Consider the following 230686-nt stretch of genomic DNA (forward strand, 5'->3'; position numbering starts at 1 on the left):
CTGCGTGATGGTCAGACGATCTGGAGTTTGCGCCAGGTGGCGCCGTCCGCCGAGTAGGCCGCCCAGCCGGAACCGAACAGGTCGTAGGCGACGTAGCCGGCGACGGTCCGGTCCAGTCGTTCGACGGTGGGCAGGCTGCCACCGGCCGGCTGGAAGGTGACGCCATCGTCGGCGCTCACGTAGAGCACCCGGTCGGTGCCGGTCACCAGCAGTCGCCCGTCCAGCAGCGGCACCATCGCGCCGGACAGCCCCGTCGGCGGGCCGGACCGGGCCGTCCGGGCGATCCGGGTGAAGGACCGGCCGCCGTCGGTGGAGTGGAAGAGGGCCAGCAGGGTCCGGCCGGTGCCGAGCACCGCCGCGTACGCCTGGCTGCCCAGGCTGGCCACCTCGACCGTACCGGCCGGCACGTCGGATCCGGGCAGTTCCACCGTCCGCCAGTGCGACCCGAGGTCCCGGGTCATCGCCACCGCGGCGGTGCCGTTCCGGACGCCGCCGACCCACCAGGTGCCGTCGGCGCCGGCCGCCGACGCGACCCAGCAGACGTCGAGGTCGGGACGGCTGGTCGGAGTACCGGCCCGAGCCAGTTCCGGCCGCCAGACCTCCACGGTCAGGTCGCACCGGCCACCGCCCGGCCCGGCCCGGAGCAGGTCGCCCCGGCCTGCCGGAATCGTCGCCGTCCCGGTGCCGGTCCCGGTGACCTGCCAGGTCCGGCCCTCGTCGGTGGAGGCGTACGCCCCGCCGGGAAAGCCGACCAGCAGCCGGCCGCCGGGAAACGCCGTCAGGTCCAGCTCCCGCTGCCCGGCGCTGGTGCCGGGCAGCTCGGTGTACTGCCAGGTCAGGCCGCCGTCCGAGGTCCGGGCCAGGTTGGCCGGGCAGGGCTCGGCCGGCCCGCAGCGGGCCAGCAGGTAGCCGTGGTCGGGATCGACGAACTCGACGTCGGCGATCGTCCCCGGCACGTGGCTGACGGCGGACGCGGTGAGCCCGTTGACGGTGATCCCGGCCCCGGTGTAGACCGGCCCGCCGGGTGGGGCGTCGGCCACCGGCGGCGGTACCGGGTCGGTGCCGTCGGCCGCCCACGGCCGTACCGGGAGGGTCGCCACGAACGCCAGACTGAGCAGGGCCGCGCCGCCCGCCGCGGCGACCGAGTGGCGACGGCGGCGCCGGGCCGCCGCGCGGTCCCGGATCCGGGCCATCGGCGGCTGGTCGATGTCGTCCAGCAGGGCCGCCCGCCCGGCGGCCAGCCGTGCGTCGAGCGCGGAGCGGGAAGGGTCTCGGTCAGGCATGTCTCACCCCGGTCGCACCGCCGGCCGTACCCGGGCCGGTGGTTCCGTTCTGGCGGCCATCGGATCCGGCCGGCTGCCCGACAAATCTGTGCTGCTGGAGGTACCTGTCCGGCCACCCGGTCCGGACGCCCCGGTCCCCGGCGCGGGTTCGCCGGTGCCCCGGTAGTCGCCGAGGTGGGCGGCGAGCGCGGTACGCCCCCGGGACAGCCGGGACTTCACCGTGCCGGTCGGTACCCCGAGCAGCAGGGCGATCTCCTCGACCGGCAGGTCGGCGAAGTAGTGCAGGACGATCACCTCCCGATAGCTGACCGGCAGGCCGGCCAGGGCCTCCCGCAGGTCGGTCCGCTCGGGTCCGGGAGCGGCCTCGACCAGTCGGGTCACCGGACGGTCCCGCAGCAGGATGGTGTCCAGCAGTTGGCGTCGCCGCCAGCGTCGCCGGACCACGTTGACCGCGACGGTCCGCAGCCACGCCTCGGGGTTGTCCACGTCGGCCAGCCCCTGCGGCCGGGCGATCGCCCGGGCGAACGCCTCCTGCACCACGTCCTGCGCCTCGGTCAGGTCCGTGGTGAACGCGTAGACCTGCGCGACCAGGCGCCGGTAGCAGGCGTGGTACAGCTCGCCCATCGCCTCGTCCACCGCGCCCCGGTCGCGTCCGGTGGCGCGTCCGCCCCGTTCCCGTGCCAAGCGCTGTCCTCCCCGGCCGGACGGTACGGCGCAGCCGGCTGCGCCGAAGCCGCCGACCGACTCCGGTTTCAGGGTACGAGTCACCGTGCTGCCAGCCGGTTCCCAGTTTCCCCTGACTTCGACGGGGACCAGGCTGGGACTCCGACGGGGACCGGGCTGCTACCTCGGCGGCGATCACCCTGGGACTTCGACGGGGACCACGCTGGTACTTCGACGGGAACCAGGCTGGGAACTCGGCGGCGATCACCCTGGGACTTCGACGGGAACCACGCTGGTACTTCGACGGGAACCAGGCTGGGAACTCGGCGGCGATCAGGCTGGGAATTCGGCGGCGACCGCGTCGGGACTTCGGCGAGCGACCGTGGTGGGACGGGGTCGGGCGGAATGGCACAGGGGCCTGCGGGCACCTTCCCGGGGATGCTGTCAGAATTGCCGGCATGTCCGACGTTCCTGCCCGGCCCCGGGTGCTCTCCGGGATCCAGCCGACCGCCGACTCGTTCCACGTGGGCAACTACCTGGGCGCGGTGCGCAACTGGGTGGCGATGCAGGAGACGCACGACACGTTCTACAGCGTGGTCGACCTGCACGCGATCACCGCCGGGCACGACCCGGTCGCGCTGCGGCACTCCACCCGGGTCGCGGCGGCGCAGCTCTTCGCGGTCGGGCTGGACCCGGAGCGGACCACCCTCTTCGTCCAGTCCCAGGTGCCGGAGCATGCCCAGCTCGCCTGGGTGCTGAGCTGCATCACCGGGTTCGGCGAGGCGAGCCGGATGACCCAGTTCAAGGACAAGTCCGTGAAGCAGGGCGCCGACCGGTCCAGCGTCGGCCTCTTCACGTACCCGATCCTCCAGGCCGCCGACATCCTGCTCTACCAGGCCGACGCGGTGCCGGTCGGGGAGGACCAGCGGCAACACCTGGAGCTGACCCGCGACCTTGCACAGCGCTTCAACACCCGGTTCGGCAGGACCTTCACCGTGCCGGCGCCGTACATCGTCCGGGACACCGCGAAGATCACCGACCTCCAGGACCCGACGGCGAAGATGTCGAAGTCGTCCTCGTCGCCGGCCGGCATCATCATGCTGCTGGACGACCCGGCGAAGTCGGCCAAAAAGATCAGGTCGGCGGTGACCGACACCGGCCGGGACATCGTCTTCGACCCGGAGCAGAAGGCCGGGGTCTCCAACCTGCTGACCATCTACGCCGCGCTGACCGGCCGGAGCATCGACGACCTGGTCGGGGCGTACGCGGGCAAGGGCTACGGCGACCTGAAGAAGGACCTGGCCGAGGTGGTGGCCGAGTTCGTCCGGCCGATCCAGCAGCGCACCCAGGGCTACCTCGACGATCCGGCGCAGCTCGACAAGCTGCTGGCGGTCGGCGCGGAGAAGGCCCGGGCGGTCGCCTCGGCCACGCTGCGCGAGGTGTACGACCGGGTGGGGTTCCTGCCCGGCAGCCGGAACGGCTGAGCCCGCCCGACGCCCGGCGGGGCTCGGACCGCCGGGGCAACGGAACGTGGCCGCCGGTCGGCGCGGTGCCGGCCGGCGGGTGAGTGGAGCGGAGTGTGGTTGTCACGGACGGATCGCAGGATCCCGCGACCCCGGTGACCCGGGTCGGGATCGCCGTGGACGTCCCGGAGCCGTGGTGCGAGTTCCTCACCCGCAGGCGGGCGGAGGCCGGAGACCCGCAGGCCGCGTACGTGCCGGCGCACCTGACGCTGCTCGGGCCGACCGACATACCGCTGGCGAGCCTGCCGGCGGTGGAACGGCACCTCGCCGAGGTGGCCGCCGCGCACCGGCCGTACCTGGTGCACCTGCGTGGCACCGGCACCTTCCGGCCGATCACCGAGGTGGTCTTCGTGGTGGTCGCGGCCGGGATCAGCGAGTGCGAGATGCTCGCCGCGGCGATCGGGCAGGCGCCCGAACTGCGGCGGGAGAGCCGCTTCCCGTACCACCCGCACATCACGGTCGCCCAGGACGTGGCGCCGGAGGCCCTGGACCGGGTGTACGAGGACCTGGCCGACTTCTCCGCGCTGTTCAAGGTCGAGAAGTTCACCCTCTTCTCGCACAACGGCGAAGCGCGTTGGCAGCCTCGCCGCGACTTCCCGCTCGGCGGCTGACCCCGCCGGGACCGTTCAGGCCGGACCCCGTCGGGAGGTCAGAGCAGGGGACTCGTAATCCCCCGGTCGCGGGTTCGGGTCCCGCCCAGGGTGAGTGCTGCGGCGTGCCGTGTCCAGCGGGCCCCGTGGCGGGTGGTGATGGGCAAGGATGACGGCGTGAACGCGTTCGAGCGGGTGGTGTTGCGCGTCGACACGCGGCTGACGGCGTACCGTCGACGGTCGCCGTGGTTCGACCACCTTGCCCGGGCCGTCGGCCGCTACACCGACGTGCTCGGCGCCCGCCTGGCGGCGGCGATCGCCTACTACGGCTTCTTCGCCGTCTTCGCCCTCGGCCTGGTGGCGTACGCCGTGCTCGGCGCGTTGCTCGGGGACAGCGCGGAGAGCGGCCAGGTGATCGTCGGCTTCCTCAAGCGGAACCTGCCGTTCGTCGACCCGGAGCAGATCCGGCAGAGCAGCAGCCGCCCCGGCATCATCGGGCTGATCCTGCTGGCGGTCACCGGGATCGGCTGGGTGGAGTCGATCCGCTCCTCGCAGCGCTTGATCCACGGGCTGGCCCAGCATCCGGGCTACATCGTGCTGCGCCAGCTCGTCGACCTGGCCGTACTGCTGGTGATCTTCGTACTGCTCGGGCTCTCGGTCGGTGCGGTGGACGCGCTGGAGTCGGTGCTGAGCTGGCTGCTGGGTGCGCGGTCGATCGGGCTCACGATCTGTAGCTGGTTCCTGGCGTTCCTGATCAACATGCTGCTCGCCTCGGCGCTGCTGCTCGCCGTACCGAGGCTGCGGATGAGCTTCCGGCGCTGGCTGCCGGCGGTCCTGCTGGTGGCGCTGGGCGTCACGCTGCTGAACTCGGTCGGCCGCTACTACGTGGTGCGCTGGGAGCGGAATCCGGCGTACACGGTGGTGGCCGGCGCTGTCGGCCTGCTCATCTACCTGTACGTGCTCAACCAGTTGCTGCTGTTCGGAGCGGCGATCGCGGCAACCAGCCACCAGGGGCGGGTCCGGGACCTGACCGGTGCACCACACGTGCCCGATCCGGCCCGCCCGGAGCCGGCGTCGACCGAGCCGGATCCGGACACCCCGAGCGGCGGCGGCCGGACGTGACCCGGCGAGGGTGGCTGGGCGTGCGGCCGGGCGACGGCTGAGCGTGACCGGGCGAGGGGAAAGAGACCAGCGCTGCGATTCGGGCAAAAGCCACTAACGGCACGTGGATCGCCGCGATGATGAGTCCCGTGGGCGCACTAGTGACGTTGGAACTGCCGGACGACTCGCCGATCCTCGCCCTGCCCTGGATCATCACCTTCGGGCCGCTGGACGACGACGAGGAGTGGGAGCCGGTGGTCTGCGGCCCGTACGAGCGCCCGCACGCCCTGGCCCTGGCCGAGTCGGTGGTCGCCGACGAGGAGTTGATGGCGGTGGTCGAGCCGCTGCTGCCCCGGGTCTCCGCCGAGGAGATCCGGGCGGAGATCGCCGCCGCGCAGATCGCGGCCGAGGCCGAGGACGAGGCGGCGGACCTCGACGACACCAGCATCTACGGCGACTACGAGGACCTCGGCGCCGAGGAGGTGATCGGCGAGAGCGTGCAGGCACCGGCGCAGGCCGGACAGGCGCCGGACCCGACCGAGGTACGCGCCGGCATCGCCCGGATCGCAGCCATGCTCACCCGCCCCTCCGCCTAAGCCGGGCGATCCGATCCGAGAGTGCACGCCGACGAGCCGGTGCCCCGGGAGTGCACTCCCGGGGCACCGGCACCACCATCCCCTCCACCACAAAGGGGTCGCTGCCCCGGTCGCCCGTCGGCGCGGAGCGCGGCGGACGACCAGGTCGAAAGAGGGGTTACCCCGATACCGGGCGGATGAACCACCCCGCCGCGTCGGTCGGCAGCGGCGCCGGGTCCGCCCCGCCCGAGGGCTGGCTGACCAGGATCGGAGTGCCGTAGCCGGCCACGTCCACCGGCTCGGCACCGAAGTTGACCACGCAGGTCAGCTCCGCCGTACCGCCCGCCGCCGCGCGACGGAACGCGAGTACCCCCGGCTCGCCGTCCAGCCAGGTCACCCCGCCCGGATCGGTCGATCCGTCGGTCGGCGCAAGATGCGTGCGGCGCAGTCGCAGCGCCGTCCGGTACAGCTCCAGGGTCGAGTCCGGGGCGCCGGTCTGGGCGGCGACCGACAGGGCCCGCCAGGTGGGCGGGGCCGGCAGCCAGGCCGGGGCGCCGCCGTCCGGACCGAAGCCGTACGGCGGGACGTCGCCGCTCCACGGCAGCGGTACCCGGCAGCCGTCCCGACTCTCGCCGGTGCGCAGGAACGCCGGATCCTGGCGCAGTTCGTCGGGGAGGTCGAGCACCTCCGGCAGGCCGAGTTCCTCGCCCTGGTAGAGGTAGACGCTGCCGGGCAGGGCCAGCATCAGCAGGGCTGCCGCACGGGCCCGGCGCAGCCCGAGCGCGCCGTCGCCGTACCGGGTGACGTGCCGGTGCTTGTCGTGGTTGGAGAGTACCCAGGTGGTCGGGGCGCCGACGATCGCCGACTCGGCCAGCGCGGTGTCGATGACCTTGCGGAACGAGTCGGCCGACCAGGTCGCGTCGAGGAAGTCGAAGTTGAACGCCTGGTGCAGCTCGTCCGGCCCGATGTAGCGGGCCAGCCGCTGCGGGGTCTCGGCCCACGCCTCGGCGACCGCCATCCGGCCGCCGGGGTAGCTGTCCAGGATGGGGCGCCAGGCCCGGTAGATGTCGTGCACCTCGTCCTGGTCGAAGTAGGGCAGCCGACCCCGGCCGAGCAGTTCGACCTGGCGCTCGCCGGGCGGCACGGTCTTGCCGACGTCCGGCAGCCCTTCCGCCTTGATCATCCCGTGTGCCACGTCGATCCGGAAGCCGTCCACGCCACGGTCGAGCCAGAACCGCAGCACGTCCTCGAACTCGGCGCGTACCTCGGGGTGCCGCCAGTTCAGGTCGGGCTGGGCCGGGTCGAAGAGGTGCAGGTACCACTGGCCGTCGGGGACCCGGGTCCAGGCCGGGCCACCGAAGATCGACTCCCAGTCGTTGGGTGGCAGTCCGCCGTCCGGTCCCCGGCCGTCCCGGAACAGGTACCGGTCCCGTTCGGCCGAGCCGGGCGGGCCGGCCAGGGCGGCGACGAACCACGGGTGCGCGTCCGAGGTGTGGTTCGGCACGATGTCGACGATGATCCGCAGGCCCAGCGCGTGCGCGTCGGTGATCATGTCGTCGAAGTCGGCGAGCGTGCCGAAGATCGGGTCCACGTCCCGGTAGTCGGCGACGTCGTAGCCGCCGTCCACCATCGGCGAGCGGTAGAACGGGGTCAGCCAGAGCGCGTCCACCCCGAGGTCGCGCAGGTACGGCAGTCGACCGCGTACCCCGGCCAGGTCGCCGGTGCCGTCGCCGTCGGCGTCGGCGAAGCTGCGGACGTACACCTGGTAGACCACCGCGGACTTCCACCAGTCCTCGGCCGGCCGGTGCTGTTCGGGGGGCACGGTCATGCGGGGGTCTTCCGTTCTTCCGGGGCGCGCGGCGGGTGCCGTCGCGGGCAGAGGCGTGCCGCGCGGACGGCGCTCGGGCGTGCGGGGGAGGGGTCTGGCGGCTCTCAGCAGGATGCCCGGCGGGCTCTGCAAGAGTCAAGCAGTTCTTGCGCAAGAGGACCGCCCGCAGGCGGCCGGGCCGGTCAGACCGGCAGCGCCAGCTCCGTCGTCGGCCGGGGCTCCGCAGCCGGTCCGGACGAGGCGCCGGAGACCGGTGCCGGCCGCTCGGCCATCCCGGGTACGACGGCCGTCGAGCCGCGTACCACCAGCTCGGGCCGGAAGATGTACTCGGAGTGCGGTGCCGCGTGCCCGTGGATCTCGTCGACCAGGGCGCGTACCGCCGCCACCGCCATCGCGATCACCGGCTGCCGCATGGTGGTCAGCGGCGGATCGGTGAAGGCCATCAGCGGGGAGTCGTCGTAGCCGACCACGGAGAGGTCGGCCGGTACGGACAGGCCGCGCTGCCGGGCCGCCCGGATCGCACCCAGCGCCATCAGGTCGGAGCCGCAGACCAGGCCGGTCACGCCCCGGTCGAGCAGCCGGGCGGCGGCGACCTCGCCACCCTCCACACCGAACAGGGACAGCTCGGCGAGCTCGTCCAGCTCCGCGTCGGGGAGCCCGACCAGCCGCTTCATCGCCGCCTTGAAGCCGGCCACCTTGCGCTGCACCGGCACGAACCGTCCCGGCCCGGTGAGCAGGCCGATCCGCCGGTGGCCGAGCGCGACGAGGTGGGCCACGGCCAGCTCGCCGGCCTCCCGGTCGTCGCAGGAGACGAAGGGCGCCGGGACCCCCGGGACGTACCCGTTGACCAGCACGATCGGCAGCGGCCGGGCGATCAGTGTGCGGTAGCGCGCCGGGTCGGCGGAGGTGTCGGCGTGCAGTCCGGAGACGAAGACGATCCCGGAGACCTGCCGGTCCAGCAGCATCTCGACGTACTCGTCCTCGGTGACCCCGCCGGGGGTCTGGGTGCAGAGCACCGAGGTGTAGCCCGCCTGTGCCAGCCCCGACTCGACGACCTGGGCGAAGGCCGGGAAGATCGGGTTCTCCAGCTCCGGCACCACCAGCCCGACCAGGCCGGCGCTGCGCTTGCGCAGCCGGGCGGGGCGCTCGTAGCCGAGCACGTCGAGCGCGGTGAGTACGGCCTGCCGGGTCTCCGGCGCCACCCCGGGGCGGTCGTTGAGCACCCGCGACACCGTGGCCTCGCTTACTTCGGCCTGTTGGGCGATGTCGGCCAGTCGTGCACGCATGGCCGCACTTTAACTTATCCGGCAAGTTCTTGCGAAGGGTGCTGCAAGCCCTTCCATTGGCTGCAACGTCTTGCTAACGTCCCGGCAACACGCACCCCTGATACCTGGTAACACGCACCCCCGACACGCGTACCCAGCACCCCCACCGGTCGGGTAGCCCCGTCCCCCGGGCCGACCATGACGACAGGAGTTCCGATGCGCATCCGTACCGCGGGTGTGGTCGCCGCGATGGGGCTGGCGCTGGCCGGCGCCGGCTGCGGCAGCGATACCCCCAGCGCCGAGCCGAGCGCCACCGCCGGGGCCGGCGGCAGCCTGATGATCTGGGCCGACGACAAGCGTACGGCCGCCCTCAAGCCACTGGTCGCCAAGTTCGGTCAGGAACTCGGCGTCACCATCGAGATCCAGGCGGTCTCCGAGGACCTGCACCCGAAGTTCGTCACCGCCTCGCAGTCGGGCAACCCGCCGGACATCATGATCGGCGCGCACGACTGGATCGGCAACCTCGTGCAGAACGGCGCTATCGACCCGATCCAGTTGACCGACGCGCAGCGCGGGTCGTTCGCCGAGATCGCCGTCAAGGGCGTCACCTTCAACGGCCAGGTCTACGGCGTGCCGTACGCGGTGGAGAACCTGGCGCTGTTCCGGAACACCGAACTCGCCCCGCAGGCACCGGCCACCCTGGAGGAGCTGGTCGCCGCGGGCAAGCAGCTCAAGCAGTCCGGCAAGGCGACCGAGATCCTCTCCATGCCGGTCGGCCAGGTCGGCGACGCCTACCACATGTACCCGCTCTACACCTCCGGCGGCGGCTACCTGTTCGGCGTCAAGCCGGACGGCGAGTACGACCCGAAGGACGTCGGGGTGGGTAACCCGGCCTCGATCGCCGCCTTCGAGAAGATCCGCAAGCTCGGCGAGAAGGGTGACGGTGCGCTGAAGCGCTCGATCGGGCACGAGAACGCGCTCTCGCTCTTCACCGGCAAGAAGGCCGCCTTCATGATCAGTGGTCCGTGGTCGATCGCGGACGTGAAGAAGGCCGGGGTGAAGTACGAGATCGAGCCGATCCCCGGCTTCGCCGGTGCCAAGCCGGCCCAGCCGTTCGTCGGGGTGCAGGCGTTCTACGTCGCGGCGAAGGGCAAGAACAAGGCGATCGCCCAGGAGTTCGTGGCCAACTACGTGACCAAGCCGGAACTGGCCAAGGTGCTCTACGACGCCGAGCCGCGACCCCCGGCGCTGACCGCCGCGTTCGACCAGGTGAAGGCGTCCGACCCGGACGTCGCGAAGATCATGGACGCCGGCAAGGGTGGCGCGATCATGCCGGCCATCCCGGCGATGGCGAACGTCTGGGACCCGTTCGGCAAGGCGTCCGCGGCGATCGTCGGCGGTGCCGCCGTACCGGCGACGGTGACGGCGGCCGGCAAGTCCATCACGGACAAGATCAAGTAGCCGGGCGGGAGGTCGGACGTGGCCGGAAAGGCGGCCACCCCGCTCCTGGACCGTGGTGGCCGGGAAGCCTCGGACGAGGTGCCCCGGCCACCACGCTCGGTGGGCCTGGGTGGGCAAATCGGAAAGATCGTCGCGCTCTCGGTGACCGTCGCGCTGGCGGTGTGGGCAGCGTTTCCGCTGGTCCAGCAACGGCAGTGGCTCGGGCTCGGCATCGAGATCGCCGTCGTGGCGGTGATCTGCTACGTCTACCTGTCGCCCCGCCGGGTACCGACCAAATACCTGCTGCCGGGCACCCTGCTGCTGATCGCCTTTCAGGTGGTGCCGGTGCTCTACACCGTCGGCACCGCCGTCACCAACTTCGGCGACGGGCACCGGGGCAGCAAGGCCGAGGCGGTCGTCGCGATCCAGACCTCCTCGGTGACCAGGGTGGCCGGCTCCACCGAGTACGCCCTCTCGGTCGCCACCCGGGGCACCGCCGGCACCGGCCCACTGGTCTTCCTGCTGGTCGACCCGGCCGGGGCTGCCTTCGTCGGGGACGCCGACGGGCTGCGGCCACTGTCCGGGGCGACCGTCAACGGTGGCCGGGTCACCGCCGCCGAGGGGTACTCGCTGCTCAACATCGGTCAGGCCGCCGCTCGGGGACCCGAGGTCACCGAGTTCACCGTGCCGACCGACCGGGGCGCGATCCGGGCGCAGGGCATCTCCGCCGCGTACGAGGGACAGGCCGGTCGGCTCTACGACGCCGACTGCGACTGTGTCCGGGAGACCGCCACCGGAGCGGTGTGGCGGGCCGACGACGACGAGGGCGTCTTCGTGAACGACGTGGGCGAACGGCTGGCCCAGGGCTGGAAGGTCAACGTCGGGTTCGCCAACTTCACCCGGATCGTCACCGACGGCGCCGTCGCCGGCCCGTTCGCCGGCATCCTGGTCTGGAACCTCGCCTTCGCCGCCGGCTCGGCGCTCGGCACCTTCGCGCTCGGGCTGCTCTGCGCACTCGCCCTGCACTCGCCGAAGCTGCGCGGCCGGCGGATCTACCAGATCCTGCTGATCCTGCCGTACGCGATGCCGTCGTTCGCGATGCTGCTGATCTGGCGGGACATCTTCAACACCGACTTCGGGCTGCTCAACCGGATGCTGGACCTGGACGTCGACTGGTTCGGCGGCACCTGGTCGGCCCGGATCGCGGTGATCCTGGTGCAGTTGTGGCTCGGGTACCCGTACATGTTCCTGGTGGCCACCGGGGCGTTGCAGGCGATCCCGAAGGAGGTCGGCGAGGCGGCCCGGATCGACGGTGCCGGGGCGTGGCAGCAGTTCCGCCGGGTCACCCTGCCGCTGCTGCTGGTCGCGCTCTCGCCGCTGCTGATCTCGTCGTTCGCGTTCAACTTCAACAACTTCACCGCGATCTACCTGACCACCGAGGGGGCGCCGTTCCCGGCCGACAACCCGGGAGCGGGCGGTACCGACCTGCTGATCACGTACATGTTCCGGCTGGCCTTCGACGCGCAGGGCGCCCAGTACGGCTTCGCCGCCGCGATCTCGGTGGTCATCTTCGCCATCGTCGCCGTCATCTCGGCGGTCGCCTTCCGCCGGACCCGCGCGCAGGAAGAGGTGTACTCGTGAGCTGGGTGAAACAGGTCGGCTGGCGGCACCTGGTCGGGATCACGGCGGTGCTCTTCTCGCTCTTCCCGATCGTCTTCGTGGTCTCGGCGGCACTCAACCCGCTCGGCACGCTCTCCTCCAGCGAGCTGCTGCCGACCGGGTTCACCCTGCGGAACTTCGTCGACCTGTTCGCCGAGCACGCCTTCGTCAACTGGTACGGCAACTCGCTGCTGATCGCCGGGCTCGCCTCGGCGGCGGCGATCTTCATCTCCATGCTGGCCGCGTACGCGTTCAGCCGGATGCGGTTCCGGGGCCGCCGGGTCGGGCTGCTCTCGCTGCTGATGATCCAGATGTTTCCGCAGTTCCTGGCGGTGGTGACCATCTACCTGATGTTCACCACCATCACCGATCTCTGGCCGGCGGTCGGCTTCAACACCGCCTGGGGGCTGATCCTGCTCTACCTCGGTGGCGCGCTCGGAGTGAACACCTGGCTGATGAAGGGCTTCTTCGACACCGTGCCGAAGGAACTCGACGAGTCGGCCACCATGGACGGCGCCTCGCACGCCCAGGCGTTCTTCCGGATCATCCTGCCGCTGGTGACGCCGATCATCGCGGTCACCGGGCTGCTGGTCTTCATCGCCACCATCAACGAGTTCCTGCTGGCCAACGTCTTCCTCACCGACACCGAGGCGAAGACGCTCTCGGTCGGGCTCTACGGGCTGCTCGGCGGCGAGTCCCGGAACACCAACTTCGGGATCTTCTGCGCCGGCTCGCTGCTCACCGCGATCCCGACCGTGCTGGTCTTCCAGTTCCTCCAGCGCTACATCGTGAGCGGGCTGACCGCCGGCTCGGTAAAGGGCTGACCATGCCGCCGACGACCCGCTCGACGAAGGGATGACCATGCTCGGGCTGCCCCACCACGACGGCTCCGAACTGCACGTGCCGCAGCAGGCGCCTGCGCTCGGCGAGACGGTGCCGGTCTTCGTCCGGACGCCCGCGTCGGTGCGGTCGGTCCGGGTCCGCTCGGTCGCCGACGGCGAACCCCGGTACGGCACCGCCGTCGTGGACCGGGAGGTCGGCGGGGAGCGCTGGTGGCGGGCCGAGGTGCAGGTGCGAAACCCGGTGACCAACTACCGCTTCCTGGTCGACTCCGGGCCGTCCGGCGGCGGGCAGCGCTGGCTGAACGGGCGCGGTGTCTTCGGGTACGACGTGCCGGACAACAGCGACTTCCGGCTGGTGGCGTACGACCCGCCGCCGGCCTGGGCACGCGACGCGGTGGTGTACCAGATCTTCCCGGACCGGTTCGCCCGCTCGGCCGGCGCCGACGGTCGGGCGGTGCCGGACTGGGCCATCCCGTGCGACTGGGACCGGACCCCGGTGATCGGTCGGGGCCCCGAGACGCCGTACCAGTTCTACGGCGGCGACCTGGACGGCATCGCCGAACGGCTGGACCACCTCGACCGGCTCGGGGTGAACACCGTCTACCTGACTCCGATCTTCCCGGCCCGCTCCAACCACCGGTACGACGCCGCCACCTTCGACGCCGTCGACCCGCTGCTCGGCGGCGACGCCGCACTGGCCCGGCTCGGCGCGGCCGTGCACGCCCGGGGCTGGCGGCTGCTCGGCGACGTCACCAGCAACCACACCGGGGACAGCCACCGGTGGTTCGTCGACGCGATCTCCGACGTCAACTCCCCAGAGCGCGGGCTGTACTACTTCGATGAGTCCGGCGACTACGAGTCCTGGCTCGGCGTGAAGTCGCTGCCGAAGCTGAACTGGGGCGGCGCCGAGTTGCGCCGCCGCTTCCTGGCCGGGCCGGACTCGGTGCTGGCCCGCTGGCTGCGCCCGCCGTACGGGCTGGACGGCTGGCGGGTGGACGTGGCCAACATGACCGGCCGACGCGGGCGGGACGCGTACACCTCCGAGGTGGCGGCGGCGCTGCGCGCGGCGGTGGTGGCGGCGAAGCCGGACGGGCTGCTCGTCGCCGAGCACGGGCACGACTTCACCGGCGACCTGGACGCCGACGGCTGGCAGGGCACGATGAACTACGCCGGCTTCTGCCGTCCGGTGTGGAACTGGCTGCGCGTCGACGGGCTCGACCTGCCGGACTTCCTCGGCGTACCGGACGGGGTGCCCCGGCGGGCCGGGCCGGAGGTGCTGGCCACGATGCGGGCTTTCGGCTCGCTGGTCTCGTGGCGGGCGCTGACGCACTCGTGGCTGCTGCTCGGCTCGCACGACTCGGCCCGGATCCGCACCGTCGTCGGCGACGCCGACCGGCAGGAGGTGGCCGTCGGGCTGCTCTGCACCCTCCCCGGTACCCCGATGATCTTCGCCGGAGACGAACTCGGGCTGACCGGGCGCAACGGCGAGGACTCGCGTACCCCGATGCCGTGGGCGCGGCCGGAGAGCTGGGACGGTGCGACGTTCGACCGGTACCGCGGACTCGTCGGGCTGCGCCGGTCGCTGCCGGCACTGCGGCACGGCGGCCTGCGCTGGGCGTACGCCGACGCGGACAGCCTGGTCTTCCTGCGCGAGTCGCCGACGGAGTCGGTGCTGGTGCTGGCCCGGCGTGCCGCTGCCGCCCCGATCCGGCTGTCCGGCCTGCCGCCGCTCGACGACGCCGTCAACCTGTACGGCGGAGCGGACGCGCTGCGCCCGGACCAGGACGGTGCGCTGACGCTGCCCGGGGACGGCCCGACCTTCCAGGTGTGGCGGCTGCCCTGAGTCTCACTTCGACTGCGGGTCGAGCACCTCGCGCATCCGGTTCACCTCGACGGCCTGTTCGAAGGCGATGTTCCGGGCCAGTTCCCGGATCTGCCGGTCGACCCCGTTGACCAGCACCTCCTGGGCCATCGCGATGGCGCCCTGGTGGTGTGCGCTCATCATCTCGACGAACATCCGGTCGAAGTCCGTACCGGTCGTCGCGGTGAGCCTGGCGATCGCCTCCGGGCTCTGCATGCCGTGCATGGTCGCGTGCTCGTGCCCGGTCCCGCCGAGCAGCGAGTCGAGGTTGCGGTCCCGCAGCCAGCTCTTCAGCACCTCGACCTCGGGCTGCTGGCCGGCCCGGATCCGGTCGGCGACCGCGATCACGCCGGTGCTGCCGGCCCGCTCCGGCACCAGCGCGGCCATCGCCAGGGCCTGCTCGTGGTGCGGCACCATCATCGAGACGAAGCGGATGTCGGCCGCGTTGTGCTGCGCCCCGGGCGGCGGGGTGAGCTGGTCCGGCCGGAGCACCTGGGCCGACTCCCCGGGCCGGCCGGGCCGGATCACCGGGGCCGTGCCGATGGCCTGGGTGGGCAGCACGGTCGGGGTGGCGACCGGAGTCGCGGTCGCCGGGGCGGCAGCGGGCCGGCCGGGCGGATCGTCCCCGCCGGCCGCGAACCCGGCGATGCCGACGGCCAGCAGTACCGCCGCCGCCTCGACGAGCGCGAGAAACACGATCGCCGGTCGGCGACTGCTCCCGGCCACGTTCCTGGCCAACACCACAGCGTGAACTCCCGTCCGCCCTGCCGGCCGGTCGTGGCGTAGCCGGGGCTCCTGCACCCGGGCCGGGTCGTCAACCCCGGGTTGGCCGATGGTAGCCCGGCCGCCGGAACGGTGGAAGATCCAGTACGCCCTGACCTCGGGCCGCGGCTGCCTGCCCGTCCCGCCCGGACCCGTCCCGACGGGATGGCTTGCGTCCTACCTACTTCTCAACGCCGTGGCTGGCCAGCAGGGCGCGTACACCGTCGAGATAGGTCTTCGGGTCGGGGCCGGCGGCGAGCACGCGTTGCAGTACGAAGCCGGGGACCAGGCCGAACAGGACGGCGCCGACCGCCTCGGGATCGGCGTCGGCCGGCAACTCGCCGGCCTGCTGGGCCCGGCGGGCGAGGACGACGAAGCGGGCCCGGAAGCCGCTGTAGAGCCGGGCGACGAAGTCGGCCAGCGCGGGATCGCGCAGCGACTCGGCCCAGACCTGCACGGCGAGCGGGAACACGCCGTCCGGGCCGGTCTGGGCCTCGACGAACTGGAGCGCCCGGTCCAGCGCCTCGACGAGGGGGAGCGGCGGTTCTGCCGTGGCGAGGTCGGCGAAGAGGTCGTCGGCGCCGTCCAGCACCGACTGGGCGATCGAGGTGACCAACTCGTGCTTGCTGCTGAAGTAGCGGTAGACCGCGCCCACCGAGAGCCCGGCCTCGCTGATCACGTCCTGCATCGAGGTGGCGTGGAAGCCGTTGCGCAGGAAGCAGCGTCGGGCGGCGTCGAGGATCTGCTGGCGTCGGGCCGCCAGATGTTCGTCGGATACGCGTGGCACGGCACACATTGTAAAACGAACGCTCGTTCTTGACTGCTGGGCAGGGGCGGAGGACTCTCTTTAAGAGAACGAGCGTTCGTTTTCGAAGGAGTCCCGAGATGACTCGTCCACCGGCCCGGTCCGGGCCGTCCGGTTCCGCCCCGTCCACCCCCGGGTCGACCAGCTCCGGATCGACCAACTCCACCCCGGCCACCTCGGCGCGGCCCCATCGACCGCTGCGGGTCGCCGTGCTGCTGGCCGTCGCGGTGGTGCTGTTGCAGTCGCTGCTCATACCCCTCTTCGCCGCTCCGGCGGCCCACCTGGAGCCGCGCGACCTGCCGGTGGTGGTCGCCGGCCCGGCGTCGGCCACCGACCAACTGGTCGCCCGGCTCGACGCCGCCGCGCCGGGCGCCTTCGACCTGATCCGGCTTCCCGACGGCGCGGCGGCCGACCGGGCACTGCGCGACCGGGAGGCGTACGCCGCCTTCGTGGTCGGCCCGGACGGGCCGACCCTGCACACGGCGAGCGCCGCAGGCCCCACGGTGGCGGCGCTGCTCACCCAGGCGGCCGGGCAACTCTCCGCCGGGCAGGCGACCGGCGGGCAGCCCGTCCGGGTGGTCGACGTGGTACCGGCCGACCCGGACGATCCCCGGGGTGCCGGGTTCGCGGCCGGCTTCCTGCCGATCGCGCTGACCGGCATGGTGGCCGGGGCGCTGCTGTTCCTGCTGGTGAGCGGTTGGGTCGCCCGGCTGGCCGGCCTGGTCAGCTTCGGACTGCTCGTCGGCGTCGCCGGACCGCTGGTGCTACAGGGCTGGCTCGGCCTGCTGCCCGGTGACCCGCTGGCCGTCGGGGCCACCCTCGGGCTGGTCGGGTTGGCCGTCGCGGCCACCGTCTGCGGGCTCGGCGCGCTGCTCGGCCGGCCCGGGCTCGGCCTCGGCGCGGTACTCGTCTTCCTGGTCGGCAACCCGCTCTCCGGAGTCGGTGCGGCGCCGGAACTGCTGCCCCAGCCCTGGGGCGCGGTCGGCCAGTGGCTGCCGGTCGGCGCCGGTGGCACCCTGCTCCGCTCCACCGCGTTCTTCGACGGCGCCGGGGCGACGACCCCGCTGCTGGTCCTCACCGGGTACGCCGTGGGCGGCCTGCTGCTGGTCGCCCTCGGCCACCTCCGACAGGCGAAGCCCCCCGCCCCGACCCGCCCCGACCCGATCCCCACCACGCCCGCCGCCCCCGCCGCAGCCCCCGCGCGGTGATCGCCGCGCGGTGAAGATCGTGCTCGTACGGCGATGGAGTGCCTTCGGAAGGTCCGGGAAGGCACTCCATCCCGGAAAGAGCGCGATCTTCCCCGCGTCGGCGCGGGAAGAGCGGTCTTACCGCGTCGGGGCTGGTTGGGGTGGTAGGGCGGGGGGCGGCGTTGGTGGAGGGGATGGGGGAGGATAGCGGCCGTGGAACCTCTCCGGCTGATCCTCCTCTATGCCCACCTGATCGGGTTCGCCCTGCTGCTGGGCGGTGCCGCCGCCCAGTACGCCACCGGACGGATCCGGATCAACCCGCTGATGCTCTGGGGCGCCGCCATCCAGGTGCTGACCGGGATCGGACTCTCCGCGCCGCTGCGGGACGGCGACGAGCCGGCCCCGGCGAAGCTGGCCACCAAGCTGGTGATCGGCTTGATGATCTTCGTGATGGTGTTCTTCTCCCGGAAGCGGGAGGAGGTCAACCGCGGCCACTTCCTGGCGATCATCGGACTGACCCTGGTGAACGCCGCGATCGCGGTCTTCTGGCGTTAACCCGCAGCCCGAATTGTTAACCCGCCGGCCGGGCCACTCCGGACGCGCCGCCCGGGGCAGAACACGCGAAACGGGACGTCCCATAGGTCGAGGCCACGCATCGGACGGGCCTGGCAGTGATGTCGCGCACCCTGAAGTTACGTAAGGGTAACGGGCACTCAACAGTCAGGCACGATTGTCGGCCGGTGGACAGGCGCGGGCGTACGCTCCCGTCCGTAACGTGGGACAGCCGGCGGCAACGCGCAGGCCGGCTTAGGGCTGCCACCGCGGTGGGCGGTGTGCAATGGGAAGGAGACCGTCTTGCGCTCTGTGCGTGGGATGCGGATCGTCTCGGTATTCGCGGTGGGCGGGCTCGCGCTGGGCGCCGCCGCCGCGTGTGGTGAGGCACCGAGCGATAGCAACGCGGGCGGCGCCGCGGCCGAGAAGTACACCGCGTGCATGGTGACGGACGTCGGAGGGATCGACGACAAGTCGTTCAACACCTCCGCCTGGGCGGGACTGGAGGCGGCCAAGGCCGCTGACAGCAAGATCGATATCAAGTACGTGGCGTCGAAGGCCGAGGCCGACTACGAGCCGAACCTGACCCAGTACGTCAACCAGGACTGCGACTTCATCCTCGCCGTCGGCGGACTGATGGGCGAGGCCACCTCGAAGATCGCCAAGGCGAACCCGGACCAGCAGTTCGGCATCGTCGACGCGAAGCTGCCGGAGAGCAACGTCTTCCCGATGCAGTTCGACACCGCGCAGGCCGGCTACCTCGCCGGTTACCTGGCGGCCGGGATGACCAAGACCGGCAAGGTCGGCACCTACGGCGGCATGAAGATCGGTCCGGTGACCATCTTCATGGACGGCTACGTCGACGGGGTCGCCCAGTACAACAAGGTCAAGGGCAAGAACGTCCAGGTGCTCGGCTGGAACAAGCAGACCCAGAACGGGTCGTTCACCAACGACTTCGTCAAGCAGGACGAGGGCAAGAAGGTCTCCGACACCCTGGTCGCGCAGGGCGCGGACATCGTCATGCCGGTGGCCGGCGGTGCCGGTCTGGGTACCACGGCGGCGGCGCAGGCCTCCGGCGGCAAGTACTCGGTGATCTGGGTCGACGTCGACGGCTGCCAGAGCACCCCGAACTGCCCGGCCCTGATGACCACCGTGGTCAAGAACATCTCCGACGCCGTGAAGGACGCCGTGGTGACGGCGGCCAAGGGCGAGAAGCTGGCCCACGACCCCGGCTTCCTCGGCACCCTGGCCAACAACGGCGTCTCGCTGGCGCCGTACCACGAGTTCGACAGCAAGGTGCCGGCGGAGCTGAAGGGCGAGATCGACAAGCTCAAGGCCGACATCAGCTCCGGTGCGATCAAGGTCACCTCGGCCAGCCAGCCGAAGTGACCCCCGGGTCGACCGTCCGACCAGCTCGGGCGGTCGACCGGTACGGCTGCGACGCCGACGATCCGGTCGCTCCGACCGTCGTGGAGACAATTCTCCGCGCCGATCGGGGCGACCGGTTTCTACACCGGCCGGGACGGCCGGGAAACCGGCGACGGCGGGCCGAACAGCCCGTCGCGATCGCCGGATGAGACCCTGTCGACCCGGTCGGAGCAGCAGCTAGGCTGCACCATCGCCCGCACTCCAGGAGGTTGCGCTGAGACTCGAACTGCGCGGCATCACCAAGCGGTTCGGTGAACTGGTCGCCAACGACCACATCGACCTGACGGTGGAGCCAGGAGAGATCCACGCGCTGCTCGGCGAGAACGGCGCAGGCAAGTCCACCCTGATGAACGTGCTGTACGGCCTGCTCCAGCCCGACGAGGGCGAGGTACTGGTCGACGGCCGGCCGCTGAACGCCAAGGGACCCGGCGACGCCATCGCGGCCGGCATCGGCATGGTGCACCAGCACTTCATGCTCGTCCCGGTCTTCACCGTGGCCGAGAACGTGATGCTCGGCGCCGAGCAGGTCCGGGGCGGCATCGCCGGCTTCCTCGACCGGCGCCGGGCCCGGCGCCAGGTGACCGAGGTGTCCAGCCGCTACAACCTGCGGGTCGACCCGGACGCGGTGGTCGAGGACCTGCCGGTCGGCGTACAGCAGCGGGTCGAGATCCTCAAGGCGCTGACCCGGGACGTCGACCTGCTGATCCTGGACGAGCCGACCGCCGTGCTGACCCCACAGGAGACCGAGGAACTGCTCGGGATCATGCGGTCGCTCAAGGAGTCCGGCAAGTCGATCGTCTTCATCACGCACAAGCTCAAAGAGGTCAAGGCGATCGCCGACCGGATCACCGTGATCCGCCGGGGGCGTACGGTCGGCACCGCCAGCCCGAGCGCCAGCGAGGACGAGCTGGCCGCGCTGATGGTCGGCCGCACGGTCAACCTGACCGTGGAGAAGGCCGCCGCCGCTCCGGGCGAGCCGGTGCTGGAGGTCGCGGGCCTGGTCGTCGACGACGAGCGGTCGGTACGCGCGGTCGACGGCGTCGACCTGACCGTACGGGCCGGCGAGGTGCTCGGCATCGCCGGTGTGCAGGGCAACGGCCAGACCGAACTGATCGAGGCGCTGATGGGACTGCGCCCGGTGCTCGGCGGCACGGTGAGCCTGGCCGGTCAGCGGATCGACGGCTGGCCGACGAAGCGGGTGCTCCGGGCCGGCGTCGGCTACGTACCCGAGGACCGTAGCGTCGACGGGCTGGTCAAGGAGTTCAGCGTCGCCGAGAACCTGGTCCTGGACATCTACGACCGGCCGCCGTTCGGCTCCGGCCTGGTACTCCGACCGGACGCGATCACCGCCTCGGCCCGGGAGCGGATTCCGGAGTTCGACGTACGCACCCCTTCGGCGGAGGCGGCCGTCGGCACGCTCTCCGGCGGCAACCAGCAGAAGGTGATCATCGCTCGGGAGATGTCCCGGCCGCTCAAGCTCTTCGTCGCGGCCCAGCCGACCAGGGGGGTGGACGTCGGCTCGATCGAGTTCATCCACCGCCGGATCATCCACGAGCGGGACATCGGCACCGCCGTACTGCTGGTCTCCAGCGAGCTGGACGAGGTGATCGGGCTGGCCGACCGGATCGCGGTGATGTACCGGGGCCGGATCATCGGCATGGTCGGCCCGGACACCCCGCGTGAGGAGATCGGCCTGCTGATGGCCGGCATCACCGACGCCGAACAGCCTGGCATCACCGACGCCGAACAGATCGACGCCGAGCAGACCGGGGCCGCCGACGGCAGCGGTGCCGGGTCGGCCGCAACCCCCGACGGGCCGGCGACCCCGGCTCCCGACGTCGCCGGTAGCGAGGACAACAACCCATGACCGACGTGAACGAGCCCGGGACAGCGTCGCCGGAGAAGATCCCGGCCGGGCGGCGGCCCGAGACCGAGGCGGTCGGCGTGGTCGGCGAGGCCGGGTCCGAGCGCCCGGTCGCCGGCTCCGGGGACACCCCGGCCGATTCCGGGGGTACGCCGCCGGACGGTGGCGGGCTGACCGACCGGCACGGCGGCGGCCGGCAACTGCTGCGGGCGTTCGTGCACAACCTCTGGGCGGCCAACACCGTCACCGTCACCGTGCTGGCGATCGTGCTGGCCACGCTGATCGGTGCCGTCCTGATCGTCGTCTCCGACCCGGACGTGCTCGCCACCTGGGGTTACTTCACCGCCCAGCCGTCCGATGCGCTGAACGCCAGTTGGACGGTGGTCAGCGAGGCGTACGCGAACCTGTTCAAGGGCGCGGTCGTCGACCCGGCGGCGGTGCAGGCGTGGGCGAACGGCACCGGCGGCTGGCAGCCGGTCTTCGCGCCGATCTCGGAGACGCTGACCTACACCGCCCCGCTGGTCTTCACCGGGCTGGCGGTCTCGCTCGCCTTCCGGGGCGGCCTGTTCAACATCGGCGCCCAGGGCCAGGCCACCATCGGGGTGATCCTGGCCGCGCTGGCCGGCTTCCTGCTCCCGCTGCCCCCGGTGGTGCACCTGATCGTGGCCGTACTGGCCGGCGCGCTCGGCGGGGCGATCTGGGGATTCGTCCCCGGTTTCCTGAAGGCGCGTACCGGTGCCCACGAGGTGATCACCACGATCATGCTCAACTACGTCGCGATCTCCTTCCTGGCCTGGATCATCGTGCAGGACGGCGTACACGATCCGGACCGGACGGACGCGATCAGCCGGCCGGTGGACGGCTCCGCGCAGCTTCCCCGGCTGCTCGGCAGCGACCTGCGGGTACACCTCGGCATCGTGCTGGCGGTCGCCGCCACCTGGGCGGTCGGCTGGCTGCTCAACCGCTCCACCTTCGGCTTCGAACTGCGGGCGGTCGGCGCCAACCCGGACGCCGCGCGGACCGCCGGGATCAGCGTCGGCCGGACGTACGCGCTGGTGATGGTGATCGCCGGGGCGCTCTCCGGGCTCGGCGGCGCGAACATGGTGCTCGGCAGCACCGCCACCGCGCTCACCCCGCTGGTGATCGCCCAGATCGGCTTCGACGGGATCCTGGTGGCACTGCTCGGCCGGGTGAAGCCGTGGGGCGTGGCGCTCGCCGCGCTGCTCTTCGGCGCGCTCCAGGCCGGCGGCAACCGGATGCAGTCGTACGCCAGCATCTCGCTGGAACTGGTCACCGTGCTCCAGGCGCTGATCGTCATCTTCATCGCCGCGCCGGCACTGGTGAAGGCGATCTTCGGGCTCCGGGCCGCCCGGGCCGCCCGGTTGTCCACGAGCATGGCAAAGGGCTGGTGAGCCAGTGAGTGCGAGGAGTGAGCTTGCGAGCCCCGCAGTCGCGAACGGAAGGCGGCACTGATGTCCACCATGGCTGTCGAGGACGTCGCCGTCGCGGTGCGTACCGGCTTCTGGACCCGGGACCGCAAGATCGGCGCCGGAGCCCTACTGCTCGGGCTGCTCGCGGCGGGCCTCTTCGGCTCGCTCGCCACCGGTGCGGACGCGCGGTTCACGCTGAGTGAGGATGCCGGCGGCGCGGCGCTGGCCGTCGAGGGCACCTTCGGGGCGATCCTGTTCGGGCTGGTCGCGGCGGCGGCCGGGGCGGCACTGCTGGCCGGGCTGCCGAAGCGCTGGTTCGTGCCGCTGCTCGGGGTGGCGATCGTCGGGGTGGTGCTCTCCTTCCTCTGCTGGCAGGTGTCGGCGGCACCGACCGGGCAGAACTTCATGCCACTGGTCAACATCGTCCGGGGTACCTTCATCCTGGCCCTGCCGTTGATCTTCGGCGCGCTGGCCGGGGTGCTCTGCGAGCGGTCCGGCGTGGTGAACGTGGCGATCGAGGGCCAGTTGCTGATGGGCGCCTTCGCCGGTGCCCTGGTCGGCACGATCGCGGCGAGCGCCTGGGTCGGGCTGATCGCGGCGGCCCTGGGCGGCGCCCTGATCTCGCTGCTGCTGGCGGTCTTCACCATCCGCTACCTGGTCGACCAGGTCGTGATGGGCATCGTGCTGAACCTCTTCGCGGTCGGCCTGACCGGGTTCCTCTACGAGCGGCTGATGCAGCCGGAGGCGACGAAGTACAACCAGCCGCCGAGGTTCGAGGCGTGGCCGATCCCGGTGCTGTCCGACATCCCGGTGCTCGGGCCGGCGCTGTTCCGGGGCAACATCTTCCTCTACCTGGCCCTGATCCTGGTGGTGGTGATCCACGTCGCGCTGTTCCGTACCCGGTGGGGGCTGCGGACCCGCTCGGTGGGCGAGCACCCGACCGCCGCCGACACCCTCGGGGTGAAGGTGCTGGCGCTGCGGTACCGGAACGTGCTGCTGGCCGGCATGGTGGCCGGGGTCGGCGGTGCGTCGTACACCCTGGCGCTCTACACCTTCAGCAAGAACATGATCGGCGGCAAGGGCTTCATCGCGCTGGCGGCGCTGATCTTCGGACGGTGGAGTCCGACGGGCGCGCTGCTGGCGGCGCTCTTCTTCGGCTTCGCCGACCAGCTCGGCACCTACCTGAGCGCGATCGACAGCAGCATTCCGAGCGAGTTCCTGGCGATGCTGCCGTACCTCGCGACCCTGCTGGCCGTCGCCGGCCTGGTCGGCAAGGTGCGGGCGCCGGCCGCCGACGGCAAGCCCTACATCAAGGGCTGACCAGCGGCGGGGCAGGATGGGGACGTGACCATGGAGATTGACTGGGCGAAGCTGCGGGCCGCCGCCACCGACGTGATGCGGCACGCGTACGCGCCGTACTCGAACTTTCCGGTCGGGGCGGCGGCGCTGGTCGACGACGGCCGGATGGTGGTTGGCTGCAACGTCGAGAACGCCGGCTACGGGGTGACGCTCTGCGCCGAGTGCGGGGTGGTGTCGGCGCTGCACGCCTCGGGTGGCGGGCGGCTGGTCGCGCTGTCCTGTGTGGGTGCGACCGGTGAGCCGTTGATGCCGTGCGGGCGGTGCCGGCAGCTTCTCTGGGAGAACGGTGGGCCGGAGTGCCTGATCGAGGCCGATCCCGTTCCGCTGCGGATGGCGGAGCTGCTGCCGCACGCCTTCGGGGTGGAGGATCTCGAAGCGATCGCGGCGTCGGTGAAGGTGCCTCCGGTGCCGGAGGAGCTGGCCGCCTGGCGGGGGCGGGGGACCGTCTTCGTGCACCCGGACGTCTCCGGTGGGCGGCAGGTCTGGACGGGATACTGGGAGCGGGCCGCCGGGGACGCCGAGGGGGCGCAGACCGGGGTACTCGAGGAGGCGCCGACCTGGGACGACCCGGCCGAGGCGGTGAGCTGGGGGCAGGCGCGTACGCCCCGGGTGGTGGTGGTCGACGCGGACGGGGCGATGTTCTGGGCGGGTGAGGGGGAGCCGCCGGCCGAAATCCCTCGACGTTGGGGCGTCTGAGTTTTCCCGTCCGGCCCGGTCCGTCGCTGCCGGTGTCGTGGGTTGTTTTCGAGCTGGTCGGTGGCTGGGCTGAGGGGGTTCCCCCGCGTGGCGTGGGTGGGCCGGGGCCTGCCGTGCCCGGCTCCGGGCGGTCAGGCTTGATCCCTCCGCCGGGCACGGCAGGCCCCGGCTCGGTGGGCGCTGGCCGTACGGCGGTGACAGGTCCGAGGTTTCGGCAACGGCGCCGGGATCCGATGAGAAACGTGAGGAAGAGCTGTGGGTGGGTTTGCCGCGGTCGACGTGATCCGGGTGAAGCGGGACGGCGGGGTGCTCTCCGACGAGCAGATCGACTGGGTGGTGGACGCGTACACCCGGGGGCTGGTCGCCGACGAGCAGATGTCGGCGCTGGCCATGGCGATCCTGCTGCGGGGCATGACGGCGGGCGAGATCGCCCGGTGGACCGCCGCGATGATCGCCAGCGGGGAACGGCTGGACCTGTCCGGGGTACGCCGGCCGACCGTGGACAAGCACTCGACGGGTGGTGTGGGTGACAAGATCACGCTGCCGTTGACTCCGCTGGTGGCGGCGTGTGGTGCCGCCGTACCGCAGCTCTCCGGGCGAGGGCTGGGACACACCGGCGGGACGCTGGACAAGCTGGAGTCGATCCCGGGATGGCGGGCGGCGCTCGGCAACGACGAGTTCATCGCCCAGTTGGGCGAGGTCGGCGCGGTGATCTGCGCGGCGGGCGAACGGCTGGCGCCGGCAGACCGCAAGCTGTACGCGCTGCGTGACGTCACCGGGACGGTGGAGGCGATCCCGCTGATCGCCAGCTCGATCATGAGCAAGAAGATCGCCGAGGGTACCGGCGCACTGGTGCTGGACGTGAAGGTCGGCTCGGGCGCGTTCATGAAGTCGGAGGCGGACGCCCGGGAACTGGCCCGGACGATGGTCGAGTTGGGCGGCGCGCACGGGGTGCGGACGGTGGCCCTGTTGACGGAGATGTCGACGCCGCTGGGGCTGGCCGTGGGGAACGCGGTCGAGGTGGCCGAGTCGGTCGAGGTGCTGGCCGGGGGCGGGCCGGCCGACGTGGTGGAGCTGACCGTCAGGCTGGCCCGGGAGATGCTGGACGCGGCGGGGCTGCCGGACGCCGACCCGGAGCGGGCGCTGCGGGACGGCCGGGCGATGGACGTCTGGCGGGCGATGATCCGGGCCCAGGACGGCGACCCGGACGCCCCGCTGGCGGTCGCCCCGGAGGTGGAGGTCGTCCGGGCGGACCGGGACGGCTTCGTGGCGGCTGTCGACGCGTACGGGATCGGGATCGCGGCGTGGCGACTCGGCGCGGGACGGGCCCGTAAGGAGGACCCGGTCAGCGCCGGGGCCGGGGTGCTGCTGCACCGCAGGCCGGGAGATCCGGTACGCGCCGGTGAGCCGCTCTACGAACTCCGGGCCGACGACCCGGACCGGATTCCGGCGGCCCGGGCCGTCACCGAGGCGGCGGTGTCGATCTCGGCGGAGCGGCCGGCCCTGCCACCGCTGGTCGTCGACCGGATCGGTTAGTCAGTCTGTCTCCGGTCCGATCGGCGCCGCGCATGTCGGACCGTACCGTCGGGTCGTCGGTCTGCCGGCCCGTCGGCCCGATCCGGGGCGCCGGGCGCCAGGTGGATCACGCTGCCGGGGTGGTCCGGGTTGGACGCGCGGCGCCGGCACGACTGCCACGCCGAGCGCCCATGGTGTACGCGCTGTCGACCCGCTATCCTCCGTCGCCGGGGGGTAGCACGGGGTGCGCGGTCGGCTCGACGCCGAGCTTCACCGCACCCGGTGCCGTGGGCGCCGCGCGCCCGAGGCGACTCCGACGTGACGGGAAACAACGTTGTGACCGTATCCGCTCCCGACCCGCAGGCGGTCCGGGCCGCCAACGTGACCGAGTTGCAGCGGTTGGGGCTGCCGGTGCCACCGGAGCAGTTTCCGCTGGTCTGGGAGCCGGGCGACGCGGTCGAGTTGCGACCCACCGCCGAGATCGAGGCCCGGACGGCCGTACTGCACCTGGTGCTGGCGCGGTGCTTCGGCATGCCGCCGGAGGCGGGGATGAGCTGGCTGCTCGGCTCGCACCTGGTGGAGCAGGTGACACCGCCGGAGTGGCAGTTCGTGATGGGCAGTCGGGGCGACCACCGGTCCTTCGTACTGCACCACGACGCGGTCTTCGCGCTGGCCTGGGTACTCGGACTGAGCCGGCACCTGGATCCGACGGAGCCCAGCGACGAGCGGCTGATGGAGCAGTTGCCCAACCTGGCGGCGGGGGAGAACTTCGGCCAGTGGCGTTCGCGCACCCTGGCGGCACCCCGGGACGCGGCCGAGGTCGCCGCCGTACTCGACTTCTACTACTGCCTCGACTGGGGTTACCTGGAGGCGGAGCAGGAGGGGCTGCGACTGCCCGGGATGATCGACAGCAACGCGATCGGGCAGCGGCGGTGGGCGCTGGAGTGGGCGGTGGTGTTCCGGGGGCCGTTCCACGACCCGCCCGCCGGCTGGGAGGAGATCGACCTCTCCACCTGACTGCGGGCGGCATGCTCCGACTGCGGGCGGTGTGCTCTGGTTCCGGGCGGTGTGCTCTGGCTTCGGGGGGCGCTCAGTGTGGGCGGTGGGCGGCCACCTGGACGGCGATCGTCACCGGGATCGGCTCGGGCAGCTTGTCGATCAGCCGGTCGAGCCGGGCGGGGTCGGTGTGCCAGGCGCTCGGGCCCATGCCGACCAGGGTGCGTACCTCGGTCCGGTCCAGCCGGAGCGTGTCGCGGTGCACGGCTGTCCCGTCCGGCGTGAAGTGCTCGGCCAGGCTGCCGGCCACCCGGGCCTCCTTGGCCGGGTCGACCCGGAGCAGGCCGAGCCGGTCGACCAGTTCGCCGAGGTGGTCGGCGGCCGGGGTGACCACCAGCAGCGCGCCGTCGTCCCGGAGTACCCGGCGGAACTCCGGCCCGTTGCGCGGGGCGAAGACGTTCAGCAGCAGCCCGGCGGCGCCGTCGGCCAGCGGCAGCCCGCGCCAGGTGTCGCAGAGCGCGGCGCCGGCCCGGGGATGGGCGCGGGCGGCCCGACGCAGCGCCGGCTTGGAGACGTCCAGCGCAAGCCCCGCTGCGGCGGGCAGGGCGTCGAGCACCACGGCGAGGTGCCGGCCGGTGCCGGCTCCGGCGTCCACCACCAGTTCCGGGTACGTCTCCGTCGCCGCCCCGACGACCGCCCTGGCGAGGTCGGCGAGCGCTGTCGAGATCAGGTCGTAGTGGCCGGCACCCAGGAACTCCTCCCGGGCGGCCACCATCGCCGGACTGTCCCCGGAGTGTGTGGCCCGCCCGGCGGTGAGGTTGACGTACCCCTGCCGGGCCAGGTCGAAGCGGTGCCCCGCCGGGCAGCCCAGCGCGGCCACGGCGGTGGGCGGTACGCCGGCCAGCGGCCGGCCGCAGACCGGGCAGCGAAGCCGCCGCAGGACCTCGGGAGGCACCCCGTCACGATAGTGCGCGGGCCGGACGGGGCCCGGCGGTGGCCCGGTCCTCCAGCCGACCGGTGGTCCCGGCGCGGGTCGGAGCGGCCGGGACACTAGGGTCGGGGGATGGTGGCAATCGGCTACGAAGAGATCGTCCGGGTTCCCAAGGCGTTGCTGCACGACCACCTGGACGGCGGGCTGCGCCCGGCGACGATCGTGGAACTGGCCGGAGCGGTGGGGCACCGGTTACCCACCACCGACCCCGAGGAGCTGGGCCGCTGGTTCGTCGAGGCGGCCGACTCGGGCTCGCTGGAGCGCTACCTGGAGACCTTCGCGCACACCGTGGCGGTGATGCAGACGGTGGAGGGGCTGCGCCGGGTGGCCGCCGAGTGCGCCCTCGACCTGGCCACGGACGGCGTGGTCTACGCCGAGGTCCGGTTCGCCCCGGAGCAGCACCTGGAGCGGGGCCTCGGTCTCGACGACGTGGTGGAGGCGGTGCTGGCCGGCTTCGCCGAGGGCGCCGCCGAGGCGGCGGCGATCGGACACCCGATCCGGATCGGTACGCTGCTGACCGCCATGCGGCACGCCGCCCGGTCGCAGGAGATCGCCGAGCTGGCCGTCCGGCACCGGGACACCGGCGTGGTCGGCTTCGACATCGCCGGTGCGGAGGCGGGCTTCCCGCCCACCCGGCACCTGGACGCCTTCGAATACCTGCAACGGGAGAACTTCCACTTCACCATCCACGCCGGCGAGGCGTTCGGGCTGCCCTCGATCTGGCAGGCGATCCAGTGGTGCGGGGCGGACCGGCTCGGCCACGGGGTACGCATCGTCGACGACATCACTCCCGGGGACGCCCGGCCGGTGCTCGGCCGGCTGGCCGCGTACGTCCGGGACAAGCGGATCCCGCTCGAACTGTGCCCGTCGTCCAACGTGCAGACCGGTGCGGCGCCGTCGATCGCGGAGCATCCCATCGGGCTGCTGCGCGACCTGCGGTTCCGGGCCACGGTCAACACCGACAACCGGCTGATGAGCGGTACCTCGATGTCCCGGGAGATGGCGCTGCTGGTCGAGGCGTTCGGCTACGGGTACGCGGAGTTGCAGTGGTTCACCATCAACGCGATGAAGAGTGCCTTCATCCCGTTCGACGAGCGGCTCGCCATCATCAACGAAGTGATCAAGCCGGCGTACGCGAAGCTGCTCTCCTGACGGTTACCCGACTCCGGCGGATGTCCGGATGAGACACCGGGCGGCCGGCATGTCGCACGATTTCCGGCACGCTATCTCTTTCGGCAGCGAAAACTGCCGGGCCGGCCCAGTCGGGATGTCCGGCCGGCCATTCGATGGTCCGCACGGATCGCGTAATCCGGCACTTCGACCTTGCCGTACCGGACCGGTCGGGCAATGGTTCTCTCCGCTGTGCGAGTGCCAGGCTCGTGGGTGACACCGGAGCCGGACGCAGCCACCCGACGCGAGGGCGTAGGGTTTCCCCGTGCCGGTAACGTTCGATACGTTGCGGTGCGGGTCCCGGGTACGGGCCGACCAGCGAACGTCCATCTGGACGGTCGATGGCAGTAGAGCATGGACGGGATGCGTGACTACCCTGGGTGACGCCAGAAAGACAGAATGCTGTCAAATCGCGGGGACATCCCGATGCGCTTCCAGTCGGTGACAACCTGGGCTTTCTCTTTGAGTTGCGGCGTGATGGAATCTCGGAGGTCCGACCCGCCCGGGTCGGTCGATCAGCGGTGCCCTGGGCCATTGGCCGGGCACTGGATGGGAAGGCGGTGACGTGAGCAAGCGGCCGAAGACATCAAGCCCGATCCTGTCGCGTCTCCGCTGGCCGGTCGCCGGCCGGCTGCGCGACATGCCGATCTGGTCGAAGCTGGGTCTTATCATGATCGCGCCGACCATCGCGGTCGTCGTGGTCGGTACGACAAGCATCGTCGACCACATGGAGACGTTGGACGACGCGAACCGGGCGCACAACCTGGCGACGCTCGCCCAGACCTCCGGCAAACTCGTGCACGACCTGCAGGACGAGCGGGCGGGCGCGGTCCTGCTGCTCGGCTCGCGGAACGAGGCCGCGAAGAAGACGAACCGCGACGCCTACAGCAAGGTGCACCCCGAGGTCGACAAGGCCAAGGGGCCGTATTCCGAGCGCCGGGCGCAGCTCGACGAGCTGCCGGCCAACTTCGACGCGCTGCTCGGCCAGATCGACCAGGGCCTGGCCGACCTGCCGGGGATCCGCAGCCAGGTCATCAACTCCAAGCTCAAGCTGACCGACGCGGCACAGTCGTACGAGGGTCTGATCAACGACCTGCTGAACATCCGGGACCTCGCCTCGCAGCTCGCCGGCGATTCCTCGCTGAGCGACCGGATGCGGGCCGCCGCCGCCAACGCGCGCGGCAAGGAGTTCCTGTCGATGCGCCGGGTCGTGGTGCACCGCGCCCTGATCGACGGTCGGCTGACCGCCGCGTTGCAGACCGACTACATCGCCACCGAGACCGGTCAGCAGCAGGCGTTGCAGACGTTCAAGGCGATCGCCACCGGTCCCGAGTCCGCTTTCTACGACGAGACGGTCACCGGCGCCGACGTGCGTGAGGTCGACAGCTACGGCGGCTGGATCCGGGGTCGGACCGACGAGGGCATGGCAGACGCCCCGTTCGACGCCGAGGACTGGGACTCCGCCATGGTCGGCAACGCCGGGCTGATCCGCGCGGTGGAGGGCCGGCTCGACGCCGACGTGCTGACCGAGGCCAGTGCGCTCCGCGACGACGTGCAGCGGCAGGTCTTCCTGGAGACCGGTCTGCTGCTGAGCATGCTGCTGCTGGCGGTGCTCTTCGCGTACCTGGTCGCCCGCTCGATGGCCCGCTCGCTGCGCGAGCTGCGGCACGGCGCGCTCTCCATCGCCCAGTACGGCCTGCCGCACGCGGTGTCCCGACTGCGTGACCCGCAGGTGACCGCGCAGATGTCGCCCGTACAGGTCGCCAACCAGATCGCCGAACCGCTACCGGTGCGGAGCAAGGACGAGTTCGGCCAGGTCACCGAGGCGTTCAACGCGGTCCACCTGGAAGCCGTCCGGACCGCCGCCGAACAGGCCGCCCTGCGGGCGTCGGTCGCGACGATGTTCGTCAACCTGGCCCGCCGTTCGCAGATCCTGGTCGACCGGCTGATCGGCCACCTGGACCGGCTGGAACGGGGCGAGGAGGATCCCGACCGGCTGGCCGAGCTCTTCCAGCTCGACCACCTGGCCACCCGGATGCGGCGCAACGACGAGAACCTGCTGGTGCTCGCGGGTGCCGACTCGACCCGGGTGCAGCGCGAGCCGGCGGCACTGATCGACGTGCTCCGGGCCGCGCAGTCCGAGGTCGAGCACTACACCCGGATCGAGTTCGGCATGGTCGACCGGGATCTCGAGGTCCAGGCCAGCGCCGTCAACGACCTGGTGCACCTGGTCGCCGAGCTCTTCGACAACGCCACGGCCTTCTCGCCGCCGGACTCGCAGGTGATGGTGGAGGCCCGCCGGGTGGGTGACCGCGCCACCCTGTTCGTCGAGGACCGGGGCATCGGCATCACCGCCGAGCAGTTGCAGGACCTCAACGAACGGCTCGCCACGCCACCCGCCGTCGACGTGACCGTCTCCCGGATGATGGGTCTGGTCGTGGTCGCCCGGCTGGCGTCCCGGCACGGTGTCAAGGTCGAGCTGCGGCCCGGCCCGGACCGGGGCACGGTAGCCGACGTCACGCTGCCCACCTCGATGCTGATCCCCCGGGCCCTGTCCGGCCGGACCCAGCAGCCCGGTGGTCTTCCCCCGCTCCCGCCGGAGCCGGCCGCCCGTCCGGCGCTCGGCGCCCCGCTCGCCCTGGAGAGCGGCCCGGCCACGCCGTCGCCCGCACCGACCTTCGGCGACCGCGACCGCAGCCGGGACGTCTCGCCGCTCGGCCGGCCGTACGAACCGGCCATGAACGGCGGCGGGCACACCAGCGAGCCGAGCCAGCCCCGGGACATGCCGGCGTGGTCCGACCTGACCGGTGCCCGGGCCGGCCGCAACGGCAGCGACCCGTTCACGCCGAGGCTGCCCAACGGGCACGACATCGAGCCGCTGCCGCAGCGGCGGGCCACCGAGCAGGACGCGTCGGGTCTGTCGACCAACGAGACGACGATGTCCGGCTTCATCCCACGGCAGCGTCCGGTGACGCCGGAGCCGCAGCCGAGCGGGCTGACCGCGCTGCCGCCGGTGTCGGCACCGCCGGTCTCGGCACCGCCGGCCGGGCAGCCGCCGGTCTCCGCGCCGCCGTTCGGCCTGACCTCGCCGCCGCAGGCGCCGCCACCGGCACCGATGATGCCTCCGGCAGCGCAGCCGCAGGCCCCGGCGTTCAACGCGCCGCCGGCCTGGCCACCGGTGAACGCGCCGGAGCGCGAGGCCGCCGCGCCACCCGTTCCGGAGCGGCTGGCCGCGGCGCTGGACATGACCGCCGAACTGCCCCGGATGGCCCGGACGCCCGCCACCGAGGCGTCGGCGAACGTGGAGGCCCGGCCGAAGTTCGCCGACGAGACCATGGAACTACCGATCTTCCGCGAGTTGGAGTCGGCCTGGTTCCGCACCCGCCGGAAGCCAGAGGAGACCGGCGGTCAGCCCCAGGGAGCCGGTACGGCTACCCAGACGACCGGCCAGGCCGTCGCGGTGGACACCGCCGTTCCCGACGCGGGCCAGGCCGGAACCGCAGCAACGACAGGCAACGCGGCGGCGCACGGGCCGGGGCCTGGCGGCCAGCAGCCGGCGGGTCGGCCGGTCACCAACGGCACCGGTCGACCGGGTGAGCCGGCAGGCGGTTGGCGTACGGCTGCGGACGACGGTTGGCGGGCAGCCATGGCGGCTACGACAGCCGCCAGGACGACGGATGTCCAGACGACTCAGACCGGACTGCCCAAGCGGGTACCCATGGCGCAGTTGGTGCCCGGGGCCGTGGAGAAGCCGACGACTTCGGTGCAGCGTCGGACGCCGGAGGCGGTACGCGGGTTGCTGTCCGCGTACCACCGTGGGGTGCAACGTGGCCGCACGCATCCGACGGACGACCAGTCGACCAACCCGGAGGGGACTCCGGCAGGGCAGCAATCCCCGCAGGCCGACGTGGGCCCCGCGAACGCAAGCGGCCAGAAGGAGCATGAAGGATGACATCTACGCAGGATCTCGGTTGGCTGTTGGCCAACTTCGCCGATCGTGTGCCCGGCGTCGCCCACGCGATTGCCGTCTCCGCGGACGGCCTGCTCCTCGCGTCGTCACGGGACCTTCCGCGCGACCGGGCGGATCAGCTCGCCGCGATCGCGTCCGGCCTGGTCAGCCTCACACAGGGGGCGGCGCGCTGCTTCGAGGGTGGGGCGGTGTTGCAGACGGTCGTCGAGATGGACAATGGTTTCCTGTTCCTGATGTCCATCTCCGACGGATCGTCCTTCGCGGTCCTCGCCGCCCGGAGCTGTGACGTCGGGCAGGTGGGTTATGAGATGGCACTGCTCGTCGACCGGGTGGGTGACGCGTTGACGCCGCCACCCCGGGCCGCCGCGGGGATGCTGAGCTAGGTGGTACCCGGCCGGTGCGCCTCGCCGGCTGGTGCGACGACAATGGAACAATGACGAACTCCAGGCTTTGAGTCTCGGGCACGACGAGAAGGGGGTGAACGGCGATGATGGCCGAACGCGACGAGCCGACGGGCGCGCTGGTAAGGCCATACGCCGTTACCCGTGGTCGTACCAGGCCGAGGCTCGACATCGCGCTGGAGGCGCTCGTCGAGACGACGGTGCGCGGTCGGTCCGCCGGTAACGGCAATGGCGGCCAGGGCCGGGAGCATCAATACATCGCCGCGCTGTGTGATGGTCGGCTGCAGTCGCTCGCGGAGATCGCGGCGCGGATGCAGTTGCCGCTCGGAGTGGCTCGGGTCCTGATCGCCGACATGGCCGCCGATGGCCTGGTGGCGGTGCACGAACCGACAATTCTGGACGACTCAAACGACGCGGTGGGCACTGAACTGCTGGAGAGGGTGCTGAGTGGACTTCGCAGGCTCTGACATGTCGCACCGCCCAACGGCCGGGCGCGTGACATCGGCGAAGATCGTCATCGCCGGTGGCTTTGGCGTCGGCAAGACAACACTGGTCGGCTCGGTCTCGGAGATCACGCCGCTGACCACCGAGGCGATCATGACGTCGGCTGGTGTGGGTGTCGATGACACCCGCCAGGTGCCGGGCAAGACGACCACCACGGTCGCGATGGACTTCGGTCGGATCTCGATCGACCGGGACCTCATCCTTTACCTGTTCGGCACCCCGGGCCAGACGCGGTTCTGGTTCATGTGGGACGAACTGGTACGGGGCGCGATCGGTGCGGTCGTCCTGGTCGACACCCGTCGGCTGGCCGACTGCTTCGCGGCCATCGACTTCTTCGAGCACCGGCGGCTGCCGTACCTCGTGGCGATCAACTGCTTCGACGGTATGCAGTACCACGACCCGCAGGACGTGCGGGACGCGCTGGCGATCTCGAGTGACGTGCCGGTCGTCGCGTGCGACGCCCGGAACCGGGAGTCGACCAAGCACGTGCTGATCTCGCTGGTCGAGTACGTGCTGACCATGCGGCGCTCGCGCGCCGTCGCCCCGGCCTGACCGGCGCGGTACGTCGCCCGTCGGGAGGCCCGGCCGTAGGCCGGTGCCGTCACGCCCGACGCGGTCGCCCGGCCCGCGCCGGGTAGACGGCTGCCCGTACTCCGGCGGCGACGGCGCGGTACGCGTGCTGCACCGTCAGCCGAGTCCGCCCGTGCGACGCCACGCCACCGTCTCCATGGCACCGCCCCCACGGCACCGTCCACTGTCGTGACAGCGGCGGACGGCGACAGGTGTCGGCGCCATCCGCTCCGGCGGTCACCCACCCGGCCCGATCCGCTGCCGTTTGATCGGGGGCCAGTCCCGGTCCACGTTCGGCGGCCGGCAGGCCGCATCCCCGCACCGTAGGCCCGTGACGGTTTCCCGGGTCGCAGACGGTGGATCGGACGACTCCACATCCCCGGCAGGCCAGTACCGGCGGACCGGCGAAGGTTGTCCAGAGATTCCGTCGACCGGCACGAGCCGGCGCAGCGGCACCAGCCGGCCCGGCACAGCGGTACCAGCCGGCACAGTGGACCCGGCGACACCGGCAGACCCGACGACGGGCAGACCCGGCGCCCAGGCAGACGCGACGACACAGGGCAGTGGACCGGCGCGCGTGGCAAGGCCGGCACAGTGGACCGAGAGGTCAGGAGACCCTGCTCCAGGAGCCGGAGACCACGGTGAAGACCCCGAGCGAGTCCGGCTCCATCCCGCCATGCCGGATCGGCGCGAACGAGTACGCCCCGGCGATCCCCTCGGTGATCTGCGTACCCAGGTAGGCGCGCAACCGGCCACGGTCGACGCTCTTGCCGAGCCGGGCCGCGTTGACGACCAGCCGTAGCGAGTCCGAGGCGTACGGCGCGAAGCCGCTGAACGAGCCGTGCAGGTGGATGTAGCGGTAGATGAAGTCCCGCCGGTCCAGCCCGGCCGTGGTGGTGTTCGTCAGCGCCGAGCTGCCCAGCGAGCCGGGATGCACGACGTACGCGCCCTCGACCGCCGCCGCGTTCGCCTCCGACAGGGTGTCCTCGGCGACCGCTCCGGCGTCGAAGAAGATCCGGCCCTCGAAGCCGGTCTGCCGCAGTGCGCGGGCTGCCGTACCGGAGAACGGGGCGGTTCCCCAGACGACCACCGCCTCGGGGTCGGGGCCGGTCACCTTCCGGGCCGCCGGCCGGAAGTCGGCGTTCTCCTCCTCGGGCAGCCTCGTCACCCTGACGAGGTCGACGTCCACGGCCCGCAGAGCCGCTGTGAGGGCCCGTACGCCCGAGTCGCCGTGCGCGCCCGCCGCGGCCAGCAGGCCGACCTTTTCGAGGCCCTGCGAGCGAATCAGCGCAGCCAGCGCCCGTGCCACGTCGCGGGCGTCCGGGGTGAGCTTGAAGATGTACGTCCGTTGCGCCAACGGCACCGTGAGGTTGTCGGCGGCAGCGTAGGAGATGAACGGCACCTGCTGCTGCTGCGCGATCGGGATGATCGCCAGTGAGGTCTCGGCGAGGCAGCCGCCGACCAGCGCGTGTACGTTCTCCCGGGTGGCCAGCTCGGTCGCGTGCTGGGCGGCGAGCCGTGGCTCGCTGGCGTTGTCCCGGATCACCAGCCGGAGACTCCGGCGCAGGTTGCCGACCTGTACGCCGCTCTCGTTGAGCTTGTCAGCCGTGATCTTCAGCGCGCGTTCCTGGAGTACGCCGAGTGCCCGGCCGACGCCGGTGAGTTCGAGACTGGCGCCGACGACGAGTTCCCGTGCGCCGGGACCGCTCGGTCCGGAGTTGCCCTCGTCGTTCCGCCCGCAGGCGGCGATCAGGGTGGTGGCCGCCGCCGCGAGGAGGCCCCGGCGGCTCAGCGTCCACGCCTCGACTGCCGATTCGGCCATCGTGCCACCTCCATACGCTGGTCGTAGGTGTCGCCTACGGTCCCGGGGTATGTTGGCGGCCCCTGCCAGGCGTCGTCAACTCCCGTCAGTGTGGTGAGAAACACCAGGTAGACGTACATCTGAGGCTGATTGGCCAGTCAGCCGACGGGGTCTGTCCGGACGGACCGCCCGGTCGGTCGACCGGTTGGTCCGGACAGCGCGGAGCGTGTCCAGCCGGCCACGCGCAGCCGCGCCGACCTGCGAGGACATTCGACGGACGGTGCGGGCACCAGCCGGCCACCACTCCCGCGATCGTTGCCCCGCGCCGACCGGGCCACGGCACGTAGACGACGACCGTCCACGGCACGTAGATGAGGACCGGTCCACGGCAGGTAGATCTGGTGGGCACCGGTCCCGGTCGGTCCGCTGATGCGAAGACCCGCACCGGCGCCGCCCGAGGATTCGGACGGCCGGTGCGGGTCTCGGTGGAAGAGCGCCGCCGGGTCGGTCGGTCAGGAGCGGTAGCCGGCGGAACGGTACTCGTAGTCGAGGTTGTCGGCCCGCTCGTCCGGGTCCCGGCTGAAGTCCCAGCCACCCGCGGCCTCCCGGCCCGGCCGACCGCCGACGGCGTAGCCGCCGATCTCCTGGCCGCGCCGCCAGCCCCGGAAGTAGCCGGTGGTGTGTTCGGCGATCCGGGCCGCGTCACGCACGATCCGCAGTGGCCGCTCGTCCCGCAGCGGCGAGCCGGGCACCAGGTTGGCCTGCGGCACCCGCTTGGGCAGGCCGGCGTTGGTCGAGGCGCCGACGGAGGGCTTCGCCGCCTGCTGGGCGGCCTGCCAGCCGCTGTCGGCCTTCGACGCCCACTCGATCTCGTCCTCCTCGGACTGGCCGGTGAACCAGGCGGACCTCACCGCGCCGAAGATCAGCAGGTCGCCGTCGCCCTCGTCGGACACGGGCGGGGCGCTCGGCTCGACGCCGCGGCGGGGCAGGCCCGACCCGGTCGCGGTCGGCTCCTCCCGATCCACCAGTCGCAGCGGCGGGTTGTCGGTGGGAAGGCTGGCGCGCAGGCCACGGTCCGCCAGCGGCGGCGGCGGTGGCGGCTCGACCAGGCGCAGCGTGGGCGGCTCCGGCGGCAGGTCGTCCGCCTGCCACGGCGGAGTCACCCGCCCGTCGCCGGGTGCCGGGCTGACCGGTGCGTCACGCTGGCCGGACTGCCCACCCGGGTATCCCGGATAGCCGGACCCGGTCGACCGGGCGTCCTGCTCGTCGTCGGAGTTCATCAGCGGCCAGTTGGCCCGGGAACCGGGCGGCGGTGCCGGCGGCTCGGGCCGGGCGGCCGGCAGCGAGACGGTCAGGCCGGCTGCGGAGATGGTGCCGGGACGGGACGCCGGGTCCCCGTTGGTCTTCGGCCGGGGTGTGATCGGCGTCGGCCGCCGCTCGTTGCGGGCGCTGTTGATGGCCGCAGTGGTCAGGGTGGCCCGGAACGGCTCGCCGGCCTCGGCGGGCGGGATCGGGCTGCGCTGCGCCGGCGGCATCGGAGTCATCCCGGGCGGCGGGGGCGGCGGCGCGGAAACCGGCCGGTTCGCCATCGGGTCGCCCTGGTACGCCGGTGGCGCGGAGGAGGGCATCGCCGAGCGGGACTCGCGGGGCGGGCCGGAGACCGGTACGACCGGCATGGAGAGCGTGGCGGCCGGCGACAGCGGCGGCGCGGACGAGGGGGTGACCGGTGGCGGCGCCATCGGCGGCGGCGCGACCGGTGACGGCGCGACCGGAGGCGGTCCCATCGGCTGGGGGGTGGCCGGGCCGTTGCCGGCCGCCGCCGGCTGGTGCCGGGTGCGCCGCCCGGAGCTGGGTACCGGCTCGCGCGGTGCACCGGGCAGCCCGGTGCCGGCCGGCGCCGACGTGGGTACCTCGGCGGCACTGCGTCGCCCGGCCCGCCGGCCCGGAGCCGACGGCGTCGTGACGACCCGGGCGCTCAGGGTGGCGACCAGCGCGTCGCAGCCGGCGTCGCAGGCGCGTACGGCCGCGACCGCCTGCCGTACGGTCTCCGCTGCGGCGGAGGTGAGGGCCTTGTTGGTGGCGGGGCCGCGCCGGGGCGTCTCCGCGATGGCGACCCGCAGCGCGGTGACCGCCTCGGTGATGACGTCGGCCTCGGCGACACCGTCGGCGGCGAGGTGCGCGGCGATGGCGTCGGTGGCCACCGAACTCTCCCGGCCACGCGCACTCGTCCCGCCGAGCATGCCCGGCTCGGGCAGCGCGTCCAGTACGGCCAGCGAGACCGGCTCGGCCGGGTCGGGGTACGCCCGCAGCGCCGCCGGGTAGAGCTCGCGCAGCACCTCGCGTAGCGCCACGGCGGCGGCGTGCCGGCCGTTGGCGAGTGCGGCGTGCGCGGCGAGTACCGGCTTGAAGCTGATCAGCTCACGCGGCGGTGGCAGGGTGGCCGCCGAGAGCGCACCAGCCTGCAACGCCCGGGCGAGCCCGACGGCCCGGCGCTCGGCCGGGGCGGACTCCCGCTCCTCGGCCGACTCGTCGTCGGCGAACCGTTCGGCGAAGTCGTCGACGGAGTCGTCGTCTGCGATGACCAGGGGACGACCGGCGGCGCTCAACAGCGAGGTCACCATGTGGTCGTCGCTGTCCGCCGCCACGGCCGCGCCGCTCGGTCCGCTGCTCCGTTCGACGAGCACCGTGCCGAGCTGGGCGTACCCGGCCGGGTCGTCGGTGATCTCGCAGACATGGAGCAGCCTGCCTGCGTCGTCGACCACCGCGGAGGTCAGCGTCGCGCCGGCCGAAGCCGGCCGACCCGCCGTATCCGCAGAGGCCAGACCGCAGTACACCCGCACGAGCGCCACGGCGTCGTCCTCCTCCCGAGACACAAGTGGTGTGCCAAAGACTGATGCTCCCTGGTAAGGGGTCAGTCGCGCCAGTCCACGGCGGCAGAGATCTTGCCGATAATCGTGCGCCACCCGAGACTTGCGGTTTGTGCCCCGATTTTCTTGAGTCGCCGCCGACCCCGGAATTTGCCGAGGCCGCCGGCTTCGGTCGCCCGGAGCGCCTCGTCGAGGTCGTCCAGGCTGGAGCCGGAAGAAAGCATATCCAGTACGGCGGGAAGCCGGAGCGCGTAGGCCAGGTCGCGGGCCACCTCGCCGGCCTCGATGAGCAGCGTCGCGTCCCAGACGTCGTGCCCGCCGCGAAGGTTCTCCACGACGAGGTCTAGCTCGTAGGAGTCCTCGTCGAGCGGGGCGACGTCGGCCGGCGTGATCCGCTCGGCGAGCCGGTCCCAGGTGTCCAGACCGGCCAGATCGTGCGGCGCGCCGGACTTGACGAATGTGACAAGTGCCTCAGGACTCTTGAAAAGCAGGAGCTTGCCGCGGTGGGTGAGGAAGGCCGGTACCTCGTCGGTCTCCTCCTCGATTTCCTCGGCCTTTTCGGCGTCCGCGTCGGCGTCCTCGGCCTTGCCGTCCCGCTCCGCGTCCTCGCGGTCGGCCTCGGCGAACTGGTCGGCGAGCTCCTCGTCGAGGATCACGACCGTCTCGTCGTCCTCGTCCTCGTCCACCTCGGCCTGCCGCGACCTGCTGGCGAAGAGGTCGTCCTGCTCCCGGTCCTCGATGTCGGTCGGGGTCAGTTCGCTCGCCGGGCGGTACGTCCGCAGGGTGAAGCCGGAGCCGCTGGGCAGGGCGATCTCGACCGGATCGATCCGGGTCTCCGCCCAGAGCGACCGGTCCGTGCTGCCGGACGTCGCCGCGCCGTCGGCGTCGGTGTCGTCGGTGGTTTCCGAGGAGCCGGCGTCGACCTGCCCGGGGTCGACAGCCCCGTCGCTGCCGGCGGGCTCGTTGCCGGGCTCGGTGTCGGGCCGGTGGGACGACTGGCGGGCCACGCTGACCTCCGTGTGCGCTCGATATGGGCACCCGACCCGGCGAGGGAGCCGGCGGATCGGTGACTCTGCGCACACACCCTAGTAGGCCGGCGGCGGGCGTGGATGCCGGCACCCCGTTGGACTTCCGTGCATATATTAGTAGTCTTGCTACTTATGAACGCCCAGGCGCTGCACGGCCATCTCGATGCGCTGCTGCTCGCGGTGCTGGAGCGCGGTGCGCTGCACGGGTACGCCATCATCGAAGCGCTCCGGGCCCGCAGCGGCGGCGTACTCAACCTGCCCACCGGGACCATCTATCCGGCGCTGCGCCGGCTGGAGCGGGCCGGCTACGTCAGCAGCGCCTGGAGCACCGTCAACGGCCGGGAGCGGCGGACCTACGAGCTGACCGGCGCCGGGCAGCGGGCCCTCGCGGGCGAGCGGTCCAACTGGCAGGAGTTCAGCTCGACGGTGGGGCAGTTCCTCGGCGGCGGCACGCTGCCCTCGCCCGGCACACCTGCCTGATCCGACGCGCTGCCCTCGCCCGGCACCCTGGCTGATCCGGCGCGCTGCCGTCGCCTGGCACCCCTGGCTGATTCGGCGCGCTGATTCGGCCCGTCGTGCCAGGTTGGCGGCTCAGGAGCCGACGGAGAGGTGGTCGCGTTCCGCGCCGGCCTGGCGCAGCCACTGGTCGCGGTACCAGCCGGACTGCTCGACCAACTCGGCGTGGCTGCCCCGGTGCGCGATCCGGCCCGCGTCGAGCACGATGACCTCGTCGTACCGGTCCAAACCGGACAGCCGGTGGGTCACCAGCACCACCGTACGGTCCGGACCGGCGTGTGCGGTCGCCGAGGCGAGCACCCGGTCGGCGGCACCGGGGTCGAGACCCTCGGTCGGCTCGTCCAGCACCAGGATCCCGGCCGGGGCCGCGAGCAGGGCTCGGGCCAGCAGCAGGCGTTGGCGCTGCCCGCCGGAGAGCTGACCGCCGTCCTCGCCCACCACCGTGTCCCAGCCGGCGGGCTGCTGGCGTACCCAGTCCAGCAGGCCGGCCGCCCCGGCCGCGCCGGCCAGTTCCTCCTCGGTCGCCCCGGTCCGGCCGAGCAGGAGGTTCTCCCGGACCGAGGCGTGGAAGACGTGTGCCTCGGCGAGCAGCCCGCCGACGATCCGGGGCAGCCGTTCGGCGGGCTGGTCGGCCAGGTCGACGCCGTTCAGGGTGACCCGGCCGCTGTCCGGCCGGACCATGCCGGTCAGTACGCCGAGCAGACTGCTCTTGCCCGCACCGCTCGGCCCGACGACGGCGATCCGGCTGCCCGCCGGCAGGTCGAGATCGATCCCGTCGAGCGCGGGCGGGCCCGATCGGCGGTACCGGAGACGCACCCGCTCCACCCGGCAGTGCCACCGGCCCGCGACCTTCTCCGAGTCTGCGGCTCCAATCCCGACGGTCGGCTCCGGTGCGTCCGGCGGGCGGCGGTCCGGCGACTCCGGGCCGCCGTCGGCGCCGGTCAGCAGGTCGGCCACCCGGGTCAGGCCGGTACGCAGCCGGGTCCACTGCCGGGCCGCGCCGACCAGCGCCAGGGCGGCCTCGACGGCGGCGAGCGTGCCGACCCCGAGCACCCCGACGAGTACGCCGTCGACGCCGGCCCGGAGCGCCACGGTCAGCACGGCGGCGCTGGTCGCACCGGCGACCAGGATTCCGAGACCGTCCACCGCCCAGCCCAGCGCCGCCGTCCGGCGTTCCAGCCCGGCCAGTTCACGGGCCCGGGCGTCGGCCCGGTCCAGTGCCGCCCGGGTGGCGCCGAAGGCGGCCAGGTCGGCGGCGCCGGAGGTCAGGTCCACCGCGTCACCGGCGAGCGCACCGCGCAGCGGCGCCACCCGGGCGGCGGTACGCCGGGTCAGCATCGCCGCCAGCGCCGGCAGCACCACCCCGGCCAGCAGCAGCCCGCCGGCCAGGGCCAGCCCGGCGAGCGGCTCCACGGCGGACGCGCCGAGTACGGCGAGCAGGCCGACGAGCGCGGCGGCCACCCCGGGGACGAGTACCCGGAGCAGCAGGTCCTGCACCGCCTCGACGTCCGAGACGAGCCGGCTGAGCAGGTCGCCGGAGTGCCGCCCGGCGGAGTTCTGTGCGGCGCGGTGCTGTGCGGCGCTGCCGCGCCGGGCCGCCAGCGCGGCGAAGACCCGGGCGCGGACCTCGGTGACGACCCGCAGCGCGGCGTCGTGCCCGGCCAGCCGTTCGGTGTAGCGCAGCACGCCTCGGCTGATCGCCAGCGCGCGTACCGCGACGATCGCCACGGTGAGCGTGTCCAGCGGTGGGCGGCCGGCGGCGCTGACCAGCAGCCAGGTCGCGGTCGCCAGCAGGGCGAGCCCGGCGAGTTCGGTGCCGGCGGCGAGCAGGCCGGCGCCGAGCAGCCGACCGAGGTACGGCCGGGCCAGCCGCCAGACGACCCGTTCCGGTCGCAGCCTCACGCCACCACCTCCCGGTGCGTCTCCTCGACGGCAGGTGTCCCGGGCCCGACCGCCGGCCCGGACCCGAGCCGGGTCTGCTCGGTCACCCGGCCGTCCTCGACCCGGAGTACCCGGTCCGCCCCGGCCAGCAGCGTCGGCCGGTGCGCCACCAGCAGCGCGGTACGCCCGGCGACCAGCCGCCCGGTGGCGGCGAGTACGGCGGCCTCCGAACCGGCGTCGAGCCGGGCTGTCGGCTCGTCGAGCAGCACGATCGGGGCGTCCCGGAGGAAGGCCCTGGCCAGCGCGACCCGCTGCCGTTCCCCGCTGGACAGCCCGTGGCCGCCCTCGCCGAGCCGGGTGTCGAGACCCTCGGGCAGCCCGTCCACCACTTCGGTCAGAGCGGCAGCCCGGACGGCGGCCCGGACCGCCTCCTCCGGCGCGTCCGGCGCCCCGAGCCGGATGTTGTCGGCGAGCGAGGTGCCGAACAGGTGTGCCCGCTGCGGTACCCAGGCCAGTTGCCGGCGCCATCCGGCCAGGTCCAGGGCGGCGAGGTCGGTGCCGCCGACGGTGATCCGCCCGCTGCTCGGGCTGACGAAGCCGAGCAGCAGGTGCAGCAGCGTGCTCTTGCCGGCGCCGCTCGGCCCGACGACGGCGATCCGCTCACCTGGCCGGATGGTGAGGCTGACGTCCCGCAGCGCCGTGGTGCGCGGGTAGTCGACCGTGACCGACTCGAACCTGATCTCGCCGTCCGCCCGCACCCCGTTCGGAGCGCCGCCCGACTGCCCGGGAACGAGCGAGCCGGTCTCCGGTCCGACGAGCGAACCCGCCGGGCCGGGGGAGCGGACGGCGACCCGCTCCGAAACCTCGGTGCCGCCCGGACGGTCGATCGACCGTCCGCGCGGGCCGGTGCTTGACGGTTCGGGCCGGCCGAGGGCTGACGGCGGGCCGGTGGTTGCCGGTTCGGCGGGGTCGGTGGTGGGGCGGTCGGCCGGGCTGGTCGCCGAGGGGTCGGTGGCGGTGGTCGTCGGGTCGGGGTCGAGCAGGGTCAGCGCCTCGTCCAGTGCGGTCAGCCCCTCCTGGCTGGCGTGGAACTGACTGCCTGCGGCGCGCAGCGGCAGGAACGCCTCGGGGGCGAGCAGCAGCACCAGCAGCGCCGTCTGGAGGGTGAGGCCCCCGCCGAGCAGCCGGAGGCCGATCGGTACCGCGACCAGCGCGACCGAGAGGGTGGCGACGAGTTCGAGTACCAGCGCGGAGAGGAAGGCGATCCGCAGCGTCTTCATGGTCGCCAGCCGGTGCCGGTCCGCCATCCGGCGTACCACGGCGACCTGGGCCGGGGCCCGGCCGAACAGGTGCAGGGTGGGCAGTCCGCGCACCATGTCCAGGAAGTGGCCGCCGAGCAGGGCCAGCCGGCGCCACTGCCGCTCGGTCGCGGCCTGGGCCTGCCAGCCGAGCAGCGCACCGAAGATCGGGACCAGCGGCAGGGTCACCGCGATGACCAGTGCGGAGCTCCAGTCGGCGAAGACCAGCCGGGCCAGTACCGCCAGCGGCACCGTGACGCTCAGCACGAGCTGCGGCAGATAACCGGTGAAGTACGCGTCGAGCGCGTCCAGCCCGCGCCCGGCCAGCGTGGCGAGCTGGCCCGTACGCTGCCCGGACAGCCAGCCCGGCCCACGCCGGCCGACGGCGTCGAGCAGGTCGGCGCGGAGTGCCGCCTTGACCGTCGCCGCGGCGCGGGCGGCGACCGTCCCCTGCGCCCAGAGCAGGGCGGCGCGGCCGGCGACACTGGCCAGGAAGGCGGCCAGGGCGACCCGGTCGAGGTGTCCGCCGGCCGCCTCGGCGAGCACCGTGGCGAGCGTGGTGGCCTGGGCGATGACCAGTCCGGCGGCGGCGATCCCGAGCGCGCCGAGCAGCCCGAGGTGCCGCCGCGCACCGGGCACCCGGTGCAGCAGACGGGGATCGAACGGGCGGCGGCGGCGGCTCATCGGAGTCCCGGTGCGCCGGTGACCGGCGGACCCTGGCGGACGCGGTCGTCGGTCGGTGGCGGTACCCGGGACGGTGCCGGCGGCGGCAGCGTCCGGACCCGCCGACCCGGCCGACGACCATCGCGAATTCCCATACCACGCATCTTTTCGGTCAGCTTCCCTGACAGGACCAGTTTACTACGTGGTGTAGTAGAAGCTGGCGGCTCAGTGCAGGAACAGCGACACCGGCAGGCTGACCAGGGCAGTGGCCAGCACCAGCGCGGTCGCGCCGGGCAGCCGACCCGGCCGACGGGCCGCCAGCAGCCGCTGCACCCGGGCGTCGAGTTCGCCGTCCGCCATCCCGAGGGCGCCGACGGGGGTGACCCGGGAACCGGCACTGGCGAACCGTAGCAGGGCGGCGGCGAGCGGGCCGTCGGCGTGCAGTCGCCGGGCCTTGTCGTCGGCACGCATCTCCACCAGCAGTGCCACCGCCTCGTGCGCGGCGCGTACCCAGCGGACGCCGGGCAGCGCCCGGCACAGCGCGGTGAACGGAAGCAGTACCAGGTCGTGCCGCTCGTCGGCGTGCGCCCGCTCGTGACTGAGTACGGCCGCGAGCTGGGCCCGGTCCAGCAGGCTCAGGGTGCCGGCGCTGACCACCACCTGCGGGCGTACCCCGGGCAGGCAGTAGGCGGCGGCGCTGGGATGGTCGAGTACCAGCGCGCCGGGCGCGGCCGGATCGTCCCGGGCGACCAGGGTGAGCAGGTCCCGGTGCCGCCGCTGGGCGCGCAGCGCGCCGAGCAGGCTGCGCGCCGTCGAGCCGAGCAGTACCGCCGCCACGCCGAGGCCGATCCCGACCAGGCCGAGGTGGGTCACCCCGAGGCCGGGCGGCAGGTCGTCGCCGGTGAAGAGGTCGACAGCCAGCGCCCGCAGTGCCGAACCCGGACCCAGGCCGTACGGGGCGAGTCCGACGGAGATCGGCAGCCCGATCGCGGAGAGCCCGAGGGCCAGCCCGACCGCCTGCCAGCAGATGATCGCGACCCGGGGGCTGTGCCAGGCCCAACCGGCACCCAGCCGGCCGGAACGGGTCAGCGCCCGGGCGGCGAGATAGCAGGCCAGGACGGCGAGCGCGAAGTGCAGGGCGTACGTCATCGACTCAGACCTGCCGTTTCACGACGGGCGGCCGGTCGGTCGCCACCGGACCGGCCGTGGCCGGGGTGTCGCCGGCCTCCTCGTCGAGCGCCGCGCGCAGCACCTCGGCCTCGGTACCGGTCACCGAGCGGGCGAACCGGACCAGTGCGGCGTCCCGGCTGCCGGCCAGGTCCAGGGCGTCGAGCATCAGCCGGGCGATGTGCGCCTCCCGACTGGCGGCCGGCCGGTAGCGCCAGGCCCGGCCCTCCCGCTCGCGCTCGACCATGCCCTTGCCGGCCAGCCGGTCGAGCACGGTCATCACCGTGGTGTACGCCAGCTCACGGTCCCGCAGCGCCTCGGCCACCTCGCGTACGGTCGCCCCGGCACCGGCGCCCCGGTCCCAGAGCACGTCCATCACCGCACGTTCGAGATCACCGAGTCGCGTCACGCGACAATTCTACTACCCGCTGTCGTACCGGTCCGGCCCCGTCGCCCGCCGGCCGGAAACGCCGGAGTCCACGTACGCCTCGGTCGTGGTGCAGGACGGCCGACCGGGAGCCCGTCGCATCTGACCGGACCGGCCGGTGCGGCACCGGCCCGGGAAAGACACCCGGGCCGGTCACACACCCTTCGGGTGCCAGACGGTCTTGGTCTCCAGCAGCGCGGTCATCCGGCCGACACCGGGATCGGCGGTCCAGTCCACCGGTCCGGCGGCCGGCCGGAGTACCCGCTTGAGGTTGCCGGCGGCGGCCCGCTCCAACTCGGCGGCGAGTTCCGGGTCGTCGACCCCGGTCAGGTCGAGCGCGTTCACGTCCATGTGCCCGGCCAGCCAGGGCGCGGTCTCGGCCGGCCGACCGGTGAGCAGGTTGACCACCCCGCCGGGCAGGTCGGAGGTGGCCAGCACCTCGGAGAGGGTGATCGCAGGCAGCGGGCTCGCCTCGGCGACCAGCACCACCACCGTGTTGCCGCTGACGATCGCCGGGGCCACCACGCTGACCAGCCCGAGCAGGGCCGGCTCGGTCGGGGCGAGCACCCCGACCACGCCGGTCGGCTCCGGCGCGGAGAGGTTGAAGTACGGCCCGGCGACCGGGTTGGCGTTGCCGTACACCTGGGTCAGCTTGTCGGCCCAGCCGGCGTACCAGACCCAGCGGTCGATCGCCTCGTCCACCTCGGCGGCCGGCACGCCGAGGCCGACGAACTGGTCCCGCCGCCCCTCCAGCATCTCGGCGACCCGGTAGAGGATCTGCCCCCGGTTGTACGCGGTCGCGCCGGACCAGCCCTTGACCGCCGCCCGCGCCGCCAGCACGGCGTCCCGGACGTCCTTCCGGGAGGCGAGCGCCACGTTGGAGTTCTGCACCGGATACGACCGCCCCGACTCGCTGCGCGGGAACTTCCCGCCGATGAAGAGCTTGTACGTCTTGCGTACCGCAATCCGCTCAGACATCGAGGTACGCCTCCAGCCCCTGCCGGCCACCCTCCCGGCCGTAGCCCGACTCCTTGTAGCCGCCGAACGGCGAGGTGGGGTCGAACTTGTTGAACGTGTTGGCCCAGACCACTCCGGCGCGCAGCCGGTCGGCCATCCAGAGGATCCGGGAGCCCTTGTCGGTCCAGATTCCCGCCGAGAGTCCGTAAGGCGTGTTGTTCGCCTTCTCCACCGCCTCGGCCGGGGTCCGGAAGGTGAGTACCGAGAGCACCGGCCCGAAGATCTCCTCCCGGGCGATCCGGTGTGCCTGGCTGACCCCGGTGAAGATGGTCGGGGCGAACCAGAAGCCCCGGTCCGGCAGCTCGCACGGCGGGGACCACCGCTCGGCCCCCTCGGACGACCCGATCTCGCTCAGCTCCCGGATCCGGTCGAGCTGTGCCGCCGAGTTGATCGCGCCGATGTCGGTGTTCTTGTCCAGCGGGTCGCCGACCCGCAGCCGGGCCATCCGGCGCTTGAGCGAGCCGAGCACCTCGTCGTACACCGATTCCTGGACCAGCAGCCGGGAGCCGGCGCAGCAGACGTGGCCCTGGTTGAAGAAGATGCCGTTGACGATGCCCTCGACGGCCTGGTCGACCGGGGCGTCGTCGAAGACGATGTTCGCCGCCTTGCCGCCCAACTCCAGGGTGAGCTTCTTGCGGGTGCCGGCCACCGAGCGGGCGATCTGCCGGCCGACCTCGGTGGAGCCGGTGAAGGCCACCTTGGCGATCCCGTCGTGCTCGACCAGCGCCCGGCCGGTCTCGCCGGCCCCGGTGACGATGTTGACCACGCCGGGCGGCAGGTCGGCCTGCTGGCAGATCTCCGCGAAGAGCAGCGCCGTCAGCGGGGTGGTCTCGGCCGGCTTGAGCACCACCGTGTTGCCGGCGGCCAGCGCCGGGGCGATCTTCCAGGCCAGCATCAGCAGCGGGAAGTTCCACGGGATGACCTGGCCGGCCACGCCCAGCGGGCGCGGGTCCGGGCCGTAGCCGGCGTGGCCGAGCTTGTCGGCCCAGCCGGCGTAGTAGAAGAAGTGCGCGGCGACCAGTGGAAGGTCGACGTCCCGGGACTCCCGGATCGGCTTGCCGTTGTCCAGCGACTCCAGCACGGCCAGTTCGCGGGACCGCTCCTGGACGATCCGGGCGATCCGGAACAGGTACTTGGCCCGGTCCCGGCCGGACATCGGACCCCAGACCTCGTCGTACGCCCGGCGGGCCGCCCGTACCGCCCGGTCCACGTTGGCCGGGCCGGCCCAGGCGACCTCGGCCAGTACCTCCTCGGAGGCGGGGTTGACCGTCTTGTTGCGGTCCTCGCCGTCGACGAACTCGCCGTCGATGAACAGCCCGTACGACGGCTTCACTTCCACGACGGCGCGCGACTCCGGCGCCGGAGCGTATTCGAACATCGGTTCAGTCCAGGGTGAAGTAGTCGGGGCCGGAGTAGACGCCGGTGCTCAGCTTGGTGCGCTGCATCAGCAGGTCGTTGAGCAGGCTGGAGGCGCCGAACCGGAACCAGTCCGGGTGCAGCCAGTCGGGGCCGGCGGTCTCGTTGACCAGTACCAGGTATTTGATCGCGTCCTTGGTGGTCCGGATCCCGCCGGCCGGCTTGACCCCGACCTGCCGCCCGGTGGCGTCCCGGAAGTCCCGGACCGCCTCCAGCATGACCAGGGTGACCGGCAGGGTGGCGGCCACCGGCACCTTGCCGGTCGAGGTCTTGATGAAGTCGGCGCCGGCCAGCATGGCCAGCCAGGAGGCCCGCCGGACGCTGTCGTAGGTGGCCAGCTCGCCGGTCTCCAGGATGACCTTGAGGTGGGCGTTTCCGCAGGCCGCCTTCACCGCGAAGATCTCGTCGTAGACCTCCTGGTAGCGGCCGGAGAGGAAGGCGCCCCGGTTGATCACCATGTCGATCTCGTCGGCACCGGCGGCCACCGCCGCCCGGGTGTCCGCGAGCCGCACCTCCAGCGGTGCCTGGCCGGACGGGAACGCCGTGGCGACGCTGGCCAGGTGCACCCGGCTGGCGGGGGCGGGGCCGGGCAGCGCCAGCCGACCGCCGGCACGATCCGTGCCGTCCCGTGGGCCCCGGCCGTCGGACGGCTCGCCGAGCAGCCCCAGCCGGGGAACGCTGCCGTTGTCGGAGCCGCTCCCGGCACGGAAGCCGTCGGAGCCGGTCCCGTCCTCGGACGGCCCGGCCGGGCCGGGTGTCCCGCCCCACAGCACGGCGGCGGCCACCGGAACCATCGTCGGATAGACACAGACGGCGGCGACCGACGGGCACGACGGGTCGGCCGGGTCCGGGCGCAGCGCCTTGGCGGCCAGCGCGCGTACCTTGCCGGGCGTGTCGGCGCCCTCCAGCGTGGTCAGGTCGACCATCCGGATCGCCAGGTCGATCGCCCACGCCTTGGCACTGGTCTTGATCGAGCGGGTGCCGAGCATCGCCGCCCGCTGCTCCGCGCCCACCTGGTCCACCCCGGGCAGGCCGTGCAGGAAGGTCCGCAGGGTCGCCTCGGAGCGCCCCACCTCGGACAGGTCGGACCGCGCCGACGCCGTTGTCGCCGTCATGCCGGCAAGTCTACGCACCGACGCATGCGTGTGATCTTGGCCATACCCACCCGCTGCCCGCGCCGGTCGCCCGCCGGGAAGCCGGCCGGCCGGAAGCCGGTGACCAGGAGAAGATGCCGGTCGGGGTTACCGGTAGGTTGAGCGACCGTGGACGTACTCGTGGTTGACCATCCCGTGGCCCAGACGCGGCTGACCGTGATGCGCGACGCCCGGACCGACTCGGCGTCGTTCCGCGCCGCGCTGCACGAACTCACCACCATGCTGGTGTACGAGGCCGCGCGCTCGCTGCCGGTCGAACAGTTCCCGATCGACACCCCGGTGGCGCCCACCCAGGGCATCCGGCTGGCCAACCCGCCGCTGCTGGTACCGGTGCTGCGCGCCGGACTGGGCATGGCCGACTCGGCGCTCGGTTTGCTGCCCGAGTCGTCGATGGGCTTCGTCGGGCTGGCCCGGGACGAGCACACGTACGAGCCGCGCGCCTACATGGAGTCGCTGCCGCCCGACCTGACCGGCCGCCCGGTACTCGTGCTCGACCCGATGCTGGCCACCGGCGGCTCGCTGGAGCACTGCTGCCGACTGCTCGCCGACCGGGGCGCCACCGACATCACCGTGCTCTGCGTACTCGCCGCGCCGGCCGGTATCGAGCGGCTGGACCGGTCCGGGCTGCCGCTGCGGCTGGTCACCGCCGCCATCGACGAGCGGCTCAACGACAAGATGTTCATCGTGCCGGGGCTCGGCGACGCGGGCGACCGCCAGTTCGGCGGTATGCCCCGGTTCTGATCGCGCCGAATTCCGGCGGCCGGGCAGCAGCACCCCGATCGTCAGCAGCAGCGGCCCGGCGCCGATTCCGGCGGGCGTCCGGCCCGGTCCGGCCAGGACACATGCGCGGCTGGCGCGAAGCGGCTACCGTCTCGGGCCATGACTGGTGTTGGGCTGGCCGAAGAGTTGCTCCTGCTCGGCTACGACGATAAGTCCGGTAAGGCGACAGGTTCCCGGATCGGCCTCGACCTGGGGATGGCCGCCGCCGTGCTGGTCGACCTCGCCCTGGCCGGCCGGGTCGCCTTCTCCGACGGCTCGATCGTGGCCACCGACTCCACACCGACCGGCGACCCGGTCGCCGACGACGTACTCGCCCGGATCGCCGCGGACACCCCGCACACGCCGGCCTCCTGGGTGCAGCGGCTCCGGCACGGGCTGCGCGACCGGATCCTGACCGGCCTCTGCGCGCGCGGGGTGATCAGCGACGTCGACGAGACCGAACTCGGCTACATCCACGTCCACCGCTATCCGGTGCTCGACCCGTCGGTCGAGACCGAGATCCGGAACCGGCTGACGAGCGCGCTGACCGGCGAGGGCGTACCGGACGAGCGGACCGCCGCGCTGGCCGCCGTGATGGCGGCGATCCGGGTACAGCCCAGCCTGGGGTTGACCGGCACGGCCGCCGAGGACGCCCGGAACCGGCTGACGGCGATCGCCCGGGGAGCCGGGTTCACCGACGACGTCAGCCTGGAGGAGTCGACGATCCGGCCCTCGGTGGCGCTGGTGATCGCCGCACTCTCCCGGGCCATCGACGCCGCGCTGGGCAGCCGGGCCTGACCGGCAGGGCCCGGCGTACCGGGGCGGCCTACCAGATGCCGAGGGCGGCGGCGGTCTCGGTGCGCAGCGCGCGTACCGAGGCGGCGGCGCGTTCCCGGGCCGCCGGTACGTCGCCGTCCGGCACCGACTCCAGCACCTCCAGGTACGCCTTCAGCTTCGGCTCGGTCCCGGACGGCCGAACCACCACCCGGGCCGAACCGGTACGCAGGATCAGTACGTCCGCCGCCGGAGCCAGATCCTCCACCGAGGTCACCGGCTCGTCGAGCAGGGTCGTCGGGGTCTTCGTCCGGATGTAGGTCATCGTGTTCTCGATCTCGCGCAGGTCGTCGACCCGGACCGCGAGCTGGTCGGTCAGGTACACGCCGAGTGTGCCGGCCAGTTCGTCGAGCCGGTCTGCCACGGTGCGCCCCCGCGCCTTCAGCGTCGCCGCCAGCTCGGCGAAGAGCAGTGCGGCGCTGATCCCGTCCTTGTCCCGGACCAGCTCCGGGGCGACGCAGTAGCCCAGCGCCTCCTCGTAGCCGTACCGCAGCGGCTCGGTCCCGGACTCGGCCCGGACGATCCACTTGAACCCGGTGAGCGTCTCCGCGTACGGCCGGCCGCCCGCCTCGCACAGGGCGCGCAGTTGCGAGGAGGAGACGATGGTGGTGGCGAAGAGCCCGCTGCCGCCCCGGCTGACCAGGTGGTCGGCCAGCAGTACCCCCACCTCGTCGCCGTGCAGCATCCGCCAGCCGCGTACCCGGTCCGGGATCGCCACGGCGCACCGGTCGGCGTCCGGGTCGTTGGCGATCGCCAGGTCCGCCCCGATCGACCGGGCGAGGGCGAGCAGCTTGTCGGTCGCGCCCGGCTCCTCCGGGTTGGGGAACGAGACGGTGGGGAAGTCCGGATCGGGCTCGGCCTGCTCGGCCACCACCCCCGGTACGGCGAACCCGGCCCGGGCGAAGACCGAGGTGAGGACCGCCGCACCCACCCCGTGCAGCGGCGTGTACGCGATCGTCAGCTCCCGCGCGCCGTCCGGTGCGACCAGGGCCGCCACGTCCCGCACGTACGCCGCCACGACGTCGTCGCCGAGCACCTCGCCGGGCGGACCCAGCGGTACCGCCGCGAGCGGCCCGACCGCCGCGATGGCGGCCGAGATCTCGGCGTCGACCGGGGGCACGATCTGCGCACCCGCGCCCAGCACACCGCCGAGTTCGGCGCCCAGGTAGACCTTGTAGCCGTTGTCCTGCGGAGGGTTGTGGCTGGCGGTGACCATCACCCCGGCGACCGCCCCGAGGGCCCGGACCGCGTACGCCAGCACCGGTGTGGGCAGTGGCCGGGGCAGCACCACGGCGGGTCGACCCGCCCCGGTGGCCACCCGGGCGGTTCGCTGGGCGAACTGCTTCGAGCCGTGCCGTGCGTCGTACCCGATCACCAGCGGGCCGGGCGCGTCGCGGCCGGCGAGCCAGCCGACCAGCCCGGCCGCCGCCGCCGTGACCACGGCCAGGTTCATCCCGTTCGGGCCGGCGCGCAGCGGCCCACGCAGCCCGGCGGTGCCGAAGGTGAGCGGCCCGGCGAACCGGTCGGCCAACTCGGCCGCGCTGGCCGGCAGCCGGTCGAGGACGGCCCGCAGTTCGTCCCGGGTCGCCGGGTCGGGGTCGTCGTCGAGCCACGTCTGCGCCCGGGCCCGCAGCCCGGTCAACTCGTCGGGGGATACGTCGTCCCGCTGGTTCGGTTTCGCCGCCATCGGACTGTGATAGCACGTCCACCGATCCCGGACGCAGCCCGGCCCCGCCCGGCGTGGTGTACGCCAGACGGGGCCGGGGCGAATTCGTCAGCCGGCGGCGGGTGGGGTCAGCCGGCGTTGGTGAGCCGGAACGACTTGACCATCTCGTCGAAGATCGGCTTGCTCTCCTCGAACCGCTCGTCCGGGGTGGTCAGGTAGAACGAGTACGCCTTGCCGTCCTCGGTGACCGCCCGCCAGACGCCGTGCCGCTTGCCGTCACCCTCCCCGCAGGTGTACTCCAGCTCGGCGGCCGGCTTGCCGCCGACCTCGACCTCCTGGAGCGCCACCTGGGCGTACGGCTTCTTGCAGCTGCTGTTGTTCTTCTTCAGGCCGCCCTCGGCGACCTTCATGAAGCCCATCGGCGTCTTGCCGGACTCGACCAGGATCCGCACCCGCCGGCCGCTGTCCTCCGGATCGGTGTAGTCGGTGAAGACCCCGCCGACGTTCTTCTTCCAGCCCTTCGGGACGTTCACCGAGACACCCTTCGCGCTGTGCGCCTGGGTGGCGAACGCCGCCTGGACGGGTGCCTGGCTGGTCGGCCCGGCCTGCGGCGGAGGTGTGCCGGCCGGGTCGTCGTCACCGCCGCCGAGGGAGAGGGCGACGATGCCGATCAGCAGCACCGCAGCCACCCCGCCGGCCACCGCGAGCTGCATGTTGCGCGGCCAGCCCTTGACCGTATCGAGCACCGAGCCGCCGGTCTGCCGGGCGCCGGAAAGGCCACGCCCCAGGCCGCCGCCCCTGGCCACGTGCACCGTACCGCCCCGACCGCCGTGCCCCGGCATCGCCCCGGTCGGCGTGTTGAGCGCCGCGCGCCGGCCGCCCGTGCCGGGCATCGCCCCGGTCGGGGTGTCCAGCGGGTCGTCGCCGGTCGCGGGCGGCCGGTTCGAGCCGGCGGCGTCGCGGGCGTTCCGGCTCAGCCGCTCGGTCGGGGACTCGTTGGGGGCGAGCATCGCCCGGCCGCCGATCTCGCCGTTCGCCGGCCGGGTGGAGTTCGGCGCCGCGCCGGCTGGGGCGGCGCCGGGTGCCGGCTGCTGCCACGGCGAACGCTGGCTCGGCACCACCGCGTACGGGTCGGTGACCATGTGCCCGGCGGCGTTGCTGGCCAGTGGGCCGGCCAGCAGCTCGCGGAGCATGGTGCGGGAGGCGGTCACGTCGAGCCGGCGGGCCGGGTCCTTCTCCAGCAGGCCGAGCAGCACCCGGGTCAGCGCCCCGGACCGGACCGGCGGGGCGGGCGGGTCCTCCACCACCGCGTGCATGGTCTCGATCGGGTCGCCCTTGTCGAACGGCGGCCGGCCCTCGACCGCCGTGTAGAGGGTGACGCCGAGCGAGAAGAGGTCACTGGGCGGGCCGAAGTCCTGGCCCATGGCCCGCTCCGGCGAGATGAAGTGCGGCGACCCGAGCACCATGCCGGGGGTGGTGAGCTGGACGTCGGTCGGCATCCGGGCCACCCCGAAGTCGGTGAGCACGCACCGGCCGTCGTTGCAGATCAGTACGTTGGCCGGCTTGACGTCGCGGTGCAGTACCCCGATCGCGTGCGCCACCTCCAGCGCGCCGAGCAGGGCGATGCCGATCTTCGCCACGGCGCGTGGGGCGAGCGGGCCGTCCTCGATCACCATGTCGGCGAGGCTGCGCGCGTCGAGCAGCTCCATCACGATCCACGGCCGCCCGCCCTCGGTGACCACGTCGTAGACCTGCACCACCGCCGGGTGCTGTAGGGCCGCCGCGGCCCGCGCCTCGCGGAGGGTGCGTTCGTACATCGCGTCGCGGTCGCTGGGGGCCAGCCCCGGTGGGAGCACGACCTCCTTCACCGCCACGTCGCGGCGCAGCAGGGTGTCGGCCGCGCGCCACACCGTGCCCATGCCGCCGTGGCCGACCGCCGCCCGCAACGAGTACCGACCGCCGATGGTGATGCCGGGTGCCGCACGTCCGTTGGTGGGATTGGCCGGTCCGCCACTCCACGTCGGGATCTGAGTCACAGAGAAGCCACCGAAGAGAATCGAGGGGCACAGGACAGAACCCCCCTATATTGCGGGTTCCGACCGCAGAAGGGAAAGACAACCGCCGGAGTTCCCGATAACTCGACCGTACGTGTTGACGCTCTCACTCAACGTTCGCATTTATCGACGGCGAGTGCCGGTCCGCTCACCCGGCCACCGGCCCCCGACCGGCGCTCCGAAACGGCCCCGACGGCGCACTCCGGTACGCCTCGACCGGGCCCTCCGGCACATCCCGAGCGGGCACTCCGGCACGCCCCGAGCGGCACTCGGAAACGGGCTCCGACACCCGGGTGGCGGCGATGGTGGGTCGGCCCACCAGTGCCTGGTCAGCGGGTCGGCTCTACCATGCCGACTATGAGTGACGGTCGGTCGAGCGAGTCGGGTTTCCCGATCAAGGCGGTCTACGACGCCGCCGACGTACCGGGAGGGCTGGACGCCCGGCTGGGCGCGCCCGGCGAGTTCCCGTACGCCCGGGGCGTCTATCCGACCATGTACACCTCCCGACCGTGGACCATGCGCCAGTACGCCGGTTTCGGCACCGCGACCGAGTCCAACGCGCGCTACCACCAACTCCTCGCCGCCGGCACCATGGGTCTCTCGGTCGCCTTCGACCTGCCCACCCAGATGGGGTACGACTCCGACCACCCGATCGCGCACGGCGAGGTGGGCAAGGTCGGCGTGGCGATCGACTCCGTCGAGGACATGCGGACGCTGTTCGACGGGATTCCGCTGGACAAGGTCTCCACCTCGATGACCATCAACGCGCCCGGATCGGTGCTGCTGCTGCTCTACCAACTGGTGGCGGAGGAGTCCGGAGTGGCCGGACCGGCGCTGAACGGGACGATCCAGAACGACATCCTGAAGGAGTACATCGCCCGGGGCACGTACATCTTCCCGCCCAAGCCCTCGCTGCGGCTGGTGGCCGACACCTTCGCGTACTGCCGGGCGGAGGTGCCGAGGTGGAACACCATCTCGATCTCCGGCTACCACATGGCGGAGGCCGGGGCGACCCCGGTGCAGGAGATCGCCTTCACCCTGGCCAACGGCATCTCCTACGTCCGGGCCGCGCTCGACGCCGGGCTCGCCGTGGACGACTTCGCGCCCCGGCTGTCGTTCTTCTTCGTGGCCCGGACGACCCTGCTGGAGGAGGTCGCCAAGTTCCGGGCCGCCCGGCGGATCTGGGCCAACCTGATGCGGGACGAGTTCGGCGCGCGGAACCCGAAGTCGCTGATGCTGCGCTTCCACACCCAGACCGCCGGGGTGCAGCTCACCGCACAGCAGCCGGAGGTGAACCTGGTCCGGGTCGCCGTGCAGGGGCTCGCCGCGGTGCTCGGCGGCACCCAGTCGCTGCACACCAACAGCTTCGACGAGGCGATCGCGCTGCCCACCGAGAAGGCGGCCCGGCTGGCGCTGCGTACCCAGCAGGTGCTGGCGTACGAGACGGACCTGACCGCCACCGTCGACCCGTTCGCCGGCTCCTACGTGGTGGAGTCGATGACGGACGAGATCGAGGTCGGGGTGCGGGAGCTGATGGACCGGGTCGCCGGGTACGGCTCGGCGGTGGACGCGATCGAGGCGGGCTTCCAGAAGCGCGAGATCGAGTCGTCGGCGTACCGGGTGGCGCAGGAGATCGAGTCCGGTGACCGGGTGGTGGTCGGGGTGAACCGGTTCACCGTCGACGAGGAGGAGCCGTACCAGCCGCTCCGGGTCGACCCGGCGATCGAGGCGGCCCAGCGCGAACGGCTGGCCAAACTGCGGGCCGGTCGGAACTCGGCCGCCGTCGAGCACGCCCTCGCCGACCTGCGCACCGCCGCCTCGGGTACCCAGAACGTGCTCTACCCGATGCGGGAGGCGCTGCGGGCCCGGGCCACCGTCGGCGAGGTCTGTGGCGTGCTGCGCGAGGTTTGGGGAACGTACCGGCCGAGCGACCGGTTCTGACCCCCGCGGCCCGCGCTGACCCGTCCGCCCGGAGGCGCCTGGGTCGGCCGGCTGGAGGCGCCTGTCGCTCCGGCCGGAGGCGCCTGTGTCGCCTGGATTGCCGCCCTCGGCCGGATGATCGGCTGTCCGTGGAGTGCCGGCCCGGGTTTCCGGGTATCGGAAAGGCAGTCGGAATCCCGGCACGACGACGGACAGCCTGTCCGCGGCCTGTTTGACACCGGCTGGCACCCTGGGGAGCCCCGCCACCCACCCGGTGGTGCTCCACCGCCCGTTCGCCCCGGATGCGTCGGACAGCTCGACAAATCGGACGAGCGGTGTCGCTGTCGCGCTAGATCGTGACTGGTGAAACCGTCACGCGTTGTAGGAGGTGTGGCACAGATGGCGGGGTCTGATGGCGGGGTTAGTAGCGTTCCGTATATCGCCGAGCGCTCCTACCAGGGCTTTCGTGACGCTGTGCTGTCTGATCACTACCAGAACGAGGTTGCGCAGCGTCACCGTCGGCGGTCTAGGCTGTCCGAGTCCCATCCCATCCACAGTGATCGAGAATTCGACGTGACGAGTGCGTTGCAACTGCCGACCGGCAGCCAGCCGGCGTCGTCGGAATCCGAGACGCCACCCGGGGCCGAGCCCCTGCCCTTCGGGCTCGACCGGATGCTCGACGTCCGGCTGCCCGACCTGATCGCGACCCGCCGGTTCCTGCACGCCCACCCGGAGCTGTCCGGGCAGGAGTTCGACACCGCCGCATTGATCGCCCGGGAGTTGGCGGTGGCCGGCCTGGAGCCGCGCCTGCTGCCCAAGGGCAACGGGGTGATCTGCGACATCGACGGGCGGCCGTCCGGGCCGGTGGTCGCGCTCCGGGCCGATCTCGACGCACTGCCGCTGAGCGACGTCAAGGACGTCCCCTACCGGTCCACCGTGGACGGCGCCTGCCACGCCTGCGGGCACGACGTGCACACCACCGTCGTACTCGGGGTCGGCCTGCTGCTGGCCCAACTCGCCAAGCGCGGCAAGCTGGACGGGCGGGTCCGGCTGATCTTCCAACCGGCCGAGGAGATCCTGCCCTGCGGCTCGCTGGAGGTGATCGAGGCCGGCGGGCTGGCCGACGTCACCCAGATCTTCGCCCTGCACTGCGACCCGAACCTGCCGGTCGGCCAGGTCGGCCTGCGGGTCGGCCCGATCACCGCGGCGGCGGACAACATCACCGTCCGGCTGACCGGGCCCGGCGGGCACACCGCCCGGCCGCACCTGACCGTGGACCTGGTCGACGCGCTCGGCCGACTGGTCACCGAGGTGCCGGCGCTGGTCAACCGCCGGGTGCCGGCGAACAGCGGACTGCTGCTGGTCTTCGGGCAGGCGTCGGCCGGCACCCAGTACAACGTCATCCCGAACGAGGCGATGGCGGCCGGCACGCTCCGGGTGCTGGACCGGGACACCTGGGACCAGGCGCCGAAGATCGTCGCACAGGTGGTCCGGGACGTGATCGCCCCGACCGGCGCCACCGTGGACGTCGAATACCTGCGGGGCCGGCCACCGGTGGTCAACGATGCCGGCGCGATCCGGGTACTCACCGCCGCGACAGTCGCGTCCGCCGGTCCGGCCGGAGTCGCCGAGACCCCGCAGAGCATGGGTGGCGAGGACTTCTCCTGGTATCTGGAGCACGTACCGGGTGCGCTGGCCCGACTCGGCGTGGGGCGGACGGCGGCCAACGTCGACCTGCACCGGGCCACCTTCGACGTGGACGAGCGGGCCATCGGGGTGGGCGTACGGCTGCTGGTGCAGACCGCCCTCAAGGCACTCGCCGGTTGAGTCCGGCGCGGCGGGCGGCGGGCCGAGCGGCCGGGTACCGGCGGACCGGCACCCGGCGTACCCGGGGAACCGCTCAGTCGGGTGGTGCCGGCGCCTGGGTCGGCACCGGAAGGTTGACCCGGGCGGCCGGAGCCGGAGCCGTCAGCGCCGGCAGGGGGCGCCGGGCCCGGAACCGGCGGACCAGCCAGAGCACCCCGAACAGCGGCAGGCCCAGCCCGATGGCCCACGGCAGCAGCGCGCCCAACACGGTCAGCAGGACCCGCAGCGACGCGACGAACGCCGTCCAGCCGCCCTCCAGGCCGGCCAGGAACCCGCCCGCCGGCTCGTCCTCCGGCACCTGGGCGTTCGGGCCGAGGATCACGGCGGTGATCGTGGAGAGCGCGGTCAGGTCGGCCAGCCGGCGCTTCTTCGCCTCCAGCGAGGCGAGGTCCGCCTCCCGCTTGGCCAGCTCGCCCTCCAGCATCACCAGGTCGGACAGGGAGTTCGCCTGGGCCAGCAGCCGCCGGCCGCTCTCCACCCTGGCCTTCTGGGTGGCGATCCGGGCGTCCAGGTCGAGGCTCTCCTCGGTGACGTCGTCGGTCTTGATGTCCCGACGCAACTGCTCGCCCAGCCGGGCGATCTCGTCCACCACCGTGGCGAACCGGTCCGCCGGGACCCGCAGTTGCAGGGTCGCCTCCGAGCGGGACTCGTCGCTGCTCCGGTTGTCGCCGCCGAGGAACCCGCCGGCTCCGGTCGCGATGCCCACCGCCCGCGCCGCCGCCGCGTCGACGTCGTCCACCCGTACCGTGACGGAGCCGGTGTAGACGATGGCCCGCTGGTTGACGCCCAGCTCGGTCGTCGGCTCCTTGGCCGACGTGTCGGCCTCGCCGACCCCGCCCGCCGGTGCCTCGGCCGCGCCGGGCTGGGCCTGCTCGGCCCCGGCCGGGGCGTCGGCGGCCGTGCCGCTGGAGGCGTGGTCCCCGGCGTCGGAACCACAGCCGGCCAGCGCCAGCGCGGCGGTCAGCGTCAGCACACCGAGCACTCCGGCCAGGCGACGTCGGCCGGCTCCGGCCTCGCTCCCTCTTCGTCCGCTCATGTCCCCTCCGTTCCTCAGGCCCCCGTCGAGGCGTTCCGTCAGACGCGCCGCGAAGTCGTCCCGGTTCCGGCAGACTGCGCTGAGGACATCACGATTCGGTGACCGGGAAGTCTCGATGCGACTGGTCACGTACGACCTCGGGCGCGTACGGGTGGCGGGCGGCGGCGCGTCGACGTCCAAACTGGACGTACCGGCCGAGCTGCCGCGTACGGGCGGGCGCGGACCGCACGCTGGCTGCCCGGTACCCGACGCCGTCGACTGAACAGGGAGACCGAGAAGATGGCCGGCCTGCCCCGTGACCTCGTCGAGCGGCTCTACGCCGCCCCGCCGGACGGTTTCGTCGCCGCCCGGGCCGAGGCGGTCGCCGCCGCCCGGGCCGCCGGTGATCCGGCCGCCGCCCGGGAGATCGCCAAGCTGCGCAAGCCGACCGTGGCGGCCTGGCTGGTGAACCTGCTCGCCCTGCGCCGCCCGGAACTGATGGCCGAACTGGTCGAACTCTCCGCCGCGCTGCGCACCGCCCAGCGGGAACTGCGCGGCGACCGGCTGCGCGAACTCTCCGTCCGGCGGCGGGGCGTGGTGTCCGCGCTGGTCGGCCAGGCCCGGACGCTCGCCGAACAGGCGGACCCGCGACCTGCCGCCGGCAAGCTCCCGCTGGCCGAGGTGGAGGCGACGTTGAACGCGGCGCTGGCCGATGTGGAGGTCGCCGAGCAGGCCCGGTCCGGCCGGCTGGTCCGGGCGGCGAGCTATGCCGGCTTCGGCGAGGTGCCCCGGCCACAGTTGCGGCTGATCGTCGGCGGCCCGGACACGGAGGACGAACCGACCGGCGACGAGTTGACCGGGGCCGACGTGGCCGAGCTGACCGAGAGCGGCCTGGCCGAGCGGGCCGAGCGCCGTGTGGCAGGGCTGGCCGGCGGTACCGCCGACGAACGGGCCGAGGCGGTGGTGGACGAGTCGGTGCGGGCGACGCCCAGGACGGGGCGTCGGGCGGGGGGCCGGACGGCGGCGGAGCAGGAGACGGCGCGCGGTCGGGGTACCGGAGCAGGGGCGGCGGGTACCTCGGCCGCCGAGCGGGCGGCGGTTCGGGCGGCGCGGGCCGAGGAGTCCGCCCGCGCCGCCCGGCGCCGGGCCCTGGACCGGGCACTGGCCGACGCGGGTACCCGGCAGGAGCGGGCCGAGGCGGAGCTGGCGGCGGCGGTGGCGGCCGAGCGGGACGGCGTCGCCGCGCTGGCCGCGATCGAGTCCGAACTGGCCGAACTGGAGCGACGGCGGGCCGCCGCCGAGCGGGAGTCCGGCCGGCGCAAGTTGGCCCGCCGGGCGGCCGAGCGGGGTGCCGTCGCTGCCCGGCGCCGGGTGGGCGAGGTACAGGCGGCCGTCGAGGCACTGGCGGCGGAGGACGGCGACGATCCACGGTGACGCGACGGCGGGAGGCGTCGCGGATCGGGCGGGCCGGCACCGCTCGGCAGGTAGTCACCGGCGGCGGAGGGCGACGGTCCACGGTGACGCGTCGGCGGCAATCGTCGCGGATCGGGCGGGCCGGCACCGCCACACAGGTTGTTTCGGCGCGGCTGGCGGTCGGGACTGCCGAAATGACCGTCCGCGAGGCAGACTCAACCGGGTGAGGCGGGCGGAACCCGGAACTCGAACCGGAAGGCGGTCTCGTTGACCCCCGAGCAGGCCGCCGGCTCGGCCCGGCCGACCGTGCTGAAGTTGGGCAGCGCGTTCATCGAGTGTCCCCGCACGTTGCGCCGGGCACGCCAGATGGGCATCTCGGGCTGGGCGTTCCTGGTGACCGGGCGCGGTGCGGTCCTCGGCGACGTACGGACCGAGACCGTGGCGGCGGCGATCGGCATCCTCTCGCCGGACGCGGTCGCCGACGGCTGGGAGACCGCCGTCCGGGTGGCCACCCCGAGCGCGGTGGCCGAGGTCAGTCGGGCCGAGTGTTGCCGGTGGGGGATCGACTACCTGGCCGGCTTCCCGCCGATCGCGCGGCTGATCGAGTTGGTCGAGCCGGTCGTGGTGGCGGCCGACGCCACCGGGATGCCGCTGTTCGCGGCCTGGCGGGGCATGCCGATACCGGCGGACGCCGCACCGGCGGCGCGGGCGGCCGTCTTCCTGCACCTGCTCTTCGAGTACTACTCCGGCGCCAGCCTGATGGCGGTACGCGCGGCCGGCATGACCGCGATGGAGATCATCCTCGCCGGTCCCGACGGCGAGTCCAGCGCGGTGGCGTACGGCTGGACGCCGCCGTACCCGCCGGTGGGGCCGCTGGTCCGGCGGCGCCTCTGGGTCGAGTCGGTGACCGACCGGATCGTGGCCCAGGCGTTCGGGGTGCTCGACCCGGCGGAGCGGGCCGAACTGGTCAACCTGCTCGGTGCCGCGCTGACCGGAGTCCGGATGTCCCCGCCCAACCTGGACTGACCCCGGTCCACCCGACCACCACCACCCGTCCGCCCGCCCGTCCCGACTCAGACCCGGCCCCGACCAGACCCGGCCCCGACCAGACCCGACTCGGCCCGCTGGTCCGAGGCGCGGACCGGCGGGCCGAGGATCAGGACTCCCGGGGCATGAGGGTCAGGACTGCCGGGGCGGGCCGAGGATCAGGATGACCAGCGGAACAGCTTCGCGGCCAGGCCGCCGAAGAGTACGGTGCTGCCCACCAGCACCGCCAGGTGCAGCGGCTGCGGCCAGTCGCCGCTCCAGGCGTCCTGGAGGGCCTGGGAGGCGGCGCCGAGCGGGGTGAAGTCGGCGACCCGGCGTACCGCGTCCGGCATCAGCGGACCCGGCGTCCAGACCCCGGCCGCGAAGAGCATCGGGTAGTAGACCAGGCTGCCGATGCCGGTCGCTGCCCGGCTGGTCGGGGTGAAGGCGGCGACGAGCAGGGCCAGCGCCGCCATCGAGGCCGAGCCGAGCACGAAGGCGACAAGCATTCCGGGTACGTCCGGCCGGGCCTCGACCCCGAAGGCGAGTACGGCGGCGAGCAGTGCCAGCCCGGAGCCGAGCAGCAGCGCGGCCACGTTCACCACGATCTGGGCCACCAGCAGCCGGATCGGCGAGACCGGGGTGGTGGAGAGCCGGCGGAGTACCCCCTTCTCCCGGTCGGCGGCCAGCGCGTTCAGCAGGTTGACCAGTGCGACGGTGCCGATCGCCAGGGCCAGGGTGATCGGCAGGTAGAACTCGATCGGCCGGCGCCCGCCGATGTCGGCGCTCGGTTCGTCGAAGCCCGGCATCGCGGCGCCGAGGATCAGGACCAGGGCGGCGGGGAAGATCACCCCGAAGAAGGCGCCCAGGGGTTCCCGGACGAAGAGCTTCGCCTCGGTGACGATCAGTTTCACGGTGCTCCGGCCGGCGCTGCGACGCCGGGCCGACCGGCCGCCGTTGCCGGCCGAGACGTGCTGCGGAAGGGCGGTGGCGTTCATGGGATTCCTCGATCCTTCGATTCGGGCGGTACGTCACAGGTCGGTTCGGGCCGGAGACGCCTCGGCCGGACTCAGTTCGGGCAGACGTCAGTTCGGGCTGGTGGCGGTGCGGCCGGTGGCGGTGGGGCTGGTCAGGGCGAGGACGGCGTCCTCCAGGGTGGGCCGCTCGACGCCGGGCAACTCGGTCCGGGCCACCAACTCGGCCGGGGTGGCGATCGCGACCACCTCGCCGGCCCGGACGACGGCCAGCCGATCGCAGAGCCGCTCGGCCTCGTCCATGAAGTGGGTGACCAGGACGACGGTCACGCCCCGGTCCCGGACGTCCCGGACGAGCTGCCAGGTGTCCCGGCGGGCCTGCGGGTCCAGACCGGTGGTCAACTCGTCGAGTACCGCGATCCGGGGGTTGCCGACCAGGGCGAGCGCGACCGAGAGCCGCTGCTTCTGCCCACCGGAGAGCTTGGCGAACACGGTGTTCCGCTTCGCGGTCAGGCCGAGTTCGTCCATCAGCGCCCGCCAGTCCGCCGGCTCGGCGTAGAACGAGCTGTACAGGTCGAGCGCCTCCCAGACCTTCAGCCGGTCGGGCAGGTGACTCTCCTGGAGCTGGATGCCGACCTGGTGGCGCAGCTCGGCGCGGTCCCGGGTCGGGTCCAGGCCGAGTACCCGGATCGTCCCGCCGTCGGCCTGGCGCAGCCCGGTCAGGCACTCGACGGTGGTGGTCTTGCCGGACCCGTTCGGGCCGACGATCCCGAAGATCTCGCCGGGGCGTACCTCGAAGGAGACGTCGCGGACCGCGACCTGGTCGCCGTACCGCTTCTGCAGGTTGCTGACCTCGATGACTGTCATGGGGAAAACGCTAGGAACCGCGGAGGTTCCCCGGAATGCGTCCACCTGCCCGGCGGGGGTGCAGGTAACTACACCCTCGCCCGGCGTTCAGCAGCAGTCCGCCGGAACCGCCCGGCGGCCAGACTGGACACATGTCACGCCGGTACGCTCTCGCGTTCGTCCGTAGCCTCGCCCAGACCGGGTTGGGGCTGCTCGGCCTGTTGATGTCCATCCTGTTGGTGACGGCGGCCACCCTGGTCGTGCCGTACCTGCCGGCGGCCCGGGCCGCCAAGCGGCTGGCCGATCTGGGCCGGCGGCTGGCCGGACGCTGGGGCGGCGTTCCGGTGCCCGTCGAGCACCGTCCGGGACCACCGGCGCCGAGGCGCCGGCCCGACGGCTGGTACGTGCACGACAACGAGCTGTACCGCTCGCCCCGGCTGCCGACGTACCTGACGGAACTCACCTGGCGGAGCGAGGACCCGGCGCTGCTCCGCGAGTGGGGCTGGCTGCACCTCACGCCGTTCGCCGGCGGTCTCGCCACCCTGGTCCCGCCGGTGCTGGTCGGCGCCGGGACGGCGCTCGGCGCGCTCGGGCTGACCGGCGGCGCGGTACCCGGCCTCGGCACGTCGCCGCCGCCTGCGCTGGCGCTGCCGGTCGGGCTGGCGCTGGTCGTACTCGGTTTCGCGGTCGCGCCGTCGGCGCTGCGGCTGCACGCCCGGTGGACCCGGCTGCTGCTCCAGCCGCCGGAACAGTCCTGGTGGCACCGGTCGGGGCTGGCCGGCTGGACGAGCCGGCGGTCGGGCGCCACCTGGAACGGTGCCGGACTGGTCGGCCTCGGCTTCGCGGCGTTCGGCGGCTTCCTGCTCAACCTGGTGACCCTGCTGGTGTCGTGGGGCGGGCTGTCACCGCAGGTGTCGAAGCTGACCCGACCGCTGGTGAGCCGCTACCGCAGGTACGCGCGCAAGTGGACCGGGACGGTCGTTCCGGAGCCGTACCGGCCGTTGCCGGAGCCGCCCCCGCCGGACGAGGAGGGCCGCTACCGGGTCGGCCGTACCCTCTACGCCGACCGGACCACCGCCGTCCGGGTCCAGGAGTACGGGTGGCTCTTCACCGACCCGGCGTTCTGGCGGGACCAGCTCTGGATGGCCACCAACCCGCTGGTCGGAGTGCTCGGGCTGATCCCCGCCGTACTCGTCTCGGTCGGCCTGTTCGGGCTGGTCGGCCAGCCGCTGTGGTGGGCGCCGTGGGCGGTTCCGCTGGGCCTGTTCAGCGGGGAGTGGGTCACCCCCTGGTACGTCTGGTACGCCGTCACGTACGCCGCGCCCGACCTCGCCACCATCCCCGGCTGGACGAGTGCGCTGCTCGGCCTGGTGCTGGCCGGCCTCGGCGTACTGCTCGGCCCGGCCCTGCTCCGGCTGCGCCTGCGCTACGACCGGCTGCTGCTCCGGCCGACCAGGTCGGCCGAGCTGGCGCTGCGGGTACGGCAACTGACCGAGACCCGGGCCGATGCCGTCGACACCCAGGCCGCCGAACTGCGCCGGATCGAACGGGACCTGCACGACGGGGCACAGGCCCGGCTGATCGCGGTCGGGCTGAGCCTGGCCGGGGTGGAGCGGCTGATCGAGGAGGATCCGTCCGCCGCGCAGGCGATGGTGGCGCAGGCCCGGCAGGCGTCGGCCACCGCCCTGACCGAGCTGCGGGACCTGGTCCGGGGCATCCATCCGCCGGTACTCGCCGAACGGGGCCTGCCGGACGCGCTCCGGGCGGTCGCGTTGGACAGCCCGGTCCCGGTACGGGTCACCGGGCAGCTACCCGGCCGGCTCGACCCGCCGGTGGAGTCGGCGGCGTACTTCTGTGCGCTGGAGGCGCTGGCCAACGCCAGCCGGCACGGCGGGGCGGGCAGCGTGGAGATCGATCTCACGCACACCGGCACGGTGCTGCGGATCACGGTCGTCGACGACGGACGGGGCGGCGCCGATCCGGCCCGGGGCAGCGGGCTGCGTGGCGTACAGCGCCGGTTGGGTGCCTTCGACGGGACGCTCGCCGTGCACAGCCCGGTCGGCGGCCCGACCCGGGTGACGGTGGAGATCCCCTGCCCACTGCCGCAGCGGCGGGACTGAGGATGCGGGTCGGCTCAGGCCGAGGCGGTGCCGGTGGGGCGGGAGCGCAGTTCGGCGACGTAGTCGTCGGGCGCACCGGCCTTCTCCGCCGCGTTGGCGATCTCCGACAGGTACCAGGCGGTCGGTAGGCCGCCCTCGTAGCCGGCGAAGACGTACACCCAGGCGGTGATCTCGCCGTCCAGGGTCACCACCCGGACGTGCAGCTTCCGGTACGTGCCGGAGGCCACCCCCTCGACCTCGTCGAGTTGGGCGGCGTCCCAGGAGTGCACGTCGTAGAGTGCGACGAAGACCCGGTCACCGGGCGACTCGACGACGGTGGTGACGGCACCCTCCCAACCGATCACCCCCTCACCGGCGAAGGTGAGCCGCCAGCCTTCCAGCCAGCCGGTGCCCACCATCGGCGAGTGCGGGCAGTAGGCACGCATCCGGGCAGGATCGAGGTTTGAGCCGTACGCGGCGTAATGACGCACGGCGATGACGATAGCCCGGTGGAGGGGTGGGGGAGAATACGACCGTGCGTGTCGGACGGGTTCTGCACAAGATTGTCACTGGAAGCACCGACGGAGGGCGAACACTGTGAGCCGGATTGTGATCATCGGCGGGGGGCCGGCCGGCTACGAGGCGGCCCTGGTCGCCGCCCAGTTGGACGCCGACGTCACGGTCGTCGAGACCGACGGCGCGGGCGGGGCGTGCGTGCTGCACGACTGCGTACCGTCGAAGACGTTCATCGCGAGTTCCGAGGTGGTGACCGGATACCGGGACACCGAGGAGTTCGGGGTGCACTCGGACGGGCTGGAGGCGGTCACCGTCGACGCCCCGACGGTCTACGGCCGGGTCAAGCGGCTCGCGCTGGCCCAGTCCGCCGACATCCAGGCAAAGCTGATCAAAGCTGGCGTGACCTTCGTCTCCGGCCGGGCCCGGCTCGGCGAGGACACGCTCGGTCACACCCACCGGGTGCTGGTCACCCCGTCGGACGGTGACTCCACGTACTCGATGGACGCCTCGACCGTGCTGGTCGCCACCGGCGCGACCCCGAGGGTGCTGCCGAGCGCGGTCCCGGACGGCGAGCGGATCCTGGACTGGCGCCAGGTGTACGACCTGCCCGACCTGCCGGAACGGCTGATCGTGATCGGCTCCGGCGTCACCGGTGCCGAGTTCGCCAGCGCGTACCTGGCGATGGGGGTGGCGGTGACCCTGGTCTCCAGCCGCGACCGGGTGATGCCGCACGAGGACCCCGACGCCGCGATGGCGATCGAGCAGGTGTTCCGGTCCCGGGGGATGGAGATCCTCAACAACAGCCGGGCCGACGCGGTGCGCCGGGTCGGCGACGGCGTCGAGGTGGACCTCGCCGACGGCCGGACGGTGTACGGCTCGCACGCGCTGATGGCGGTCGGCTCGGTCCCGAACACCGCCGACCTCGGCCTGACCGAGTACGGCGTGACGGTGGCCCCGGGCGGCTACGTGACGACCGACCGGGTTTCCCGGACCAACGTGCCCGGCATCTACGCCGCCGGTGACTGCACCGGGGTACTGCCGCTGGCCAGCGTGGCCGCGATGCAGGGGCGGATCGCCATGTGGCACGCGCTCGGCGAGGCGGTCTCCCCGCTGCGGCTGCGTACCGTCGCCGCCAACGTCTTCACCGACCCCGAACTGGCGACCGTCGGGGTGTCGCAGAACGAGGTGGACTCCGGCAAGGTGCCGGCCCGTCAGGTGATGCTGCCGCTGGCCGGCAACGCCCGGGCCAAGATGGCCGACCTGCGCGACGGCTTCGTCAAGCTGTTCTGCCGGCCGGCCAGCGGACAGGTGGTCGGCGGGGTGGTGGTGGCGCCGAACGCCAGCGAGCTGATCCTGCCGATCACGATGGCGGTGGAGAACAACCTCACCGTGGACCAGTTGGCGATGACCTTCACCATCTATCCGTCGCTGTCCGGCTCGATCACGGAGGCGGCCCGGCAGTTGATGCTGCACGAGCTGGAGTAACGGCTTCGGGTCTTCCCGGGCGGTACCGCACGGTGGTACGGATTGCTTCGCGGGGCGGTGCCGCCGGACCGGCCGGCGTACCGTTGTCCGGGCGCGAGCCGAATCCCGTCGGGTCCCCCGTTCCCGTTGGTCGAAGCGGTTCGCCGCCGGGCCGCCGGCGGGTCCCGCGCCGGCGGCCCACCTCACCGGAGCGCGCCGTATGCGACCGCCAACCCTCTTCGAACCCTCCGTCGACGGATCGGTCAGCGGGGCATCCATATACTTGTAATCTGTATATGCTCTCGGCATGACAGAGGCGCTCCGGGAACCGACCTTCCTCATCCTCACCGCGCTCGCCGAGCAGCCACAGCACGGCTACGGCGTGCTGGAAGACGTACGCCGGATCTCCGACGACCGGGTCCGGCTGCGGGCCGGCACCCTCTACGCGGTGCTCGACCGGCTCCGCACCGAGGGGCTGGTCGAGGTGGACCGCGAGGAGATCGTGCAGTCCCGGCTACGGCGCTACTACCGGATCACCGGACTGGGCGCGCAGCGCCTCGCAGACGAGGTGGGGCGGCTGCGCCGCAACGCGACGGCCGCCTCGACCAGGTTGCGCAACGCTGGCTTCGTGGTCGAGGGAGGCCAGGCATGACCGGCGACGGGGCGGGCGGGCACGCCGAGTTGGAACGCCGCTACCGGCGCCTGCTCGCCTGGTATCCGTGGGAACACCGCCGGGCGTACGAAGAGGAAATGCTCGGGGTGCTGCTGGCCGACTCCCGGCCCGGTCAGCGCTGGCCCGCACCGGGCGACGCGGCGAACCTCGCCCTCACCGCCCTCCGAGCCCGGCTCGGCGTCGCGGCCCGCGCCGTCACCGACCGGAGTTGGGCGGACGCGGCGGCCACCGCCGGCCTGCTGTTGGCGATCCTGCTCTGCTACCTGCACGCGCTGCCGCTGGTCAGGCAACTCGTCTGGGCGTCGGCGTGGCCGAGCGAGGAAGTACCGTACTGGTATCCCGACCCGGCACTGTGGACCCGGACCGGCCTGTGGGCGCTGACCCTGCTGGCGGCGGTCACCGGCCCGCGCTGGCTGCCCGCACTGCTCGCCTGGCCGGCCGTGGTCGTGGAACTCGTCGCGCTGCCGACCCGCTACGCGGTGGACCCGGTGCAGGTGCTCCAGATGTCGGCCCAGACGCTGATCGGCGTAATCTGCGCCGCCGCGCTGACCGTGCCGGCACCACGTCGGGCGGCCCTGGCGGTGCTCGGCCGGCGCCGGCTGCTGACGATCGGTGGCGTATCCGCGCTGATCCTGGCCGGCAGTGCGGTGCAGAACTACCTGAGCTTCCCCGGACCGGGCAATCCAGTGCTGCTGCTGACGATCGGGCTGCTGCTGCCGGTCGGCGTACTGGTGGTCGCGGTCGCAGTCTGGCGCGTACCAGCGGCTGTCCGGCGCCGCCTGCTGGTGCTGCTGACGCCGATCGTCGCGGTACTCCTGACGGTCCGATACGGGCTGGCCGGCTGGGCGTACTCCAACCAGCAGATGGGACATCCGATCTACCTGGAACCGGTCCAGTGGGCGGCGCTGACCGTGGTGCCGCTGGCGGCCCTGGTCCTAGGGTTCGTCCTACTCCTCCGGCGGGAGCAGACGCTCCGGCTGGTCGCCCTCGGCCGGCACGCCGACCGACGCCACCCGCACCCTGACGAGCCGCCCGCCGACAGGTGAACACGAATCGGTAATATCGACAAATCTAAGATCAATATGGTCTGCGCGAAGCTCGGACAGCTCGCTGACCAGGTGTGCGGCGGAGTTTTTCGCGATCATGCGTCGTCGGCGTGTTACGCGGGCGCAACGAGGTCGGCGTAACGTCAGGCCATGGCGGACTTGTTCGAGGACTACCGCCTCGGCCCCGGCTGGGACGAGATGTTCGGCGCCCCGGGCATGCCCCGGGACGCGTACGAGGCGCTGCACGCCACCCTGCAACCGCTGTCCAGTGTGGAACTCCGGGTCCGGGCGGACGTACTCGCCCGGGCCTTCCTCGACCAGGGGATCACCTTCGCGCTCAAGGGCGTCGAGCGGCCGTTCCCGCTGGACATCGTGCCCCGGATCATCGCCGCCAGCGAGTGGCGGGTGGTCGAGGCCGGGGTCGCCCAGCGGGTGAAGGCACTGGAGGCGTTCCTCGCCGACATCTACGGCGCCGGTCAGGTGCTGGCCGACGGTGTGGTACCGCGTCGGGTGGTGGTGACCAGCGCGCACTTCCACCGGGAGGCGGCCGGCATCGTCCCGCACAACGGCGTACGCATCCACGTCGCCGGGGTCGACCTGGTCCGCGACGAGCGGGGCGACTTCCGGGTGCTGGAGGACAACGTCCGGGTGCCGTCCGGGGTCAGCTACGTGATGGAGAACCGCCGGGCGATGGCGCACGTGCTGCCCGAGGTCTTCGCCGCGACCCGGATCCGACCGGTCGAGTCGTACCCGGGGGAGTTGTTGCGGGCGCTGCGCGCGGCGGCGCCGGTCGGGGTCGGCGATCCCACGGTGGTGGTGTTGACCCCCGGCGTGCACAACTCGGCCTACTTCGAGCACGCCCTGCTGGCCCGCGAGATGGGGGTCGAGCTGGTCGAGGGTCGGGACCTGGTCTGTGTGGGTAACGAGGTCGCCATGCGTACCACCGCGGGCGAGCAGCGGGTCGACGTCATCTACCGCCGGATCGACGACGAGTTCCTCGATCCGGTGCACTTCCGGGCCGACTCGGTGCTCGGGGTGGCCGGGCTGCTCAACGCGGCCCGGGCCGGCCGGGTCACCCTGGCCAACGCGGTCGGCAACGGGGTCGCGGACGACAAACTGCTCTACTCGTACGTCCCGGAGCTGATCCGCTACTACCTCGCCGAGCAGCCGATCCTGTCCAATGTGGAGACGTACCGGCTGGAGGACCCGGACGTCCGCGACCACGTCCTCGACCGGCTCGACGAACTGGTGCTGAAGCCGGTCGACGGCTCCGGCGGAATGGGCATCGTGATCGGCTCGCAGGCGACCGACGAGGAGTTGGCCGAGCTGCGGCACCGGATCACCGTCGACCCGCGCGGCTGGATCGCCCAGCGCGAGGTGGCGCTCTCCATGGTGCCGACCCTGGTCGGGAACCGGCTGCGGGCCCGGCACGTGGACCTGCGGCCGTTCGCGGTCAACGACGGTCAGCGGGTCACGGTGCTGCCGGGCGGGCTGACCCGGGTGGCGCTGCCGGAGGGCGCGCTGGTGGTCAACTCCAGCCAGGGCGGCGGCTCCAAGGACACCTGGATCCTCGCCGAGTCGCCGTCCCTGCTCAGCCCGGTGGACCTGACCTCGGGGATCGAGCCGGCCGAACCGGACCTCGCGATGCCGCCCCCGGTGCCGGCGCCGCGCAGCCCCGACCCCGGCCCGGACGCCGGGCTGGTCAGCGTGCAGCAGCAACAGCAGCAACAGTCCGCCCGGGACGTCCGCGTACCGGCGGGGTGGTCGGGATGCTGAGCCGGATCGCCGAGTCGCTCTACTGGATCGGCCGGTACGTCGAGCGGGCCGAGGACACCGCGCGGATCCTCGACGTACACCTGCACCGGATGGTCGCCGACCCGTGGGTGGACGAGGCGACCGCCTGCCGTTCCCTGCTCACCGTGATGGGCGTCGGGCCGCTGGAACAGCCGGTCACCGCCGCCCGGGTGGTCGGGGTGCTCGGCCTGGACGAGGAGAACCCGAGTTCGGTGGTGGGTGCGCTGGCCGCCGCCCGGGAGAACGCCCGGGGCGCCCGGGAGACGATCTCGGCCGACATGTGGGAGTGCCTCAACTCGACCTGGCACGGCCTGCCGGCGGTCCGGCGCCGGGCCGAGCAGCAGGGCGTACACGCGTTCTTCCGGTGGGTCCGGGAGCGCTGCGCGGTGATGGCCGGGCTGACCGACGCCACCATGAGCCGGGACGAGGGCTGGCTGTTCCTGGTACTCGGCCGCAGCGTCGAACGGGTCGACATGACCGCCCGGCTGCTCTCCACGCACGTACGCGCCGGCGGCAGCATCCCGTCCTGGCTGACCCTGCTGCGCTCCTGCGGCGCCTGGGAGACGTTCCTGCGCACCTACCGTGGCTCGCTCGACGACCGGTACGCCGCCGAGTTCCTGCTGCTCGACCGGCTGTTCCCGCGTTCGGTCTTCGCCGCGCTCTCCCGGGCGGAGGCGTGCCTGAGCGAGCTGGAACCGTCGGGCGGGCCGGGGCAGTCCGGCCGGACGGGGGTCTCCACCGACGCGCAGCGGATCATCGGCCGGGCCCGTACCGGGCTGGAGTTCCGGGCCGCCGACGAGCTGATCGGCGACCTCGCCGTGGTGCTGGCCGGACTGGAACGGACCTGCTCACAGGTGAACGACGCGGTCTCCCGCCGCTACTTCCGGCAGACGTCGGCGGTGGCCTGGCTGCCGGAGGCGGTCGCATGACCGAGGCGGCCCGGCGGGATCAGGGACGGAGAGGGCGGCGGTGACGGTGGGCAGTTGGCGGTTGAAGATCAGGCATCAGACCGGATTCACCTACGCCGGCAACGTCGCCTCGTCCTACAACGAGGCGCGGATGTCGCCGCGCAACGAGGCCCGCCAGGCGGTGCTGGAGGCGCGGGTGGAGGTGTGGCCGTCGGCCCGGACCTACCGGTACGAGGACTACTGGGGGACCGTGGTGACCGCCTTCGACGTGCACACGGCACACGACTCGTTGCAGGTCACCGCGATCTCCACTGTGGAGACGCTGGGTCCGGGCGACCAGTTGGCGACCAACGACGGGATCGGCTGGGCCGAGCTGCGCGGGCCGGAGAGCCTGGACCGCTGGTACGAACTGCTGCTGCCGACCCCGCGTACCGCGCTGGACGAGGAGCTGACCGGGTTGGCCGAGTCCGTCCGGGACGCCCAGCCGACCCCGCACGCCGCCGCGATGGCGCTCTGCGAACAGGTCAGGGACGAGGTCGAGTACGCCTCCGGCGCCACCGGCGTGCAGACCGACGCCGTACAGGCGTGGCGGCAGCGCAAGGGGGTGTGCCAGGACATCAGCCACCTGGTGGTGGGGCTGCTGCGTACCGTCGGCATCCCGGCCCGGTACGTCTCCGGCTACCTGCACCCGGCCCCGGACGCCGCGATCGGGGACAGTGTCGTCGGGCAGAGCCACGCCTGGGTCGAGTGGTGGGTCGGCCGGTGGACCGCCTTCGACCCCACCAACGGGGTACCGGTCGGCGAGCGGCACGTGGTGGTCGGCCGAGGTCGGGAGTACGGGGACGTGCCGCCGTTGAAGGGCGTCTACGCGGGCCCGGCCAACACCGGGCAGGGCGTCGAGGTGACCATCACCCGGCTGCGCTGAGCCGCGCCCCCGGTGCGGAGCCGGGCAGCGGAGCCGGCTGCGGCGGGGCCGGGTTGCGGCGGGGGCCAGGGCTGCGGGGCCGGGCGGAAATGGGCTGCGGGGTCGCGTCGGGCGGCGGTAGCGTGGCCGTCATGCACAGCGCGATGCGGGAGACGACGACGCCGGGACATCCCGGCGTGCCGCGCTGACGCAGAAGAATTCTTCGTCGACTGGCCCCGGGGCGATCCGCTCCGGGGCTTCGTCGTACCCACCAGATCGGCGCCGCCCCGGCCGGAGCCGCCGCCGGGCCTCGTACCGATCTGGGAGAGAAAGATGGACGACCACCGCAGGCTCGGCCGCGAGCTGGAGCTGTTCCACGCCGATCCGCTGTCCGGGGCCGGCCTGCCGGTCTGGCTGCCGGCCGGCGCCGCCGCCCGGCACAGCGTCGAGGAGTACGTCCGCGAGCTGGAGCGCCGGGCCGGCTACCAGCACGTCTACTCGCCGCCGCTGGGCAAACGGGAGCTGTTCGAGCTGTCCGGACATCTCGGCTACTTCGCCGACGACATGTTCCCGGTGCTGCGGCTGTCGCCGGACGACGAGTTCGTGCTGCGCCCGGCGCTCTGCCCGCACCACGCCCTGGTCTACCGGGCCCGGGGGCGGTCCTACCGGGAACTGCCGCTGCGGATCGCCGAACTCGGCGGGATGTACCGGCCGGAGCGGTCCGGGGTGCTCGGCGGGCTGAGCCGGGTACGCGCGATCTCGCTCAACGACGCGCACAACTTCTGCCTGCCGGAGCAGGTCGGCGCCGAGGTCGCCGAGGTGCTGGAGCTGATCAGGGTGGCGCACGCCGCGCTCGGGGTACGCCCGGCGGGGTTCCGGCTGTCGCTGCGTGGACCGGGCGAGAAGTACGTCGGCGACGACGAGCAGTGGCGGCACGCCGAGGACCTGCTCCGGGCGGCGCTGTCCGGACTGCCGTACGTCGAGGCGCCCGGGGAGGCGGCGTTCTACGGGCCGAAGATCGACATCCAGGTACGGGACGCGGCCGGTCGGGAGTCGACCCTCTCCACCATCCAGCTCGACTTCGACAAGCCGGCCCGGTTCGACCTCTCCTACGCCGACAGCCGGGGCCGGCGGGGCCGGCCGGTGATGGTGCACCGGAGCCTGGTCGGCAGCATGGAGCGGCTGTTCGCGTACCTGATCGAGGTGCACGCCGGAGCCTTCCCGGCCTGGTACGCCCCGGTCCAGGTACGGGTGCTGCCGGTCGGCCCGGAGCAGGTGGCGGCGGCCGAGGAGTTTCGCCGGGCCTGCGTACTGGCCGGGCTGCGGGCGGAGCTGGTGGTCGACGGCTCGCTCGGTGCCCGGATCCGGGAGGCCGCCCAGCGCCGGGTGCCGTACGCGGCGGTGCTGGGTGCCCGAGAGGTGGCGGCGGGGCAGGTGGCGTTGCGACTGCGGGACGGCCGGGGCCTCGACCCGATGGCGGTACCGGACGCGTTGGCTCTGGTGAACGGGGTGGTGGCCGGCCGGTCGGCGGAACTCCTACCCTGAGTCGGCGCGGCCGGGAGGGCTCTGAGTCGGCGCGGCCGGAAGGCACATCTTGTCGATGGCAAGATATGCTGGTGGGATGAGCGACGGAAGTGCCGCCGGGCGGCCGTACCACCACGGAGACCTACGGCGGGCGTTGCTGGCCGCCGCCGCGACCGCGATCGAGGAGTCCGGCCCGGCCGCGCTCAGCCTGCGCGACCTGGCCCGGCGCGCCGGGGTGTCGCACGCCGCCCCGGCGCACCACTTCGGCGACAAGGCCGGGCTGCTCACCGCGTTCGCCGCCGAGGGCTTCGAGATGCTGGCCGACACGCTGGCCGGGGTGCACGACAGGTCCGGCGGAGACCTGCTCGAACTCGGGGTCGGCTACGTGATGTTCGCCGTGCGCCACCGGGCCCACTTCGAGGTGATGTTCCGGCCGGAACTCTTCCACCGGGACGACGCCGGGCTCACCGCCGCCCAGCAGCGGGCCTACGCGGCGCTCCGGGCCGGGGTGGCCGGGCTGCCGGCGGCACCCGTCGGCGACGAGGCCGCGCAGGCCGGCCTGGCCGCCTGGTCGATCGTGCACGGCTTCGCCACCCTCTGGCTCGGCGGAGCGCTCCCCGCCGACCAGGTCGGCGACGACCCGGAGGCCGCCGCACGCAGCGTCATCCGGCTCCTCTTCGCCCAACCCGGTTGAGCCCTACGCCCCGTCGGACGGGCGCGCACATCCCGGAGAAGAAGGTCACCGCGCGCCGCCGGGCGGGGCGTACGGGGGCTCGGGCGGGTCACCAGTTGGTGGGCAGCGGCATTCCCTCGGTGTAGCCGGCGGCGCTCTGCACCCCGACCAGCGCGTTGGCGTGGAACTCGGCGAGATCGGCGGCACCGGCGTAGGTGCAGGCGCTGCGTACCCCGGCCACGATCTCGTCGACCAGGTCCTCCACGCCCGGTCGGGCCGGGTCCAGGTACATCCGCGCGCTGGAGATGCCCTCCTCGAAGACCGCCTTCCGGGCCTGGTCGTACGGGCTGTCCTCGGCGGTACGCGCACTCACCGCCCGCGCCGAGGCCATCCCGAAACTCTCCTTGTAGCGCCGGCCGTCGGCGTCGGTGTAGAGATCGCCCGGCGACTCGTACGTGCCGGCGAACCAGGTGCCGATCATCACGTTGGACGCCCCGGCGGCCAGGGCGAGGGCGACGTCGCGCGGATGGCGTACCCCGCCGTCGGCCCAGACGTGTCGGCCCAGTTCGCGGGCGGCGGCGGCACAGTCGAGTACCGCCGAGAACTGCGGCCGGCCCACCCCGGTCATCATCCGGGTGGTGCACATCGCCCCCGGCCCGACACCGACCTTGACGATGTCCGCCCCCGCCGCCACCAGGTCCCGTACGCCCTCGGCGGTCACCACGTTGCCGGCGGCGACCGGTACCGGCGGGTCGAGCGCGCGGACCGCCCGCAACGCCCGCAGCATCCGCTCCTGGTGGCCGTGCGCGGTGTCCACCACCAGGGTGTCCACCCCGGCCTCGAAGAGCGCGCCGGCCTTTCCGGCGACGTCGCCGTTGATGCCGATCGCGGCGGCGATCCGCAGCCGACCCTTGCCGTCCAGCGCCGGCCGGTACAGGGTGGCCCGCAGCGCGCCCCGGCGGGTCAGCACCCCGACGAGCCGGCCGTCGACGTCGACCACCGGAGCGAGCCGGCGGCGCCCCCGGGACAGCCGGTCGAACCCGGCCCGCGGGTCCGCCTCGGCGGGCACGGTGTGCAGTTCGGTGGACATCACATGCCGCAACTGGGCGAACCGGTCCACCCCGACGGTGTCGGCCTCGGTCACCACGCCGACCGGCCGCCCGTCCGGGTCGACCACCACCACCGCACCGTGCGACCGCTTCGGCAGCAGGTGGATGGCGTCGCCGACGGTGTCCGTCGGGCCGAGGGTGATCGCGGTGTCGTGCACCAGATGCCGCTGCTTGACCCAGCCGATCACGTCGGCGACCACCTCGATCGGGATGTCCTGCGGCAGTACGGCGAGCGCACCGCGCCGGGCCACCGTCTCGGCCATCCGGCGGCCGGCCACCGCCGTCATGTTGGACACCACGAGCGGGATCGTGGTGCCGGTCCCGTCGCTGCTGGACAGGTCGACGTCGAGCCGGGACTCCACGGCCGAGCGGACCGGGGCCAGGAAGACGTCGTTGTAGGTCAGATCCTGGTCGGGCCGGGTACCGGTGATGAACCGCACCTGGTCATCATGCCGCAGCGCGCTCCACCCGGCCCGCCGGTCGGCCCGGCCGGCGACGGGCGGCACCGCCGGGTCGGCTCGGGAACGGGGCGATCAGCCGATGACGCGACGGGCGGGCCCGCCGGGTGGGCCCGGGGACGGGGCGATCAGCCGATGACGCAGATGACCGCCCCGGCGGTGAGTACCCCGCCGACCTCGGCGGCGAGTCCGCTCACCACGCCGGCCTTGTGCGCGTGCAGCGGCTGCTCCATCTTCATCGCCTCCATCACCACCACCAGGTCCCCCTCGGCGACGGTGTCGCCGTCGGCAACCGCGATCTTGACGATGGTGCCCTGCATCGGGGAGGTGAGCGCGTCGCCACCGGCGGCGGCACCGCCGGACGCGCCGGACCGGGCGCCGCGCCGGGCCGGGCGCCGGGCGGCGGAACCCGACGTGACCGGGCCGGCGGCGGTGGCCGTACCCGTGCCGAAGCCGGCGGGAAGGCTCACCTCCAGCCGCTTGCCGGCCACCTCGACCACGACGGTCTCCCGGGCGCCGACCGGCTCGTCGGCCGGCGCGGCACCGCTGAACGCCGGGATCGTGTTGTCGAACTCGGTCTCGATCCACCGGGTGTGCACGGCGAACGGCTCGGCGGTGAACGCCTCGTCCCGGACGACCAGCCGGTGGAACGGCAGCGCGGTGGCCATCCCGTCCACCACCATCTCGTCGAGCGCCCGGCGGGCCCGCTCCAGGGCCTCGGTCCGCGTCTCCCCGGTGACGACCACCTTGGCGAGCAGCGAGTCGAAGTTCCCGCCGATCACGTCGCCCGCGACGATCCCGGTGTCCACCCGTACGCCGGGACCGGTGGGCAGCCGCAGCGCGGTCACCGTCCCCGGCGCCGGCAGGAAGTTCCGGCCCGGGTCCTCGCCGTTGATCCGGAACTCGATGGAGTGCCCGCGCGGGGTCGGATCGGCATCGAACCGGAGCTTCTCGCCGGCCGCGATCCGGAACTGCTCCCGGACCAGGTCGATGCCGGCGGTCTCCTCGGTCACCGGGTGCTCCACCTGGAGCCGGGTGTTGACCTCCAGGAAGGAGATGGTGCCGTCCGCGCCGACCAGGTATTCGACGGTGCCGGCGCCGTGGTAGTCGGCCTCCCGGCAGATCGCCTTCGCGCTGGCGTGGATCTGCGCCCGCTGCTCGTCGGTCAGGAACGGTGCCGGCGCCTCCTCGACGAGTTTCTGGTGCCGGCGTTGCAGCGAGCAGTCCCGGGTGCCGACCACCACGACGTTGCCGTGCTGGTCGGCGAGGACCTGTGCCTCGACGTGCCGGGGCCGGTCCAGGTAGCGCTCGACGAAGCACTCGCCCCGGCCGAACGCGGCCAGCGCCTCCCGGGTGGCTGACTCGAACAGCGTCGGGATCTCCTTCAACGTCCGGGCCACCTTCAGGCCACGGCCGCCGCCGCCGAACGCCGCCTTGATCGCCACCGGCAGGCCGTGTTCGGCCGCGAAGGTCAGTACCTCTTCGGGGCCGCTCACCGGCTCGGGGGTGCCGGGCACCAGGGGAGCGCCGACCCGCTGCGCGATGTGCCGGGCGGTGACCTTGTCGCCGAGGTCGCGGATCGCCTGCGGCGTAGGCCCGATCCAGGTCAGGCCGGCGTCGATCACCGCCGCCGCGAAGTCCGCGTTCTCCGAGAGAAACCCGTAACCCGGGTGTACGGCGTCAGCGCCAGACCGGGCGGCCACGTCGAGCAGCTTGTCGATCCGCAGGTACGTCTCGGTCGCGGTCTCGCCGCCGAGCGCGTACGCCTCGTCGGCGAGGGTGGCGTGCAGCGCGTCCCGGTCGGAGTCGGCGTAGACGGCGACGCTGGCCAATCCGGCGTCCCGGCAGGCGCGGGCGACCCGCACCGCGATCTCGCCCCGGTTGGCGATCAGTACCTTGCGCACGCGGCTGCTCCTCCTCAGTTCGCGTCCCACCATCGGCGGTCACCGGCATGGCTGCCAGCGACGGTGCCAGGGACATTGTCAACGACGGCGACCGCGCTCGTGCCCGGCGGGTTCCGGAAGGCGGGCCAGGCCACGGGGCGGCGTTTGGAGTTAGTCAATTTTGGTTATTACGCTTGTGCACGTGTCAGCCACCCGAATGATGATTCTCGGCCTGGTCCGGTGGATGCAACCGGTGCACGGCTATGACGTACGTCGCGAGCTGCTGAGCTGGAGCGCGGACAAGTGGGCGAACGTCCAGCCCGGTTCGATCTACCACGCGCTGCGCAAGCTGACCGAGGAGGGGTTGTTACGGGAGGTTGCCACCGAGCAGGTCGGCGCCCGCCCGGCCCGGGTCACGTACGGGATCACGTCCAAGGGTGAGGACGAGTTCCAGGGCCTGCTCAGGGGACACTGGTGGAACCTCGGCGAGGTGGTCGACCCGTTCTTCGCGGCCTTCTCCTTCCTGCCGGCGCTGCCCCGGGACGAGGCGTCGGCGGCGCTGCGCAACCGGGCCCGGCTGCTGCGGGCGGTCAACGACAGCCTGCGGGCGGCGATGGAGTCCGGCTGGATGAAGGACGACAAGCCGGTACACGTCGGTTGGATGTGGCAGTTGTCGATCGCCCGGGCGGAGGGGGAGATCGGCTGGTGCGAGCGGATCGCCGACCTGATCGACGCCGGGGTGCCGTACCTGCCGGAGGACTACGCGGAGGAGCCCGCGTGGGCGCAGTTCGGCACCCTGGTCGCCGAGGCGACCTGGCACGGCGGCCCGACGCCGGACCGGCCGTCCCCGGATCAGTCGTCTCCGGATCAGCCGTCCTCGAATCAGTCGTCTCCGGATCAGCCGTCCCCGGAGCGGTCGTCCCGGGAGCAGCCGTCCCCGACGGTGGACGGTGAGAGAACGTAGGTCGACGCGTAATAATCAACGTTGACTAGATGCGTTATATCGCGTTAGCCTGCCGGCAGCGTTTGCGGTGGGCGCCTTCTGGCGTGCCCCGGGGGATGGGGCCGGTGGGGATGCCGGTCCGGCTGACCAGGAGCAGGCATGATCGAGACAAAGGGGCTGCGGAAGTCGTTCCGCTCCCGACAGGGCAGGGAGAAGAAGTCCGTCGACGCGGTCCGCGGCGTCGACCTCGTGGTGGCCGAGGGGGAGATCTTCGGCTTCCTCGGCCCGAACGGCGCGGGCAAGACCACCACGCTGCGGATGCTCGCCACACTCATCGAGCCGGACGGCGGCGAGGCGAACATCGCCGGTGTCGACCTGCGGACCAATCCGGGAGAGGTGCGGCGCCGGATCGGCTACGTGGCCCAGGGCGGCAGCACCTGGGACGAGTCGACCGCCCGCGAGGAACTGGTGCTGCACGCCCGGATGTACGGCCTCAGCAAGGCCGAGGCGCAGCAGCGGGCCGTACGCGCCCTGGCGGCGTTCCAACTCACCGAGTACGCCGACCGCAAGTGCAAGACGTACTCCGGCGGCCAGCGTCGCCGGGTGGACATCGCGCTCGGCATCATCCACGAGCCGAAGATCGTCTTCCTGGACGAGCCGACCACCGGCCTCGACCCGCAGAGCCGGGCGCACATGTGGGACGAGATCCGCCGGCTGCGCGCCGAGGGGATGACCGTCTTCATCACCACGCACTACCTGGACGAGGCGGACGCGCTCTGCGACCGGATCGCCATCATGGACCACGGCGAGGTGGTCGCCGAGGGGACTCCGGCGGAGTTGAAGCGGGAGATCTCCGGCGACGTGGTGCTGGTCGCCATCGAAGGTTCGGCCCCGGAGGCCGCCGGCAAGGTGCTGGAGACCGAGCCCTACGTCACCCGGCTGGAGGCCACGGACGACGGCGGGCTCCGGCTCTACGTCAACGACGGCGCCCGGGACATGCCGCAGATCCTCCGCGCGCTGGACGCCGCCGGCATCACGCTCAGCTCGATCGAGCTGCACCGACCGAGCCTCGACGACGTTTTCCTCACCAAGACCGGCCGCTCGCTGCGCGAGTCCTGACCGCTCGCCGCGTACCGCCGAACAGGAGACCTGGAATGAAATTCGCCCGCGACACATGGTTGATCTTCCAGCGGCAGTTCCTGCTGCTGGTCCGCCAGCCCGTCTGGCTCTTCGTCGGCATCTTCCAGCCGGTGATGTACCTGCTGCTCTTCGCCCCGCTGCTCAAGCCCGCGTTGCAGGCGTCCAGCAACGCCGAGGCGTACCGGATCTTCGTGCCCGGCCTGCTGGTGCTGCTCGCCATCTTCGGCGGCCTGTTCCAGGGCTTCGGCCTGATCGCCGAGCTGCGCGCCGGGGTGATCGAACGATCCCGGGTCACCCCGGTCAGCCGGCTCGCCCTGCTGCTCGGCCGGTCGCTGCGCGACGTGGTGTCGCTGATCGCCCAGGCGATCATCATCACCCTGCTGGCGCTGGCCTTCGGGCTCTCGGTGTTCATCGGGGACCTGCTACTGGCATACCTGATGCTGGCCCTGATCGCACTGATGACCTCGGCCCTGTCGTACGGGATCGCACTGGTGGTGAAGAGCGAGGACGCGCTGGCGCCGCTGATGAACACGATCGCCCAACCGGTCCTGCTGCTCTCCGGCATCCTGCTGCCGCTGAACTTCGCGCCCGGCTGGTTGCAGGGGATCGCCGACTGGAACCCGTTCTCCTGGGCGGTCGACGGCGCCCGGGCGCTCTTCGCCGGCGACCTCGGCAACGACGCGGTCTGGCAGGGCCTGTCGGTGATGGCGGTGATCACGGCGCTCGCCGTGGTCTGGGCCGCACGAGAGTTCGCCCGCAGCGTCCGCTGACGCTACCCATCGGGTACGGGCTGCTCGACGGGTACGGGTGGAGTCGGGTTTCTCGCCGGCTCCACCCGTTGCCTGGTCGGGTCGATGTCGTGCGGTTCCCGGTGCCGGTGCCGATCAGCGGCGGCGGGCCAGGGTCAGGCCGTCGGCGATCGGCAGCATCACCAACTCGACCCGCCCGTCCGTCAGCACTGCCTCGTTGAACTCGGCGATCGCCTGGTCGGCGACGGTCTGCGGGGCCAGAATCCGGCCACCCCGAAGCACGTTGTCCACCACGATCAGCCCACCCGTACGCATCCTCGGCACCAACTCGGCCCAATAGGTCAGGTAGCCCGGCTTGTCGGCGTCGATGAAGACGAAGTCGAGGTACGGCTCCGTCGGCAGGGCGCGCAGCGTGTCGGCGGCGGGGCCGATCCGCAGCTCGATCCGGTCCTCGACCCCGGCCCGCGCCCAGTAGCGGCGGGCGACCGCCGTGTACTCCTCCGAGATGTCGAAGCACGTCAACCGGCCGTCGTCGGGCAGGCCACGGGCGATCGCCAACGACGAGAGCCCGGTGAAGGTGCCGACCTCGACCGCCTGCCGGGCGTTCACCAGGCGGGTCAGGAAGGTGAGCAGTCCGGCCTGCTCCGGAGCGATCTGCATACCGGCGTCGGCCGGCAGCAGGGACACGGTCTCGTCGATCAGTTCCCGGGTCAGCTCGTCCGGCGGCGAGCCGTGCGCCAGGACGTACGCGTGCAGGTCTGCGGTGAGCGGAATTGATTTCGTCGGCACGGCTCGACGCTATTCCACAATTGTCGGCGGCGGGTACCGGTTCGTCAGTGTGGGCCGGCGGGCGCCGTACCCCCGTCGGACCAGAGATCGGTGATCCGCAGGTCGAGTTCGCCGAGCAGGTTGCGGAAGAGTGGGAGGGAGAGCCCGATCACGGTACCGGGATCCCCGTCGACCCGGTCGACGAACGGGCCGCCCAGCCCGTCGATGGTGAACGCGCCCGCCACCTGCAACGGCTCACCCGTCGCCACGTACGCGACGATCTCGTCGTCGGTGATCTCCGCGAAGTACACAGCGGTGGCGGCGACCCGGGCCACCTCGCGTCCGGTCGACAGGTCGATCAGGCAGTGCCCGGTGTGCAGTACGCCGCTCTTGCCGCGCATTGCCTGCCAGCGGCGGACCGCCTCGTCCGCGTCGGCCGGCTTGCCGAGAATCTCGCCGTCGAACGCGAGCACCGAGTCGCAGCCGAGCACGAGCGTCCGTCCATCGACCGGGTGTGGTTCGGCGTCGCCGAGGCTGCCACCGCTACTGCCGCTGAATGTGCTGGCGTCAGCGCTGCTGGAGCGGTCCTGGCGCAGCCGCTCGGCTACTGTCCGTGCCTTCAACTGGGCCAGTGTGAGGCTCAGCGCCTCCGGGGTCGAGGGGTCCACCTGCGACTCGTCGACGCCGCTGACCAGCACCTCCGGCTCGATGCCGGCGGCATGTAGGAGCTTGCGTCGGGCCGGGCTCGCCGAGGCGAGTACCAGGCGTAGCCGATTTGTCGTACGCACGGCGGCCAACGCTACCCGGCCCGGAGCTGACAACCTACGTTCGGGCCGGGCCTGCGCGGGTCGTCGGTTCAGAGCCGGCGCGGCTGTTGCCGTCGGCGCATCAGCAGTACCACCAACAGCGTCACCAACAGGCCGATGACAACGAGAGCGACCAGGGCGCCGACGAGGATCGTCGAGCCGACACTCGACTTGTTCTCGGGATCTGGAGCGGCGTTGCCGGCGGGTTGGCTCTGAGTGGGGCTCGGCGCGGCGCTCGAAGTGGCGTTCGCGCCGCCCTCCAGCGGAGGTACGTCGGCCGTCAGCGCCTTGACCAGGTTCAGTACGCCGTACCCGTACTCCTCGTCCCGACCCGGCGCACCCTTGTCGTCAGCAGTCGCCGTCAACCGGTGTACGACTTCCTCCGCCGACAGATCCGGAAACTTGCTCCGTACGAGCGCAGCCGCCCCAGCAACAATCGCCGTCGAGGGCGAGGTGCCAGTGCCGGTTCGATAACGTCCATCTACGGAGGTACTAACAATTCCTACCCCAGGTGCGCTAAGAGAAAGCCTGCTGCCCGTCACGGAGATGTCGGCGTGCTCTCCTTTCTGGTCGGTCGCGCCAACTGCGACGACTCCCGTTGCTGCGGCCGGAAATTGGATTAGAAAATCCCCTGGCCTGTTGCCGGCTGCTGCGATGATTACGATATCCGCCTCGAATGCCGCCCGCAGTGCGGCATTGAGGCGAGGTGTCGATCCCCCGCCTGAGGAAATGCTGATTACGTCGACTCGTTTCGATACTGCCCATTCAATGGCCTTGGCGGTATCGTCGATGTCGCCGGCCCCGCCAGTTCCCGTCCCGTCTTGTATCGGCATTATCTTGGCCTTGGGTGCGATTCCTAAAGCCCCAGCACTTCCGCGGCCGTGGGCGGCAACCAAGCCGGCCATGCCGGTTCCGTGCCCGCCAGGGTCGCTATCTCGGCGCCCGTCTCCTGAACCCCTCGCGGCGGTAACAGTGCCTGGTAGCAGGTTATTTCTGAGGTCGGGATGGGGGTCGACGCCGGTATCTATGACGGCGACAGTCACCCCCTGACCTTGGCTAACTTTGTGTGCTTCAGCGATCTTCAGGTACTTCAGATGCCATTGATTGCTACGCAGTTGGTCGGCCCTGGCTGCCGTTGCTGGCAAAAAGGCGACGGCCGTGGCGCAAAGAAGCGCCACGGCCGTGCGGGCCGTGCGGAAGATCACCGTTTATAGCCGATCGCTGGGCCAGGGTCGATTCTTCCGTTTTCGCGAGTTGGCATCACGACCGGTGCAACCCCCTCATCCGTTTCCCAAGGGTTGTCTGGATCCCAGTGGCGGCTATTTTCCTCTTCTCTGCTCGGGCTACTCGCCCGCGAGCCTGAACCCATCCCGTATGCGTGGCTTGTGCCCATAGCTGAACGGCCTGCACCCATGGAGGATTTGACTCCGGCACTACCGATTGGCGCGGATCCGCTTCCACCGATCACGCCACCAACAGGATTGATGCGCCGGGCGCCTCCGGTTCCCGCAGTTGGCTGCGACAGGCCCGTGCCAGGGGCGCCACCAATCAGCCCACCGGGCGGCATGGCTCTGGGGCCGAGCACATTTGGGCCAAGTCCTGCCTTGTTTGGCCCAGTACCCGGCGGCATTACTGATGTTGTGGGATATCCGGGAGATAGCCCGGGCGGCTTGGCCCCTGACGGCATACCCGGTGGCCTGGTCCCAGGTGGTAGTCCAGGGGGAACTGGGGGTGGAGGAAGACCGGGGCCGGTGGTTGGCGGAGGTGGTGGGATAACACTCGGTGGCGTTGGCGGCACCGCCGGGGGAGCTATCGGCCCAGTGCCACCGAGTATCGGACCTGTACTAGGCGCAGGTGGCGTCGGCACGACAGTGTGGATGGCCGGAGTCGGAGGCGGGCTGTAGCTCGCACCCCCACCCGCTGGCATCGGCACAACGGGCGGAAGCACCGGTGGGCTCGAACCGCCCATCGCGCTACTACCACCCGAACCGCCTCCGCTTTCGGATTCGTCCTTCGAGCCCTTGGGATTCTTGTAAACCGGAGGCTTTCGGAGCTGTACCTGGGCGGTGGCAAGTTCGCTGCTGAGGCCGTACATGACGTGTCGGCCGCGCCAGTTGAGGTCTTCCAGGTCGGCCTGGGTGGTGGGCTGCTGGCCAGTAGGCGGCTTGCCGTTGTTCGCCAGCACCGCCGCGTCGTACTGTTCCTTGGCCTTCGCCTTCGCCTCGTACTCCCGGTTGATCTCCTCCAGGTCCCTGCGGTACTCCCAAAGTGCCTGGGTGACGCCCGTGAGGGTCTGCTGGTTGGCGACGGCAGTGTCGTAGACGCCCTGCACGGTCTGGATGAGGTAGTCGAGCCGTGAAACGTAGGCCCTCGACGCCTCGCTCCTCTCCGGCGGCCATGCCTCCATCAGGTTGTCGCGGTACTGCTTCAACCGTGACAGGTGCAGCGAGCTGAGCTCGGAAGTCTTCCGCCAGCCGCTGACGTGCTGCCAGTGTGTGTCTGTCTGCTGGTTGGCCAGCAGCGCCCACATCTGGGGAACGTTCTGCGACGTCCAGTTGGTCGTACCGGAGATCTGGCCGCTCCCGCCGCCTCCGTCATCAAGCATTGGGGCTCCCCGTGTTTGCCGTGCCGTCCTGCTGTGTGGTCGTGTTCTGCGATCCCGGCGGCGGCGGTGCCGCTGCACCGGTCTCATCGAGCGCGCTCTCGACGTCGCTGACCCGAGCGCGCGAGAACGCGTCGGCCTGGCCGTAGTTCCTACTGACCGTCTCGGCGGCCGTGGCGAGCCCGCCGGTGCCGTCTCCGACATCCCAGACCCGCGTGGAAGTGTCCTGCTGGACAGTCCGGTGCGCTTTGAAGAACGACACCAACTCCGCGAAGCTCTCGTGCGGCTCAGGCAGGTTCGGCAGGATGTCCGACTGGACTTCCTCCATGTGTGGGACGTAGTTCTTCTGGACCTCGGCCAGGAGTTGCTGGGCGAACTCTTCCATGCGCTGGATGTCAGCTTCTATGGCACCGCCGTAGTCGCGCAGCCACGCAGGGCCACGGTCTTCCTCAGGTATCACGTCTTCTCCCCAGGTGCTACGTACTGCCCCATACCAAGGTTAGTGGGTATGTGCCGGTGTGGGCAGCCCCGTTAGGTAGCCCGGCGCAGGTCAGTGTGGAAGGCCGGAGAGCCGCCAGGCGTCACGGCCGGTACGCGTCGGCATGCCGGACGGCGACACTGTGCCAGCGCGACCGTGTCGTGCCCAGGTCGACGTGGCAGCCGGTCGGACCGATGTGGCCGGTCGGGACCGGAGCAGGACCGCCCCGACCAGCGCCGCCAGCTCCTCCGGTGTGGGCGTACCTCGGAGCACCCGGAGCAGCGGTTCTTCGTCAGCCATGGCAATGAGGGTACGTCGTCGTCAATTGGTCGGAGTCTCAGATAGGCGTGCCGAGGGTGTGACACTTGTTGCCGTTGGGTACGGTCCCAGCGTGTCTAGTGCGCCTCCACAACTCATCGCTGACCGGTACCGGCTTGTCGAGCCGCTTGGCCAGGGCGGGATGGGTCGTGTCTGGAAGGCGCGTGACGAAGTTCTGCACCGGGACGTCGCGATCAAGGAGTTGGTCCCGCCGCCGGGGCTGACCGAGGACGAGCGCCGGGAGATGCGCGAACGGTCACTGCGCGAGGCGCGGGCGATCGCCCGGCTCAACCACGCGAACGTGGTCCGCGTCTTCGACGTCCTGCGTACCGACGGTGATCCGTGGATCGTGATGGAGTACATCCCGTCGCGGTCGTTGCAGGACACGCTGGCCAGTGACGGGCCGGTGTCGCCGACCCGGGCTGCCGAGATCGGGCTGGGCGTGCTCGGCGCGCTGAAGTCCGCGCACCGGGCCGGGGTGATGCACCGGGACGTGAAGCCGGGCAACGTGCTGCTCGGCGACGACGGTCGGGTGGTACTGACCGACTTCGGGCTGGCGACGGTGCCCGGGGACCCGAACGTGACTCGTACCGGGCTGGTGTTGGGCTCGCCCGCGTACATCGCGCCGGAGCGGGCGCGGGACGGCACGGCCGGGCCGGAGGGTGATCTCTGGTCGCTGGGCGCGACGCTCTACGCCGCCGTCGAGGGGCAGTCGCCGTTCGCCCGGCCGTCCGCGATCGCCACGCTGGCGGCGCTGGCCACCGAGCCGCCGCCGGTGTCGCGCCGGGCCGGTCCGCTCAAGACCGTGCTCGCCGGCCTGCTGCGCAAGGACCCGGCGAGCAGGATCAACGCCGAGGTGGCGGAGCGGTTGCTGCGTCGCGCGTCCGGCCGGCGCCGCAACCCCGGGATGTCACTGCTTGACGGGGTACGTCGACCGGGGCCGAACGGCCCGCGCGAACCGGGCGAGCCGCGTACCCGGATCGTTCCGTTGCCGGCGCCCCGACCGGCCCCCGCCACGCCGCCGGCCGCAGCGGCTGCCTTTCCGGCGGCGCCGCCGGCTGCGGAGACGACGAAGCTGCCTTCCGCGCCACCGGCCGCCGAGACCACCAAATTGCCGGCCGCCCCGCCGGCTGCCGAGACGACGAAGCTACCGGCCGCCACGCCGGCCGAAAAGGAGTCGGTACCGGAGCCAGCAGCGGCGGAGACGCCGACAGAATCCGACAGCTCCGACAGTTCTGAGAGCCGTTCGAAGCCTGCCGAGCCGGCGGTCGTCGTCGTACCCGGCGAGGCGGCCGTGTCGGCCGATGCGGCCGGGGCGAAGTCGGATCCTGCGCCGACCGCGATACAGCCCAAGGCGGAGCCAGGCTCGCCCGAGGCGCTGCCGGCGGGCCGGGCAGCGGTCCCGGCCAGCCTGGACGACGAGTCCCGGGACGGTCGTGGTCCGCTCGCCGCCGTCGCGGCCGGCAATCGGCGGATCTGGCTGCTCGGCGGGCTGGTCGTGCTGCTCCTGCTTGCCCTCGTCGTGGTGGTGCCGCTGACTCGGAACGGATCGGGCGAAGATGACCAGAAGACCGACCCGGGTGCGGCCCCAACCAGCCAGCCGGCGCGTACTCCGCCAGCCACCACGGGCGGCGCACCGACGCCTACCGCATCGGCCTCCCCGACTGGTCCAGCAGCCACCCCCACCGGTCAACCAGGTGTTTCGCTACCTACCGGCTGGCGGATGCACAAGGACCCGACGAACTTCTCGGTACCGGTTCCGGAGGGCTGGCAGGTGAGCCGGGAGAAGACCGGGTCGGCGGCGGACGCCGTCCGCGTGTGGTTCCGTGACCCGAACGGCCCCGGACAGTTGCTGATCGACCAGACGAACCGGCCCGAGCCTGACCCGGTAGCGGACTGGAAGAGCAAGGAAGGATACCGGCGGGACAATACCGTCAACTACCAGCGTGTCGGACAAATTCGTGCGGTGGACTACTGGGACAAGTGCGCCGACTGGGACTGGCTGGAGACTGTGGACGGGGTCCGGATCCACGTGCGCAACCGTGGCTTCGTGACGGCGCCGGACAAGGCGTACGCGATCCGATGGGATACCGCAGCAGACGAGTGGGACGAGAACCTTCCCAACTTCCAGCTCATCGTGGACGGGTTCAAGCCCGCGCGCGACTGATGCCGAGGGAGATCACTCGGAGGGTTTCCAACCCGTGAAGAGTTGACAGGCATGACCTCAGTTCCGTCGGGGTAGTGGTGATCTCGACGGAAGGAGGTACGACTGATGCGTTCCCGACATCATGCGACGAAGCCGAGCATTGCCCTCTGGATGCTGGTCGCCATCGGCGACCTTGCCCTGCTGGTGGCGAGCGTCGGAATGGTCGCGCTAATCGCGCTCGCCAGCGTCGTGACCGTGGCCGTCGCTACGGTCGGCGGTTGGCTCCTGCTGCGGCGAGGCGTGCCGAACAGGACCGCGCTCCCGGCGCGGGTCGCCATGCCGGCGACGGGCCGGGCGAGGGCCGGTTCTGCCGGGCAGCTCCGCTGAAGCGAGGACCAGCCCGGTCTGAGCAGGGCACCACCGACGAAGCTTCGTCGGATCGGGTCACGACGGTAGCGGCAGCCGGATCAGTTATCGACCGTGCAGGTGATGACAGGTCCCGCTGCCGCTAAGTCGTGTCAGGGGCGGGGCCAGCGGGTGTTCAGACGCCGGGCGACCTCCGTCACGTCGTGTCGGTTCTGGGCGAGCAGGCTGCTGCGGGCGTCGCGGTAGCGCGGACATGGCCAGCGGCCTCGACAGGCGATGCACCGCCACAGGCCGAGCAGTCGCCAGAGTGGTGCCGGCCGATGTCGTTCGACGATTGCCATGGAGTGCTCGCGTTCCATTGCGGACCTCCGGCGGTTGCGGGACACGCGGCGGCTCGCCGGCCGCCATCGAGAGACGAGCCGCCGCGCGGGGGGACCGACCCCCGCCAGGCTGCGGACCAGGGAGGAATCGGCTCACAGCAACTTAATGCATAAGGTAGAGCAAGGCAAGACTATATGCATCTAGATGCCTCCTGATGCTTGTGGTTGCCCGGTTTGCCGTGATCAAATGTCACTGCGGACCAGGGAGTGCATCGTGCCCACCTCGAAGACACAGAAGATCATCAACGACCTCACCGAGCAGATCGAATCGGGAGCGCTGGCGCCGGGCGACCAACTGCCGAGCACCGCAGCGCTGCGTGCGCAATACGGTGTCTCCGTCACGGTGGTGCGCGGCGCGGTGAGCTGGCTCAAGGCGAAGGGGCTGGTGCAGGGCCATCCGGGGCTTGGCGTCTTCGTCACCGAGAACAGCAAGTAGGCAGCCCGCTGGGCAGCGACGACGTGAGCTAGGCTCGCTCGGATGTCAGTGGACGGCGTGACAGAGCTCTGGAACAAGCTCTTCGGCGCGCAACCGGACCCACCCCCGCTACTCGTCCTGATCACCGGGCTGGTCGCCCTCACCGTGGTGCTCACCCGGGTGCCCTGGCGGGTGGGCCGCAACGCGATCACCATCGCGCACGAGGGCGGGCACGCCCTGGCCGCCGTACTCACCGGGCGGCGGTTGCAGGGGATCCGGCTGCACTCGGACACCTCCGGGCTGACCCTGTCAGCCGGGCGGCCGACCGGACCCGGAATGGTGTTCACCCTGCTGGCCGGCTATCTGGCGCCTTCCCTGGTCGGCCTGGCCGGTGCGTGGGTACTCGGTGGCAACCGGATCACCCTGCTGCTCTGGGTCGCCGTCGCACTGCTGCTCGCCATGCTGGTGATGATCCGCAACGTCTTCGGCATCATCTCGATCGTGGTCACCACCGGGGTCGTACTCGGGGTGTCCTGGATGGCCTCGCCGGAGGTGCAGGCGGCGTTCGCGTACACCGGGGTGTGGTTCCTGCTGCTCGGCGGGGTTCGGCCGGTGGGTGAACTCCAGACCCTTCGGCGGCGGGGGCAACTGCCGCAGTCGGACGCGGACCAACTCGCCTGGCTCACCGGGGTACCCGGGCTCGTCTGGGTCGGGATCTTCGGCGCGGTCAACCTGCTCGCCCTGCTGGCCGGTGCGGCCCTGCTCACCGGCCCGATACTGAACTCCGCCAGCCTGCCCGGCTGACCACCGCCGACGGTACGCACCATCGACGGTACGCACCGCCGACGCTACGGGCACCGGGTGCACAGCGAGGAGAGCAAGGAACCCATGCGGTACGTGATCATCGGAGCCGGCGCGGTCGGCGGCACCATCGGGGTACGGCTGAGCGAGGCGGGCCGGGACGTCACCCTGGCGGCCCGGGGTGCCCACCTGGCCGCGATCCGGGCAGACGGGCTGACCCTGAACACGCCGGACGGCGAGTACGTCGCCCGGATTCCCGCCGTCGGCGACCCGGCCGCCCCCGACTCCGGTGTCACCGACGCGACGCTGACTCCCGACACCGTGCTCGTGTTGACCGTCAAGTCGCAGGACACCGAGGCGGCGCTGCGGAGCTGGGCCGACCTGCCCGTCCAGGGCGGTGGCACGGCGGCGGAGCGACTGCCGCTGCTGACTGCGCAGAACGGGGTGGCCAACGAACGCGCCGCCGCCCGGCTCTTCGACCGGGTCTATCCGGTCTGCGTCTGGCTGCCGGCGACCCACCTGGAGCCGGGCCGGGTCGTCGCCAGTGGACATCCGTACTCGGGGATGCTGCACCTCGGCACTTTCCCGGCCGGCTCGGACGACCTCGCCCGGCAGGTCAGTGCGGACCTGGCGGCGGCCCGGATCCTCGCCCCGGTCCGCGACGACATCATGCGCTGGAAGTACGGCAAACTGCTGCGCAACCTCGGCAACGCCATCCAGGCACTCTTCGGCCTCGGCGGCAGCGCCAACAGCAGCGCCAACAGCAGCGCCAACGGCAGCGCCGACGGGGGAGTGGACGAGCGTCGGGCGGCTCAGGTAGCCGAGCTGCTCGCGGCGGTGCGGGCCGAGGGTGAGGCAGTCCTCACGGCGGCGGGCATTCCCTACACCTCGGTGACCGAGGAGGCCACCGAGCGCGGCGACCGGGTGGAGGTGGTACCGGTGGCCGGGCAGTCCCGGCAGGGCGGCTCGACCTGGCAGAGCCTGGCCCGGGACGCCGGCTCGGCCGAGACGGACTACCTGAACGGCGAGATCGTGCTCCTCGGCCGGCTGCACGGGGTGCCGACCCCGGCCAACGCGACGGTGCAGCGGGCGATGCGCCGGGCGGTCCAGGAGCGCATTCCGCCCGGCGCCTTCCCCATCGCGGAACTAACCGCGCTGCCGGGCTGACTGTGCTGGCGGGCTGACCGCGTTGCCGGGCTGACTGTGCTGGCGGGCTGACCGTGCTGGCGGGCCGACCGCGTTGCCGGGCTGACCGTGCTGGCGGGCCGACCGCGTTTGCCGGGCCGACCGCGCCGGCCGCATCGGTGACCGAGGTCCGCCGGCAAGGTTTCGCTTCGGTCAGGCAACCGCACCCCACGGCCCAGGCGTATTGGCTATGTCCGCCACGGGAGGTCGTAGGTGCCCGACGTCGATGACTTCGACGAGTTCTACCGAGGGAGCCGGCAACGGCTGCTCGGGTACGTCTACCTGTTGACCGGTGACCTGGGAGAAGCCCAGGACGCGGTACAGGAGGCGTACATCCGGGCGTGGCAGCGCTGGTCCCGGGTACGCGACTACGCCGATCCGGAGGCGTGGGTACGGGTGGTGGCCGTACGGGTGGCGATCAGCCGTTGGCGTAGCCTGCGCAGTCGAGCCCGCGCGTACCTGCGGCACGGGGTGCTGGCCGACACGCCGGCCCCCGGCACCGAAACCGTGGAGGTGGTTGCGGCGCTCCGCCAGTTGCCCGAGGAGCAACGTACCGCGATCGCCCTGTACTACCTGCTCGGTCTGCCGGTCGCCGACGTGGCCCGGGAGACCGGCGCGCCCGTCGGCACGGTTAAGGCCCGGCTGGCCCGGGGCCGGGCCGCGCTGGCCGGACTGCTGGCGGTCGTCGATCTGGAAGAGGTGGCCGATGCCTGAGCCGACTCCCTCCCGGCTGCCCGACCCGGAGCCGGGGCAGCTTTCCGAACTCGGGCCCGGCGCGGGGCCGGGGCAACGCTTCGACCTGATGCCGAGCCCGGAGTCGGGGCACGTTGCGGATCCGCTGTCGGGGCGGTCGCCGGATCAGGTGCCCGGTTGGTCGCCGAGCCTCGTCGACCAGGTCGCCCTGGAGGCCGCCTCGGTGTCCTGGCCGGCGCCGCAGGAGATCCGGGCGCGGGCCCGGCGGCGCAACCGGATCCGGTCGGCGGCCGGCACGGTCGCGGTGGTCGTCGCGGTGACGGCCGGGTCGGTCGGCCTCGTCGAGCGGTACGGCGGGCAGCCGGGCCCGGCGGAGGCGCCGGCCCTGTCATCGACACCGAGACCGATACCGACATCAACACCTACAAGTGCGCCGTTCGTGATCCCGCCGTCGGCGCTCGTGCAGCCGGAGGACGTGGGACCGGGACTGGTGGTGGACCGGGTCGACGTCCAGGCGGACGCGCCGGTGGACCTGATCGACCCGAGCGTGGTGATCGACTGCCCCGGATACGGCGCGTACGAGCGCTACGACGGGCTGGCCCGGCTGGTACGACGGCACACCGTGCAGCAGCCGCCGACGGTACCCGACGATCCGCAGACCGGGCAGGCGGTCGTACACGAGAGAGTGTTCCGGCTCGCCCCCGACGCGGCCCCGAGGGTCTTCGCGGACGCCCGTGCCGTTCCCGACCTCTGTGCCCGGTACGTCAGCTCCGGCGTGTTCGAGATCGACGGTCGCCGCCTTCCGGTCGACGCGGAGCACCGCTGGCGGGTACTCGCCGAGGGCTTCGCCGGGGACGAGTCGGTGCTGCTGGAGTGGCAGACCACGATCCGGCGGCAGGACACCGCAGCGGTGGTGGACGGGTCGGCCGGTCGCCTGATCGGGGTCGTCCGGGTTGGAGACCTGGTCGCGGCGGTGGACCGGGTCGACGAGATGCCGGACCCGCAACGCGCCCGGGCACTGACCGTGGGCGCCGCCGGCCGGCTCTGCGAGGTCGCGAACCCGCGCTGCTGACGCCGCCAGCGTCCTCATCGCCAGCGGGTCCGTCGCCGCGTTCCCACCGCCGGGCGTCCCCGTCGATGGCGTTCCCGTCACCGGCCGAGAGGCAGGCCGAGTGTGCGGGTCAGAGCGGGATGTTGCCGTGCTTCTTGGGCGGCAGCGTCTCCCGCTTGGTGCGGAGGATCCGGAGCGCCCGGACGATCTGGCTCCGAGTCTCCGCCGGCCGGATCACCGAGTCGACGTAGCCGCGTTCGGCCGCGATGTAGGGGTTGGCGAGGGTGTCCTCGTACTCCCGGATCTTCTCGGCCCGGACGGCGGCGGGATCGTCGGCGGCGGCCAGCTCACCCCGGTAGAGGATGTTCACCGCGCCCTGCGCGCCCATCACCGCGATCTGCGCGGTCGGCCAGGCGAAGTTCAGGTCCGCGCCGAGGTGTTTGGAACCCATCACGTCGTACGCCCCGCCGTACGCCTTGCGGGTGATCACGGTGACCTTCGGCACGGTGGCCTCGGCGTACGCGTAGATCAGCTTGGCGCCCCGCCGGATGATGCCGTCCCACTCCTGACCGGTGCCGGGCAGGAACCCGGGTACGTCCACAAAGGTGAGTACCGGAATGTTGAACGCGTCGCAGGTGCGGACGAACCGGGCGGCCTTCTCCGACGCGGCGATGTCCAGACAGCCGGCGAAGTGCATCGGCTGGTTCGCCACCACCCCGACCGGGCGGCCCTCCACCCGACCGAAGCCGACCACGATGTTCTGCGCGTAGAGCGGCTGGACCTCCAGGAACTCCCCGTCGTCGACGACGTGCTCGATCACCTGGCGGATGTCGTACGGCTGGTTCGCCGAGTCCGGGATCAGCGTGTCCAACTCCCGGTCGACGTCGGTGACCTCCAACTCGGCCGGCGCGTCGAGGACCGGGGACTCGTCGAGGTTGTTGCTCGGCAGGTACGACAGCAGTGCCTTGACGTAGTCGATCGCGTCGTCCTCGTCGGTGGCCAGGTAGTGCGCGTTGCCGCTCTTGGTGTTGTGGGTACGCGCCCCGCCCAGCTCCTCCATCGCGACGTCCTCGCCGGTCACCGTCTTGATCACGTCCGGCCCGGTGATGAACATGTGCGAGGTCTGGTCGACCATCACGGTGAAGTCGGTGACCGCCGGGGAGTAGACGGCACCGCCCGCGCACGGGCCCATCACCAGGGAGATCTGCGGGATGACGCCGGAGGCCCGGACGTTGCGGAAGAAGATCTCGCCGTACAGGCCGAGGCTGACCACGCCCTCCTGGATCCGGGCGCCACCGGAGTCGTTGATGCCGACCACCGGACAGCCGATCTTCATCGCCAGGTCCATCACCTTGACGATCTTCTCGCCGAACACCTCGCCTAGGGAGCCGCCGAAGACCGTGAAGTCCTGGGCGAAGACGCAGACCTGCCGACCGTCGACGGTGCCGTACCCGGTCACCACGCCGTCCCCGTACGGGCGGGTGCGGTCCAGCCCGAAGTTGGTCGACCGGTGCCGGGCCAACTCGTCCAGCTCGACGAAGGAGCCCGGGTCGAGGAGCAACTCGATCCGCTCCCGGGCGGTCTTCTTGCCCCGGCTGTGCTGTTTCTCCACCGCCCGGGCCGAGCCGGCGTGCACCGCCTCGTCCACCCGCCGGTCCAGGTCCGCCAGCCGACCCGCCGTGCTGTGGGGGTCGAGGTCGGTGGTGCTCCGCTGCCCAGTCACGTCCGCGATCGTAACTACGACCGGCACCCAGGCCACCGCCCGGTGGCGGTGCGTGTGCCGCACCACCCGGTCGGGCGGTCGGTGTGGGCGCGGTACCACCCGGTCGGGCGGTCGGCGTGGGTGCCGTACCAGCCGGTTGGGCGGTCGGGTGCTTGGGCCGTACCAACCGTCGGGCGGTCAGTATGTGGGTCCGGCGGGTCGGCGTCCGGCGCGCAGCGGGTAGGCCGGCCCGGCTGCCGCGATGCCCGTACGCTGGCCTGATGCCGGGATCGCCGTACACCGACCTGGACCGCCCCCCGCTCGACGCGCGGCGGCTCCAGCGGGCCCTGATCACGCCGGAGAGCCTCTGGACCCGGCTGGTGCTGCACGGCGAGACCGGGTCCACGAACGCCGACGCGGCCGAGGCGGCCCGGGCCGGAGAGCCGGAGGGGCTGGTCGTGGTCGCCGAGCGGCAGACCGCCGGACGGGGCCGGCGTGGCCGCGCCTGGGAGTCGCCGGCCAGGGCCGGGCTCGCGGTCAGCGTGCTGCTCCGGCCGGGGGTGCCCGACCCGGCCCGGGACTGGCCGGCCGTGCCGCCGACCCGGTACGGCTGGCTGCCCCTGCTGGCCGGTGTCGCGCTGGTGGAGGCGGTGGACCTGCTGGCCGAGCTGGACTCCGCGCTGAAGTGGCCGAACGACCTCCTGGTCCGGCCCGCCGAGCCGACCCACCGAGCCAGCGGCGGCGCGGCCCGCGAGGCGAGCAACGGGACAGGCAGCCGCGCGGGCGACGGGACAGCCGGCAGCGCGGACGCCGGGGCAGTCGGCAGCGCGGGTGCCAGTGCGGCCGCCAGTGCCGGCGACGGGGCAGCCGGCGGGGCGGGTGGCGAGGCGAAGTGTGCCGGCATCCTGGCCGAGGGGGTGACCGGGGCCGGCGGAGCGGCACCGGCGGTGGTGGTCGGGATCGGGGTGAACGTGACGCTGCGCCCTGACGAGCTGCCGGTCAACCCGACCGGGCTGCCCGCCACCTCGCTGCAACTGGCCGGCGCGACGGCCACCGACCGCGACCCGTTGCTCCGGGCTCTGCTGCGCGGCGTCGCCCGCTGGTACGGCCAGTGGCGGGCCGCCGGGGGCGACGCGCTCGCCTGCGGGCTGCACGAGGCGTACGTGCGGAACTGCGCGACCCTCGGCCGCGACGTACGGGTACTGCTGCCGGGCGGCGACGAGCTGCTCGGTACCGCGAGCACGATCGACCCGGACGGGCAACTGGTGCTCGTCACCGCCGACGGGGAGCGCCGGGTCGCCGCCGGAGACGTCCTGCACCTGCGCTGACGGTCGCATGCTCGGAGGCACGTCGGCGGGGAGCGGCGTGTCCGGAAGGGGAGCCGGCCCGCACCCGGAAGTGTTCCGTCGCCGGCTCGGTGGCGTGTCGACGGCGATCCGGTCGCCCCTCGGTAAAGAGTCGATACCGGATACCACGGGGGTAGCCCGCAACCGCTACGGTCACCGCGGACATTCGTGTATGGACGAGGAGGTTGGGGTGGCTTTCCCTGAGGACGTGCTCACCCAGGACGAGCACGTGGTAGCGCACCTGCACCCGCACTGGAAGGCGTTGATCCGACCGGTCGTGGTGGTGATCCTGGCCGTTGCCGCGGTGGTCGCCGGCCTCGTCCTGCTGCCGTCGGGCGGTGCCGGCACCGTGCTCGGCTACGCGATCGCGGCGGTGGCGCTGGTGCTGGTGGTCTGGCTGAGCATCTGGCCGTACCTGGTCTGGCGGACCACGCACTACCTGTTCACCAACGAGCGGGTGCTGTTGCAGCAGGGCGTCTTCTCCCGGGACCGTCGGGACATCCCGCTGGGCCGGATCAACGACCACTCGATGAACCAGAAGTTCATCGAACGCCTGCTCGGCTGCGGCACGCTCACCATCGAGTCGGCCGGCGAGCGCGGCCAGTCGGTGCTTTCGGACATCCCGGGCGTGGAGCGGGTGCAGACGATGCTCTACGAGATCGTCGAGGCGAACCACGACAAGCACTCGCTGGGCGACGGCGAGATGCGCGAGATCATGGCCGACATGGCCGAGGGCAAGCCGCTGCGCGAAGAGGCCAAGCCGGTACGCGAAGAGTCGAAGTGAGCCGCGGAAGGGTCCCTTGCCGACGGTGTCGACCGGGGCAGGGACCCTTCCGGACAGAACGTTCCCGGCCGGAGGATCAGGTCGGCAGCGCCGGGCCACTCCGCCCGGCAGCGACGGGTCGGGTCAGCCCGGCAGCGCCGGGTCGCGCATGACGAACCAGCCGCGGAAGCGGGTACGCAGTACCTCGCGTTCCGGCTGACCCTGGTCGTCCAGCCGGTCCATGCTGGCGGTCAGCGTCACCGTGCCGAAGCCGGGTCGGGCGGTGGAGGGCTTGCTGCCGAGTACGGTCAGCCGGGTCGCCAGCCGGTCACCGGCCCGTACCGGGGCGAGCCAGCGCAGCTCCTCCAGCCCGGGTGACGCGTCCCCGGCGGCCCGGGCCAGCACGTGGTCGACGTACGCCCGCATGAAGAGGCTGACGGTGAAGAACCCGCTGGCGATCAGCCCACCGTGATGGCTGCGTCGGGCCAGCTCCTCGTCGACGTGGTACCACTGCGGGTCGAAGCGCCGGGCGAACTCGACCATCTCCCGACCGTCGACGACGGTGGTGCCGAGGTCGAAGGCGCGGCCGGGGGTCAGGTCCTCGAAGAACAGCTCGGCCGGCGCTCCGGTACCCGAGCGGTTCACGACCGCGCTCAGCGGGCTGACGAACGCCGTGGGGCGGCGTTCAGCTCGGCGGCGAGTTCGGTCTCCAGCGCGGCGCCGATGGTCTCGGCGAACTGGACCTCCAGCGGCTGGGCGGGGCCGGCCGGCGCGTCGGCGGCGGCCCGTACCCCGTTCGTGCCGTTCGTGGCGGCTGTGCCGGCTTTGGCGGCTGAGCCGGCTGTGGTGGCTGTCGCGGCTGTGCCGGTGGCCTCGCGGGTCCGGGTCTCGGAGTGCCGGTCGGCGGTCTCCTCGGCCTCGGTCAGCTCGCTGACCGCCTCGGCGAGTTCGGCCACCGGGTCGAGTTCGGCCAGGAAGTCGCCGTCCGGCTCGCCGTCCCGGGCCGCACCGGTGGTCTTGCCGACCTTCCCCGTCTCGCTGGGGACGAACGGCGTGGTCGGGGACTTCCGGAAGACAAAGGTGCGGTAGGACCAGAACCGGAAGATGGTGGCCAGACCGACACCGACCGTCTTGGCGACGTTGAGCGCCAGCAGGCCGCTGATGCCGAAGCCGTACTTGGCCGCCGCCAGTACGCCCAGCTCGATGAGCAGTCCGGCGCCGTTGAACAGGAAGAACAGGGTGTATTCGCGGCGCATCGCCGATTTCGGCCGGTCCCGGTAGGTCCAGTGCCGATTCATCAGATAGGACGAGACGGTGGCGACGACCGTAGCCACGACGTTCGCCTTCAGTTGCCCGTCGGCGAACACGGTGAGCGCCAGTGCGTTGAACACCGCGTAGTTGATGGCGGCGTTCAAACCCCCGACGGCACCGAATTTCAGCACCTCACGCAGGAACTTCTGCCAGCGCTCGGGCAACAGACGGGCAAAACGCATTCGACCACCTTAGGGCAGATGCGGGCGTGGGGTGCGCCGACCGTACGAGGTGGGTTCGCGGTCACTGCCTCTTGTGACTCTGCGTGATCACGTCGGGTGCGTCGGAGGAAGCCGGACCGACGAAGACGAACCGGCGGTACGACCAGAACCGGAAGAACGTGCCCAGTGCGGCGCCGACGAAGTTGGCCGCGATGTTGTCCGCGACCAGCGACTTGAACACCCCCGGCCAGATGCTGCCGAGCCCGTAGTGGCTGATGGCCAGGCAGGCGAGGCCGATGCCGAGGCCGACGGCGTTGAAGAAGAAGTAGAGCGAGTACTCCCGGGCCATCCCGGAGCGTTCCCGGTGCCGCCAGGTCCAGAACCGGTTGCCGACGAACGCGACGGTCGCGGCGATGACGGTGGAGAACGTCTTCGCGGTGAGGGTTTCCCAGCCGAGGCTCGCGTTGGCGTAGTTGAACAGCGCGAAGTCGACCGCGAACGCGACCCCGCCGACCGTGCCGAACTTGCCCAGCTCATGGATGAGGTGACCGAACCGGTCCAGAAGGGTGCGAATCATGCCGCGCCGTGCGCCCGGCGGGGAGGGCTGTTCGCCGGTCGCGGTCTCGAACACGGCTTGAGCGTACCGGTTGCCGGTGGCGCGTACGGGTCGCAACCGGCGATCTCCCGGGCCGAACGCGGCCGGGATCCGTGTACGCGTCCGGAGGGAAGTGTCGGGTGTGACCATCGGGTCGGGTGGCGTCGATGACTGCTGTGAGGACGTCGTGACGCAATGTCGTTGCCCGGAAGGATTTGCGTGAAACTGCGCGTGGGAGCGGGGAAAGAATCGACTTACGGCAGCGTCCCCGCATCTTGTGCAGTTCTTCACAACCAGTCTCGCTGCCCCGAACGCCGGCTCGGTTTACGCTGACGGAAATCCCAGGCTTTCACAAGGCGACGCGGTCGCCGGTCTGACGGCACCCGCACGCCCTGCAATCGGTCAGCGTCGACCAAAGGAGAACTGTCATGGCCGCTCCGGCTACTATCCGGGGTCTCGATCAAGCTCCGACAAGCCATCCGAAACTACTCGCCTGGGTCAAAGAGGTAGCCGAACTCACCAGCCCTGACCAGGTCGTCTGGGTCGACGGCTCGGACGCGGAATGGCAGCGACTCACGGACGAACTGGTCGACGCCGGCACGCTGGTACGGCTCGATCCGGACCGGAAGCCGAACTCCTTCTGGGGACGTACCGATCCTGGCGATGTGGCCCGGGCCGAGGACCGCACCTTCATCTGCTCTGTGGACGAAGCCGACGCCGGGCCGACGAACAACTGGATGGCCCCGGCCGAGATGAAGCGCGTCATGACGGACCTCTACCGGGGTTCGATGCGCGGACGCACCATGTACGTCATTCCGTTCTGCATGGGTCCGCTCGAGGCGGAACAGCCCATGTTCGGCGTCGAGATCACCGACAGTCCGTACGTCGTCGCGTCGATGCGAATCATGACCCGGATGGGCACGAAGGTGCTGGCCGGGATGGGGGAGAACGCCGACTTCGTACACGCGCTGCACTCGGTCGGCGCGCCGCTGGAGCCGGGCCAGGCGGACGTGGCGTGGCCGTGCAACGACACCAAGTACATCTCGCACTTCCCGGAGACCCGGGAGATCTGGTCCTTCGGCTCCGGCTACGGCGGCAACTCGCTGCTCGGCAAGAAGTGCTACTCGCTGCGGATCGCCAGCGTGATGGCCCGGGACGAGGGCTGGCTGGCCGAGCACATGCTCATCATGAAGCTGACCTCGCCGGAGGGGTCGGTGCACTACATCGCCGGCGCCTTCCCGTCCGCCTGCGGCAAGACCAACCTCGCGATGCTGGAACCGACCATCCCGGGCTGGAAGGTCGAGACCATCGGCGACGACATCGCCTGGATGAAGTTCGGCCCCGACGGCCGGCTCTACGCGGTCAACCCCGAGTACGGGCTCTTCGGCGTGGCGCCGGGCACCGGCTGGAAGACCAACGCCAACGCGATGCGGACGATCGACCTCGGGAACTCCATCTTCACCAACGTCGGACTGACCGACGACGGTGACATCTGGTGGGAGGGGATGAGCGAGCCGCCGGCCCACCTCATCGACTGGAAGGGTCGGGACTGGACGCCGGAGAGCGGCGAGCTCTCGTCGCACGCCAACAGCCGGTTCTGCACCCCGCTGCTCCAGTGCCCGATCGTCGCCGACGAGTTCAACGACCCGAACGGCGTACCGATCGACGCGATCCTGTTCGGCGGGCGGCGCAAGGACACCATCCCGCTCATCACCGAGGCCCGGGACTGGGTGCACGGTGTCTACATGGGAGCGACGCTCTCCTCGGAGACCACCGCCGCCGCCTCCGGCGAGGTCGGCGTCGTCCGCCGGGACCCGATGGCGATGCTGCCGTTCATCGGCTACCACGGCGGGGACTACTTCCGGCACTGGATCGAGATGGGCAAGGGCACCGACGGCGACGAGTCGAAGCTGCCGAAGATCTACTACGTCAACTGGTTCCGGAAGAACGCCGACGGCGAGTTCATCTGGCCCGGCTTCGGCGAGAACTCCCGGGTACTGAAGTGGATCGTCGAGCGGCTGGAGGGCCGGGGCGAGGCGGTCGAGACGCCGATCGGCTTCGTACCGGCGCCGGACGCGCTCGACGTCGACGGGCTGGACATGAGCGCCGAGGACCTGCGCATCGCCACCCGGGTCGACGTGCAGGAGTGGCGCGACGAACTGCCGATGGTGACCGAGTGGTTCGAGAAGTTCGGCGACAAGCTGCCGGGCGTGCTCTGGGCCGAGCTGGACGCGCTGCGGGCCCGGCTCGACGACGAGGCGGTCCGGGTCGGCGTGGACCAGCCCGGCTCGGGCCGGTAGCCGACCACCAGGTCCGGTGGGGGCGCCGCCCGCGCGGGTGTGCGGGTGGCCTGTACCGGGCATCATCGACGGCATGACGACGGCCGCCGCGACGACCACCGTCCGGCGGCCGTCCGCCGTCCGCGCGCTGACCTGGCTGCTCGCCGCGACGGCGGCGGCCACCGTCGTGGTCGACGCGCTCAACTGGTGGTACGCCCCCGAGCGCGGCTTCGGACTGGCGGTACGCAGCGGCTGGGCGCTGCTGCGCACGATCGGCTTCCTGATCCTGATCCGGCACGTCCGGCGGGGCCGGGCCGGTGCCCGCCCGCTCGGGCTGATCCTCGCGGTGACCACGGTCTTCGCGGTCGGCCGGCTGATCGTGCCCCGGGCCGGCGTACCCGCGCTGCCGGGGGTGCTCGGCTTCACGGTGCTGGCCCTGCTCTGCGCCGCCGTCGTCTGGCTGCTCTACCGGTCGCCCGCGCTCCAGGAGCATCTGGTCCGGCATCCGAACCGGTTGGTGATCGACCGGCGGGGCGTCTCCTGGCGGGAGGTCGCCCCGCGCCGGCCGCCGGTCGCCGGCTGGCTGCTCACCGCCCGGGTCTCGGCGTTCACGTACGGGCCGTTGACGCTGGTGCCCTGCCTGGTGGCAATCGGCACGATCATCGACGGGCGGCTGCTCGCGGTGCCTACCGTGGTGCTGTGGTTCGGTATCGGCATCGGAGTCAGCTATGCGGTGCTGTTCAGCACGTTCTTCCTGCTCCGGGGCAAGAGCTGGGCGGCCGGGCTGCTGGTGCTGATCAGCGTCCTGGTGGTCGCCGTCGACCTGGCGTTCTGCTGGCTGCTGCTCGGAGTCGACGGCCTGCTCCGGGACGGGGTGCCGCTGGTGGTCGCCGCCGCGCTGACCCTCTACGCGCTGCACCGGGCCGGCCGGGCGGCCCGGAACGGCACCGGCGCCGAGGCACCCGTCGCCGCCTCGCCGGGCTGAGGTGACCGGCGGTGGAGACCGTCGACGTCGCGGTGGTGGGTGCCGGGCCGGCCGGGGCCAGCGCCGCGCTGGCGGCCCGTCGGGCCGGGGCCCGGGTGCTGCTGCTGGACCGGGCCGACTTTCCCCGGGACAAGGCGTGCGGGGACGGGATCGCGGCACACGCGCTCGACGTACTCGCCGAACTGGGGGTTTCGGACGCGGTGTCCGGGTACCGGGCGGTGCCGGCGCTGCGGCTGGTGGCGCCCGGCGGCGGGAACGTGGCGCGGCGGCTGCCGCGTCCGGCGTACACGGTGCCCCGCCGGGTTTTCGACGCCCGGCTGGTGGCGGCGGCCCGCTCGGCCGGCGCGGAGCTGCGCCGGCACGCGGTCCGGCGGATCGAGTGCGCCGCCGACGGCCTGGTGGTGCTCGACGGTACGCTCGCCGCCCGCGCGGTGGTCGGTGCCGACGGCGCCGGTTCGGTCATCCGGCGAGCGCTGGGGCACGGCGCCAACCCGGACGGCCACCTGGCCCTGGCCATCCGGGGGTACGCCCCGGACGCCACCGCCCCGGACGAGCAGCGGATCGTCACCTCGGCCGCGCACTGGCCCGGCTACGCCTGGTCGTTTCCGATCGGCGACGGCCGGGCGAACGTCGGCTACGGCGAGGTGCTGGCCGGCCGGCCACTGCGCCGGACGGAGCTACTGGACCGGTTGGCCGCGCTGCTTCCCGAGATCGACCCGGCGGCGGTCACCGGGCTGCGGGCGCACCACCTGCCGCTCTCCACCCGCCGCCCGGCGCCGGGCCGGGGCCGAATCGTGCTCGCCGGGGACGCCTTGTCGCTGGTCAACCCGTTCACCGGCGAGGGCATCTTCTACGCGGTCCTCTCCGGGGCGCTGGCCGGAGCAGCCGCCGCGACGGCACCGCAGGCCGCCGCCGACCGGTACGCTGCCGCGCTGCGTACCCGGCTGGGGCGGCACCTGCGGGACAGCTCGGCGGTGGCCTGGCTGGCCCGGCGGGCGCTGGTCGTCGACGGGGTGGTCCGGGCCGCCGACCGGGACGCCCGGGTCTTCCGGGTACTTGTCGAACTGGGCCTCGGTGACGGCCGGCTGGACGCCCGGACATTGACCATGGTCGCCGGCGCGGTGGCCGGCTCGGCCGGGCGGCACTTCCGTCGTCGACTCTGATCGGTACGCTGCAGGGGATGAGTCTGCGCGACCTGATCTACTCGGTGTATGAGCGACGTCTGACGGCAAAGCTCGCCGGTAAGCCCGTGCCGAAGCATGTCGGCGTGATGTGCGACGGCAACCGGCGCTGGGCCAGGGAGATGGGCTACGTCGACCCCAACGACGGGCACCGGGTCGGCGCGGCCAAGATCAAAGATGTGCTGGGCTGGTGTGACCAGGCCGGAATCGGGCACGTCACGCTCTACCTGCTGGCCACCGACAACCTGCGCCGGCCGGCCAGCGAGCTGGATCCGCTGGTCCAGATCATCGAGGACCTGGTGGTCGAGCTGGCCGAGGAGGGCAACCCCTGGCGGCTGCGGATGGTCGGCGCGCTCGACCTGCTGCCGGCGCAGACCGCCATCACGCTCAAGTCGGCCGAGGAGCGCACCCAGGACCGGGTCGGCGGGGCGCAGGTCAACATCGCGGTCGGGTACGGCGGCCGGCGGGAGATCGCCGACGCGGTCCGGTCCCTGCTCTACGAGCACGCGGCGGCCGGCGGCACCATCGAGGAACTCGCCGAGGTGCTCGACGTCGACCACATCGCCGAGCACCTCTACACCCGGGGGCAACCCGATCCCGACCTGGTCATCCGGACCAGCGGCGAGCAGCGGCTCTCCGGCTTCCTGCTCTGGCAGTCGGCGCACTCCGAGTTCTACTTCTGCGAGCTGAACTGGCCGGACTTCCGGCACGTCGACTTCCTCCGCGCCCTCCGCTCGTACGCGAACCGCCAACGCCGCTACGGCGCCTAGCCGGCGCCCGCCCAGCGGGGCGGCGGAGGTCCGGACCGATCCCGCCGCCCTCGACCGGACCGCGCCGGAGCTGCCGTCGCTCGGATCGACGTGGCGCCGTGCGGCGGGTGAGCGGGACGGCTCAGGTGAGCCGGTGCAGGGCCTCGGTGAGGAAGTCGCCGAGCGCCTCGGGGGACTCGATGTTCAGGTCGGCGGCGGTGGAGACCTCGTCGCCGGTCTCCGGGTTGGCCACCGCGACGCAGACGCCGAAGAAGTCCGGATCGACCTCCTCGCGGGCGCGCAGCGCCGCGAACGCCTTGATGTCGGAGACGTCGTCACCGAAATACCACGCGCAGCCGGCGTCCCGGACCGCCTCGTCGATCACCATGCCCTTGTCCCGGTCGACGGGGGGCTTGAGTTCCAGCACCATCCGGCCGACCTGCACCCGCAGGCCGAGCCGGTCGGCCCGCTCCCGGCCCCACCGCTCGACCTCCTCGGCCAGGTGCGGTGCGGTGCGGTAGTGCAGGGCGACGGAGAGCCGCTTGTATTCCACGAGCGTGCCGTCCGGCAGCTCCGCCCGGGCGTGGTCGGCCAGTTCGGCCATGGTGGGTACGAACGGCAGCGCCGCCTCCTCGGTGACGGTCTCGCCGGAGGCGTGCAGGTGCTCCAGCCCGTAGAGCCCGTAGAGGTCCACCCCGGGCGCGCCGGCGAACCGGTCCCGGAGGAACTCCACCGGACGCGCCGAGACGATCGCCACCCGCTGCACCACCTCGGTGAGGGCGGTGATCGCGGCCAGCGCCTTCGGGGCCGGCTCGACGGTCGTCGGATCGTCCCGGACCGGGGCGAGCGTGCCGTCGAAGTCGAAGAAGAGGACACAGCGGTCGGCCCGCTCGGCGGTGGCCCGCCATGCCTGCTCCGCAGTCAGAGGACGGGTCGAGGGCTCGTCCCCCGTGTTGATCGGCCGCACGGGCGTCAGCGTACCCCGGCGGGTTGCCGCCGCAGACGTCGAAGCGAAAACGTCTCACTCGCCGAGGCGGCAACCTCGTAGTGTCGCGGTGGCAACCCGTCCGTGGTATCGGTACTGACTCGCCGGTGGCTGTTCCGGCAGCCGGCCGGCGGTTCCGGTGGTTCGGGTGGCGGTTCCGGTGGGTTCGGGCGGCGCTCTCTCCTGTCGCCGCGCTCCACCTCGCGGCCGACGAAGCGGGCCTGGTGATCCCGGTCGGCGATCTTCCTCGTCGCCCCGGGTGACCTCAGTCGTCTCCGCCGAGCATGGCGCGGCGGCCGTGCAGTCGGGGCCCGATCGGCACCACCGCCGGGTCCTGGTGGCGACTGAGCAGGTAGCCCTCGACGAAGCCGGTGTTGTGGTCGCCGGTGTTGTGGTCGAGTTCGTTCAGTCGGGCGATCAGGAACTCGGTGAGTGCGGTGATCCGTGCGTTGAGCCGCTCGTGCAGATCGGCGACGACGGCCAGCACGATCGCGGTGCCGGTGGCGGTGATGGCGAGCACGTTCACCAGGAACGGCACCGGGTCGCCGCCGTGCGCCGTGCCGACCACGACGTTCGCGGTCACGCACAGGGTCAGGGACACCGCCGCGACAACGACAGCCATCCACTTCAGGGTCATGGCTGACCCTCCTTCTGTCCCGCAGGGCTGAATTCGGCCTTGTCCCGTCCCCCCGCCGACGACGAGCCCAAGCAGTACGAAGAGCGACGTTAGCGCGACTGATTGATTCCTGGAGCTGATTCAATGCGACTCATGCGCGAAGTTGCGCCATCTGAGTAACTACCCGGCTTGCTTTCGCCCTTTCCGGACGTCGAGCGGCAGGGTCGGACGATACGCCAGATAACGGATCGTCTCTCGAATGTGGAACTTCTCCGCGTCCGAGACGTTAGGGTCGACCAGCCGGCGCAGCAGTGCCTCGACGTCGGGATCCATCGGCGGGGCGCTGGGAGCCGGCCGGGACGGTGTGGCCCGGTCCCAGCCGAGCACTCCGAAGGCGACGGTCGGGTCGAGTCCCAGCCCCTCGCAGAACGCCACCACCCGCTCGGCCTCCGGATCACTGGCCCACTCGCCGCGTACCCAACGGTTGATGGTCTGGCGGGAGACGCCGGTCCGCCGGGAGACCTCGGTGCCGGTCCAGGCGCGGGTCGCGCGGGCGTCGTCGAGTGCCTTGCGTACGAAGGCAGCGAACGCGATCTTCCGTCCGTGGGCGCGGTCCGGCACCCGGTGACGGTACGGCCAGCCGCCCGGTTCCGGGGGGACTGCGGTCAACCTGTACTGCGTGCGTGACAACGGCTCACTTTTCCGCCGCGCGGTGCTCTTGCTTGTGTCGAGGGGTATCACGTGGCAACAATAGGTGTACGTAGGTGTGGGGGTAATCAGACGAAAAGCTGATACTGTCACGCGTACGTGACGTCCTACCGTATGTCGCGTGCATGAGACGTTTCGTGCTCGCGAGAGGACACCGTCGACTGGAGGAGTCCGGTGACCGAACTAGCAACCCGGGCCCAGGCGTTCGGTCTGATCGCCGATGGCGTCGCCGCCGGTCTCAGCGCGCCGTGGCGGCTCTACCTGGCGCGCGGCTGCCGGTACCTCTCGCTGAACGTCGGCGACCGCGCCGAGTGGAACTCGTGGCGCACCCACCTCGGCTGTCCCGAGCTGAGCGTCCGGGTGTACGACGCCGGCGGCGAGATCCGGCGGGCCTCGGTCGCCGAGGTCGTGCTGGACGGCTGCCGGATCAGTGTGGAACTGGTCGAGGAGGTGAGCACCGAGGATCTCGACCGGCTGCTCGTCACCGACCCGACCGCGCTGGACCCGACCGCCCCGGACCCCACCACCGTCGAGCCGGAGGAGACGTGACCGCCCGGGGGACGGGGGAGACGTGACCGCCCGGAAGGGGACGTGACCGGGCGAACGGGGCGGACCGGTGGGTGTGCATGGAGTCAGGACAACGACGAGCGGAGCGAGGAGATTGCGTGAGCGAGAGATGCGAGCGAACCGGCCGGCTCGGGCCGCGTACCCGTGATGGCGTCGGCGGACGGAGCGAGGAGACCCGGTGAGCCCCTTCTTCGTGGTCTTCCTCCTGCTCCTGCTCGCCTCGGCGAGCTACGCCGCTGGCCGGCTGCACGGGCAGCTCAGCTACCGGCTCGGCTACCGCTTCGGTTACCGGCAGGGGTACTTCGACGGGGACCGGGGCGCCTGGAACCGTCGGCGTAGGGAGGCGCAGGCGGCCATCGCCTCGGTGTTGGCGGTGCCATCACCCACTGCACCGCACATCGCCCACACCGTCGTAGGTCAGGGAACGACGTATACGGGCGCCTCTTTCGCGGGGACCGCGACCAACGGCGGACGGCACTCCACCGACGCCCTCGCCGGCAGGAATGCCTGACCGGCGGCGCGGTGGGGTGAGCGGTCACCCGCGAGCGCGGTGCGCAGGTTCCGAAAGGACCCGCACCGTCGGGATCACGTCAGACCGGTGACGGTGATCCCACCGGCCGGGATGCGCGCAGGGGGCATGCATCCCGGCCGGTCCGCCGAGCGCCGTGCGAAGTCGCACAGCTCGGTCCCCTAGCCCAAGCTGGCATTTTCCGGTTAGCTTCTAGGCATGGCACGGGGTCATCCCGGGCCAGCCGGCCGGCCCGGACTCTGCGACTGCACGTGCCACGGGGCCCGCATCCGACCCCGTGTCTCCGGGCACCGGACGAGGCGGAACGCGGGTGGACGGGTGCACACCCGCCGGAGCAGGCCTGTGACGACTCGCCGTACCACCCCTCGGGCCGACGACCAGAGCCCGGCCGCCACCAAGACCCCGGGCCGCGCCCGGAGCGGACGCCGTACCCGGACGTCCGAGCCGGCCGCCAGTGCGGAGCCCGCACCAGAGTGCCGGGCGTACGTCCTGGACACCTCGGTACTGCTCTCCGACCCCGGTGCCTTCCACCGGTTCGCCGAGCACGAGGTGGTGGTGCCACTCGTGGTGATCTCGGAGCTGGAGGGTAAGCGCCACCATCCGGAACTGGGCTGGTTCGCCCGGCAGTCGCTGCGGATGCTCGACGAGCTGCGGGTCAGGCACGGCCGGCTGGACCAGCCGGTGCCGGCGAACGACTCGGGCGGCACGCTGCGGGTGGAGCTGAACCACGCCGACGACGGGGTGTTGCCGCCGGGGTTCCGTACCGAGTCCAACGACACCCGGATCCTGTCGGTGGCGCTCAACCTGGCCGCCGAGGGCCGGTCGGTCACCCTGGTCAGCAAGGACATGCCGCTGCGGGTGAAGGCGGCCTCGGTCGGGCTGACCGCCGACGAGTACCGGCACGGCCAGGCCAGCGATCCGACCTGGACCGGCATGGCCGAGCTGGAGTTGGGCGAGGAGCAGGTCAACCAGCTCTACGACGGCGCGGCGCTGGACCTGGACGACGCCGCCGGGCTGCCCACGCACACCGGCCTGGTGCTGCACTCGCCGCGCGGCTCCGCGCTGGGCCGGGTGCTGCCGGACAAGACCGTACGGCTGGTTCGCGGTGACCGGGAGGCGTTCGGCCTGCGTGGCCGCTCGGCGGAGCAGCGGGTCGCCCTCGAACTGCTGCTGGACGAGTCGATCGGCATCGTCTCGCTCGGCGGCCGGGCCGGTACCGGCAAGTCCGCGCTGGCGCTCTGCGCCGGCCTGGAGGCGGTGATGGAGCGGCGGCGGCACAAGAAGGTCATCGTCTTCCGCCCGCTGTACGCCGTCGGTGGCCAGGAACTCGGCTACCTGCCGGGCTCGGAGGCGGAGAAGATGTCGCCCTGGGCCCAGGCGGTCTTCGACACCCTCGGCGCGGTGGTGCACGAGAACGTGATGGACGAGGTGCTGTCCCGGGGGATGTTGGAGGTGCTGCCGCTGACCCACATCCGGGGGCGGAGCCTGCACGACGCCTTCGTCATCGTGGACGAGGCCCAGTCGCTGGAACGTGGGGTGCTGCTCACCGTCCTGTCCCGGGTGGGCCAGGGTTCCCGGGTGGTGCTCACCCACGACGTCGCCCAGCGGGACAACCTGCGGGTCGGCCGGCACGACGGGGTGACGGCGGTGATCGAGGCGCTGAAGGGGCACCCGATTTTCGCTCACGTGACGCTTACGCGGTCCGAGCGGTCACCGATCGCAGAGGTGGTCACGGATCTGCTCGAGGACATCCCGTTGTAGCCGGCGGACGCTGGGTAGTGGCCTATTTGCCCTAGTTTAGGGCGAATAATTGCGTGACTCAGTTCACAAATTCTGCCACTCATTTCCCAGAAGCCTCACCTTGCGCAATGGTGTCTTTCGAGCGTCCACGCCCCCGGGGGATAGCTGGAGATCAGCTTCCCCCGGCGGCGGAGGCACCGACGGACAGCGGTCGGTCGGGGTCGCGGCCCACCGGGGTCGGGGCGCTCGCGGCGTGACCAGCGGGCCTTCCGGTCCGCCTGCGCCGCGACCCTGATCCCGACGAGAGGACCACTCTGTGAGTCGGCTGTGGAGCCGGTTCGGTGTCCGGGGTGTCGCCATGGCCCTGCTTCTGGGGGGCGTCGGCGGCGGTTACTACCTCGGCGAGGACCGGGAAGCCCAGCAACACAGCATCGAGGCCGAGTCGGCGTTCGACGCGCAGCAGGCCGAGTGGGACCTGCTCCGTGAGCGGCACGCGGCGCACATCCTGGCCACGGTGGACCAGCGGGCCGCCGAGGCGGAGGCCGCCCGGAAGGCGGCCGAGGTCGCCAAGGCGGCGGCGGACCGGGCCAAGAAGGCGGACCAGGCCGCGAGCCGCAAGCGCGAACGCGAGAAGCAGGAGAAGGAGGAGGCGGAGACGGCGACGAAGCCGTACACCGGGCCGATCCCCGCCTCGTGCAACGAATACAGCGGTAACCGCAAGATCGGCTGTGCCCTGCTGCTCGAAGAGGGTTTCAAACTCGCCGAGATGCCCTGCCTGGACAAGCTCTGGAACAAGGAGAGCGGCTGGAACCACAAGGCCGAGAACAGGTCCTCCGGGGCGTACGGCATCCCGCAGGCGCTGCCCGGCACCAAGATGGCCTCGGCCGGCAGCGACTGGAAGACCAGCCCGGCGACCCAGATCGAGTGGGGACTGGGCTACATCAAGGGCCGCTACGGCACGCCCTGTGACGCATGGGCGCACTCCCAGGACGTCGGCTGGTACTAGTTACCCGCGCACGACCTTGGAGCGGGGGCCGGACCGACTGGTCCGAGCCCCCGCTTCCGCGTCCGGTGGCAATCGGGGCGGGAAGCTGATAGCAACATGAGGGTGACGTTCGACCCGATGTCCCACGGCAACGACCCCAACCGGTTCGGCACCGAAGCCTTCTACGCCGCACTCGGCCGGGCCTTCGTGGCGATGTGTGCCGTGGTGCCCGTCCTCTTCGTGATCGAGGCGCTCGACGTCTGGCTGAACGCCGGATTCGACACCGCCGCCGGGATCATGCCCCGGAGCATCGCCGGGCTCGACGGCATCTTCTTCGGGCCGTTCCTGCACCACGGCTTCGACCACCTCTACAGCAACAGCGTGCCGCTGATCCTGCTCGGCACCTTCGTACTCGCCACCGGGGCGCGGCGGTTCCTCTACTCCACCCTCCTGATCATGTTCGTCAGCGGGCTCGGGGTGTGGATCACCGGGTCGCCCCAGTCGATCGTGGTCGGCGCCAGCGGTGTGGTCTTCGGCTACCTCGGCCTGCTCTTCATGCGCGGGATCGTCGAGCGGAGCTGGTGGAACCTCGGCGTGGTGCTGCTGGTCGGCCTGCTCTACGGCTGGCAGTTGCTCGGGGTGCTGCCCACCGACGAGCCGGTCTCCTGGCAGGGGCACCTGTTCGGACTGCTCGGCGGGTTGGTGGCCGCGGTGGTCTTCCGGCGGCGCCGGCCCCGCGACGACGACCCGTACCGGTCGGAGTCGACGATGACGCTGCCCTGACTGTGAGGCTGGCCGGGGCGACGCGTTGCCGCTGACCAGTACACCCGCCGGTGGGACGGCTATTGCTTCGATGCCTGTTGTCCGCCTACGGTCGGATCAGCACAGCTGTTGATCAGTGCGTAGTCGGAGAGCGACGGTGAGCACATGCGTGAGGTCGATGTCGCCATAATCGGGGCCGGCCCCACCGGGCTCTTCGCGGCGTACTACGCCGGCTTCCGGGGGCTGTCGGTCGCGGTGGTCGACGTGCTTCCCGAGCCGGGCGGACAGGTCACCGCGATGTACCCGGAGAAGATGATCTACGACGTCGCCGGGTTCCCGGCGATCAAGGGTCGCGACCTGGTCGCCAACCTGGTCACCCAGGCCGACGCCTTCGGTCCGGAATACCTGCTCGGGGTACGCGCGGAAAAGCTGTCCTACCTGGACGGGCGGCCGGTGCTCAGTCTCGCCAACGGCGACATCCTGCGCTGCGGGGCCATCATCGTCACCGCCGGGCTGGGCAGCTTCACGCCCCGCCCGCTGCCGGCCGCCGAGAACTTCGTCGGCAGCGGCATCGTCTTCTTCGTACCGCACCTGGCGGATCTCGCCGGGCAGGACGTGTTGATCGTCGGCGGCGGCGACTCGGCGTTCGACTGGGCGCTGGCGCTGCAACCACTGGCCCGGTCGGTGACCCTGGTACACCGCCGGGAGAAGTTCCGGGCGCACGCCGCCACCGTCGACCGGGTACGCGACCTGCCGGTCCGGATCGTGGTCAACGCCGAGGTGACGGCGCTGCACGGCGACACGACGGTGACCGGGGCCGACATCGCGGTCAAGGGCGGCGAGACCGAGACCATCCCGGTCGACACCGTGGTCGCCGCACTGGGCTTCACCGCCGACCTCGGTCCACTGACCGAATGGGGGCTGGCCCTCGACAAGCGGCACATCCTGGTCGACAGCACGATGGTGACCAACCTGCCCCGGGTCTTCTCCGCCGGGGACATCACCGAATACCCGGGCAAGGTCCGGCTGATCGCCACCGGCTTCGGCGAGGCCGCGACGGCGGTGAACAACGCCGCCGTGGTGATCAACCCGGCCGCACACCTCTTCCCCGGTCACTCCTCCGACGCCGGCTGACCCGACCCGCCGGCCGGTGCCGCAGCGTGGCCCGGCTCGTCGTCGTCCCGGCCGCGCAGCTCGTCGCGCTCGTCGGGGCGTCCCGGCTCGTCGGGCTCTTCGGAGTGGCTCGGCTCGTCGGCCTCGTCGCGCCCGTCGGCGTGGCCCGGCTCGGCGGGTAGGCCGGCGAGGTCGGCGGTCAGCCGCATCTGGTGGTCGAAGTACGCCTCGCTGTCCTCGACCACGCCCTGGGCGAGCCGGCCGAACACCTCGAAGCTGACCAGGCCGAAGAGCTGACTCCAGGCGGCCATGCACCGGACGAGTTGGTCCTCGGTGAGCGCGCCGGGGCGCGGTGCCAGCAGTCGGGCCAGGTCGACGCGTACCCGGGGTGGCACGGGGGTGGCCTCGGGCGGGGCGAGTCGGCCGGCGGCGGCCCCGTCGACCATGATCTCGGCCAGCGCGAAGACCACCCGCTGGGCAGGTACGACCGTCTCGGACGGTGCGGCGTAACCGGGTACCGGGCTGCCGTAGAGCAGGGCGTACTCGGCGGGGTGTGCCAGGGACCAGGCCCGTACGGCATGGCTCACCCCCAGCCACCGACCGCGCAGGTCGTCCCGGGCGACCGCCGCGTCCCCGGCCTCGGCGGCGTCGCCGAGCGCCTGGTACGCCTCGATGATCAGCGCGGTGAGCAGCGCGTCCCGGCTGGGGAAGTACCGGTAGATGGCTGACGAGACCATGCCGAGATCCCGGGCGACGGCCCGGAGCGAGAGGTTGCCGCCCTCCGTTTCGAGATGCCGCCGGGCGACCGCCTTGATCTCCTCGATGATCTCTGCGCGGACCCGGGCCCGAATGGATGGTGCGGACATGCCGTCACCCTGCCACACCCGGAACCCGGCCGAGAGCGACCGTTCCGGCACGGAAACGGTCCGACGCGCCGGTGGCCGACGTGAGCACTGCTCTCAGAGCGTGAGCAGTGCTCAGAATACGGAGCTGTGCTCTTGACGCCGGTGCTGTTCGTCGCGCAAGGTGGGAAGGCATGGCGAGAGCGGTGCTCTCGGTTCGGAGAGTTGATCTGAAGGGTGGGCGGATGGCACTCCAGGTGGTCGTCGGCGCGGGACCTGTCGGGCAAGGGCTCGCCCGGCTGCTCGCCGAGCGAGGTGAGCGGGTCCGACTGGTCAGTCGGCGAGGTGCCGGGCCGGAGCATCCCGGGATCGAGCGGATCGGCGCCGATGCCGGTAACCAGGAGCGGCTGGCCGGGCTGGCGGAGGGCGCGGTGGCGCTCTACAACTGCGTCAACCCGCCCTACCACCGCTGGCCGACCGACTGGCCGCCGATCGCCGCCGCGCTGCTGGCCGTGGCGGAGCGCACCGAGGCCGTGCTGGCCACCACCGGCAACCTCTACGGGTACGGCCCCGTCCTCGGGCCGATCACCGAGGCCGCGCCGCTGCGCCCGTACGGGCACAAGGGCGAGGTCAGGGCCCGGATGTGGCAGGACGCGTTGGCCGCGCACGAGGCGGGGCGGGTTCGGGTCACCGAGGTACGCGGCTCCGACTACCTCGGCGCGGGCGCACAGACCCTGGTCACCCGACTGGTGGTGCCGAAGGTGCTGGCCGGCAGGCCGGCGTACGTGCCGGCCGACCTGGACGCCCCGCACAGTTGGACGTACGTCGGCGACGTGGCCCGTACCCTGGTCGCCGTTGCGGCGGACGAGCGGGCCTGGGGACGGCCGTGGCACGTACCCAGTCAGCCGCCGGTGTCGATCCGGGCGCTCGCCGCCCGGCTGGCCGAACTGGCCGGCGCCCCGGCGCCCCGGCTCGGCACGATGCCGCCCGCGCTGCTCTGGCTCGGCGGGGTCTTCGACCCGACGGTGCGTGAGCTGCGGGAGACGGCGTACCAGTTCCGTCGGCCGTTCGTGCTGGACTCGTCCGCGGCCACCGCGACCTTCGGCATCGAGCCCACCGGGCTGGACACCGCGCTGCGGGAGACCGCCGGGCTCGCAGCCCCGGCGGCGCCCCGCTGAACGCAGGCCACGAGCGGGCCGGCTACTCCTGCTCGGCCAGCGGCCGGCCGTCGAAGTCGACCGCCGAATAGAGTGCCAGCTTCTCCAGCCGGTGGTACGAGTCGATCACCCGGATCGTCCCGCTCTTGGACCGCATCACGATCGACTGGGTGTACGCCCCACCGGCCCGGTAGCGCACCCCGCGTAGCAGGTCGCCGGAGGTGATCCCGGTGGCCACGAAGAAGGCGTTGTCGCCGGTCACCAGGTCGTCGGTGCCGAGTACCCGATCGAGGTCGTGCCCGGCGGCCAGCGCCTTCTCCCGCTCCTCGTCGTCACGCGGCCAGAGCTTGGCCTGCATCGCCCCGCCCATGCACTTCAGCGCGCAGGCGGCGGTGATGCCCTCCGGGGTACCGCCGATCCCCATCAGCACGTCGACGCCGGACTCGCCCCGGGCGGCGGCGATGGCCCCGGCGATGTCGCCGTCGGAGATGAACGCGATGCCGGCGCCGGCCCGGCGGATCTGCTGCACCAGCTCCCTGTGCCGGGGCCGGTCGAGTACGCAGACCGTGACGTCGGAGACCTCCGAGCCCTTGACCTTGGCGATCCGACGCAGGTTCTCCGCCACCCCGGCGTTGATGTCGACGACGTCCGCGTAGACCGGGCCGACCGCCAGCTTCTCCATGTAGAAGACGGCGCTCGGGTCGAACATGGCGCCGCGCTCGGCCACCGCCAGCACTGCCAGGGCGTTCGGCATCCCCTTGCTCATCAGCGTGGTCCCGTCGATCGGGTCCACCGCGACGTCGACCTCCGGCCCGCTGCCGTCGCCGACCTGCTCGCCGTTGAACAGCATCGGGGCGTTGTCCTTCTCGCCCTCGCCGATCACCACGACGCCGCGCATCGGGATCGAGTTGATCAGCTTGCGCATCGCGTCGACGGCCGCGCCGTCGCCGCCCTCCTTGTCGCCCCGGCCGACCCATCGGCCGGCGGCCATCGCCGCCGCCTCGGTCACCCGGACGAGGTCGAGGGCCAGGTTACGGTCCAGATTCTGCGGTACCCGGGTCCTGGTGTTGGTCATGTCGGCTCCTCCTCGCGGCACTGCGGGGTGGCCCGGCACAGGCGTGGCGCGCCGCCGCCGGCCTTGTCAGGAATCCTGACACGCTGGTCAACTTAACGCCGGTTCGGGGGGCGGGTGGTCCGGATCCCGGTAACCGGTCGGCTGTCCGGGTCCACGTCCCGGCCCGCCGCTCGACGGGTGACCGGGCCGACGGGCGGCGCTGCCGCTGGCGAGCGTCCACCGGCGGGGCTGTCAAGATAGAGAGGTGAACTCCGCCCAGCCCGCCGACCGTACGCCGGACGACCAGCCCCCGGCTCAGCCAGGGACGCTTCCGGCCGAGCCTGCGGCGCTTCCGGCCGAGCCCGGGATCGCCGCCGCCCCGCTTCCGGCCCAGCCCGCGACGGCCGTCGCCGCCCCGCCCGAGGGTGCTGGGGCCGGCGACGAGCAGGTGGTGCCGGCCGCGATGCGGTCGCAGCGGTCGACCAAGGACATCGTGATCTCGCTGCTGGTGCTGCTGGTCCCGATCGCCCTCGTGATCGGCTTCGCCCGGGTCTTCCTCGGTGCCGACCAGCCGGTGGTAATCGACCCGGCGCCGGTGTTGCAGGAGGCCAGGGCCGCGAACGCCTTCCCGGTCAGCGAGCCGACCGGCCTGGGCGACGGCTGGCGGACCGTGCTGGCCGAGTTCCGGCGGGAGGCCGGCGGGGCGACCCTGCGAATCGGGTACATCGCCCCGGACGGCGGGGGTGTGCAGATGGTGCAGAGCAGTCTGCCCGCCGACGGGCTGCTGCGCAGCGAGCTGACCCGCGACGGGCGGCCACTGGGAGGCACGGTCGAGGTGGGCGGGCGCAGTTGGCAGCGCTACACGGCCCGCCCGGACGAGTCGGCTCTGGTGCTGGTGGAGCCCGGTCGGACCGTACTGGTGGTCGGCCAGGCACCGGAGAGTGAGCTTCAGCAGATGGTCGCTTCCCTGCGGTAGTTGTCGCCCGCCGGTACGCTGCGTGTCTGCGTATCACGGTGGGCACACGCTCACCGGGCACACTCTGGGGAGGAACGACCGTGACATTCCGACGGTGGGGCGTTGCCACGCTCGCTGCGGCGGCCCTGTTCGTGCCGGCTCTGACGGGCTGCGCGGGCGCGGGCACCGAGCCGGGCACGTCCGGTACCGACGCGGGAGCGGTTCCGACGGACGCCAAGGAGGCGCTGCTCGCGTCGACCAAGGAGATCACCAAGGGTAACTTCAAGTTCACCATGAAGGGTGCGGACCTGGACGGTGCGGGCTTTGTGCACCTGCCGAGCAAAAGCGCCCAGATGAACATGAAGGCCGGTGACGGCGAGTTCTCGATGGACATGCAGATCGTCTACATCGAGCCGGAAAGCTGGGTGAAGCTGACGATCACCGGCGCCGAGGGCGTACCGGGGCTGGAGAAGCTGAACTCCGGCAAGTACCAGCACCTCGACCAGTCCAAGATCACGGGGAGCCGTGGCCTGGGCTTCGACTTCAAGGACGTCGACCCGGCCGGCAGCGAGGCGCTGACCAAGGCCATCGTCGACGTGCAGAAGACCGGCGAGGGCGCGTACACCGGGACGATCGACCTGACCAAGGCGACCGGCGCCGGCATGGTCGACGAGGACGCGGTCAAGCTGCTCGGCGCCGAGGCGGCCAAGCTGCCGTTCGAGGCCACGCTCGACGGGCAGGGCCGGCTCACCGCGATGACCATCAAGCTGCCGGCGGTCGGCGGCGGCAAGGCGCAGGAGTTGACCGTCGGCTACTCCGACTACGGCGCGGCGAGCCCGGCCAAGGCGCCGCCGGCAGCCGAGGTGGTGGAGGCGTCGCCGGAGACGTACGACCTGTTCAACAAGTGAGTACCCGGGTCGGGTGGATGGCTCCGGCCACTCCACCCGGCCCGTCGGCTCGATGCGACAGCCGCGTCAGCCCGGGGGTGCGGCACGTACCGGTTCCGGGCAGACGCGGTGGCGGGGACGGGTCAGTTCTGGGCGGTTTCCCGGGCCTGCCGGACGGTGTCGATCCGTTGCCGGGCACCGTCGAGCCAACCCTGGCAGATCTCGGCCAGCCGCTCGCCCCGCTCCCAGAGCGCCAGCGACTCCTCCAGCGAGGTGCCGCCGGCCTCCAGCCGTTCGACCACCGAGGCCAGCTCGGCCCGGGCCTGCTCGTAACTGAGCCCGTCGCCCGGACCGCTCACGCGTTCTGCCTTATCAGTCATGGTGGTCCCATCTCAGCACACCGCCGCCGGCCGCCGACCCGCGCACACACCCCCGGCGACGGCTACGGCTCGACGACCGCGCCCAGTTCGCCTTCGACGACAGCGCCCAGTTCGCCCTCGGCGAGGCGTACCCGCAGCGGGTCGCCGGCCGTGACGTCGTCGGGTGCCCGTACGACGTGGCCGTCGGCGCGCTGCACGATCGCGTACCCACGGTGCAGGGTGGCGGCCGGGGAGAGCGCCCGGAGCCGGGCCACGGTGTGCCGCAGTTCACCGGTCGCGGTGCCGAGCCGGTGTTCCACGCACCGGACGGCCCGGTCCCGCAGTGCCGTCACGTCGGCGGCCCGCTGGTCGAGGAGTACCTCCGGACGGGCGAGCGAGGGCCGGGAGCGCCACGCGTCGAGCCGGTGCGTCTCCCGGTCGACGAGTCCGATCATCGCCCGGTCGAGCCGGTCCCGGGCCAGCCGGATCAGTCGGGTCTCCTCGCCCAGGTCCGGCACGATCCGCTTGGCGGCGTCGGTCGGGGTGGAGGCGCGCAGGTCGGCGACGTAGTCGACCAGTGGGGTGTCGGTTTCGTGGCCGATCGCGCTGACCACCGGGGTACGGCAGCCGAAGACCGCCCGGCACAGCGCCTCGTCGGAGAAGGGGAGCAGGTCCTCGACCCCGCCCCCGCCCCGGGCCAGCACGATCACCTCGATGCTCGGGTCGGCGTCCAGCACCTTGAGCGCGTCGACGATCTGCGGTACGGCGGTCGGCCCCTGCACCGCCACGTTGACGGTCCGGAACTGTACGGCCGGCCAGCGCCGCCGGGCGTTGGTCAACACGTCCCGTTCGGCGGCCGAGGCCCGACCGGTGATCAACCCGATCCGGCCGGGCAGGAAGGGTGGCCGGCGTTTGCGGGACCGGTCGAAGAGCCCTTCGGCGGCGAGCAGCTTCTTCAGCTTCTCCAGCCGGGCCAGCAGTTCGCCCAGCCCGACCTGCCGGATCTCGTCGGCGCGCAGGCTCAACGTCCCCCGGGCGGCATAGAACTCGGGTTTGGCGTGCAGCAGCACCCTGGCCCCCTCGGCCAGTTCCGGCGCACCGGCGTCGAGTACGTCCCGGTTGGTGGTGACGGTGAGGCTGAGGTCGGCCGACGGGTCGCGCAGGGTCAGGAAGACGGTTGCCGCACCGGGGCGCCGGCTGAGCTGGGCCACCTGGCCGTCCACCCAGACCCAGCCAAGCTTGCCGATCCAGGCGCTCAGTTTCTGGCTGACCACCCGGACCGGCCACGGCTCTTCGGGGGTACTGCGCGGGATGCCGGCCTCGGTCATCCGGTCAGCCTACGACCGTCGCCGACCGCCCCGGCGCCGCCGGTCCGGGCGCCCGACCCGGCACCGGTACCTGTCAGTCCGCCCTCGGCCGGCCCGCTCCCTGTCCTGCCCCGGACCGGGTGGCGGAACTGGCGGGCAGGCGGTACGACGGGCGGAACGTAGACTGGGCGGGTGACCGAGGCTCAGGCGACACCTCAGACCGGTAAGCGTGTCCTGTTGGCCAAGCCCCGCGGCTACTGTGCCGGCGTCGACCGCGCCGTGCAGACCGTGGAAGAGGCCCTCAAGCTCTACGGGGCGCCGATCTACGTCCGCAAGCAGATCGTGCACAACAAGCATGTCGTCTCCACGCTGGAGCGGCAGGGTGCCATCTTCGTGGAGGAGAACGAGGAGGTGCCGGAGGGCTCGACAGTGATCTTCTCCGCGCACGGCGTGGCGCCGGAGGTCTACGAGCAGGCGAAGTCCCGCTCGTTGAAGGCGATCGACGCGACCTGCCCGCTGGTCACCAAGGTGCACCACGAGGCCCGCCGGTTCGCGGCGGACGATTACGACATTCTGCTCATCGGTCACGAGGGGCACGAAGAGGTGATCGGCACCTCAGGTGAGGCGCCCGCGCACATCCAGCTCGTGGACGGCCCGGACGACGCCGACAAGGTGACCGTACGGGACCCGGAGAAGGTGGTCTGGCTCTCCCAGACGACCCTGTCGGTGGACGAGACCATGGAGACCGTCGCCCGGCTCAAGCGCCGGCTGCCGCTGCTCCAGTCGCCGCCGAGCGACGACATCTGCTACGCCACCCAGAACCGCCAGCACGTGGTAAAGGAGATCGCCGCCGAGTGTGACGTGGTGATCGTGGTCGGCTCCCGCAACTCGTCGAACTCGGTCCGGCTGGTCGAGGTGGCGGTGGACGCGGGTGCCCGCGCCGGCTACCTGGTCGACTACGCCTCCGAGATCTCCGACGAGTGGCTGGCCGGCGCCACCACCGTCGGCCTGACCTCCGGCGCGAGCGTCCCCGACGACCTGGTCATGGAGGTGCTCGACCACCTCGCCGCACGCGGCTTCGCCGACGTGTCCGAGGTGACCACGGCCGACGAGCGGCTGACCTTCTCCCTGCCGCAGGAACTTCGGCGCGACATGAAGGCCGCGGCCAAGGCGGCGGCAGAGCAGGCGGACGCGCTCGCGGCGAGCGGCGCGAACGGCTGACCGGGGTACGGGTGCCGGCGCCGACCAGCCCGGGACGCGGAAAGGGTCAGCGCGCGGGACGCGGAACGGGCGGGGCGGCGTACACGTCGAACCTGTCATGACGATGCGGTGGATGGTCGGCGCCGTGCTGGCGCTCGGGCTGGCCCTCGGCGCCTGTGCGGACTCCGGCTCGACGCCGCCGCCGAACGCATCGGAAGGAAGTCCGGTGACGCAGTCGCCCTCGCCCGACCCGACCTCGGCCGCTCCGTCCGGCCCCGCCCCGACGACTCCCGGCGGTCCGGCGACGGATCCGGCCGTCCCGACCAAGCCGCCGCGCGGCGGGGCGGCACCGAGCGGGACGACCACGCTGAGCGGGACGGTCCAGGCCGGGGTCGAGGCCAACTGCCTGCTGCTGGACGGTTACCTGCTGGTCGGCGGTCCCCGGGACGTGCTCACCGCCGGTGCCCGGGTGACGGTCGTCGGCCAGGTACGCGCCGACCTGATGACCACCTGTCAGCAGGGCACCCCGTTCCAGGTGCAGAGCGCCACCCGGAGCTAGTGCGGTGACCACGCACGTTCGCGGGTGTTGGCTCAGGCTGCGCGGGCGGCGGGTTGGCCGCCCGATCGCCCGCCCTGCGTCGGTACGCGCCCCCTTCGGACTGGTCGGGGCTACTTACGCGGTCAGACCCGAGCGTTAGCATCGCCGTCACTGTTGAAGGGGTGTGAGGGCGCCATGGTCCAGGACAGCGTTACAACCTTTGTGGACAAGGACCTGCGGGGTGCGCGGTTCAACAGGTCGACGCTGGCCGGCGCGGTGATGCGCGGCGTCGATGTGCGCGGGCTGGATATCGACGCGCCCTGGCTGGCCGACGGTGCACTCCTGGTCAACGGCGTCGACGTCGTGCCGCTCGTCGAGGCTGAACTCAACCGGCGCCTCCCGGGGCGCGAGCTGAGGCAGGCCAGGGACCCTGACGGCCTGCGTACGGCCTGGACAGCGCTCGAACAAGCCTGGGCAGTCCTGGTTACCCGAGCCCTCGCCATGCCCGAGGGCGCCGTTGACGTTTCGATCGACGGCGAGTGGTCGTTCGCACAGACGCTGCGCCACCTCGCGTTCGCCACCGATGCATGGCTCGGCAAGGCGATCCTGCGCCTGCCACAGCCCTTCCACCCGCTCGGTCAGCCGCACGTCGAGTACGAGACGGATGGCTACGACATGTCGATCCTCGCCACGGAGAAGCCGACCTTCGCCGAGGTACTCCAGGTGCGTGCCGACCGGCAGGCCATGGTCCGGGATTTCCTGGCGACCGTCACGCCGGATCTTCTTGCCGAGTCGCGGCCGAGCGCATGGTCACCTGAACACCATGTTTCCGTCCTGCGCTGCCTTCACGTGATCCTCGACGAGGAGTGGGAGCACCTGCGCTTCGCGCTGCGTGACCTTGAGGCGCAGGACTGAAAACCGGCCCTCGTCACGCGTCACGGCGGCGCTGCCTCTCCGGCCGACGGCATGTCGCTAAGCCATCGTTGGGTCGTGGGATTCTGTGGCGTGGACGCCGCTGGCTGGATCGAGAACTCGGGCGCGTTTCCTCAAGGCGCTCCTGAATCAGGTGCGCGCCCTTGTGTGGATCGCTGACTGAGGTGTCGATCACCAGGTGCGGATGCGGTGCCGGGGGTCTCGTCGGGCCGGTCAGCGGCGCCGGGGTACCCAGTAGAGGATCTGGCCCGCGAGCAGCGCGGGATGGACGTCGGGCAGCTCGCGCAGTGCGCGGGCGAGCTGGGCACCGAGGTACACCATCAGACCGACCCGGTCCCCCCTGAACGCGGTCACCAGCGCCAGCCGCGCGTGCTGACACGGCCAGGGGACGCCGCAGGCGCGACAACGGTACGACGGATGTGCCGGTACGTGCCGGTGCCACCGCTCCTGCGGCCCGATCACGCCCATCTCCGGCCGACCTGCTCGCCCTGCCCGGCGTGGCTCTTTCCGGCCAGACGAAGGGTGCCTGTGCGACTGTTGGACAGCGCCGGATGGAACCCGGATCGGGTGTCCCACGCCAACCGGTGGTTGCGCATCCGGTCCCGGGCTCGCAGGGCTCTGCCTGGTAGCGGCGGCACAGGTGGCGGCTGGTAGGGCATCGGGACGAGTTCGACGGAATCCGGGCAACGCCAGCGCCACCCGCACCGGCAGTACCGCCAGAATCGGCGCCAGTCCCGGCGGTGGTAAGGCTTCGCCCTGCGACCGGATCTGAACCTCATTGCTGCCTCCCGTCGGCTGGATGTGAACGGGGGCAGCGCCCGGCTCCGACCTGGCACTGCCCCCGTCGGCATCACCGCCCGGCATCGGAGGGCTGTTGCACGGGGAACCGGGCGATGTTGCCTGAATTCCACCTTGGACTTCGGTCCCTGAGAGGCGGAAGATAACCAGTCGGCAGCGAAAATGACGGACCCGATAGTGCGCCGGGAAGGGCGGGGAATGTCGCATCACAATGGCGGGCTCGGAAGAATGCTCAAGTTCGCCCGTTCCAGATCAAAAATGACTCAGGATCAACTTGCCGAGCGACTTAACGTGTCGACCTCGCTCATCGCCAAGTTCGAGACCAATCGACTAATCCCGAAGCACGACACGGCCCGAGATCTCGATGCGGTGTTCGACTCGGGTGAGATGTTCCAGGAGTCGGCCGCCGAGGCGCGGGCGTTCTCTGGCGAGTTGGTCTTCATCAGGCCTTGGCTGGAGTTCGAGCAGCGCGCCACCATGATCCGGAGCTTCCAGCCGACCGTGGTCCCCGGGCTGCTTCAGACCGAGGAGTACGCGCGGGCACTTCTCCGCGACGCCGGAACGCGCGTCCCGGACTTGGACGGCGCGGTGGCGAGCCGGCTCGCCCGAGCCGAGATCCTGCGCCGGGACGACCAGCCGTGCCGGCTCTTCGCAGTGGTCGACGAGGCGGTGTTGCGCCGCCCCGTGGGCAGCCCGAAGGTGATGGCCGACCAGTTGCACGCGATCGTGCAGGCGTGCGCCCTGCCGAACGTCAGCGTCACCGTGGTGCCGGCGTCGGCGGGGGCGTATCCCGGTCTCAACGGGCCGCTGGCGCTTGCCACTGTCGACGGTCGCAACGTCGGCTTCCTGGACGATCCGCTGGATGGCCGAGTGATCGAGGACCCGGACCGGGTGGCGGCGCTCGAAGAGGTCTGGGAGGCCATCCGCGAGTACGCTTTACCCGCACGACCATCCCTCGAATTGATCATGGAGGCGGCGGAGTCATGGGGCTGATCGACGTGCCGCGCTGGCGGAAGTCCTCCCGGAGCAGCGGGCAGGGCGGTGAGTGTGTAGAGGTGGCCGACAACCTTCCCGGCCGAGTTCTGGTGCGGGACAGCAAGGACCCGCAGGGACCGGCGCTGCGCTTCGGGTCGACCGCCTGGCACGCCTTCATCGACAAGGTCGGCCGGCGCGCCTAGCACCCGACGTGATCGTCCAGTAGACGATCTCGCCGCCGGTGCCTTCGGTGTCTGTGGCACAGTTCGCACTGTGCCGTTGGACGAGCTGCCGGACTGGTTACCGGCATGGTGTCTTGACCATCTGGGCGGCGAGCCCGCGGGCGTGCTGTTCCGGTCGCAACAGGTCTCGACGGTGTTCGGTCTGCGGTTGGCCGATGGCAGCGACGTCGTGGTCAAGGCGCGCGCCGACGACGGCCGGGCCGCGTCGTGTGTCACGGCGCAGTCCCGGCTGGCCGAGCGCGGGTTTCCGTGTGCCCGGCCGCTCACGCCGGTGCTCGGTGTCGGTGCGCTGGCTGTGCACGCCGAGGAATTCCGGCCCGGCGGCGAGGTGTTGCACGGTGACTCCCCGGACATAGCCGTGCGCTGCGCGGAGGTGTTCACCCGGCTGATGGCCGAACTTGCCGGCGTGACCGTCGCACCGCCGCTGCCGAATCCGCCCTGGGTGCGTTGGGACCACACCGATTCCGGGGTGTGGCCGGCGATCGACTCTCTCGCGAGCCGGGACCAGAGTGTCGTGCCCGAGCACATTGTCCAGACGGCTGAGCGGGCCCGGAAGCGGCTGCTGGCCGCCGGCTTGCCGTGCGTGCTCGGCCACGCCGACTTCGAGGCGCAGAACCTGCGGTGGCGGGGTCGCCAGGTGTGGGCGGTGCACGACTGGGACAGCCTGGCGTGGCAGCCGGAGGCCGCGCTGGTAGGAGCGGCGAGCGGGTCGTTCGCCAGTGCCGGGCCGCCCACGCTGGCGCCGATCGAAAGCTCGGAGGCGTTTCTGGTGGCCTATCAGGACATTCGAGGGCGCATGTTCACGGCTGTGGAGCTGGAGATCGCATGGGCGGCCAGCTTGTGGATGGCCGCGTACAACGCCTGGGAGATGGCACTGTGCGGTGGCAGTCCGGCGGGCGGCGATGTGCTGCGGGCACAGGCAGCCGAACGCCTCCGCCGGGCTGATGCCTGACATCAGAGTCCTAGCGTGTCGGTCGTGGCGTACGGGCGGATACTGAGAACGGCCGGCGCGATCGGCAGGCTCTCCAGACGACGAAACGGGGTCCGTCCCAGGCTGGGACGGACCCCGTTCGGGTTCAGCGGGTCAGTGCGGTCAGTTCACCGCGTCGACCTTCACCACGGCGTTGGCCACCACGGCACCCTCGACGGTGACGACCCGCAGCTCGCCGGAGAGCTGCCGGCCGGCGGCCGGAACCGCCAGCGCGGTCACCGAACCGGTGATGCTGGTCGACTCCTGGTACGCCAGCGAGTCGTAGCTGGCCGGTGCCGAAAGGTTGCCGAGGGCCGGCGAGTAGAACGCGTCCCGGTAGTCGAGTTCGGTGGTGCCGGCCGGCACCGAGTAGCCCTCGACCTCGATCACGTAGGTGCCCGCTGCCGGGTTGGCCACCGACACGGACTCCTCCGAGTCACCGTCGGCGTCGTAGGCGACCCGCACGCCGTCCTTGTAGACGTACAGGTCGAGGTCGGCGCCGGGGTCGCTGGTGTTGCCGATCGCCACGTCGAGCTGGCTGGCCCCGGCCGGGACCACCACCTCGTAGGACAGCACCTCGTGGTGACCGATGGTCGGCCGGGCCTCCAGCGTGCTGCCGAGCGGCCCGCCCTGACCGGTGACGACGACCGGACCGAAGTCGTTGGTCAGGTCCCAGGTGACCGGAGTGGGTTCCCCGGCCTCCACACTGAGCAGCTCGGTCTCGTCCGGGCTGATCTGGATGCCCTGCACCCGCGCCTGGATCTGGTACGGGTTGCCGAGCAGCGGAGACGTACGCCGCGACTCGACCTCGATCTCCCAGACACCCGGGATCGGGTTGTCGTACGACCGCTCCTCCGGCTTGCAGACGGCGGCGTCGGAGAAGTTGGTGAAGCAGGCCGTGCTGGCGGTCGGGTCCACCGGTACGCCCCACGGGTTGATCGCGATGAACCGGGTCTGCGAGCCGGGGGCGACGCCGGTCAGGTTGACCTGCAACGACCCCGCGCCCTCCGGCACGGTGACGAAGTACGTCTTGAACAGGTTGCGGTCCACGTTGCCGCCGGCCGAGAAGGAGAAGTTCTTCTTCTTCGGCACCTCGGCGACGGTGACCACGTTCATGATCTCGAAGTCGACCGCCGGGGTCGCCGGGTCGTCGACCTCGACGATCGCGCTGTGTGCCCCGACGCCCGCCGTCGCCGTGAGGCTGAACGTCACCGTCTTGCCCAGCGGCAGGTCCAGGTGGGCCGGCACGTTGCCGAAGACGTTGCCGGTGTTGCCGACCAGCCGCAGGTCGTGCCGGACGGTCCCCTTCGGACCGCTGTTCCGGGTCACCTTCACCTTGTAGGTCTTCGCCACGCCCGGCTTCTGCCCGCCGGAGTCGGCGGCGCACCGGTTGTAGACGCCGGTGCCCCGGTACGGGGTGGCCAGCTTGTCCGCCAGCGGCGTGCAGACCGGCGCGTCGACCGTGTACCCCCGGGTCTCCAGCGCGGCTCCGGCCAGCAACTGCCAGGCGCCCGGTACGTCGAGCTGCCCGTTGCCCTGGCCGTGCGCCGGTACCCCGTCGATCCAGGACGCCGACGAGTAGATCGCCCGGCGCAGTGCGGCGGTGGTGACCAGCTTGCGGTTCGCCTTCGCGGCCGAGAGCAGCAGCGCGATGCCGCCGGTCACCTGCGGCGCGGACATCGAGGTGCCGTTGATCATCTGGTACCCCGGCGGCAGCGGGTAGCCCGCCTCGGCGACCGGGCTGCCCGGCTGCCAGAGCGGGGTGGTGGAGATCGCCGACCCGGGAGCGGTGATGTTCGGCTTGAATCCGCCGTCCTCGCGTGGACCGCGCGACGAGAAGTAGAGCAACTGGTACGGCGTGCGGGTCTCCGAGCCGTAGTTGGCCAGGTAGGTCTCCTGGCTGATCCCGGCGGCGACGCTGACGATGTCGGTGACCGTGGACGGGTCGCCGATCGTGTTGATGCCGGGGCCGGAGTTGCCGGCCGAGAAGACGAGCTGCACGCCGAGTTCGTTGACGATCCGGTGGTACAGCTCGGCGCGCAGGTCACTGCCGTCGTTCATCGGCCCGAGGCCGCCGATCGAGATGTTGACGACGTCGACGTCCCGGTTGACCACCATGTCGACGATGCCATCGGTGAGCGCGGCGAAGGTGCAGCCGCCGCCCCACGAGCAGGCCCGGCCGGAGACCAGCTTCGCGCCGGGTGCGCCGCCGTCGAAGTTGGCGTTGCCGAGCATGTCGTTCGCGGCGGTGATGCCGGCGACGTGCGAGCCGTGCGGGTCCTCGACGATGCCGATGTTGACGAAGTCGTACGCCCCGGGCAGGCCGGCCGGGGTGGTGTCGACGTCCTCGCGGAACTCGACCACGAACGGCGTCTGGTCGCGTACGGCGGTCTCCGCCCTGTCGGTGCCGAAGTGGCCCACGTCGTACCGCTGGCCGTACGGGCGCATCACCGGGTCGTCGGTGAAGTTCCGGTTCAGGTTGGCGTCGACCCGGATGTCGTTGGTCACCGGGTCGTAGAGGATGCCGTACGCGTCGGTGGTGTCGCCGTCCCGGTTGACGTCGCCGCCCGGCGCGCTGCCGGCGGTGATCGATTCGGAGAACCGGTTGATCCGGTACGTGCCGGCCGGCGCGGTCCAGGTGGCACCCGCGTAGCTGAAGGTCGGGCCGGTCACCTGGTCACGCATGATCCGCCAGGTCGCGTCGCCGTCGAAGATCGGGTCGGTGGCGGTGAACCAGTCGACGACCTTCCGTTCACCCGTGGAGGTGGTCTGTAGCGCCGGGTGGTCGAGGTCGACCCCGGTGTCCATGATGCCGATCGTGACGCCCTGGCCGTCCCAGGTCGGGTGCGCGGCCTTGAAGTCCACCGCGCCGATCTCGGCGGTCGGCATGTACGGGTTGTCGGCCGGGGTGTCGGCGCCGGGCCCGGCCGCCGCCGCCTTCGCCCGCGCCTGCGCCTGCGCGCCGGCCGGCGTCGGGGTCGGCTCCGGCTCCGGCAGCTTCACCTTGTCGTCCAGGTCGACGGCGGCGACGCCGGGCAGCGACGCGGCGGCCTGCACGGCCGAGGTGGGTACGCTGGCGCGCAGGTAACCGACCTCGTCGGCGCGCTTGGCGATGGTGCCGCCGAGCTTGCGCAGCCCGGTGACGACGCTGCCCGACTTGCCCTTGTCGGCCGCGATGAGCAGCGTCACCCGGGACTCTTTGCGGGACTTCGCCTCGGCGAGCAACTCGACGTCACGGGGACCGAGAGTGTCGGTGGGATCGGACTTCAGGGTATCGGGCGCGGCGGTCGGATCGGCGCTCGCCGGGGTGGCACCGCTGGCCAGGGTCAGGCCGCTCAGGGCCACGACCGAGGCGAGTACCCCGGCAGAGGTCCGTCGGCGCCACGTACGGGATCTACTCACGTTTCATGTCCTCCGGGAGAACAGGCCCTGGAACGCAGGGCACACGTGACCGGAATCCTCGGCTGCCGCGCGCACCGCTGTCACTATCGCCATGTGCGTTGTGACCAGCCCGTGACCTGAGTGGACCGAACCCCGTGCGGTTCGGGTGGATCGGCGCCGATAACTACCTGATCAGGCATCCGATCGGGACGGCATCAGACGTCCGATCGGGACGGCGGAAGCGGGCTCGGGCGGGACGTTCCGAACGGTACCGCCGTCGGTGGATCGACCAACTCGGGCGCCTGCGGCTGGCGCGGCGCGGTCTCCACCTGTGCCGGCACCGGCAGGTCGTCCCCGGCCACCCCCAACTCGGCGAGCCTGCGCGCACTGACCAGCACCCGGGCCTCCAGCGAGCCCACCGCCCGGTTGTACGCGGTCACCGCGCCACCCAGCGCACCGCCGAGTTTCGACACGTGCTCGCCGAGGGTGCCGAGCCGGCCGTACAGCTCGCGGGCCAGCGTGTGCACCGCCACCGCGTTGCGGGCCAGCGCCTCCTGCCGCCACGAGTAGGCGACCGTACGCAGCAGCGCCACCAGGGTCGCCGGGGTGGCCAGCACGATGTCCCGGGCGAACGCGTGCTCCAGCAGCGTCGGGTCGCGTTGCAGCGCCACGTCGAGGAACGGGTCGGCGGGTACGAACAGCACCACGAACTCGGGGGACTGGTCGAAGGCGGCCCAGTAGGACTTGGCGGCCAACGCGTCGACGTGTGCCCGCAGGTGCCGGGCGTGCGCGTCCAGGTGCCGGTCCCGCCCCTGCTCGTCGCGCGCCTCCATCGCCGTCAGGTACGCCTCGAACGGCGCCTTCGCGTCCACCACCACCGACCGGCCACCGTGCAGGCGTACCACCAGGTCGGGGCGGACCACCTGCTGGTCGGTGGCGGCGGTCACCTGCTCGGCGAAGTCGCAGTGCTCCAACATCCCGGCCGCCTCGACGACCCGGCGGAGCTGGTGCTCGCCCCAGCGCCCCCGCACCTGTGGTGCCCGCAGCGCGGCGACCAACTGCTTCGTCTCGGTACGCAGCTCGCCGGAGACCGAGGTCATCGCGCGGACCTGCTCACGCAGCTCGGCGTACGCGTCGACCCGGTCGCGTTCCAGCTCGGCCACCCGCTGCTCGTACCGGCGCAGCGTCTCGTGCAGCGGCGCCACCGCCCGGGCCACCGCCTCCTGCGACTGGGCGGTCGCCTCGTAGGAGAGCGCCCGCAGCGACTGCTCCAGCCGGCCCTCGCCCTCCCGGGTCGCCCGCAGGGTCGCGTCCAGCCGGGCGATCTCGGCCGTCGACCGCGCGGTCGCGGCGAGCCAGCCGACCGTCCCGCCCGCGACGAGGCAGACGATCACCACGGCCACGGTCGAGAGGTTCACGTCACAGAGCATGCCAGGCGCCCGCTCGACCTGCGCGGTTACTCGCCGGGCGTGGGTACCGTGGGGTGATGGGTGAGGTGATCTGGTTCCTCCTGCTGGTGGTGCTGGTCGGCGGCGGACTGCTCTGGTGGCGCCGGGAGAGCGCGGCCCGGCAGGCCCGGGAACTCGCCGACGCCCGGGCCGAGGCCGGCCGCTGGTACGAGCGGCTGGGCGGGCAGTTGATGAACCTGCACGGCGACGAGCCGGCGGTCCGGCAGGCGCTGGCCGACGCCGGTGAGCGGTACAACGCGGCCGGTAGCCAGCTCGAACAGGCCCGCAGCGCCCGGCAGTACGCGCTGGCCCGGGAAACCGCCCTGGAAGGGCTGGCGTACGTCCGGGCGGCCCGGACGGCGCTCGGCATCGACCCGGGCCCCGAGCTGCCGCCGCTGGCCGCCGCCCGGGGGACCGGGGCGATCACCGTGCCGAGGGAGGTGCAGGTCCAGGGCGAGACGTTCCGGGCCGGGCCGAACCCGGGGTCGGCGACGCCGTACTACTACCCGGGCGGGCGGATGCAGGGTCGGCCGGTGCCGGCCGGCTGGTACTCGACCCCGTGGTGGAAGACCGGCCTGGCCGCCGGTGCCGGGGTGCTGGGCGGGATGTTGATCGCCGACGCGCTCTTCTCACCCGCCTTCGCCGACCCCGGGTACGGCTACGACGCCGGCTACCAGGAGGGCTTCGCGGACGGCGCGGACTACGGCGACGCGGGCGGAGCCGGTGACGTCGGCGGCGGTGACGTCGGCGGTGGCGATTTTGGCGGTGGAGACTTCGGCGGCGGTGGGTTCGGTGGTGGCGACTTCGGCGGCGGGGACTTCGGCGGCGGCGGAGATTTCTAGCTCCCGGGCGTGAATGTCCGGGTCGCCGTGCCGGCGTCGGGCTAACCGTCCGGCGGATGGTAGGGCTGACCGGATGGTCTCCCGTCGGCCGAGCCGGCAGAGTCGTCAACTGTGAGCGTTGAGGTGGAGACCGTGGGGAGGCGCCGGCCGATGGTCGCCGGACGCTGGTTGACCAGCCTGGCCGCAGCGGGACTCGGGGTCGTGGTGGTGACCGTGACCGCGCAGTCGATCGACCGGTTCCACTGGTGGGCCGGCTTCGTCCTGGTACCCGGAGCACTGATCGCGGCGTCCGGCGGACCGCTGCTGGCCCGTGGCGGCGGGCGCGCGTTCGTCGGATACCTGCTGGCCTGCGTCGGCGGTCTGGTCTTCGCGGTCGGTGCGCTGCTGATGCTCGGGGTGATGGGCAAGGGTTGGCCGTTCATGATCACCCTGCCGGCGCTGGCCGTCGCCGGCACCTACTTGTGGCGGTCGCCGGACCCGCTGCCCCAGGCGTTCCACCGCACGGTCGCGATGCTGGCGCTGAACGCCGCCGCGCTCGGGGTGACCTTCCTGCTGCTGGTCAACGACGTGCTCGACTTCGGTGCGACCGGCTGGTGGGGCGCGTTCATGATGGTCAGCGGCGTGATCATCCTGGCCAACGGGCTGGAGTTGCTCCGGCACCGGATCGCCTACCGGGCCCAGGCGGTCACCCTGGCGGTCGGTCCGGCGGTGATCGCCTTCCTGCTGGGCCTGCGCTTCCTGCGCGACTGGCCGTTCTGACGCGCCTCCTGGGCGGCTGACCGGTCGGGTGGCCGGCCGGACCGGCCGCCGAGGTCCGGGTCAGCGGTCGTCACCCGGGCGTACGATTCCGGCCTCGTAGGCGAAGACCACCACCTGGACCCGGTCCCGCAGGGCGAGCTTGCCGAGGATCCGGCCGACGTGGGTCTTCACGGTCGCCTCGGAGACGGTGAGCAGGGCCGCTATCTCGGCGTTGGATCGGCCCCGGGCCACCTCCACCAGGACCTCCCGTTCCCGCTCGGTGAGCCGGTGCAGCCGCTCGTCGAGCGGGGACCGCCCGGTCGACGGGTCCGGCAGGTACCCGGCGAAGGCGTCGATCAGCCGCCGGGTCACGTTCGGCGCCACCACCGCGTCGCCGGCCGCCACCGCCCGGATCCCGGTGAGCAGGTCGGCCGGGGGTACGTCCTTGAGCAGGAAGCCGCTCGCCCCGGCCCGCAGCGCGGCGAAGACGTACTCGTCGAGGTTGAACGTGGTGAGCACGAGGATCCGGGCCGGCGCGCCGGACTCGACGATCCGCCGGGTCGCCTCGATGCCGTCCAGCACCGGCATCCGGACATCCATCAGTACGACGTCCGGGCGCAGCGTACGGGTCATCGAGACGCCCTGCGCACCGTCACCGGCCTCGCCGACCACCACCAGGTCGGGCTGGCTCTCCAGCACCATCCGGAAGCCGAGCCGGAGCAGCGGCTGGTCGTCGACGAGCAGCACACTGATGGTCACGCCGTCCCCCTGCCCCGTCCCGCGATCACCTTGGTCGCCCGGTCACGTCGTCTTCTCCTCGCCGCCCGGTCACGTCGGCCTCTCGCCGCCGCCCGTTCACGTCGGCTTCTCGTCGTCGAGCCGCAGCCGGGCCCGTACCCGCCAGCCGGGGCCGTCGGGCCGGGGACCGGCCTCGACCTCGCCGCCGTACGCCGTGGCCCGTTCGATCATCCCAGCCAGTCCGTGCCCGTCGCCCGCACCGGGCGTGGCGGTACGCCCAGCGCCGTCGTCGACGATCTCCAGGTGCAGGCCGTCCGGCCGGAAGTCCAGCCGGATCCGCACCTCGGCGGCCGGGCCGGCATGCTTCAACGTGTTGGTGAGCGCCTCCTGAACGATCCGGTACGCGGCGAGCCCGACACCCGGACCGCACTCCGTCGGTGCACCGTCGACGGTCAGTCCGATTCGCGGTCCGGCGGAGCGTACCTGCGCCACCAGCGCCGCCAGGTCGTCCAGTCCCGGCTGGGGTGCACGGCCGACGGCGTCGTCGCGGAGCAGGCCGAGCAGCCGACGCATCTCGCCGAGCGCCTGCCGCCCGGTCGCCGACACCTGTGCCATCGTCTCGGCGGCCCGCTCGGGCGCCGTACCGGCGGCGTAGCTGGCGCCGTCGGCGAGCGCGACCATCACGGCGAGGTTGTGCGCCACGATGTCGTGCAGGTCCCGGGCGATCCGGGCGCGTTCTGCGGCGACGGCGAGCCGGGCCCGCTGGTCCCGTTCCCGCTCCAGCCGGCGGGCCCGCTCCTCCAACTCGGCCAGGTACGCCCGCCGGATCCGGACCGTGATCCCGAGCAGCACCGTCGCGGCGAGACCGCAGGTGACGAATCCCAGCGCGGTCCAGTGCGGCCCGCCCGGCAGCAGGAGTACGGCTGCCGGGATCTCGGTGGCGGCGAGGATCGGCCAGACGTAACGCTGGGGGCGGTACCGGGCGACGGTGTAGATCGCCACCGCGACGACGAGTTCCGGATGTATCCCGTTGACCCGGATCCCCTCCAGCACCGCCGAGACGACCGCGAGGCCGTACACCGACCAGCAGACCAGTACCGGGGCCCGGCGTCGCCAGACCAGCGGGGCGTGCACGGCGCCGAACCACAGCCAGGCGGCGACGCCGGTGTCGGCGAGTGCCACCGGTCCGCTGACCAGCCCGAGCAGCACGACCAGGCCGGCGTCCACCCAGCGGGGATGGCGCCGGAGCCGGTCCCGGAGCCCGCGCAACACCGCCGGCCCGAACTCGTCCACGGGCCGGACCGAACCCGCGCCGGAACGCGGGGCCGGTGGAACGTCCCGCATCGGATCACCTCCTCCTCGGCTCGGCCCGCCGGTCGCCCGTCCTGTCGGTGGAATGGTCGCCCCGTCCCGTCGGCGAAGTGGCCAACCATCCCGGCCGTGGAGTGGCCAACCGCCCCGGCCGTGGAGCGGTCAACCGTTCCAGCCGTGGAGTGGTCAACCGTCCCGGCGGCGGAGTACGGCGACCCCGCCGAGCAGCAGTGCGGCGGCCCAGCCGACCAGCACCGTGACGGCGGCGCCGGGCGTCAGCATCTCGAACGGGGCGCCGTCGCCGTGCAGGGAGTACATGGCCTGGCCGGCCAGGGCCGGCACGAACTTCAGCACCTTCTCCTCACGCTCGCCGGGCAGTACCGGTCCGAGCAGCACCGGTACGACCATCAGTAGCACCACCAGCGTGGTGATCGCCCCGGCGGTATGCCGCAGCATCGCACCGATGCCGAGCCCGAGCAGCCCCATCAGCACCGCCGCACCGGCGGCCCCGGCGATCGCGCGCGGCACGGCCGGGTCGCCCAGGGTGGCGCCGTCCGGGCCGATCCCGGCCTGGCAGGCCAGGAACGCGGCGAGACAGGTGACCGCCAGTACCGGCGCGGTGAGCCCGATCAACGCGACCGCCTTCGCACCGAGCACCGGCCAGCGCCGGGGTACGGCGGTCAGGGTGGCCCGGATCGCGCCGCTGCCGTACTCGCCGGAGATCTGGAGTATCCCGAACACGCCGATCACCAGCATCAGGAAGTCCATCGGCAGCAGCGCCACCGCGACCGCGTCGGCCACGCTCGGGGCCGGCTCGCCGGACTGCACCGAGCGGCGTACGCCGTAACCGATGGCGGCGGCCAGTCCCACCGCGAGCAGCAGCACCGTACCCAGGGTCAGCCAGGTGGACCGGAGTGACCGGAGCTTGGTGAACTCCGAACGCACCACCCGGGCGAACGTGATCCTCATCGGTACTCCACCGCCTCCCGGGTCAACTCCATGTACGCCTCCTCCAGCGACGCCCGTCGCGGGGTCAGCTCGTGCAGGGCCAGCCCGCCGCCCCGGGCCAGCTCGCCGATTTTCTCCGCGCCCAGCCCGGCGGCCTGGAACAGACCCGGCTCTACGGCGGTCAGCGCGGCACCGTGCGCGGTGAGCAGCTCGGCGAGTTCGCCCGCGTCCGGCGAGCGGACCAGCACGCTGCCCACGGCGACCCGGGCGATCAGGTCCGCGACGGTGGTGTCGGCGAGCAGCCGGCCCCGGCCGACGATCACCAGGTGTTCGGCGGTGACCGCCATCTCGCTCATCAGGTGGCTGGAGACCAGCACGGTACGTCCCTCGGCGGCCAGCCCCTTGAGCAGGTTGCGCACCCAGAGCACCCCATCCGGGTCGAGCCCGTTGACCGGCTCGTCGAGGATCACCACCGCCGGGTCGCCCAGCAGGGCGGCGGCGATCCCGAGCCGCTGCCCCATGCCGAGCGAGAAGCCGCCGGCCCGCCGGTCGGCGACGGTGCTCAGCCCGACCGTCTCCAGTACCTCGTCGACCCGTCCCCGGCCGATCCCGTGCGTCTGGGCCAGCGCCAGCAGGTGGTTGCGGGCACTGCGGCCCCGGTGCACCGCCTTGGCGTCGAGCAGGGAACCGACCTGGCACAGTGGTGCCGGGTGTTCGCGGTAGGGACGGCCGGCCACGGTGACCGTGCCGGCGGTCGGCCGGTCCAACCCCACGATCATCCGCATGGTGGTGGACTTGCCGGCCCCGTTCGGGCCGAGGAACCCGGTGACCTGACCGGGGGCGACCGTGAACGACAGTTCGTCGACGGCGAGGGTGCCGCCGAAGCGCTTGGTCAGCGCCTGTGCCTCAATCATGACCTCGACGCTAGGCACGGCCGGGCCGCCCGCCGACCGCCCCGAGGCTGGTCGTCGGCGTCCCGGCCGTACGCCTGAAGTCGTACGCCGTCCTCCCCGGAGGGGGTGCTATCGGCGGAGTCGCCAGGTGAGGCCGTGGCCGTACGGGTAGCGGACGGCGGTCGGGTCGGCCGGGTCCGGGACGCTGACCGGCAGCTTGCCGGCCGGCGCGACCTCTCCGGTGAGTACCCGGGTCAGCGCCTCCATCGACGCCTTCGTGTAGCCGAACGTGCTGAGCTGGGTCGGCACGTCGTCGAAGTGCCCGACGTCGTACGCGTCCCGCACCGCGACCACCACCACCGGCTTTCCGGTGGCGGCCAGCGCGTGCACCAGCTTCTGCTGCCGGGCGTTCGGGTCGCTGACGGTGGTGTCGAAGGACTTCTGGGTCAGCACGATGGTCAGGTCGTTGGCCTGGGCCGCCGCCACCGCCTCGGCGATCTTCGCGTCGTTCGGGAGCCCGGTCGGCAGCGCCGTGCTCCGGTTGCCCCGGGCGGTCAGTCCGGCGGCGAGGGTGCCGACGTTGTCGAAGGCGCTGGAGTTCCAGCCGGTGACCAGCACCGACCGGTCGGCCCGGGGCAGCGGCAGCAGTTTCGCGTCGTTGCGCAGCACGGTCACCGTACGGTCGGCGATCTTCCGAAGTTCGGCCTGGTGGGCGGGCTGGCCGACGATCCGTTCGGCGCCGGCCGGGTCGACCGGCGGCACCCCGTCGAGTACGCCCCGGCGCTGCTTGACGGTGAGGATCCGGCGTACCGACTGGTCGATCCGGGCCTCGGGAAGTTCGCCGGAGGCGACCGCGGCCAGCACGGAGTTGACCGCCAGGTCCAGGTTCGGCGGCATCAGCAGCAGGTCGGCGCCGGCCTTGAGGGCGAGCACGGGTACCCGGTCGTCGCCGTACTTCTGCCGTACCCCGGCCATGGCGAGCGAGTCGGTGACCACCACGCCCCGGAAGCCGAGCTGCTCGCGGAGCAGTCCGGTGAGGATCGGCGGGGAGAGCGTGGCCGGGTCGCCGGAGGCGTCCAGCGAGGGTACGACGATGTGCGCCGTCATGATGGTGTCGACTCCGGCGGCGATGGCGGCCCGGAACGGCGGTGCGTCCAGCCGCTGCCACTCGGCCCGGGTGTGGTGGATCACCGGCAGTGCGGTGTGGCTGTCGTCGCGGGTGTCGCCGTGTCCGGGGAAGTGCTTGGCGGCCACGCTCACCCCGGCACCGGACTGGAATCCGAGCACCTGGGCGGCGGTCATCCCGGCCACCAGCAGCGGGTCGGAGCCGAAGGAGCGTACCCCGATCACCGGGTTGGCCGGGTTGACGTTGACGTCGGCCGACGGTGCCCACGCCTGCTGGATGCCGACGGCCGCCAGCTCCCGCCCGGTGATCCGGGCCGCCGAGTACGCGTCGACCAGGCTGCGGCCGGCGCCCAGCGCCATGTTGCCGGGGAAGAGGGTGGCCGGGGCCGGCAGCCGCTGCACGATGCCGTGCTCCTGGTCGGTGGAGACGAGCAGCGGGATGCGGGGCCCACTGGCGGCGGCGCTCGCCTGGAGCCCGTTGGAGAGTTCGGCGATCTGCCGAGGCGAGTCGAGGTTGTGCGACCAGGAGAAGTAGATGACCCCGCCGAGGTGGTACTTCGCCACCACCTCGGCCCCGGTGCCGACGCCGTACGCCTGGCGGTTGGCGGTGGCGTCGGCGGCGCTCGGCGCGGTGGCGGAGCCGCCGTAGACGTAGGTGGCGAAGAGCTGGCCGACCTTCTCCGGCAGGCTCATCCGGGCGATCAGCCGGTCCACAGGGGACGGTTTGCCGGCCGCCGTGCCGGCCCGGGCGGGTGGACCGATGCCCACGCCCGCGGCGACGAGCAGTGCGCTCGCGACGGTCGATGCCAGTAGCCGGCTCCGCATGGCGCCTCCCGGTGATTCATCCGACCCTATAAATTAGTCGTCCGCCCCGGTGCTGGGCAAGAAGCTTCCCTGTTATTGCCAAGGTCGAAGGAAAGCTTCATCCTGGTCTGAGTCGTGGTCGACGAGGTCGGTCGATGGCTGGCAAGCTGACAGGGAGGTGCGACGATGCGTCGTCGGAGGATCGGCACCAGCGTCATCGGGACCGGAACCGGCATGGTTCTCCTGGTCACGGCCCTGGCCGTGCCACAACCAGCACTCGCCGGCCCGAAGGTCGGCCAGATGGTCACCGGCCCGAAGGTAGGTCAGGCGGTCGCCGGCCCGAAGGTAGGTCAGTTGGTCGCCGGGCCGAAGGTCGGCCAGGTGGTGGGCGGTGTGCAGCGGGTGGGCCGGCAGGACGGGCCGCCGGCCGTCGACCCCGACGACATCCGTTTCCAGCGGCGCGCGCTGCGGACCGGCCGGCCGCAGGAGGTCGGGCTGCTTCCCGAGTACGTCGACAGGCTGCGCGCCGACGCCGAGGCGTACCTCACGCCGACCCCGGACCACCCCAACTTCCCCACGTACGCCGGAGCGGTGCTGCTCGCCGCCAAGGACGGCGTGGTGGTCCGGCACGACGCGCTCGGCATGGCGGTGAAATACGAATCGGTCGGGCCGGCACCCGGCCGGGTCGGGGTCGAGTTGCCGGCCGACCAGCAGATCCCGATGCGCAGGGACACCATCTTCGACCTCGCCTCGATCTCCAAGCTCTTCACCACTGTGGTGGCACTGCGTCAGGTCGAGCGCGGCACGATCGACCTGGACGCGCCGGTGGTGCGCTACCTGCCGGAGTTCGCCGCCGGTGGCAAGGAGGCGGTGACGGTCCGGATGCTGCTCACCCACACCGGCGGGCTGCCCGCGTTTGCTCCACTGTGGAGTGCCTATCCGACCCCGGAGGCCCGGGAGGCAGCCGCCCTGGCCACCCCGTTCGCCGCCGGTGCCACCCCCGGCAACCAGTACGTCTACTCCGACCTCGGGCTGATCGCGCTCGGCGTACTCGTGGAAAGGGTGACCGGCCGCCCGCTGGAACACCTCGTCGCCGCCGAGGTGACCGGGCCGCTGCGGATGCACGACACCGGCTACAACCCGGCACCGGCGCTGCGGCACCGGATCGCCGCCACCGAATACCAGCCGTACGCGAACCGGGGCATAGTCTGGGGCGAGGTGCACGACGAGAACGCCTGGGCGCTGGGTGGGGTGGCCGGGCACGCCGGACTCTTCTCCACCGCCGCCGACCTGGCGATCTTCTGCCAGATGCTGCTGAACGGCGGCGAATACCGGGGCGCCCGGATCCTCCGCGAGTCCACCGTGCGGGACATGCTGGTCAACTACAACGCCGGGCTGGAAACCCGCTATCCGGACAGCGACCGAGGGCTCGGCTTCGAGCTGAACAAGCACGGCTACATGGGGCCGCTCGCCTCGCCGGTCACCTTCGGGCACACCGGGTTCACCGGTACCTCGATCGTGGTCGACCCGCTGTCGCAGACCTTCCTGATCCTGCTCACCAACCGGGTACATCCGGACCGGAACTGGGGTACCAACACGGTCGCCCGGCGGGCGCTGGCCCGCGACCTCGCGTACGCGATCCCGGTCCGGCCGCCGCTGGGCGGCACCGCCTGGCGCGCGGACGACCGCGACGGCGGCAGCGTCACCCTCACCGCGCCGCTGCGCCGCGCCGCCGGCCGGGCTGCGGTGGCCAGCTTCCGACTCTGGTACGACACCGAGCCGCGCTACGACGTGCTGCACTTCCAGACCTCGGCGGACGGTGGCGAGACCTGGACGCCGGTCGACGTGACCCTGCTCGGGTTGACCGGCCGGTGGACCGCCGAGGGATCGGTCACCGGCTACGGCGGCCGGCGCTGGTGGCAGGCGCTCGCCGAACTGCCCGTCGGCACCACCCACCTGCGCTGGAGCTACGCCACCGACGCCACCTCCCGAGGCCGGGGCGTGTACGTCGACGCGCTGCTCGCGGTCGGCACCAACGGTCTGCTCTTCTCCGGCGAGGGCACCGACGCCACCCGCTTCACCGCCACCGGCTGGACCCCCTCCGACCGCTGACGCCGATCGCTCCGCGCCCCGTCCGCCCCGCGCTGGCGGCCACCTCGGGGTGGTGGGCGGTCGCCAAGGATCTTGGAGAATTGCGGTTCGTGGCTAACCACAACTTGCCGTGGATCTTGGGGCCCCGGATGTGTCCGGGCGTTGTCCACAGGCGGAGGGGTTGTCATTGCGGGTGAGTGGGCGGGTCCGCACACTTGGTCGGGTGCCTGTCACTCCCCGTCAGCCTGTCCCTTCCGGTCAGCCTGTCACTCCCCGTCAACCGGGAATCGCCGTCGACGGCGGACAGCGGCCTCGTCAGCAGTCGCCGAAGCCACCTCGGCGGCCCGGCCTGCCGAGGCCGGCGAGCCTGCGGGGACCAGGGCTGCCAGGAATATCGGGACTGCCGGGACTTTCGGGACTGCCGGGACTGTCGGGGCTGCCGGCGGAGGATGCCGGCGAGCTCGACTGGCTGGCATTCGAACAGGCCGGCGTCCTGACGAGCGGCCAGGCGGAACGGCTGCTGGGCCGGGGAACTGTCCGTGGCCTGGTCAGGTCGGGTCGGTGGCGCTCGCTGTGTCGGGGCCTGCTGCTCACCGGAAACGGACGACTCACCCGTGACCAGCAGCTCTGGGTTGCCGTACTGGTTGCGGGGCAGGGGGCGGTACTGGCCGGGGCCACTGCCGCCGGCGAAGCGGGCGTACGCGGACTGCGGCGGGAGCCGCTGCACGTGCTGGTCCCCGCCGCCCGGCGCGCCTCCACCGCACTGCGTCGGCTACCGCTCGACATGCCGGCCGTACTGGTACGGCGGACGGCGGTCCTGCCCGAGTCGCACCTGCAGCTCGGCAGGCCGACGCGTACCACCACTGCTCGGGCGCTGGCCGATGCGGCGGGTTGGGCCCGCTCCGACGACGAGGCGCGGAGCATTCTCGCGGCCGGCTGCCAACAGCGGCGTACGACGGCCGGCGAGATCCGTGCGGTGGCGGCCGAGCTGCCAAAACTGTGCCGACGGCCGTTGATCCTGCGTACGCTCGACGATGTCGAGGGCGGGGCACAGGCGCTCTCCGAGTTGGATTTCGTGGCGCTGTGCCGCCGGTTCCGACTGCCCGCCCCGGACCTTCAGCAGCATCGTGTGGACACCAGCGGGCGGAGGCGCTACCTGGACGCGTACTGGCGGCGGTGGCGGTTGCACGTCGAGGTGGACGGCGCACACCACATGGACGTACGCCATTGGGCGGCCGACCTGCGCCGGCAGAACGAGATTTGGATCGCGGGCGACCGCATCCTGCGGTTTCCGGCCTTCCTGGTTCGTAGCCGGCCGGCGGAGGTGGCCGGCCAGGTGCGGGCCGGGCTGGAAGCGGCCGGCTGGCGAGCCGACGCCTGACCACGACGACCGTTCCCGCGTATACCACCCGCCACCCGGGTTGACCTGGTTCACTCCACAGTGGATTGGCTGCAACCGGGTGATGTCGGGTTTCTTGACAGCAAGGCGGGACTAAATGACGATCTAGCGCCAGTTCTCCTCGGCCCGCCGGAAAGCGAGATCCCGCCGCCCGGCGTCCTCCGGTGGGCCCTTGCCGGTAGGCGCTCGCGCCCGGGTCGGCGATCCGGGCACCGGTAGGCGCTCGCGCCCGGGTCGGCGATCCGGGCACAGGCGCCGGCTGGGATGATCTCGCGATGGCGGAGAGCTGGCAGACACTCGACGAGATCCGCGAGGCGCGCGCCCGATTCGAGGCCGCACTGAAATGGACCCGGCCCGTCCTGCACGGGATCGGGTTCGCGCCCGCCGAGAGCGAGGGTCGGGACGGCGAGGGTGCGAACGGCGACGGCCCGGACGGTGGCGGTCAGGCCGTGCTCGGGGAGACCGGGTCGGAGATCTCGTTCGTCCGGGTCAACGACGGGGAGGCGCTGCTGTCCGCGGCGGTGCTGGCGACGGTGGCGGACTGGCACGGCGACACCGGCTGGGTGCGGCTCGACCGGGACCAGCTCGCGGCGGCGATCGAACTGTTGACCCCGGCCGAGGCGTGCCGTGAGGTGCCGCACCCCAACCTGCGGGTCTGGCGCGACGTGCAGCGCTGGAGCTGGGACGAGGGCACCCTGGTCGCGGTCTTCGACGCCGACCTGGACAAGCCGACCGCCGACCCGTACGTGCTCGCGTTGCGCGAGGTGGTGGCCTCGGGCCGGCAGGGCGTACCGCCGGGGGAGGTGCGGAGTTGGCCGCCGCCGGGCGCCGACGACCACCCGCTGCGGGTCGCCTGGCAGGCCCGCTGGCCGCAGACCCCGCCGGTCGGTCACCGCCTGAGATGGCTGGGCGACCACTGGGTACGGTTCCACGTGCTGCCCGACGCCAGGCGTCATCCCGGCACCGAGGACGAGTACGCCACCGTGCTGCACCGGCACCACACCCTGCTGGACGAGCTTCGCGGCGAGCTTCCCGAGCTGCTGGTGATCACGCTGGAGCTGGCGGGCCGGCCGGTGCCGGGCAACCGTACGCCGATCATGGCGGACCTGCTGCCCGACGCGGAGTGCTGGACGGTGCTCTCCTGGCCGGACCTGCACCCGCAGCTCCTCTTCGCGCACGCCTACGTCAGCCCGCTTCCCCGGCAGTCCGACCGGCTGGAGCCGCTGCTCCGCGCGGTCGCCGACGGCCGGGTGACGGACGTGGTCGTCGCCCCGCCCGACCTGTCCTGGCTCTACGCCCCGTACGACGGTGGCGCCGACGTACTGCTCGGCACCCCGGAACTGCGCGACGAGTTGCGGGCCGGGCATCCCGACTGGCTGTCCCACCAACTCGGCGGGAAGTAGGTTCGGTTCAGAACGCGCAGGCGATGACGAGTTCGGGAGTGCGGTCGGGAAGGAAGTCGAGTTTCCCGATCCGGCCGGCCGCCTTCAGGTCACCGGCGATGCTGGCAAGCTGTTCCAGCATCGCCGCCGGGCCGAGCGCCTCGGCCAGCGGCACCTCGGTACGCATCGAGACCTTCCGTTCCGACTTCGCCCGCCGCACCTGGGTCAGTGCCGCGCCGGCCAGCTCCAGCAGCGCCGGGTCGCCGTCCCCGGCCACCCGCTGGATCTCGTACGTCGTCGGCCACGGCGAGCGGTGCACCGAGCCGTACCGCCACCAGGACCAGACCTCCTCGCTCACGTACGGCAGGACCGGGGCGAACAGGCGCAGCAGGGTGGAGAGCGCGGCGGCCAGCGCCGCCCGAGCCGACTCGGCGCCGGCACCCTCGCCGTAGGCGCGCTCCTTCACCAACTCGATGTAGTCGTCGCAGAACCGCCAGAAGAACGCCTCGGTGACCTGCAACGCCTCGGTGTGGTCGTACCGGTCGAAGGCGGCGGTCGCGGCGGCGACCACGGTGGAGAGTCCGGCGAGCATCGACCGGTCCAGCGGCTCGGTGACCGGCGCCCGCAGGGCGTCGCCGGCACCGAGGCCGAGCGCGAACTTGGACGCGTTGAGCAGTTTGGTGGCCAGCCGGCGGCCGACCCGGATCTGGCCCGGGTCGAACGCCAGGTCGGTGCCGGGCCGCCCGTTCGCCGCCCAGTACCGGACCGCGTCCGGGCCGTGCTCCTCCAGCAGTGCGATCGGGGTCTGCACGTTCCCCTTGGACTTGGACATCTTCTTGCGGTCCGGGTCGAGGATCCAGCCGGAGAGCACCGCGTCCCGCCAGGGCAGCACCCCGGCCTCCAGGTGCGCGCGCACCACGGTCGAGAACAACCAGGTACGGATGATCTCCTGCCCCTGTGGCCGCAGGTCCATCGGAAAGACCCGGGCGTAGAGGTCGGGGTCGTCGAGCCAGCCGCCGACGATCTGCGGGGTGAGTGACGAGGTGGCCCAGGTGTCCATCACGTCCGGGTCCGCGACGAAACCACCCGGTCGGCCGCGCTGCGACTCGGTGTAGCCGGCCGGAGTGTCGGAGCTCGGATCCACCGGCAGCGTCGACTCGTCGGCCGTGAGAGGCTGGGCGTAGTCCGGCTCGCCAGTGTCGTCGAGCCGGTACCAGACCGGGAACGGCACCCCGAAGTAGCGCTGCCGGCTGATCAGCCAGTCCCCGGTCAGCCCGCTCACCCAGTGGTCGTAGCGGTGCCGCATGTGCCCCGGCACCCAGTGCAGCTCACGTCCTCGTTCGAGCAGTTCGGCCCGCAGTTCGGCGTCCCGGCCGCCGTTGCGCAGATACCACTGCCGGGTCGAGATGATCTCCAGCGGGCTGTCGCCCTTCTCGTAGAACTTCACCGGATGGGTGATCTGCCTCGGCTCGCCGACCAGGTCGCCGGAGGCGGTCAGCAGTTCCACGATCCGCCGCCGGGCCGCGTTGACCCGCAGGCCGGCGAGTTCGGCGTACGGGGTCGGGTCGACTCCGGCGGGTGGCTCCGGCAGCAGCCGGCCGTCCCGGCCGATCACCACCCGGGTGGGCAGTCGCAGCTCCCGCCACCAGGTCACGTCGGCCAGGTCACCGAAGGTGCAGGTCATTACGAGACCGCTGCCCTTGGCCGGATCGGCCAGCGGATGGGCGTAGACGGTCAGTTCGGTGCCGAACAGCGGGGTGCGGACCCGGCCGCCGACCAGGTCGGCGTAGCGCTCGTCGTCGGGGTGGCAGACCAGCGCCACACAGGCCGGCAGCAACTCAGGACGGGTGGTCTCGACGTACACGTACGGGTCGTCGCGGCCGGGGCCGGGACCGGCCGGGGTACCCGCGCTGCCCGGCCCGGACGCCAGCACCTCGAACCGGATCCGGTGGTACGCCCCCGGTCGCTCCCGGTCCTCCAACTCCGCCTGGGCCACCGCCGTGCCGAAACCGACGTCCCAGAGCGCCGGCGCCTCGGTGGAGTACGCCTCGCCCCGGGCCAGGTTCCGCAGGAACGCCCGCTGCGCGGTGGCCCGCGCCGTCCGGCCGATCGTCGTGTACGTCAGCGACCAGTCCACCGACAGCCCGAGCAGCCGCCACAGCTCCTCGTAGACCTGTTCGTCCTCGGCGGTCAGCGCGGCGCACAGCTCGACGAAGTTGCGTCGGGAGATCGAGACCGGCTGTTTCCGGGCCGCCTCGCCGACCGGCCGCTGCGGCGGCTGCCACTGCGGGTCGTACGGCAGCGTCGGGTCGCAGCTCACCCCGTACACGTTCTGCACCCGGCGTTCGGTGGGCAGGCCGTTGTCGTCCCAGCCCATCGGGTAGAAGACCGTCCGGCCGCGCATCCGCTGGAACCGGGCCACCGTGTCGGTGTGGGTGTACGAGAAGACGTGCCCCATGTGCAGTTCGCCGGATACGGTCGGCGGCGGAGTGTCGATCGAGTACACGTCCGCCCGGCTCTTCGTCCGGTCGAAGGCGTACGTCCCCTCCTCCTGCCAGCGGCGGGCCCACTTGTCGGCCAGGCCGTCGAGGCTCGGCCGCTCGGGGACACCGGTGCGCTGGTGCCGCTCCGTATCCGTCATTGGCTGATGGTACGGGAGACCACCGGCCGGCCGACCAGGAATTTCTCACCGCTCCCGCCCCGGCCCATCGGCGCTCGGGCAGCCCGTCTCCGCCCGACTCGGGGCTTGTCCGGCGGCTGGCGACTCCGCTGCCCGGTCCCCGGTCCGGCCGGCCGGTGCCGGGCCAGACCCGGCCGGTGCCCGGTCAGGTCGGACTGTGCCTGTCGGTCCGGACCTGTGCCTGGGCAGGCTGGACTGTGCTTGATCAGGCCGGCCAGTGGCCGGTCAGGAACGAGCGGACCAGGGCGGCGTGCGACAGTGGGCTGCCCAGGTCGGTGACGTCGGCGTTGGTGGTGTAGTCCAGCAGCACCACGTCCCGGGCGGCGGAGAGCCGACGCAACTCGGCGACCAGGTCGGCCGCCGGATGCTCCAGCACCCACCGGTACGCCGGCAGGTAGATCCGGCGCCGCGCCTCCTCGTAGCCCAACAGACGGTCGCCGTTCAACCCGGACCGGTGCCCGCGGACCGGGCCGTACCGGCGCACGGTCCGTTTCAGCCCCTTCATGGTGGTCACACCCAACCGGCTCGGATCGACGTCGGTGTCGGCGAAGACCTTGAGCGCCTGCCAGATCCCCTCCACCGACGCACCGGTGACGCCGGGCGACAGCGGCACCGGAATGCCGCCGTGTGGATAGAACGGGCTGAGCCGCACCCAGGGATCGGGACCGCGCGACGTCACGTCCAGCACCAACGCGCCGGGTGCCGCCGCCTCGATCGTCGCCGCCGACCGTCGCCGGCTCATCACCTGTATCGCCACGGACCCCGTTCCTCCGGTCGACCTCGTCGGCACGTCGTCGGCGCCTCGTCGGCCCGGCTGACCGCCCCGCCCGTCGGCCCGACGCGACCCACGAACTCCGGTCGACCCGCATCCTGCCGCCCGGGTACGACATTCCGAACCGGCGGCCGATCGCCGGCTACCGTTGGCGCCGTGATTCCCGACGCACTGGCGCGCAACGTCCGGCAGGTGTGGCGGGCGGACGGGGAGCGCTGGCTCGCCGAGCTGCCCCGGACCCTGGTCGAGGTGGCCGCCGACTGGGAGTTGACCGTCGGCGAGCCGTACGACCTCTCGTTCCACTACGTGACTGCGGTGACGTGTGCCGACGGGCGGCCGGCCGTACTCAAGCTGGGTGTGCCGGGCGCCGAGTCGCTGGGTAACGAGGCACCGGCACTGGCCGCGTTCGACGGCCGGGGCGCCGTACGCCTGCTCCGCGCCGACCTCGACCGGGGTGCGCTGCTGCTGGAGCGGGCCGAGCCCGGCTGGCGGCTGCGTGACCTGGTGCCCTCCCAGGACGCCGAGGCGACGTCGGTGGCGGCGGCGGTGCTGCGCCGGCTCGCCGTGCCCGCGCCGCCCGACTGCGCACTGCCGGACCTCTCCAGCTACGGCGCGGGCTTCGACGACTATCTGCGGGTGCACGGCGACGGCGGGCCGCTGCCGAGTGACCTGGTCGGCCGGGCCGGCGGACTGATGCGTGAGCTGTGCGCGTCGGCGACCGAGCGGACGGTACTGCACGGCGACCTGCACCACGACAACATCCTGCGCGCGGAGCGGGAGCCGTGGCTGGCGATCGACCCGCACGGGCTGGTCGGCGATCCCGGGTTCGAGGTCGGCGCGCTGCTCTACAACCCCGAGCCGGACGACCGGGACCCGGCGTTGACCGCGCTCGTGCCGGCCCGGGTCGAACAACTCGCCGACCTGCTGGCGATGCCGGTGGACCGGGTCGTCGGCTGGAGCTTCGTGATGGCGGTGCTCTCGGACGTCTGGACGGCCGAGGACTGGAAACCGGGCGACCCGTCGCCGGCCAGCCGCGCCCTCGACGTCGCCCGCCTGCTGCTGCCCCGGCTGAACTGAGCACGACGCTGTTCCGGCTGGGCCGGGGACGGTGCTGGGCCCGGGGTCAGCGGCGCAGGGTGAGGCGGAATTCGCAACCGTCGCCGTCGGGCCCCGGCGAGCGCAGTGTGAGGTTGCCGTTGTGTGCCTGTGCGATCTGCCGGGCGATCGCCAGGCCGAGACCGGTGCCGGGGACGTCCCGCCGGCCACGCCAGAATCGCTGGAAGACCTGCTCCTGCTCGTGAGCGGCGATGCCGGGGCCGTGGTCGGTGACCAGTACGGCCACCTCGGACTCGCCGACCTCGACGTCGACCCGTACCGCCGAGCCGGCCGGGGCGTACCGGATCGCGTTGTCGACGAGGTTGGTGACGGCACGGCGTACGGTCGGTTCGTCCACCGCACAGCTCGCGTCGGGCGGCCCGCCGGCCGAGAGTTGGATTCGTCGCTGCGCGGCCAGCACTGCGGCGTCCTCCAGTACCCGACCGACGATGCCGGTCAGGTCGGCCGGTTGCCGGTCGAGGACGCGGGCCCGGCCCCGGGCGTCGGCGAGGAGTTCGTCGAGGGTCGACCGCAGCCGTACCGCCGCGGTCCGGGACCGTTCGAGTCCCCTCCGGTACACCTCGACGGTGGGCTCCGGATGGGTGAGCAGCACCTCGGCATTGGTGACCAGTACGGCCAGCGGGATCCGCAGTTCGTGACTCGTCTCCTCGACGAGCTGCCGCTGGGTGTCGGCGGCCCGCTCCAGCCGGTCGAGCATCGAGTCGAAGCTCGCGGCGAGCGAGACCAACTCGGTCGGCCCCCGGTCGAGTCCGGTACGCCGGCTCAGGTCCGCCCCCTCGATCTCCTCGACGACCCGCCGGATCCGGTCGATTGGGCCGACCGCCCGGCCGGCCCACCACCAGGCCAGTCCGGCAGCGACCGGAGCGAGGGCGAGGACGGTCCAGGTCACCACGCCGGAGGAGTCGGTGGTGGTGTCCTCGACGGGTGCCGTACCGGTCAGCGCCTCCGTCGTCTCGACGTCGGTCACCAGGGTCACGCCGAACAGCAGCAGGACCGGTACGTAGCTGGCCAGGAACCCGAGCACCGCGAGGCGTACCCGCAGCGACCGCCAGTGGCGGCTCACGACGGTTCCGTCAACTGGTAGCCGACGCCGGTGATGGTGACGATCGGCGCCGGATCGCCGAGTTTGCGGCGCAGCCGGCTGAGGATCACCCGCACCGACGAGGTGAACGGGTTGGCGTGCGCGTCCCAGACGTGTTCCAGCAGGTCTTCGGCGGAGAGCACCCGCCCAGGATGGTGCATGAAGTAGCGCAGCAGCGAGAACTCCCGGGCGGTCAGCCCGAGTTCGGTGCCGGCCCGCCACGCCCGGTGCGCGGCCAGGTCCAGGGTCAGGTCGCCGACCCGCAGTGTCGAGTCGGACGCGTCACCCCGGCGGCCGAGCGCCCGCAGCCGGGCGAGGAGTTCGGCGAAGTGGAACGGCTTCACCAGGTAGTCGTCCGCACCCGCGTCGAGCCCGGCCACCCGGTCCGTCACGGCGTCCCGGGCGGTGAGCACCAGGCAGCGCCGGGGCCGGTGCAGCGCCGGATCCCGGCCGAGCCGCCGGACGAGGTCGAGCCCGTCCCCGTCCGGCAGCCCGAGGTCGAGGCAGGCGACGTCGTACCCGGTGGTCCGGAGCAGCTCCTCGGCGTCGGCGTAGCTGGCGGCCAGGTCGACCGCGTACGACTCGTTGCGCAGGCCGAGGGCGACCACCTCGGCGAGATCGGGGTCGTCCTCGACCAGCAGGATTCGCATGCGCGGCTCTCGGGGACCGGGCCGGTCAACGGGCCAGTTCGGCGACGTACGGGCCGCCGGGGCCGGTGACGGTCAGCCGGCCGGTACCGAACTCGACGGTCACCTCCGGGCCGCTGCCGGTCGGATCGTCGGGACGGTACCGGCCGGCACCTGCCGCGACGAGGGTGAGGGCCGGCGGTGCGGTGTCCACCTCGGCGGCCTCGACTCCGCCCTCCTGGTTGACCGCGAACCACCCGAGGACGGTACGGGTGTCGGTGCTGACGGTGACGTAGCTGCGCAGTTCGCCGTCCCGGACGACGGTGCCGGCGGGAGCGATGCCGGTGACCCGGCCGAACGCGGCCTCCAGCGCCTTGCGTTCCCGGCGGCCCTCCTGGGTCTTACCGCCCAGCAGCGCCAGCACCCGTTCCTCGTGCCGCCGTAGCTCGTCGGCGGGAACGCCGCGCGGCGGGAACAGGGCGGAGACGGCGTCGGCACCGCTCGCGGAGATCGACATCTGGTTGCCGGCGGCGGTCACCTCGAACCCACCTCCCGTTCCCAGCCGGTACTTCCCGACGGTAGCGGCCGGAGCGGTGCCGCCGGGTGGCGGGCTCGGCGTCGGCAGTGGACCGCCGGCAAGCAGCGCCGGACCCAGCTTTTCGAGCAGCTTCTCGGCGGTCACCTCCGGCCGGTTGGACGCCATCGCGATCACCCGCTCGCCCTCGGGTACCCACACCAGCACGGCGTTGTGGCCGATGTCGCCACCTCCACCCGCAGTGGCCAGGAACGGCTTGCCGTACACGGAGGCGTCGTACGCCACCCAGCCGGGCGTCTCCGACCTGCCCTTGCCCAGGTCGTGTCCCGGGGTGCCGATCGCCCGCACGGCGGCGGCCGAGACGAGCCGGCCGGTGAACAGCGCATGGGTCCAGGCCGCCAGGTCCCGGGTGGTCATCGCCAGGCCGCCGTTGCCGTCGACCGCCCAGTGCGGTCCGGCGAAGCTTCCCGACTCACCGGTCCGACCGCCGTCGAGCCGCCCGACGGCACGGGGACCCGGTGCGGCCGGCTCGCCGTCCCAGAATCCGCCGGCGATCCGACCGTCGGGCAATGGCAGCGTCGTCGCCATGGTGTAGTCCCGGTAGCTCTGGCCGGAGACCTTCTCGATGACGAGGGCCAGCAGGGTGTAGCCGGCGTTCGAGTACACGTAGCCGGTGCCGGGCGCGAAGGCCAGCTTCAGGCCGCCGATCGCCGACAGCGCACCGACCCGGTCCAGCGGCTTGTGGTCCGTGCCGTGCGTGCCGTTCAGCCCACTGGTGTGCAGCAGGAGTTGCCGGACGGTCACCCCGGCCACCGGGCCGGTCAGCTCCGGCAGGATGCTGCCGACCCGGTCGTCGAGCGCCAGTTTGCGGTCGTCCACCAGCCGGAACACGCTGGCGGCGGTGAACGCCTTGGTGACCGAGCCGATGCTGAAGACGGTGTCGACGGTGTTCGGGGTGCCGGCGGCGTCCTCTGCCGACCCGTAGCTGGCCAGGCAGTCGAAGCGGCCACCGGTCGAGATCGCGATCGAGCCGCTGAACCCGGCCCGCGCCCATGCGCCGAGGGCGGCGTCGACCCGGCCGTCGCAGTGGGCGCCGGCGGCCGGCGAACTCGACCCGGATTCCGACGGGCCGCTCTCCGCCGTGCAGGCGGCCAGCGCCGCCAGGGATATCGCCACCACCATGAGCCTGAAGTGCTTGGTCATGGGGCGAAGGTAGGAGCACCGGTGCGAACCTGAGGTAAACGAGGCACCCGGGTACCGGCCGGGTCGGGACCGCATCCGTTTCCGACGGTCGGGCTTCGGTGGTGGCGCCTCCTACGCCCTGCACGTCGACGTGGAGAGGTGGGCCGGGTCGGCGGCTCAGTGCAGCAGGGAGTCCTGCCACTGCCGGTGCAGGGCGGCGTACCGGCCGTCCCGGGTGACCAGCAACTCCGGTGGACCGTCCTCGACCACCCGGCCGCCGTCCAGCACGAGTACCCGGTCGGCTATCTCCACAGTGGAAAGCCGGTGGGCGATGACGATCGCGGTCCGGTCGGCCAGGATGGTCCGCAGCGCCCGCTGCACCAGCCGCTCGCTCGGGATGTCCAGCGACGAGGTGGCCTCGTCGAGGATCAGCACCGCCGGATCGGCCAGGAACGCCCGGGCGAACGCGACGAGCTGGCGCTGCCCGGCGGAGAGCCGGCCGCCGCGCCGGTGCACGTCGGTGGCGTACCCGGCGGGCAGCGCGGCGATGAAGTCGTGCGCGCCGATCGCGTCCGCCGCCGCGACCACGTCGGCGTCGTCCGCCCCCGGCCGACCGAACCGGATGTTGTCCGCCACCGAGCCGGCGAAGAGGTGGTTCTCCTGGGTGACCATGACGACCGCCCGGCGTAGCTCGGCGTCGGCGACGTCGCGCAGGTCGATCCCGTCCAGGGTGACCGTGCCCCGGGTCGGGTCGTAGAACCGGGCCACCAGCTTCGCCACCGTCGACTTGCCGGCCCCGGTCGCACCGACCAGCGCCACCGTCTGACCAGCCGGAATCGACAGGGTCAGCTCGGGCAGCACCGGGGTGTCGGTCCGGTAGCCGAAGGAGACCGCCGTCAGGTCCACCGCACCCCGGACCGGGCCGGCCGGCAGCGGGCGGGGCCGGGTCGGCTCGGGTACGCCGGGCCGCTCGTCGAGTACCCCGGCCAGCTTCTCCAACGCTGCCGTGGCGGACTGGAGCGCGTTGTAGAACTGGCTCAACTCCTGCATCGGCTCGAAGAACCGGCGCAGGTACAGCAGGAACGCCGCGAGTACGCCGATCTCGACGTGCCCGCCGAGCACCCGCATGCCGCCGTACGCCAGTACCGCCGCGATTGTCACGTTGCCGATCACCTTGATCGCCGGTGAGTAGGTGGCGATCAGCCGGAACGCCCGCAGGTTCGCCCGACGGTGGTCGTCGTTCACGGCGGTGAAGATCTGCTGGTTACGCGGCTCGCGGCGGAACGCCTGTACCGCCCGGATCCCGCCGAGCGACTCGACGAAGTGGACGATCACCAGTGCGACGGTCTCCCGGGTACGCCGGTAAGCCGACGCGGACGCGCGGGCGAACCAGCGGGACAGCCAGAGCAGGAATGGGAAGGCGAGCAGGGTGACCACGGCCAGCGGCGGGTCCAGCCAGAGCAGCACACCGGCCACCGAGACGATGGAGAGCACGGCGAGCACCAGGTCGTCGATGCCGCCGTCGACGAGTTCGGCGATCGAGTCCATGTCGCTGGTCAGCCGGGCCACCAGCCGGCCCGAGGTGTAGCGCTCGTGGAAGCTGACCGACAGCCGCAGGAAGTGGTCGTACACCCGACGGCGCAGGTCGAGCAGGATGGCCTGGCCGATCCGGGTGGAGAGGGTGAGGAAGCCGCGCTTGCCGGCGTACTCGGCGACGGCGGCGAGCCCGAACGCGGTGGCGACGGCGACCAGCGGACCGGCGTTCCCGGCCCGGAGCGGTGCGATGGCGCGGTCGATGCCGAGCATCACCAGGTACGGCCCGGCCATCCCGGCCGCGTTCTGGAGCAGCAGTAGGACCACCGCCACACCGATCAGCCGGCGGTGCGGCCGGATCAGCGAACCGAGCAGTACCCGGCTGCGGCTGCGGAGCCGGGCGATGCCCTGCACGGTGCCGGTCTCGGCGGCGGTACGGTCCGCCTCCGGGTCAGCGGCGATGCCCCGCCACCGGTTCAGGTCCGGGCCGCTCGTCGTGCTGCCGGTCGTCGTGGTGCCGCTCGTCGTGCTGCTGGTCGTCGTCGGGTCGTCGACGGAGCCGGCCGCCGCAGCGGGTTCGACCGACGCAGCGGGTTCGACCGACGCAGGGGCAGATCCGACCGCCGCCGCGCCGTCGACCGGGCCGGATGCCGTCATGACCGGACGAGTCCCAGGTCGTCGGTGTCCTCGGCGGAGAGCACCGACCGGTACGCGGGCACCTCGCGTAGCAGTTCGGCGTGGGTGCCGACGGCGACGATCCGGCCGTCGGCGAGCAGCGCCACCCGGTCGGCGAGCGCGACGGTCGACGGCCGGTGCACCACCACCAGCGCGGTGGTGTCCCGGAGCACCCGGGCCAGTGCCCGCTCCACCAGCGCCTCGGTGTGTACGTCCAGCGCCGACAGCGGATCGTCCAGCACCAGTACCCCGGGCCGGCCGAGGATGGCCCGGGCCAGCGCCAGCCGCTGCCGCTGCCCGCCGGAGAGGGAGAGCCCCTGCTCGCCGATCCGGGTGTCCAGCCCCCACGGCAGGTCGTACACGAAATCGGCCTGCGCCACGGCGAGCGCCGCCCGCACCTCCTCCTCGCCCGCGTCGGCCCGGCCGAGGGTGAGGTTCTCCCGCACGGACATCGAGAAGAGGGTGGGTTCCTCGAACGCGACCCCGACCCGGCTGCGCAGCGAGTCGAGCCGGACGTCCTGGATGTCCTGCCCGTCCAGGGTGATCCGGCCGGCGGTCACGTCGTAGAGGCGGGGCACCAGCGACAACAGGGTGGTCTTGCCGCAGCCGGTGGTGCCGACGACGGCGAGCGTCTCGCCGGGCTGCACCGTCAGGTCGACGCCGCGCAGCACCGGCGGCCCCTGCGGATAGCCGAACCACACCCCGTCGAAGCGGAGTTCCCCGCCCCGGCCGGCGCCCTCGACCCGGGGCAGCGCCACCGCGCCCGGCCGGTCGACGACGGTCGGCCGGGTGTCGAGTACCTCGTAGATCCGGTCGGCGGCGGTCATCGCCTCCTGCGCGGTGGCGATGATCCAGGCCAGTGACTCGATCGGCCAGATCAGCATCAGTTGCAGGCTGACGAAGGCGACCAGTCCGCCGATGGTGAGCGAGCCGTGCGCGACGGCGACAGCGCCGGCGACCAGCACCGCGGCCAGGGTCAGGTTGGGGATCAGGTCGAACTGCGCGGAGGTACGCGCCAGCAGCCGGCCCTTGCCGGTCGCGGTGTCGTGCAGCGTACGGCTGCCGGCCGCGAACCTGCTGGTCATCTCCGGCCGCCGGCCGAACGCCTTGACGGTGCGGATTCCCTGCGCGGACTCCTCGATCAGCGTGGCCAGGTCGCCCTGCTCGTCCTGGAGCCGTCGGGCGGCCAGCAGGTAGGCCCGGGTGAACCGCCGGCTCGCCAGGAACAGCGGCACCGCACCGGCCGCCACCAGCAGCCCGAGCCCCGGGTGCAGGGTGATCAGCAGCGTCACCACGGCGACGTAGGTGGTGACGTTGACGACCAGGAAGAGCAGCCCGAAGGAGAGGAAGCGCCGGATCACCGAAAGGTCGCTGGTCACCCGGGACAGTAGCTGGCCGGACTGCCAGCGGTCGTGGAAGCCGATGTGCAGCCGTTGCAGGTGGGCGTAGATGTCGTCCCGGATGGTGGCCTCCATCCCCACCGCCGAGGAGGACTGGGCCCACCGCCGGATGAAGATCAAGCCTGCTTCGGCGAGCCCGAGCACCAGCGCCAGCCCGCCGAGCCGGAGCAGACCGCCGGAGTCGCGGTGCGCGATCGGTCCGTCCACCGCCCGCTGCACGACCAGCGGTACGGCGATGCCCGCCCCGGTCGCCGCGAACGCCGCCAGCATCAGCCAGACCAGTTGTGCCCGGTACGGGCGGAGGTAGTGCCGCAGCCGCCAGAGGTTGCGGGGCAACGGATTGGCCGGACGGGCCAGCCGGCAACGGGTCGGCCGGTCGCCGGTTCGGCTGTCCTCTCCCGGCGACAGGAGACCTGGCCGGTGCGCCCGCAGTTTCGCCGACAGCCGTCTCACGGGCAGCCGGAAGCCCGGCCGGCCCCGGACCGTGGGCTCGTCGTCACGATCCGGCGCCATGCCCTGACGGTATCGGCAAACATGGGTGGCGGTTGAGTCGTGTTGCTGTCACCTTTCGCCACGGCCTGCTGTCACCTGTCGCCATCGCTCGCCACCGCGATCGCGCTGCACCCGGTACCGGCCGGCATCCTGACGCTGACCGGTCACTCAGTACCGGCGAGTGGCCCGGTGCTGACCGGCGACTCAGCACCGGCGGTCCGTCAGCCGATGTCGGCCCGGCGCTCGTGGGCGAGCAGCCAGGTCTTCACCGGCAGCCCCCACCGGAAGCCGCCGAGGCCGCCGTCGGTGCGCAGAACCCGGTGACACGGCACGAAGAGTGCCGCCGCGTTCCGGGCGCAGGCCATCGCGGCGGCCCGGACCGCGCGGGGGCGGCCGGACAACTCGGCGAACTCGGTGTAGGTGACCGGCTCGCCCGGCTTGACCCGACGCAGCGTCTCCCAGGCGTGCGCCAGGAACTCGCCGTCGGTGTGCTGGACGACCGGTACCGCGTCGATCGCGGTCAGGTCACCGTCCAGATAGGACCGTACGGCCGCGCTGACCGGGCCGAGTTCGGGCCGCTCGCGTACCTCCCGGCGCAGTCGGGGGTGCACCAGCCCGAGCAGGTTGGCGGTGTCCGTGGTGAAGCCGGCGGCGTGCACCACGCCGTCCGGGTCGGCGAGTACGGTCAGTGGTCCGGTAGGCGTCTCGATCCGGCTGCTGTACATCTCGTTCACTCTGCTCTCCATAGTCTGATCACCGCGTACGAGCGCCAGGGCCGCCAGCGGCCGGCGTACGCGTCGAGGCTCTTCGGGTCGTCGGGGAGGCCGAGCGCCGCGGCGCCCCGGCGTACCCCGAGGTCGGTGGGGAGGAAGACGTCGGGGTCGCCGATCGCGCGCATCACGACGTAGCCGGCGGTCCAGGCGCCGATCCCGGGCAGCGCGGTCAGCCGGTCGACCAGCTCGGCCCGGTCCGCGCCCGGGTCCAGGTCCAGGTCGCCCGTGGCGACCGCCTCGGCCAGCGCCCGGATGGTCGCCCGCCGGGCGGCCGGCATGCCGAACGCGGAGTCCGGCAGGGCCAGCACCTCCTCGGCTGACGGAAACGCGCGCAGCCCGGCCGGTCCGCCCGCGCTGCCGGTTCCGCCTGCGCTGTCGGCCCGGGCCGGGCCGTCGGGACCGGCGGTGGCGGCGGGACCGTTCGGGCTGTCGGATCCGGCCGATGGGTCGGCAGGGGTCGCGGCGGTCGCGGCGGCCAGCCGGGCCAGCACGGTACGGGCACCGGCCACCGAGACCTGCTGGCCGACGATCGCCCGGACGGCCATCTCGAAGCCGTCCACCGCCCGTGGCACCCGGATGCCGGGCTCCTTCGCCACCGCCTCGGCGAACGCCGGATCGGCGCCGAGGACGGCGTCCACCGCCTCCGGGTCGGCGTCCAGGTCGAAGAGGCGACGGCAGCGGGCCACCGCCGGGGCCAGGTCACGGACGTCGGCGAGCCGGAGGGTGGCGGCGACGTACCCGGGCATCGGGGTCATGGCGATCTCGGCCGGCCCGTTCGGTAGCCGCAGACCCCGGCGGTACGACCCGGCGTCGACCTCCTCGATCCCGGGTACCGCCCGCAGGGCGAGGAAGTCGAGCAGCGCGTCGGCGTGCAACGGCGCCCGGTACGCGAGCCGCAACGTGATCGTCCCCGCAGTGCCCGGTGCGCCCGGCGTCGGCGATGCCCCCGGTGTGCCCGCCGTTCCCGCTCTGCCCGGGGCGCCGCTCGGGTTCGGTACCGCCGAACCGGGAACGCCGCTCCGGCTCGCCCGGGAACCGGTACGGCGGGAGGCCGCACCGGCGGCGGAGCGGCGGGCGGCGTCGCGCAGTTGGGACGGCGCCACCGCGTACACCTCGCGGATCGTGTCGTTGAACTGCCGCACGCTGCCGAACCCGGCGGCGAAGGCGATCTCGGCCAGGCCGAGATCGGTCGTCTCGACCAGGATCCGGGCGGTCTGCGCCCGCTGGGCCCGGGCCAGCGCGAGCGGTCCGGCGCCGACCTCGGCGACCAGCATCCGGTTCAGGTGCCGTTCGGTGTAGCCGAGCCGGCCGGCCAGCCCCGGCACCCCCTCCCGGTCGACCACACCGTCGCCGATCAGCCGCATCGCCCGGCCGACGACGTCGGCCCGGACGTTCCACTCCGGCGAGCCGGGGGCGGCGTCGGGGCGGCACCGCCGGCAGGCGCGCAGCCCGGCCCGCTGTGCGGCGGCGGCGGACGGGAAGAACCGGACGTTCTCCCGCTTCGGGGTCGTCGCCGGGCACGACGGCCGGCAGTAGATGCCGGTGGTGGTGACCCCGGTGTAGAACCAGCCGTCGAACCGCTGGTCCCGGCTGTCCACCGCGCGGTAGCACCGTTCGAAGTCCAGTTCCATACCCTCGATGGTGCCGCCTGCCGTACGCGTTGACTCGCGGAAATCGGACCTCACCGTGCGTACCCGACCCTCGGGTGGCCGGGGTCACCGTCGGGCGGCACGGAACGGCCGACCGAGGTGGTCGCCGGGGCGGTCCGGGCGGGCTTGCCCATCGCGGCGGTGCTCCGGGCGCGTCCGTAGACTTCATTCCGGGCCGGGCCGGTGGACCACACCGGGTTGCGGGAGGCTACGAGAGAGGCAGTCGCGTTCGCATGACTTCACTGACCATCGGCATCGTCGGCCTGCCCAACGTCGGCAAGAGCACCCTCTTCAACGCGTTGACCAAGAACGACGTACTCGCCGCGAACTACCCGTTCGCCACCATCGAGCCGAACGTCGGAGTGGTCGGCCTGCCGGACGAGCGGCTGGGCAAGCTCGCCGAGATCCACGGTTCGCAGAAGATCCTTCCCGCGCCGGTCTCTTTCGTCGACATCGCCGGCCTGGTTCGGGGCGCGTCGAAGGGGCAGGGCCGGGGCAACGCGTTCCTGGCCAACATCCGGGACGCCGCCGCGATCTGCCAGGTCGTCCGGGTCTTCTCCGACCCGAACGTGGTGCACGTCGACGGCAAGGTCTCGCCCGGCGACGACATCGAGACCATCAACACCGAGCTGATCCTGGCCGACCTCCAGACCATCGAGAAGGCGCTGCCCCGGCTGGAGAAGGAGGCGAAGGTCCGCAAGGACCGGGCCGCCGCCGTCACCGCCGCCAAGAAGGCGGCCGAACTGCTCGACACCGGCGTCACCCTCTACGCGGGCGCGGCCAACGCCGGGATCGAGGTGGCCGAGCTGCGCGAGCTGCACCTGCTGACCACCAAACCCTTCCTGTACGTCTTCAACGTCGACGAGGCGGAACTCAACAACGCCGACCTGTTGGACGAGTTGCGCCTGCTGGTCGCACCGGCCGAGGCGATCTTCATGGACGCCAAGGTCGAGTCGGAGCTGACCGACCTGCCGCCGGACGAGGCCCGGGAACTGCTGGAGTCGATCGGGCAGTCCGAGCCCGGTCTCGACCAGCTCATCCGGGTCGGCTTCCGCACACTGGGGTTGCAGACGTACCTGACCGCCGGGCCGAAGGAGGCGCGGGCCTGGACCGTACCGGTCGGGGCGACCGCCCCGGAGGCGGCCGGTGTGATCCACTCCGACTTCCAGCGCGGCTTCATCAAGGCCGAGATCGTCTCGTACGACGACCTGGTCGCCGCCGGCTCGATGTCGGCCGCCAAGGCCGCCGGCCGGGTACGGATCGAGGGCAAGGACTACGTCATGCAGGACGGCGACGTGGTCGAGTTCCGCTTTAACGTGTGACGTTATTACCGTAGCGCGTTATGCTCGGCTCGTGATCCGGTCATTCGGAAGCCGGGACACCGAGCGGCTCTGGCAGCGTGAACGAGTCGGAGCTCCGGATCCTCGGCTGCTCCGAACGGCACTGAGGAAGCTCGTGCTCCTCGATGCGGCGGTGACTCTCGACGACCTCCGGGTGCCGCCCGGAAACCGCTTGGAAGGGCTCAAAGGCGACCGTAAGGGGCAGCACAGCATCCGGATCAACGACCAGTGGCGGATCTGCTTCACGTGGACCGAGACCGGTCCGGAAGACGTCGAGATCGTGGACTACCACTAGCGGAGGTGAACGGATGAGCAAGTTGGCTCCGATTCATCCCGGCGAGGTGCTCATGGAGGACTTCATCGCCCCGCTCGGGATCACCCAGCACAAGGTTGCCGTCGCCATCGGCGTACCGCCCCGGCGGATCAACGAGATCGTCCACGGCAAGCGGCGTGTCACGGCCGACACCGCCCTTCGGCTCTCGCGCTACTTCGGCACGACAGCCCTGTTCTGGATCAACCTCCAGAACCGGTACGACCTCGAAATCGAGAGGGACGCGCTCGGCGACACCCTCGACAGGATCCACCCGCTCCGGTCGGCGTGAAACCGCGACATCCGCAGCAACCTCGCCCAGCATGAATCGGGCTTCCACGGACGTTGAACCGGATCGCCCTGCTGGCTGACCGGGAGCAGCCGGGCCCTCTCGGTCGGCCCAAGGTGCTGGTTCAATGGATCACCGTGGAGTGGGTGTTCGACGGCGAGATCATCGAGTGGCGCGGCCCGGCACCGTACTTCTTCGTGGCCATGTCCGAGTCCGACAGCGCCGAACTCAAGGAGGAGGCGCGGTCACTGATCTACTGGGGCCAGGTGCCGGTGCAGGTCGTCATCGGCGGCACCGAGTTCAGGACGGCACTCTTCCCCAAGGACGGCCGTTATCTGGTGCCGCTGAAGGACGCCGTCAGGAAGGCCGAGGACCTGGGCGAGGGTGATGTCGTGGCGGTGACGCTGCGTCCGGCACGGCGAGATGATGCCCAACGCTGACGGGACCAGGTCGAGTCGTCCCCGACGGCTGAGCCCGGTACGGCTCAGATCCGTCGTACGACCGGCTCCAGCACCGAGACCAGCAGCTTCGTGTCGGCGGTCAGCAGGTTGGCCCGACATGCTCGGATGTTGTCGTTCTTGCTCAGCTCGGACCAGTCGAGATGGAGGCCTGCAGCCGCCGCGAGCTGCCGAAGGAAGGCCCGCTGCGATCTGCCGTTCCCTCGCGGAACGGGTGCCGCGCGTTCAGTTCGCCGTAGTAGTGCGCCAGCGCTTCGACGAACGCGTGGCGGTTGAACCCGATCAGATGTCCGTCGCCGGCAAGCTCGGCCAACACGGCGCTCACCTGGTCGTCGACGTAGCGCCAGTGGCAGAACTGGGATCCGGTCTTCGCGATGTCCACCGTCCGGGTCTCCCCGGCCCAGTCGTAGAGGTCGCGGAAGAGCGCGTGGTGGAAGAGCTTAAGGTGCTCCAGGTTGTAGTCGCCGGGGATCGTTTCCTGGGCGACCTCCACCTCACGAACGCTGACGATTCTCGCTTCGAGCAGGGCGAGCCGCTGACCGTCCGTGATTCCGAGCCTGTTGCGAAGGCACTCCGTGCCCGGCCAACAGTACGGATCAGGCACCCTCGGACCGGGCAATCTCTTCGGCGATCAACTCGTCTGCGCTGAGAACGCCGGTGGCGAGGTCTCGAAGACGGTCCTGCCATTCGTCGTCCAACTCGATGCCCTCAAGCGCCGCGCTCGCCGTCGCCAGGGTGACGGCTGTTTCGGCATCGGCCCGCTGGCGGGCGTAGTAGACGGTGATGATGTCCCGACGGATTTCGTTGCTCGATGGAGCACTGTCCGGCAGACCGTCCCGGGCCCCACGCCAGGGCAGTTCGGCGTGGGTCATCCGGGAGAGCTGGACTGCGGAGAACCGGCCGTACCTGTCCGCGACCCAGTCGACGGTCGCACGTGCCGAGCTGTCGAGCGTGGTGGGATCGCCGTCCGACCACGAACTGATCGTGTAGCGCCGCCGGTGCCGCTGGTAGAGGGCGGGCACCACAGGACCCTCCCGCCATGCCTGGATCGGCTCGTCGAACAGGGCAGAATCGTGGCGGGCGAGGTGCCAGCACTGGCAGTAGTAGACGAGCTTTTCCAGCTTCATCGCGGTCATCTCGCCCAGGCGCTCAAGTAGAGCGGCGGCGACATCGTGCACGTCAGCCATGACACCTCCCTCTGCGCCAAGCGTAGGACCAGATCGAGCCATCCCGCAGCACAGCGGCCTGCGAGGAGCGTGTCGCACTCGGCTCCCATGCCATCCAGGGCAACTCCGGGCGTCTAGTACACCTGTTCGAAGAGTGTGGCGTCGGGGAGCGGTCCGGCCCGGCCTGATCGGCCCGGGGCGCCGACCGATGCCGGCGCCCCGGGCCGCCCCCTCCGGTCGGCAGGACTCAGGCGGTCTGGGCGGCCAGGCCCAGCGCGATGGTGTCGGCGATCGGGGTCGTCGGGCGGCCGATCAGTCGGGACAGCTCGCCGGGCGTGCCGGCGAGCAGCCCTCGGCCGATCGCGTCGTCCACGTCCACCAGTACGTCGGCGAAGGGGGCGGGGACACCGACGCTGGTCAGGATCGCCGCCCGCTCGGCCGGGGCGAGGGACTCATGTACGACTGTCCGGCCGCTCTGCCGGCTCACCTCCGCGGCGAACTCGTCGAAGGTCCACGCGGTGTCGCCACTCAGCTCGTACGCCCTGCCCAGGTGCCCGTCCTCGCGGAGTACGACCGCTGCGGCGGCGGCGTAGTCGGCTCGGCTTGCGGTGGCGATCCGGCTTCCCGGGGCGACGTTCGTGACGACGGCGCCCCGGGCCAGTATCCCGGGCAGCTCGTTGACCGCGTACATCTCGGAGTACCAGTTGTTGCGCAGGAGGGTGTGGGGCAGGCCGGAGTCGAGGACCAGCCGCTCGGTCTCCCGGTGGTCGGCGGCGAGCTGGAAGTCGGCTTTCGGGCCGCCGAACACGCTGACGTAGCCGAGCTGGGCGACACCGGCGATCCGGGCGGCCTCGACCACCGCCGCGTGCTGGGGAACCCGGCGGCCGACGTCGGTACCGGAGATCAGCAGTACCCGGTCCTCGGGCCGGAACGCCCCGGCGAAGGTTGCGGGCTCGTCGTAGTCGGCGAGGTGCAGCCGGACGCCCCGGGCTGTCAGGTCGGCCGCCTTCGCCCTGCTCCGCGCGATGGCGGTGATCCCGTCCGCCGGTACGCCGGCAGCCAGCAGGTCCGCGATGATCAGGCGACCGAGTTGGCCGGTGGCTCCGGTGAGAACGATGCTCATCGACGTGCTTCTTCCCTAGACGTGGCAGATGCCCAGCTCCTGGACCTGCCACTTACCCTAGGGCTAGTACAGATCTGTCGGGAAGTACGCACTCTCAGGTAAGGTACTGACGTGAGTGTGAGCGAAGTGTCGCCGACCGGCGCCGCACCGCAGAGGCTCGTGCCCGACGTCAACCGGGCGGACTGCCCCTCCCGGGGGGTGCTCGAACACGTCACCAGCCGCTGGGGCGTGCTGGTGCTCTCCGCGCTGCTGCACCGGTCGTACCGGTTCAGCGAGCTGCGCCGGCACGTCGGCGGGGTGAGCGAGAAGATGCTGGCGCAGACGTTGCAGACCCTGGAACGGGACGGTTTCGTGCACCGCGCCGCCAAACCGGTGATCCCGCCCCGGGTCGACTACTCGCTGACGCCGGTCGGCCGTGAGGTGGCCGAGCAGGTGTCGGCGCTGACCCGCTGGGTCGAGGGCCGGCTCGACGACGTCTTCACCGCCCGCCGGGCGTACGACGAGACCCGGGAACGCTGACCTCGACGTCCGGGACCCGGGAACGCTGATCGACGTCCGGGGCGCGGGAGCGCCGACCCTCGACGTCCGCCGGGCCTACGAGATGTAGTGCAGGATGACGTTGTGCACGTGGTGACTCTTCTGGTCGCCCCGGAACTCCACCTCGTAGGTGTGCGTACCGACGTGGATCGCGATCGAACCGGTGGAGAAGAACGACCCACCCCAGGACTTGTTGCTCACCACGCTCACGCTGGTGATCTTCGAGTACGGGATGCTGGTGATCGCGAACTTCTTGCCGACGAACGACTTGTCCTGGATGATCACCCGCCGATCGGTCAGCCCGATGAACCCGGTGCCGGCGCCGATGGCGTCGTAGACGGCGATGACCTGTTCTCCGTCGAGGAGGCCGGTCTCGATCTGCTTGAGCTGCTCGCGACGGTCATAGGTGACGTTGGCCATGATCCGAGGGTAAAAGGGGTGCGCCAGTACCGCCCGTCGGCGCTTCCGGCGGTCAGTTCGGCCCGGTCACCGCGCGGTAGACGTCCTCGATCCGGGCGGCGAGGGTGACCTCACCCTCGGTGATCTCGGTGTCGTCCCGGGGACCGATCTTGATCTGGGTACGGCCGTCCAGCCGGCGGATCTCCGGGCGGAGATGCAACGCGTCAGCGATGACCTTTATCCGCTCGGTGAGGGCCGCGTGCTGGGTGTCGTCGAGGACGAGGGTCCGTTTGATCTGCTGTCCCTCGCGGGACCAGTCGCCCAGTAGGGTGAGTGCGTCGCTCAGGTAGTCACGGTCCATCCGGCCACCCCACAGAGCACGCATCGCCATACCTCCCAGGCGTCGTTGCCGGCTTGTGGCCAAATCGTCGCCATCCCGTGTCTCGGTCGGTGCTCCCTAGTCTGTCGCTGGCCGGCTGGTGTGTCCACGTCCACCCTTCCGTCTTCTAGTGACCGGTGGGCCGGCTGCGCTACCCGAATTCCCGATTGATCTGGCACGCTGGACGCCCGTGCGGACCGATTGGGCGAACGGTAACGACCGTGACGGGTCGACTGGGGGACATTCCGGGCGCGGGCGGCGCGAGCCGAAAGTAGTGGTGGGGGCCGCCATCGTCGTCGCCGGACGGGTACTGGCGTGTGCGCGATCTCACCCGCCGGAGGTGGCCGGCCGGTGGGAGTTCCCGGGCGGGAAGGTGGAACCGGGCGAGTCCGAGGTGGCCGCGCTGGTCCGGGAGTGCGCCGAGGAACTGGGCGTACGCGTCGAGATCGGTGACCGGATCGGGCGGGATGTCCGGATGGGACATGGCCGCTCGGTGCTCCGGGTCTATCTGGCCCAGCTCGTGCCGGGGGACCAGCCGCAGCCCCTGGAGCACTCCGAGATCCGCTGGCTGCGCCCGGAGGAACTGGACAGCGTGCCCTGGCTGCCGGCGGACGTACCGATAGTGGCGGCGCTGCGTCCGGTGCTGGCCGGCGCGCCCGGAACTGACTGACCAACCAACCGGGTCACCGGTGGAGCCTGTCGGCAGTAGCCCGCTGACCGGGCCGAGGTCACCGCGAGGCGACCCCGGCCCGCGTCACGAGTCGGGTCAGTCCTTGTCGCGCGGCTGGTCCGGGTGGCTGTAGTTGAGCCCCTCGGCCGGCAGCGGGAACGTCACGTCGTCGCCGAACGGCGAAGGTGCCGCCGCCTTGTCGAAGGTGAACTCGCTGATCGCCAGTCGGCCCCGGGAGTCGAGCGGCGGTGCGGTCGGGTGCGGGACCTGCCGGGCCCAGTGCACGCCACGCTCCGCGCCGACCTCGGCCTCCGGCTCGTGCGACGCACCCGCGTGCGAGTGCACCGAGCCGAGTTCGTCGGGGTCGCGCGGGGTCTGGGCCTGCGCGGCCTCGTTCTGCTTGCCACGGCGGAAGATCTTGCTACCGAGCCACACAACTGGATCGTACCGTCGGTCGACGACGCGTTCCTTCATTGGGATGATCGCGTTATCGGTGATCTTGATGTGCTCGGGGCAGACCTCGGTGCAGCACTTGGTGATGTTGCAGTAGCCGAGCCCCTGCGACGCCTGGGCGTACTCCTTGCGGTCCGTCTTCGCGTCCAGCGGGTGCATGTCCAGCTCGGCGGCGCGGATGAAGTAGCGCGGACCGGAGAACGACTCCTTGTTCTCCTCGTGGTCCCGGACCACGTGGCAGGTGTTCTGGCACAGGAAGCACTCGATGCACTTCCGGAACTCCTGCGACCGCTCGACGTCGACCTGCTGCATCCGGTACTCGCCGGGCTTCAGCTCTTCCGGCGGCGCGAACGCGGGGGTCTCCCGCGCCTTCTCGTAGTTGAACGAGACGTCGGTGACCAGGTCCCGGATGATCGGGAAGGTCCGCAGCGGGGTGATGGTGACCGTCTCGTTCTCGTCGAACGTCGACATCCGGGTCATGCAGCCCAGCCGGGGCATGCCGTTGATCTCCATCGAGCAGGAGCCGCACTTGCCGGCCTTGCAGTTCCACCGGCAGGCCAGGTCGGGTGCCTCGGTCGCCTGCAACCGGTGGATGACGTCGAGGACCACCTCGCCCTCGTTCACCTGCACCTGGTAGTCGGTCAGGTCGCCACCGGACTCGTCGCCGCGCCACACCTTGAAGTTGCGGGTCGTGCCGGCCTTGCCGGTACCGCCCGGCGCGTTCTGTGTCGCCATTACTTGGCCGCCTCCTCAGCGTGCGCGTCCCCGGTGAGGGCGTCGAAGTCCGCCAGTTCCTCGTCCGTCAGGTATTTCGCCAGCTCGGCCCGGTCGAAGAGCTGGATCAGCTCGGCCCGGATCTTCGGCAGCGGCTTGTGCTCCAGCCGTACCTTGTCGCCGTCGAGCGAGCAGACCAGGTTGACCGTCCGCCACTGCGGCGCCATCGTCGGGAAGTCCTCCCGGGTGTGGCCGCCCCGGGACTCCTCGCGCTCCAGCGCCGCCCGGGCGGTGCACTCGGAGACCACCAGCATGTTCCGCAGGTCCAGCGCCAGGTGCCAGCCCGGGTTGTAGCGGCGACCGCCGGCGGCGGCCACCCGGGTCACCCGGTCCCGCAGGTCGGCGAGCTTGACCAGCGACTCCTCCAGCTCACCCTTGCGCCGGATGATGCCGACCAGGTCGCCCATCACCGCCTGGAGGTCCTGCTGCAACGTGTACGGGTTCTCCCCGCCGTCGCGCTCCAGCGGGGCCAGCGCCCGGTCCACCGCGGCCTCGACGTCCGCCGCCGCCACCTTCGGGCGGGCGGTCAGCCCTTCGGCGTACGCCGACGCGTGCTCGCCGGCCCGCTTGCCGAAGACCAGCAGGTCGGAGAGGGAGTTGCCGCCGAGCCGGTTGGAGCCGTGCATACCGCCGGAGACCTCACCGGCGGCGAAGAGCCCCTGCACGTGCCCGTGCGCCGCACCGCTGTCCGGGTCGACCTCGACGCCACCCATCACGTAGTGGCAGGTCGGGCCGACCTCCATCGGCTCGGCGGTGATGTCGACGTCGGCCAGCTCCTTGAACTGGTGGTACATCGAGGGCAGCCGACGGCGTACCTCCTCGGCCGGCAGCCGGCTGGCGATGTCCAGGTAGACGCCGCCGGCCGGGGTACCCCGACCCGCCTTGACCTCGGCGTTGATGGCGCGGGCGACCTCGTCCCGGGGCAGCAGCTCCGGCGGGCGCCGGTTGTTGTCCGGGTCGGTGTACCAGCGGTCCGCCTCCTCCTCGGTCTCCGCGTACTGCTTGCGGAAGACGTCGGGGACGTAGTTGAACATGAACCGCTTGCCCTCGGAGTTCTTCAGCACCCCGCCGTCGCCCCGGACCGACTCGGTGACCAGGATGCCCTTCACCGAGGGCGGCCAGACCATGCCGGTCGGGTGGAACTGGAGGAACTCCATGTTGATCAGCGTGGCGCCGGCCCGCAGCGCCAGCGCGTGCCCGTCCCCGGTGTACTCCCAGGAGTTCGACGTGACCTTGTAGGAGCGGCCGACGCCGCCGGTGGCAAGCACGACAGCCGGCGCCTCGAAGAGGACGAACTCGCCGGACTCCCGGTAGTAGCCGAACGCCCCGGCGACCTTGTCACCGTCGAGCAGCAGCTCGGTGATGGTGGTCTCGGCGAAGACCCTGATCCGGGCCTCGTAGTCGCCGTGCGTCTTCTTGTCCTCCTGCTGCAACGAGACGATCTTCTGTTGCAGGGTGCGGATCAGCTCCAGACCGGTCCGGTCGCCGACGTGCGCGAGTCGCGGGTACTCGTGGCCGCCGAAGTTGCGCTGCGAGATCTTCCCGTCCTTGGTGCGGTCGAAGAGCGCACCGTACGTCTCCAGCTCCCAGATCCGCTGCGGCGACTCCTTCGCGTGCAGCTCGGCCATCCGGAAGTTGTTCAGGAACTTGCCGCCCCGCATGGTGTCCCGGAAGTGCACCTGCCAGTTGTCCCGGCTGTTCACGTTCCCCATCGCGGCGGCGGCGCCGCCCTCGGCCATCACCGTGTGGGCCTTGCCGAACAGCGACTTCGAGATGATCGCCGTACGCTTCCCGGCCAGCCGGGCCTCGATCGCCGCCCGCAGGCCGGCGCCGCCGGCACCGATGACGACGACGTCGTAGTGGTGTCGTTCGATTCGGGTAGTCATGTCAGAGGCCCTTTAGTTGATGAACCGCAGGTCGTTGAACCAGTCGGCGGAGAGCGCCATGACGTAGAAGTCGGTGAGCGCCAGGGTGCCCAGGGTGATCCAGGCGAGCTGCATGTGCCGGACGTTGAGCTTGGAGACGAACGTCCAGAAGCGGTACCGCACCGGGTGCTTGGAGAAGTGCTTCAACCGGCCGCCCGCGATGTGCCGGCAGGAGTGGCAGGAGAGCGTGTACGCCCACAGCATCACCACGTTGACCAGCAGCACGATGTTGCCGAGGCCGAAGCCGAAGCCCTTCGGGCTGTGGAAGGCGAGTACCGCGTCCCAGGTGTTGATCAGCGAGATGATCACGGCCGCGTAGAAGGCGTACCGGTGCAGGTTCTGCCCGACCAGCGGGAAGCGGGTCTCGCCGGAGTAGGTCTTGTGCCCGTCCGGGACCGCGCAGGCCGGCGGCGAGAGCCAGAACGACCGGTAGTACGCCTTGCGGTAGTAGTAGCAGGTGAGCCGGAACAGCAGCAGGAACGGCAGGGTCAGCGCGGCGTCCGGGATGATCCACCAGCCGGGGAGTACCCGGCCGAAGTGTGCCGCCTCGGGAACGCAGGTCTCCGTCACGCACGGCGAGTAGAACGGGGTCAGGTAGTGGTAGTCCTCGACCCAGTAGAAGTCGTGCATGAACACCCGCACGGTCGCGTACGTGACCCAGGCGCCGAGCCCGATCACCGTGATCAGTGGAGCGAACCACCAGCGGTCGGTACGCAGGGTTTTTGCCGTGATGGCCGCGCGCTGACGCACGCTCCCCGGCAGTCCGGCCGGAGGTGGGGCCGTCCTCGTAGTCATCTATGTCTCCCTGACGGGGCCCGATCTGGCTGACGGGCACGGATGGTGTTCCGGCGGGGCGCGCGGGGCAGGGGAAGACCCGCAGCCGCGCTACCTGCGTCCGCGTCGGTGCACACGTTACGCCGCACGTTTACGGGCACATGCGCAAGGGAGTCTCGCGGGTTTCCCGCCGATTACGAAAGTCCTGCTCGCCGATCCGGGCACGGTTGTGCACAACTTCACTCGATCCGCACTCGGCGTGACCGGGGGCGACGGACCGTGACGGGCCGTCTGCGCCTCCCAACGCCGACGGTTCGCTGAACCGGCGAAGCCGGTGGCGCCGAGACCGGACCGCGCCCACGGCGGGCCGGCCGATCGGCTCGGTGGCTACAAATCCGGCGCGGCGAGCCGCCGGGCGGCGGCGCCGCACTCCGCCGGCCCGCGTTGCAAACGGTCCAGCAGCGGTCGGCCCACCGGGTCACGCGGTGCGATGAAGAACGCCGGCTCGCCGTTGGTCACCTGCCGGTCGAGCGCGTCCGCGTAGCTGGTACGGGCGTCGACCAGCCGCTGCCAGGACTCGCCACGACCGCGCGGATGATCGTCGGAGTCGCGGTCGTCGTCGCGGTCGTCGTCCCACCAGCCGCGTAGTCGCTCGATTTCGGACAGGAACGGCCGGACGGCCGCGTTCTCGTCCCGGATCGCCGCCGCCCGCTCGCCCGGACTTGCCGTGGCACCGGGCGGGGTCAGCCGGTTGAGCCGCTGCTCCAACTCGTGGCAGGCCGAATCGGCGCGGGCCTGCGCCGTCCGCTCACGGTCGGACTCCCGGGCGAACCGGCCGATTCCGGCGGCGAACGCGCCGAGGCAGCCGCAGACCAGCAGTACGACGACCGCCGCACCGGCGATCCCGGCGATGGTCAGCCGGCGGCGCCGCCGGGCGGCCGGGTCGGGCTGGCGCGGCTGCTCTGCCGCGCGGTCACTCGCGGCCGACGACCCCGGGGGTACGGCACCGTCCCGCCCCGCCGACCCGGCCGGGTCGGCCCCGCCCGTCGTCCCGGTGCGCCCGGTGCTGCCCGTCGTCCCGGTGCGCCCCGTGCTGTCCGTCGGTCCGGTGCGTCCCGTACTGCCGGAGCCGTACCGGGTGCCGCTGGTCGCGTCGTCGGCGGCCGGGGTGCTCGCGTCGTCCGTCACGCCACACAGTGAAACACCGCGACGCGATCCGGGCATCCCCGCGCGCTCCCACCCCGCCCGCCGGGTCGGGTCAGCCGGAGGCGCCGCCGGTGAAGTTCCACGAGGCCAGCCGGAGCGGCAGGGCCGACCACCAGGCGCTGCTGAAGGTGTGCGACTGCAACGCGGTGTGCCGGCCGATCCCGAGTACGGCGCCGGGGGCGAGGGCCTGCGGATAGGACTGGGTGAACCGGAAGTTCTGTACGGCGGCGGCGACCTCGCCGTCCTCGATCAGCCACACTCCGTTGCGGGTGAGCCCGGTGACCACCAGACTTCTCGGATCGAGGACCCGGGTGTACCAGACGTCGGTGACCAGCAGCCCACGGCGTACCTCGGCGACCAGGGCGGCGGTGTCCGCGTCCACGACCGGCCCGGAGACCTCGCCCGCCCGGGCCAGACCGTTCGGTGACGGGGCCGGTACGAACCCCAGGTGCAGCGGGACGGCTCCGACGGCGGCACCGCCCGGCACGGCGTGCCCGGTCGAGGAGGCGCCGGCCTCGGCGGCGGTACGCCGGTCGTGCGCCACCGTCCGGGTGACACCGTGCTCGACCAGCGCCACCGGGGTCCGGGCGGTTCCCTCGGCGTCGAACGGCAGCGCCGGCCCGGCGAGCGCGTCGTCGACCAGCGTGACCGACCTGTCGAACTGCTCCGTCCCGGGTACGGCGAACGACCGCTGCTCGTTGTACGCCTTCCCGTTGAAGCCCCAGGTGGAGAGGTTCTGTAGCAGGTCGGCGACGGCGGTCGGCTCCAGCACCACCTCGTACCGCCCCGGTGGGAGTTCGACGGGTGCCACCCCGGCCCGCGCCTTCACCGACGCCCGGGCGCCGAGCACCCCGCCGGCCAGGTCGGCGAGGCGGAACGAGGCCAGCCGGGCGACCCCGTCAGCACCGCCGCACCGGGCGATCCCGTCCATCGCCGCCTCGGTGTGCCGCCCGTGCGCGGTGTGCCCGGCGGTGTTGGCGAACGCCCCGCTCCGGTGCCCGGTACGGCAGTAGCCGGCCGCCTCCAGCCCGCCGGCCGTCTCGACGAACTCGCGTACCCGCTCGGCCCGCTGTTCCGGCCCGGCCGTGGCGGTCGCCTCGTCCCAGTTGCCGTCCTCGTCCACGGTGGCCGGTCGGTTCAGCCCCGGCCAGCCGGGATCGGGCGGACAGTGCCGAGCCGCCGAGACGGTACGTTCGACCAGGTCACGCAGGCCCTCGGCGGTCACCACCGTGGACGCCCCGCTGGCCGTACGCCCGTCCAGGTGCAGCCGCAGCCGCACCGTCGTACCGGCGTCGGCCATGTTCTGGTGGATGAACGAGTTCGCGAACCGGGTCAGCGCGAGTTCGGCGTACTCGGTGCCGACCTCCGCCTCGGCACCCGGCCCGGCCACCTGTCGGACCAGGTCGACGACCCGGCCGGCAAGGTCGAGTGGGTCTGTCATCGCTGCCTCCATAGCCTCGCTCACCCGTGCTCGCCTTCCGTTCGCGACTGCGGGGCTCGCAAGATCGGCTCACTCCTCGCGCTCACCCGTGCACCCCGACCCGGACGTTGGTGAACCGCGCCGGGGCGGCCGGATGGCCGGTGTGGCCGACCTGGCCGGGCTGCCCCTTGCCGCAGTTCGGCGTACCCCAGGCGACCGTCTCCGAGGAGAGCATGTCCATCGACCGCCAGAACTGCGGGCCGATCCCGGTGTAGGTCGGGTTGCGCAGCATCCGGCCCCGGCGGCCGTTCTTGACCTCCCAGCCGATCTCGCAGCCGAACTGGAAGTTGAGCCGCTTGTCGTCGATCGACCAGGAGCGGTTGAGGTCCATCAGCACGCCGTCGTCGGTGGCCGCGATGATCTCGTCCAGGGTGTGCGGGCCGGGCTCCAGCCCGACGTTCGTCATCCGGACCATCGGCAGCCGGGCCCAGCCGTCGGAGCGGACGCTGCCGGCGTAGTCGAGTCCGGCGACGGCGGCCGAGTCCCGGCCGGCCAGCGTGCCGACCCAGCGACCCTCCCGGACCGCGTCCCGCTTCGCCGCCGGGGTGCCCTCGTCGTCGTAGCCGAAGCTGCCCAGCGCGCCGGGGATGGTCGGGTCGATGGTGACGTTCATCAGCTCGGAGCCGTAGCGCAGCGCGCCGAGCTGGTCGAGGTCCAGCCAGGACGTACCGGCGAAGGCGGCCTCCCAGCCGAGGATCCGGTCGAGTTCGATGGCGTGCCCGACCGACTCGTGGATCTGCAACGCCATCTGCTCGCCGCCGAGGATCAGCGTGGTCTCGCCGGCCGGGCAGAGCGGCGCGGTGACCAGTTCCCGGGCCTCCTCGGCGATCCGGGCGGCGTGCGCAGTCAGGTCGAGCGAGTCGACCAGTTCCCAGCCCTGGGTGCCGTACTGGCCGCGATAGCTCGGGTAGGACCGGCGCTGCGTCTCGCCGTCACCGATCACGGTGGCCGAGATCCCCGCCCCGGACTCCCGGATGTGCTGGTCGATCCGGTGCCCCTCGCTGGAGACGAACCACTTGCGGGTGTCCCAGATCTGGTAGAGCCCCTCGGCCAGGTCGGCGCCGTGCTCCCGGGACGTGCCGGTGGCCCGGACCAGCAGGTCGCCCTTGTCCGACAGCGGCACCGAGAGCGGGTCCACGGCACACGGCGAGTGCCACGATCCGGTGCTGGCGGCCACCGGCAGCAGGGTGCTGCCGGGACCGGCGACCCGGCCACTCGCGGCGGCGATCCGCGCGGCCCGCTCACCCGCCGCCCGAGCCGCCGACTCCGAGAGATCGGGTACGGCGTAGAAGCCCCATCCCGAGCCGACGAGGGCGCGTACCCCGATCCCGGCGCTCTCGTCCTGGGTGACGGACTCGATCTCGCCGTTGCGGGCGGTCATCGACTCGTAGCGGCGGTGCATGACCCGGGCGTCGGCGTACCGGGCGCCGGCGTCGAGGGCGGCCTGCACCGCCGCCGTCGCCACGTCGAACTCGACCATCGGCATCTCCTCGTCGCGTTCGCCCGGTCGGTGGTCCGGTCGGCGGTCCGGCGTGCGCCGGATCCGATCATGGGACGACCTTATGCGAGGAGGAGGGTTCAGCGCCCGGGTAGCAGATCCTCCGGGCGGATTTCCGCCACCACCGGCTCGGTGAGCTGGAGCGTGTCGCCGGGCTTCGCCACCGCGTGCTCGACGTAGTGCCCACCGTCGAGGCGGTGCAGCCGCAGCGTCCCGGTCTCCTGTTCGACCAGGAGATACCACGGGATCCGGGCGGTGGCGTAGTAGTGCATCTTCAGCACCTTGTCGGTGGCGGCGTTGCCCGGTGAGCTGATCTCGCAGACCAGCCGCACCGCCGAACCGTCAACGACCGACTCGTCGAAGTCGATCTCACCGGTCACGACCAGGTCGGGGATCGGAATCCGACCCGGTCGCAGCCGCACGTTCACGGCTTCGAGCACGTGCAGTCCGGCGGCTTCCGCGCCGTGCTCCAGCGCGTTGCCCAGCCGGCGCGAGATGTGCTGGTGTCGAGGGGTGGGGGCAGGGGTCACGTGAAGGCTCCCGTCGAAGAGTTCGACGCGATCCCGGGTCTCGCCGAAGGCGAGATACTCCGCTTCGGTCCACGGCCCGCCGTGGCTGAACACCGTCGCGGTCATGGGCACCTCCGGTTCGTCGTCGCGGTCCTGTCGGTTCGCCTCCATACGCCGCCAAGTCTCCCACGGCGACCCGACCCCACAGTCTCCTTCTCCGTCACGACCTGCAAGATCGTGCTACTTCACCGATGTAGCGCGCCGGGAATTCCGGTTAGCCGCTGCTTCAGAGAAATAGGGTGATCTTGCCGCTCGTCTCGACGGTCGGGTGTGGATGGGGCGGGTGGGGTCGACAGGCCCGCACCGGAGCCATTTGAATAGGGCGATACGTTGGTTCTCCGGCCCGGGGGAGGCCGGTGGACCAGGAATCGGCACCTGTAGCTTATTTTCACCCTCTGGACTCTGTTGTAGGTTACCTTCACGCTCCCCGGGTTCACCCAAGTCAGCCGGGTGAGCGACGGAGCCGGTGACGGAGCAGGAAGAGGGGACGCTGGTGGAAACGCCGGGATCGGCAGCGTCGTCCGAGGCGTCGTCGTCCGAGACCACAAAGGCCGACCCGTACCTTCAGGTGCGGGATCTGCGGGTGCGGTTCCGGACCGAGGACGGGGTGGTCCGGGCGGTCGACGGGCTCTCGTTCGGGGTCGAGCGTGGTCGCACCCTCGGCATCGTCGGCGAGTCGGGCTCGGGCAAGAGCGTGACCAGCCTGGCCGTGCTCGGCCTGCACGACCCGAGGCGTACGGAGATCAGTGGCGAGATCCTCGTCGGTGGGCGGGACGTGGTCGGGCTGTCCGATGCGGAGTGTCGCCGGCTGCGCGGCCGGGACATGGCGATGGTCTTCCAGGACCCGCTCTCCGCGCTGCACCCCTACTATTCGGTCGGGCGGCAGATCGCCGAGGCGTACCGGGTGCACCATCCGGAGGCCGGTCGGCGGGCGGCGTGGCGGCGTGCGGTCGACATGCTGGACCGCGTCGGCATCCCGCAGCCGGCCCGCCGAGCCGAGCAGTACCCGCACGAGTTCTCCGGCGGGATGCGGCAGCGGGTCATGATCGCGATGGCCCTGGTCAACGATCCCGACCTGCTGGTCGCCGACGAGCCGACCACCGCGCTGGACGTCACCGTGCAGGCGCAGATCCTCGACCTGCTGGCCGACCTGCAATCCGAGTTCAACTCGGCGATCGTGCTGATCACGCACGACCTCGGGGTGGTCAGCCAGGTCGCCGACGACGTACTCGTGATGTACGCCGGGCGGGCCGTCGAGCACGGCAATGTGGAGCAGGTGCTGCGCCGGCCGCAGCATCCGTACACCTGGGGGTTGCTCTCCAGCGTGCCGTCGTTGCGCGGTGACGCGAGCGCGGACCTGGTGCCGATCCGGGGCAACCCGCCGAGCCTGATCAACCTTCCGCCCGGCTGCGCCTTCCACCCCCGCTGCCGGTACGCCGACCGGACCGACGGGCGCTCCTCGACCGAGCGGCCCGAGTTGCTGCCGGTGGCCGAGGCCGGTCACCGGGTCGCCTGCCACCTGCCCGAGGTTGACCGGCAGCGGTTCTACGCCGACGAGATCGCCCAGGTGGGGGTGGCACCATGACAGTGGACGAGACGGCGGCGGTGGCACCGGAGCGGCCGGTCGACACCGGAGCCGGCAAGCCGCTGCTGACGGTGACCGGGCTGACCAAGCACTTCCCGGTACGTTCCGGCTTCCGCCGCAGCGGTCTGGTGCGCGCGGTGGACGGGCTGGACTTCGAGGTCCGGGCGGGGGAGACCCTCGGACTGGTCGGCGAGTCCGGCTGCGGCAAGACCACCACCGGCCGGCTGCTGGTACGTCTGCTGGAGCCGACCGCCGGCCGGATCGTCTTCGAGGGGCGGGACATCACGCACGCCTCCCGGGGCGAACTCCGGCCGCTCCGCCAGGACCTCCAGATCATCTTCCAGGACCCGTACGCCTCGCTGAACCCCCGGCACACCGTCGGGCGGATCGTGGCGATGCCGTTACAGGTCAACGGGATCGTTCCGCCCGGCGGGGTGAAGCAGCGGGTCCGGGAACTGCTCGAACTCGTCGGCCTGAACCCGGAGCACTACAACCGCTATCCGCACGAGTTCTCCGGCGGCCAGCGGCAGCGGATCGGGATCGCCCGCGCCCTCGCGCTGCGGCCGAAGCTGATCGTCGCCGACGAGCCGGTCTCCGCACTGGACGTGTCGATCCAGGCGCAGGTGGTCAACCTGCTCCGCGACCTGCAACGGGACCTCGGACTGGCGTTCGTCTTCATCGCGCACGACCTCGCCGTGGTCCGGCACTTCTGCCAGCGGATCGCGGTGATGTACCTGGGGAAGATCGTGGAGACCGGGGACCGGGCGGAGATCTACGAACGGCCGCGTCACCCGTACACCCGGGCGCTGCTCTCGGCCGTACCGGACGTGACGAAGTTGGGGCCGGCGGGGCGGATCCGGCTGACCGGTGACGTACCGACGCCGTTGGACCCGCCGTCCGGCTGCCGGTTCCGGACCCGGTGCTGGAAGGCCCAGGACGTCTGCGCGACCGAGGAGCCGGCGCTGACCGGACCACCGGACAGGACCGGCACGGTCGCCTGCCATTTCCCGGAGGAAGGCGAGCTGCGATGAGCGAGCAGCAGATGGCCGCCCAGGCGGGGGTGGTCGCGGCGGCGGCCGGCGTCGACCCGGAGACGCCAGCTCCGGCCGAGGGTACGACCCCGGCCGGGTCCACGGCGCCGGGCGCTGCCGTCGGGGCGGGGGAGTTCGTCGGCCGGTCGCCGGGGCAGCTTGCCTGGCGGCGGTTGCGCCGGGACCGGGTGGCGCTGGTCAGCGGCGGGGTACTCGTCTTCTTCGTCCTGCTGGCCGCAGCCGCCCCGCTGGTGGCCCGGCTGTACGGCAAGGGGCCGGAGGACCGGTTCCCGGATCGGCTGGACCGCAACGGCTTCCCGCTCGGCTATGCCGGAGTCTCCGGTGAGCACTGGTTCGGCATCCAGCCGGGGATCGGCCGGGACATCTTCATCCAGGTGGTCTACGGGCTGCGTACCTCGCTGATGATCGCGTTCACCGCCGCCGTGCTGACCATCGCGCTCGGCGTGGTGGTCGGCATCGTCGCCGGGTACGTCGGCGGCTGGGTGGACGCCGTGATCACCTGGATCATCGACCTGGCGCTGGCCTTCCCGTTCTACATCTTCTGCTTCGCCTTCGTACCGCTGGCGGTGAACCAGTTCTACGGCCCGCGCGACGAGGTGGCGTCCTGGTTCCGCCCGGCGCTACTGGTGTTGATCTTCGTGTTGTTCAACTGGACGATCTCGGCCCGGCTGGTCCGGGGGCAGGTGCTCTCGCTGCGCGAGCGGGAGTTCGTCGAGGCGGCCCGCGCCTCCGGCGCCGGTCTGGGACACATCCTGTTCCGGCAACTCCTGCCGAACCTCTGGGCGCCGATCCTGGTGACCTTCTCGCTGAACGTGCCGGCGCTGATCACGGCGGAGGCGGCGCTGTCCTTCCTCGGCATCGGTGTGCTGGAGCCGACGCCCGACCTGGGCCGGCTGATCAACGACAGCGTGCGCTACATCCGGGACGTACCGAGTTTCACCATCGTGGGCGGGACCACGCTGTTCCTGTTGGTGCTGGCGTTCAACCTTTTCGGCGACTCGCTGCGCGACGCGCTCGACCCGAAGTCGAGCAGGTAGGAGGGGTCGGGCGTGCTGCGGTTCGTGGTCAAGAAGGTACTGCTGGCGCTGAGTACCCTGCTCGCGGTCAGCGTGATCACCTTCGGGATGTTCTTCGCGGTCCCCAACAACCCGGCCGAGCTGATGTGCGGGGACAGCAAGAACGTGTGCAGCCCGGAGCGGATCGAGATGATCGAGCGCCGGATGGGGCTCGACAAGCCCATCCCGGTGCAGTACGCCGAGTTCATGCGGGGGGTGTTCGTCGGCCGTACCATCGGCACCGGCCCGACCGCCCGGGACTGCCCGGCGCCCTGCCTCGGTTTCTCGTTCCGCAGCGACGAGCCGGTCACCGGGATCGTCGGCCGGACCCTGCCGGTGACCCTGAGCATCGTCTTCGGCGCGGCCGTGGTCTGGCTGGTGCTCGGCGTCTCGATCGGGATGGTCTCGGCGTTGCGCCGGGGGAGCGCCTTCGACAAGCTGGCGGTCGGCACCTCGCTGGTCGGTGCGTCGATGCCGATCCTGCTCTTCGGGCCCCTGCTGCTGATCGGGCTGGTCTACGAGACCGGCCTGCTGGGCTATCCGCGCTACACCCCGCTGACCGAGAATCCGCTGGCCTGGGCGTCGGCGATGATCCTGCCCTGGTTCGCGCTCGGCTTCCTCAACTCGGCGACCTACGCCCGGCTGTCCCGGGCGCAGATGTTGGAGACCCTCTCCGAGGACTTCGTCCGGACGGCGCGGGCCAAGGGACTGTCCAAAATCACCGTGTACGGCCGGCACGCGCTGCGCGCCGCGATCACCCCGATCATCACCATCGCCGGGCTGGATCTCGGCGCCTACCTGGGCGGCACGGTCATCACCGAGACGGTCTTCGGGTTCACCGGGCTGGGCCGGACGGCGCTGAACGCGGCGCTCGACCTGGACATGCCGATCGTGATGGCGACGGTGCTGCTCGCCGCCGTCTTCGTCGTCGCGGCCAACGTCCTGGTCGACATGCTGTACGCGGTGGTCGATCCCCGGGTCCGGCTCGGATGAGCCCAACCGTTGTCCCATCGTTACTGCTATGAAACTTACCTTCATGCAACTTTGAGTGAATATTTCCTTCAACCGATCATCGCCGATCCGTCCTGCGGGAACGAGACCAGGAGGAATTCCTATGCGACCCAGACTCGCGGTGGCCGCGACGAGCGCCGCGCTCGTGCTCGCGTCCAGTGCGCTGGCCGCCTGCTCGGAGAACACCGGCGAGAACGGTGATTCCGACAACGGCGGCGGCAAGCAGTTCACCAGCTCGATCGCGACCGACCCGAAGGACTCGCAGGGGCCGGCGGCCGAGGTGCCCGGGGCGAAGCCCGGCGGCGCGCTGAAGCTCATCCAGGAGCAGGACTTCGAACACCTGGATCCGCAGCGGACGTACACCTTCTTCGGGATGTCGATCCAGCAGATGTTCGTCCGGACGCTGACCGTCTTCAAGGAGGACGGCAACGGCAACGTGCTGCTGGTCGGCGACCTGGCCACCGACCCGGGCAAGGACGTGAACAAGGACTGCAAGACCTGGGAGTACACCCTCAAGGAGGGGGTGAAGTTCGAGGACGGTACGCCGATCAAGGCCGCCGACGTGGCGTACGGGATCGCCCGCTCCTTCGAGGAGACCATCGACGGCGGCCCGACGTACGTCCAGGAGTGGCTGGCGGACAACGCGGAGTACAACGCGACCTACAAGGGGCCGTACACCTCGGGCAGCGACACCGTCCCCGGGCTGACCGTCAAGGACGACCGGACGCTGGTCTTCACCTTCGCCAAGCCGCACTGCGACCTGCCGTTCGCGCTGTCGCTGCCGACCTCGGTACCGGTGCCGAAGGCCCAGGACACCAAGACCGAGTACGACCGCCGGGTGGTCTCCTCCGGGCCGTACAAGATCAAGGAGTACGTCAAGGACACCCGGTTCGTGTTGGAGCGCAACCCGAACTGGGACCCGAAGACCGACCCGCTGCGGCACGCGTACCCGGAGACCATCGAGGTCGAAATCGGCCCCAACGACACCGCCGCCACCGAGCGGGCCCTTGCCGGCCAGGGCGCCGACCAGACCGCGGTGGCCTGGGACGAGGTCCCGCAGGCACTGGTCAACCAGGTGCTCGGCGACTCCTCGCTCGGTGAGCGGGTGGTGCGCAAGCCCTCCCCGTCGGTCTGGTACCTGAGCATCAACAACGAGCGGATCAAGGACGTCAAGGTGCGGCAGGCGATCGCGTACGCGATCGACAAGCAGGGCATCCTCGCCACCCAGGGCGGCGACGCCTCCGGCAAGCTGACCCACACCCTGCTTGCCGACACCACGATCGGCCGGACCGCGTACCCGAACCCGTACGACGGCGGGCCGACCGGTAACCCGGAGAAGGCCAAGGAGTTGCTCGGCGGGCAGAAGCCAAAGCTGGTCTTCATGTCCCGGGCCACCGCCTTCGGGCAGCAGACCGCGCCGATCGTCGAGCAGAGCCTGGAGAAGGCGGGCTTCGACGTCACCGTCCAGTACGTCGAGGACCACAACCCGACGGCCAGGACCCGGGGCAACCCGTACGACATCTACCTGTCGAACTGGGCGGCGGACTGGCCGAGCGCGGTGTCGACCATCCCGGTGCTCTGGGACGGCCGCAAGCTCGGCCCGCAGGGCAACTCGAACGTGTCGTACTTCAACGCCGACGACGTGAACGCCGAAATCGACCGGGTGAGCAACCTGCCGGCCGGCGAGGCGGGTCCGGAGTGGGCCAAGATCGATCAGACGATCATGGAGAAGTACGTCCCGGTCGTGCCGATCTACCAGGACAACACGTTCCTGGTCACCGGTGCCAAGGTCGGTGGCCTGATCGTTTCCGAGCAGTTCGGCGTACCGGTCTTCTACAACAGCCACATCAAGCAGTAGTCGCCGGAACGCCTCGGGCCCCCGCCGGAACGGTCGTACCCGTTCCGCCGGGGGCCCGGCCACGTCTCAGGCGAGGAACAGCTCCTCAGGCGAGGAACAGCTTCTTAGGCGGGAAACAGCTCCTCGGGCGTCGGTCAGCGCCAGCCGTAGCCGGCGCGGAGCGCGCGGCCGATCCGGTCGAAGCGGGCCCGGTCGAGTACCGCGCCCTCCCGCCGGATGCTGTCCTCGCGCATCGTGAGCACCCGGTCGAGGCGGATCCAGCTCGGCCGGTTGTCCCGGTCCCACTCGCCGGGGCCGAGGGCGAGCCAGTGCCGCTGACCGTCCCGGTCGCTCTTGCTGGAGAGCATCAGCCCGAACAGGGTCCGGCTGACCCGCCCGACCACGAGTACGGGGCGGTCCTTGCCCTGGCGCGGGTCGTCCTCGTACGCCACCCAGGTCCAGACGATCTCGCCCGGATCGGCCTGTCCGTCCAGCTCGGGGGCGTAGAGCAGCTCTCGACGCTGCAACGCGGCGACCTGGCGGCGCCGCGCGAGTTGGGCCGGGATCTGGCCAGGAGTGGGAGCGGGACTACGCCTGGTGATCCGGCTGACCGTCGCCCTGACACCCTTCAAGAGATTTGCCACGGCGGAACCCTACTCCTCGGCAGTGCTCGTCAGCAGTGCTCGTCAGGCTGGCGTCCAGTTGGGGTCGCGACCGGCGAAGCCGAGGGCGCGGTCGAACGGCGGCGCGTCCGCCGGCACCGGCACCACCGGGCCGAACAGCCCCTCGCGGCCGGCGGCCTGCTCGGGCCGGGCCGACTCGGTGGTGAACGCCAGCACCGCCTCGGTGCTGGCCGGATCGCAGTGGAACTGCTGCCCGGTCGCCTTGGCCAGATCCCAGCCGTGCAGCACCAGCTCGTCGAGCGCGACCATGCCCATCACCTCGGCCGGCTGCGTCACTCCACCCGCCATGGTCATCCCGGTCCAGGCGTCCGGTTTCCGCCACGCCTCGACCAGCTCGTCGAGCCGGGCCGGCAGCAGGGTGCGCCACTGTGGATCGAGGTTGTCGGCGCTGGCGGGTGGTGGCGGCGCCGAGGCGCCGGGCACGTCCTCGGCAGACTTCCGGGCGGCCCAGGTGAAGGCCAGGGCCAGGCCCGTCAGGTGGTCCAGCAGATCCGCCACCGAGGTGTCCGTGCTCGGCGTCGGGGCGGTGAGCTGGTCGTCGGTAATGCCGCCGACCAGCCGGATCACCTCCTGCGCGGCAGGTTCCAGGTCGAGCATCTGCGACTCCCTTCGAGCACCCGGTGCGGGGGCAGGTCCGATTCGGGAGGTTACCCAGCCCCACCGACATTCCCGGGCCACGGCGGGCCGGCGCAGGGGGCGGCAGCGGTGACCCGGTTCAGCCGATCCGCAGCACCAGGCCGCGCAGCCAGACCGACCATCGGGCACTGTCGTGCACCCGTTCCGGGACGAGGTAGCGCTCGTGGTCCACCCGACGGATCACGTCGTCACGTACCGGCAGCAGCACGATCTCGACGCTGAACGGGCGGATCGAACGGCCCAGCGACTGTTCGACCTGGCGCACCACGTTGTTGGTGGCCGCGTTGCCCGGACCGTACCGGTCGAGTCCGTCCCGTTGCCGGGCGGCGTGCCAGTCGCGTGCCTCGGGCCAGCGTTCCGCGACCACCCGGCGCAGCGCCGGCCACGGCGCCAGCCCGAGCGGGTCCGGGGTGTCGTCGGCGGGCTCCAGGTCGGCGCGCGGTCGGGTTCGCTGCCCCGCCGGGTCGACCAGCGACAGCCACCAGCCGAGCCACTCCGTGCCGGGTACGAAGCCGAGGGGTCGGCTCGGTGCCGGCGGCTCGTCGAGGTCGAGTGGACCGGGTACGAGCCGGTGCGCGGGTACCTCGATCCGTTCGCTCGCCCGGATCCACAACGCACAGTCGACCAGGTAGTCCCATCTGCGAACGCCGATCCGCCAGGAGAGCGGGCCCCGCAGTTCCACCGGCGTCTCCTCCCGTCGGCCGCCACTGACCAGCGTAGTGAGCCGAACGGGGGATAGGTGGGGACGAATGGGTGGAGGCCAGCTCCACTGATCGGTGGGACAGTACGGTAGACATCGGACAGAGCGGGGCGTATGGTGCCGGCTGACCTGCCTACTGCTCGGGGTCGTAGCCCAGGTTGGGGCGGAGCCAGCGCTCGACCTCGGCGAGCGGCAGCCCGCGCCGGGCCGCGTAGTCCTCGACCTGGTTCCGACCGAGCCGCCCGACGGTGAAGTACCGCGACGACGGGTGCGCGAAGAGCAGCCCGCTGACGCTGGCGGCCGGAGTCATCGCGTACGACTCGGTCAGGCCCATGCCGAGCGTGTCGGCGTCGAGCAGCTCGAAGAGACGCTGCTTGAGGCTGTGGTCGGGGCTGGCCGGATAGCCGAGGGCGGGGCGGATGCCCCGGAACCGTTCGGCGTGCAGGTCCTCGATCGCCGGGTCGGCATCCGGCTCGTACCAGTCCCGTCGGGCCTGGAGGTGCAGGTATTCGGCGAACGCCTCGGCGAGCCGGTCGGCCAGCGCCTTCACCATGATGGCCCGGTAGTCGTCGTGCCGCGCCTCGAAGCCGGCGGCGAGTTCTTCGGCACCGTGGATCGCCACGGCGAAGCCGCCGAGGTGGTCGTCGGCCGGCGCCACGTAGTCGGCGAGGCAGCGGTTCGGCCGGCCGGCCGGCTTGGTGGTCTGCTGACGCAGCATCGGGAAGGAGGCGGCGGCCTCACCGGTCAGCACGATGTCGTCGCCGTCGGAGTGCGCCGGCCAGAAGCCGTACGAACCGACGGCGGTCAGCGAGCCGTCCGCGATGATCTGGTCGAGCAGCGTGTTGGCGTCGTCGTAGAGTTCCCGGGCCACCGGCTGGTCGAGGATCGCCGGGAACTTCCCCTTCAACTCCCAGGCGAGGAAGAGGAACTGCCAGTCGATCATCTCGCGCAGCGCGGTCAGTTCCGGCCGGACGACGCGTACCCCGGTGAAGGCCGGCACCGGCAGCCCGGCGAAGTCGACCTCTTCCCGGTTGGCCCGAGCCTGCTCGACCGTGAGCAGCGGTACCCGGTCCCGCCCCTCGTGCTGCTCGCGCAGCCGCTGCTGCTCGGCCCGGTTCCGGGTGTCCAGTTCGGCGGCCCGGGTCGGGTTCAGCAGGTCGGAGACGACCCCGACCACCCGGGACGCGTCGAGCACGTGCACGGTGCTGCCGTCGTACGCCGGGGCGATCCGCACCGCCGTGTGCTGGCGGGAGGTGGTGGCCCCGCCGATCAGCAGCGGCAGGTTCATGCCCCGCCGCCGCATCTCGGTGGCGACCGAGACCATCTCGTCCAGCGACGGGGTGATCAGCCCGGAGAGCCCGATCGCGTCGGCGTTCTCGGCGATCGCGGTGTCCAGGATCTTCGCCGCCGGCACCATCACGCCGAGGTCGACCACGTCGTAGTTGTTGCAGCCGAGCACCACGCCGACGATGTTCTTGCCGATGTCGTGCACGTCGCCCTTGACCGTCGCCAGCACCACCTTGCCCTGGCCACGGTTGGTGTCGAGCCGCCCCTCCGCGCGGGCCTGCTCCTTCTCCGCCTCCATGTACGGCTCCAGGTAGGCGACCGAGCGCTTCATCACCCGGGCACTCTTCACCACCTGGGGCAGGAACATCTTGCCGGAGCCGAAGAGGTCGCCGACGATCTTCATGCCGTCCATCAGCGGGCCCTCGATCACGTCGAGCGGCCGGTCCGCCTGCTTGCGTGCCTCCTCGGTGTCGGACTCGATGAAGTCGACGATCCCGTGCACCAGGGCGTACGACAGGCGCTCCTCGACCGGGTTCTCCCGCCAGGAGAGGTCGACGGTGCGCCGGGTGCCGGAGCCGCTGACCGTGGAGGCGAAGGTGACCAGCCGGTCGGTGGCGTCCGGGCGGCGGTCGAAGAGTACGTCCTCGACGAGTTCCAGCAGGTCGGCGGGGATGTCCTGGTAGACGGCGAGCTGACCGGCGTTGACGATGCCCATGTCCAGCCCGGCCCGTACGGCGTGGAACAGGAACGCCGAGTGCATCGCCTCGCGTACGACGTCGTTGCCCCGGAACGAGAACGACAGGTTGGAGATGCCGCCGCTGGTCCTGGCCCCCGGGCAGCGCTCCTTGATCAGCGGGAGCGCGTCGATGAACGCCTTCGCGTACCCGTTGTGCTCGCTGATCCCGGTCGCCACCGCCAACACGTTCGGGTCGAAGACGATGTCGGTGGGCGCGAACCCGGCCTGCTGGGTGAGCAGGTCGTAGGCGCGGGCGCAGATCGACACCTTGCGTTCGGTGGTGTCCGCCTGGCCGGTCTCGTCGAAGGCCATCACCACCACACCGGCGCCGTAGTCCCGGATCCGTCGGGCCTGCGCCAGGAACGCCTCCTCACCCTCCTTGAGGCTGATCGAGTTGACGATCCCCTTGCCCTGTACGCACTTCAGCCCGGCCTCCAGCACGCTCCACCGCGAGCTGTCGATCATGATCGGGATGCGGGCGACCTCGGGCTCGGTCGCGATCAGGTTGAGGAAGGTGGTCATCGCCCGCTCGCTGTCGAGCAGGTCGGCGTCCATGTTCACGTCGAGGATGTTGGCGCCGCCGCGTACCTGCTCAAGCGCCACGTCGACGGCGGCCTGGTGGTCGTCGGCCTCGATCAGCCGGCGGAACCGCGCCGAGCCGGTGACGTTGGTCCGCTCGCCGATCATTACGAAACCGGTGTCGGCGCCGATGGCGAACGGCTCCAGCCCGCTGAACCGGGTCTGCGCCGTCGGTGCCGGCACCGCGCGGGGCGGCTGGCCGGCGACGGCGGCGGCGATCTGCGCGATGTGGTCCGGGCCGGTGCCGCAGCAGCCGCCGACGATGTTGACCATGCCGGCGTCGGCGAACTCGCGGAGCAGCCGGCCGGTCTCCTCGGGCTGCTGGTCGTAGCCGCCGAACGCGTTCGGCAGTCCGGCGTTCGGGTGGCAGGCGACGTAGGTGCCGGCGAGCCGGGCCAGGTCGGCGACGTGCGGGCGCATCTCGGCGGCGCCGAGCGAGCAGTTCACCCCGACCGCCAGCGGCTCGGCGTGCGCGACCGAACTCCAGAACGCCTCGACGGTCTGCCCGGAGAGGGTCCGGCCGCTCAGGTCGACGATGGTCACCGAGATCCACAGCGGCAGGTCGGGCGCGACCTCCCGGGCGGCGGCGATCGCGGCCTTCGCGTTCAGCGTGTCGAAGATCGTCTCGATCAGCAGGATGTCGACGCCGCCCTCGGCCAGCGCCCGGATCTGCTCCGCGTACGACTCCCGGACGGTGTCGAAGGAGACCGTCCGGAACGCCGGGTCGTCGACCCGGGGCGAGAGCGAGAGGGTCACGTTCAGCGGCCCGACCGAGCCGGCGACGAACTTGCCGCCCGCCTCGTCGGCGGCCTGCCGGGCGAGCTGCGCGCCGCGCAGGTTCATCTCCGGGACCAGCGCCTGGAGGCCGTAGTCGGCCTGCGCGATGCCCGTCGCGGTGAAGGTGTTCGTCGAGGTGATGTCCGCGCCGGCCGCCAGGTAGCGCCGGTGTACGTCGAGGATCACGTCCGGCCGGGTCAGGTTGAGCAGGTCCGGGTCGCCGGCCACGTCCTGCGGATGGTCGGCCAGCAGGTCGCCACGGTAGTCGGCGGGGGTCAGGCCGGCGCCCTGGAGCATCGTGCCCCAGGCACCGTCGAGCACCACGATCCGCTCGGCCAGCAGCTCCCGCAGTGCCCGGGTGCGCGCCGCCCGCGTGCCGGTGCCGCTCGAAGCCGTACCCATTGGCCACCTCCGTCGTCGAACGGAGGCGCCCTTGGAAAGATCGAACTCGGGTCGAGCGTGGCGGGCGTCTCTGCCCGTTGCAGCGCCTCTCGACCCGGAGATCGAGACTACCGGAAAGGACCCGAGAAGGCCGAAATCTTCGCGCACTGTGGGACGGTGATCCGGGTCGCCGACCTGCAACGATGATCGACTTCCGGGCTCGGCGGCGAATCGGACCGGCCTGTCCAGCGGCGACGCGTCCTCGGGGTACGAACCGTGTGTTGACCTGAAGCGGCGTTCACGTTGCAGGCTGGTCCCTCCCGACCCGAGGAGTACTCCGTTGACGATCGATCCGAAGGCCCATCTCCGGCTCGCCCGCCCCACCCGTGACCCTGCCGCGATCGAGCGCTTCTACGTCTCCGGGCTTGGCCTGGAGGTGCTGTACCGGGGCGCCGGCAACGCCCCCGGGGAACACGACCTGCTGATGCTGGGCTGGCCCGGAGCGGGCTGGCACCTGGAGATCGTCGGCGGCGCGAACCTCACCGTCCGGCCGTCGCCCACCGCCGAGGACCTGCTGGTGCTCTACCTCTCCGGGCCGGTGGACGACACCCTGGTCGCCCGCCTCGAAGCCGCCGGCGGCCGGCGCGTCTCCCAGGGCCCGTACTGGGACCGCTGGGGTGTCACCGTCGAGGACCCGGACGGCTACCGCCTCGTCCTCTCCACCCGCTCCTGGGGGAACGCCGGCTGAGATGGCCCCGCCCGGCGGTCACGGGTCGGGGGGTAGGCGGGCGGCGCGGGTGTTGAGGTAGCGCTGTTGGGCCAGGCCGGTGGCCTTGCGGGCGGCGCTCGCGTACGCCTGCCGGGCGGCCGGGTGGTCGCCGGCCAGTTCGAGCAGGTGTGCCCGGACGGCGTACGTGCGGTGGTCGTCCGCGATCCGGTCGTCGGTGCCGAGCCGGTCCAGCAGGTCCAGGCCGGCGCGCGGGCCGTGCGCCATCGCCACCGCCACGGCGTGGTTCAGTGCGACCACCGGGTTGGCGGCGCCGCGCAGCAGCACCTCGTAGAGCGCGACGATCTGCGGCCAGTCGGTCTCCTCGGTGCTGGGCGCCTCGTCGTGCAGTGCGGCGATCGCCGCCTGGACCTGGTACGGCCCGGTCGGGCCCTTCGGCAGCGCCTCGCCGACCAGGGCCACCCCCTCGGCGATCTGCGCGGCGTTCCAGCGGCTCCGGTCCTGCTCCGCCATCGGCACCAACTCCCCGTCCGGCCCGGTACGCGCCGGCCGCCGCGCGTCGGTGAGCAGCATCAGGGCCAGCAGCCCGGTCACCTCGGCGTCCTCCGGCAGCAGCCGGTGCAGCAGCCGGGCCAGCCGGATCGCCTCGGCGGAGAGTTCGGTGCGGTAGAGGGTCGGGCCGGACGTGCTGACGTACCCCTCGTTGAAGATCAGGTAGAGCACGTGCAGCACGGCGCCGAGCCGCCCGGCGCGCTCGGCGGACGGCGGCATCCCGAAGGGAACGCCGCTGTCCCTGATCCGCTGCTTGGCCCGGGTGATCCGCCGGGTCATGGTCGCCTCCGGCACCAGGAAGGCCCGGGCGATCTCCGTGGTGGTCAGGCCGCCGACCGCGCGCAGGGTCAGCGCGATCTGCGAGGCCGGCGAGAGCGCGGGGTGGCAGCAGAGGAAGAGCAGGATCAGGGTGTCGTCGGTCTCCGAGGGAGGACGGTCGGCGGCCGGGGCGAGCTGCTGGTCGGCGAGGGTCCAGCGGGCGACCGTGTCCTCCCGGCGGCGCCGGGCCTGCTCGCTGCGGAGCAGGTCGGTCAGCCGGCGCGAGGCGACCGTGATCAACCAGCCGCGCGGGCTGTCCGGTACGCCGTCCACCGGCCAACCCGTGGCGGCGGCGAGCAGTGCCTCCTGCACCGCGTCCTCGGCGGTGTCGAAGTGCCCGTACCGGCGAACGAGCGCGCCGAGGACCTGCGGCGCCAGTTGACGCAGCAGGTCCTCGACCTCGTTGTCCGACACGGGAGCGGCTCGGCTACAGGTCCTCGATGCCCTCGGCGACCGGCCGGATGTCGACGTACCACTCGTTGGTCAGGATCGCGTTCTCCGGATGCGGGGTACGGGCCAGCTTCGCCGCGATCTCGGTGGCCCGGTCGAAGCTGTCGCACTCGACGATCGTGTACCCGGCCAGCACCTCCTGGGTCTCCGGGTACGGCCCGTCGGTCACCACCGGTACGCCGTCGGTGAGGTGGACCCGCCGGGTGTGTACCGGCGCGCTCAGCCCCCGGGCGTCGACGAACTCCCCGGATTCCACCAGTTCGTTGTTCCAGGCGGCCATGAACTCGTGCAGCGCCGCCATGTCCTGCGGCGTCCAGGCCGGCGCGCCCTCGCTGCCCTTGCCGGCCATCGCGTCGTAGTCGCGCTGCGAACCAGCCATCATGATCATGTATTTCACGGGTGACTCCTCTCCGTCGGCACCGGTCGGGTGCCGGTTCGCTGGAGACGTCGGTACCGGCGGACCGTTCCGGACATCGCCCCGGGACCCGGTCCGGACATCGCCCCGGCACCGGTTCGGGCATCGCCCCGGGATCCGGTTCGGCTCCGCTGGTCCGCCGCTCCGCCGTTCAGAGGTACTGGCGGAGGAAGTGGAGTTCGAGGGCGAGCAGCCGCTCGGCGGTGCCACCGGCGGCCATGTGGGTGGCGCCGGTCAGCGGGACCACCGAGTGCGGGCGGCCGGTGGCCAGCAGCGCGGCGGAGAGCCGCAGCGTGTGCGCGGCCACCACGTTGTCGTCGGCCAGCCCGTGCACCAGCAGGATCGGCCGGGCCTCCTCCGGGTCGCGTACCGGCTCGGCGGCGAGTTCCAGCAGCGAGTGGTGGGCGTACACCTCGGGGCTGTCGGCCGGCATCCCGAGATAGCGCTCGGTGTACGCGGTGTCGTACAGCGTCCAGTCGGTGACCGGGGCACCGGCGATGGCACACCGGAACAGGTCGGGCCGGCGCAACACGGCCAGCGCGGCCAGCCAGCCCCCGAACGACCAGCCCCGGATCGCCACCCGACCCAGGTCGAGATCGGGGTGCTTGCCGGCGAGTGCGGTCAGCGCGTCCGCCTGGTCGGCCAGGATCACGTCGGCCAGCCGCCGGTGCACCACCTTCTCGAACGACGGCGCCACCCCGGGGGTACCCCGGTTGTCGATCGTGACCACGGCGTAGCCGGCGTCGGCCCACCACTGCCGTTCCAGCCACGCCGACCGGGCGGCCACCACCTGCTGGACGCCGGGGCCGCCGTAGACGTCGAGCAGCACCGGCAGCCGGCGGCCGGTGACGTGGTTGCCGGGATAGACCACCGCGGCCGGCAGCCGGCGGTCGGTGACCCGTTCCAGCGCCGGCCGGGGCGCGTACGGCGGGGTCGCGGCCAGCGAGCGCAGCGGACCCACCTCCCGGTCGCCCTGCCAGACCGTCCAGGTGCTGCCGGCGGCGTCGAGCGAGCGGGACTGCACCACGAGTACGTCGCCGCCGACCGTCGCGCTGTGCCAGCCCGGGTCGGCGGTCAGCCGCCGGGCGTCGATCCCGCCGGCCCCGATCGCGGTACGCACCCGGAACAGGTGCTGCTGGCTCGGCTCGCCGTCGCTCCCCTCGACCAGCAGGTCGGGGCTGCCGTTGCGGTTCGGCAGCCAGCCGACGACCCGCCGGACGTAGAGGGACGGCGGGGTGAGCAGGGTGCCGTCGGCGAAGAGGCAGCGGGCGTCGTACCCGTCGTGCGCGAGTTCGCCGCCGACGAGTACCCGGCCGTCGGGCAGGTGTCGGGGGGTGCCGGCGACCGGCTCGACCCAGCGCGGGTCGGCGAGTTCGGCGTGCACCTGCGTCTCGCCGGTACGCGGGTCCACCGCCAGCACCAGCCCGTGCTGCTGCAGCCGGCGCAGTACGGTGATCAGCGGCCCGGTCTCGGCCCACTCCACCGACACCAGGTAGGGGTAGGTCTCCCGGTCCCAGTGCACGTCGACCCAACCGCCGTCGAGGTCGAGCAGGTGCAGGCTCACCTCGGCGTTCGGCCCCCCGGAGCGCGGGTAGGCCACCGAGCGCGGCGGGCTGGCCGGGTCACCGGGGTCGTGCAGGTGCCAGCGGGGCAGCCGGGACTCGTCGACCCGGGCGGCGAGGATGGTCCGGCCGTCCGGCGCCCACCAGTAGCCCCGGAACCGGTCGAACTCCTCGGCCGCGACGAACTCGGCGAGTCCCCAGGTGACCCCGGCGTCCTCGCCGGCCAGCAGGGTGTCGGTGCCGTCGGCCTCGACCACCCGCAACTGGCCGACCCGGCCGCCGTTGCCGGCGGCGTCGGTGACGTACCCGAGCCGCTGGCCGGTCGGGTCCGGCCGGGGGTCGACCACCGGGCCGGAGACGGCGACCTCGACCACGTCCCCGTGCACCAGGTCGGCCCGGAACAGCCGGCCGTCGAGCGCGAAGACCGCGACCCGGGCGGCCGGGTCGGTGGCGTACGAGGCGATGCCGGAGGCGCTCAGCCGGAGCCGTTCGCGCAGCGCCTGTTCGGTCGAGTGGGCGGCGGCGGCCGGGCGGGTCTCGGTGGCCGGCGCGGTGCCGGGCAGGGCCGCCGGGCCGCCGGTGTCGGCGTCCGGGTCGGCGGCGGTGGGGTCCGCGTCGACCGCCCGCTCGGCGAGCAGGCCGGCGGGGTCGGCGACCAGTCGTTCGGTGCCGGTGGCGACGTCCAGCAGCCAGAGCGCGTCGACCGGGTCGGTGGGACCGCCGGAGCGGAGGAAGACCACCCGTGAGCCGTCGCCCGCCACCGTCACGGACCGCGGCGCGCCACGGTTGAACCGACGGGTACGGGCGGCCAACTCCGGGTAATTCACACCGTGATCGTAGAGCCGGGCGGTCGGCTATGTGGCCGAGCGGCCATCGCGACCACCGTCCGGTATCGGTAGTGGGCTGCTCACTCTCCGGGTGTGGCGACACGTCCCGAGGTCGGGTGTGCCGGCCCCGGCGCGTAGAGTTGCCCGGGTGACGAACCCGACCGAGGCGGCCGTTCCGGCTGGCTCGCCCGAGCCGTTCGGTCCCGCCGATCCGGCCCGGCGACTGCTGCTGGTGCACGCGCATCCCGACGACGAGGCGATCGGCACCGGCGCCACGATGGCGTACTACGCGGCGGCGGGGGCCGGGGTCACCCTGGTCACCTGCACCCTCGGCGAGGAGGGCGAGATCCACGTACCGGCGCTGGCCGGGCTGGCCGCCACCGAGGCCGACCAACTCGGCGGGTACCGGATCGCGGAGCTGGCCGCCGCGTGCGCCGCCCTCGGGGTACGCGACCACCGGTTCCTCGGCGGCGCCGGGCGCTACCGCGACTCGGGCATGATGGGGCTGGCCACCAACGACCACCCGCGCGCCTTCTGGCAGGCCGATCTGGACGAGGCGGCCGGTTACCTGGTGGAGATCATCCGCGAGGTACGCCCCCAGGTGCTGGTCACCTACGACCCGAACGGCTTCTACGGCCACCCGGACCACATCCAGGCGCACCGGGTGGCGATGCGGGCGGCCGAGCTCGCCGCCGCCGAGGGTTTCGGGCCGGCCAAGGTCTACTGGACGGCGATGCCGAAGAGCGTGCTGGAGGCCGGCCTGGTCGCCTTCGCCGACGCCGGGGACAACCCGTTCGCCGGTACCGAGCGGGCCGACGACCTGCCGTTCGGCACTCCGGACGAGCAGATCGCGGCCCGGATCGACGGCACCGACCAGCACACCGCCAAGGAGGCGGCGATGCGGGCGCACGGCACGCAGATCCCGGACAACTCCTGGCTCTACTCGATCGCCAGCAACTTCGGCGGCGAGTTCATGGGAGTGGAGTTCTACACCCTGGCGGTCGGCACCCGGGGGCCGGGCTCCGGCCCGTACGGCTGGGAGGACGACCTGTTCGCCGGGCTGCCGGTGGCCGACGGGGCCGCCCGGAGCGTGCCCGTACCGGCCGACGCCGGTCGGACCGGAGCCGCCCCGAGCACCCCGCTCCCGACGCCTCCGACCGGTACGCCGGTCGAGGCGGGCGCGCGGTGAGCCTGCCGAGCCCGTCCGTGTCGATCCCGCCGGAGCCCGCGCCGGAGCTGGAACCCGTCGCGCCGCCCGCCGCCCCGTCGGCGCTGCGCGGTGTGGTCGACCTGGCGCTGCGGGTGGTCGGCGGGGTGCTCTCGGTGGTGGCCGCGGCGGTCACCGCCGTGCTGGAGTTGATCCTGTCGATGCTCCGGGTCGGCGGGGTGCTGATCGGGGTGTCGGTGCTGGTCACCGTGCTGGCGAACGTGGCGCTCGGTTGGTTCGCGCCCCGGGTGGTGGGCCGGCGGTGGGCGCTCGCACTGCCTGCCGTGGTGTGGTTCGCGCTGATGGTGGTCGCGGCGGGCGGCACTTCCGAGGGTGACGTGCTGATCGCCGCCAACAACTGGGTCGGACTGGTGATGATTTTCGCTGGCTCGGTGACCTTCGCGGTGATGGGTTTCCGCATGATCATGAATCCGCGCGGCCCGGAACCTCCGGGGCTCCAGCTCTGACACGACGCGGGCTCGCCATCGTCGCCCACCCGGACGACCTGGAGTTCGGCGCGGCGGCGTACTCGCCCCGGTGTCCGTCGCCGCCCGGCTCCGGCCCGCTCGCACCATGGATCCACTCAGCGACGGGTGGTAGAACTCTGTGGCAGGACGCCCCCGGACGGCGGGGGCCCGACGCCAAGAGGACGTGCGATGAAGGAGCGTTGGCTGCCGGTCGGAGTACTCGCGGGTGTGCTGTTCGGGATCAACGTCGTAGCCCGGTTGGTCGCCCGGCTCGGCTTCGGGGACGACACCGAGATGCAGGACCGGATCTCACTGGGCATGTTCGCCGCGATCGGAGTGGTCCTGGCGGTCCTCGCGTTCATCCGCGGGCAGCGCCGTCCGTTGCCCGACTGGGGCGGGGAGATGGCCCTCGCCGTGGTGATCGGAATGGTGCTGACGATCTTCGTCGGGCCGTTCATCAGCGGCAGCCAGCCGTTCGCCTCGGGGGCCGGGGCGTTCTTCTCGCAGATCTGGCTCTACGCCGGCTTCACCCTCGGCGGCGTACTCGTCGGCTATCTGCTGCTGACCGCGTTCGGCCGGGACTACCGGTCGCGGTCGCTCCAGCGGTACGCCGAGGCGAAGCAGGCCAAGCCCCGCCGGGTGGTACGCCGCTGACCGTCCCCGCCAGCCGGCCTCGGGTCACTGCGGGGCGACCCGGGTCTGGTAGGTGTGGTGGGTGGTGAAGCCGAGCCGCCGGTAGAGCGACACGGCACTCTCGTTGTGCTCCTCGACCTGGAGGAACGCCCGGGTCGCGCCGAGCCCGCCGGCCCACTCCGCCAGCGCCCGGATCATCTGCTGGGCCAGCCCCTGCCGGCGGGCCTGCGGCACCACCTCGATCAGGCTCAGCCCCAGCCACCGGCCCTGGCCGGTGACGGTGCCCCGGGCCACCGCGACGAGTTCCCGTTCGGCGCCGGGACGGCCGGCGGGCGGCGCGGCGTACAGGTGGACGAAGCGGACCTGCCGCACGGCGGTGAGGATGTGCCGGGCGGCGGCCGGCAACTCGGCCGGGTCGTCCGCGTCCGGCAGTCCGGGCGGGGCCGGCGACCCGGGGCGGGTGTCCGGGATCGGCGGGCGTCCGGCGGAGCTGTCGGGCGCCGCGTCGAGCCGGGCGTGGTCGCGACTCTGCTTCGCCTTGCGCCGGGCGGCCAGCGCGTACCAGCCGGCTGACGGGGACTCGGCCAGTTCCGGCACCGGCAGGTTCGGCCGGGCCGGGACGGCGTCCAGGATCGTCGCCAGCGGGGCGGTCTGGACGAGTACGAGTGGCCGGGCCGACCAGCCCCGCTCGTCGAGTGCGGCGCCGACCGGTGCGGCCAGCGGCAGCGGCACGTTGACCATGGGTGGCCGGCGCCGCTCGGCGTACCAGTGCACGACCGCGTCGATCGCCTCGTCGAGCGGCCGGTCCGGGTCGCCCACCGGCAGCGCGGTGTTCGCCCGCCCGGACCAGCCCTCGGCGGTACGCAGCAGCCAGTCGCCGAGCCGCTCGCGTACCGGGGCGGGCCACGCCTCGTCCGAGGCGAGTTCGAGTTCGACCACCGCCGTCGCGTTCGGGCGGCGGGCCGGCGGTACCCGCTTGGCCCGGTGCACCTCGCCGAGCGGCACCCGGAGCGGCCCGTTCGCGGTGGCCAGCGTGAGATGGGTCTCGGTCAGGTCGACCAGTTCGCCGAGAGCGTCGCTGAACAGGGTACGTCCGCTCTGATTTCCGACAATCCGGCGAACTACGATCCGGTGTCCCACATCGCGGCGTCCGAGCACGATCGACCCCCTCCCCGGCGACATACTAGGCTCTTACCGTCGCGGTCGATCGCGGCGTGGCTTGCGGAGGAGAAGATCGGTGACCTACATCATCGCCGAGCCGTGCGTGGATGTGCTCGACAAAGCGTGCATCGAGGAGTGCCCGGTCGACTGCATCTACGAAGGCAACCGGATGCTCTACATCCACCCCGACGAGTGTGTCGACTGCGGGGCGTGCGAGCCGGTCTGCCCGGTGGAAGCGATCTTCTACGAAGACGACGTGCCGGAGCAGTGGAAGGACTACACCACCGCGAACTACGAGTTCTTCGAGGACCTCGGTTCGCCGGGTGGGGCTTCCAAGACCGGCAAGATCGAGAAGGACACCCCGTTCGTCGCGGCCCAGCCGCCGCGAGGTGAGCACTGAGCGGCACGACACCGGCTGCCGGCCGGACACCATCCGGCCGTACCGGCAACCTGCCCGACTTCCCGTGGGATCTGCTCCAGCCGGCGAAGGCGCTGGCCGGGCGGCACCCGGACGGGATCGTCGACCTCTCGATCGGCACTCCGGTCGACCCGGTGCCCGGCGCGATCCGGGCCGCCCTGGCGGCGGCCTCGGACGCGCCCGGCTATCCGCTGACCGCCGGCTCCCCGGCACTGCGGGCGGCGCTCACCGAGTGGGTGGCCCGTTACTGCGGGGCCGATCCGGAGACCGTCGGGGTGCTGCCGACCATCGGTTCCAAGGAGCTGGTCGGCTGGCTGCCGACCCTGCTCGGGCTCGGTCCCGGCGACGTGGTGGTGATCCCGCAGGTCTGCTACCCGACCTACGAGGTCGGGGCCCGGCTGGCCGGCGCGGAGGTGGTCCGGGCCGACTCCCTGACCGCGCTCGGCCCCGACCCCCGGGTACGCCTGGTCTGGGTCAACTCGCCGTCCAACCCGACCGGTCGGGTCCTGCCGCCGGAGCACCTGCGCAAGGTGGTCGACTGGGCCCGCGAGCGCGGCGTGCTGGTGGCCAGCGACGAGTGCTACCTCTCGCTGGGCTGGGAGGAGACGCCGACCTCGATCCTCGATCCGGCGGTCTCCGGCGGCGACCACGCCAACCTGCTGGCGGTGCACTCGCTCTCCAAGCGCTCCAACCTGGCGGGTTACCGGGCCGGTTTCGTCGCAGGTGACCGGACGCTGGTCGACGCCCTGCTCGCGGTACGCAAGCACGCCGGGATGATCGTGCCGGCTCCGGTGCAGGCGGCGATGGTGGCGGCGCTCGGCGACGAGGAGCACGTGGCCGAGCAGCGCATCCGATACTCCGCCCGCCGCGAGTTGCTGCGGGACGCGCTGGTCAAGGCCGGCTTCGAGATCGAATACTCCTCGGCCGGGCTCTACCTGTGGGCCACCCGGGGCGAGGACTGCTGGGCCACGGTGGACTGGCTCGCCCAGCGGGGGATCCTGGTCGCGCCCGGCGCCTTCTACGGCCCGACCGGTGACCGGCACGTCCGGGTCGCGCTCACCGCGACCGACGAGCGGGTCGCCGCCGTCGCCGACAGGCTCGCCGCCTGACCGCCTGACCGCCTGACCGCCTGACCGGCTGATCGCTTGATCGCCTGGCCGGCTGGTCGCTTGGCCGGCTGACCGCAGCGCGGCTGGTGGGCTGGCGTCGGTCCGCCGCTATCGGTAGGCCGCCCCCGTACACCGGACCTATCGGGTAGGCCGCCGCGTACACCGGGCCGGAGAGCGCTCTCGGAAATTTCGGCGGCACCGCTTGACGTCGTGGCAACACGCTGGCAACGATGTATGCACATCTTTCGCGCTCCGGCGATCGCCGGTGGCGCGGGCCATAGGGCGTGACACGGCGGACCGCCCGGTCGACGAAGGGACCGGTCCGTGCGTAGGACACCACGATCCTGGCTCGGCGCTGCGCTGAGCATGCTTCTCGTACTCGTCGGGGTGGTGGTCACGCCGCCTGCGGCGAGTGCCGCCCCCGCCTTCACCGTGCTGGTCTTCTCCAAGACCGCAGGCTTCCGGCACGGCTCGATCGGCCCCGGCATCGCGGCCATCCAGCAACTCGGTGCCGCCAACAACTTCGCCGTCGAGGCGACCGAGGACGCCGGAGCGTTCACCGACGCCAACCTGGCCCGGTTCGACGCCGTCGTCTGGCTCTCCACCACCGGGGACGTACTCGACACCGCACAGCAGGGCGCCTTCCAACGGTTCATCCAGGCCGGCGGGGGATACGTCGGGGTGCACGCCGCCTCGGACACCGAGTACGACTGGCCGTGGTACGGCGGGCTGGTCGGGGCGTACTTCGCCTCGCATCCGGCGCCGCAGCCGGCCACCATCAAGGTCGCCGACCGGGTGCACCCGTCCACCCGTTCGCTGCCGCTGCGCTGGAACCGCAGCGACGAGTGGTACAACTTCCGGGCCAACCCGCGCGGCAAGGTGCACGTGCTGGCCACGCTGGACGAGACGACGTACACCGGTGGGGGCAACGGGCACGACCACCCGATCGCCTGGTGCCACAACTACGACGGCGGGCGGTCCTGGTACACCGGCGGCGGGCACACCGACGAGTCGTTCGCCGAGCCGCAGTTCCGGACCCACCTGCTCGGCGGGCTGCGCAGCGCGGCCGGGGCCGAGCCCGGGGTCTGCGGCGGCACCGTGGACAGCAGTTTCCAGCAGGTCACCCTGGCCAAGGGGGTGGCCGAGGTCGGCGAGCCGATGAGCCTGACCGTGCTGCCCGACCGGGGCGTACTGCACACCGCCCGGGACGGCACGATCCGGCACACCGACGCGGTCGGCAACACCAAGATCGCCGCCCGGCTCGCCGTCTACACCGGCGACGAGGAGGGGTTGCAGGGCATCAAGGCCGACCCGAACTTCGCCACCAACCGCTGGGTGTACGCCTTCTACGCGCCACCGCTGAACACCCCCGGCGGCGGCGCCCCGGCCACCGGTACGCCGGCCGACTTCGCCCCGTGGAACGGCGTGAACCGGCTCTCCCGGTTCACCGTACGGGCCGACAACACCATCGACCTGGCCAGCGAGACGCTGGTGCTGGACGTGCCGACCAGTCGCGGGATGTGCTGCCACGTCGGCGGGGACATCGACTTCGACGCCGCCGGCAACCTCTACCTCTCCACCGGCGACGACACCAACCCGTTCGACTCGGCCGGGTTCAGCCCGATCGACGAGCGGGCCGGCCGGAACCCGGCGTTCGACGCCCAGCGGACCTCGGCGAACAGCAACGACCTGCGCGGCAAGGTGCTGCGGATCAGGCCGAGCGCGACCGGCGGCTACACCGTGCCGGCCGGCAACATGTTCGCGCCCGGCACGGCGAACACCCGGCCGGAGATCTACGCGATGGGCTTCCGCAACCCGTTCCGGATGAGCGTGGACAAGGCGACCGGCGCGGTCTACCTCGGCGACTACGGGCCGGACTCCGGCACCGCCGACCCGAACCGGGGACCGGCCGGGCAGGTGGAGTTCGCCCGGATCACCGCGCCCGGGTTCTACGGCTGGCCGTACTGCACGGGGAACAACGACGCGTACAACGAGTTCACCTTTCCGAGCGGGCCGTCGGGGCCGAAGTACAACTGTGCGGGCGGGCCGACCAACGACTCGCCGAACAACACCGGAATCCGTACGCTGCCGCCGGCGATTCCGGCCTGGCTGCCGTACACCGGGTCGCAGCCGGTGGAGTTCCAGGGCGGCGGGCTGTCGCCGATGGCCGGGCCGGTCTACCGGTACAACCCGGCGTCGACCTCCGAGGTGGCCTTCCCGCAGTACTACGACGGCACGTTCTTCGCCGGTGAGTTCGGCCGGCGCTGGATCAAGAACATCGTGCTGGACGAGGCGGGCAAGCCCTTCAAGATCAATCCGTTCCCGTGGACCGGTACCCAGGTGATGGACATGGAGTTCGGCCCGGACGGCGCGCTCTACGTCCTCGACTACGGCACCGGCTTCTTCAACGGCGACGAACACTCGGCGGTCTACCGCATCGAGTACGCCCGCAGTGGTCGCGCCCCGCAGCCGAAGATCGCGGCCAGCCCGACCTCCGGGGTGGCGCCACTGCCCGTCACCTTCTCCTCGGCCGGCACCCTCGACCCGGACGGCGACCCGATCAGCTACGCCTGGGACTTCGACGGCAACGGCAGCACCGACTCCACCGCGCCGAACCCGACCTTCACCTACACCACCAACGGCACCCGGAGCGCCACACTGACCGTCCGGGACTCGACCGGCAAGACCGCCACCGCCAGCGTGGTGATCACGGTCGGCAACACCGCCCCGACCGTCCGGCTGGAGCTGCCGGCCAACGGTCAGACGTTCACCTTCGGCGACACCGTGCCGTACCGGGTGGTGGTCACCGACCCGCAGGACGGCACCATCGACTGCTCGCGGGTCAAGGTCAGCTATCTGCTCGGGCACGACGCGCACGCACACCTGCTGACCAGCGCGCAGGGTTGCACCGGCACGCTGCGTACGCTGGCCGACGGCGAGCACGACGTCTCGGCCAACATCTTCGGCGTCTTCGACGCCGAGTACACCGACAACGGCGGGGGTGGCCAGGCGCCGCTGACCACGCACGCGCAGAGCATCCTGCAACCACGGGTACGCCAGGCCGAGCACTACTCGTCGAGCAGCGGCGTACAGACCAGTGCGCCGGGGCAGGCGCACGGCGGCCGGGCGGTCGGGTACATCGACAACGGGGACTGGATCGCGTTCAGCCCGTACAACCTGACCGGGGTACGGTCGTTCTCGGCCCGGGTCGGCGCGAACGTCGGCGGGCACACCCTGGAGTTCCGGGTCGGCTCGCCCACCGGCCAGTTGATCGGCTCGGCGACCGTGCCGGCGACCGGCGGCTACGGCGAGTTCCGTGCGGTGACCGGTGGCATCACCGCGCCGACCGGAACGCACGAGCTGTACCTGGTGTTCCGGGGCACCGGTGGCGGGCTCTACGACATCGACGAGTTCACCCTGTCCGGCGAGGGCGGCGGGCCGGGGCCGGATCCGGAGCCGACCGGCAACCTGGCGCTGAACCGGCCGACCACCGCGTCGAGCGTGCAGGGCGCCGACGTACCCGCCTCGGCGGCGGTGGACGGCAACCCGGCCACCCGGTGGGGTTCGGCGTTCGCCGACCCGCAGTGGATCACCGTCGACCTCGGGGCGTCGTACCAGCTCAGTCGGGTACGGCTGAACTGGGAGGCGGCGTACGGCAGCGCGTACCAGATCCAGACCTCGGCCGACGGCACCGCCTGGACCACGGTGAAGACGGTGACCGGCGCGGACGGCGGCATCGACGACCACACCGGGCTTACCGGCACCGGCCGGTACGTCCGGATCAACGGCACCGCCCGGGGCACCGGCTTCGGCTACTCGCTCTGGGAGTTCGAGGTCTACGGCACCCCGTCCGGCGGCCCGAGTGGTGGCGGCAACCTGCTGCTGAACAAGCCGGCCACCGCGTCCAGTACGGAGGGTGCCGACGTGCCCGCCTCGGCGGCGGTGGACGGCAACCCGGCGACCCGCTGGTCATCACTGTTCACAGATCCACAGTGGATTCGGGTGGACCTCGGCTCGGCGCAGCCGATCGGTCGGGTCAAGCTGGTCTGGGAGGCGGCGTACGGCAGCGCGTACCAGATCCAGACCTCGGCCGACGGCACCGCCTGGACCACGGTGAAGACGGTGACCGGCGCCGACGGCGGCACCGACGAGCACACCGGGCTCGGCGCGAACGGCCGCTACCTGCGGATCAACGGCACCGCCCGGGGTACCGGCTACGGCTACTCACTCTGGGAACTGGAGGCGTACCAGAGCTGACGATCGGATCATAGTAGCGATTACCGGTGGGTGGCCGGACGTTCGGCCACCCACCGGAACCCGCACTCTCCGGCTCGACCCGGCACGCGGGTGCGGGACGAGACGCCAGCCGCGCGCCGCGTCGCTGCTGCGTACGCTCTGGTGGAGGCCGTACAGGACCTCTGCACCCTCCTGCCCGCTGAGGAAATCGGGCTACATCCTTCGCCTGACGCCGCGTTCTGGCTGGATTCGCTCGGGCGACCTGCGGCGGGTCAACAGCAGGACGAGCCCGCCGGTGACGGTCAGCGCCGTTCCGGCCAGCAGTGGAAGCCAGACCGGGTTGCCGGTGACCGGAAGATCACCCTCGGCGTAGTACCCGAAGACTGTCGAGGCCGACCCCGTGGGTGTGGTGACGAGAAGTTGGGTCTGCCCGGCCGGGCACGGCGGAGCGGTGAAGGTGAGGACGTTTCCGGCCGAGTTGACCTGGACCCTGGCCGGCGGAAGGTCGATGTCGCAGATCCGTACGCTGGTCTGGCCCGGTACGAACCCGACCCCGGTGACCGTGACCGCGAACGCGCCCTGCGTCGAGCCGCTCTCCGGGGCGACCGAGTTGATCCCCACGATCGGCTGAGCCACGGCGGAGAGCGTGGAACTGGTCCGGGCGGTCGCGTCACCGGCCGCCGCGTGCGCCGCCGACGGGCCGAGGCTGGCGAGGCTCGTGAGTGCCAGCGTCAGCAGTGCCGTCGAAGCCGCTCGCCGGAGATGTCCCATGGTCTTCCCCTGTTCGAGTGCAGCCGGAGACCCCTCTGGCCGAGAGGTGCTGACCGGAACAACGAGCCGGTAAAAGGGAAGTCACGGGGCGAATTCGGGCGAATCTCGGCGCGACGGGATGCTGTGGGTGCGTACCAGAGTGCTCAGTGCCAGTTCCGGCGAAGCCAGCGGCGCACCAGCGGCGGCACGATCCAGGAGTAGACGCAGAGCAGCAGCCACAGCAGCCCGAGTACCGCCGAGATCGTGGGCAGACCGGCCGCGCGCAGCCCGAAGACCACGAGGATCACGCCCAGCCAGACCTTCAGCGGGCCGAAGCGCAGCACCGGCCGGATCGGCAGCATCAGCGGATGTCGCGCGATCCTCAGCTCCAGCGCGGACTCGGCGAACGCCTGCTCGGTGGGTCTCGACGCGGCGGCCTGCCGGTAGCCCTCGTACGCCGTGTCGAGTCGGCCACGGGCGGCACTGGTGCCGCCGAGCAGCGCGTGCGCCGCCGGATTTTCCGGGTGGGCGGCGACGAATTCGCGGCTGATCCGCTCGGCAGCGCGATCGTCTCCACGGTTGTAGGCGACCTGGATGCGGGTGGCGTACACGATCGGCGCCTCCGGTTCCACCGCCGCCGCCCGCTCGACGAGCTTCGCCGCCTTGTCCACCTGGCCGTTGGCCGCGCAGACGTCGGCGTAGGTGCAGAGCAGGTCGACGTCGTGCGGTGCCTGCGCCAGTCCGTCGAGCAGTGCCCGCTCGGCGACCTGTGGACGACCCAGCCGATGCTCGGCCCGGCCCAGGTGCCACAGCAGGTCGGGGTGCGGTCCGGCGGCGGCCAGCCCGGCGCTCGCGGCCTCGACGACCTCGGACCAGCGGTCCAGTTGGCCCAGCGCGGCGCAGCGCAGCAGGGTCGCGGGCACCTCGACCGCCTCGTCGGCGGGCAGCCTGGACAACTCCGCCAGGGCCTCCTGCGGCCGGTCCGTCAGCAGCAGTGCCTCGGCCCGGGCCAGGACCGGTGACGGCGCGGTCATCGGACCAGCACCAGGATGAGGACGGCCTCCAGCACACCGAAGCCGATGCCTGCGGCGAAGCCGGGGCCGACCAGGCTGGCGGGCTCGCCACCCCGATACGAGTAGACCCGGAACGGCGCGCGCTGGAAGAACAGCACCGCCAACCAGACGAGCGCGCCGGTGACCATGCCGGCCAGCCGCACCGCGGAGTTGCCGTCGACGGCCGCGCTGACCGCGAGCCGACCGCCGAAACCCACCAGCCCGGCCGCGCCGACGACGAGCAGGCGGTGGCCGGCCAGTCCGAGCCGCCGGCCGTTGAGTACGCCCAGCGTGGCTGCGGCCAGCGGGCCGCCGAAGACGGCTGGGTACAGGATCGACTCCGGCCGCCACGGCGGTCTGCCGGGCGCGGGCCGCTCCTGGATCGTCGGGCTGAACAGCTCGTCCTGCATCGGGTCCCCATCTCTGCCGCTCGACGGCGCCGGCACAGCATAATGACCGTCCTGGAACGACCCGTCGATCGAGATCACGGCTGCGGGGTCAGCCGGCCGGCCTGCCGTCGTGCCGCACGCGGACTAGGGTGGGCGGATGACCGAGCAACCCTTCGTGCTGGTCCGGGGCGAGGTGGTCCGGGAGGTTCCGCCGGAGGTCGCCCGCTTCTCGGTGACGGTCGCCGCCCGGGACAAGGATCGTCCGGCGGCACTGTCCCGGCTCGCCGAGCGGTCCGCGGCGGTCCGGGTGCTGATCGACGGCTACGGCGACGCGATCGAGCGCCGGGAGACCGGCGACCTGTGGGTACGCCCCGAACTGAAGCGGTCCGGCGAGAAGGTCACCGGGTACGCCGGCAGCGCCACCACCACCGTCACGGTGACCGACTTCGGGGTGCTCGGCGAGTTGATGCTCCGGCTCGCCGACCAGGACCAGACCACCGTCGCCGGCCCCTGGTGGGAGCTGCGGCCAACCAGCCCGGCACACCGGGAGGCACGGCGGGCCGCCGTCGCGGAGGCGATCACCCGAGCCCGGGAGTACGCCGACGCGCTCGGCGCCGAGGTCACCGGCCTGCTGCACCTCTCCGACGCCGGCCTCACCGCACAGCCGGTGATGATGACCCGGGCCGCGCACACCATGGGCTACCGGGCGGCCGGCGGGGCACCGCCGGAACTCGAACTCGACCCGCAGGTGCAGACCGTGCACGCCACCGTCGAGGCCCGGTTCGCGATCACCCCGCCGATCCTGACCGGCGGACAAATGCCGGTGCGCGACACTGCCGCTCCGGGCTAGCCTGACGCCCATGTCCGCCACGACCCGACTCATGCGCCGGCCCCGGAGGGGCCGCAGCTAGGTCGCGCGCGGACAACCCGCCCGCGTCGAACGGGCCTCTCGATTCCTTCGAGGGGCCCGTTTCGCCGTGCGTGGGGCCGGGCCCCTCCCGACACCTCGTGGAGGACGCCATGACCTACCTGACCACACCGATCTACTACGTCAACGACCTGCCGCACGTCGGGCACGCGTACAGCACGGTGCTGGCCGACGCGCTGGCCCGCTGGGAGCGGTTGTGTGGGCGACCGGCCCGGCTGGTCACCGGCACCGACGAGCACGGCGCCAAGGTGCGGCGGGCGGCGGCGGAGGCCGGAATCGCGCCGGCAACGCTGGCCGAACGCACCGCCGGCCGGTTCCGGTCCACCTGGGACCGGCTCGGCATCGGGTACGACGAGTTCGTCCGTACCACCTCCGCCCGGCACCGGCAGACGGTGACGGAACTACTGACCCGGGTGCACGACGCCGGTCACCTCCGCCCCGGCCGGTACGACGGGCGGTACTGCGTCGGCTGTGAGGCGTACACGCCGGAGCTGGTCTGTCCGGTGCACGGCCGGCCGACCGAGCTGGTCGGCGAGGAGAACTGGTTCTTCCGGCTCTCCGAGTTCGCCGGCCCGCTCGCCGAGTGGTTCGACCGGTGCCCGGACGCGGTCCGGCCGGCGAGTCGCCGCAACGAGGCGCTGGGCTGGCTGCGCCGGGGACTGACCGACTTCTCCATCAGCCGGGCCGGCCTGGACTGGGGCATCCCGCTGCCCTGGGACCCGACCCAGGTGACGTACGTCTGGTTCGACGCGCTCGGCAGCTATCTCACCGCCGCCGGCTGGCCGTCGCCGGAGTTCACCCGCTGGTGGCCGGCGCGGCACGTGATCGGCAAGGACATCCTGCGGTTCCACGCGATCTACTGGCCGGCGATCCTGCTCGCCGCCGACCTGCCGCTGCCGGAGCGGATCACCGTGCACGGCTTCCTGCTGCAACGCGGCAGCAAGATCGCGAAATCGGGGGAGCGGACCGTCGCCCTGGACGACCTGCTCGACCGGTTCGGGCCGGAAGGGCTCCGCTACCACCTGCTCCGGGACAACCCGGTCGGCCCGGACGGGGAGTTCTCGGTCGCCTCGGTCGAGGCACGCTACAACGCAGACCTGGCGAACACGCTCGGCAACCTGCTCTCCCGGGTGACCGCGCTGGTGGTGTCCCGGTGCGCCGGGACCGGCCCGGCGCCGGGCCGGCGTTCCCCGCTCGCCCCGGTCGCCGCCGAGTGTGCCGGGGCGAGTGCGGACGGCTGGACGGCCGGTCAGCCCGCCGACGCGCTGGCCGCCGCGTGGCGACTGGTGGCGGCGACCAACTCGTACCTGGTCGCGGCGCAGCCGTGGCGGTTGCCGGTCGGCTCGGCCGAGGCGGCCACGGTACTCGGCGACGCGCTGGAGGCGCTGCGGATCGTCGCCGTACTCGCCGCACCGGCGGTGCCTGGGACGTCGGCCCGGATCTGGCGCCAGATCGGGCTCGACGGGTACGCCCCGCGGGTCCCCGACGATCTCGCCTGGGGCGGATATCCGGGCGACTGCCGGGTCGGCCGGGCCGCGCCGCTCTTTCCCCGGCTTCCGACCGGCGGGCCCGGGCTCGCGACCGGGCAGTAGTCGACAGCCGGGGCGGTGGGATAGTTCCCGGATGCGTCCCGAACCGTTCGCACACACCATGGACCAGTTGGTGGCCCGGGCCCGCGCGCTGGCGTCGACCGGGCCACGCCGGCTGCTCGGCATCACCGGCGCACCCGGTGCGGGCAAGTCGACCCTGGCCGGGCTGCTGGTGGCGGCGCTGCCCGGCGTCGCCGAACTGGTGCCGATGGACGGGTTCCACCTGGCCGACGCCGAACTGCACCGGCTCGGCCGGCACGCCCGCAAGGGTGCGCTCGACACCTTCGACGGTGCCGGCTTCGTCGCGCTGCTGCGCCGGCTGCGGGCCGGCACCGAGACGGTGTACGCGCCGGAGTTCCGCCGCGAGATCGAGGAGCCGGTCGCCGGGGCGATCCCGGTGCCGCCGACGGTGCCGCTGCTGGTGGTGGAGGGGAACTACCTGCTGGTACCGGAACCGCCCTGGGCCGAGGTACGCGACCTCCTCGACGAGGTGTGGTTCCTGGACCTCGACGAGACCGAACGGTTGCGCCGGTTGACCGAGCGGCACATCGCGTTCGGCCGGGAACCGGTCGAGGCGGCGGACCGGGCCCGGGGCACCGACCAGCGCAACGCCGAGCTGATCGCCGGTACCGTCGGCCGGGCGGACCTGGTCGTCCGGATGGCACCGTCCAATCCGGCCTGAGGCCGGTCCACTGCCCTCGGTCGGCGACGCGTGATCCGGGCCCGTCCCCGGTGTGCCGATCCGACCCCGTCTCCGGTGATCCATTCCGACCTGTCGCCGTAGGTCCCGGATTGCTCACTGCCCATCGGTCGATACCAGTACCCGGCGGGGTGATAGCGAAGCGCATCGAGGACTGGTAGACCGATCGGCAAGCTGTTTCGACCGTGTTGCACGCCGTCGGCGACGATCGGCAGGAGAGCCGTGTCAGTTCGGAAACTGTTGGCCGGGTACGCCGGGGTGAACGGCGCGCTGCTGGTGGCCTTCTACGCGCTGCCGGCGCCGCGTCCACTGGTGACCGCCGCGTTCGGGGTCACCAGCATGGTGGCCGTGGCGGTCGGCATCCGGCGGTACCGGCCGAACCGCGCGTACTCCTGGTGGCTGCTCGGCACCGCGCTCGGGATCTTCGCCGTCGGCGACACCGTCTACCTGCTCGCCGCGAATCTTCCGCTCGGCGACTCCCGGGCCGACTCCGGGCTCGTCTCGGACTTCTTCTACCTGGTGATGGTGCCGTTGATCGGTGCCGGACTGCTCGGGCTGACCCGCTCCACCACCGGGGCCCGGGACCGGTCCGGGCTGCTCGACTTCCTGATCTTCACCACCGCCGGCGCCTTCCTGCTCTGGGTACTCGTGATCCGGCCGTACCTGATCGGTCCGGGGACGAGCACGTTCGAGCAGTCGGTGCTGGCCGCGTACGCGCTGCTCGACGTGCTGCTGCTGGCCACCGCCGTACGGGTGGCGGTGACCTCGCGGGGCAGCGTCGCCGGGCTGCTGCTGGCGGCCGGCGCGGCCGGAATGCTGATCTCCGACCTCGTCTACGGCGCCGCGCTGCTGCGCGGTGACTGGCAGCCGGGCGGCCCGACCGAGTTGGGCTGGCTCTCCTTCTACGTCGCCTGGGGCGCCGCCGCGCTGCACCCGTCGATGGCGACGCTGACCGAGCCGGCCGCCCCGCCGGACAGCGAGATCGACAAGGGCCGGCTGGTCCTGCTCGGCATCGCCGCCACGCTCGCCCCGGCGATGCTGCTCTACGAGGTGCTCAACGGCGACGTCCGGGACGGTTCGGTGATCGCCGTCGTCGGCGGTGTGGTCTTCGCCCTGGTGCTGACCCGGCTCGGCGACGCGGTGGACGGCCACCGGCAGGCGGTCGCCCGGGAGCGGAGCCTGCGGCAGTCCGGCGCCGAACTGGTGGCCGCGACCGACGCCGCCGGGGTCCGCCGGGCGGTACGGACCGCCGTGGCCCGGCTGGTGCCCCGGCAGTCCGCACACCGGATGGTCTTCTCGATCAACCACACCGACGGGGTACCGGCCGCCGCGATGAGCATCTGGGGTCCGGGGATGGCCAGCCCGTCCCCGTTCTATCCGGCGCCGACCGCTGCCGCCGCCCGGCGCAGCCGGCTGCTCCGGGTCCGGACCCTGCAACCGGCGCTGGCCGAGCAACTCGGGGGCTTCGAGACGGTCGCGCTCTGCCCGCTGGTCGGCGACGGCCGGGTCGGTGCCGGCGAGGGCGGCCGGGCCAGCGGGGCACCCCGGGTCGGTGCGCTGCTGGTGGCCACCGACAGCCGGCTGCTGCCGACGCTGCGGGACTCGCTGGAGGTGCTGGCCGCGCAGGCGGCGATGGCACTGGAACGGATCAGCCTGGCCCAGGAGATCAACCGCCGGGACAGCGAGGCGTACTTCCGCAGCCTGGTGCAGAACGCGGCCGACGTGATCCTGATCGTCGACGACGACCACCAGGTCCGGTACGCCAGCCCGTCGGTACGGACGGTGCTCGGCATCGAGCCGGCGGACTGCACCGACCTGGCCACCGTGCTCTCCCCCGAGGACCAGCTCCCGGTCGTCGCCCTGCTCGACTCGGCCCTCGCCGACGCGGACCGTCGCGCACTCGACTGGAGCGTACGGCGGCCCGACGGGCAGCGGGTGCAGCTCGAGGTGACCTGTCGGGACCTGCGAAAGGACCGCACGGTACGCGGCTTCGTGCTGACCATGCGGGACATCACCGAGCGGGTACGGCTGGAGCAGGAGCTGACCCACCGGGCGGTGCACGACTCGCTGACCGGGCTGGCCAACCGGGCGTCCTATCAGGACCAGGTGTACGAGGCGGTGGAGAAGGCCCGGGACGGCGACCGTACCGTCGGCACGCTCTCCATCGACCTGGACGAGTTCACCGCCGTCAACGACACCCACGGGCACGCCATCGGCGACGCGCTGCTGATCGCCGCCGGGGAGCGGCTGCGCGAGATCGTCGGCCCGAACGACCTGGTGGCCCGGCTCGGCGGCGACGAGTTCGCGGTGCTGATCCCGGAGGCGGACGATCCGGAGCAGGTCGAGCGGGTCGCAGACCACCTGGTCCGGGCGCTCGCCGAACCGCTGGAGGTCGGCGACACCGTGGTCAACGGGTCGGTCAGCATCGGGGTGGCCACCAGCGCCGACGCGAGCGACGCCGGTGAGCTGCTGCAACGCGCCGACCTGGCGCTATACGTCGCCAAGGGGGCCGGCAAGGGGCGCTGGTGCCGCTACCAGTCCGAGCTGCACACCGCGATCGTGGAGCGGCTGGAGCTGCGGGCCGCGCTGACCGAGGCGGTGCAGAAGCTCAGCTTCTCGGTCGACTACCAGCCGATCGTGGACATGCGTACCGGGGTGGCGGTCGGGTTCGAGGCGCTGGCCCGGTGGCACCATCCGGCCCGGGGACCGGTGCCGCCGGAGCTGTTCATCGGGCTGGCCGAGGAGACCGGGCTGATCGAGCCGATCGGGGACTACGTGTTGCGCCAGGCGGCCGGTGCGGTGGCCCGCTGGCGGGCGGAGCGGGGCGACATGAGTGCGCCGTACGTGAGCATCAACGTCTCGGCCCGGCAACTCCGTACCCCGGGCTTCGTCGGCACCGTACGCGGGGCGCTGGCCGCCGCCGAGGTACCGCCGGACCGGGTGATGCTGGAGATCACCGAGAGCCTGCTGCTGCGGGACCAGGAGCCGGTCTGGGCCGAGTTGTCCGAGCTGCGCTCCCTCGGCCTGCGGGTCGCCATCGACGACTTCGGCACCGGGTTCTCGTCGCTGAGCTACCTCCAGCAGATGCCGGCCGACGTACTCAAGATCGACCGGTCGTTCACCGAGACGGTGGCCTCGTCGCGGCGGCAGCGGCTGCTGGTGGAGGGGATCATCCGACTGGCCGGCACGCTGGGCCTGGACATCATCGCCGAGGGGGTGGAGACCGAGGCGGTCCGGACCATCCTGCTCGACATGGGCTGCGCCTCTGGCCAGGGCTACCTCTTCTCCCGGCCGCTCAAGGACCGGGACGTACTGGGCTGGCTCGGCGACGGGCCCGCGCCCGGCGCCCTGCCCAAGCCCCGCCCGGCCACCGACTGACGCCGGCCACCGACTGGCGCCGGCTGCCGGCCGGTCGCTCCTGGCCGGGCTGCTGCCGAGGACGTTCCGAGCGGTGGGGAAGCTGGCGACGCGTTCAGTCGGCCGTCGGGGTCACCGAACGCTGGACCCGGGCCGGGTTGCCGACCGCGACGACGCCGGGCGGCAGGTCCCGGGTGACCACGCTGCCGGCGCCGACCACGGTGTCCGGGCCGATGGTGACGCCGCCGAGCACGATCACCCCGCCGCCGAGCCAGACGTTGTCGCCGACGGTGATCGGCCGGGCCGCCTCCCAGCCGGCCCGGCGCTGCGCCGGATCGAGCGGGTGGTACGGGGTGAGCAGTTGCACGTTCGGCCCGATCTGGACGTCGGCGCCGATCTCGATGGCGGCGACGTCGAGCAGTACGGCGTTGAAGTTCAGGTACGACCGGTCGCCGATCCGGATCTGCGTGCCGTAGTCGCAGTAGAAGGGCGGCCGGACCACCACCCGGTCACCGACCGCACCGAGCAGGGCGCGCAACAGTGCCTGGTGCCGCTCCGGCCGGTCGGCCGGGGTCGAGTTGTAGTCCTGCACCAGCAGGGCGGCGCGGCGGGTCAGCGCGACGAGTTCCGGGTCGTCTGCCCGGTAGAGGTCACCGGCGAGCATCCGCTCCCGCTGGGAGCGCGGATCCGCGCCGGAGGCCATCACCGGACCGGCCCGCTCAGTCGTTGGCGTGCAGCGCGGCGTTCAGCTCGATGCCCCGGCCGGTACGCGGCTTCGCCTCCAGCGCGCCGGTCACCGAGTTGCGCCAGAACAGCAGCCCGTCGACCCCGGACAGCTCGCGGGCCTTGACCACCCGGCCGTCCGGCAGGGTCACCTTGGAACCGGCGGTGATGTAGCAGCCGGCCTCGACCACACAGTCGTCGCCGAGCGAGATGCCGATCCCGGCGTTGGCGCCGAGCAGGCTCCGCTCGCCGATCCGGACCTTCTCCTTGCCGCCGCCGGAGAGGGTACCCATGATCGAGGCGCCCGCGCCGACGTCGGAGCCGTCCCCGACCACCACACCGGCGACGATCCGGCCCTCCACCATCGAGGCGCCCAGGGTGCCGGCGTTGAAGTTGCAGAAGCCCTCGTGCATCACGGTGGTGCCGCTGGCCAGGTGCGCGCCGAGGCGTACCCGGTCGGCGTCGGCGATCCGGACCCCGGACGGGACGACGTAGTCGGTCATCCGGGGGAACTTGTCGACCCCGTAGACGGCCAGGTGCCGGCCGGCGGCCCGCTCGATCACCCGCAGCTCGTCGACCCGCTCCGGCGGGCACGGCCCGGCCGAGGTCCAGGCGACGTTCGCCAGCAGGCCGAAGATGCCGTCGAGGTTCAGCTCGTTGGGCCGGACCAGGCGGTGGGAGAGCAGGTGCAGCCGGAGGTACGCGTCGGCGGCGTCCTTGATCGGGTCGGCCAGCGAGCCGATCTCGGTGACCACCACGGCGGTACGCAGCCCCGGCAGCGCCCGGTCGCCGATCGCACCCGGCGGCAGGTCGAGTACGTCACCGTCCTCGCCGGCCACCAGCGGAGAGGAACCGAGGCCGAGCTTGCCGGTCGGATACCACGTGTCGAGCACCTGGTCCCCGGCGAGCGTGGCCACTCCGATTCCCCAGGCGGGCTGTTCGGTCGTCACCGGGTCTACCTCTCCGTCATCCGTCTGGAACTCCGGCTCAGCCGTGAGTGTGGAACGTCATTTCCGGGCCTCGGACGCGTCCCGCCGATACGACCTTGACGGTACCGTCTCCCACCATGGAGAACCCGCTCACCCCCGAGGTGTTGGCCGATCCGGTGGCGTTGACCCGCGCCCTGGTCGACATCGAGTCCGTCTCGCGCGACGAGAAGGAGATCGCGGACTGCGTCGAGGAGGTGCTCAGGAACGTCCCGCACCTGACCGTGGCGCGGCACAGCAACACGATCATGGCCCGTACCGACCTGGGTCGGGCCCAGCGGGTGGTGCTGGCGGGGCATCTCGACACCGTGCCGCTGAACAACAACTTCCCGTCCACCGTGCAGGGCGACCTGATCTACGGCTGCGGCACCTCGGACATGAAGTCCGGGGTGGCGTACGCGCTGCACCTGGCGGTGAGCGTGCCCGAGCCCCGGTACGACGTGACCTACTTCTTCTACGAGGCCGAGGAGATCGAGTCCCGCTACAACGGGCTGACCCTGGTCGCGCAGGCGCATCCGGAGTGGCTGACCGCCGACTTCGCGGTACTGCTGGAGCCCACCCACGGGGTGGTGGAGGCGGGCTGCCAGGGCACCATGCGGGCGATCGTCAGCGCGACCGGCCGGCGGGCGCACTCGGCCCGCTCGTGGAACGGGGTGAACGCGATCCACGGGATCGGCGGCGCGCTCAACCGACTGGCCGGGTACCAGGCCCGGATGGTCACCATCGACGGCTGCGTGTACCGCGAGGGGATGAACGCGGTCCGGATCAGCGGAGGCGTCGCCGGCAACGTGGTACCGGACCTCTGCGAGATGGAGGTGAACTACCGGTTCGCGCCGGACCGGACGGCCGAGGAGGCGGAGGCGCACGTACGCGAGGTCTTCGACGGCTATCTGGTCCGGGTGACCGACTCGGCGCCCGGGGCGCTGCCGGGGCTGACCGCGGCACCGGCCCGGGAGTTCCTGACGGCGGTCGGCGCGGACCCGATCGGCAAGCTGGGCTGGACGGACGTGTCGCGGTTCGCCGCGCTGGGCATCCCGGCGCTGAACTTCGGGCCGGGCGACCCGAACCTGGCGCACGCCCCAGACGAACACGTCGAGATCGGCAAGATCCGGGACGGCGCGGCCACCCTGCACCGCTGGCTCGCCTCGCACTAAGCCGGCAGCGGGATTACCCGTCGAGCTGGGAGATTTGGGTCCGGTGCCGGCCGGCGGTGGCCCCTTTGCCGCCGGCCGGCACCAGCTTCCCCGTGCTATCCGGTCGGCGGACTACCCGTCGACGTGCTGCTGGTTACGCGATTCGTGCTCCCGCCCCGGCTCGCTGTCGTCGGCACCGATCGGCGCGGCGTTGCGCGCCATCCGGCGCTCGGCGACCACCGCCCGGATCCGGCGCTGCATCTGTCGTCGAAGCCGGATGATCTCCCCGCTGGTCATCACAGTTCCCCCCGAAGGTGCGCGGCCGTGTTGTGGGCGCCGCGCGTTCCCCCTTGTGTGCTTGGTAAGACGCCGGCCAGCACCGTTTGGTTGCGTCGGTGCTGGATGTTCGTCCTGTGACGTACCGGATCACGCCACCCCGCCCGTGGTCCACCGGATTACGGTGGACCCCATGAACCACAGCGAGCGGCGAAACCGCAGCCGGGGACCGGGACCGGAACGGCACCGGGGCGCGGTCACCCTGCGCCGCGAGGCGATCCCGGTGAGTACGGCGGACCAGCGGCTGCTCGACTCCCGGAGCCGGGGCGACTGGAAGACCAAGGACGCCTGGCGGGCACTGCGGATCCTGTCGGAGTTCGTGGAGGGCTTCGACACCCTGGCCGACCTGCCCCCGGCGGTAAGCGTCTTCGGCTCGGCCCGCAGCAAGCCGGACAGCCCCGAGTGCGTACTCGCCGAGGAGCTGGGGGCGGCGCTCGCCGCCGCAGGCTACGCGGTGATCACGGGTGGCGGGCCCGGCGTGATGGAGGCCGCCAACCGGGGCGCCACCGAGGCGGGCGGGCTGTCGGTCGGGCTCGGCATCGAGTTGCCGTTCGAGCAGGGCATCAACGACTGGGTCGACATGGCGATCGACTTCCGGTACTTCTTCGCCCGCAAGACCATGTTCGTCAAGTACGCCCAGGCGTTCGTGGTGTTGCCGGGCGGGTTCGGCACCCTGGACGAGCTGTTCGAGGCGCTGACCCTGGTGCAGACCGGCAAGGTGACCCGGTTCCCGGTGGTCCTGATGGGTACGGCGTACTGGAGCGGGCTGCTCGACTGGCTCCGGGACACGCTCGCGGCCGACGGCAAGATCGGTCTTGCCGATCTCGAACTGATCATCGTGACGGACGACGTGAACGCCGCCGTCCGGCACATCATCGAGGCGGACGCGGCCCTGGCCGCCGAGCAGGAGGCGTTGCAGGAGACCGCGATCGCCCAGGCCGAGGCCGCCCAGCAGTCGGCTGCCGGCCGGCGCGACTCCCGCTGACCCGCCGAATTGGCGGCGCGGCCCACCCCCCGTGGGTGGGCCGCGCCGGTGACTCCGTTCAGGACAGCACCTGGATGCTTCCCGGTGAGAAGACCGTGGAGTCGCCGGGCGGAAGGGCGATCGACGGAAAGCCGGTGCAGAACCCTCCGGTGTAGACCACGATCGTGGCGTCGGTCTGGTTCCGTACGGTGGTCCCCGGCGGCAGCGCGCCGCGTAGCTGGTGGCAGCCGGCCGGCGGGTTGACCAGTACGGCGATCGGGCCGGTCGGACCACCGACGGTGACCCGGCCGGTGGCGGCGAGGCCGGGCGAGGCGGCGAACCCGACCGCCGCAGCGGCCAGGACACCGACGACGGCCACCCGGGCCGTCCGGCGTCCGGCGCCCGTCCGGCGGGTCGTCGTGCCGCCTTCCACCGGCGCTGCCTCGGAAATGTGCATGAAGCTCCTCCCCAGGATGGAAACGCTGTCGAACGTTCGCCGGCCGCCGTTGCCGGAGCGTCGGCGGTTGGCGGCTGGCCCGCACGTTACGGCCGGTGGGCTTCATCTCGCTTTCACCTGACTTGCGGCGCGGGTACGCGAGCGCGCACCGCCGTCCGTCCTCCCGGAACGTCGGACGGAGCCTCGGTGGGGTCACCCGGACAGGTCGGCCGCTGCACGCAGGGCCGTGTGCAGGTCCTCGCAGTTCGGTTCCGTCGCGTGCCCGCGCGTCGAATGCCGGGATACGGCCGGGTCGCCGACGCCGCTCGCGGGGCCGGCTCAGCCCCTGGGCTGGTTGAACCGGACCTCGTTGCCGGCCGGGTCACGGAACGCGCAGTCGCGTACCCCGTACGCCTGGTCGATCGGCTCCTGGACGACGTCGGCGCCGGCCGCCGAAATGCGCGCGAACGTCGCGTCGCAGTCGTCGGTCCAGAACACCATGCGGCCGTAGACGCCCTTGGCCATCAGGTCGGAGACGGCGTCGCGGTCCCCGGTCGACATGTTCGGGTTCGCGTGCGGGGGTTCGAGCACGATGTCGACGTCCGGCTGGGCCGGCGAGCCGACCGTCACCCAGCGCATGTCGCCGTACCCGACGTCGTTGCGGATCTCCAGGCCGAGGACGTCGCGGTAGAACGTGATCGCCTTCTCGTGGTCGTCGACGGCCAGGAAGGTGTGCGAAAGTCTGATGTCCATGCAGGTCAGGCTATGACGTGCCGGGCCGGCCGGGTTTCCTTGTTCCGGACCGGTCTGGTGACGATCTTGGCGACGCAGGGCGGGATCCCGGCCAATGCCGCATGGTTGCGGGCCCGGTAGGCGCTCGGCGACTCGCCGACCAGTTGGGTGAAGCGGGAGCTGAACGAGCCGAGCGAGGAGCCGCCGACGGCCATGCAGACCTCGGTCACCGTCAGGTCGCCCCGGCGCAGCAGGGCCTTCGCGCGCTCGATCCGGCGGGTCATCAGATAGGCGTACGGAGTCTCGCCGAAGGCGGTCCGGAAACTGCGCGAGAAGTGACCGGGCGACATCAGGGCGTCCCGGGCGAGCGCGGTCACGTCCAGCGGTCGCGCGTACTCCCGGTCCATCCGGTCCCGGGCGCGACGCAGGCGTACGAGATCGGCCCGGTCCATGCCCACCATTCTGGCACGCCGCCCGACGGGCGCCTGATTACGGTGCTTGTGTCCGTTTCGGTCGAGCGAGTTCCAGTCGCTCTAGGCAACCTTCGTCTGCTCGTCGCCGAAGTCTGCGATGAGCCTGAGTGTCCCGCCAAGGGCCGTCACGTAGCGGCTGAGTACGTCTTGGGTGGAGAAGTCGCCGCCTTCGATCTGTGACACCCGGGCGACCGAGATCCCCATCCGGGTCGCTACCTGCTCCTGGGTCAGTCCTCGTCGTCTGCGCATCTCGGCCAGGCGCCAACCACGTGCCTCGTCGAGTATCCGGCCGAGGCTGACCGCGAAGGCTTCCGGGCCGCCTGCCGTTTCGACCGCGCGTTCCAGATGACCAGATGCACGCCAGCGTCGAACCTCATTCATCGTCCTCTCCTCTTCCTGTTTCTCTGGGTGGCTAGTAGGAGCGTCGATGGTGACTTCCGAGGTGACGGCTTCTGCGTCTGGTGAGTATAGCCACGGCGAACTGACATTCGGCGGTATCCAGCAGGGGGTACCGGTCACGGCCTGCGGGCAGAATCGACCGCCGGAAGCACACAACCTATCCAACGTCGGCCCAGACGGGCCTACCCGATCGGATAAGGCTGCTGTCGCCTGACCGACATCCGCGAGTAATATTTCTCCGCGATGGATCAGGCTGGCCGGGCCAATACTCCGAGGGAGTCCTCATGACGAACCCGCCGCCGGTCGAACCGACCCAGTCGACGCCCTATATTCCCGGACCCGGGCCTCTCACGCCGCCATCTACAGGCGGACTGCGGCCCCCGGGCGCACCGCGCAGGAAGCAGAAGGTCGTCCCGTGGATCGCTGGCGGCCTCGCCGGACTATTCCTCTTCTGTTGCGGGATCGCAGCTATCGTAAATCTCGCGGATAGCCCGACGAACGGGGCCGATCCCGTCGCTGCCACGGCGACTAGTACGTCGGTGAGACCAACACCAGTCAAGACTGCGACTGCGGCGCCGACGACGACGCCAAGTGCTGCCCCATCAGAAGCCGAAACCACGCCACCGGCGAAACCCAAGCCGAAGACCTATTCGGGGCGCGGCGACGACGTGGTGAAGATTCCTGAACTGACCGACCTCTCTGTCGTGGTCTTCAAATGCCCGCGCTGCACCAGCAACACCATCGTGCAGAGCGACGGCCCGGAAGGTCTTCTCGTCAATGAGATTGGCGCCTACAGTGGCAAAGCATGGATCAACCTGGAGGAAGACTCCTTGACCAGCCAGTTCGATGTCCAAGCCAGCGGAAAATGGACGTTGACTGTCGGGACGGTTGATCAGCTTGCAACCAAGGCGCTCTCGGGGAAAGCCGCGGGGAAGGGCGACGACGTGATTCTTCTCGGCGGAGACTACGACACAGCGAAGATCACGCACTCGAAGGGCAACTCAAACTTCGTCGTTTACGCCTACAATCTCGACTCCGGCGAGGGTGGACTGCTGGTGAACGAGATCGGCGGTTACTCGGGCCGGCGTCCGTTGGAGGCGCCCGCGCTCGTACAGGTCAAGGCCGACGGAAACTGGACGATCGGGCCAGCGTAGTTCCCGCACTTAACAACGGATCTTCGGCCTGACGCGGCGGCGCCCACCGACCAGTTTCGGTGGGCGCCACAGACTTGGGGGCCAAGCGGCCGGTTCGTGCGTGAAGTTAGTCGATCCGTACCTGGGCTTGGCCATCCCTTGTCTGCTGTCGGGACGAGGAGGTGACAACTCCGGCTACGGCGCCTGGCCTGCTACTGCGGTGACGAATGTGGTCCAGGCGGTGGGGGTGAAGGTGAGGGTGCCGTTGTCGCGGTGTTTGCTGTCCCGGACGAGTACGCGGCCGGGCAGGTTGTCGGCCACCTCCACGCAGTTCCCGCCGTTGGAGCTGCTGCGGGTGCTGGTGCGCCACCGGGCGCCGGTCAGGTCAACCATTCTCTTGCCCTCAGGTGTGCTATCGACAGGTCGCGCGGCAGCGCTACCGATCTCACAGTGTCCCAGGTGCGCCAGAGCGCGGCAACGTCGCTCGTCATCCGGCCTGCCGCCTGGTCGTCCAGATAGGCGACGTCGGGCCGGTCGTCCAGGCTGGCGATGACAAATGCTCCGGCCTGGCCGGGATGCAGGCCGGCGTGCAGCGGCAGCACGTGCACCATCACGAACGGGCGCTGGGCCATCTCGACCAGGTGATCGAGCTGCGGATGCATGATTTCCGGGTCGCCTCGGCGCAGCGCTGCCTCGTCCACCACGAAGACGGTCAGCGGTGGCTTGGGTCGGTCGAAGACCGCCGCCTGGCGCTTGAGTCGGGCCGCCACGTGACCGTCGATCTCGTCACCGCCGAGCGGTCCGCTGCCGAGCACCGCGCGGGCGTACGCCTCGGTCTGGAGCAGGCCCGGCAGCACTGCCGCTTCGAATGACCGTAGCGAGGTCGCCTCCCGTTCGACGTCGGCCCACGGGCGGAACCATTCGAGTTCCCGGCGGCGGAGGACGTCCGGCCAGAGTTCGCCGACATCCCGGCCGAGTAGGTCCGCCACCGCCGTCCGGTGACGCGGCTGTGGGATCCGGCCCGGCGTCAACCACCGCCCGGCGGTCTTCGGATCGACGCCCACCTTCTCCGCGAGCGACTCGGCGGTCTCCCCGACCTCGGCCATCGCGATCCGCAGGATCTCGTTCACGTGCCCTCCGTAGTGGACGTCCAGGATTTCCCCGGAACATACAACTACGTTGTGTGTTTGTCTCGCCACGCCGAGCAGGCTTCAGATAGCGGAACTGTTCGGTGGCGGCAACCGCCCGGACGGAACCGCGCGGGGACCGCCCGGATCGTCTCCCCGTAAGTCGGGCGGTCCCCGCCTCCATCCCACCGCAGAGCAGCACGACGGAGAGGAGCAGCGGGATGAGCTGGAGAAGGCGGCAACCGGAACGTCACCGCCGGGACTGGCGGCGACTCTGGCGCTACTGCCGGTGCGGGCTGCGCTGGTGCTGCCCGGACGACGTACCCGTGACGCAGATGCCGTGGCCTCCGCCACCGCCACCGGCGGGGGTGCCGGCGCCGGTTGATTCGGAGCCGGGTCCGCGACCGACCTCGGGCACGGCCCGGAACGCCAACCGGGGCCCGGGCTGGACGATACCCACCGGCCGTGCCGGTCGGCCGATCTCAGCCCGCTCCGGGCACACCGCCGCCGGGCAGCCGAGCCGATAATCCGGCCCGCGCGATGAATCCGCCGTTCGCACGCCGACGACCGCACGTACCGACCCGGCCGAGGTACCTCTGCCGGACCTGCGCCGCCCCCTGGCCGTGCCAGCCGGCCCGACTGAACCTGCTGCACGCCTATCGCGGTGCCCGGGCCAACCTCCTGATCCACCTCGCCGGGCACCTGCACCGGGCGCTCTGCGATCTCCTCGCCACCTCACCCAACCTCGACCAGGTGGCCCTCTGCCTACGCTTCCTCGGCTGGGTCCCCGACTGGGCAGCCCGTGCCACGCTCTCATGATCCTTGTCGATCTGTGGTTAGTGGGGAACCACGAGTCGCCGAGAATCAAGACCCGGAGCAGGAGGAGACGCGCGGGCGTACCTGAGGGGGACTCGTCGGCGCGGCGTGGTGTGATGAGCGGCGTGCAGGCGTACCGGCTGGTCCGTCGGGCGGCCGAGGCCGGACCGGCGCGACACGACGATCCCGTACAACGGGAGGTGATCGCGCACACCGACGGGCCGCTGCTGGTCCTGGGTGGACCGGGCACCGGCAAGACCGGCACCCTGGTCGAGGCGGTCGCCGCGCGGGTCGCCGACGGCGTCGACCCGGAACGCATCCTCGTGCTGGCGTTCAGCCGGCGCTCGGCCACCGCGCTGCGGCACCGGATCGAGGCCCGGATCGCCGAGGTCACCAACCGGGTACTGCACGAGCCGCTGGTCCGGACCTTCCCGGCGTACGCCTTCGGGCTGCTCCGCCGGTCGGCGGCGGAACGCGGCGAGCCGTCCCCCCGACTGCTCACCGGTCCCGAGCAGGATCTGATCATCCGGGAACTGCTCGGGGTGATCGGGGTCGAGGACGACCAGCCCGAAGCCGGGGACGAGATCGAGGACCCGGTCGGCTGGCCGGCGGAGTTGCGCCCGGCGCTGCGTACCCGGGCCTTCGCCGAACAGCTCCGCGACCTGCTGATGCGGGCCGCCGAACGCGGCGTCGGGCCGACCGAGCTGGCCCGGCTCGGCGAACGCCTCGGTCGGGCCGACTGGCCGGCCGCCGCCCGCTTCCTCCGGCAGTACGTCGCCGTGCTCGCCCTGCGCGACGTCACCACCCGGGGCTCGGTCGCCTACGACCCGGCCGAACTGGTCCGGGCCGCCTCCGGGCTGCTCACCGACGACCCCGAACTGCTCGACGCCGAACGGGCCCGGCTCGCCCACGTATACGTCGACGAGCTGGCCGACACCGACCCGGCCCAGGTGGACCTGCTGCACCTGGTGGGCGGTGGCGGCAAACCGCTGGTGGCGTTCGCCGACCCGGACTCGTCCACGTACGCCTTCCGGGGCGCCGACCCGGCCGTCGTCGGCACGTTCCCGCACCGGTTCCGTACCGTCTCCGGGGCGGTGGCCCGGACGGTGCTGCTGCTCACGTCGTACCGGGCCGGGCCGGGACTGCTGGCTGCGACCCGGCGGTTGGCGCGGCGGCTGCGCGGGCCGGTGGCCCACCGCGACCTGCACCCGGCACCGGACGCCGAGCCGGGGACGGTGGAGATCCGCACCTTCCGCTCCGGCACCAGCGAGGCGGCCTACCTGGCGCACGCGCTACGGTCCGCGCACCTGCTCGACGGGATTCCCTGGTCGAGGATGGCGGTGCTGCTCCGCTCCACCACGCTGCAACTGCCGCCGCTGCAACGCGCCATGCACACCGTCGGGGTGCCGACCGTGGTGCACGCCGAGGACCTGCCGCTGCACCTGCAACCGGCGGTGTCGCCGCTGTTGCTGCTGCTGCGCTGCGCGCTCGAACCGGACCGGCTGGACGAGGACGCGGTGGTGACGCTGCTGCACTCGCCGCTCGGCGGCGCCGACCCGCTGGCCGAGCGGCGGCTCCGGCAGGGGTTGCGGGCGCTGGCGCTGGCCGGCGGGGACCGGCGGCCCTCCGGCGCCCTGCTGGTGGAGGCGTTGCGGGATCCGCGCGACCTGCTCTCGATCGAACGCCGCTGGGCGGCCCCGGCGCAGGCGGTCGCCACCCTGCTCGGTGCGGCCCGGGAGGCGGCCACGGTGCCCGGGGCGACCGCCGAGGAGGTGCTCTGGGCGGTGTGGCGGGCCAGCGGCCTCGCCGAACGCTGGACCGGTGCGTTGGCCCGGTCCCGTACCAGCGCCGGGGCACAGGACAGCGGGCTGCGCTGGCGGGCCGCCGCCGCCGACCGGGACCTGGACGCGATCGTCGTACTCTTCGACGCGGCGGCACGGTTCGTCGACCGGTTGCCCGGGGCGCGTACCGAGGTCTTCCTCGACCACGTGCTGGGGCAGCAGTTGCCGGCCGACACCCTCGCGCCGAGCGCCGACCGGGGCGAGGCGGTACGCCTGCTCACCGCGCACGCGGCCAAGGGGCTGGAGTGGGACCTGGTCGCGCTGGCCGGGGTACAGGAGGGGATCTGGCCGGACCTGCGGCTGCGCGGCAGCCTGCTCGGCTCGGAGCGGCTGGTCGACGTACTCGCCGGTCGGAGCGAGGGCGCCGGGGTCGCGGCCACCCTGGCCGGGCAGGGTTCGGCGATGCTGGACGAGGAACGCCGACTGTTCTACGTCGCCGCGACCCGGGCCCGGCGCAGGCTGCTGGTCAGCGCGGTCGCCTCGGCGGCGGTGGGGGTGGCCGACCACGAGGAGCAGCCGAGCCGGTTCCTCTACGAACTCGGCCCGGCGGTCGAGCGCCCCGACGACGACGCCGACACTGCTGGCCGGGGCGGCCCGGCCGGCCGAGGTGGTCCATCCGGCGGGAGCGGTCCGGGCGGCGGAAGCGGCAGCCGTGAGCCCGATGGCCCGGGCGGCCCGGCCACCGGTGGCGGGGCGGCGCCGGGTGGGGACGAACCGGCGGCCGAGGAGGTGGACGGGGTCGCGGACGACGTACCGGCGCTGCCGGTCGGTCGGCCGCCCCGGGCGTTGACGCTGTCGGCGCTGGTCGCCGAGCTGCGTACCGCCGTCACCGACCCGGCGGCGTCACCGGCCCGGCGGCGCGCTGCGGCGGAGGAACTGGCCCGGCTGGCCGTCGCCGGGGTTCCGGGAGCGCATCCCGACGACTGGTGGGGGCTGCGTCCGCTCTCCGACGACCGGCCGCTGGTGGACGAGGGCGAACCCGTCCGGGTCACCCCGTCCGGGATGGAGAGCGCGCTCCGGTGCAGCCTGCGCTGGCTGCTGGAACGGCACGGCGGCCGGCCGCCGGCCAGCTCCGCGCAGGGGGTGGGCAACCTGGTGCACGCCGCCGCGATGCTCGCCGAGGACGCCAGCGCCGACCGGGGCAAACTGCTGGAGTACGTCGCCGCCCGGTTCGACGTGATCGAACTCGCGGCCCGCTGGATGGCCGGCACCGAACGGGCCCGCGCCGAGGTGATGGTCGACAAGCTGCTGCGCTGGCTGGCCGGCAACCCGCGCCGGCTGCTCGCCATCGAACACGAGTTCGCGGTACGCCTCGACGACCCGAAACGGCCGATCGAGCTGACCGGCCGGGTGGACCGGCTGGAGGTGGACGCCGACGGCCGGCTCGTGGTGATCGACCTCAAGACCGGCAAGTCGACGGCGGTGACCGCGTCGGAGCTGGCCGAGCATCCACAGCTCGGCGCGTACCAGGCGGCGGTGGAGGCGGGGGCGTTCGACGACCTCGGCGTGGGGTCGGAGTCGGGTGGGGCGGCGCTGGTGCAGCTCGGCACGTCGACCCAGGACGCGAAGGAGCAGGTCCAGCCGCCGGTCGGGGCGGCCGAGGAGGCGGGTAGCTGGGCGCGGGCGATGGTCCGGCGTACCGCCGACACGATGGCCGCGGCCACCTTCTCCGCCGTCGCCAACTCGAAGTGCCGGGTCTGCCCGGTACGCAGCAGTTGCCCGATCTCCGGCCAGGGTCGCCAGGTCGTCGAGCCACCCACCCGGCGCCGCCCGGACGCCGCCGCCCCGCCGAGGCCGCCGGGCCAGCGCGGCGGCGGTTCGGGAGCGCCCGGCCAGCGCGGTGGCGGTGGTGGCGGCCGATGACCCAGCCCTCGCTGTTCAGCCCGACGCCCACCCAGCGGGTCGCCGACGCCGGGCCGCGCTACACCCCGGTCGAGCTGGCCAAGCTGCTCCGGCTGCCGGCGCCGACCCTGGAACAGGCCGCGATCATCTCGGCGCCGGTGGAGCCGCTGCTGGTGGTCGCCGGAGCCGGTTCCGGCAAGACCGAGACGATGGCCGCCCGGGTGGTCTGGCTGGTCGCCAACGGGTACGTCGAACCCGGGCACGTGCTCGGCCTCACCTTCACCCGCAAGGCGGCCGGGGAACTCGGGATGCGGATCCGGACCCGCCTCGGCCAGTTGGTACGCCGGCTCGGCCGGAACAGCCGCAACAGCGACGACGACCCGTTCGGCGGCGAGCCGACCGTGGCGACGTACCACTCGTACGCGGCCCGGATCGTCACCGAGCACGGGCTGCGCGGCGGGTACGAGCCGTCGACCCGGCTGCTCACCGAGGCGTCCCGCTGGCAGATCGTCGACTCGCTGGTCCGCAACCACGACGGCGACATGTCCGAGGTCGAACGGATGCCGAGCACCGTCACCGACGCCGTTCTCGCACTCGCCGCCGACCTGGCCGAACACCTGGCCACCCCGGACGACCTGGCTGCCTGGACGGGCAGGTTCTTCGCCGACGTGCAGGCCCGGCCGGGCCGGGTCTACGCCGACGTACGCAAGGCATTGCATATCCAGCAACTCCGGCTCCGGCTGCTGCCGCTGGTCCGGGCGTACGCCCAGCGCAAGGACGACTTCGAGGCGATGGACTTCGGCGACCAGCTCGCCCGGGCGGCGCTGGTGGCTCGGCAGCACCCGGAGGTCGGCGCGATCGAGCGCGGGCGCTACCGGGTGGTGCTGCTCGACGAATACCAGGACACCTCGCACGCCCAGGTGGTGCTGCTGCACTCGCTCTACGGCGGCGGCCACCCGGTCACCGCCGTCGGCGACCCGTGCCAGTCGATCTACGGCTGGCGGGGCGCCAGCGCCGGCACCCTGGACCGGTTCCCGACCGAGTTCGCCCAGCCGGACGGCACCCCGGCCCAGGTACGGACGCTCACCACGAGTTGGCGGAACCGACCGCAGATCCTGGACGTCGCCAACGGGCTCGCCGCGCCGCTGCGCGCCGCCGGGGCACAGGTCGCCGAGCTGGCCGCCGCGTTCCGGGTGGACGAGGAGATCCCGGGCCGCACCGGCCGGGGGTACCCGGGCGGCACGGTGCACTGCGCGCTGCTCGACACGTACGCCGACGAGGCCGACTGGATCGCCGACAGCATCCTCGCCGCCTGGCGGGGGGCGGCCCGGATGCCGGACGCGCTGCCGGAGCAGATCCCGGTGCTGGCCCGGCCGACGACGGCGGTACTGGTCCGGCTGCGCAGCCAGATCCCGGCGATCGAGGCGGCACTCCGTGACCGGGGACTGCCGGTCGAGGTGGTCGGGCTCGGCGGACTGCTGGACACCCCCGAGGTGCGGGACGTGGTCTGCACGCTGCGGGTGCTCTCCGACCCGACCGACGGTGCGGCGCTGCTCCGGCTGCTGACCGGGGCACGCTGGCGGATCGGTCCCCGGGACCTGGTCGCCCTGCACCGCCGGGCCACCGCGATCGCCCGCGCCCGCCGGGAACTGTCCCGGCAGGACGACGAGGACGAGCCGGAGATCGTCACCGACCGGTTGGACGAGGCGACCCTGGTCGAGGCGTTGGCCGACCTCGGGCCGGCGCAGGCGTACTCGGCGGAGGGCTATGCCCGGCTGCGGGCGTACGGGAGGGAACTCGGCCTGCTCCGGCACCGCCTGGACCAGCCGTTGCCGGACCTGCTCGCGGACGTCGAGCGGACCATCGGCCTCGACGTCGAGGTGGCGGTACGCGCCGGCAGCGACGGCCGGGGCGGCGACGCCGGCCTGGCCCGGGGCCACCTGGACGCGCTCGGCGACGTGGCGGCCCGGTTCGCCGGCGACTCGGCCGGTGCGCCGCTGCACGCCTTCCTGGCCTTCCTCGCCGCCGCCGAGGACGAGGAGCGCGGACTGTCCCCGGGCGAGGTGGAGGTGGTCGAGGGCGCGGTGCAGATCCTCACCGCACACGCCGCCAAGGGCCTGGAGTGGGACGTCGTCTCGGTGGCCGGGTTGAGCCGGGGCGTCTGGCCGGGTACGGCCCGGGGCTCCGACCACTACCTGCTCGGGCTCGGCGTGCTGCCGTTCCCGCTGCGCGGCGACGCGGACGGGCTGCCCGAGCTGGCACTGCACGACGCCGACGACCAGAAGGCGGTGGCCCGGGCGCTGACCACCTTCACCGACGACTGGCGGGCGCACGACGAGCGGGAGGAACGCCGGCTCGCGTACGTCGCGGTCACCCGGCCGCGCCGGCTGCTGCTCTGCTCCGGGTACTGGTGGGGCGAGGGGACGAAGCGGGCGCGCGGCCCGTCGGTGTTCCTCGCCGAGGTGTACGAGTGGTGCCTGACCACGCCCGAGGCCGGCGAGAGCGGGTTCGTGGTCGACGCCTGGGCGCCGGAGCCGGCGGCGGACGCCACCAACCCGACCACCGAGGTGGTACTCCGGGCCGAGTGGCCGGCCGACCCGCTGGGGTCCCGACGGCCGGCCCTCGCCGAGGCCGCCGCCCTGGTCCGCCGCCTGATGTCGGAACAGCCGACCGGCACCGCAGACCCGGCCGAGGAACCGGCCGAGCCGGTGGCGGCGGCGGAGGAAGCGGTTGGGGACGGTGCCGGCGAGCTGCCGGCGGTGGATCCGGAGGCGGCCGTCGCGGCGGCGGCCTGGCGGCGGGAGGCCGACCTGCTGCTCGCCGAGCGGGACATGCTGGCCGACCGCTCCGGGCCGGTCGAGGTGGCACTTCCCGGCCACCTGTCGGTGTCGCAGCTCGTCGCGCTGCGCCGGGACCCGGCGACGCTGGCCCGCGCGCTGCGCCGGCCGATGCCCCGGCGCCCCGAGCCGCACGCCCGCCGGGGCACGGCCTTCCATGCCTGGCTGGAGCAGCGGTACGGGATCAGCCGGCTGCTCGACGTCGACGAGCTGCCGGGTGCGGCGGACTCGGACGCCGCGCCGGACGCGGCGCTCGCCGAGTTGCAGGAGCGGTTCCTGGCCAGCGAGTGGGCCGACCGCCATCCGGTCGAGGTCGAGGTGCCGTTCGCCACCATGATCGGCGGGCTGCTGGTCCGGGGCCGGATGGACGCCGTCTTCACCCTCCCCGGCGGGCGGTACGACGTCGTCGACTGGAAGACCGGCCGGCAACCGACCGGCGTCGATGCGGACGCGGCGGCGGTGCAGTTGGCGGCGTACCGGCTGGCCTGGGCGGAACTGGCCGGGGTACCGGTCGACCGGGTACGCGCGGCCTTCCACTACGTACGCGAGAACGCCACCGTGCGCCCGGCGGACCTGCTCGACGCCGACGGCCTGGCCGCGCTGGTGGCTCAGGTGCCGTCGGCGGCGGCCGGCAGTGCCGCCGGGATTCCGGCAACTCCCTGATCTGCCGGAATCCGTGCCGCTCGGCCGGCAGTGTGCTAGCGTGGGTGCGTTGCAGTTTTGGTTCCCAGAGACTCTGTGTGCGCCTGCGGGATTGTGACCGTAGGCGCTCTTTGTTATGTCCGGAGTTCTCCGGGCGGGGCGACCAGAGCGACAGCGGCCCACCAGCCACGGTGGGCAACTTTTCGGTCCGCAACAGGTGCGGACCGAGCGTTCCGTCAGGAGACGAAACACATGGCAATTGGCACCGTGAAGTGGTTCAACGCCGACAAGGGCTTCGGCTTCATCACCCCGGACGGCGGCGGCGCTGACGTCTTCGCCCACTTCTCCGCGATCCAGAGCTCCGGCTACCGGAGCCTGGACGAGAACCAGCGGGTGGAGTTCGAGGTCACCCAGGGCCAGAAGGGCCCGCAGGCGGAGAACATCCGCCCGCTCTGACCGAGCGGCCTCCGTGGCGCGAGCCCGGAGCCTAAGTTCCACCACCGCGCCCGAGCGGCGTGGTGACGCGGCCAGCCCGCGCCCGACGGCACGGGCTGGCTCCCGCGTTTTTCCCGGTCCGTGGCTGCGGTCGCCGGGCGTACCGCCCCGGTGACCGAGCCGGCGGGCGGACGCCGGCAGACCTTCCTCGACACGTACCGCCTCGAGGAAGGTCTGTTGATGACCCGTGCCATCCGCTCGTTCGCCGACGCACCGCTGGCCGCAGGGCTGCACGCCGCGTTGACCGCGAACGGCATCGTCACCCCGTTCCCGATCCAGGCTGCCACGCTGCCCGACTCGCTGGCCGGTCGGGACGTGCTCGGCCGGGGCCGTACCGGCTCCGGCAAGACACTCGCTTTCGGGCTGCCCCTGCTGTCCCGTACCGCCGGGCGGCGGGCCCGGCCCGGCCGGCCCCTCGCGCTGGTCCTGGTACCCACCCGTGAACTGGCGCAGCAGGTGACCACCGCCCTCGCCCCGTACGCCCGTACGCTCCGGCTGCGCTGTGCCACCGTGGTCGGCGGACTCTCGCTGAACCGGCAGGCCGACGCCCTGCGGGCCGGCGCCGAGGTGGTCATCGCCACGCCCGGTCGGCTCGCAGACCTGGTCAACCGGGGCGACTGCCGACTCGACGAGGTCGCCGTCACGGTGCTCGACGAGGCCGACCAGATGGCCGACATGGGCTTCCTCCCGCAGGTCACCGACCTGCTGCGACAGGTCGCACCGGACGGGCAGCGGATGCTCTTCTCGGCCACCCTCGACCGTGGCGTCGACCGGCTGGTCCGCCGGTTCCTCACCGACCCGGTGTCGCACTCCGTCGACCCGACGACCGCCACGGTCACCGCGATGACCCACCACGTCCTCCAGGTCGAGGCCGTCGACAAGACGACGGCGACAGCACAGATCGCGGCCCGGGACGGCCGGGTCATCATGTTCGTCGGGACCAAGCACCGCGCCGACCGGCTGGCCCGGCAGTTGCTGACCCGGGGCGTACGCGCGGCGGCGCTGCACGGCGGCAAGTCCCAGCCGCAGCGGACCCGTACCCTGGAGCAGTTCAAGTCCGGTCAGGTGACCGCGCTGGTGGCGACCGACGTGGCGGCCCGGGGCATCCACGTCGACGGACTCGACCTGGTGGTGAACGTCGACCCGCCGACCGACTCGAAGGACTACCTGCACCGGGGCGGCCGTACCGCCCGAGCCGGCGAGTCCGGCCGGGTGGTCACCCTGGTTCTCCCGGACCAGCGCCGGGAGGTGGCGCGGCTGCTCAGCGACGCCGGGATCAGGCCCGAGACGGTGGCGGTGCGGCCGGGCGACGAGGCGTTGGTACGGGTCACCGGGGCGCGGGTGCCGTCCGGGGTTCCGGTGCCGTCCTCGGCTCCGACCGGTTCGGGTTCGGCGCGTTCTGCTGCCGCGCGCTCGGGGTCGGCTCGTTCTGCTCCGGCTCGTTCTGCTTCGGCTGGGACGGGTTCGGCTGCTGGTGCTGCCTCGGCGCGATCGGGGTCGGCCGGTGTTGCGTCGGCGCGTTCGGGTGCGGCTGGTGCTGGCTCGGCCGGGGCGGGTTCGGTACCGAAGCCTCGGTCGGGGGGTCGGGCCGACGGGCGGGGGTCGCGGTCGCGTCGGCTTCGCCGGGCCGCCTGAGCGGGTACGCCGCGACCCTTGGTCGTGACTCTGCGTGAGTCCGCGACCCCGTCGGACTGACCGCCGAAACCGTGCTCCGGCGGGTGCTCCGGGAAGCGCTCCGATCGGTCAGGACAATTATGCCCGCGAATCCACCTGATCGCGTCCGATGGGCGACTGTGAAGTACCCGTTGACGGGCCATCCTGTCCTGGGGAACCAGCGACCACGGGGGTGAGTCGCGATGGGGGAGGTTGCGATGACCGTGCGTGTCGGTCAGGGCTCGACGCGGGAGATCCTGGTGGTGCTGGCGGTCGCGGTCAGCGGTCTGCTCCTCGCCACACTGGTCGCCTTCACTCCGTGGTACGGGTCTGCGGCGGGAGCGCCCGAGGTCGAGGTGGTGGAGATGCATTCTCCCGCCGGGACGACCGGTGGGGGGATCGGGCTGACGGTCGCGGGGGACGGCTGAGCTGCTTCGACCCCGTGCGGTTCGTGGGCCGGGGCGTGTGCGTCGGGGTGGGTTGACCTTGACTGCGGCGTGCGTCGGGGGTGGGGTTGGGGGCCGGATCACCCGCTCTGGGCGGTCAGGCTTGATCCCGACGCGGGCGATCCGGCCCCCAACCCCTGACCTGGTCGGGGTGCGTGGCCCGGCTGCCGGGTCGGCTCTGCGGGCCGGCGGTGGTGTTCACTAGGGATATGCCGGTTGACGTCCCGGGCGTGCCCGAGGGTGCCGAAGCGCGGCCCGGTGCCGCCTGGGGGGCGGGCGCGGTCACCCGGATCGGGCTGCCTGCGTCGGGGCCGGAGTTGCCGGCGCCGCCGGGCGGCGGCGGTCGGGACCGTCGGCTGTGGTGGTTCGCCGGTGCGGCCGGAGCGGTACTGGTGATCGGCCTGGTGGTGGTGCTCGGGCTGACCGTGTCCGCAGGTGTCGACCCGATCTGGAGCCGGCCGGAGGCGCCGACGGACGTCCGGCCGCCGCTGGCCCGCAAGTGCCCGCCGCCGGGCTCGCCGGGTGCGGCGACGCCGGGGGTACCCGGCCCGAGCGGTCCGGAGCCGACGAATCCGGTGGTACCGCCGGCCGGGCCGGGGCAGCCGCTGGACGGGGAGCGGACCGTCGATCCGGACGCGGGCATTTCGTACGCCACCTACGGCACCCCGTGGCAGCCGTGGCGGACGGTGTGGAGTGCCGGCACGCTGGAGGTGCCGTACAAGGTCGGGCAGCACTTCGTCACCGAACGGGAGTACGACGGCTTCAGCGACTACCACGCGTCGATCCTGTCGGCGGCGGTTCCGGCGGCCGAGAACGACGCCCTCACGTTCGACCTGGAGTGTGTCGGCCGGCAGGTGAGCACGGACGTGCGGGGGGAGTACTACCCGCAGCCGAACCGCTCGGCGTCGATCCGGGACGGGCGGACCACGCTGGGCGGCCGTCCGGCCTGGGTGTCGGTGTTCCGGCTGCACTTCACCCGGCCGGGGTTGCGGGCCACCGACGAACTGGTCGGGGTCGCCTGCATCGACGTCGGCCGGTCGACGGCGGCGGTGCTCTTTATCTCGGTACCCGGCACCCACCCGGAGTTCGACTGGGTGGTGGAGCACGCCCTCGCCTCCGTCCGCCCGGTCTGAGGTGTGGACGGGTACGGGAGGCCGGCCACCGGTGGTGACGGGACGCGCTAGGGTCGGTTCGTGGCGGCGGGAAGATCGAGAATTCCAGCGACGAAGCATTCGGTCGAGCGGTTCACCCTCGACAACGGCTTACGGGTGGTGTTGGCGCCGGACCGGAGCGCCCCGGTGGTCGGCGTGGCGGTCGTCTACGACGTGGGCATCCGGTCGGAACCGGAGGGGCGGACGGGTTTCGCCCACCTCTTCGAGCACCTGATGTTCCAGGGGTCGGAGAACCTGGAGAAGCTGGCGCACTTCCGGCACGTACAGGGCGCCGGGGGCACGTTCAACGGGTCCACGCACCTGGACTACACGGACTACTGGGAGACGTTGCCGAGCAACGCGCTGGAGCGGGCCCTCTTCCTGGAGGCGGACCGGATGCGCGGGCCCCGGCTGACCGAGGAGAACCTCCGCAACCAGGTCGACGTGGTCAAGGAGGAGATCCGGGTCAACGTGCTGAACCGGCCGTACGGCGGGTTCCCGTGGCTGCGGCTGCCGCCGGTCATGTTCGACACCTTCGCCAACGCGCACGACGGGTACGGCTCCTTCGACGACCTGGAGAGCGCGAGCATCGCCGACGCGACGGACTTCTTCGACCGGTACTACGCGTGCGGGAACGCGGTGCTGGCGGTCGGTGGGGACCTGGACGTGGCCGAGGCGACCGCGCTGGTCGAGCGGCACTTCGGGGACGTACCGGCCCGACCCGCGCCGGAGCGGCCCAGCTTCGCCGAGCCGGACCTGACCGGGGAGCGGCGAGAGTCGTACACCGACAAGCTGGCGCCGCTGCCGGCGGTGGCGGCGGCCTGGCGGGTACCGGACCCGATCGGCGACTTCGCCGGCTACCTGCCGTACGTGGTGCTGGCCGAGGTGCTCACCGACGGGGACGCGTCCCGGCTGGTGGAGCGGCTGGTGCTGCGGGACCGTTCGGTGACCAGCGTGGGTGGCTACCTCGGGCTGATGGGCGACCCGTTCGACGTACGCGATCCGACCGCGATGGTGTTGCAGGCCCACCTGCCGCCGGGCGGCGGGGTGGACAAGGTGTTGCAGACCATCGACGAGGAACTGGACCGGCTGGCCACCGACGGGTTGGCCGCCGACGAGTTGGCCCGGACCCAGGCGCGGATGGCCACCCATCTGCTGCGGGAGACGGATGCGGTGCTCGGCCGGACGTTGCAGATGGCGGTGCTGGAACAGCAGCGGGGTGATCCGGGCCTGTTGGGCGAGTTGCCCCGGCTGGTCGGCGAGGTCACCGAGGAGCAGGTGCGGGCGGCGGCGGCCACCCTGCGACCGCAGCGCCGGGCCGCCGTCGAGGTCGTTCCCGGTGGAGGTGCCAGGTGACCGTCCGTACGCTGCCCCCGCTCGGACCCAACCGCAAGCTCAAGCTGCCCCGTGAGGTCGAGCGCACCCTGCCGAACGGGTTGACGGTGATCGTGCTGCGTCGGCCGGCGGTGCCGCTGGTCGAGCTGCGGCTCTGGGTGCCGTTCGGGCGGGCCCACCTGGCCCGGGGACTGATGATGTCCCAGACGCTGCTCTCCGGTACCGAGACGATGAGTTCGGTGCAGCTCGCCGCCGAGTTGCAGAAGGTGGGCGGCGGGCTGTCCTGCGGGGCCGACTCGGACCGGCTGATGATCTCCGGTACGGGCCTGTCGACGGGGCTGGACCGGATCCTGGAGCTGCTGGCCGAGGTGTTGACCGGGGCCAGTTATCCGAACGACGAGGTCGCCACCGAGCGGGCCCGGCTGATCGACGGGATCCGGATGGCCCAGAGCCAGCCGACCCACCTGGTCCGCAAGGCGCTGCTGAAGCGGATGTACGGCAAGCACCCGTACGCGGTGCAGACCCCCGAGCCGGAGCAGGTCGAGGCGGTACGACCGGCGGCGCTGCGCAGCCTGCACGCCGCCCGGGTACGCCCGGCCGGGGCGATCCTGCTGCTGGTCGGCGACGTGCAGGAGGCGAAGGCGCTGGACGCCGTGGAGCGGGCGCTCGGCGACTGGACCGGGGACGGGGCGCCCGGTGAGCTGCCGTCGACCCCGCCGCTGGAGCCGGGGCCGCTGCTGCTGGTGGACCGGCCCGACTCGGTGCAGTCCTCGGTCCGGCTGGCGCTGCCGGCGGTGCCGCGTACCCATCCGGACCATGCCGCGCTGCAACTGGCCAACCTGGTCTTCGGTGGTTACTTCTCGTCCCGTTGGGTGGAGAACATCCGGGAGGACAAGGGCTACACGTACGGGCCGCACTCCGTCATCGAGCACTCGGTCGCCGGGTCTTCGCTGGTCGTCGCCGCCGAGGTGGCGACCGAGGTGACCGGGCCGGCCCTGCTGGAGACGATCTACGAGCTGGGTCGGCTGGCCACCCTACCGCCGAAGGAGGACGAGCTGGAGCAGGCCCGCCAGTACGCCCTCGGCACGCTCCAGCTCGGCATCTCCACCCAGGCCGGGCTGGCGGCGGTGGCCAGCGCGTACGCCGGTTCCGGGCTGCGCCTGGAGTTCCTGGCCGAGCACGCGGCCCGGTTGGCGAAGGCGACCCGGGACGACGTGGCGGCAGCGGCGGCCAGCTATCTGGCCCCGTCCCGGGCGGTCACCGTCGTGCTGGGCGACGCCGGTCAGGTCGAGGCGCCGCTCGGTGTGCTGGGACCGGTCCGGACCGAGGCCGCCGGATCGTGACGGAGGCCCGACCGCCGCTGGACCGGTCGGCCGGCCATCCGCCGCTGGCCCGGTCCACGCTCGACCGGGCGGCGCACCGCCGTGCCGAC

The 230686-nt window shown here is 72.0% G+C and carries 197 protein-coding genes, 6 pseudogenes and 1 riboswitch (1 of these 204 cut by a window edge); of the genes and pseudogenes, 112 read left to right on the plus strand and 91 right to left on the minus strand.

Features of this window, described 5'->3' with window-relative positions; genetic code table 11:
• Positions 1–11: 11 nt before the first annotated feature.
• Positions 12–1283 (minus strand): beta propeller repeat protein, encoded by a 1272-nt coding sequence (locus tag Pen02_RS02950; RefSeq protein ID WP_203864356.1) that lies wholly within the window; start codon positions 1281–1283, stop codon positions 12–14.
• Between the two features lie 3 nt (positions 1284–1286).
• On the minus strand, positions 1287–1967 hold the full coding sequence (locus Pen02_RS02955; RefSeq protein ID WP_239139979.1) for an RNA polymerase sigma factor: 681 nt from the start codon (positions 1965–1967) through the stop codon (positions 1287–1289).
• 437 nt (positions 1968–2404) lie between these two features.
• Here Pen02_RS02955 and trpS point away from each other — a divergent pair, with 437 nt between their 5' ends.
• The 4 genes from trpS (at position 2405) to Pen02_RS02975 (ending at position 5756) form a co-directional block, all read left to right on the plus strand.
• Positions 2405–3430, plus strand: a complete 1026-nt coding sequence (gene trpS / locus Pen02_RS02960; protein ID WP_203864357.1) for a tryptophan--tRNA ligase — start codon at positions 2405–2407, stop codon at positions 3428–3430.
• Positions 3431–3525: 95 nt separating this feature from the next.
• Positions 3526–4080, plus strand: a complete 555-nt coding sequence (locus Pen02_RS02965) for a 2'-5' RNA ligase family protein (protein WP_239139981.1) — start codon at positions 3526–3528, stop codon at positions 4078–4080.
• Positions 4081–4236: 156 nt separating this feature from the next.
• Positions 4237–5181, plus strand: coding sequence for a YihY/virulence factor BrkB family protein (locus tag Pen02_RS02970; RefSeq protein ID WP_275413547.1), 945 nt, complete (start codon positions 4237–4239; stop codon positions 5179–5181).
• A 128-nt stretch (positions 5182–5309) separates the two neighbouring features.
• Positions 5310–5756 (plus strand): hypothetical protein, encoded by a 447-nt coding sequence (locus Pen02_RS02975; protein ID WP_203864360.1) that lies wholly within the window; start codon positions 5310–5312, stop codon positions 5754–5756.
• 157 nt (positions 5757–5913) lie between these two features.
• Here the strand turns inward: Pen02_RS02975 and Pen02_RS02980 are convergent, their stop codons facing one another.
• Positions 5914–7563 carry a glycoside hydrolase family 13 protein gene (locus Pen02_RS02980; protein ID WP_203864361.1) on the minus strand — a complete coding sequence of 550 codons (1650 nt, stop codon included), beginning with the start codon at positions 7561–7563 and terminating at the stop codon, positions 5914–5916.
• A 182-nt stretch (positions 7564–7745) separates the two neighbouring features.
• Entirely contained in the window at positions 7746–8849 is a 1104-nt protein-coding gene (locus Pen02_RS02985) for a LacI family DNA-binding transcriptional regulator (protein WP_203864362.1), read from the minus strand.
• Positions 8850–9044: 195 nt separating this feature from the next.
• Between Pen02_RS02985 and Pen02_RS02990 the strand changes: the two genes are divergently transcribed.
• Genes Pen02_RS02990 through Pen02_RS03005 form a run of 4 tightly spaced genes read left to right on the plus strand, consistent with a single transcriptional unit; the run spans position 9045 to position 14612 of the window.
• Positions 9045–10289 (plus strand): sugar ABC transporter substrate-binding protein, encoded by a 1245-nt coding sequence (locus Pen02_RS02990; protein ID WP_203864363.1) that lies wholly within the window; start codon positions 9045–9047, stop codon positions 10287–10289.
• A gap of 18 nt (positions 10290–10307) precedes the next feature.
• Positions 10308–11909 carry an ABC transporter permease subunit gene (locus Pen02_RS02995; protein ID WP_372445557.1) on the plus strand — a complete coding sequence of 534 codons (1602 nt, stop codon included), beginning with the start codon at positions 10308–10310 and terminating at the stop codon, positions 11907–11909.
• Entirely contained in the window at positions 11906–12751 is an 846-nt protein-coding gene (locus Pen02_RS03000) for a sugar ABC transporter permease (protein ID WP_203864364.1), read from the plus strand. The genes Pen02_RS02995 and Pen02_RS03000 overlap by 4 nt, the downstream gene beginning before the upstream one ends.
• A 37-nt stretch (positions 12752–12788) precedes the next feature.
• Positions 12789–14612 (plus strand): glycoside hydrolase family 13 protein, encoded by a 1824-nt coding sequence (locus Pen02_RS03005; RefSeq protein ID WP_203864365.1) that lies wholly within the window; start codon positions 12789–12791, stop codon positions 14610–14612.
• Between the two features lie 3 nt (positions 14613–14615).
• On the opposite strand, the gene Pen02_RS03010 is transcribed toward Pen02_RS03005, so the two are convergent.
• Positions 14616–15368 (minus strand): DUF305 domain-containing protein, encoded by a 753-nt coding sequence (locus tag Pen02_RS03010; RefSeq protein WP_203864366.1) that lies wholly within the window; start codon positions 15366–15368, stop codon positions 14616–14618.
• Positions 15369–15573: 205 nt separating this feature from the next.
• A complete protein-coding gene (locus tag Pen02_RS03015) occupies positions 15574–16179 on the minus strand; it encodes a TetR/AcrR family transcriptional regulator (protein WP_203864367.1) in 606 nt (201 codons plus the stop codon).
• 98 nt (positions 16180–16277) lie between these two features.
• Between Pen02_RS03015 and Pen02_RS03020 the strand changes: the two genes are divergently transcribed.
• The 9 genes from Pen02_RS03020 to Pen02_RS03060 all read left to right on the plus strand — a co-directional run bounded on the left by Pen02_RS03020 (position 16278) and on the right by Pen02_RS03060 (position 27245).
• On the plus strand, positions 16278–17405 hold the full coding sequence (locus tag Pen02_RS03020) for a hypothetical protein (protein WP_203864368.1): 1128 nt from the start codon (positions 16278–16280) through the stop codon (positions 17403–17405).
• 192 nt (positions 17406–17597) lie between these two features.
• Positions 17598–17939, plus strand: coding sequence for a hypothetical protein (locus Pen02_RS03025; protein WP_203864369.1), 342 nt, complete (start codon positions 17598–17600; stop codon positions 17937–17939).
• A gap of 318 nt (positions 17940–18257) precedes the next feature.
• Positions 18258–19325: a BMP family lipoprotein gene (locus Pen02_RS03030; RefSeq protein WP_203864711.1), complete on the plus strand. Its 1068-nt coding sequence runs from the start codon at positions 18258–18260 to the stop codon at positions 19323–19325.
• 313 nt (positions 19326–19638) lie between these two features.
• Positions 19639–21231, plus strand: a complete 1593-nt coding sequence (locus tag Pen02_RS03035) for an ABC transporter ATP-binding protein (protein ID WP_307837697.1) — start codon at positions 19639–19641, stop codon at positions 21229–21231.
• The gene (locus tag Pen02_RS03040) at positions 21228–22640 is read left to right on the plus strand and encodes an ABC transporter permease (RefSeq protein ID WP_239139983.1); all 1413 of its coding nucleotides are present in this window, start codon (positions 21228–21230) and stop codon (positions 22638–22640) included. The genes Pen02_RS03035 and Pen02_RS03040 overlap by 4 nt, the downstream gene beginning before the upstream one ends.
• A gap of 60 nt (positions 22641–22700) precedes the next feature.
• Positions 22701–23978, plus strand: coding sequence for an ABC transporter permease (locus Pen02_RS03045; protein WP_203864370.1), 1278 nt, complete (start codon positions 22701–22703; stop codon positions 23976–23978).
• A gap of 30 nt (positions 23979–24008) precedes the next feature.
• Positions 24009–24713 carry a cytidine deaminase gene (locus Pen02_RS03050; RefSeq protein ID WP_203864714.1) on the plus strand — a complete coding sequence of 235 codons (705 nt, stop codon included), beginning with the start codon at positions 24009–24011 and terminating at the stop codon, positions 24711–24713.
• Positions 24714–24968: 255 nt separating this feature from the next.
• A complete protein-coding gene (locus tag Pen02_RS03055) occupies positions 24969–26249 on the plus strand; it encodes a thymidine phosphorylase (RefSeq protein WP_203864371.1) in 1281 nt (426 codons plus the stop codon).
• A gap of 315 nt (positions 26250–26564) precedes the next feature.
• Positions 26565–27245, plus strand: a complete 681-nt coding sequence (locus Pen02_RS03060) for a DUF4272 domain-containing protein (protein WP_203864372.1) — start codon at positions 26565–26567, stop codon at positions 27243–27245.
• A gap of 73 nt (positions 27246–27318) precedes the next feature.
• On the opposite strand, the gene Pen02_RS03065 is transcribed toward Pen02_RS03060, so the two are convergent.
• A complete protein-coding gene (locus Pen02_RS03065) occupies positions 27319–28179 on the minus strand; it encodes a putative RNA methyltransferase (protein ID WP_203864373.1) in 861 nt (286 codons plus the stop codon).
• 108 nt (positions 28180–28287) lie between these two features.
• Here Pen02_RS03065 and Pen02_RS03070 point away from each other — a divergent pair, with 108 nt between their 5' ends.
• The 5 genes from Pen02_RS03070 to Pen02_RS03090 all read left to right on the plus strand — a co-directional run bounded on the left by Pen02_RS03070 (position 28288) and on the right by Pen02_RS03090 (position 34812).
• Positions 28288–29367 (plus strand): adenosine deaminase, encoded by a 1080-nt coding sequence (locus tag Pen02_RS03070; RefSeq protein WP_203864374.1) that lies wholly within the window; start codon positions 28288–28290, stop codon positions 29365–29367.
• Between the two features lie 583 nt (positions 29368–29950).
• Positions 29951–33337 (plus strand): sensor histidine kinase, encoded by a 3387-nt coding sequence (locus Pen02_RS03075; protein ID WP_203864375.1) that lies wholly within the window; start codon positions 29951–29953, stop codon positions 33335–33337.
• Complete coding sequence (locus tag Pen02_RS03080; protein ID WP_107257776.1) at positions 33334–33738, plus strand: roadblock/LC7 domain-containing protein; 405 nt, start codon at positions 33334–33336, stop codon at positions 33736–33738. The genes Pen02_RS03075 and Pen02_RS03080 overlap by 4 nt, the downstream gene beginning before the upstream one ends.
• A 107-nt stretch (positions 33739–33845) precedes the next feature.
• Complete coding sequence (locus tag Pen02_RS03085) at positions 33846–34223, plus strand: DUF742 domain-containing protein (protein WP_101371820.1); 378 nt, start codon at positions 33846–33848, stop codon at positions 34221–34223.
• A 1-nt stretch (position 34224) separates the two neighbouring features.
• Entirely contained in the window at positions 34225–34812 is a 588-nt protein-coding gene (locus tag Pen02_RS03090; protein WP_203864376.1) for a GTP-binding protein, read from the plus strand.
• A 625-nt stretch (positions 34813–35437) separates the two neighbouring features.
• On the opposite strand, the gene Pen02_RS03095 is transcribed toward Pen02_RS03090, so the two are convergent.
• From Pen02_RS03095 to Pen02_RS03105, 3 genes are all read right to left on the minus strand, one after another.
• Positions 35438–36652 carry an ABC transporter substrate-binding protein gene (locus tag Pen02_RS03095; protein ID WP_203864377.1) on the minus strand — a complete coding sequence of 405 codons (1215 nt, stop codon included), beginning with the start codon at positions 36650–36652 and terminating at the stop codon, positions 35438–35440.
• A gap of 491 nt (positions 36653–37143) precedes the next feature.
• Entirely contained in the window at positions 37144–39504 is a 2361-nt protein-coding gene (locus Pen02_RS03100) for a transposase (RefSeq protein ID WP_203864378.1), read from the minus strand.
• Between the two features lie 38 nt (positions 39505–39542).
• Positions 39543–40505 carry a SatS C-terminal domain-containing protein gene (locus tag Pen02_RS03105; RefSeq protein ID WP_372445559.1) on the minus strand — a complete coding sequence of 321 codons (963 nt, stop codon included), beginning with the start codon at positions 40503–40505 and terminating at the stop codon, positions 39543–39545.
• 153 nt (positions 40506–40658) lie between these two features.
• Here Pen02_RS03105 and Pen02_RS03110 point away from each other — a divergent pair, with 153 nt between their 5' ends.
• A complete protein-coding gene (locus tag Pen02_RS03110) occupies positions 40659–41006 on the plus strand; it encodes a PadR family transcriptional regulator (RefSeq protein WP_203864379.1) in 348 nt (115 codons plus the stop codon).
• A gap of 111 nt (positions 41007–41117) precedes the next feature.
• Here the strand turns inward: Pen02_RS03110 and cydC are convergent, their stop codons facing one another.
• The 8 genes and pseudogenes from cydC to Pen02_RS42765 form a co-directional block, all read right to left on the minus strand.
• Positions 41118–42944: a thiol reductant ABC exporter subunit CydC gene (gene cydC / locus Pen02_RS03115; protein ID WP_203864380.1), complete on the minus strand. Its 1827-nt coding sequence runs from the start codon at positions 42942–42944 to the stop codon at positions 41118–41120.
• The gene (locus tag Pen02_RS41520; RefSeq protein WP_239139985.1) at positions 42941–44905 is read right to left on the minus strand and encodes an ABC transporter ATP-binding protein/permease; all 1965 of its coding nucleotides are present in this window, start codon (positions 44903–44905) and stop codon (positions 42941–42943) included. The genes cydC and Pen02_RS41520 overlap by 4 nt, the downstream gene beginning before the upstream one ends.
• Before the next feature lie 204 nt (positions 44906–45109).
• A complete protein-coding gene (locus tag Pen02_RS03130) occupies positions 45110–46033 on the minus strand; it encodes a M56 family metallopeptidase (protein ID WP_203864381.1) in 924 nt (307 codons plus the stop codon).
• A 4-nt stretch (positions 46034–46037) separates the two neighbouring features.
• A complete protein-coding gene (locus tag Pen02_RS03135) occupies positions 46038–46460 on the minus strand; it encodes a BlaI/MecI/CopY family transcriptional regulator (RefSeq protein WP_203864382.1) in 423 nt (140 codons plus the stop codon).
• Positions 46461–46631: 171 nt separating this feature from the next.
• The gene (locus tag Pen02_RS03140) at positions 46632–47456 is read right to left on the minus strand and encodes an aldehyde dehydrogenase family protein (protein ID WP_203864383.1); all 825 of its coding nucleotides are present in this window, start codon (positions 47454–47456) and stop codon (positions 46632–46634) included.
• Positions 47449–48873 carry an aldehyde dehydrogenase family protein gene (locus tag Pen02_RS03145; RefSeq protein WP_203864384.1) on the minus strand — a complete coding sequence of 475 codons (1425 nt, stop codon included), beginning with the start codon at positions 48871–48873 and terminating at the stop codon, positions 47449–47451. Before Pen02_RS03145 ends, Pen02_RS03140 begins: the two co-directional genes overlap by 8 nt.
• Before the next feature lie 4 nt (positions 48874–48877).
• Positions 48878–49492 (minus strand): annotated as a pseudogene (deoC, locus tag Pen02_RS42760) (deoxyribose-phosphate aldolase); the annotation flags it as partial.
• A 93-nt stretch (positions 49493–49585) separates the two neighbouring features.
• A pseudogene (locus tag Pen02_RS42765) lies at positions 49586–50026 on the minus strand (deoxyribose-phosphate aldolase); the annotation flags it as partial.
• Between the two features lie 147 nt (positions 50027–50173).
• Here Pen02_RS42765 and upp point away from each other — a divergent pair.
• Both upp and Pen02_RS03165 read left to right on the plus strand, forming a co-directional pair.
• Entirely contained in the window at positions 50174–50806 is a 633-nt protein-coding gene (upp, locus tag Pen02_RS03160; RefSeq protein WP_203864385.1) for a uracil phosphoribosyltransferase, read from the plus strand.
• 138 nt (positions 50807–50944) lie between these two features.
• Positions 50945–51622: a GOLPH3/VPS74 family protein gene (locus Pen02_RS03165; protein ID WP_203864386.1), complete on the plus strand. Its 678-nt coding sequence runs from the start codon at positions 50945–50947 to the stop codon at positions 51620–51622.
• Between the two features lie 28 nt (positions 51623–51650).
• Here the strand turns inward: Pen02_RS03165 and Pen02_RS03170 are convergent, their stop codons facing one another.
• Positions 51651–53345: a phospho-sugar mutase gene (locus Pen02_RS03170; RefSeq protein ID WP_203864387.1), complete on the minus strand. Its 1695-nt coding sequence runs from the start codon at positions 53343–53345 to the stop codon at positions 51651–51653.
• Positions 53346–53452: 107 nt separating this feature from the next.
• A complete protein-coding gene (locus Pen02_RS03175; RefSeq protein ID WP_203864388.1) occupies positions 53453–55360 on the minus strand; it encodes a serine/threonine-protein kinase in 1908 nt (635 codons plus the stop codon).
• Positions 55361–55735: 375 nt separating this feature from the next.
• Between Pen02_RS03175 and Pen02_RS03180 the strand changes: the two genes are divergently transcribed.
• Both Pen02_RS03180 and Pen02_RS03185 read left to right on the plus strand, forming a co-directional pair.
• Positions 55736–57319, plus strand: a complete 1584-nt coding sequence (locus Pen02_RS03180) for an acyl-CoA mutase large subunit family protein (RefSeq protein ID WP_203864389.1) — start codon at positions 55736–55738, stop codon at positions 57317–57319.
• Between the two features lie 552 nt (positions 57320–57871).
• Positions 57872–59125, plus strand: coding sequence for an amidohydrolase (locus tag Pen02_RS03185; protein ID WP_203864390.1), 1254 nt, complete (start codon positions 57872–57874; stop codon positions 59123–59125).
• Between the two features lie 73 nt (positions 59126–59198).
• Here Pen02_RS03185 and Pen02_RS03190 read toward each other — a convergent pair whose 3' ends face one another.
• The gene (locus Pen02_RS03190; protein ID WP_203864391.1) at positions 59199–60200 is read right to left on the minus strand and encodes a DUF4349 domain-containing protein; all 1002 of its coding nucleotides are present in this window, start codon (positions 60198–60200) and stop codon (positions 59199–59201) included.
• A 115-nt stretch (positions 60201–60315) separates the two neighbouring features.
• Between Pen02_RS03190 and Pen02_RS03195 the strand changes: the two genes are divergently transcribed.
• From Pen02_RS03195 to Pen02_RS03205, 3 genes are all read left to right on the plus strand, one after another.
• Complete coding sequence (locus Pen02_RS03195) at positions 60316–60462, plus strand: hypothetical protein (protein WP_203864392.1); 147 nt, start codon at positions 60316–60318, stop codon at positions 60460–60462.
• A gap of 17 nt (positions 60463–60479) precedes the next feature.
• Complete coding sequence (locus Pen02_RS03200) at positions 60480–61613, plus strand: hypothetical protein (RefSeq protein ID WP_203864393.1); 1134 nt, start codon at positions 60480–60482, stop codon at positions 61611–61613.
• A gap of 246 nt (positions 61614–61859) precedes the next feature.
• The gene (locus Pen02_RS03205) at positions 61860–62618 is read left to right on the plus strand and encodes an SCO6745 family protein (protein WP_203864394.1); all 759 of its coding nucleotides are present in this window, start codon (positions 61860–61862) and stop codon (positions 62616–62618) included.
• 179 nt (positions 62619–62797) lie between these two features.
• On the opposite strand, the gene Pen02_RS03210 is transcribed toward Pen02_RS03205, so the two are convergent.
• Both Pen02_RS03210 and Pen02_RS03215 read right to left on the minus strand, forming a co-directional pair.
• On the minus strand, positions 62798–63616 hold the full coding sequence (locus Pen02_RS03210; protein ID WP_203864395.1) for an ABC transporter permease: 819 nt from the start codon (positions 63614–63616) through the stop codon (positions 62798–62800).
• A gap of 87 nt (positions 63617–63703) precedes the next feature.
• A complete protein-coding gene (locus tag Pen02_RS03215; RefSeq protein WP_203864396.1) occupies positions 63704–64459 on the minus strand; it encodes an ABC transporter ATP-binding protein in 756 nt (251 codons plus the stop codon).
• 131 nt (positions 64460–64590) lie between these two features.
• On the opposite strand from Pen02_RS03215, the gene Pen02_RS42435 reads away from it, so the two are divergent.
• Positions 64591–66558 (plus strand): sensor histidine kinase, encoded by a 1968-nt coding sequence (locus tag Pen02_RS42435; protein WP_203864397.1) that lies wholly within the window; start codon positions 64591–64593, stop codon positions 66556–66558.
• Between the two features lie 14 nt (positions 66559–66572).
• Here Pen02_RS42435 and Pen02_RS03225 read toward each other — a convergent pair whose 3' ends face one another.
• The gene (locus Pen02_RS03225; protein ID WP_203864398.1) at positions 66573–67028 is read right to left on the minus strand and encodes a gamma-glutamylcyclotransferase; all 456 of its coding nucleotides are present in this window, start codon (positions 67026–67028) and stop codon (positions 66573–66575) included.
• Between the two features lie 106 nt (positions 67029–67134).
• On the opposite strand from Pen02_RS03225, the gene Pen02_RS03230 reads away from it, so the two are divergent.
• The 8 genes from Pen02_RS03230 to Pen02_RS03265 all read left to right on the plus strand — a co-directional run bounded on the left by Pen02_RS03230 (position 67135) and on the right by Pen02_RS03265 (position 76060).
• On the plus strand, positions 67135–68538 hold the full coding sequence (locus Pen02_RS03230) for an NAD(P)H-quinone dehydrogenase (protein ID WP_203864399.1): 1404 nt from the start codon (positions 67135–67137) through the stop codon (positions 68536–68538).
• A gap of 286 nt (positions 68539–68824) precedes the next feature.
• Positions 68825–69169 carry a PadR family transcriptional regulator gene (locus Pen02_RS03235; RefSeq protein ID WP_203864400.1) on the plus strand — a complete coding sequence of 115 codons (345 nt, stop codon included), beginning with the start codon at positions 68825–68827 and terminating at the stop codon, positions 69167–69169.
• Positions 69166–70236, plus strand: coding sequence for a hypothetical protein (locus Pen02_RS03240; RefSeq protein ID WP_203864401.1), 1071 nt, complete (start codon positions 69166–69168; stop codon positions 70234–70236). Before Pen02_RS03235 ends, Pen02_RS03240 begins: the two co-directional genes overlap by 4 nt.
• Before the next feature lie 150 nt (positions 70237–70386).
• Positions 70387–72012 (plus strand): circularly permuted type 2 ATP-grasp protein, encoded by a 1626-nt coding sequence (locus Pen02_RS03245; RefSeq protein ID WP_203864402.1) that lies wholly within the window; start codon positions 70387–70389, stop codon positions 72010–72012.
• Positions 72006–72959, plus strand: coding sequence for an alpha-E domain-containing protein (locus tag Pen02_RS03250; RefSeq protein WP_203864403.1), 954 nt, complete (start codon positions 72006–72008; stop codon positions 72957–72959). The genes Pen02_RS03245 and Pen02_RS03250 overlap by 7 nt, the downstream gene beginning before the upstream one ends.
• Before the next feature lie 40 nt (positions 72960–72999).
• Entirely contained in the window at positions 73000–73863 is an 864-nt protein-coding gene (locus tag Pen02_RS03255) for a transglutaminase family protein (RefSeq protein WP_239139997.1), read from the plus strand.
• A 312-nt stretch (positions 73864–74175) separates the two neighbouring features.
• Positions 74176–75387 (plus strand): threonine--tRNA ligase, encoded by a 1212-nt coding sequence (gene thrS / locus Pen02_RS03260; protein ID WP_203864404.1) that lies wholly within the window; start codon positions 74176–74178, stop codon positions 75385–75387.
• 76 nt (positions 75388–75463) lie between these two features.
• Positions 75464–76060 (plus strand): TetR/AcrR family transcriptional regulator, encoded by a 597-nt coding sequence (locus Pen02_RS03265; RefSeq protein WP_203864405.1) that lies wholly within the window; start codon positions 75464–75466, stop codon positions 76058–76060.
• A gap of 88 nt (positions 76061–76148) precedes the next feature.
• On the opposite strand, the gene Pen02_RS03270 is transcribed toward Pen02_RS03265, so the two are convergent.
• Positions 76149–77588 (minus strand): GuaB1 family IMP dehydrogenase-related protein, encoded by a 1440-nt coding sequence (locus tag Pen02_RS03270; RefSeq protein WP_203864406.1) that lies wholly within the window; start codon positions 77586–77588, stop codon positions 76149–76151.
• A 146-nt stretch (positions 77589–77734) separates the two neighbouring features.
• Positions 77735–79510: an acetyl/propionyl/methylcrotonyl-CoA carboxylase subunit alpha gene (locus tag Pen02_RS03275; RefSeq protein ID WP_203864407.1), complete on the minus strand. Its 1776-nt coding sequence runs from the start codon at positions 79508–79510 to the stop codon at positions 77735–77737.
• A 181-nt stretch (positions 79511–79691) separates the two neighbouring features.
• On the opposite strand from Pen02_RS03275, the gene Pen02_RS03280 reads away from it, so the two are divergent.
• The 3 genes from Pen02_RS03280 (at position 79692) to Pen02_RS03290 (ending at position 82342) form a co-directional block, all read left to right on the plus strand.
• A complete protein-coding gene (locus Pen02_RS03280; protein ID WP_239139999.1) occupies positions 79692–80453 on the plus strand; it encodes a PadR family transcriptional regulator in 762 nt (253 codons plus the stop codon).
• A gap of 138 nt (positions 80454–80591) precedes the next feature.
• Positions 80592–81551, plus strand: a complete 960-nt coding sequence (locus tag Pen02_RS03285) for an ATP-binding cassette domain-containing protein (RefSeq protein ID WP_203864408.1) — start codon at positions 80592–80594, stop codon at positions 81549–81551.
• A 35-nt stretch (positions 81552–81586) separates the two neighbouring features.
• The gene (locus Pen02_RS03290; RefSeq protein ID WP_203864409.1) at positions 81587–82342 is read left to right on the plus strand and encodes an ABC transporter permease; all 756 of its coding nucleotides are present in this window, start codon (positions 81587–81589) and stop codon (positions 82340–82342) included.
• 114 nt (positions 82343–82456) lie between these two features.
• Here Pen02_RS03290 and Pen02_RS03295 read toward each other — a convergent pair whose 3' ends face one another.
• From Pen02_RS03295 to Pen02_RS03315, 5 genes are all read right to left on the minus strand, one after another.
• Positions 82457–83110, minus strand: a complete 654-nt coding sequence (locus Pen02_RS03295; protein WP_203864410.1) for an O-methyltransferase — start codon at positions 83108–83110, stop codon at positions 82457–82459.
• Positions 83111–83154: 44 nt separating this feature from the next.
• Complete coding sequence (locus Pen02_RS03300; RefSeq protein ID WP_203864411.1) at positions 83155–83877, minus strand: Maf family protein; 723 nt, start codon at positions 83875–83877, stop codon at positions 83155–83157.
• Between the two features lie 68 nt (positions 83878–83945).
• On the minus strand, positions 83946–85100 hold the full coding sequence (locus Pen02_RS03305; protein ID WP_203864412.1) for a S8 family serine peptidase: 1155 nt from the start codon (positions 85098–85100) through the stop codon (positions 83946–83948).
• Between the two features lie 1392 nt (positions 85101–86492).
• The gene (locus Pen02_RS03310; protein WP_203864413.1) at positions 86493–86957 is read right to left on the minus strand and encodes a hypothetical protein; all 465 of its coding nucleotides are present in this window, start codon (positions 86955–86957) and stop codon (positions 86493–86495) included.
• A gap of 90 nt (positions 86958–87047) precedes the next feature.
• Positions 87048–87275 (minus strand): acyl-CoA carboxylase subunit epsilon, encoded by a 228-nt coding sequence (locus Pen02_RS03315; protein WP_203864414.1) that lies wholly within the window; start codon positions 87273–87275, stop codon positions 87048–87050.
• Between the two features lie 91 nt (positions 87276–87366).
• Here Pen02_RS03315 and Pen02_RS03320 point away from each other — a divergent pair, with 91 nt between their 5' ends.
• The 7 genes from Pen02_RS03320 (at position 87367) to Pen02_RS03350 (ending at position 94351) form a co-directional block, all read left to right on the plus strand.
• Positions 87367–89460 carry a serine/threonine-protein kinase gene (locus tag Pen02_RS03320; RefSeq protein ID WP_203864415.1) on the plus strand — a complete coding sequence of 698 codons (2094 nt, stop codon included), beginning with the start codon at positions 87367–87369 and terminating at the stop codon, positions 89458–89460.
• 105 nt (positions 89461–89565) lie between these two features.
• Positions 89566–89826, plus strand: a complete 261-nt coding sequence (locus tag Pen02_RS03325; RefSeq protein ID WP_203864416.1) for a hypothetical protein — start codon at positions 89566–89568, stop codon at positions 89824–89826.
• Between the two features lie 573 nt (positions 89827–90399).
• Positions 90400–90621 carry a winged helix-turn-helix domain-containing protein gene (locus Pen02_RS03330; RefSeq protein WP_239140001.1) on the plus strand — a complete coding sequence of 74 codons (222 nt, stop codon included), beginning with the start codon at positions 90400–90402 and terminating at the stop codon, positions 90619–90621.
• Between the two features lie 42 nt (positions 90622–90663).
• Positions 90664–91404, plus strand: a complete 741-nt coding sequence (locus tag Pen02_RS03335) for a M50 family metallopeptidase (protein WP_203864418.1) — start codon at positions 90664–90666, stop codon at positions 91402–91404.
• A gap of 57 nt (positions 91405–91461) precedes the next feature.
• On the plus strand, positions 91462–92568 hold the full coding sequence (locus Pen02_RS03340) for a ketopantoate reductase family protein (RefSeq protein ID WP_239140002.1): 1107 nt from the start codon (positions 91462–91464) through the stop codon (positions 92566–92568).
• Between the two features lie 231 nt (positions 92569–92799).
• Positions 92800–93300, plus strand: coding sequence for a SigE family RNA polymerase sigma factor (locus tag Pen02_RS03345; protein ID WP_203864419.1), 501 nt, complete (start codon positions 92800–92802; stop codon positions 93298–93300).
• The gene (locus Pen02_RS03350; RefSeq protein ID WP_203864420.1) at positions 93293–94351 is read left to right on the plus strand and encodes a hypothetical protein; all 1059 of its coding nucleotides are present in this window, start codon (positions 93293–93295) and stop codon (positions 94349–94351) included. The genes Pen02_RS03345 and Pen02_RS03350 overlap by 8 nt, the downstream gene beginning before the upstream one ends.
• Positions 94352–94460: 109 nt before the next feature.
• On the opposite strand, the gene Pen02_RS03355 is transcribed toward Pen02_RS03350, so the two are convergent.
• Entirely contained in the window at positions 94461–96053 is a 1593-nt protein-coding gene (locus tag Pen02_RS03355) for an acyl-CoA carboxylase subunit beta (RefSeq protein ID WP_203864421.1), read from the minus strand.
• 260 nt (positions 96054–96313) lie between these two features.
• Here Pen02_RS03355 and Pen02_RS43180 point away from each other — a divergent pair.
• From Pen02_RS43180 to Pen02_RS03365, 3 genes and pseudogenes are all read left to right on the plus strand, one after another.
• Positions 96314–96739, plus strand: a pseudogene (locus Pen02_RS43180) (biotin--[acetyl-CoA-carboxylase] ligase); the annotation flags it as partial.
• A gap of 174 nt (positions 96740–96913) precedes the next feature.
• Positions 96914–97360, plus strand: a pseudogene (locus Pen02_RS43185) (biotin--[acetyl-CoA-carboxylase] ligase); the annotation flags it as partial.
• Positions 97361–97568: 208 nt separating this feature from the next.
• Positions 97569–98162 carry a PH domain-containing protein gene (locus Pen02_RS03365; protein WP_203864423.1) on the plus strand — a complete coding sequence of 198 codons (594 nt, stop codon included), beginning with the start codon at positions 97569–97571 and terminating at the stop codon, positions 98160–98162.
• Positions 98163–98285: 123 nt separating this feature from the next.
• Here the strand turns inward: Pen02_RS03365 and Pen02_RS03370 are convergent, their stop codons facing one another.
• The 3 genes from Pen02_RS03370 to Pen02_RS03380 all read right to left on the minus strand — a co-directional run bounded on the left by Pen02_RS03370 (position 98286) and on the right by Pen02_RS03380 (position 100244).
• The gene (locus Pen02_RS03370; protein ID WP_203864424.1) at positions 98286–98786 is read right to left on the minus strand and encodes a MaoC/PaaZ C-terminal domain-containing protein; all 501 of its coding nucleotides are present in this window, start codon (positions 98784–98786) and stop codon (positions 98286–98288) included.
• 8 nt (positions 98787–98794) lie between these two features.
• Entirely contained in the window at positions 98795–99634 is an 840-nt protein-coding gene (locus Pen02_RS03375) for a GtrA family protein (RefSeq protein ID WP_203864425.1), read from the minus strand.
• A 61-nt stretch (positions 99635–99695) separates the two neighbouring features.
• On the minus strand, positions 99696–100244 hold the full coding sequence (locus Pen02_RS03380) for a GtrA family protein (protein ID WP_239140004.1): 549 nt from the start codon (positions 100242–100244) through the stop codon (positions 99696–99698).
• A gap of 392 nt (positions 100245–100636) precedes the next feature.
• Here Pen02_RS03380 and Pen02_RS03385 point away from each other — a divergent pair, with 392 nt between their 5' ends.
• From Pen02_RS03385 to Pen02_RS03400, 4 genes are all read left to right on the plus strand, one after another.
• On the plus strand, positions 100637–102508 hold the full coding sequence (locus tag Pen02_RS03385; protein WP_203864427.1) for a phosphoenolpyruvate carboxykinase (GTP): 1872 nt from the start codon (positions 100637–100639) through the stop codon (positions 102506–102508).
• 73 nt (positions 102509–102581) lie between these two features.
• Positions 102582–103472, plus strand: coding sequence for a hypothetical protein (locus Pen02_RS03390; RefSeq protein ID WP_203864428.1), 891 nt, complete (start codon positions 102582–102584; stop codon positions 103470–103472).
• Between the two features lie 11 nt (positions 103473–103483).
• Positions 103484–104635, plus strand: a complete 1152-nt coding sequence (locus tag Pen02_RS03395) for a geranylgeranyl reductase family protein (RefSeq protein WP_203864429.1) — start codon at positions 103484–103486, stop codon at positions 104633–104635.
• 17 nt (positions 104636–104652) lie between these two features.
• Positions 104653–105423, plus strand: coding sequence for an isoprenyl transferase (locus Pen02_RS03400; RefSeq protein WP_203864430.1), 771 nt, complete (start codon positions 104653–104655; stop codon positions 105421–105423).
• Positions 105424–105544: 121 nt separating this feature from the next.
• On the opposite strand, the gene otsB is transcribed toward Pen02_RS03400, so the two are convergent.
• From otsB to Pen02_RS03415, 3 genes are all read right to left on the minus strand, one after another.
• Complete coding sequence (otsB, locus tag Pen02_RS03405; RefSeq protein ID WP_203864431.1) at positions 105545–106369, minus strand: trehalose-phosphatase; 825 nt, start codon at positions 106367–106369, stop codon at positions 105545–105547.
• 283 nt (positions 106370–106652) lie between these two features.
• A complete protein-coding gene (locus tag Pen02_RS03410; protein ID WP_203864432.1) occupies positions 106653–107024 on the minus strand; it encodes a hypothetical protein in 372 nt (123 codons plus the stop codon).
• Positions 107025–107183: 159 nt separating this feature from the next.
• Complete coding sequence (locus Pen02_RS03415; protein WP_203864433.1) at positions 107184–107624, minus strand: helix-turn-helix domain-containing protein; 441 nt, start codon at positions 107622–107624, stop codon at positions 107184–107186.
• 261 nt (positions 107625–107885) lie between these two features.
• Here Pen02_RS03415 and Pen02_RS03420 point away from each other — a divergent pair, with 261 nt between their 5' ends.
• The 6 genes from Pen02_RS03420 to Pen02_RS03445 all read left to right on the plus strand — a co-directional run bounded on the left by Pen02_RS03420 (position 107886) and on the right by Pen02_RS03445 (position 113428).
• Complete coding sequence (locus Pen02_RS03420; RefSeq protein ID WP_203864434.1) at positions 107886–108260, plus strand: hypothetical protein; 375 nt, start codon at positions 107886–107888, stop codon at positions 108258–108260.
• 196 nt (positions 108261–108456) lie between these two features.
• Positions 108457–108789 carry a hypothetical protein gene (locus Pen02_RS03425; protein ID WP_203864435.1) on the plus strand — a complete coding sequence of 111 codons (333 nt, stop codon included), beginning with the start codon at positions 108457–108459 and terminating at the stop codon, positions 108787–108789.
• Positions 108790–109149: 360 nt separating this feature from the next.
• Positions 109150–110568, plus strand: a complete 1419-nt coding sequence (phoH2, locus tag Pen02_RS03430) for an RNA 5'-3' helicase PhoH2 (protein ID WP_203864436.1) — start codon at positions 109150–109152, stop codon at positions 110566–110568.
• Between the two features lie 295 nt (positions 110569–110863).
• Positions 110864–111553 carry an aggregation-promoting factor C-terminal-like domain-containing protein gene (locus Pen02_RS03435; protein WP_203864437.1) on the plus strand — a complete coding sequence of 230 codons (690 nt, stop codon included), beginning with the start codon at positions 110864–110866 and terminating at the stop codon, positions 111551–111553.
• Between the two features lie 117 nt (positions 111554–111670).
• Positions 111671–112315, plus strand: a complete 645-nt coding sequence (locus Pen02_RS03440) for a rhomboid family intramembrane serine protease (protein ID WP_203864718.1) — start codon at positions 111671–111673, stop codon at positions 112313–112315.
• Between the two features lie 144 nt (positions 112316–112459).
• Positions 112460–113428, plus strand: coding sequence for an NAD(P)/FAD-dependent oxidoreductase (locus tag Pen02_RS03445; protein WP_203864438.1), 969 nt, complete (start codon positions 112460–112462; stop codon positions 113426–113428).
• Positions 113429–113583: 155 nt separating this feature from the next.
• Here Pen02_RS03445 and Pen02_RS03450 read toward each other — a convergent pair.
• Positions 113584–114273: pseudogene (locus Pen02_RS03450) on the minus strand (TetR/AcrR family transcriptional regulator); the annotation flags it as partial.
• Positions 114274–114494: 221 nt separating this feature from the next.
• On the opposite strand from Pen02_RS03450, the gene Pen02_RS03455 reads away from it, so the two are divergent.
• Entirely contained in the window at positions 114495–115427 is a 933-nt protein-coding gene (locus Pen02_RS03455; protein ID WP_203864440.1) for an NAD-dependent epimerase/dehydratase family protein, read from the plus strand.
• Positions 115428–115449: 22 nt separating this feature from the next.
• Here Pen02_RS03455 and glpX read toward each other — a convergent pair whose 3' ends face one another.
• A complete protein-coding gene (glpX, locus tag Pen02_RS03460; protein WP_203864441.1) occupies positions 115450–116481 on the minus strand; it encodes a class II fructose-bisphosphatase in 1032 nt (343 codons plus the stop codon).
• A gap of 244 nt (positions 116482–116725) precedes the next feature.
• Between glpX and Pen02_RS03465 the strand changes: the two genes are divergently transcribed.
• On the plus strand, positions 116726–117436 hold the full coding sequence (locus tag Pen02_RS03465) for a DUF4245 domain-containing protein (protein WP_239140005.1): 711 nt from the start codon (positions 116726–116728) through the stop codon (positions 117434–117436).
• An 80-nt stretch (positions 117437–117516) separates the two neighbouring features.
• A complete protein-coding gene (locus tag Pen02_RS03470) occupies positions 117517–118323 on the plus strand; it encodes a hypothetical protein (RefSeq protein ID WP_203864442.1) in 807 nt (268 codons plus the stop codon).
• A 122-nt stretch (positions 118324–118445) separates the two neighbouring features.
• Here the strand turns inward: Pen02_RS03470 and Pen02_RS03475 are convergent, their stop codons facing one another.
• Both Pen02_RS03475 and xseA read right to left on the minus strand, forming a co-directional pair.
• Positions 118446–118682, minus strand: a complete 237-nt coding sequence (locus tag Pen02_RS03475; RefSeq protein ID WP_203864443.1) for an exodeoxyribonuclease VII small subunit — start codon at positions 118680–118682, stop codon at positions 118446–118448.
• A gap of 62 nt (positions 118683–118744) precedes the next feature.
• Positions 118745–119989: an exodeoxyribonuclease VII large subunit gene (gene xseA / locus Pen02_RS03480; protein ID WP_203864444.1), complete on the minus strand. Its 1245-nt coding sequence runs from the start codon at positions 119987–119989 to the stop codon at positions 118745–118747.
• Between the two features lie 171 nt (positions 119990–120160).
• Between xseA and Pen02_RS03485 the strand changes: the two genes are divergently transcribed.
• The 3 genes from Pen02_RS03485 (at position 120161) to Pen02_RS03495 (ending at position 122621) form a co-directional block, all read left to right on the plus strand.
• Positions 120161–121189, plus strand: coding sequence for a 4-hydroxy-3-methylbut-2-enyl diphosphate reductase (locus Pen02_RS03485; RefSeq protein WP_203864445.1), 1029 nt, complete (start codon positions 120161–120163; stop codon positions 121187–121189).
• 97 nt (positions 121190–121286) lie between these two features.
• Entirely contained in the window at positions 121287–121727 is a 441-nt protein-coding gene (locus Pen02_RS03490) for a hypothetical protein (RefSeq protein ID WP_239140007.1), read from the plus strand.
• Positions 121728–121928: 201 nt separating this feature from the next.
• Positions 121929–122621, plus strand: coding sequence for a DinB family protein (locus Pen02_RS03495; protein WP_203864446.1), 693 nt, complete (start codon positions 121929–121931; stop codon positions 122619–122621).
• 231 nt (positions 122622–122852) lie between these two features.
• Here the strand turns inward: Pen02_RS03495 and Pen02_RS03500 are convergent, their stop codons facing one another.
• Positions 122853–123101 carry a flavin reductase gene (locus Pen02_RS03500; RefSeq protein ID WP_203864447.1) on the minus strand — a complete coding sequence of 83 codons (249 nt, stop codon included), beginning with the start codon at positions 123099–123101 and terminating at the stop codon, positions 122853–122855.
• Positions 123102–123665: 564 nt separating this feature from the next.
• Here Pen02_RS03500 and Pen02_RS03505 point away from each other — a divergent pair.
• The 3 genes from Pen02_RS03505 (at position 123666) to Pen02_RS03515 (ending at position 125606) form a co-directional block, all read left to right on the plus strand.
• Positions 123666–124430, plus strand: coding sequence for a helix-turn-helix domain-containing protein (locus tag Pen02_RS03505; protein WP_203864448.1), 765 nt, complete (start codon positions 123666–123668; stop codon positions 124428–124430).
• The gene (locus Pen02_RS03510) at positions 124421–124615 is read left to right on the plus strand and encodes a DUF397 domain-containing protein (protein WP_203864449.1); all 195 of its coding nucleotides are present in this window, start codon (positions 124421–124423) and stop codon (positions 124613–124615) included. Before Pen02_RS03505 ends, Pen02_RS03510 begins: the two co-directional genes overlap by 10 nt.
• A gap of 70 nt (positions 124616–124685) precedes the next feature.
• Positions 124686–125606 (plus strand): phosphotransferase, encoded by a 921-nt coding sequence (locus Pen02_RS03515; RefSeq protein ID WP_239140009.1) that lies wholly within the window; start codon positions 124686–124688, stop codon positions 125604–125606.
• A gap of 141 nt (positions 125607–125747) precedes the next feature.
• Here Pen02_RS03515 and Pen02_RS03520 read toward each other — a convergent pair whose 3' ends face one another.
• Entirely contained in the window at positions 125748–129026 is a 3279-nt protein-coding gene (locus Pen02_RS03520; RefSeq protein ID WP_203864450.1) for a S8 family serine peptidase, read from the minus strand.
• Between the two features lie 194 nt (positions 129027–129220).
• Entirely contained in the window at positions 129221–130423 is a 1203-nt protein-coding gene (locus Pen02_RS03525; RefSeq protein ID WP_372445562.1) for a DNA recombination protein RmuC, read from the minus strand.
• Between the two features lie 68 nt (positions 130424–130491).
• On the opposite strand from Pen02_RS03525, the gene Pen02_RS03530 reads away from it, so the two are divergent.
• Both Pen02_RS03530 and Pen02_RS03535 read left to right on the plus strand, forming a co-directional pair.
• On the plus strand, positions 130492–131295 hold the full coding sequence (locus tag Pen02_RS03530; RefSeq protein ID WP_203864452.1) for a hypothetical protein: 804 nt from the start codon (positions 130492–130494) through the stop codon (positions 131293–131295).
• 132 nt (positions 131296–131427) lie between these two features.
• A complete protein-coding gene (locus tag Pen02_RS03535; protein ID WP_239140011.1) occupies positions 131428–132054 on the plus strand; it encodes a hypothetical protein in 627 nt (208 codons plus the stop codon).
• Positions 132055–132114: 60 nt separating this feature from the next.
• Here Pen02_RS03535 and Pen02_RS03540 read toward each other — a convergent pair whose 3' ends face one another.
• From Pen02_RS03540 to Pen02_RS03560, 5 genes are all read right to left on the minus strand, one after another.
• Positions 132115–132792 carry a response regulator gene (locus Pen02_RS03540; protein ID WP_203864453.1) on the minus strand — a complete coding sequence of 226 codons (678 nt, stop codon included), beginning with the start codon at positions 132790–132792 and terminating at the stop codon, positions 132115–132117.
• 96 nt (positions 132793–132888) lie between these two features.
• The gene (locus Pen02_RS03545) at positions 132889–134115 is read right to left on the minus strand and encodes a sensor histidine kinase (protein WP_203864454.1); all 1227 of its coding nucleotides are present in this window, start codon (positions 134113–134115) and stop codon (positions 132889–132891) included.
• Positions 134116–134268: 153 nt separating this feature from the next.
• On the minus strand, positions 134269–135051 hold the full coding sequence (locus Pen02_RS03550; RefSeq protein WP_203864455.1) for an ABC transporter permease subunit: 783 nt from the start codon (positions 135049–135051) through the stop codon (positions 134269–134271).
• Complete coding sequence (locus Pen02_RS03555) at positions 135048–135944, minus strand: ABC transporter ATP-binding protein (protein WP_203864456.1); 897 nt, start codon at positions 135942–135944, stop codon at positions 135048–135050. Before Pen02_RS03555 ends, Pen02_RS03550 begins: the two co-directional genes overlap by 4 nt.
• A 108-nt stretch (positions 135945–136052) precedes the next feature.
• Positions 136053–137873: a glycoside hydrolase family 3 protein gene (locus Pen02_RS03560; RefSeq protein WP_203864457.1), complete on the minus strand. Its 1821-nt coding sequence runs from the start codon at positions 137871–137873 to the stop codon at positions 136053–136055.
• 165 nt (positions 137874–138038) lie between these two features.
• Here Pen02_RS03560 and Pen02_RS03565 point away from each other — a divergent pair, with 165 nt between their 5' ends.
• From Pen02_RS03565 to Pen02_RS03575, 3 genes are all read left to right on the plus strand, one after another.
• A complete protein-coding gene (locus Pen02_RS03565) occupies positions 138039–139964 on the plus strand; it encodes a serine hydrolase domain-containing protein (RefSeq protein ID WP_203864458.1) in 1926 nt (641 codons plus the stop codon).
• Between the two features lie 202 nt (positions 139965–140166).
• Positions 140167–141324: a PDDEXK family nuclease gene (locus tag Pen02_RS03570; protein ID WP_239140012.1), complete on the plus strand. Its 1158-nt coding sequence runs from the start codon at positions 140167–140169 to the stop codon at positions 141322–141324.
• A gap of 293 nt (positions 141325–141617) precedes the next feature.
• Positions 141618–142745 carry a DUF3885 domain-containing protein gene (locus Pen02_RS03575; protein ID WP_203864459.1) on the plus strand — a complete coding sequence of 376 codons (1128 nt, stop codon included), beginning with the start codon at positions 141618–141620 and terminating at the stop codon, positions 142743–142745.
• 7 nt (positions 142746–142752) lie between these two features.
• Here the strand turns inward: Pen02_RS03575 and valS are convergent, their stop codons facing one another.
• Together valS and Pen02_RS03585 are read right to left on the minus strand one after the other, a co-directional pair.
• Entirely contained in the window at positions 142753–145365 is a 2613-nt protein-coding gene (valS, locus tag Pen02_RS03580) for a valine--tRNA ligase (protein WP_203864460.1), read from the minus strand.
• Between the two features lie 244 nt (positions 145366–145609).
• On the minus strand, positions 145610–146161 hold the full coding sequence (locus Pen02_RS03585; RefSeq protein ID WP_203864461.1) for a DUF6939 family protein: 552 nt from the start codon (positions 146159–146161) through the stop codon (positions 145610–145612).
• Positions 146162–146332: 171 nt separating this feature from the next.
• On the opposite strand from Pen02_RS03585, the gene Pen02_RS03590 reads away from it, so the two are divergent.
• Positions 146333–147253: an aminoglycoside phosphotransferase family protein gene (locus tag Pen02_RS03590; protein WP_203864462.1), complete on the plus strand. Its 921-nt coding sequence runs from the start codon at positions 146333–146335 to the stop codon at positions 147251–147253.
• Positions 147254–147299: 46 nt separating this feature from the next.
• Here the strand turns inward: Pen02_RS03590 and Pen02_RS03595 are convergent, their stop codons facing one another.
• From Pen02_RS03595 to Pen02_RS42930, 7 genes are all read right to left on the minus strand, one after another.
• On the minus strand, positions 147300–148355 hold the full coding sequence (locus tag Pen02_RS03595; protein WP_203864463.1) for a HAMP domain-containing sensor histidine kinase: 1056 nt from the start codon (positions 148353–148355) through the stop codon (positions 147300–147302).
• Positions 148352–149023 (minus strand): response regulator transcription factor, encoded by a 672-nt coding sequence (locus Pen02_RS03600; protein WP_203864464.1) that lies wholly within the window; start codon positions 149021–149023, stop codon positions 148352–148354. The genes Pen02_RS03595 and Pen02_RS03600 overlap by 4 nt, the downstream gene beginning before the upstream one ends.
• Positions 149024–149048: 25 nt before the next feature.
• Positions 149049–150737, minus strand: a complete 1689-nt coding sequence (locus Pen02_RS03605; RefSeq protein WP_203864465.1) for a serine hydrolase domain-containing protein — start codon at positions 150735–150737, stop codon at positions 149049–149051.
• Between the two features lie 156 nt (positions 150738–150893).
• Positions 150894–152906: an ABC transporter ATP-binding protein gene (locus Pen02_RS03610; RefSeq protein ID WP_203864466.1), complete on the minus strand. Its 2013-nt coding sequence runs from the start codon at positions 152904–152906 to the stop codon at positions 150894–150896.
• Complete coding sequence (locus tag Pen02_RS03615) at positions 152903–154594, minus strand: ABC transporter ATP-binding protein (RefSeq protein WP_372445570.1); 1692 nt, start codon at positions 154592–154594, stop codon at positions 152903–152905. Before Pen02_RS03615 ends, Pen02_RS03610 begins: the two co-directional genes overlap by 4 nt.
• Before the next feature lie 443 nt (positions 154595–155037).
• Positions 155038–155541 (minus strand): methylated-DNA--[protein]-cysteine S-methyltransferase, encoded by a 504-nt coding sequence (locus Pen02_RS03620; protein ID WP_372445571.1) that lies wholly within the window; start codon positions 155539–155541, stop codon positions 155038–155040.
• Positions 155542–155546: 5 nt separating this feature from the next.
• Positions 155547–157220 (minus strand): DNA-3-methyladenine glycosylase 2 family protein, encoded by a 1674-nt coding sequence (locus tag Pen02_RS42930; protein WP_239140013.1) that lies wholly within the window; start codon positions 157218–157220, stop codon positions 155547–155549.
• 251 nt (positions 157221–157471) lie between these two features.
• Between Pen02_RS42930 and ychF the strand changes: the two genes are divergently transcribed.
• Genes ychF through Pen02_RS03645 form a run of 4 tightly spaced genes read left to right on the plus strand, consistent with a single transcriptional unit; the run spans position 157472 to position 159617 of the window.
• A complete protein-coding gene (ychF, locus tag Pen02_RS03630; protein WP_203864469.1) occupies positions 157472–158560 on the plus strand; it encodes a redox-regulated ATPase YchF in 1089 nt (362 codons plus the stop codon).
• 31 nt (positions 158561–158591) lie between these two features.
• Positions 158592–158873 carry a type II toxin-antitoxin system RelE/ParE family toxin gene (locus Pen02_RS03635; RefSeq protein ID WP_203864470.1) on the plus strand — a complete coding sequence of 94 codons (282 nt, stop codon included), beginning with the start codon at positions 158592–158594 and terminating at the stop codon, positions 158871–158873.
• 13 nt (positions 158874–158886) lie between these two features.
• A complete protein-coding gene (locus Pen02_RS03640) occupies positions 158887–159180 on the plus strand; it encodes a HigA family addiction module antitoxin (protein ID WP_203864471.1) in 294 nt (97 codons plus the stop codon).
• A 53-nt stretch (positions 159181–159233) separates the two neighbouring features.
• Positions 159234–159617 (plus strand): DUF1905 domain-containing protein, encoded by a 384-nt coding sequence (locus tag Pen02_RS03645; RefSeq protein ID WP_239140014.1) that lies wholly within the window; start codon positions 159234–159236, stop codon positions 159615–159617.
• A 142-nt stretch (positions 159618–159759) separates the two neighbouring features.
• On the opposite strand, the gene Pen02_RS03650 is transcribed toward Pen02_RS03645, so the two are convergent.
• The 3 genes from Pen02_RS03650 to Pen02_RS03660 all read right to left on the minus strand — a co-directional run bounded on the left by Pen02_RS03650 (position 159760) and on the right by Pen02_RS03660 (position 161924).
• On the minus strand, positions 159760–160128 hold the full coding sequence (locus tag Pen02_RS03650; protein ID WP_203864472.1) for a Fic/DOC family protein: 369 nt from the start codon (positions 160126–160128) through the stop codon (positions 159760–159762).
• Between the two features lie 103 nt (positions 160129–160231).
• Entirely contained in the window at positions 160232–160822 is a 591-nt protein-coding gene (locus Pen02_RS03655; protein WP_203864473.1) for a type II toxin-antitoxin system antitoxin SocA domain-containing protein, read from the minus strand.
• Between the two features lie 226 nt (positions 160823–161048).
• Positions 161049–161924, minus strand: a complete 876-nt coding sequence (locus Pen02_RS03660) for an NAD(P)H-binding protein (RefSeq protein WP_203864474.1) — start codon at positions 161922–161924, stop codon at positions 161049–161051.
• Between the two features lie 111 nt (positions 161925–162035).
• Between Pen02_RS03660 and Pen02_RS03665 the strand changes: the two genes are divergently transcribed.
• Positions 162036–162443, plus strand: coding sequence for a winged helix-turn-helix transcriptional regulator (locus Pen02_RS03665; protein WP_275413548.1), 408 nt, complete (start codon positions 162036–162038; stop codon positions 162441–162443).
• Between the two features lie 75 nt (positions 162444–162518).
• Here Pen02_RS03665 and Pen02_RS03670 read toward each other — a convergent pair whose 3' ends face one another.
• Both Pen02_RS03670 and Pen02_RS03675 read right to left on the minus strand, forming a co-directional pair.
• Complete coding sequence (locus tag Pen02_RS03670) at positions 162519–162881, minus strand: PH domain-containing protein (protein WP_203864475.1); 363 nt, start codon at positions 162879–162881, stop codon at positions 162519–162521.
• A 52-nt stretch (positions 162882–162933) separates the two neighbouring features.
• On the minus strand, positions 162934–163245 hold the full coding sequence (locus Pen02_RS03675) for a 4a-hydroxytetrahydrobiopterin dehydratase (protein WP_203864476.1): 312 nt from the start codon (positions 163243–163245) through the stop codon (positions 162934–162936).
• A gap of 268 nt (positions 163246–163513) precedes the next feature.
• Between Pen02_RS03675 and Pen02_RS03680 the strand changes: the two genes are divergently transcribed.
• Positions 163514–163909 (plus strand): (deoxy)nucleoside triphosphate pyrophosphohydrolase, encoded by a 396-nt coding sequence (locus Pen02_RS03680; protein WP_239140015.1) that lies wholly within the window; start codon positions 163514–163516, stop codon positions 163907–163909.
• A 399-nt stretch (positions 163910–164308) separates the two neighbouring features.
• Here Pen02_RS03680 and Pen02_RS03685 read toward each other — a convergent pair.
• The 7 genes and pseudogenes from Pen02_RS03685 to Pen02_RS03715 all read right to left on the minus strand — a co-directional run.
• Positions 164309–165097: pseudogene (locus Pen02_RS03685) on the minus strand (succinate dehydrogenase/fumarate reductase iron-sulfur subunit); the annotation flags it as partial.
• The gene (locus Pen02_RS03690; protein ID WP_203864478.1) at positions 165097–167022 is read right to left on the minus strand and encodes a fumarate reductase/succinate dehydrogenase flavoprotein subunit; all 1926 of its coding nucleotides are present in this window, start codon (positions 167020–167022) and stop codon (positions 165097–165099) included. The pseudogene Pen02_RS03685 and the gene Pen02_RS03690, both read right to left, overlap by 1 nt.
• Positions 167023–167034: 12 nt before the next feature.
• Positions 167035–167856, minus strand: coding sequence for a succinate dehydrogenase subunit SdhC (gene sdhC / locus Pen02_RS03695; RefSeq protein ID WP_203864479.1), 822 nt, complete (start codon positions 167854–167856; stop codon positions 167035–167037).
• 366 nt (positions 167857–168222) lie between these two features.
• Positions 168223–169023 carry a hypothetical protein gene (locus Pen02_RS03700; RefSeq protein ID WP_203864480.1) on the minus strand — a complete coding sequence of 267 codons (801 nt, stop codon included), beginning with the start codon at positions 169021–169023 and terminating at the stop codon, positions 168223–168225.
• Positions 169024–169093: 70 nt separating this feature from the next.
• Positions 169094–170482 carry a TldD/PmbA family protein gene (locus tag Pen02_RS03705; RefSeq protein WP_203864481.1) on the minus strand — a complete coding sequence of 463 codons (1389 nt, stop codon included), beginning with the start codon at positions 170480–170482 and terminating at the stop codon, positions 169094–169096.
• Between the two features lie 82 nt (positions 170483–170564).
• Complete coding sequence (locus tag Pen02_RS03710; RefSeq protein WP_203864482.1) at positions 170565–172001, minus strand: TldD/PmbA family protein; 1437 nt, start codon at positions 171999–172001, stop codon at positions 170565–170567.
• Positions 172002–172099: 98 nt separating this feature from the next.
• Entirely contained in the window at positions 172100–172654 is a 555-nt protein-coding gene (locus Pen02_RS03715; RefSeq protein ID WP_203864483.1) for a Uma2 family endonuclease, read from the minus strand.
• 502 nt (positions 172655–173156) lie between these two features.
• Here Pen02_RS03715 and Pen02_RS03720 point away from each other — a divergent pair.
• The 5 genes from Pen02_RS03720 to Pen02_RS03740 all read left to right on the plus strand — a co-directional run bounded on the left by Pen02_RS03720 (position 173157) and on the right by Pen02_RS03740 (position 179149).
• Complete coding sequence (locus tag Pen02_RS03720; RefSeq protein WP_239140076.1) at positions 173157–174173, plus strand: ABC transporter ATP-binding protein; 1017 nt, start codon at positions 173157–173159, stop codon at positions 174171–174173.
• Positions 174170–175204 (plus strand): ABC transporter ATP-binding protein, encoded by a 1035-nt coding sequence (locus tag Pen02_RS03725; protein WP_203864484.1) that lies wholly within the window; start codon positions 174170–174172, stop codon positions 175202–175204. Before Pen02_RS03720 ends, Pen02_RS03725 begins: the two co-directional genes overlap by 4 nt.
• Positions 175201–176262: an ABC transporter permease gene (locus tag Pen02_RS03730; RefSeq protein ID WP_239140021.1), complete on the plus strand. Its 1062-nt coding sequence runs from the start codon at positions 175201–175203 to the stop codon at positions 176260–176262. The genes Pen02_RS03725 and Pen02_RS03730 overlap by 4 nt, the downstream gene beginning before the upstream one ends.
• 12 nt (positions 176263–176274) lie before the next feature.
• On the plus strand, positions 176275–177273 hold the full coding sequence (locus Pen02_RS03735; protein WP_203864485.1) for an ABC transporter permease: 999 nt from the start codon (positions 176275–176277) through the stop codon (positions 177271–177273).
• Between the two features lie 121 nt (positions 177274–177394).
• Positions 177395–179149, plus strand: a complete 1755-nt coding sequence (locus Pen02_RS03740) for an ABC transporter substrate-binding protein (RefSeq protein ID WP_203864486.1) — start codon at positions 177395–177397, stop codon at positions 179147–179149.
• A 134-nt stretch (positions 179150–179283) separates the two neighbouring features.
• Here the strand turns inward: Pen02_RS03740 and Pen02_RS03745 are convergent, their stop codons facing one another.
• The 4 genes from Pen02_RS03745 to metH all read right to left on the minus strand — a co-directional run bounded on the left by Pen02_RS03745 (position 179284) and on the right by metH (position 184928).
• Entirely contained in the window at positions 179284–179772 is a 489-nt protein-coding gene (locus Pen02_RS03745; RefSeq protein WP_203864487.1) for a type II toxin-antitoxin system PemK/MazF family toxin, read from the minus strand.
• Positions 179773–179814: 42 nt separating this feature from the next.
• A complete protein-coding gene (locus tag Pen02_RS03750; RefSeq protein ID WP_203864488.1) occupies positions 179815–180408 on the minus strand; it encodes a TIGR03086 family metal-binding protein in 594 nt (197 codons plus the stop codon).
• Between the two features lie 118 nt (positions 180409–180526).
• Complete coding sequence (locus Pen02_RS03755; protein ID WP_203864489.1) at positions 180527–181129, minus strand: hypothetical protein; 603 nt, start codon at positions 181127–181129, stop codon at positions 180527–180529.
• 151 nt (positions 181130–181280) lie between these two features.
• On the minus strand, positions 181281–184928 hold the full coding sequence (gene metH / locus Pen02_RS03760) for a methionine synthase (protein WP_203864490.1): 3648 nt from the start codon (positions 184926–184928) through the stop codon (positions 181281–181283).
• Positions 184929–184944: 16 nt separating this feature from the next.
• Positions 184945–185025, minus strand: a riboswitch (S-adenosyl-L-homocysteine riboswitch).
• A gap of 228 nt (positions 185026–185253) precedes the next feature.
• Here metH and Pen02_RS03765 point away from each other — a divergent pair.
• Positions 185254–185655 (plus strand): VOC family protein, encoded by a 402-nt coding sequence (locus tag Pen02_RS03765; RefSeq protein WP_203864730.1) that lies wholly within the window; start codon positions 185254–185256, stop codon positions 185653–185655.
• An 18-nt stretch (positions 185656–185673) separates the two neighbouring features.
• Here Pen02_RS03765 and Pen02_RS03770 read toward each other — a convergent pair whose 3' ends face one another.
• The 3 genes from Pen02_RS03770 to Pen02_RS03780 all read right to left on the minus strand — a co-directional run bounded on the left by Pen02_RS03770 (position 185674) and on the right by Pen02_RS03780 (position 189758).
• On the minus strand, positions 185674–186918 hold the full coding sequence (locus tag Pen02_RS03770; RefSeq protein ID WP_203864491.1) for an RNA polymerase sigma factor: 1245 nt from the start codon (positions 186916–186918) through the stop codon (positions 185674–185676).
• Positions 186919–186931: 13 nt separating this feature from the next.
• Positions 186932–187342 carry a YciI family protein gene (locus Pen02_RS03775; protein ID WP_239140082.1) on the minus strand — a complete coding sequence of 137 codons (411 nt, stop codon included), beginning with the start codon at positions 187340–187342 and terminating at the stop codon, positions 186932–186934.
• Between the two features lie 178 nt (positions 187343–187520).
• Positions 187521–189758 carry a S9 family peptidase gene (locus tag Pen02_RS03780; RefSeq protein WP_203864493.1) on the minus strand — a complete coding sequence of 746 codons (2238 nt, stop codon included), beginning with the start codon at positions 189756–189758 and terminating at the stop codon, positions 187521–187523.
• Positions 189759–189981: 223 nt separating this feature from the next.
• On the opposite strand from Pen02_RS03780, the gene mshB reads away from it, so the two are divergent.
• The 3 genes from mshB to Pen02_RS03795 all read left to right on the plus strand — a co-directional run bounded on the left by mshB (position 189982) and on the right by Pen02_RS03795 (position 192086).
• Positions 189982–190947: an N-acetyl-1-D-myo-inositol-2-amino-2-deoxy-alpha-D-glucopyranoside deacetylase gene (gene mshB, locus Pen02_RS03785; RefSeq protein WP_239140084.1), complete on the plus strand. Its 966-nt coding sequence runs from the start codon at positions 189982–189984 to the stop codon at positions 190945–190947.
• Positions 190948–190970: 23 nt separating this feature from the next.
• Positions 190971–191432, plus strand: a complete 462-nt coding sequence (locus tag Pen02_RS03790) for a hypothetical protein (RefSeq protein WP_372445572.1) — start codon at positions 190971–190973, stop codon at positions 191430–191432.
• Positions 191433–191621: 189 nt separating this feature from the next.
• Positions 191622–192086, plus strand: a complete 465-nt coding sequence (locus tag Pen02_RS03795) for a hypothetical protein (RefSeq protein ID WP_203864495.1) — start codon at positions 191622–191624, stop codon at positions 192084–192086.
• A 24-nt stretch (positions 192087–192110) separates the two neighbouring features.
• Here the strand turns inward: Pen02_RS03795 and Pen02_RS03800 are convergent, their stop codons facing one another.
• Entirely contained in the window at positions 192111–193223 is a 1113-nt protein-coding gene (locus tag Pen02_RS03800) for a GNAT family N-acetyltransferase (protein ID WP_203864496.1), read from the minus strand.
• A 79-nt stretch (positions 193224–193302) separates the two neighbouring features.
• On the opposite strand from Pen02_RS03800, the gene fdxA reads away from it, so the two are divergent.
• The 3 genes from fdxA to Pen02_RS03815 all read left to right on the plus strand — a co-directional run bounded on the left by fdxA (position 193303) and on the right by Pen02_RS03815 (position 199010).
• The gene (fdxA, locus tag Pen02_RS03805; protein WP_203864497.1) at positions 193303–193626 is read left to right on the plus strand and encodes a ferredoxin; all 324 of its coding nucleotides are present in this window, start codon (positions 193303–193305) and stop codon (positions 193624–193626) included.
• Positions 193623–194753, plus strand: a complete 1131-nt coding sequence (gene dapC, locus Pen02_RS03810; RefSeq protein ID WP_372445573.1) for a succinyldiaminopimelate transaminase — start codon at positions 193623–193625, stop codon at positions 194751–194753. Before fdxA ends, dapC begins: the two co-directional genes overlap by 4 nt.
• A 324-nt stretch (positions 194754–195077) precedes the next feature.
• A complete protein-coding gene (locus Pen02_RS03815; RefSeq protein WP_239140025.1) occupies positions 195078–199010 on the plus strand; it encodes a ThuA domain-containing protein in 3933 nt (1310 codons plus the stop codon).
• A gap of 192 nt (positions 199011–199202) precedes the next feature.
• Here the strand turns inward: Pen02_RS03815 and Pen02_RS03820 are convergent, their stop codons facing one another.
• The 3 genes from Pen02_RS03820 to Pen02_RS03830 form a co-directional block, all read right to left on the minus strand.
• Positions 199203–199760 carry an IPT/TIG domain-containing protein gene (locus Pen02_RS03820; RefSeq protein ID WP_203864498.1) on the minus strand — a complete coding sequence of 186 codons (558 nt, stop codon included), beginning with the start codon at positions 199758–199760 and terminating at the stop codon, positions 199203–199205.
• 143 nt (positions 199761–199903) lie between these two features.
• Positions 199904–200773 (minus strand): tetratricopeptide repeat protein, encoded by an 870-nt coding sequence (locus tag Pen02_RS03825; RefSeq protein ID WP_203864499.1) that lies wholly within the window; start codon positions 200771–200773, stop codon positions 199904–199906.
• On the minus strand, positions 200770–201201 hold the full coding sequence (locus Pen02_RS03830) for a hypothetical protein (protein WP_203864500.1): 432 nt from the start codon (positions 201199–201201) through the stop codon (positions 200770–200772). The genes Pen02_RS03825 and Pen02_RS03830 overlap by 4 nt, the downstream gene beginning before the upstream one ends.
• A gap of 136 nt (positions 201202–201337) precedes the next feature.
• Between Pen02_RS03830 and Pen02_RS03835 the strand changes: the two genes are divergently transcribed.
• The 4 genes from Pen02_RS03835 (at position 201338) to Pen02_RS03850 (ending at position 207775) form a co-directional block, all read left to right on the plus strand.
• Positions 201338–202030, plus strand: a complete 693-nt coding sequence (locus Pen02_RS03835; protein WP_203864501.1) for an SIMPL domain-containing protein — start codon at positions 201338–201340, stop codon at positions 202028–202030.
• Positions 202031–202200: 170 nt separating this feature from the next.
• The gene (locus tag Pen02_RS03840) at positions 202201–203700 is read left to right on the plus strand and encodes a class I tRNA ligase family protein (protein ID WP_203864502.1); all 1500 of its coding nucleotides are present in this window, start codon (positions 202201–202203) and stop codon (positions 203698–203700) included.
• A 31-nt stretch (positions 203701–203731) separates the two neighbouring features.
• Positions 203732–204379, plus strand: a complete 648-nt coding sequence (locus Pen02_RS03845; protein WP_203864503.1) for a nucleoside/nucleotide kinase family protein — start codon at positions 203732–203734, stop codon at positions 204377–204379.
• Positions 204380–204619: 240 nt separating this feature from the next.
• Positions 204620–207775: a putative bifunctional diguanylate cyclase/phosphodiesterase gene (locus Pen02_RS03850; RefSeq protein WP_203864504.1), complete on the plus strand. Its 3156-nt coding sequence runs from the start codon at positions 204620–204622 to the stop codon at positions 207773–207775.
• A 94-nt stretch (positions 207776–207869) separates the two neighbouring features.
• On the opposite strand, the gene Pen02_RS03855 is transcribed toward Pen02_RS03850, so the two are convergent.
• Both Pen02_RS03855 and dapD read right to left on the minus strand, forming a co-directional pair.
• Positions 207870–208457 carry a sugar O-acetyltransferase gene (locus Pen02_RS03855; RefSeq protein WP_239140027.1) on the minus strand — a complete coding sequence of 196 codons (588 nt, stop codon included), beginning with the start codon at positions 208455–208457 and terminating at the stop codon, positions 207870–207872.
• A gap of 16 nt (positions 208458–208473) precedes the next feature.
• Complete coding sequence (gene dapD, locus Pen02_RS03860; RefSeq protein ID WP_203864505.1) at positions 208474–209427, minus strand: 2,3,4,5-tetrahydropyridine-2,6-dicarboxylate N-succinyltransferase; 954 nt, start codon at positions 209425–209427, stop codon at positions 208474–208476.
• Between the two features lie 116 nt (positions 209428–209543).
• Between dapD and dapE the strand changes: the two genes are divergently transcribed.
• Positions 209544–210617, plus strand: a complete 1074-nt coding sequence (dapE, locus tag Pen02_RS03865) for a succinyl-diaminopimelate desuccinylase (protein WP_203864506.1) — start codon at positions 209544–209546, stop codon at positions 210615–210617.
• Positions 210618–210728: 111 nt separating this feature from the next.
• On the opposite strand, the gene Pen02_RS03870 is transcribed toward dapE, so the two are convergent.
• Positions 210729–210893 (minus strand): hypothetical protein, encoded by a 165-nt coding sequence (locus Pen02_RS03870; RefSeq protein ID WP_203864769.1) that lies wholly within the window; start codon positions 210891–210893, stop codon positions 210729–210731.
• A 172-nt stretch (positions 210894–211065) separates the two neighbouring features.
• Between Pen02_RS03870 and Pen02_RS03875 the strand changes: the two genes are divergently transcribed.
• Entirely contained in the window at positions 211066–211917 is an 852-nt protein-coding gene (locus Pen02_RS03875; protein WP_203864507.1) for an LOG family protein, read from the plus strand.
• Between the two features lie 58 nt (positions 211918–211975).
• On the opposite strand, the gene Pen02_RS03880 is transcribed toward Pen02_RS03875, so the two are convergent.
• From Pen02_RS03880 to Pen02_RS03895, 4 genes are all read right to left on the minus strand, one after another.
• Positions 211976–212353: a hypothetical protein gene (locus Pen02_RS03880; protein ID WP_203864508.1), complete on the minus strand. Its 378-nt coding sequence runs from the start codon at positions 212351–212353 to the stop codon at positions 211976–211978.
• Between the two features lie 318 nt (positions 212354–212671).
• Positions 212672–213085, minus strand: a complete 414-nt coding sequence (locus Pen02_RS03885) for a VOC family protein (protein ID WP_203864509.1) — start codon at positions 213083–213085, stop codon at positions 212672–212674.
• 5 nt (positions 213086–213090) lie between these two features.
• The gene (locus Pen02_RS03890; protein WP_203864510.1) at positions 213091–213516 is read right to left on the minus strand and encodes a helix-turn-helix domain-containing protein; all 426 of its coding nucleotides are present in this window, start codon (positions 213514–213516) and stop codon (positions 213091–213093) included.
• Between the two features lie 81 nt (positions 213517–213597).
• The gene (locus Pen02_RS03895) at positions 213598–213918 is read right to left on the minus strand and encodes a helix-turn-helix domain-containing protein (protein WP_203864511.1); all 321 of its coding nucleotides are present in this window, start codon (positions 213916–213918) and stop codon (positions 213598–213600) included.
• 302 nt (positions 213919–214220) lie between these two features.
• Between Pen02_RS03895 and Pen02_RS03900 the strand changes: the two genes are divergently transcribed.
• Entirely contained in the window at positions 214221–215090 is an 870-nt protein-coding gene (locus Pen02_RS03900; RefSeq protein ID WP_203864512.1) for a hypothetical protein, read from the plus strand.
• A gap of 174 nt (positions 215091–215264) precedes the next feature.
• Here the strand turns inward: Pen02_RS03900 and Pen02_RS03905 are convergent, their stop codons facing one another.
• Both Pen02_RS03905 and Pen02_RS03910 read right to left on the minus strand, forming a co-directional pair.
• Positions 215265–215462, minus strand: a complete 198-nt coding sequence (locus Pen02_RS03905; protein ID WP_203864513.1) for a DUF397 domain-containing protein — start codon at positions 215460–215462, stop codon at positions 215265–215267.
• On the minus strand, positions 215450–216175 hold the full coding sequence (locus Pen02_RS03910) for a DUF5753 domain-containing protein (protein ID WP_372445574.1): 726 nt from the start codon (positions 216173–216175) through the stop codon (positions 215450–215452). The genes Pen02_RS03905 and Pen02_RS03910 overlap by 13 nt, the downstream gene beginning before the upstream one ends.
• 561 nt (positions 216176–216736) lie before the next feature.
• Here Pen02_RS03910 and Pen02_RS03915 point away from each other — a divergent pair.
• The 10 genes from Pen02_RS03915 to nudC all read left to right on the plus strand — a co-directional run.
• Entirely contained in the window at positions 216737–217015 is a 279-nt protein-coding gene (locus tag Pen02_RS03915; RefSeq protein ID WP_203864515.1) for a hypothetical protein, read from the plus strand.
• 122 nt (positions 217016–217137) lie between these two features.
• Entirely contained in the window at positions 217138–220716 is a 3579-nt protein-coding gene (locus Pen02_RS03920) for an ATP-dependent helicase (protein ID WP_203864735.1), read from the plus strand.
• Positions 220713–224195 carry an ATP-dependent helicase gene (locus tag Pen02_RS03925; RefSeq protein WP_203864516.1) on the plus strand — a complete coding sequence of 1161 codons (3483 nt, stop codon included), beginning with the start codon at positions 220713–220715 and terminating at the stop codon, positions 224193–224195. Before Pen02_RS03920 ends, Pen02_RS03925 begins: the two co-directional genes overlap by 4 nt.
• Positions 224196–224426: 231 nt before the next feature.
• Positions 224427–224630: a transcription antiterminator/RNA stability regulator CspE gene (gene cspE, locus Pen02_RS03930; protein WP_007464836.1), complete on the plus strand. Its 204-nt coding sequence runs from the start codon at positions 224427–224429 to the stop codon at positions 224628–224630.
• Between the two features lie 219 nt (positions 224631–224849).
• Positions 224850–226304, plus strand: coding sequence for a DEAD/DEAH box helicase (locus tag Pen02_RS03935; protein ID WP_239140028.1), 1455 nt, complete (start codon positions 224850–224852; stop codon positions 226302–226304).
• Positions 226305–226540: 236 nt separating this feature from the next.
• Entirely contained in the window at positions 226541–226750 is a 210-nt protein-coding gene (locus Pen02_RS03940; RefSeq protein WP_203864517.1) for a hypothetical protein, read from the plus strand.
• A gap of 227 nt (positions 226751–226977) precedes the next feature.
• On the plus strand, positions 226978–227901 hold the full coding sequence (locus Pen02_RS03945; protein WP_203864518.1) for a hypothetical protein: 924 nt from the start codon (positions 226978–226980) through the stop codon (positions 227899–227901).
• Between the two features lie 60 nt (positions 227902–227961).
• Positions 227962–229275 carry a M16 family metallopeptidase gene (locus Pen02_RS03950; RefSeq protein ID WP_203864519.1) on the plus strand — a complete coding sequence of 438 codons (1314 nt, stop codon included), beginning with the start codon at positions 227962–227964 and terminating at the stop codon, positions 229273–229275.
• Positions 229272–230597 carry a M16 family metallopeptidase gene (locus Pen02_RS03955; RefSeq protein WP_203864520.1) on the plus strand — a complete coding sequence of 442 codons (1326 nt, stop codon included), beginning with the start codon at positions 229272–229274 and terminating at the stop codon, positions 230595–230597. Before Pen02_RS03950 ends, Pen02_RS03955 begins: the two co-directional genes overlap by 4 nt.
• Positions 230594–230686 carry the 5' portion of an NAD(+) diphosphatase gene (gene nudC / locus Pen02_RS03960; RefSeq protein ID WP_239140029.1) on the plus strand. Its footprint extends 879 nt past the window's final position, so 93 of the gene's 972 nt are visible here — the first part of the coding sequence; the start codon lies at positions 230594–230596; its stop codon lies beyond the right edge, outside the window. Before Pen02_RS03955 ends, nudC begins: the two co-directional genes overlap by 4 nt.

Origin of the sequence: Plantactinospora endophytica (assembly GCF_016862915.1) — a bacterium.
Lineage (GTDB): Bacteria > Actinomycetota > Actinomycetes > Mycobacteriales > Micromonosporaceae > Plantactinospora > Plantactinospora endophytica.

Coding starts and splice junctions, on each gene's coding strand:
- Pen02_RS03070 (WP_203864374.1), top strand. CDS start 28,288: ATGGTGGCAATCGGCTACGAAGAGATCGTCCGGGTTCCCAAGGCGTTG.
- Pen02_RS03505 (WP_203864448.1), top strand. CDS start 123,666: ATGCTCAAGTTCGCCCGTTCCAGATCAAAAATGACTCAGGATCAACTT.
- Pen02_RS02980 (WP_203864361.1), bottom strand. CDS start 7,563: ATGACCGTGCCCCCCGAACAGCACCGGCCGGCCGAGGACTGGTGGAAG.
- Pen02_RS03705 (WP_203864481.1), bottom strand. CDS start 170,482: ATGACAGACCCACTCGACCTTGCCGGCCGGGTCGTCGACCTGGTCCGA.
- Pen02_RS03050 (WP_203864714.1), top strand. CDS start 24,009: ATGGAGATTGACTGGGCGAAGCTGCGGGCCGCCGCCACCGACGTGATG.
- Pen02_RS03740 (WP_203864486.1), top strand. CDS start 177,395: ATGCGACCCAGACTCGCGGTGGCCGCGACGAGCGCCGCGCTCGTGCTC.
- ychF (WP_203864469.1), top strand. CDS start 157,472: ATGACTTCACTGACCATCGGCATCGTCGGCCTGCCCAACGTCGGCAAG.
- Pen02_RS03265 (WP_203864405.1), top strand. CDS start 75,464: ATGAGCGACGGAAGTGCCGCCGGGCGGCCGTACCACCACGGAGACCTA.
- thrS (WP_203864404.1), top strand. CDS start 74,176: ATGGACGACCACCGCAGGCTCGGCCGCGAGCTGGAGCTGTTCCACGCC.
- Pen02_RS03895 (WP_203864511.1), bottom strand. CDS start 213,918: ATGAATGAGGTTCGACGCTGGCGTGCATCTGGTCATCTGGAACGCGCG.
- Pen02_RS03775 (WP_239140082.1), bottom strand. CDS start 187,342: ATGATCATGATGGCTGGTTCGCAGCGCGACTACGACGCGATGGCCGGC.
- Pen02_RS03555 (WP_203864456.1), bottom strand. CDS start 135,944: ATGATTGAGGCACAGGCGCTGACCAAGCGCTTCGGCGGCACCCTCGCC.
- Pen02_RS03855 (WP_239140027.1), bottom strand. CDS start 208,457: ATGGCCTCCGGCGCGGATCCGCGCTCCCAGCGGGAGCGGATGCTCGCC.
- Pen02_RS02985 (WP_203864362.1), bottom strand. CDS start 8,849: ATGCGTGCACGACTGGCCGACATCGCCCAACAGGCCGAAGTAAGCGAG.
- Pen02_RS03490 (WP_239140007.1), top strand. CDS start 121,287: ATGACGATGCGGTGGATGGTCGGCGCCGTGCTGGCGCTCGGGCTGGCC.
- cspE (WP_007464836.1), top strand. CDS start 224,427: ATGGCAATTGGCACCGTGAAGTGGTTCAACGCCGACAAGGGCTTCGGC.
- Pen02_RS03545 (WP_203864454.1), bottom strand. CDS start 134,115: ATGCGGGACGTTCCACCGGCCCCGCGTTCCGGCGCGGGTTCGGTCCGG.
- Pen02_RS03210 (WP_203864395.1), bottom strand. CDS start 63,616: ATGAACGCCACCGCCCTTCCGCAGCACGTCTCGGCCGGCAACGGCGGC.
- Pen02_RS03615 (WP_372445570.1), bottom strand. CDS start 154,594: ATGCTGGCGGCGTTCGCGGCGACCGGGGCGGGCATCGCCGTACCGCTG.
- Pen02_RS03095 (WP_203864377.1), bottom strand. CDS start 36,652: ATGGCCGAATCGGCAGTCGAGGCGTGGACGCTGAGCCGCCGGGGCCTC.
- Pen02_RS03235 (WP_203864400.1), top strand. CDS start 68,825: ATGACAGAGGCGCTCCGGGAACCGACCTTCCTCATCCTCACCGCGCTC.
- Pen02_RS03090 (WP_203864376.1), top strand. CDS start 34,225: ATGTCGCACCGCCCAACGGCCGGGCGCGTGACATCGGCGAAGATCGTC.
- metH (WP_203864490.1), bottom strand. CDS start 184,928: ATGGGTACGGCTTCGAGCGGCACCGGCACGCGGGCGGCGCGCACCCGG.
- Pen02_RS03945 (WP_203864518.1), top strand. CDS start 226,978: ATGCCGGTTGACGTCCCGGGCGTGCCCGAGGGTGCCGAAGCGCGGCCC.
- Pen02_RS03250 (WP_203864403.1), top strand. CDS start 72,006: ATGCTGAGCCGGATCGCCGAGTCGCTCTACTGGATCGGCCGGTACGTC.
- Pen02_RS03350 (WP_203864420.1), top strand. CDS start 93,293: ATGCCTGAGCCGACTCCCTCCCGGCTGCCCGACCCGGAGCCGGGGCAG.
- Pen02_RS03900 (WP_203864512.1), top strand. CDS start 214,221: ATGACGAACCCGCCGCCGGTCGAACCGACCCAGTCGACGCCCTATATT.
- Pen02_RS03845 (WP_203864503.1), top strand. CDS start 203,732: ATGCGTCCCGAACCGTTCGCACACACCATGGACCAGTTGGTGGCCCGG.
- Pen02_RS03835 (WP_203864501.1), top strand. CDS start 201,338: ATGACCGAGCAACCCTTCGTGCTGGTCCGGGGCGAGGTGGTCCGGGAG.
- Pen02_RS03910 (WP_372445574.1), bottom strand. CDS start 216,175: ATGGCCGAGGTCGGGGAGACCGCCGAGTCGCTCGCGGAGAAGGTGGGC.
- Pen02_RS03445 (WP_203864438.1), top strand. CDS start 112,460: ATGCGTGAGGTCGATGTCGCCATAATCGGGGCCGGCCCCACCGGGCTC.
- Pen02_RS03170 (WP_203864387.1), bottom strand. CDS start 53,345: ATGGCGGCGAAACCGAACCAGCGGGACGACGTATCCCCCGACGAGTTG.
- Pen02_RS03725 (WP_203864484.1), top strand. CDS start 174,170: ATGACAGTGGACGAGACGGCGGCGGTGGCACCGGAGCGGCCGGTCGAC.
- Pen02_RS03145 (WP_203864384.1), bottom strand. CDS start 48,873: ATGTTCGAATACGCTCCGGCGCCGGAGTCGCGCGCCGTCGTGGAAGTG.
- Pen02_RS03475 (WP_203864443.1), bottom strand. CDS start 118,682: ATGACTGATAAGGCAGAACGCGTGAGCGGTCCGGGCGACGGGCTCAGT.
- Pen02_RS03905 (WP_203864513.1), bottom strand. CDS start 215,462: ATGGTTGACCTGACCGGCGCCCGGTGGCGCACCAGCACCCGCAGCAGC.
- glpX (WP_203864441.1), bottom strand. CDS start 116,481: ATGACCAACACCAGGACCCGGGTACCGCAGAATCTGGACCGTAACCTG.
- Pen02_RS03935 (WP_239140028.1), top strand. CDS start 224,850: ATGACCCGTGCCATCCGCTCGTTCGCCGACGCACCGCTGGCCGCAGGG.
- Pen02_RS03715 (WP_203864483.1), bottom strand. CDS start 172,654: ATGACCGCGACGGTGTTCAGCCACGGCGGGCCGTGGACCGAAGCGGAG.
- sdhC (WP_203864479.1), bottom strand. CDS start 167,856: ATGACTACGAGGACGGCCCCACCTCCGGCCGGACTGCCGGGGAGCGTG.
- Pen02_RS03140 (WP_203864383.1), bottom strand. CDS start 47,456: ATGTCTGAGCGGATTGCGGTACGCAAGACGTACAAGCTCTTCATCGGC.
- Pen02_RS42930 (WP_239140013.1), bottom strand. CDS start 157,220: ATGGAACTGGACTTCGAACGGTGCTACCGCGCGGTGGACAGCCGGGAC.
- Pen02_RS03530 (WP_203864452.1), top strand. CDS start 130,492: ATGGGTGAGGTGATCTGGTTCCTCCTGCTGGTGGTGCTGGTCGGCGGC.
- Pen02_RS03195 (WP_203864392.1), top strand. CDS start 60,316: ATGCGACTGGTCACGTACGACCTCGGGCGCGTACGGGTGGCGGGCGGC.
- Pen02_RS03925 (WP_203864516.1), top strand. CDS start 220,713: ATGACCCAGCCCTCGCTGTTCAGCCCGACGCCCACCCAGCGGGTCGCC.
- Pen02_RS03610 (WP_203864466.1), bottom strand. CDS start 152,906: ATGACGGCATCCGGCCCGGTCGACGGCGCGGCGGCGGTCGGATCTGCC.
- Pen02_RS03750 (WP_203864488.1), bottom strand. CDS start 180,408: ATGCTCGACCTGGAACCTGCCGCGCAGGAGGTGATCCGGCTGGTCGGC.
- Pen02_RS03890 (WP_203864510.1), bottom strand. CDS start 213,516: ATGGACCGGGCCGATCTCGTACGCCTGCGTCGCGCCCGGGACCGGATG.
- Pen02_RS03215 (WP_203864396.1), bottom strand. CDS start 64,459: ATGACAGTCATCGAGGTCAGCAACCTGCAGAAGCGGTACGGCGACCAG.
- Pen02_RS03200 (WP_203864393.1), top strand. CDS start 60,480: ATGGCCGGCCTGCCCCGTGACCTCGTCGAGCGGCTCTACGCCGCCCCG.
- Pen02_RS03640 (WP_203864471.1), top strand. CDS start 158,887: ATGAGCAAGTTGGCTCCGATTCATCCCGGCGAGGTGCTCATGGAGGAC.
- Pen02_RS03560 (WP_203864457.1), bottom strand. CDS start 137,873: ATGCGGAGCCGGCTACTGGCATCGACCGTCGCGAGCGCACTGCTCGTC.
- Pen02_RS03670 (WP_203864475.1), bottom strand. CDS start 162,881: ATGGCCAACGTCACCTATGACCGTCGCGAGCAGCTCAAGCAGATCGAG.
- Pen02_RS03550 (WP_203864455.1), bottom strand. CDS start 135,051: ATGAGGATCACGTTCGCCCGGGTGGTGCGTTCGGAGTTCACCAAGCTC.
- Pen02_RS03690 (WP_203864478.1), bottom strand. CDS start 167,022: ATGACTACCCGAATCGAACGACACCACTACGACGTCGTCGTCATCGGT.
- Pen02_RS03510 (WP_203864449.1), top strand. CDS start 124,421: ATGGGGCTGATCGACGTGCCGCGCTGGCGGAAGTCCTCCCGGAGCAGC.
- Pen02_RS03565 (WP_203864458.1), top strand. CDS start 138,039: ATGCGTCGTCGGAGGATCGGCACCAGCGTCATCGGGACCGGAACCGGC.
- Pen02_RS03675 (WP_203864476.1), bottom strand. CDS start 163,245: ATGCGTGCTCTGTGGGGTGGCCGGATGGACCGTGACTACCTGAGCGAC.
- Pen02_RS03455 (WP_203864440.1), top strand. CDS start 114,495: ATGGCACTCCAGGTGGTCGTCGGCGCGGGACCTGTCGGGCAAGGGCTC.
- Pen02_RS03030 (WP_203864711.1), top strand. CDS start 18,258: ATGCGGATCGTCTCGGTATTCGCGGTGGGCGGGCTCGCGCTGGGCGCC.
- Pen02_RS03730 (WP_239140021.1), top strand. CDS start 175,201: ATGAGCGAGCAGCAGATGGCCGCCCAGGCGGGGGTGGTCGCGGCGGCG.
- trpS (WP_203864357.1), top strand. CDS start 2,405: ATGTCCGACGTTCCTGCCCGGCCCCGGGTGCTCTCCGGGATCCAGCCG.
- Pen02_RS03870 (WP_203864769.1), bottom strand. CDS start 210,893: ATGACCAGCGGGGAGATCATCCGGCTTCGACGACAGATGCAGCGCCGG.
- Pen02_RS03285 (WP_203864408.1), top strand. CDS start 80,592: ATGATCGAGACAAAGGGGCTGCGGAAGTCGTTCCGCTCCCGACAGGGC.
- Pen02_RS03600 (WP_203864464.1), bottom strand. CDS start 149,023: ATGCGAATCCTGCTGGTCGAGGACGACCCCGATCTCGCCGAGGTGGTC.
- Pen02_RS03245 (WP_203864402.1), top strand. CDS start 70,387: ATGGCGGACTTGTTCGAGGACTACCGCCTCGGCCCCGGCTGGGACGAG.
- Pen02_RS03130 (WP_203864381.1), bottom strand. CDS start 46,033: ATGACGTACGCCCTGCACTTCGCGCTCGCCGTCCTGGCCTGCTATCTC.
- Pen02_RS03190 (WP_203864391.1), bottom strand. CDS start 60,200: ATGAGCGGACGAAGAGGGAGCGAGGCCGGAGCCGGCCGACGTCGCCTG.
- Pen02_RS03335 (WP_203864418.1), top strand. CDS start 90,664: ATGTCAGTGGACGGCGTGACAGAGCTCTGGAACAAGCTCTTCGGCGCG.
- Pen02_RS02990 (WP_203864363.1), top strand. CDS start 9,045: ATGCGCATCCGTACCGCGGGTGTGGTCGCCGCGATGGGGCTGGCGCTG.
- Pen02_RS03040 (WP_239139983.1), top strand. CDS start 21,228: ATGACCGACGTGAACGAGCCCGGGACAGCGTCGCCGGAGAAGATCCCG.
- Pen02_RS41520 (WP_239139985.1), bottom strand. CDS start 44,905: ATGAGCCGCCGCCGCCGCCCGTTCGATCCCCGTCTGCTGCACCGGGTG.
- Pen02_RS03080 (WP_107257776.1), top strand. CDS start 33,334: ATGACATCTACGCAGGATCTCGGTTGGCTGTTGGCCAACTTCGCCGAT.
- Pen02_RS03240 (WP_203864401.1), top strand. CDS start 69,166: ATGACCGGCGACGGGGCGGGCGGGCACGCCGAGTTGGAACGCCGCTAC.
- Pen02_RS03875 (WP_203864507.1), top strand. CDS start 211,066: ATGAACCACAGCGAGCGGCGAAACCGCAGCCGGGGACCGGGACCGGAA.
- Pen02_RS03325 (WP_203864416.1), top strand. CDS start 89,566: ATGCGTTCCCGACATCATGCGACGAAGCCGAGCATTGCCCTCTGGATG.
- Pen02_RS03390 (WP_203864428.1), top strand. CDS start 102,582: ATGACGACGGCCGCCGCGACGACCACCGTCCGGCGGCCGTCCGCCGTC.
- Pen02_RS03655 (WP_203864473.1), bottom strand. CDS start 160,822: ATGGCTGACGTGCACGATGTCGCCGCCGCTCTACTTGAGCGCCTGGGC.
- Pen02_RS03440 (WP_203864718.1), top strand. CDS start 111,671: ATGTCCCACGGCAACGACCCCAACCGGTTCGGCACCGAAGCCTTCTAC.
- Pen02_RS03710 (WP_203864482.1), bottom strand. CDS start 172,001: ATGGTCGAGTTCGACGTGGCGACGGCGGCGGTGCAGGCCGCCCTCGAC.
- Pen02_RS03620 (WP_372445571.1), bottom strand. CDS start 155,541: ATGTACAGCAGCCGGATCGAGACGCCTACCGGACCACTGACCGTACTC.
- Pen02_RS03940 (WP_203864517.1), top strand. CDS start 226,541: ATGACCGTGCGTGTCGGTCAGGGCTCGACGCGGGAGATCCTGGTGGTG.
- Pen02_RS03180 (WP_203864389.1), top strand. CDS start 55,736: ATGAGTGACGGTCGGTCGAGCGAGTCGGGTTTCCCGATCAAGGCGGTC.
- Pen02_RS03605 (WP_203864465.1), bottom strand. CDS start 150,737: ATGACCAAGCACTTCAGGCTCATGGTGGTGGCGATATCCCTGGCGGCG.
- Pen02_RS03005 (WP_203864365.1), top strand. CDS start 12,789: ATGCTCGGGCTGCCCCACCACGACGGCTCCGAACTGCACGTGCCGCAG.
- Pen02_RS03410 (WP_203864432.1), bottom strand. CDS start 107,024: ATGACCCTGAAGTGGATGGCTGTCGTTGTCGCGGCGGTGTCCCTGACC.
- Pen02_RS03885 (WP_203864509.1), bottom strand. CDS start 213,085: ATGGACATCAGACTTTCGCACACCTTCCTGGCCGTCGACGACCACGAG.
- xseA (WP_203864444.1), bottom strand. CDS start 119,989: ATGACCGAGGCCGGCATCCCGCGCAGTACCCCCGAAGAGCCGTGGCCG.
- Pen02_RS03290 (WP_203864409.1), top strand. CDS start 81,587: ATGAAATTCGCCCGCGACACATGGTTGATCTTCCAGCGGCAGTTCCTG.
- Pen02_RS03795 (WP_203864495.1), top strand. CDS start 191,622: ATGAAGGAGCGTTGGCTGCCGGTCGGAGTACTCGCGGGTGTGCTGTTC.
- Pen02_RS42435 (WP_203864397.1), top strand. CDS start 64,591: ATGTCACGCCGGTACGCTCTCGCGTTCGTCCGTAGCCTCGCCCAGACC.
- Pen02_RS03315 (WP_203864414.1), bottom strand. CDS start 87,275: ATGGCTGACGAAGAACCGCTGCTCCGGGTGCTCCGAGGTACGCCCACA.
- Pen02_RS03375 (WP_203864425.1), bottom strand. CDS start 99,634: ATGCGTTTTGCCCGTCTGTTGCCCGAGCGCTGGCAGAAGTTCCTGCGT.
- Pen02_RS03880 (WP_203864508.1), bottom strand. CDS start 212,353: ATGCACATTTCCGAGGCAGCGCCGGTGGAAGGCGGCACGACGACCCGC.
- Pen02_RS03045 (WP_203864370.1), top strand. CDS start 22,701: ATGTCCACCATGGCTGTCGAGGACGTCGCCGTCGCGGTGCGTACCGGC.
- valS (WP_203864460.1), bottom strand. CDS start 145,365: ATGACGGATACGGAGCGGCACCAGCGCACCGGTGTCCCCGAGCGGCCG.
- Pen02_RS03820 (WP_203864498.1), bottom strand. CDS start 199,760: ATGGGACATCTCCGGCGAGCGGCTTCGACGGCACTGCTGACGCTGGCA.
- Pen02_RS03830 (WP_203864500.1), bottom strand. CDS start 201,201: ATGCAGGACGAGCTGTTCAGCCCGACGATCCAGGAGCGGCCCGCGCCC.
- dapE (WP_203864506.1), top strand. CDS start 209,544: ATGGAGAACCCGCTCACCCCCGAGGTGTTGGCCGATCCGGTGGCGTTG.
- Pen02_RS03110 (WP_203864379.1), top strand. CDS start 40,659: ATGAACGCCCAGGCGCTGCACGGCCATCTCGATGCGCTGCTGCTCGCG.
- Pen02_RS03400 (WP_203864430.1), top strand. CDS start 104,653: ATGAGTCTGCGCGACCTGATCTACTCGGTGTATGAGCGACGTCTGACG.
- Pen02_RS02950 (WP_203864356.1), bottom strand. CDS start 1,283: ATGCCTGACCGAGACCCTTCCCGCTCCGCGCTCGACGCACGGCTGGCC.
- Pen02_RS03840 (WP_203864502.1), top strand. CDS start 202,201: ATGACCTACCTGACCACACCGATCTACTACGTCAACGACCTGCCGCAC.
- Pen02_RS03575 (WP_203864459.1), top strand. CDS start 141,618: ATGGCGGAGAGCTGGCAGACACTCGACGAGATCCGCGAGGCGCGCGCC.
- Pen02_RS03085 (WP_101371820.1), top strand. CDS start 33,846: ATGGCCGAACGCGACGAGCCGACGGGCGCGCTGGTAAGGCCATACGCC.
- Pen02_RS03020 (WP_203864368.1), top strand. CDS start 16,278: ATGACTCGTCCACCGGCCCGGTCCGGGCCGTCCGGTTCCGCCCCGTCC.
- Pen02_RS03660 (WP_203864474.1), bottom strand. CDS start 161,924: ATGAGCATCGTTCTCACCGGAGCCACCGGCCAACTCGGTCGCCTGATC.
- Pen02_RS03385 (WP_203864427.1), top strand. CDS start 100,637: ATGGCCGCTCCGGCTACTATCCGGGGTCTCGATCAAGCTCCGACAAGC.
- Pen02_RS03825 (WP_203864499.1), bottom strand. CDS start 200,773: ATGACCGCGCCGTCACCGGTCCTGGCCCGGGCCGAGGCACTGCTGCTG.
- Pen02_RS03165 (WP_203864386.1), top strand. CDS start 50,945: ATGACTGGTGTTGGGCTGGCCGAAGAGTTGCTCCTGCTCGGCTACGAC.
- Pen02_RS03915 (WP_203864515.1), top strand. CDS start 216,737: ATGAATCCGCCGTTCGCACGCCGACGACCGCACGTACCGACCCGGCCG.